This window comes from Amycolatopsis roodepoortensis, from assembly GCF_014873915.1.
GTDB classification, from domain to species: Bacteria; Actinomycetota; Actinomycetes; order Mycobacteriales; family Pseudonocardiaceae; genus Amycolatopsis; species Amycolatopsis roodepoortensis.
Genome location: NZ_JADBEJ010000004.1, coordinates 280852 through 504377, shown reverse-complemented (window position 1 = coordinate 504377; position 223526 = coordinate 280852). Strand labels below are relative to the sequence as shown.

227 protein-coding genes, 2 tRNA genes and 3 pseudogenes (1 of these 232 running past the window's edge) are annotated in these 223526 nt (G+C 67.9%); 125 read left to right on the top strand and 107 right to left on the bottom strand.

Annotated features, from left to right (window positions below):
* Positions 1–171, top strand: the 3' portion of a protein-coding gene (locus H4W30_RS12955; protein WP_192743077.1) for a thiamine-binding protein. It extends 132 nt beyond the left edge of the window; the window shows 171 of its 303 coding nt (coding positions 133–303); its start codon lies off the left edge, out of view; the stop codon is at positions 169–171.
* A 1-nt stretch (position 172) separates the two neighbouring features.
* On the opposite strand, the gene H4W30_RS12950 is transcribed toward H4W30_RS12955, so the two are convergent.
* Positions 173–589 (bottom strand): hypothetical protein, encoded by a 417-nt coding sequence (locus tag H4W30_RS12950; protein WP_192744085.1) that lies wholly within the window; start codon positions 587–589, stop codon positions 173–175.
* A gap of 97 nt (positions 590–686) precedes the next feature.
* Here H4W30_RS12950 and H4W30_RS12945 point away from each other — a divergent pair, with 97 nt between their 5' ends.
* Positions 687–1649 carry a tetratricopeptide repeat protein gene (locus tag H4W30_RS12945; RefSeq protein ID WP_192743076.1) on the top strand — a complete coding sequence of 321 codons (963 nt, stop codon included), beginning with the start codon at positions 687–689 and terminating at the stop codon, positions 1647–1649.
* A gap of 81 nt (positions 1650–1730) precedes the next feature.
* Here the strand turns inward: H4W30_RS12945 and H4W30_RS12940 are convergent, their stop codons facing one another.
* On the bottom strand, positions 1731–3200 hold the full coding sequence (locus H4W30_RS12940) for a neutral zinc metallopeptidase (protein ID WP_192743075.1): 1470 nt from the start codon (positions 3198–3200) through the stop codon (positions 1731–1733).
* Positions 3201–3338: 138 nt separating this feature from the next.
* Here H4W30_RS12940 and glgP point away from each other — a divergent pair, with 138 nt between their 5' ends.
* Positions 3339–5879, top strand: a complete 2541-nt coding sequence (gene glgP / locus H4W30_RS12935) for an alpha-glucan family phosphorylase (RefSeq protein ID WP_192743074.1) — start codon at positions 3339–3341, stop codon at positions 5877–5879.
* A gap of 1 nt (position 5880) precedes the next feature.
* Here the strand turns inward: glgP and H4W30_RS12930 are convergent, their stop codons facing one another.
* Entirely contained in the window at positions 5881–6075 is a 195-nt protein-coding gene (locus tag H4W30_RS12930; RefSeq protein ID WP_192743073.1) for a LapA family protein, read from the bottom strand.
* 113 nt (positions 6076–6188) lie between these two features.
* Here H4W30_RS12930 and H4W30_RS12925 point away from each other — a divergent pair, with 113 nt between their 5' ends.
* The gene (locus H4W30_RS12925; RefSeq protein WP_192743072.1) at positions 6189–6773 is read left to right on the top strand and encodes a hypothetical protein; all 585 of its coding nucleotides are present in this window, start codon (positions 6189–6191) and stop codon (positions 6771–6773) included.
* 76 nt (positions 6774–6849) lie between these two features.
* Positions 6850–7674, top strand: coding sequence for a hypothetical protein (locus tag H4W30_RS12920; RefSeq protein WP_192743071.1), 825 nt, complete (start codon positions 6850–6852; stop codon positions 7672–7674).
* On the opposite strand, the gene H4W30_RS12915 is transcribed toward H4W30_RS12920, so the two are convergent.
* Together H4W30_RS12915 and H4W30_RS12910 are read right to left on the bottom strand one after the other, a co-directional pair.
* Complete coding sequence (locus H4W30_RS12915) at positions 7671–8066, bottom strand: rhodanese-like domain-containing protein (protein ID WP_192743070.1); 396 nt, start codon at positions 8064–8066, stop codon at positions 7671–7673. The two genes, H4W30_RS12920 and H4W30_RS12915, sit on opposite strands and share 4 nt — an antisense overlap.
* Positions 8063–8611, bottom strand: a complete 549-nt coding sequence (locus tag H4W30_RS12910) for a cysteine dioxygenase (protein WP_192743069.1) — start codon at positions 8609–8611, stop codon at positions 8063–8065. The genes H4W30_RS12915 and H4W30_RS12910 overlap by 4 nt, the downstream gene beginning before the upstream one ends.
* 316 nt (positions 8612–8927) lie before the next feature.
* Between H4W30_RS12910 and H4W30_RS12905 the strand changes: the two genes are divergently transcribed.
* The 5 genes from H4W30_RS12905 (at position 8928) to H4W30_RS12885 (ending at position 13154) form a co-directional block, all read left to right on the top strand.
* Positions 8928–9740 carry an ABC transporter ATP-binding protein gene (locus H4W30_RS12905; protein WP_126732852.1) on the top strand — a complete coding sequence of 271 codons (813 nt, stop codon included), beginning with the start codon at positions 8928–8930 and terminating at the stop codon, positions 9738–9740.
* Between the two features lie 55 nt (positions 9741–9795).
* Positions 9796–10575, top strand: a complete 780-nt coding sequence (locus H4W30_RS12900) for an enoyl-CoA hydratase/isomerase family protein (protein ID WP_005167845.1) — start codon at positions 9796–9798, stop codon at positions 10573–10575.
* Positions 10576–10580: 5 nt separating this feature from the next.
* A complete protein-coding gene (locus tag H4W30_RS12895) occupies positions 10581–11543 on the top strand; it encodes a class I SAM-dependent methyltransferase (RefSeq protein WP_192743068.1) in 963 nt (320 codons plus the stop codon).
* Positions 11544–12716 (top strand): class I SAM-dependent methyltransferase, encoded by a 1173-nt coding sequence (locus tag H4W30_RS12890; protein WP_192743067.1) that lies wholly within the window; start codon positions 11544–11546, stop codon positions 12714–12716.
* Between the two features lie 63 nt (positions 12717–12779).
* On the top strand, positions 12780–13154 hold the full coding sequence (locus H4W30_RS12885; RefSeq protein WP_192743066.1) for a DUF427 domain-containing protein: 375 nt from the start codon (positions 12780–12782) through the stop codon (positions 13152–13154).
* A gap of 4 nt (positions 13155–13158) precedes the next feature.
* Here H4W30_RS12885 and H4W30_RS12880 read toward each other — a convergent pair whose 3' ends face one another.
* Complete coding sequence (locus H4W30_RS12880; RefSeq protein ID WP_192743065.1) at positions 13159–13878, bottom strand: hypothetical protein; 720 nt, start codon at positions 13876–13878, stop codon at positions 13159–13161.
* Positions 13879–13945: 67 nt separating this feature from the next.
* On the opposite strand from H4W30_RS12880, the gene H4W30_RS12875 reads away from it, so the two are divergent.
* Together H4W30_RS12875 and H4W30_RS12870 are read left to right on the top strand one after the other, a co-directional pair.
* Complete coding sequence (locus H4W30_RS12875) at positions 13946–14722, top strand: helix-turn-helix domain-containing protein (RefSeq protein ID WP_192743064.1); 777 nt, start codon at positions 13946–13948, stop codon at positions 14720–14722.
* Between the two features lie 27 nt (positions 14723–14749).
* Positions 14750–15175: an acyl-CoA thioesterase gene (locus tag H4W30_RS12870; RefSeq protein WP_192743063.1), complete on the top strand. Its 426-nt coding sequence runs from the start codon at positions 14750–14752 to the stop codon at positions 15173–15175.
* Here the strand turns inward: H4W30_RS12870 and H4W30_RS12865 are convergent.
* Positions 15146–15691 (bottom strand): GNAT family N-acetyltransferase, encoded by a 546-nt coding sequence (locus H4W30_RS12865; protein ID WP_192743062.1) that lies wholly within the window; start codon positions 15689–15691, stop codon positions 15146–15148. The genes H4W30_RS12870 and H4W30_RS12865 overlap by 30 nt on opposite strands.
* Before the next feature lie 28 nt (positions 15692–15719).
* Here H4W30_RS12865 and H4W30_RS12860 point away from each other — a divergent pair, with 28 nt between their 5' ends.
* Positions 15720–16598: an aminoglycoside phosphotransferase family protein gene (locus H4W30_RS12860; protein ID WP_192743061.1), complete on the top strand. Its 879-nt coding sequence runs from the start codon at positions 15720–15722 to the stop codon at positions 16596–16598.
* Positions 16599–16619: 21 nt separating this feature from the next.
* Positions 16620–17090, top strand: coding sequence for a GNAT family N-acetyltransferase (locus H4W30_RS12855; RefSeq protein WP_192743060.1), 471 nt, complete (start codon positions 16620–16622; stop codon positions 17088–17090).
* A gap of 674 nt (positions 17091–17764) precedes the next feature.
* Here H4W30_RS12855 and H4W30_RS12850 read toward each other — a convergent pair.
* Positions 17765–19021, bottom strand: a complete 1257-nt coding sequence (locus H4W30_RS12850; RefSeq protein WP_192743059.1) for an HNH endonuclease signature motif containing protein — start codon at positions 19019–19021, stop codon at positions 17765–17767.
* 455 nt (positions 19022–19476) lie between these two features.
* On the opposite strand from H4W30_RS12850, the gene H4W30_RS12845 reads away from it, so the two are divergent.
* Both H4W30_RS12845 and H4W30_RS12840 read left to right on the top strand, forming a co-directional pair.
* Complete coding sequence (locus H4W30_RS12845) at positions 19477–20328, top strand: nitroreductase/quinone reductase family protein (protein WP_192743058.1); 852 nt, start codon at positions 19477–19479, stop codon at positions 20326–20328.
* A 476-nt stretch (positions 20329–20804) separates the two neighbouring features.
* Positions 20805–21791: an acyl-CoA desaturase gene (locus H4W30_RS12840; protein ID WP_192743057.1), complete on the top strand. Its 987-nt coding sequence runs from the start codon at positions 20805–20807 to the stop codon at positions 21789–21791.
* Positions 21792–21796: 5 nt separating this feature from the next.
* On the opposite strand, the gene H4W30_RS12835 is transcribed toward H4W30_RS12840, so the two are convergent.
* From H4W30_RS12835 to H4W30_RS12820, 4 genes are read right to left on the bottom strand one after another with little or no spacing between them, the layout of a single operon-like run.
* Positions 21797–22591 carry an alpha/beta hydrolase gene (locus H4W30_RS12835; protein ID WP_192743056.1) on the bottom strand — a complete coding sequence of 265 codons (795 nt, stop codon included), beginning with the start codon at positions 22589–22591 and terminating at the stop codon, positions 21797–21799.
* Between the two features lie 2 nt (positions 22592–22593).
* Positions 22594–23532, bottom strand: a complete 939-nt coding sequence (locus H4W30_RS12830) for a sigma-70 family RNA polymerase sigma factor (protein WP_192743055.1) — start codon at positions 23530–23532, stop codon at positions 22594–22596.
* 5 nt (positions 23533–23537) lie between these two features.
* The gene (locus tag H4W30_RS12825; RefSeq protein ID WP_192743054.1) at positions 23538–24194 is read right to left on the bottom strand and encodes an enoyl-CoA hydratase-related protein; all 657 of its coding nucleotides are present in this window, start codon (positions 24192–24194) and stop codon (positions 23538–23540) included.
* 1 nt (position 24195) lies between these two features.
* The gene (locus tag H4W30_RS12820; RefSeq protein WP_192743053.1) at positions 24196–24804 is read right to left on the bottom strand and encodes a TetR/AcrR family transcriptional regulator; all 609 of its coding nucleotides are present in this window, start codon (positions 24802–24804) and stop codon (positions 24196–24198) included.
* Positions 24805–25054: 250 nt separating this feature from the next.
* On the opposite strand from H4W30_RS12820, the gene H4W30_RS12810 reads away from it, so the two are divergent.
* Entirely contained in the window at positions 25055–25402 is a 348-nt protein-coding gene (locus H4W30_RS12810) for a DoxX family protein (protein WP_038509265.1), read from the top strand.
* A gap of 2 nt (positions 25403–25404) precedes the next feature.
* On the opposite strand, the gene H4W30_RS12805 is transcribed toward H4W30_RS12810, so the two are convergent.
* Genes H4W30_RS12805 through H4W30_RS12795 form a run of 3 tightly spaced genes read right to left on the bottom strand, consistent with a single transcriptional unit; the run spans position 25405 to position 26871 of the window.
* Positions 25405–25746, bottom strand: a complete 342-nt coding sequence (locus H4W30_RS12805) for a VOC family protein (RefSeq protein ID WP_192743052.1) — start codon at positions 25744–25746, stop codon at positions 25405–25407.
* Between the two features lie 38 nt (positions 25747–25784).
* Positions 25785–26441 (bottom strand): transcriptional repressor LexA, encoded by a 657-nt coding sequence (lexA, locus tag H4W30_RS12800; RefSeq protein ID WP_192743051.1) that lies wholly within the window; start codon positions 26439–26441, stop codon positions 25785–25787.
* A gap of 10 nt (positions 26442–26451) precedes the next feature.
* Entirely contained in the window at positions 26452–26871 is a 420-nt protein-coding gene (locus H4W30_RS12795) for a nuclear transport factor 2 family protein (RefSeq protein ID WP_318780597.1), read from the bottom strand.
* A gap of 128 nt (positions 26872–26999) precedes the next feature.
* Here H4W30_RS12795 and H4W30_RS12790 point away from each other — a divergent pair, with 128 nt between their 5' ends.
* On the top strand, positions 27000–27434 hold the full coding sequence (locus H4W30_RS12790; protein WP_192743050.1) for a hypothetical protein: 435 nt from the start codon (positions 27000–27002) through the stop codon (positions 27432–27434).
* A gap of 1 nt (position 27435) precedes the next feature.
* Here the strand turns inward: H4W30_RS12790 and H4W30_RS12785 are convergent, their stop codons facing one another.
* Entirely contained in the window at positions 27436–27885 is a 450-nt protein-coding gene (locus tag H4W30_RS12785; protein ID WP_192743049.1) for a MarR family winged helix-turn-helix transcriptional regulator, read from the bottom strand.
* 53 nt (positions 27886–27938) lie between these two features.
* Here H4W30_RS12785 and H4W30_RS43695 point away from each other — a divergent pair, with 53 nt between their 5' ends.
* On the top strand, positions 27939–28310 hold the full coding sequence (locus H4W30_RS43695; protein ID WP_225949309.1) for a VOC family protein: 372 nt from the start codon (positions 27939–27941) through the stop codon (positions 28308–28310).
* 24 nt (positions 28311–28334) lie between these two features.
* Here the strand turns inward: H4W30_RS43695 and H4W30_RS12780 are convergent.
* Positions 28335–29153 (bottom strand): annotated as a pseudogene (locus H4W30_RS12780) (helix-turn-helix domain-containing protein); the annotation flags it as partial.
* A 102-nt stretch (positions 29154–29255) separates the two neighbouring features.
* Between H4W30_RS12780 and H4W30_RS12775 the strand changes: the two are divergent.
* The 3 genes from H4W30_RS12775 to H4W30_RS12765 all read left to right on the top strand — a co-directional run bounded on the left by H4W30_RS12775 (position 29256) and on the right by H4W30_RS12765 (position 32672).
* A complete protein-coding gene (locus H4W30_RS12775) occupies positions 29256–30161 on the top strand; it encodes an MBL fold metallo-hydrolase (RefSeq protein WP_192743047.1) in 906 nt (301 codons plus the stop codon).
* A 9-nt stretch (positions 30162–30170) separates the two neighbouring features.
* Positions 30171–31436, top strand: a complete 1266-nt coding sequence (locus H4W30_RS12770; RefSeq protein ID WP_192743046.1) for a carboxylesterase/lipase family protein — start codon at positions 30171–30173, stop codon at positions 31434–31436.
* A 99-nt stretch (positions 31437–31535) separates the two neighbouring features.
* Positions 31536–32672, top strand: a complete 1137-nt coding sequence (locus H4W30_RS12765; protein ID WP_192743045.1) for an FAD-dependent oxidoreductase — start codon at positions 31536–31538, stop codon at positions 32670–32672.
* A 1-nt stretch (position 32673) separates the two neighbouring features.
* Here the strand turns inward: H4W30_RS12765 and H4W30_RS12760 are convergent, their stop codons facing one another.
* Positions 32674–33198 (bottom strand): TetR/AcrR family transcriptional regulator, encoded by a 525-nt coding sequence (locus tag H4W30_RS12760; RefSeq protein ID WP_192743044.1) that lies wholly within the window; start codon positions 33196–33198, stop codon positions 32674–32676.
* Between the two features lie 89 nt (positions 33199–33287).
* Here H4W30_RS12760 and H4W30_RS12755 point away from each other — a divergent pair, with 89 nt between their 5' ends.
* On the top strand, positions 33288–34637 hold the full coding sequence (locus H4W30_RS12755; RefSeq protein WP_192743043.1) for a carotenoid oxygenase family protein: 1350 nt from the start codon (positions 33288–33290) through the stop codon (positions 34635–34637).
* A gap of 20 nt (positions 34638–34657) precedes the next feature.
* On the opposite strand, the gene H4W30_RS12750 is transcribed toward H4W30_RS12755, so the two are convergent.
* The 4 genes from H4W30_RS12750 to H4W30_RS12735 all read right to left on the bottom strand — a co-directional run bounded on the left by H4W30_RS12750 (position 34658) and on the right by H4W30_RS12735 (position 40002).
* The gene (locus H4W30_RS12750; protein WP_192743042.1) at positions 34658–35188 is read right to left on the bottom strand and encodes a hypothetical protein; all 531 of its coding nucleotides are present in this window, start codon (positions 35186–35188) and stop codon (positions 34658–34660) included.
* A gap of 60 nt (positions 35189–35248) precedes the next feature.
* A complete protein-coding gene (locus tag H4W30_RS12745) occupies positions 35249–37840 on the bottom strand; it encodes a hypothetical protein (RefSeq protein ID WP_192743041.1) in 2592 nt (863 codons plus the stop codon).
* Positions 37841–37915: 75 nt separating this feature from the next.
* Positions 37916–39043, bottom strand: coding sequence for a C40 family peptidase (locus H4W30_RS12740; RefSeq protein ID WP_192743040.1), 1128 nt, complete (start codon positions 39041–39043; stop codon positions 37916–37918).
* Positions 39043–40002 (bottom strand): nucleoside hydrolase, encoded by a 960-nt coding sequence (locus H4W30_RS12735; protein WP_192743039.1) that lies wholly within the window; start codon positions 40000–40002, stop codon positions 39043–39045. The genes H4W30_RS12740 and H4W30_RS12735 overlap by 1 nt, the downstream gene beginning before the upstream one ends.
* A 53-nt stretch (positions 40003–40055) precedes the next feature.
* Here H4W30_RS12735 and H4W30_RS12730 point away from each other — a divergent pair, with 53 nt between their 5' ends.
* On the top strand, positions 40056–40814 hold the full coding sequence (locus H4W30_RS12730) for an acyltransferase (RefSeq protein WP_007031648.1): 759 nt from the start codon (positions 40056–40058) through the stop codon (positions 40812–40814).
* A 205-nt stretch (positions 40815–41019) separates the two neighbouring features.
* Here the strand turns inward: H4W30_RS12730 and H4W30_RS12725 are convergent, their stop codons facing one another.
* Both H4W30_RS12725 and ilvA read right to left on the bottom strand, forming a co-directional pair.
* Entirely contained in the window at positions 41020–41586 is a 567-nt protein-coding gene (locus H4W30_RS12725) for an NADAR family protein (RefSeq protein WP_192743038.1), read from the bottom strand.
* A gap of 56 nt (positions 41587–41642) precedes the next feature.
* Entirely contained in the window at positions 41643–42899 is a 1257-nt protein-coding gene (ilvA, locus tag H4W30_RS12720) for a threonine ammonia-lyase IlvA (protein WP_192743037.1), read from the bottom strand.
* Positions 42900–43000: 101 nt separating this feature from the next.
* Here ilvA and H4W30_RS12715 point away from each other — a divergent pair, with 101 nt between their 5' ends.
* Positions 43001–44197, top strand: coding sequence for a serpin family protein (locus H4W30_RS12715; protein WP_192743036.1), 1197 nt, complete (start codon positions 43001–43003; stop codon positions 44195–44197).
* On the opposite strand, the gene H4W30_RS12710 is transcribed toward H4W30_RS12715, so the two are convergent.
* Together H4W30_RS12710 and H4W30_RS12705 are read right to left on the bottom strand one after the other, a co-directional pair.
* Entirely contained in the window at positions 44194–45018 is an 825-nt protein-coding gene (locus tag H4W30_RS12710) for an NAD(P)H-binding protein (protein ID WP_192743035.1), read from the bottom strand. The genes H4W30_RS12715 and H4W30_RS12710 overlap by 4 nt on opposite strands.
* A gap of 78 nt (positions 45019–45096) precedes the next feature.
* Entirely contained in the window at positions 45097–46524 is a 1428-nt protein-coding gene (locus H4W30_RS12705) for a short-chain fatty acyl-CoA regulator family protein (protein WP_192743034.1), read from the bottom strand.
* A 228-nt stretch (positions 46525–46752) separates the two neighbouring features.
* On the opposite strand from H4W30_RS12705, the gene aceA reads away from it, so the two are divergent.
* From aceA to H4W30_RS44200, 3 genes are all read left to right on the top strand, one after another.
* The gene (gene aceA, locus H4W30_RS12700) at positions 46753–48039 is read left to right on the top strand and encodes an isocitrate lyase (protein ID WP_016336576.1); all 1287 of its coding nucleotides are present in this window, start codon (positions 46753–46755) and stop codon (positions 48037–48039) included.
* A gap of 98 nt (positions 48040–48137) precedes the next feature.
* Positions 48138–49742 (top strand): malate synthase A, encoded by a 1605-nt coding sequence (gene aceB, locus H4W30_RS12695; protein ID WP_192743033.1) that lies wholly within the window; start codon positions 48138–48140, stop codon positions 49740–49742.
* A 485-nt stretch (positions 49743–50227) separates the two neighbouring features.
* On the top strand, positions 50228–50359 hold the full coding sequence (locus tag H4W30_RS44200) for a hypothetical protein (RefSeq protein WP_255431986.1): 132 nt from the start codon (positions 50228–50230) through the stop codon (positions 50357–50359).
* A gap of 310 nt (positions 50360–50669) precedes the next feature.
* On the opposite strand, the gene H4W30_RS12690 is transcribed toward H4W30_RS44200, so the two are convergent.
* Positions 50670–51923 (bottom strand): glycosyltransferase family 4 protein, encoded by a 1254-nt coding sequence (locus tag H4W30_RS12690; protein ID WP_192743032.1) that lies wholly within the window; start codon positions 51921–51923, stop codon positions 50670–50672.
* Between the two features lie 108 nt (positions 51924–52031).
* Between H4W30_RS12690 and H4W30_RS12685 the strand changes: the two genes are divergently transcribed.
* A complete protein-coding gene (locus H4W30_RS12685) occupies positions 52032–53798 on the top strand; it encodes a glycoside hydrolase family 2 protein (protein WP_192743031.1) in 1767 nt (588 codons plus the stop codon).
* On the opposite strand, the gene H4W30_RS12680 is transcribed toward H4W30_RS12685, so the two are convergent.
* The 5 genes from H4W30_RS12680 to H4W30_RS12660 form a co-directional block, all read right to left on the bottom strand.
* Positions 53786–54013, bottom strand: a complete 228-nt coding sequence (locus tag H4W30_RS12680) for a hypothetical protein (protein ID WP_192743030.1) — start codon at positions 54011–54013, stop codon at positions 53786–53788. The two genes, H4W30_RS12685 and H4W30_RS12680, sit on opposite strands and share 13 nt — an antisense overlap.
* Positions 54013–55074, bottom strand: coding sequence for a chymotrypsin family serine protease (locus H4W30_RS12675; protein ID WP_192743029.1), 1062 nt, complete (start codon positions 55072–55074; stop codon positions 54013–54015). The genes H4W30_RS12680 and H4W30_RS12675 overlap by 1 nt, the downstream gene beginning before the upstream one ends.
* A gap of 271 nt (positions 55075–55345) precedes the next feature.
* Positions 55346–55831 (bottom strand): glutathione peroxidase, encoded by a 486-nt coding sequence (locus tag H4W30_RS12670; RefSeq protein WP_192743028.1) that lies wholly within the window; start codon positions 55829–55831, stop codon positions 55346–55348.
* Between the two features lie 13 nt (positions 55832–55844).
* A complete protein-coding gene (locus H4W30_RS12665; protein WP_192743027.1) occupies positions 55845–57356 on the bottom strand; it encodes a 1,4-alpha-glucan branching protein domain-containing protein in 1512 nt (503 codons plus the stop codon).
* Positions 57353–58126: a class I SAM-dependent methyltransferase gene (locus H4W30_RS12660; RefSeq protein WP_192743026.1), complete on the bottom strand. Its 774-nt coding sequence runs from the start codon at positions 58124–58126 to the stop codon at positions 57353–57355. Before H4W30_RS12660 ends, H4W30_RS12665 begins: the two co-directional genes overlap by 4 nt.
* A gap of 70 nt (positions 58127–58196) precedes the next feature.
* Here H4W30_RS12660 and H4W30_RS12655 point away from each other — a divergent pair, with 70 nt between their 5' ends.
* Positions 58197–58619 (top strand): hypothetical protein, encoded by a 423-nt coding sequence (locus H4W30_RS12655; protein WP_192743025.1) that lies wholly within the window; start codon positions 58197–58199, stop codon positions 58617–58619.
* Here the strand turns inward: H4W30_RS12655 and H4W30_RS12650 are convergent.
* Positions 58600–59451: a DegV family protein gene (locus H4W30_RS12650; protein WP_192743024.1), complete on the bottom strand. Its 852-nt coding sequence runs from the start codon at positions 59449–59451 to the stop codon at positions 58600–58602. The genes H4W30_RS12655 and H4W30_RS12650 overlap by 20 nt on opposite strands.
* A 243-nt stretch (positions 59452–59694) precedes the next feature.
* Here H4W30_RS12650 and H4W30_RS12645 point away from each other — a divergent pair, with 243 nt between their 5' ends.
* The 4 genes from H4W30_RS12645 (at position 59695) to H4W30_RS12630 (ending at position 63330) form a co-directional block, all read left to right on the top strand.
* On the top strand, positions 59695–60480 hold the full coding sequence (locus tag H4W30_RS12645) for an electron transfer flavoprotein subunit beta/FixA family protein (protein WP_126734521.1): 786 nt from the start codon (positions 59695–59697) through the stop codon (positions 60478–60480).
* A 26-nt stretch (positions 60481–60506) separates the two neighbouring features.
* Positions 60507–61466, top strand: a complete 960-nt coding sequence (locus H4W30_RS12640) for an electron transfer flavoprotein subunit alpha/FixB family protein (protein ID WP_037341881.1) — start codon at positions 60507–60509, stop codon at positions 61464–61466.
* Between the two features lie 176 nt (positions 61467–61642).
* Positions 61643–62425 (top strand): GNAT family N-acetyltransferase, encoded by a 783-nt coding sequence (locus H4W30_RS12635; protein ID WP_192743023.1) that lies wholly within the window; start codon positions 61643–61645, stop codon positions 62423–62425.
* A complete protein-coding gene (locus H4W30_RS12630; protein ID WP_192743022.1) occupies positions 62422–63330 on the top strand; it encodes a lysophospholipid acyltransferase family protein in 909 nt (302 codons plus the stop codon). The genes H4W30_RS12635 and H4W30_RS12630 overlap by 4 nt, the downstream gene beginning before the upstream one ends.
* A gap of 24 nt (positions 63331–63354) precedes the next feature.
* On the opposite strand, the gene H4W30_RS12625 is transcribed toward H4W30_RS12630, so the two are convergent.
* The gene (locus H4W30_RS12625; protein ID WP_192743021.1) at positions 63355–64245 is read right to left on the bottom strand and encodes an NADP-dependent oxidoreductase; all 891 of its coding nucleotides are present in this window, start codon (positions 64243–64245) and stop codon (positions 63355–63357) included.
* 133 nt (positions 64246–64378) lie between these two features.
* On the opposite strand from H4W30_RS12625, the gene H4W30_RS12620 reads away from it, so the two are divergent.
* The 4 genes from H4W30_RS12620 to mnmA are packed head-to-tail and all read left to right on the top strand — an operon-like array spanning position 64379 to position 69394.
* Positions 64379–65632, top strand: a complete 1254-nt coding sequence (locus tag H4W30_RS12620) for a helix-turn-helix transcriptional regulator (RefSeq protein WP_192743020.1) — start codon at positions 64379–64381, stop codon at positions 65630–65632.
* A 24-nt stretch (positions 65633–65656) separates the two neighbouring features.
* On the top strand, positions 65657–67051 hold the full coding sequence (locus tag H4W30_RS12615) for an MFS transporter (RefSeq protein WP_225949308.1): 1395 nt from the start codon (positions 65657–65659) through the stop codon (positions 67049–67051).
* A gap of 49 nt (positions 67052–67100) precedes the next feature.
* Entirely contained in the window at positions 67101–68297 is a 1197-nt protein-coding gene (locus tag H4W30_RS12610) for a cysteine desulfurase family protein (protein ID WP_192743018.1), read from the top strand.
* Positions 68298–68302: 5 nt separating this feature from the next.
* Positions 68303–69394: a tRNA 2-thiouridine(34) synthase MnmA gene (gene mnmA, locus H4W30_RS12605; protein ID WP_192743017.1), complete on the top strand. Its 1092-nt coding sequence runs from the start codon at positions 68303–68305 to the stop codon at positions 69392–69394.
* On the opposite strand, the gene H4W30_RS12600 is transcribed toward mnmA, so the two are convergent.
* The 3 genes from H4W30_RS12600 to H4W30_RS12590 form a co-directional block, all read right to left on the bottom strand.
* Positions 69391–69834, bottom strand: coding sequence for a GNAT family N-acetyltransferase (locus tag H4W30_RS12600; protein WP_192743016.1), 444 nt, complete (start codon positions 69832–69834; stop codon positions 69391–69393). The genes mnmA and H4W30_RS12600 overlap by 4 nt on opposite strands.
* Entirely contained in the window at positions 69831–70868 is a 1038-nt protein-coding gene (locus tag H4W30_RS12595; RefSeq protein WP_192743015.1) for an MBL fold metallo-hydrolase, read from the bottom strand. The genes H4W30_RS12600 and H4W30_RS12595 overlap by 4 nt, the downstream gene beginning before the upstream one ends.
* A 118-nt stretch (positions 70869–70986) precedes the next feature.
* A complete protein-coding gene (locus H4W30_RS12590; RefSeq protein WP_192743014.1) occupies positions 70987–71796 on the bottom strand; it encodes a phospholipid scramblase-related protein in 810 nt (269 codons plus the stop codon).
* A 120-nt stretch (positions 71797–71916) separates the two neighbouring features.
* On the opposite strand from H4W30_RS12590, the gene H4W30_RS12585 reads away from it, so the two are divergent.
* From H4W30_RS12585 to H4W30_RS44195, 5 genes are read left to right on the top strand one after another with little or no spacing between them, the layout of a single operon-like run.
* Positions 71917–72954, top strand: coding sequence for a methionine synthase (locus H4W30_RS12585; protein ID WP_192743013.1), 1038 nt, complete (start codon positions 71917–71919; stop codon positions 72952–72954).
* A 22-nt stretch (positions 72955–72976) separates the two neighbouring features.
* Positions 72977–73669, top strand: coding sequence for a hypothetical protein (locus tag H4W30_RS12580; protein ID WP_192743012.1), 693 nt, complete (start codon positions 72977–72979; stop codon positions 73667–73669).
* 10 nt (positions 73670–73679) lie between these two features.
* Positions 73680–75812: an NAD-dependent DNA ligase LigA gene (ligA, locus tag H4W30_RS12575; RefSeq protein WP_192743011.1), complete on the top strand. Its 2133-nt coding sequence runs from the start codon at positions 73680–73682 to the stop codon at positions 75810–75812.
* The gene (locus H4W30_RS12570) at positions 75805–76299 is read left to right on the top strand and encodes a GNAT family N-acetyltransferase (RefSeq protein ID WP_192743010.1); all 495 of its coding nucleotides are present in this window, start codon (positions 75805–75807) and stop codon (positions 76297–76299) included. Before ligA ends, H4W30_RS12570 begins: the two co-directional genes overlap by 8 nt.
* Complete coding sequence (locus H4W30_RS44195) at positions 76299–76427, top strand: hypothetical protein (RefSeq protein ID WP_264082842.1); 129 nt, start codon at positions 76299–76301, stop codon at positions 76425–76427. Before H4W30_RS12570 ends, H4W30_RS44195 begins: the two co-directional genes overlap by 1 nt.
* A gap of 150 nt (positions 76428–76577) precedes the next feature.
* On the opposite strand, the gene H4W30_RS12565 is transcribed toward H4W30_RS44195, so the two are convergent.
* On the bottom strand, positions 76578–77231 hold the full coding sequence (locus tag H4W30_RS12565; RefSeq protein ID WP_192743009.1) for an ACT domain-containing protein: 654 nt from the start codon (positions 77229–77231) through the stop codon (positions 76578–76580).
* 244 nt (positions 77232–77475) lie between these two features.
* Here H4W30_RS12565 and gatC point away from each other — a divergent pair, with 244 nt between their 5' ends.
* The 6 genes from gatC to H4W30_RS12535 all read left to right on the top strand — a co-directional run bounded on the left by gatC (position 77476) and on the right by H4W30_RS12535 (position 83481).
* Entirely contained in the window at positions 77476–77775 is a 300-nt protein-coding gene (gene gatC / locus H4W30_RS12560; protein WP_005162012.1) for an Asp-tRNA(Asn)/Glu-tRNA(Gln) amidotransferase subunit GatC, read from the top strand.
* Positions 77772–79289: an Asp-tRNA(Asn)/Glu-tRNA(Gln) amidotransferase subunit GatA gene (gene gatA, locus H4W30_RS12555; protein WP_192743008.1), complete on the top strand. Its 1518-nt coding sequence runs from the start codon at positions 77772–77774 to the stop codon at positions 79287–79289. Before gatC ends, gatA begins: the two co-directional genes overlap by 4 nt.
* Entirely contained in the window at positions 79286–80791 is a 1506-nt protein-coding gene (gene gatB, locus H4W30_RS12550; RefSeq protein WP_192743007.1) for an Asp-tRNA(Asn)/Glu-tRNA(Gln) amidotransferase subunit GatB, read from the top strand. Before gatA ends, gatB begins: the two co-directional genes overlap by 4 nt.
* The gene (locus H4W30_RS12545) at positions 80784–81293 is read left to right on the top strand and encodes a hypothetical protein (protein ID WP_192743006.1); all 510 of its coding nucleotides are present in this window, start codon (positions 80784–80786) and stop codon (positions 81291–81293) included. The genes gatB and H4W30_RS12545 overlap by 8 nt, the downstream gene beginning before the upstream one ends.
* A gap of 64 nt (positions 81294–81357) precedes the next feature.
* Positions 81358–82047: a cupin gene (locus tag H4W30_RS12540; RefSeq protein WP_192743005.1), complete on the top strand. Its 690-nt coding sequence runs from the start codon at positions 81358–81360 to the stop codon at positions 82045–82047.
* A 33-nt stretch (positions 82048–82080) separates the two neighbouring features.
* A complete protein-coding gene (locus tag H4W30_RS12535; protein WP_192743004.1) occupies positions 82081–83481 on the top strand; it encodes a DUF6351 family protein in 1401 nt (466 codons plus the stop codon).
* Between the two features lie 7 nt (positions 83482–83488).
* On the opposite strand, the gene H4W30_RS12530 is transcribed toward H4W30_RS12535, so the two are convergent.
* Positions 83489–84712, bottom strand: a complete 1224-nt coding sequence (locus tag H4W30_RS12530) for a PQQ-dependent sugar dehydrogenase (RefSeq protein WP_192743003.1) — start codon at positions 84710–84712, stop codon at positions 83489–83491.
* A gap of 62 nt (positions 84713–84774) precedes the next feature.
* Here H4W30_RS12530 and H4W30_RS12525 point away from each other — a divergent pair, with 62 nt between their 5' ends.
* The 3 genes from H4W30_RS12525 (at position 84775) to H4W30_RS12515 (ending at position 87220) form a co-directional block, all read left to right on the top strand.
* Positions 84775–85680 carry a 2-hydroxyacid dehydrogenase gene (locus tag H4W30_RS12525; protein WP_192743002.1) on the top strand — a complete coding sequence of 302 codons (906 nt, stop codon included), beginning with the start codon at positions 84775–84777 and terminating at the stop codon, positions 85678–85680.
* 32 nt (positions 85681–85712) lie between these two features.
* Positions 85713–86531 (top strand): DUF72 domain-containing protein, encoded by an 819-nt coding sequence (locus H4W30_RS12520; RefSeq protein ID WP_192744083.1) that lies wholly within the window; start codon positions 85713–85715, stop codon positions 86529–86531.
* Between the two features lie 146 nt (positions 86532–86677).
* The gene (locus H4W30_RS12515) at positions 86678–87220 is read left to right on the top strand and encodes a DoxX family protein (protein WP_192744082.1); all 543 of its coding nucleotides are present in this window, start codon (positions 86678–86680) and stop codon (positions 87218–87220) included.
* Positions 87221–87279: 59 nt separating this feature from the next.
* On the opposite strand, the gene ilvD is transcribed toward H4W30_RS12515, so the two are convergent.
* Together ilvD and H4W30_RS12505 are read right to left on the bottom strand one after the other, a co-directional pair.
* On the bottom strand, positions 87280–89124 hold the full coding sequence (gene ilvD / locus H4W30_RS12510; RefSeq protein WP_192743001.1) for a dihydroxy-acid dehydratase: 1845 nt from the start codon (positions 89122–89124) through the stop codon (positions 87280–87282).
* A 63-nt stretch (positions 89125–89187) separates the two neighbouring features.
* Positions 89188–89646, bottom strand: coding sequence for a PH domain-containing protein (locus H4W30_RS12505; RefSeq protein ID WP_192743000.1), 459 nt, complete (start codon positions 89644–89646; stop codon positions 89188–89190).
* A 321-nt stretch (positions 89647–89967) separates the two neighbouring features.
* Here H4W30_RS12505 and H4W30_RS12500 point away from each other — a divergent pair, with 321 nt between their 5' ends.
* The 4 genes from H4W30_RS12500 to H4W30_RS12485 all read left to right on the top strand — a co-directional run bounded on the left by H4W30_RS12500 (position 89968) and on the right by H4W30_RS12485 (position 93753).
* Positions 89968–91842, top strand: coding sequence for an acetolactate synthase large subunit (locus H4W30_RS12500; protein WP_192742999.1), 1875 nt, complete (start codon positions 89968–89970; stop codon positions 91840–91842).
* Positions 91839–92345, top strand: coding sequence for an acetolactate synthase small subunit (gene ilvN, locus H4W30_RS12495; RefSeq protein WP_034315713.1), 507 nt, complete (start codon positions 91839–91841; stop codon positions 92343–92345). The genes H4W30_RS12500 and ilvN overlap by 4 nt, the downstream gene beginning before the upstream one ends.
* A 43-nt stretch (positions 92346–92388) precedes the next feature.
* Entirely contained in the window at positions 92389–93402 is a 1014-nt protein-coding gene (gene ilvC, locus H4W30_RS12490; protein ID WP_016336537.1) for a ketol-acid reductoisomerase, read from the top strand.
* A 75-nt stretch (positions 93403–93477) separates the two neighbouring features.
* Positions 93478–93753 (top strand): DUF397 domain-containing protein, encoded by a 276-nt coding sequence (locus tag H4W30_RS12485; RefSeq protein WP_192742998.1) that lies wholly within the window; start codon positions 93478–93480, stop codon positions 93751–93753.
* Here H4W30_RS12485 and H4W30_RS12480 read toward each other — a convergent pair.
* Positions 93747–94757 carry a hypothetical protein gene (locus H4W30_RS12480; protein WP_192742997.1) on the bottom strand — a complete coding sequence of 337 codons (1011 nt, stop codon included), beginning with the start codon at positions 94755–94757 and terminating at the stop codon, positions 93747–93749. The genes H4W30_RS12485 and H4W30_RS12480 overlap by 7 nt on opposite strands.
* 43 nt (positions 94758–94800) lie before the next feature.
* Entirely contained in the window at positions 94801–95238 is a 438-nt protein-coding gene (locus tag H4W30_RS12475; protein ID WP_192742996.1) for a hypothetical protein, read from the bottom strand.
* 146 nt (positions 95239–95384) lie between these two features.
* On the opposite strand from H4W30_RS12475, the gene H4W30_RS12470 reads away from it, so the two are divergent.
* A complete protein-coding gene (locus tag H4W30_RS12470) occupies positions 95385–96365 on the top strand; it encodes an ArsR/SmtB family transcription factor (RefSeq protein ID WP_192742995.1) in 981 nt (326 codons plus the stop codon).
* A gap of 183 nt (positions 96366–96548) precedes the next feature.
* Here H4W30_RS12470 and H4W30_RS12465 read toward each other — a convergent pair whose 3' ends face one another.
* The 4 genes from H4W30_RS12465 to H4W30_RS12450 all read right to left on the bottom strand — a co-directional run bounded on the left by H4W30_RS12465 (position 96549) and on the right by H4W30_RS12450 (position 100452).
* Entirely contained in the window at positions 96549–97490 is a 942-nt protein-coding gene (locus H4W30_RS12465) for an NADP-dependent oxidoreductase (protein WP_192742994.1), read from the bottom strand.
* 280 nt (positions 97491–97770) lie between these two features.
* Complete coding sequence (locus H4W30_RS12460) at positions 97771–98727, bottom strand: ankyrin repeat domain-containing protein (protein WP_192742993.1); 957 nt, start codon at positions 98725–98727, stop codon at positions 97771–97773.
* A complete protein-coding gene (locus H4W30_RS12455; RefSeq protein WP_192742992.1) occupies positions 98711–99547 on the bottom strand; it encodes a TIGR03620 family F420-dependent LLM class oxidoreductase in 837 nt (278 codons plus the stop codon). The genes H4W30_RS12460 and H4W30_RS12455 overlap by 17 nt, the downstream gene beginning before the upstream one ends.
* Positions 99544–100452 carry a TIGR03620 family F420-dependent LLM class oxidoreductase gene (locus H4W30_RS12450; protein WP_192742991.1) on the bottom strand — a complete coding sequence of 303 codons (909 nt, stop codon included), beginning with the start codon at positions 100450–100452 and terminating at the stop codon, positions 99544–99546. The genes H4W30_RS12455 and H4W30_RS12450 overlap by 4 nt, the downstream gene beginning before the upstream one ends.
* Before the next feature lie 95 nt (positions 100453–100547).
* On the opposite strand from H4W30_RS12450, the gene H4W30_RS12445 reads away from it, so the two are divergent.
* The 6 genes from H4W30_RS12445 (at position 100548) to H4W30_RS12420 (ending at position 110518) form a co-directional block, all read left to right on the top strand.
* A complete protein-coding gene (locus tag H4W30_RS12445) occupies positions 100548–101114 on the top strand; it encodes a TetR/AcrR family transcriptional regulator (RefSeq protein WP_192742990.1) in 567 nt (188 codons plus the stop codon).
* 101 nt (positions 101115–101215) lie between these two features.
* Positions 101216–102814 (top strand): phosphoglycerate dehydrogenase, encoded by a 1599-nt coding sequence (serA, locus tag H4W30_RS12440; protein ID WP_192742989.1) that lies wholly within the window; start codon positions 101216–101218, stop codon positions 102812–102814.
* Between the two features lie 307 nt (positions 102815–103121).
* Positions 103122–106526: a S8 family peptidase gene (locus H4W30_RS12435; protein WP_192742988.1), complete on the top strand. Its 3405-nt coding sequence runs from the start codon at positions 103122–103124 to the stop codon at positions 106524–106526.
* Between the two features lie 236 nt (positions 106527–106762).
* Complete coding sequence (locus tag H4W30_RS12430; protein ID WP_192742987.1) at positions 106763–107806, top strand: 3-isopropylmalate dehydrogenase; 1044 nt, start codon at positions 106763–106765, stop codon at positions 107804–107806.
* A gap of 296 nt (positions 107807–108102) precedes the next feature.
* Entirely contained in the window at positions 108103–109728 is a 1626-nt protein-coding gene (gene cimA / locus H4W30_RS12425) for a citramalate synthase (protein WP_192742986.1), read from the top strand.
* Between the two features lie 19 nt (positions 109729–109747).
* Positions 109748–110518, top strand: coding sequence for a fumarylacetoacetate hydrolase family protein (locus H4W30_RS12420; RefSeq protein WP_192742985.1), 771 nt, complete (start codon positions 109748–109750; stop codon positions 110516–110518).
* Positions 110519–110578: 60 nt separating this feature from the next.
* Here the strand turns inward: H4W30_RS12420 and H4W30_RS12415 are convergent, their stop codons facing one another.
* A complete protein-coding gene (locus H4W30_RS12415; RefSeq protein WP_192742984.1) occupies positions 110579–111817 on the bottom strand; it encodes an FAD-dependent oxidoreductase in 1239 nt (412 codons plus the stop codon).
* A gap of 543 nt (positions 111818–112360) precedes the next feature.
* Between H4W30_RS12415 and H4W30_RS12410 the strand changes: the two genes are divergently transcribed.
* The 3 genes from H4W30_RS12410 (at position 112361) to H4W30_RS12400 (ending at position 113422) form a co-directional block, all read left to right on the top strand.
* On the top strand, positions 112361–113095 hold the full coding sequence (locus H4W30_RS12410) for an HAD family hydrolase (RefSeq protein WP_192744081.1): 735 nt from the start codon (positions 112361–112363) through the stop codon (positions 113093–113095).
* A 51-nt stretch (positions 113096–113146) separates the two neighbouring features.
* A tRNA-Gln gene (locus H4W30_RS12405) sits at positions 113147–113218 on the top strand.
* A 131-nt stretch (positions 113219–113349) separates the two neighbouring features.
* A tRNA-Glu gene (locus H4W30_RS12400) sits at positions 113350–113422 on the top strand.
* Between the two features lie 878 nt (positions 113423–114300).
* Here the strand turns inward: H4W30_RS12400 and H4W30_RS43690 are convergent.
* Both H4W30_RS43690 and H4W30_RS12390 read right to left on the bottom strand, forming a co-directional pair.
* Positions 114301–115050: pseudogene (locus tag H4W30_RS43690) on the bottom strand (recombinase family protein); the annotation flags it as partial.
* Between the two features lie 269 nt (positions 115051–115319).
* On the bottom strand, positions 115320–115571 hold the full coding sequence (locus H4W30_RS12390) for a hypothetical protein (protein WP_192742983.1): 252 nt from the start codon (positions 115569–115571) through the stop codon (positions 115320–115322).
* Between the two features lie 430 nt (positions 115572–116001).
* On the opposite strand from H4W30_RS12390, the gene H4W30_RS12385 reads away from it, so the two are divergent.
* From H4W30_RS12385 to H4W30_RS12350, 8 genes are all read left to right on the top strand, one after another.
* Complete coding sequence (locus H4W30_RS12385; RefSeq protein ID WP_192742982.1) at positions 116002–116847, top strand: helix-turn-helix domain-containing protein; 846 nt, start codon at positions 116002–116004, stop codon at positions 116845–116847.
* A gap of 65 nt (positions 116848–116912) precedes the next feature.
* Positions 116913–117158, top strand: coding sequence for a hypothetical protein (locus tag H4W30_RS12380; protein ID WP_192742981.1), 246 nt, complete (start codon positions 116913–116915; stop codon positions 117156–117158).
* On the top strand, positions 117155–118102 hold the full coding sequence (locus H4W30_RS12375) for a conjugal transfer protein (protein ID WP_318780596.1): 948 nt from the start codon (positions 117155–117157) through the stop codon (positions 118100–118102). The genes H4W30_RS12380 and H4W30_RS12375 overlap by 4 nt, the downstream gene beginning before the upstream one ends.
* An 8-nt stretch (positions 118103–118110) precedes the next feature.
* Complete coding sequence (locus tag H4W30_RS12370) at positions 118111–118356, top strand: hypothetical protein (protein ID WP_192742980.1); 246 nt, start codon at positions 118111–118113, stop codon at positions 118354–118356.
* 80 nt (positions 118357–118436) lie between these two features.
* Positions 118437–118832, top strand: coding sequence for a hypothetical protein (locus tag H4W30_RS12365; protein ID WP_225949302.1), 396 nt, complete (start codon positions 118437–118439; stop codon positions 118830–118832).
* A complete protein-coding gene (locus H4W30_RS12360; protein ID WP_192742978.1) occupies positions 118832–121396 on the top strand; it encodes an ATP-binding protein in 2565 nt (854 codons plus the stop codon). The genes H4W30_RS12365 and H4W30_RS12360 overlap by 1 nt, the downstream gene beginning before the upstream one ends.
* A gap of 61 nt (positions 121397–121457) precedes the next feature.
* On the top strand, positions 121458–123482 hold the full coding sequence (locus tag H4W30_RS12355; RefSeq protein WP_192742977.1) for a hypothetical protein: 2025 nt from the start codon (positions 121458–121460) through the stop codon (positions 123480–123482).
* On the top strand, positions 123479–124627 hold the full coding sequence (locus tag H4W30_RS12350; protein WP_192742976.1) for a C40 family peptidase: 1149 nt from the start codon (positions 123479–123481) through the stop codon (positions 124625–124627). Before H4W30_RS12355 ends, H4W30_RS12350 begins: the two co-directional genes overlap by 4 nt.
* 74 nt (positions 124628–124701) lie before the next feature.
* On the opposite strand, the gene H4W30_RS12345 is transcribed toward H4W30_RS12350, so the two are convergent.
* On the bottom strand, positions 124702–125214 hold the full coding sequence (locus H4W30_RS12345) for a hypothetical protein (protein WP_192742975.1): 513 nt from the start codon (positions 125212–125214) through the stop codon (positions 124702–124704).
* Between the two features lie 369 nt (positions 125215–125583).
* On the opposite strand from H4W30_RS12345, the gene H4W30_RS12340 reads away from it, so the two are divergent.
* The 11 genes from H4W30_RS12340 to H4W30_RS12290 all read left to right on the top strand — a co-directional run bounded on the left by H4W30_RS12340 (position 125584) and on the right by H4W30_RS12290 (position 137935).
* A complete protein-coding gene (locus H4W30_RS12340) occupies positions 125584–126081 on the top strand; it encodes a hypothetical protein (protein WP_192742974.1) in 498 nt (165 codons plus the stop codon).
* 71 nt (positions 126082–126152) lie between these two features.
* Positions 126153–128279: a type IV secretory system conjugative DNA transfer family protein gene (locus H4W30_RS12335; protein ID WP_318780595.1), complete on the top strand. Its 2127-nt coding sequence runs from the start codon at positions 126153–126155 to the stop codon at positions 128277–128279.
* Positions 128280–128282: 3 nt separating this feature from the next.
* Complete coding sequence (locus H4W30_RS12330) at positions 128283–129167, top strand: replication-relaxation family protein (RefSeq protein WP_192742973.1); 885 nt, start codon at positions 128283–128285, stop codon at positions 129165–129167.
* Complete coding sequence (locus H4W30_RS12325; RefSeq protein WP_225949301.1) at positions 129143–130270, top strand: ParB/RepB/Spo0J family partition protein; 1128 nt, start codon at positions 129143–129145, stop codon at positions 130268–130270. The genes H4W30_RS12330 and H4W30_RS12325 overlap by 25 nt, the downstream gene beginning before the upstream one ends.
* A 246-nt stretch (positions 130271–130516) precedes the next feature.
* A complete protein-coding gene (locus H4W30_RS12320; RefSeq protein WP_225949300.1) occupies positions 130517–131383 on the top strand; it encodes a DUF4417 domain-containing protein in 867 nt (288 codons plus the stop codon).
* Positions 131383–131706, top strand: a complete 324-nt coding sequence (locus tag H4W30_RS12315) for a hypothetical protein (protein ID WP_192742971.1) — start codon at positions 131383–131385, stop codon at positions 131704–131706. The genes H4W30_RS12320 and H4W30_RS12315 overlap by 1 nt, the downstream gene beginning before the upstream one ends.
* Positions 131707–131716: 10 nt before the next feature.
* Positions 131717–134134, top strand: a complete 2418-nt coding sequence (locus H4W30_RS12310; RefSeq protein WP_192742970.1) for a hypothetical protein — start codon at positions 131717–131719, stop codon at positions 134132–134134.
* Complete coding sequence (locus tag H4W30_RS12305; protein ID WP_192742969.1) at positions 134134–136089, top strand: hypothetical protein; 1956 nt, start codon at positions 134134–134136, stop codon at positions 136087–136089. The genes H4W30_RS12310 and H4W30_RS12305 overlap by 1 nt, the downstream gene beginning before the upstream one ends.
* A gap of 8 nt (positions 136090–136097) precedes the next feature.
* A complete protein-coding gene (locus H4W30_RS12300; protein WP_192742968.1) occupies positions 136098–136550 on the top strand; it encodes a hypothetical protein in 453 nt (150 codons plus the stop codon).
* A gap of 452 nt (positions 136551–137002) precedes the next feature.
* Positions 137003–137629 (top strand): prepilin peptidase, encoded by a 627-nt coding sequence (locus H4W30_RS12295; RefSeq protein WP_192742967.1) that lies wholly within the window; start codon positions 137003–137005, stop codon positions 137627–137629.
* Positions 137630–137692: 63 nt separating this feature from the next.
* Complete coding sequence (locus H4W30_RS12290; RefSeq protein ID WP_192742966.1) at positions 137693–137935, top strand: hypothetical protein; 243 nt, start codon at positions 137693–137695, stop codon at positions 137933–137935.
* Between the two features lie 10 nt (positions 137936–137945).
* On the opposite strand, the gene H4W30_RS12285 is transcribed toward H4W30_RS12290, so the two are convergent.
* Positions 137946–138353: a hypothetical protein gene (locus tag H4W30_RS12285; protein WP_192742965.1), complete on the bottom strand. Its 408-nt coding sequence runs from the start codon at positions 138351–138353 to the stop codon at positions 137946–137948.
* Positions 138350–139405 (bottom strand): hypothetical protein, encoded by a 1056-nt coding sequence (locus H4W30_RS12280; RefSeq protein ID WP_192742964.1) that lies wholly within the window; start codon positions 139403–139405, stop codon positions 138350–138352. The genes H4W30_RS12285 and H4W30_RS12280 overlap by 4 nt, the downstream gene beginning before the upstream one ends.
* Before the next feature lie 942 nt (positions 139406–140347).
* Between H4W30_RS12280 and H4W30_RS12275 the strand changes: the two genes are divergently transcribed.
* Together H4W30_RS12275 and H4W30_RS12270 are read left to right on the top strand one after the other, a co-directional pair.
* Positions 140348–141637: a NucA/NucB deoxyribonuclease domain-containing protein gene (locus H4W30_RS12275; RefSeq protein ID WP_192742963.1), complete on the top strand. Its 1290-nt coding sequence runs from the start codon at positions 140348–140350 to the stop codon at positions 141635–141637.
* 14 nt (positions 141638–141651) lie between these two features.
* Positions 141652–142296 carry a hypothetical protein gene (locus tag H4W30_RS12270; RefSeq protein WP_192742962.1) on the top strand — a complete coding sequence of 215 codons (645 nt, stop codon included), beginning with the start codon at positions 141652–141654 and terminating at the stop codon, positions 142294–142296.
* Between the two features lie 184 nt (positions 142297–142480).
* Here H4W30_RS12270 and H4W30_RS12265 read toward each other — a convergent pair whose 3' ends face one another.
* From H4W30_RS12265 to H4W30_RS12255, 3 genes are all read right to left on the bottom strand, one after another.
* Complete coding sequence (locus H4W30_RS12265; RefSeq protein WP_225949299.1) at positions 142481–143647, bottom strand: hypothetical protein; 1167 nt, start codon at positions 143645–143647, stop codon at positions 142481–142483.
* Positions 143644–145455, bottom strand: coding sequence for a translation initiation factor IF-2 N-terminal domain-containing protein (locus H4W30_RS12260; RefSeq protein WP_318780594.1), 1812 nt, complete (start codon positions 145453–145455; stop codon positions 143644–143646). Before H4W30_RS12260 ends, H4W30_RS12265 begins: the two co-directional genes overlap by 4 nt.
* Before the next feature lie 147 nt (positions 145456–145602).
* A complete protein-coding gene (locus tag H4W30_RS12255) occupies positions 145603–146577 on the bottom strand; it encodes a hypothetical protein (RefSeq protein ID WP_225949298.1) in 975 nt (324 codons plus the stop codon).
* 12 nt (positions 146578–146589) lie between these two features.
* Here H4W30_RS12255 and H4W30_RS44190 point away from each other — a divergent pair, with 12 nt between their 5' ends.
* Positions 146590–146721 (top strand): hypothetical protein, encoded by a 132-nt coding sequence (locus tag H4W30_RS44190; RefSeq protein ID WP_264082841.1) that lies wholly within the window; start codon positions 146590–146592, stop codon positions 146719–146721.
* A gap of 1127 nt (positions 146722–147848) precedes the next feature.
* Here H4W30_RS44190 and H4W30_RS44515 read toward each other — a convergent pair.
* Together H4W30_RS44515 and H4W30_RS12245 are read right to left on the bottom strand one after the other, a co-directional pair.
* Positions 147849–148721 (bottom strand): helix-turn-helix domain-containing protein, encoded by an 873-nt coding sequence (locus H4W30_RS44515; protein WP_192742960.1) that lies wholly within the window; start codon positions 148719–148721, stop codon positions 147849–147851.
* A 29-nt stretch (positions 148722–148750) separates the two neighbouring features.
* Positions 148751–148990 (bottom strand): hypothetical protein, encoded by a 240-nt coding sequence (locus H4W30_RS12245; protein ID WP_192742959.1) that lies wholly within the window; start codon positions 148988–148990, stop codon positions 148751–148753.
* A gap of 178 nt (positions 148991–149168) precedes the next feature.
* On the opposite strand from H4W30_RS12245, the gene H4W30_RS12240 reads away from it, so the two are divergent.
* From H4W30_RS12240 to H4W30_RS12225, 4 genes are all read left to right on the top strand, one after another.
* Positions 149169–149420: a hypothetical protein gene (locus H4W30_RS12240; protein ID WP_192742958.1), complete on the top strand. Its 252-nt coding sequence runs from the start codon at positions 149169–149171 to the stop codon at positions 149418–149420.
* Between the two features lie 384 nt (positions 149421–149804).
* The gene (locus tag H4W30_RS12235) at positions 149805–151154 is read left to right on the top strand and encodes a helix-turn-helix domain-containing protein (protein WP_192742957.1); all 1350 of its coding nucleotides are present in this window, start codon (positions 149805–149807) and stop codon (positions 151152–151154) included.
* A complete protein-coding gene (locus tag H4W30_RS12230) occupies positions 151151–151969 on the top strand; it encodes a class I SAM-dependent methyltransferase (RefSeq protein ID WP_318780593.1) in 819 nt (272 codons plus the stop codon). The genes H4W30_RS12235 and H4W30_RS12230 overlap by 4 nt, the downstream gene beginning before the upstream one ends.
* 208 nt (positions 151970–152177) lie before the next feature.
* On the top strand, positions 152178–154850 hold the full coding sequence (locus H4W30_RS12225; RefSeq protein ID WP_225949297.1) for an MFS transporter: 2673 nt from the start codon (positions 152178–152180) through the stop codon (positions 154848–154850).
* On the opposite strand, the gene H4W30_RS12220 is transcribed toward H4W30_RS12225, so the two are convergent.
* On the bottom strand, positions 154847–155230 hold the full coding sequence (locus H4W30_RS12220; RefSeq protein ID WP_192742956.1) for a winged helix-turn-helix transcriptional regulator: 384 nt from the start codon (positions 155228–155230) through the stop codon (positions 154847–154849). The two genes, H4W30_RS12225 and H4W30_RS12220, sit on opposite strands and share 4 nt — an antisense overlap.
* Before the next feature lie 290 nt (positions 155231–155520).
* On the opposite strand from H4W30_RS12220, the gene H4W30_RS12215 reads away from it, so the two are divergent.
* From H4W30_RS12215 to H4W30_RS12150, 14 genes are all read left to right on the top strand, one after another.
* Positions 155521–155688: a hypothetical protein gene (locus tag H4W30_RS12215; protein WP_192742955.1), complete on the top strand. Its 168-nt coding sequence runs from the start codon at positions 155521–155523 to the stop codon at positions 155686–155688.
* Positions 155685–156344 carry a hypothetical protein gene (locus H4W30_RS12210; RefSeq protein ID WP_192742954.1) on the top strand — a complete coding sequence of 220 codons (660 nt, stop codon included), beginning with the start codon at positions 155685–155687 and terminating at the stop codon, positions 156342–156344. Before H4W30_RS12215 ends, H4W30_RS12210 begins: the two co-directional genes overlap by 4 nt.
* 1 nt (position 156345) lies before the next feature.
* Positions 156346–156918 carry a hypothetical protein gene (locus H4W30_RS43685; RefSeq protein ID WP_225949296.1) on the top strand — a complete coding sequence of 191 codons (573 nt, stop codon included), beginning with the start codon at positions 156346–156348 and terminating at the stop codon, positions 156916–156918.
* A gap of 185 nt (positions 156919–157103) precedes the next feature.
* Positions 157104–157808 carry a hypothetical protein gene (locus H4W30_RS12200; protein ID WP_225949295.1) on the top strand — a complete coding sequence of 235 codons (705 nt, stop codon included), beginning with the start codon at positions 157104–157106 and terminating at the stop codon, positions 157806–157808.
* Positions 157801–158442: a flagellar biosynthesis protein FlgA gene (locus H4W30_RS12195; RefSeq protein ID WP_225949294.1), complete on the top strand. Its 642-nt coding sequence runs from the start codon at positions 157801–157803 to the stop codon at positions 158440–158442. The genes H4W30_RS12200 and H4W30_RS12195 overlap by 8 nt, the downstream gene beginning before the upstream one ends.
* A 7-nt stretch (positions 158443–158449) precedes the next feature.
* Positions 158450–159346 carry a hypothetical protein gene (locus tag H4W30_RS12190; protein ID WP_192742953.1) on the top strand — a complete coding sequence of 299 codons (897 nt, stop codon included), beginning with the start codon at positions 158450–158452 and terminating at the stop codon, positions 159344–159346.
* Complete coding sequence (locus H4W30_RS12185) at positions 159336–160676, top strand: CpaF family protein (RefSeq protein ID WP_192742952.1); 1341 nt, start codon at positions 159336–159338, stop codon at positions 160674–160676. The genes H4W30_RS12190 and H4W30_RS12185 overlap by 11 nt, the downstream gene beginning before the upstream one ends.
* Entirely contained in the window at positions 160669–161523 is an 855-nt protein-coding gene (locus H4W30_RS12180; protein WP_192742951.1) for a type II secretion system F family protein, read from the top strand. Before H4W30_RS12185 ends, H4W30_RS12180 begins: the two co-directional genes overlap by 8 nt.
* On the top strand, positions 161520–162386 hold the full coding sequence (locus H4W30_RS12175) for a type II secretion system protein (protein WP_192742950.1): 867 nt from the start codon (positions 161520–161522) through the stop codon (positions 162384–162386). Before H4W30_RS12180 ends, H4W30_RS12175 begins: the two co-directional genes overlap by 4 nt.
* Positions 162387–162402: 16 nt before the next feature.
* Positions 162403–162621, top strand: a complete 219-nt coding sequence (locus H4W30_RS12170; protein WP_192742949.1) for a hypothetical protein — start codon at positions 162403–162405, stop codon at positions 162619–162621.
* On the top strand, positions 162618–163013 hold the full coding sequence (locus H4W30_RS12165) for a hypothetical protein (RefSeq protein WP_192742948.1): 396 nt from the start codon (positions 162618–162620) through the stop codon (positions 163011–163013). Before H4W30_RS12170 ends, H4W30_RS12165 begins: the two co-directional genes overlap by 4 nt.
* The gene (locus H4W30_RS12160; RefSeq protein WP_192742947.1) at positions 163010–163423 is read left to right on the top strand and encodes a hypothetical protein; all 414 of its coding nucleotides are present in this window, start codon (positions 163010–163012) and stop codon (positions 163421–163423) included. The genes H4W30_RS12165 and H4W30_RS12160 overlap by 4 nt, the downstream gene beginning before the upstream one ends.
* Positions 163420–163824 carry a pilus assembly protein TadG-related protein gene (locus H4W30_RS12155; protein ID WP_192742946.1) on the top strand — a complete coding sequence of 135 codons (405 nt, stop codon included), beginning with the start codon at positions 163420–163422 and terminating at the stop codon, positions 163822–163824. The genes H4W30_RS12160 and H4W30_RS12155 overlap by 4 nt, the downstream gene beginning before the upstream one ends.
* 11 nt (positions 163825–163835) lie before the next feature.
* Positions 163836–166535, top strand: a complete 2700-nt coding sequence (locus tag H4W30_RS12150; RefSeq protein ID WP_192742945.1) for a LysM peptidoglycan-binding domain-containing protein — start codon at positions 163836–163838, stop codon at positions 166533–166535.
* A 468-nt stretch (positions 166536–167003) separates the two neighbouring features.
* On the opposite strand, the gene H4W30_RS12145 is transcribed toward H4W30_RS12150, so the two are convergent.
* Both H4W30_RS12145 and H4W30_RS12140 read right to left on the bottom strand, forming a co-directional pair.
* Positions 167004–167216 (bottom strand): hypothetical protein, encoded by a 213-nt coding sequence (locus H4W30_RS12145; RefSeq protein WP_192742944.1) that lies wholly within the window; start codon positions 167214–167216, stop codon positions 167004–167006.
* Between the two features lie 81 nt (positions 167217–167297).
* Positions 167298–168077, bottom strand: a complete 780-nt coding sequence (locus H4W30_RS12140) for a hypothetical protein (RefSeq protein ID WP_192742943.1) — start codon at positions 168075–168077, stop codon at positions 167298–167300.
* Positions 168078–168298: 221 nt separating this feature from the next.
* Between H4W30_RS12140 and H4W30_RS12135 the strand changes: the two genes are divergently transcribed.
* Complete coding sequence (locus H4W30_RS12135; RefSeq protein WP_192742942.1) at positions 168299–169594, top strand: MFS transporter; 1296 nt, start codon at positions 168299–168301, stop codon at positions 169592–169594.
* A 121-nt stretch (positions 169595–169715) separates the two neighbouring features.
* Here H4W30_RS12135 and H4W30_RS12130 read toward each other — a convergent pair whose 3' ends face one another.
* Positions 169716–170141 (bottom strand): helix-turn-helix domain-containing protein, encoded by a 426-nt coding sequence (locus tag H4W30_RS12130; protein WP_192742941.1) that lies wholly within the window; start codon positions 170139–170141, stop codon positions 169716–169718.
* Between H4W30_RS12130 and H4W30_RS12125 the strand changes: the two genes are divergently transcribed.
* Positions 170113–170955 (top strand): methyltransferase domain-containing protein, encoded by an 843-nt coding sequence (locus H4W30_RS12125; protein WP_318780592.1) that lies wholly within the window; start codon positions 170113–170115, stop codon positions 170953–170955. The two genes, H4W30_RS12130 and H4W30_RS12125, sit on opposite strands and share 29 nt — an antisense overlap.
* Positions 170956–171003: 48 nt before the next feature.
* Here the strand turns inward: H4W30_RS12125 and H4W30_RS12120 are convergent, their stop codons facing one another.
* Together H4W30_RS12120 and H4W30_RS12115 are read right to left on the bottom strand one after the other, a co-directional pair.
* Complete coding sequence (locus H4W30_RS12120) at positions 171004–171849, bottom strand: class I SAM-dependent methyltransferase (protein ID WP_192742940.1); 846 nt, start codon at positions 171847–171849, stop codon at positions 171004–171006.
* A gap of 124 nt (positions 171850–171973) precedes the next feature.
* Positions 171974–172528 (bottom strand): hypothetical protein, encoded by a 555-nt coding sequence (locus H4W30_RS12115; protein ID WP_192742939.1) that lies wholly within the window; start codon positions 172526–172528, stop codon positions 171974–171976.
* A gap of 281 nt (positions 172529–172809) precedes the next feature.
* On the opposite strand from H4W30_RS12115, the gene H4W30_RS12110 reads away from it, so the two are divergent.
* A complete protein-coding gene (locus H4W30_RS12110; protein ID WP_192742938.1) occupies positions 172810–173016 on the top strand; it encodes a heavy-metal-associated domain-containing protein in 207 nt (68 codons plus the stop codon).
* A 5-nt stretch (positions 173017–173021) separates the two neighbouring features.
* Positions 173022–173255: a CDGSH iron-sulfur domain-containing protein gene (locus tag H4W30_RS12105; RefSeq protein ID WP_192742937.1), complete on the top strand. Its 234-nt coding sequence runs from the start codon at positions 173022–173024 to the stop codon at positions 173253–173255.
* Between the two features lie 51 nt (positions 173256–173306).
* Here H4W30_RS12105 and H4W30_RS12100 read toward each other — a convergent pair whose 3' ends face one another.
* Positions 173307–173588: a metal-sensitive transcriptional regulator gene (locus tag H4W30_RS12100; protein ID WP_192742936.1), complete on the bottom strand. Its 282-nt coding sequence runs from the start codon at positions 173586–173588 to the stop codon at positions 173307–173309.
* A 185-nt stretch (positions 173589–173773) separates the two neighbouring features.
* On the opposite strand from H4W30_RS12100, the gene H4W30_RS12095 reads away from it, so the two are divergent.
* Genes H4W30_RS12095 through H4W30_RS12080 form a run of 4 tightly spaced genes read left to right on the top strand, consistent with a single transcriptional unit; the run spans position 173774 to position 177599 of the window.
* Positions 173774–174055, top strand: coding sequence for a metal-sensitive transcriptional regulator (locus H4W30_RS12095; protein WP_192742935.1), 282 nt, complete (start codon positions 173774–173776; stop codon positions 174053–174055).
* A 31-nt stretch (positions 174056–174086) separates the two neighbouring features.
* Positions 174087–174293, top strand: a complete 207-nt coding sequence (locus H4W30_RS12090) for a heavy-metal-associated domain-containing protein (RefSeq protein ID WP_192742934.1) — start codon at positions 174087–174089, stop codon at positions 174291–174293.
* A 51-nt stretch (positions 174294–174344) separates the two neighbouring features.
* Complete coding sequence (locus tag H4W30_RS12085; RefSeq protein WP_192742933.1) at positions 174345–175316, top strand: hypothetical protein; 972 nt, start codon at positions 174345–174347, stop codon at positions 175314–175316.
* Positions 175317–175343: 27 nt separating this feature from the next.
* Positions 175344–177599 (top strand): heavy metal translocating P-type ATPase, encoded by a 2256-nt coding sequence (locus tag H4W30_RS12080; RefSeq protein WP_192742932.1) that lies wholly within the window; start codon positions 175344–175346, stop codon positions 177597–177599.
* Between the two features lie 83 nt (positions 177600–177682).
* Here the strand turns inward: H4W30_RS12080 and H4W30_RS44840 are convergent, their stop codons facing one another.
* From H4W30_RS44840 to H4W30_RS12060, 4 genes are all read right to left on the bottom strand, one after another.
* Positions 177683–177766 carry a four-helix bundle copper-binding protein gene (locus H4W30_RS44840; protein WP_455423572.1) on the bottom strand — a complete coding sequence of 28 codons (84 nt, stop codon included), beginning with the start codon at positions 177764–177766 and terminating at the stop codon, positions 177683–177685.
* Between the two features lie 405 nt (positions 177767–178171).
* The gene (locus tag H4W30_RS12070) at positions 178172–178969 is read right to left on the bottom strand and encodes an alpha/beta fold hydrolase (RefSeq protein WP_192742930.1); all 798 of its coding nucleotides are present in this window, start codon (positions 178967–178969) and stop codon (positions 178172–178174) included.
* A 10-nt stretch (positions 178970–178979) separates the two neighbouring features.
* Entirely contained in the window at positions 178980–179519 is a 540-nt protein-coding gene (locus H4W30_RS12065) for a DUF4396 domain-containing protein (RefSeq protein ID WP_192742929.1), read from the bottom strand.
* Positions 179509–180066 carry a carboxymuconolactone decarboxylase family protein gene (locus tag H4W30_RS12060; RefSeq protein ID WP_192742928.1) on the bottom strand — a complete coding sequence of 186 codons (558 nt, stop codon included), beginning with the start codon at positions 180064–180066 and terminating at the stop codon, positions 179509–179511. The genes H4W30_RS12065 and H4W30_RS12060 overlap by 11 nt, the downstream gene beginning before the upstream one ends.
* A 298-nt stretch (positions 180067–180364) precedes the next feature.
* Between H4W30_RS12060 and H4W30_RS12055 the strand changes: the two genes are divergently transcribed.
* Both H4W30_RS12055 and H4W30_RS12050 read left to right on the top strand, forming a co-directional pair.
* On the top strand, positions 180365–181801 hold the full coding sequence (locus tag H4W30_RS12055; RefSeq protein ID WP_192742927.1) for an MFS transporter: 1437 nt from the start codon (positions 180365–180367) through the stop codon (positions 181799–181801).
* A gap of 103 nt (positions 181802–181904) precedes the next feature.
* Positions 181905–182249 carry an STAS domain-containing protein gene (locus tag H4W30_RS12050; protein WP_192742926.1) on the top strand — a complete coding sequence of 115 codons (345 nt, stop codon included), beginning with the start codon at positions 181905–181907 and terminating at the stop codon, positions 182247–182249.
* An 8-nt stretch (positions 182250–182257) separates the two neighbouring features.
* Here H4W30_RS12050 and H4W30_RS12045 read toward each other — a convergent pair whose 3' ends face one another.
* From H4W30_RS12045 to H4W30_RS11995, 11 genes are all read right to left on the bottom strand, one after another.
* Positions 182258–183193, bottom strand: a complete 936-nt coding sequence (locus H4W30_RS12045) for a M56 family metallopeptidase (protein WP_192742925.1) — start codon at positions 183191–183193, stop codon at positions 182258–182260.
* Positions 183190–183552, bottom strand: a complete 363-nt coding sequence (locus tag H4W30_RS12040; protein ID WP_192742924.1) for a BlaI/MecI/CopY family transcriptional regulator — start codon at positions 183550–183552, stop codon at positions 183190–183192. Before H4W30_RS12040 ends, H4W30_RS12045 begins: the two co-directional genes overlap by 4 nt.
* 37 nt (positions 183553–183589) lie before the next feature.
* Positions 183590–184612, bottom strand: a complete 1023-nt coding sequence (locus H4W30_RS12035) for a C40 family peptidase (RefSeq protein WP_225949293.1) — start codon at positions 184610–184612, stop codon at positions 183590–183592.
* A gap of 193 nt (positions 184613–184805) precedes the next feature.
* Entirely contained in the window at positions 184806–185219 is a 414-nt protein-coding gene (locus tag H4W30_RS12030) for a hypothetical protein (protein ID WP_192742923.1), read from the bottom strand.
* Between the two features lie 219 nt (positions 185220–185438).
* Positions 185439–186089: a DUF305 domain-containing protein gene (locus tag H4W30_RS12025; protein ID WP_192742922.1), complete on the bottom strand. Its 651-nt coding sequence runs from the start codon at positions 186087–186089 to the stop codon at positions 185439–185441.
* Positions 186090–186149: 60 nt separating this feature from the next.
* Positions 186150–186560, bottom strand: coding sequence for a DUF6153 family protein (locus H4W30_RS12020; protein ID WP_192742921.1), 411 nt, complete (start codon positions 186558–186560; stop codon positions 186150–186152).
* Between the two features lie 49 nt (positions 186561–186609).
* Positions 186610–187866: an MDR family MFS transporter gene (locus H4W30_RS12015; RefSeq protein ID WP_192742920.1), complete on the bottom strand. Its 1257-nt coding sequence runs from the start codon at positions 187864–187866 to the stop codon at positions 186610–186612.
* Positions 187863–188981, bottom strand: a complete 1119-nt coding sequence (locus H4W30_RS12010; protein ID WP_192742919.1) for a PLP-dependent cysteine synthase family protein — start codon at positions 188979–188981, stop codon at positions 187863–187865. Before H4W30_RS12010 ends, H4W30_RS12015 begins: the two co-directional genes overlap by 4 nt.
* An 851-nt stretch (positions 188982–189832) precedes the next feature.
* Positions 189833–190402 (bottom strand): TetR/AcrR family transcriptional regulator, encoded by a 570-nt coding sequence (locus H4W30_RS12005; RefSeq protein ID WP_192742918.1) that lies wholly within the window; start codon positions 190400–190402, stop codon positions 189833–189835.
* Positions 190403–190411: 9 nt separating this feature from the next.
* A complete protein-coding gene (locus tag H4W30_RS12000) occupies positions 190412–190915 on the bottom strand; it encodes a hypothetical protein (RefSeq protein WP_192742917.1) in 504 nt (167 codons plus the stop codon).
* On the bottom strand, positions 190912–191079 hold the full coding sequence (locus H4W30_RS11995; protein WP_192742916.1) for a hypothetical protein: 168 nt from the start codon (positions 191077–191079) through the stop codon (positions 190912–190914). The genes H4W30_RS12000 and H4W30_RS11995 overlap by 4 nt, the downstream gene beginning before the upstream one ends.
* A gap of 148 nt (positions 191080–191227) precedes the next feature.
* Here H4W30_RS11995 and H4W30_RS11990 point away from each other — a divergent pair, with 148 nt between their 5' ends.
* The 3 genes from H4W30_RS11990 (at position 191228) to H4W30_RS11980 (ending at position 193117) form a co-directional block, all read left to right on the top strand.
* Complete coding sequence (locus H4W30_RS11990) at positions 191228–191677, top strand: DUF6153 family protein (protein WP_192742915.1); 450 nt, start codon at positions 191228–191230, stop codon at positions 191675–191677.
* A 99-nt stretch (positions 191678–191776) separates the two neighbouring features.
* Positions 191777–192877 carry an urease accessory protein UreH domain-containing protein gene (locus H4W30_RS11985; protein ID WP_192742914.1) on the top strand — a complete coding sequence of 367 codons (1101 nt, stop codon included), beginning with the start codon at positions 191777–191779 and terminating at the stop codon, positions 192875–192877.
* Between the two features lie 15 nt (positions 192878–192892).
* Positions 192893–193117 (top strand): heavy-metal-associated domain-containing protein, encoded by a 225-nt coding sequence (locus tag H4W30_RS11980; RefSeq protein WP_225949291.1) that lies wholly within the window; start codon positions 192893–192895, stop codon positions 193115–193117.
* On the opposite strand, the gene H4W30_RS11975 is transcribed toward H4W30_RS11980, so the two are convergent.
* Together H4W30_RS11975 and H4W30_RS11970 are read right to left on the bottom strand one after the other, a co-directional pair.
* Positions 193093–193662 carry a VanZ family protein gene (locus H4W30_RS11975; RefSeq protein ID WP_192742913.1) on the bottom strand — a complete coding sequence of 190 codons (570 nt, stop codon included), beginning with the start codon at positions 193660–193662 and terminating at the stop codon, positions 193093–193095. The two genes, H4W30_RS11980 and H4W30_RS11975, sit on opposite strands and share 25 nt — an antisense overlap.
* A gap of 98 nt (positions 193663–193760) precedes the next feature.
* Positions 193761–193973, bottom strand: coding sequence for a zf-HC2 domain-containing protein (locus H4W30_RS11970; protein WP_192742912.1), 213 nt, complete (start codon positions 193971–193973; stop codon positions 193761–193763).
* 245 nt (positions 193974–194218) lie between these two features.
* Between H4W30_RS11970 and H4W30_RS11965 the strand changes: the two genes are divergently transcribed.
* Positions 194219–194659, top strand: a complete 441-nt coding sequence (locus H4W30_RS11965) for a DUF2752 domain-containing protein (RefSeq protein WP_192742911.1) — start codon at positions 194219–194221, stop codon at positions 194657–194659.
* A gap of 12 nt (positions 194660–194671) precedes the next feature.
* Here the strand turns inward: H4W30_RS11965 and H4W30_RS11960 are convergent, their stop codons facing one another.
* Together H4W30_RS11960 and H4W30_RS11955 are read right to left on the bottom strand one after the other, a co-directional pair.
* Positions 194672–195628: a M56 family metallopeptidase gene (locus H4W30_RS11960; protein WP_192742910.1), complete on the bottom strand. Its 957-nt coding sequence runs from the start codon at positions 195626–195628 to the stop codon at positions 194672–194674.
* Positions 195625–195984 (bottom strand): BlaI/MecI/CopY family transcriptional regulator, encoded by a 360-nt coding sequence (locus tag H4W30_RS11955; protein ID WP_192742909.1) that lies wholly within the window; start codon positions 195982–195984, stop codon positions 195625–195627. The genes H4W30_RS11960 and H4W30_RS11955 overlap by 4 nt, the downstream gene beginning before the upstream one ends.
* 179 nt (positions 195985–196163) lie before the next feature.
* On the opposite strand from H4W30_RS11955, the gene H4W30_RS11950 reads away from it, so the two are divergent.
* Positions 196164–197009, top strand: coding sequence for a class I SAM-dependent methyltransferase (locus H4W30_RS11950; protein WP_192742908.1), 846 nt, complete (start codon positions 196164–196166; stop codon positions 197007–197009).
* Here the strand turns inward: H4W30_RS11950 and H4W30_RS11945 are convergent.
* Positions 196979–198070 (bottom strand): hypothetical protein, encoded by a 1092-nt coding sequence (locus H4W30_RS11945; protein ID WP_192742907.1) that lies wholly within the window; start codon positions 198068–198070, stop codon positions 196979–196981. The two genes, H4W30_RS11950 and H4W30_RS11945, sit on opposite strands and share 31 nt — an antisense overlap.
* Before the next feature lie 198 nt (positions 198071–198268).
* Between H4W30_RS11945 and H4W30_RS11940 the strand changes: the two genes are divergently transcribed.
* From H4W30_RS11940 to H4W30_RS11930, 3 genes are all read left to right on the top strand, one after another.
* The gene (locus H4W30_RS11940) at positions 198269–199006 is read left to right on the top strand and encodes a M23 family metallopeptidase (protein ID WP_318780591.1); all 738 of its coding nucleotides are present in this window, start codon (positions 198269–198271) and stop codon (positions 199004–199006) included.
* Between the two features lie 132 nt (positions 199007–199138).
* Positions 199139–200671, top strand: coding sequence for an apolipoprotein N-acyltransferase (lnt, locus tag H4W30_RS11935; protein ID WP_318780590.1), 1533 nt, complete (start codon positions 199139–199141; stop codon positions 200669–200671).
* Between the two features lie 404 nt (positions 200672–201075).
* Positions 201076–201987 (top strand): prolipoprotein diacylglyceryl transferase family protein, encoded by a 912-nt coding sequence (locus tag H4W30_RS11930; RefSeq protein ID WP_192742905.1) that lies wholly within the window; start codon positions 201076–201078, stop codon positions 201985–201987.
* Here H4W30_RS11930 and H4W30_RS11925 read toward each other — a convergent pair.
* From H4W30_RS11925 to H4W30_RS11890, 9 genes are read right to left on the bottom strand one after another with little or no spacing between them, the layout of a single operon-like run.
* Positions 201984–202604, bottom strand: coding sequence for a TlpA family protein disulfide reductase (locus H4W30_RS11925; protein WP_225949290.1), 621 nt, complete (start codon positions 202602–202604; stop codon positions 201984–201986). The genes H4W30_RS11930 and H4W30_RS11925 overlap by 4 nt on opposite strands.
* Positions 202601–203155, bottom strand: a complete 555-nt coding sequence (locus H4W30_RS11920; protein ID WP_192742904.1) for a hypothetical protein — start codon at positions 203153–203155, stop codon at positions 202601–202603. Before H4W30_RS11920 ends, H4W30_RS11925 begins: the two co-directional genes overlap by 4 nt.
* Positions 203152–203628: a cytochrome c-type biogenesis protein gene (locus H4W30_RS11915; RefSeq protein WP_192742903.1), complete on the bottom strand. Its 477-nt coding sequence runs from the start codon at positions 203626–203628 to the stop codon at positions 203152–203154. The genes H4W30_RS11920 and H4W30_RS11915 overlap by 4 nt, the downstream gene beginning before the upstream one ends.
* Positions 203621–205606 carry a heme lyase CcmF/NrfE family subunit gene (locus H4W30_RS11910; protein ID WP_192742902.1) on the bottom strand — a complete coding sequence of 662 codons (1986 nt, stop codon included), beginning with the start codon at positions 205604–205606 and terminating at the stop codon, positions 203621–203623. Before H4W30_RS11910 ends, H4W30_RS11915 begins: the two co-directional genes overlap by 8 nt.
* The gene (locus tag H4W30_RS11905; RefSeq protein ID WP_192742901.1) at positions 205603–206037 is read right to left on the bottom strand and encodes a cytochrome c maturation protein CcmE; all 435 of its coding nucleotides are present in this window, start codon (positions 206035–206037) and stop codon (positions 205603–205605) included. The genes H4W30_RS11910 and H4W30_RS11905 overlap by 4 nt, the downstream gene beginning before the upstream one ends.
* Positions 206034–206156 (bottom strand): hypothetical protein, encoded by a 123-nt coding sequence (locus H4W30_RS44180; protein WP_257484912.1) that lies wholly within the window; start codon positions 206154–206156, stop codon positions 206034–206036. The genes H4W30_RS11905 and H4W30_RS44180 overlap by 4 nt, the downstream gene beginning before the upstream one ends.
* Positions 206149–206880, bottom strand: coding sequence for a cytochrome c biogenesis protein CcsA (gene ccsA / locus H4W30_RS11900; protein ID WP_192742900.1), 732 nt, complete (start codon positions 206878–206880; stop codon positions 206149–206151). The genes H4W30_RS44180 and ccsA overlap by 8 nt, the downstream gene beginning before the upstream one ends.
* Positions 206877–207545, bottom strand: coding sequence for a heme exporter protein CcmB (locus H4W30_RS11895; RefSeq protein WP_192742899.1), 669 nt, complete (start codon positions 207543–207545; stop codon positions 206877–206879). Before H4W30_RS11895 ends, ccsA begins: the two co-directional genes overlap by 4 nt.
* A complete protein-coding gene (locus H4W30_RS11890) occupies positions 207542–208231 on the bottom strand; it encodes an ATP-binding cassette domain-containing protein (RefSeq protein ID WP_192742898.1) in 690 nt (229 codons plus the stop codon). The genes H4W30_RS11895 and H4W30_RS11890 overlap by 4 nt, the downstream gene beginning before the upstream one ends.
* 64 nt (positions 208232–208295) lie before the next feature.
* On the opposite strand from H4W30_RS11890, the gene H4W30_RS11885 reads away from it, so the two are divergent.
* A complete protein-coding gene (locus tag H4W30_RS11885) occupies positions 208296–209033 on the top strand; it encodes a cytochrome c biogenesis CcdA family protein (RefSeq protein ID WP_192742897.1) in 738 nt (245 codons plus the stop codon).
* Here H4W30_RS11885 and H4W30_RS11880 read toward each other — a convergent pair.
* The 13 genes and pseudogenes from H4W30_RS11880 to H4W30_RS11820 form a co-directional block, all read right to left on the bottom strand.
* Positions 208960–209427, bottom strand: a complete 468-nt coding sequence (locus H4W30_RS11880) for a hypothetical protein (protein WP_192742896.1) — start codon at positions 209425–209427, stop codon at positions 208960–208962. The genes H4W30_RS11885 and H4W30_RS11880 overlap by 74 nt on opposite strands.
* Positions 209428–209455: 28 nt before the next feature.
* Positions 209456–210994, bottom strand: a complete 1539-nt coding sequence (locus tag H4W30_RS11875; protein WP_192742895.1) for a multicopper oxidase family protein — start codon at positions 210992–210994, stop codon at positions 209456–209458.
* Positions 210995–211073: 79 nt separating this feature from the next.
* On the bottom strand, positions 211074–212849 hold the full coding sequence (gene ctaD / locus H4W30_RS11870) for an aa3-type cytochrome oxidase subunit I (RefSeq protein ID WP_192742894.1): 1776 nt from the start codon (positions 212847–212849) through the stop codon (positions 211074–211076).
* A gap of 77 nt (positions 212850–212926) precedes the next feature.
* A complete protein-coding gene (locus tag H4W30_RS11865) occupies positions 212927–214609 on the bottom strand; it encodes a VanW family protein (protein ID WP_318780589.1) in 1683 nt (560 codons plus the stop codon).
* A gap of 193 nt (positions 214610–214802) precedes the next feature.
* Entirely contained in the window at positions 214803–216218 is a 1416-nt protein-coding gene (locus H4W30_RS11860) for an NADH-quinone oxidoreductase subunit N (RefSeq protein WP_318780621.1), read from the bottom strand.
* Between the two features lie 13 nt (positions 216219–216231).
* Positions 216232–217713 (bottom strand): complex I subunit 4 family protein, encoded by a 1482-nt coding sequence (locus H4W30_RS11855; protein WP_192742893.1) that lies wholly within the window; start codon positions 217711–217713, stop codon positions 216232–216234.
* Positions 217714–217730: 17 nt separating this feature from the next.
* The gene (locus H4W30_RS11850; protein ID WP_192742892.1) at positions 217731–219563 is read right to left on the bottom strand and encodes an NADH-quinone oxidoreductase subunit 5 family protein; all 1833 of its coding nucleotides are present in this window, start codon (positions 219561–219563) and stop codon (positions 217731–217733) included.
* A gap of 4 nt (positions 219564–219567) precedes the next feature.
* Complete coding sequence (nuoK, locus tag H4W30_RS11845; RefSeq protein ID WP_192742891.1) at positions 219568–219873, bottom strand: NADH-quinone oxidoreductase subunit NuoK; 306 nt, start codon at positions 219871–219873, stop codon at positions 219568–219570.
* Complete coding sequence (locus H4W30_RS11840) at positions 219870–220433, bottom strand: NADH-quinone oxidoreductase subunit J (RefSeq protein WP_192742890.1); 564 nt, start codon at positions 220431–220433, stop codon at positions 219870–219872. The genes nuoK and H4W30_RS11840 overlap by 4 nt, the downstream gene beginning before the upstream one ends.
* A 17-nt stretch (positions 220434–220450) precedes the next feature.
* Positions 220451–221377 (bottom strand): complex I subunit 1 family protein, encoded by a 927-nt coding sequence (locus tag H4W30_RS11835; RefSeq protein WP_192742889.1) that lies wholly within the window; start codon positions 221375–221377, stop codon positions 220451–220453.
* Positions 221370–222506: a hypothetical protein gene (locus H4W30_RS11830; protein WP_192742888.1), complete on the bottom strand. Its 1137-nt coding sequence runs from the start codon at positions 222504–222506 to the stop codon at positions 221370–221372. Before H4W30_RS11830 ends, H4W30_RS11835 begins: the two co-directional genes overlap by 8 nt.
* A complete protein-coding gene (locus tag H4W30_RS11825) occupies positions 222497–222826 on the bottom strand; it encodes an NADH-quinone oxidoreductase subunit A (protein WP_192742887.1) in 330 nt (109 codons plus the stop codon). The genes H4W30_RS11830 and H4W30_RS11825 overlap by 10 nt, the downstream gene beginning before the upstream one ends.
* Before the next feature lie 92 nt (positions 222827–222918).
* Positions 222919–223470, bottom strand: a pseudogene (locus H4W30_RS11820) (alpha/beta fold hydrolase); the annotation flags it as partial.
* Positions 223471–223526: the final 56 nt, after the last annotated feature.

Genomic DNA, 223526 nt, shown 5'->3' with positions numbered 1-223526 from the left:
GTGGAAGGTGAGAGCTGGGACGAAGTGATGGACGTCGTGAAGCGGGCCGTCGAGGCCGCGGGCGAGGGCTCGTCGCGGGTCGGACTGGTGCTCAAGGCCGACATCCGGCCGGGTTACGAAGGGCAGCTGACCGCGAAGGTGGAACGCGTCGAGAAGCACCTGAGCGAATGAGTCAGGGGAGCGGCGGGGTGAACGAGACCAGCCACAGCTTGTCCTTGACCGCGATGGCCACCGGATAGCCGAAGGAACTGCCGTCGCCCAGTTTCCCGCTGACGGTCGCCGACGTCGGCGCGAGATCGTCCGGGGCGAACTTCACCGTGACGTCGTGGGCGCCGCGTTCGGTCAGCGCGTCGATATAGGACTTCGCGAAGTCGCCGGCCGAGGCGGGCGGATAGTCGATGAGCCCGGAGAGGGCCTCGACGTCGTGTTCGTTGAGTGCGGCGGTGAGGCCCTCCCGGAGTTGCCCGGGAGTGGCGACACCGGGATCGGGTTGATGGGCGATCAGGACGGTGATGACGCTCACCCACGTGACGGCGATGGCGATCGCGACGGCCACGGTGGCCGTCCTGCGTGTCGGAATGTCGATCACCCCCTCGTGGCGAGCCTGCCGGAACACCGACGTCCTGCCAAGCGGGCAGCCGGGGGCATGCGGTGAAACACTCGGGGATGCGTGCCAGGATGGAACCGTGACACACCCACGCGGATCAGCATCGAAGACGGCGGCCCTCTCCGCCGCGCTTTCCGGCGCGGTCGACCTTTCCGCGCTCAAGGCGCGTGCCGAGGCGCCCCAGAAACAGCCTCCTGCCCCACCTCGTCCGGCGGACGGCGCCGCCCCCGCCACGGCCGGCGCCGTGATCGACGTCACCGAGGCGACGTTCCAGGCCGAGGTCGTCGAGCGTTCCCTGCAGCAGCTGGTGGTCGTCGACCTGTGGGCCGAATGGTGCGGCCCGTGTAAACAGCTCAGCCCGGTGCTGGAGCGCCTCGCCGCCGAGTCCGGTGGTGCCTGGGTGCTCGCGAAGGTGGACGTCGACGCCAACCCGCGCATCGCGCAGCTGTTCGGCGCGCAGTCCATCCCGACGGTCATCGCCATCGGCGGCGGCCAGCCGGTCGACGCGTTCTCCGGCGCGCTGCCCGAACCCGAGATCCGCAAGTGGCTCGGTTCGCTGCTCGACGCGCTGCGCGACCGGCTGCCCGGGATCAAGGCGGCCGAGCAGAACGGCGGCGGTGTCGAGGTGCCGGAGGACCCGCGGTTCACCGAGGCCGAGGAGGCCTTCGAACGCGGTGACTTCGCCGCGGCGCAGGCGGCCTACGAGCGCATCCTCGACGTCGAGCCCGCGAACGAGGAGGCCAAGACCGCGTTGGCGCAGGTCAAGTTCACCGCGCGTGCCGAGGCCGCCGGCCCGGACGCGATCGCGAAGGCCGACGCGAATCCGGCCGACCTCGACGCCCAGCTCGCCGCCGCCGACCTCGAAGTCGCGGGGCAGGCGCCCGAGGCGGGCTTCGCGCGGCTGATCGCCGTCGTGCGGCGGACCGCGGGCGACGAGCGCAACCGCGTGCGGGAGCACCTGGTGGCGCTGTTCGACCTGTTCGACTCGGCGGACGAGCGCGTCATGAAGGCGCGGCGGGATCTGGCGAGCGCTCTTTACTGAGGTTTCTCCGCGGTACATGAAGGCCCCCTTCCTTGCGCCAGGCGCAAGGAAGGGGGCCTTCATGTACTTGGGCGGGACCGATCAGCCGTACTGGGTCGAGCAGACCGCCGAGCTCTCCAGGTAGCCCTTCCGCAGCGCCTCGACCCGCTCGAAACCGTTGTCCACGCGCTTGCCGTTGACGTCGGCCGAGACGAGGCTCTCCGGGCTCAGCAGGTCCGAGATGGCCTCGTCGAGGTCACCGGAAGAGAGCCGCAACGTCGCGCCGGGCACGGTGCTGGCCTTCGCCCAGGCGCCGACCAGGCAGGCGGTGCGCAGGCCCGCGTTCGCGTTGTCGATCGACGCGCCGACACCCTTCTGGATGCCCATCGCGTACCGGGACGCGATTTCCGAGAACGCGGCGAAGTCGCCCTTGCCCTCGCTGTGCCCGCTTTCCCATTCCTCCTGCTGGTCGACCGGCTGGGCGAGTTCGCGCAGCTTGGCCAGGTCGATGCTGACGGTGTTGTTCGACGGGCAGTACGACGCGGGCGGGGTGCTGGGGCCGCCGGGGCAGCTGCCGTTGCCGTCCTCGGTGATCTCCGGACCGGGGACACCGGCGCCCTGGAAGGCCTTGTCCAGGCTCTCCTTCAGGATCCCGATGATCTTCATGTCGAGCTTCGCGTCGCCCTTGCCCTTGTCACCCTTGTCGAACGGGCGCTCGGTGATCCGCGCCTTGATGTTCTCCTCGTTCATCGCCGCGCATTCCTTCGGGCCCTTCTCGAACCCGACCTGGAACGCGTACGTGCGGTCGAACGCCGTGCCGTGCGCGCCCTGTTTGGTCGCACTGGTGCCGGCCTGGTCGCGGATCAGGAACAGCGACGCCATGACCTGGTTGAGGCCCTCGGACGTGGAGACGCGGTAGAACTTGCTCTTGTCCTCGGCGACCCAGCGGAAGTAGCCGCCGGCGAAGCAGTCGGCCTGCTGCTCCTTGACGATCGACGGCGTGTTCTTCTTGATGCTGGCCTTCTCGCCGAGCCGGTACTGCACGGCGTGCCCGAGCTCGTGCGCGAGCACGACGGCGCCCGCCATCTTCCCGAACCGCTCGCGCAGCATCGGCAGCAGCACGCCGCGGTCCCACGCCACCAGGTCACCCGGCGGGCAGTAGAACGCGTTGACGAGCTTCTTGACGCTGCCGCATTCGGTCTCTTCGTCGTCGGTCTTCGCGCTGTAGGACAGCAACGCCTTCAGCGGCTCGTACGGCTGGCCGAAGTCGCGCGGCATGACCTCGGTCCAGTAGGCCTGCGCGTCGGCGATCGCGGCGATGGCGAGCTGGTCGTCTTCGGAGCCGTCCTCGTTGCGGACCTGCAGATCCGGCTTGGGCGCGTTGGGCTTCAGCCCGCTCTCGAAATGCGTGACCGGCAGGCCGGCGATGTCACCGGCGCCCGGCTGGCTGCCCTGCTGGCCGGTCGAGCTTCCCTTGTCGCTGCAAGCGCTCAGCCCGAGGGCCAGCACCGTCACGACCGCGATCAGAGCCGGGCGGCGTATGCCCCACGCTCCCCCTTGGATCATGTTCACTCGCTTGTCGTCAGGGCCCCGACCGGGCCGCGTACTCCGGCAAGCAGGGACCCTACCCAGCGCTTATGGCCCGCGTGCAGGTAATCCCCGAAGTGGGTCTTGAGCGGGGCGGGGGCCGTGCCGATATGGTCGCTCTTCATGAGAGCAGTCCGCCGGTTCACCGTCCGCGCGAGCCTGCCGGAGTCGCTCTCCGGCCTCGGTGACCTCGCCACGAATCTGCGCTGGACCTGGCATCCGCCCACTCGCGACCTGTTCGCGTCGATGGACGCGGAGCTGTTCAACCGCGTCCGCGACCCGCTGCGGATGCTCACCGCCCTGCCCCCGGCCCGGCTCGACGAACTCGCCGTCGACGACGCCTTCCTCGCCCACGCGCGCGAGGCGGTCGCGGATCTGGAGCGCTATCTCGCCGAGCCGCGCTGGTACCAGAAGCAGGACGACGCCGACCTCCCGCCCGCCGTCGCGTACTTCTCGATGGAGTTCGGGGTCACCGAGGCGCTGCCGAACTACTCCGGCGGTCTCGGCGTGCTCGCCGGGGACCACCTCAAGGCGGCGTCGGACCTCGGTGTGCCGATGGTCGGTGTCGGGCTGCTGTACCGCGCCGGGTACTTCCGGCAGGCGCTGTCGCTCGACGGCTGGCAGGTCGAGCACTACCCGGTGATCGATCCGAACGCCTTCCCGCTGGAACTGGTGACCGACGGCGGCAAGCCGGTGCTGGTCGACGTCGCGATGCCCGCCGGGCGCACGCTGCACGCCCAGATCTGGAAGGCCCGCGTCGGCCGGATCCCGCTGCTGCTCCTGGACACCGACACCGAGGCCAACGACGAAGACCTGCGCGCGGTCACGGACCGGCTGTACGGCGGCGACGCCGACCATCGCATCCGGCAGGAGATCCTGGCCGGGATCGGCGGCTTCCGCGCGGTGCGCCGCTACTGCGAGCTGACCGGGCATCCGCAGCCGAAGGTGTTCCACACCAACGAAGGCCACGCCGGATTCCTCGGGCTGGAACGCGCCCGCGAGATCATCCAGGCCGACGGGCTGGCGTTCGACGAGGCGCTGCCCGCCGTCCGCGCCGGCACCGTGTTCACCACGCACACCCCGGTCAGCGCCGGGATCGACCGGTTCCCCGTCGATCTGGTCCAGCGGTACTTCACCGACGGCAGGCTGGTCCCGGACGTCGACCCGCGCCGCGTGCTCGCGCTCGGCGCCGAGGACAACCCCGGGCTGTTCAACATGGCACATATGGGACTGCGGCTCGCCCAGCGCGCGAACGGCGTCTCCGCGCTGCACGGCCGCGTGTCGCGGCGGATGTTCTCGCGGCTGTGGCCGGGATTCGACTTCGACGAGGTGCCCGTCTCGTCGGTCACCAACGGCGTCCACGGGCCGACCTGGGTGGCGCGCGAGCTGAGCGCGCTGCTCGGGCGCAATCACGAGGAGCTGGGTCTCGACGGCGCGCGGGGCAAGCCGCTGCGGGACGGCGTCAGCGACGAGCAGTTGTGGGCGCTGCGGCGGGAACTGCGCGAGAAACTGGTCGCCGAGGTGCGGCGCCGGGTGCGGGCCGCGTGGATGCAGCGCGGCGCGTCCGCGCTCGAACTCGGGTGGACCGACACGGTCTTCGACCCGGACGTGCTGACCGTCGGCTTCGCGCGCCGCGTGCCGACGTACAAGCGGCTCACGCTGATGCTGCGCGACCCGGAGCGCCTGCGCGCACTGCTGCTGGACGAGCGGCGTCCGATCCAGCTCGTCGTCGCGGGCAAATCGCATCCGGCCGACGAGGGCGGCAAGCAGCTGATCCAGCAGATCGTCCGGTTCGTCGACGATCCCGAGGTCCGGCGCCGCATCGTCTTCCTGCCGGACTACGACATGTCCATGGCGCGCTACCTCTACCGCGGCTGCGACGTCTGGCTGAACACGCCGGTGCGGCAGCTGGAGGCGTGCGGCACGTCGGGGATGAAGTCCGCGCTCAACGGCGGCCTCAACCTGTCCATCCGCGACGGCTGGTGGGACGAGTGCTACGACGGCAGCAACGGCTGGGCGATCCCGACCGCGGACGGTGTCACCGACCCGCTGCGCCGCGACGAGCTGGAGGCCGCGGCCCTGTACGACCTGCTGGGCCACCAGATCGCGCCGTTGTTCTACGACCGCGGCGCCGACGGCGTCCCCGATGGCTGGATGTCGATGGTGTGGCACACGCTGGAGACCCTCGGGCCGCGCGTGCAGGCCGCGCGCATGGTGCGGGAGTACGTCGAATCGGGTTATCTGCCCGCGTCGCGCATGGTCGCCGAAGCCACGGGTGACGGATACCGCGGCGCGCTGTCGCTGGCCGACTACCGGACCAAATTGGACGTCGCCTGGCCGCGGGTACGGATCTTCGACACCGAACTGCTCGTCGAGGGCTCCGCGCCGATGGTCACGGGGACCGAGGTGACCATCCGGGCTCGGATCGACCTCGCCGGTCTCGAACCGTCCGAAGTGGACGTTCAAGCCGTCGTCGGGAAGGTGGGTGACGGGGACGAACTGAGCGACCCCGTCACCGTCCCGATGTCCGGCGACGGCATCGGCGCGTTCGCGGCGCGGCTGAAACTGCCGCATCCCGGCTCCATCGGTTACACCGTGCGCGTGCTGCCGAAGCACCGTCTGCTGGCCACACCGGCGGAGCTGGCGCGGGTCGTCCACGCCTGAATCACCTCAGGAACGGCGCACCGGTCCCGTGTGGGTACCGGTGCGCCGAGACGTATCCGGCGTACCGCGCGTATTCCCATGCCTGGGCGAACTGAACGAGTTCCGCCCGGCGGCGCTGATGCCACCGTGCCGAAACGAGCCAGCCCGCCGCGGCCCCGAGCAGCATCGCCAGCCCGACGATCACGACGAGTTCCATTCCGTACTCCTGATTCCTGGCCGCTCGATCAGCGGCTGCCGCTCCGACGCTAAGCGGATTGATCGTCTTCTCGCACCCTCTCGAGCGCGCCTTGGACGGCCGGGACGGTCAGCGTGCTCCGAAGCGAGGCGGAGCGCTTGCGGGCGGTTTCCCGGACGTTGGAAGACCAAGCCGTCGAGGTGCGCCAGGTAGATCCTCATGGCTGGTCCGGCACTGGACACGACGCGTATTCGGGCCGCCGGACCGAGTTGGCCGCCCGGTGCCGGAGCGTCGCGGAGGAGCACGCCCGCGCCGCGCGGGCGCTGGACGATTTCGTCACCGTCCTGGAGCAGCTGACCAGGACCGCGCGCGACACTTCGGATCCGTCGCTCATCCGGAGACTGATCGCCCAGCGGACCGAGGCGGCGGCACGGGCCGCGGTCACGCTCACCGAAGTGGGCGAGGACCTGGCCGCGTTGAAGACGATGCTCGATGAGGTCGACCGGCGCGCTGCCCCGGAATCCCGGCCCACGCCCACCGTGCGGCCTGCTTCACCGACGCCCGGCACCGCCCCGGCGCAGACCGAACTGGCGCCCGCTCTCCTGCTGGCCGATCCGGCCGAATTCGACCGGCGGGCTCAGGGACTCAGCGACGAGATGTGGCGATTCTGGTCGATGCCCACGCTTGTCAAGCCGGTGGCGAACAAAGCAAACCCCTGATCCTCGATTTCCGCCGGACAATGCGGAACGGCCCGGTGAAATACACTTTGCCGGGCCCTTCCCGAATGGCGGAGGAATGGTGGCTTCGGCTAAGGAAACGAAAGTATCGCGCAGAGCCAAGGACCGGCTGCACCATGTCCACGCCCGGGCCGGGATCCGGCAGGAAGGGCTGCTCCGCGCGCTGGGGCCGGAATTGCGGGGCATCTGGGGAATCGCCGAGGACGCCGATCCCGGCCGGGCGCGTGAAATCGTCCTTCTGCGGCTGAACCGCGTTCTCGATCGGTTCGCCGACCCGCTCATGCCCGAGATCGTCTGGACCGCCTACAACCTCGGCGTGGATCCGGTGCACGGCGGGGCGGGCATGGTCGGCCGGATCAGGACCATGGTCGGCCGCGGCCGGGTGCCGGTCTCGGAGCGCACTTGCACCCGGCGCTTCTACGACTTCTTGGGCAGCGTCAAGAACAGCCTCGACGGTTTCCAGGAGGATCTGACCGGCGAAGACTTCAGGCTCGCGTCGCGGTGGATCGCCGAGAACGTCCGCCCCGAGCGGGAGCGGAGCCCGCGCGAGCCCGTCCCCTCGGTCATGCGGATGTTCCTCGACGGCACGGTGTGGGGCCCGGCGGACGAGGCGGGCGCCCCGGTCCCGGCCCGGCTCGGCGCGCACGGCGACTGGCTCTGCGTCTTCACCGACGAGCGGTTGCTGGCCGAGTACCGCGCGGTCACCGGCGCGGGCTGGGGCCGGATCCGGCACCGGACCGGCCGCGAGGTCGTGCTCGCGGCCGCCGGCCGTGCCGCGGCGACGGGCGTGCTGGTCAACCCGAGGCCGACGCGGGGCACCGGGATCCACGCCGCGCTCCCGCTCTCCCCGGAGTCGGTCGCCAGGCTCGCGGTGCGCCGCTAGGGAACGGCGGGGGTTCCGCCTTCCCGGACCGGGAGCCCAGCCGAACGCCAGGCCCGGAATCCGCCTTCGAGGTCGGTGGCTCCCGGCAGGCCGAGCCGCTGCAGGTCGGCGGCGGCGAGGCTCGACGAGTACCCCTCGTTGCACACGACGATCACCGTCGAGTCCGGCTTCACCTCCGGCAGCCGCCATTCGCTGTCCGGTGCGAGCCGCCACTCGAGATGGATCCGCTCGACGACCACCGAGCCGGGGATCTCGCCCTCTTCGGCTCGGTTGACGTGCGGGCGGATGTCCACGATCAAGGCGCCGTCCCGTTGCAGCCGCAGTGCCCGCTCGGGCTCCGCCCGGTCCAGTCCGGCCCGGGCGGTGGCCAGCAGCCTGTCGATAGAGCTCATCGGCCCAGTATCGGGGCCAGCGAGGGGATCTCGGCGGGAACGTCGGCGAGCGTGGCGTATTCGCGGGTCGCGACCAGCGGCGGCGAGTAGGCGTGGACGCTGGCCGCGGGCTCGCTGCCGATACCGGTCACCTGGTGCGCGCGCCCCGCGCCGAAGCCGATGCCCTCGCCCGCGACGTGGGTGCGCCGCCGCACCGGCCCGCCGGGGTAGCGGTACTCCTCGCCGATCTCGCCCTGCAGCACGGTGAACGAGCCGGACGCGCCGCCGTGGTCGTGCGGTTTGGTCTGCTGGCCGGGCAGCCACGAAAGCAGCCACAGTTCGACGCCGTCGGTCAGCGCGAGCCGCGCCCACCAGCGGTGGTCCGGGTCGAAGCGCAGCAGGCTGCGCAGACCCGAGGTCAGCTCGGTGGTGACCGTGGAGGTCAGCTCGGCCAGTTCGCGGGGTGTCCAGAGCAGACGGTCGGGGTGCAGCAGTTCGGGGAGCAGCGGGTCGGCCAGCTGCGGGTGGATCTCGAAATCCTGCCGGGGTGTGATGGACGTGGTCACGGAGAGGCTCCTCGTGAGGTTCGCGGGCGCGGAAGGCAAGGCGCGGCGCGACACGGGAGTGCCGTCGGAAAGAGGAACTCAGCCGTGTCGCGCGGCGGTACACCCGCACGAGGCGACGAGGAGCAGGTCGATGGCCCGGCGGCGCCAGAAAGAGCCCCCGATGACGGGGAAGGCGGCGGACACGGACCTGATCACGTCGCCGATGGTGCCACAACGTCCCGTCGAGGGTCGCTTCGTCCCACTTCCTGGACCAGCCGCTTTCCCGCGACCGGCGGCCCGGTGCACACACGCGCGCGAGTGCGGACACAATGGGCGCGTGAGCGAGCCGATCCAGCCCAGCGAACTTGACGACCTCGTGGTGAGGATGACCGGTGTCGGGGTCCGCCGAACAGGCAACGACCTCCTCGCCGACCTCGATTGGACCGTGGAACTGGACGAGCGCTGGGTGGTGCTCGGCCCGAACGGCGCGGGCAAGACCACCCTGCTCCGGCTGGCCGCGGCCGAACTCCACCCGACCACCGGAACGGTCGACCTGCTCGGCGACCGGATCGGTAAGGTCAACATCTTCGAGCTGCGCCCGCGGATCGGGTTCACCTCGGCCGCGATCGCCCAGCGTGTGCCGGGCGAGGAACGCGTCGTCGACGTCGTGGTGAGCGCCGGTTACGCCGTCGTCGGCCGCTGGCGTGAGGAATACGACAGCCTCGACACCGACCGCGCCATGGAGCTGCTCGGCGCCCTCGGCATCGCGCACCTGGCCGACCGCACCTTCGGGACGCTGTCGGAGGGCGAGCGCAAGCGGACCCTGATCGCGCGGTCGCTGATGACCGACCCGGAGATGCTGCTGCTCGACGAGCCCGCCGCCGGGCTCGACCTCGGCGGCCGCGAGGACCTCGTCGCCCGCCTCTCCGAGCTGGCCCTCGACCCGGAGGCCCCGGCCATGGTGCTCGTCACCCATCACGTGGAAGAAATCCCGCCGGGGTTCACCCACGCGCTGCTGCTGCGCGACGGCCGCGCGGTCGCCTCCGGTCTCGTGGACGACGTCGTGACCAGCGACAACCTGTCCAAGACCTTCGATCAGGACCTCCTGCTCGAACGGTCCGGTGATCGCTTCTTCGCCCGTCGCCGCTGACGGGTCGTACTGACCGGTAGCCTGCACTCTGTCTTGGACGGTTAAGGAGGACGGCGTGGGAGAGTTCGTAAGTCTCGAGGTCGAAGGCGGGGTCGGCACGATCCGGCTGGACCGCCCGCCGGTCAACGCGCTGAACAACCAGGTGCAGGCCGAGCTGGCCGAGGCGGCCCGTGAGGCCTCCGAGCGCGACGACGTGCGCGCCGTGATCCTCTACGGCGGAGAGAAGACCTTCGCGGGTGGCGCGGACATCAAGGAGATGGCCGAGCGCACCTACCCGGAGATCGCGAAGTTCGGTGCGGCGCTGACGGCGTCGCTGGCCACCATCGCGAACATCCCGAAGCCGGTCGTCGCGGCCATCACCGGCTACGCGCTGGGCGGCGGGCTCGAACTCGCGCTGACCGCCGACCGCCGCATCGCCGGCGACAACGTCAAGGTCGGCCAGCCGGAGATCCAGCTCGGCGTCATCCCCGGCGCCGGCGGCACGCAGCGCCTGGCGCGGCTCATCGGCCCGAGCAAGACCAAGGACCTCGTGTTCACCGGCCGGTTCGTGAAGGCCGAGGAGGCCCTCGCGCTCGGCATCCTCGACGAGGTCGTGGCGCCGGACGACGTCTACGCCGCCGCGCACAAGTGGGCCTCGCAGTTCGCGAACGGTCCGGCTGTGGCGCTTCGCGCCGCGAAGGCCGCCATCGACGGCGGTCTCGACACCGACCTCGCGAGCGGTCTCAAGCTCGAATCCCACCTCTTCGCCGCGCTCTGGGCGACCGAGGACCAGCGCAACGGCATGAAGTCGTTCATCGAAAACGGCCCTGGCAAGGCCACCTTCGAGGGGAAGTAGGCGCGATGACGCAGGTGAACGATCCGGCGCCGAATCCGCACGCCACCGCCGACGAGGTCAAGGCCGCCTTCGACGACCCCAAGCTCGCCAACGTGCTCTACCACGACTGGGAAGCCGGGACCTACGACCAGAAGTGGTCGATCTCCTACGACGAGCGCTGCATCTCCTACGCGACGGACGTGTTCAACGCCGTCGCCGGTGAAGACGGCCAGCCGTACCCGACCGCGATGGAACTGGGCAGCGGCACCGGTTTCTTCCTGCTGAACCTGATGCAGGGCGGGGTGATCAAGAAGGGTTCGGTCACCGACCTTTCGCCGGGCATGGTGCAGGTCGCGCTGCGCAACGCCGAGAACCTCGGCCTCGACGTCGACGGCCGGGTCGCCGACGCGGAGCGGATCCCGTACGAGGACAACAGTTTCGACCTCGTCGTCGGGCACGCCGTGCTGCACCACATCCCGGACGTCCGCGCGGCGTTCGCCGAGGTGCTGCGGGTGCTGAAGCCGGGCGGCCGGTTCGTCTTCGCGGGCGAGCCGACGAAGGTCGGCGACTTCTACGCGCGCAAGCTCGGCCAGATCACGTGGTACCTCACCACCAACCTGACCAAGCTCCCGGTGCTGAACGGCTGGCGCCGCCCGCAGGAGGAACTCGACGAGTCCTCCCGCGCGGCCGCGCTGGAGGCCGTGGTCGACATCCACACCTTCGACCCGTCCGAACTCGAGTCGATGGCCCGCGGCGCGGGCGCGCAGGACGTCCGCGCGGTCACCGAGGAGTTCGCCGCCGCGCTCGCGGGCTGGCCGATCCGGACCTTCGAAGCCGCCGTGCCGCAGGAGAAGCTGACCCTGCGCTGGCGTCTGTTCGCGTACCGGCTGTGGCTGCGGCTGTCCGCTTTGGACAAGAAGCTGCTCGCCAAGGTGCTGCCGCGCGAGCTGTTCTACAACGTGATGATCACCGGTACCAAGCGTCCGTAGGTGCCGTACCAGTTCACGCTCGACGACGTCGCCTTCCTGCGCTCCGGCGCGGGAAGCGCGGCGCTCGCCGAATGCTCGTCCCTGCCGCTGACCGACAGGACCCGCATCGCCGACGTCGCCGCCGTCCGCCGGATCGCTCCGGATCACGCCGCCGCCGTGCTGGAAACGGTGGTGCTGCGGCGGAAATCGTCGTACAAGCTGGACGACGCGGGCTCGTGGCTGTTCACCGGCGACGCCCTCCAGCAGGCCAGCGCCACGCTGGTCGCCCGGCACCGGGCTTCGCGGCTGGCCGGTCGTGACGTCCACGACGTGACGTGTTCCGTCGGCGCGGACCTGATCGAGATCGCCCGCGTCGCCTCTCGTGCGCTGGGCTCGGATCTGGACGACGTCCGCCTGGAGATGGCGCGACACAACGCTTCCGAGGCCGGGGTTTCGCCGACGCTGCTCAGGGCCGACGCGTTGCGGCCGGTCAGCCGGGCCTCGGTCGTCGTCGCCGACCCCGCCCGCCGTGACTCCGCCGGACGCCGGGCGTGGAAACCCGCCGATTTCCTGCCGCCACTGGACGGCCTGGTCGACGCCTATCCCGGGCGCGAGCTTTCGGTCAAATGCGCGCCGGGCCTCGATTTCTCCATCGCGCCCTGGGCGGACGAGGTCGAACTGGTCTCTTTGGACGGTCAGGTCCGGGAGGCGTGCCTGTGGCGCGGGGTGGGCTCGACGGTGTCGCGCCGGGCTACGGTGCTGCGTTCGGACGGTACACAATGGACGGTCACCGACGCCGATCCCGACGAGATCCCCGCGCGTGAGCCGGGTGAATGGATCGTCGACCCCGACGGCGCCGTCGTCCGGGCCGGGCTCGTGCGGCACTACGCGGCACGGCACGGTTTGTGGCAGCTCGACGAGCGCATCGCGTACCTGACCGGCGACACCCCGCCGCCCGGGATCCGGGCGTTCCGGGTGTTCGAGCACGGACCGTACAGCGAGAAGAACCTTCGTGTCCTGCTGAAGAAGCACGACATCGGCCGGTTGGAAATCCTCGTCCGCGGGCTCGACATCGACCCGGACGCGTTGCGGCGCAAACTGAAGCCTCGCGGTGGTGAGGAAGCGACTCTGGTGCTGACCAGGATCGGCCGTTCCGGAGTGGCGTTCCTCTGCCGCGCCCAGCCGCCCGCCTGAGGGAATATCCGCGCGGCCGGCGTCGCTGTGCCCGGTATCGGAAACCCTCGAGGGAGCTGATCCATGTCTGACAAGAAGGTACTGAAGCCCAGCGCCGCCCACCCGATCACGGTGGAGCCGAACAAGGCGCGGGTGGTCGTCACGGTGGGTGGGAAGGTCGTCGCGGACAGCGCGAACGCGCTCACGCTGCGGGAGGCGAACTACCCGCCCGCGCAGTACATCCCGCGTGCCGACGTCGACTTCGGCCTGCTGGAGCGGACGGACCACTCGACGTACTGCCCGTTCAAGGGCGACGCGTCGTACTACAGCATCCGCACCGGTGACGGCGTCGCCGAGAACGCCGTCTGGACCTACGAGGCGCCGCACGACGCGGTCGCCGAGATCAAGGACCACGTGGCGTTCTACCCGGCGAAGGTGGACGCGATCGAAGAGCGCTGACCCGTCACGGGAGCTGGTTGATCCGGTCCCCGTCGGCCGCGAGCGAGGTGTCGGATTCTATCGGCCAGACCTCCAGCCCCGGCGCCTTGACCAGGGCGTCGACGAGGGCCTGTTCGCCCGCGACCAGGGTCGAATCGAAGTCGACTTCGGTGGCGACGCACCACGCGCGGTCGTCCGGCCAGAACAGGTTGGGCGACTGTGCCTCGAACCAGTTCGGCCGGGGCCGCCAGCCGAGTTCCGTGGCGGACGTCAGCGGTCCGTTGAAGAGCAGGTAGTCCCGGCCGGGGTGGCGCAGGCGCGGCGCGTCGAGGTGCTCGCGGGACAACGTCGCTTCGTCGGCCCAGGCGTAGCCGTCCCAGAGGCCGAACCAGGCTTCCGAAGCGGACGTGTGGTCGTCGAGGACGGCCAGCAGCGCCGTGAGGCTGTGCGATGGTAGCGTGCCGCGTCCCGGGGGCGAGCCCCGCCAGAGCGATCCGGTGAGATTCACCGGATCCGGGGAGCCGACCAGCGCGTGCCACTGCATGGCGCCATGGGCGCGCCGTCCCGTCTCGGCCGCGGCTTCGCTCCAGCTCGCCCAGCCGCCGCGGTCGCGCTCGGCGGGGTGGCAGAGGCGCGCGTAGGCGGCGTAACCACGCGGAACCGTACGACCGGCCGCACCGAACGTCCCGCCGAGCCTGGGAAAGATCCACTCGGCGGGGGACGGGTCGAGCACCGGTCGCAGCACGGCGGCAAGTCTTCAGCAAGATCAGGTGGAGCGCATCTTGTCGGTCGGCGGGGGCATACTGCCGGACGTGGGTGTTCCGCTGCGTCGCCGTTCGGGCCGTTCGGTGTACCGCGAAAGCACGCCGGGCGCGGCCGTGGCCGGCGTCGTCGAGAGCGCCTGGACGGGTCTGGTGGGCTGCCGTCGGCCGCTGCGGGTGTTCCCGGACGGCTGTGTGGACCTCGTGTGGGACGGCGCGGTGCTCGCCGCGGTCACCACGGTGCGCGGGGTGCTGCGGCACGAGCTGCCGACGGCGGAGTGGACCGCCGGGCTGCGCCTGAGGTGCGGCGTCGGCGGTGCGGTGCTGGGCTTGCCGATGACGGAGCTGGCTGCGGGTGCGACGCCGTTGCGCGACCTATGGGCTGCGGGGGCGCGCCGCGCGGAGTCCGAGCTGGCCGGGTGCGGGACGCCCGGCGAGGCGCGCTCGGTGCTGGAAACACTGATCGCCGAGAGGCTCCGGGACGTTGAGGTGGACGGGCTGACCCTCGCGGCCGCTCGCGCGCTGCGTGCGCCCGGTGCTCGTACCGACCGGGTGGCCGCGGAGCTGGGAGTGAGTGAGCGCGGTCTTCGGCGGCATATGCGCCATGACGTCGGCGTCGGTCCCAAGGAGTTGCAGCGGGTGCTGCGGTTCCGCCGGTTCCTCGGGCGCGTCGGGGCCGTGGGGCGGGGCCGGGCGTCGCTCGCCGACGTCGCCGCCGATGTGGGCTACGCGGATCAGTCCCATCTCGGGCGCGAATGCCGCCGGCTGTCGGGCGCTTCGCCCGGCGCGCTCGTGCGGTCGTGGACTGGCCGAAACGTTCCAGACTGAGCGGTCCGCCGGGGCGAAGATCGGGAGGTGCCCGAACCTTTCCGCGTCACCATCGACATCCGCACGGACGATCTCGACATCAACGGTCACGTCCGAGGCCCCGCCTACCTCGCGTACGCCGATCACGCTCGCTGGGAGTGCGTGTGGGCGGCCGGCGTGGACCCGTTGGCGCTCAAGGCCGGGAACCTCGGGCCGGTCAACCTCGAAACGACGATCCGGTTCCGCCGGGAACTACGTGCCCGCGCGCGGATCGACGTCCTGACCAGGTTCACCTGGGAGCCGGGCAAGGTGTCACGGGTCGTACAGGAATTCGTGGCACCGGACGGCGCCGTCGTGGCCGAGGTGGAGAGCCTTTCCGGGCTGCTGGATCTCGAAAGCCGCCGCCTCGTCCCGGATCCGGGGCGGCACTGGCGGCGGTACGCCTCAAGGCCGGAAATCCTCGGCCTGCCGTGAGCTGGTTGTCTTTTCATAGAGGCTGGTGGGCCATTTCGCCTCGGGCGGGTCGGCCACGTGCTCGAAACCCAGGCGCTCGTAGAACCCGCGCAAGGCCGGGTTGTCCCTCGTGGTCGCCACCCGGACAAAGGCCTTGTGGTGAGCCGCGGCCTTCTCGCCGACCCAGTCGATGATCCTGTTCCCGAGCCCGGCTCCGGCCGCCTCCCGCGCCACCGCGAGGCGGCCCAGGTAGTAGGCCGGTTCCCGCGTTTCGCCCCAGAGCTCGGGATCCGCCTCGGTCACCACGCAGGTCGCGACCGGCTCGCCGTGCCCGACGACCAGCAACGCCTCACCCGCCTGGATCTGATCGAGCACCGACTCCCGGAGAAAGCGTTGCGGCCATTGGTGGATCCCGCGCTCGGCGAGCCAGGCGGCGGCTTCGGCCAGGAGGTCGAGCACGGCGTCCTCCTCGCCCGGCCGGGCCGGGCGGATGGTGAGCTCCGCGGTGAGCGGCTCAGGGCCGGTGAGGATCGGCATGGCTCGATGATGCCCGCGCGGTGGTTGGATGTCCGTCGTGGTCGACGAGAACCTGGTGCGGAAGCTGATCGCGGCGCGGTTCCCCCGGTGGGCGGGGCGGACGGTCGAACGGTGGCCGTCGGGCGGCACGGTCAACGCCATGTTCAGGCTGGGCGAGGACATGGTCGTCCGGCTGCCCCTGGCCGAGAGCGGCGCGAAGGACGTGGCACTGGAGCAGAAGTGGCTGCCGCGTATCGCGTCACGGCTGCCGACGCCGATCCCCGAGGTGCTCGGCGCCGGGTCGCCGGCCGACGGCTACCCGTGGCCATGGTCGGTGTATCGCTGGCTGCCGGGCGAGAACCCGCGGCCGGACGCGCTCGGCCTGCCCGTACCGCTGGCCGAAGACCTGGCCGAGTTCGTGCTGGCGATGTGGCGTATCCCCATGGCGCGAGCGCCGAGAGCGCACCGCGGCGGACCGCTCACGACGCTGGACGCGGAGACGCGGTCGGCGATCGAAAGCCTGCGCGCGATCCCCGAGGAGAACGTCGACTGCGACGCCGTCCTCGCTCTCTGGGAGGACGCATTACGGCTTCCGGCGTGGGAGGAAGCACCGGTGTGGCTGCACGCCGATCTGATGCCGGGCAACCTGCTGGTGGACGGCGACCGGCTTTCCGCGGTGATCGACTTCGGTTGCCTGGGCGCAGGAGACCCGGCCTGCGACCTGTTCCCGGCGTGGAACCTGTTGCCCGCCGACGCGAGGGAAGTCTTCCGCGAGGCGCTTGGCGTGGACGAGGCGACCTGGAGCCGCGGCCGCGCGCGGACGCTTTCGCAGGCATTGATCGCGCTGCCGTACTACCGCGGGACCAACGAGGCGATGGCGGGGAACGCGAGGCACGTGATCCGGGCGGTGCTGGACGAAATCACTTGATGACGGGTTTACGGTTCGAACATGACGAGCACGCTCCGGTTGGCCGAGGTCACCGCCGCCAACTTCGACGCCGCGATCGAGCTGAAGGTCCACCCGGCGCAAGCCCATTTGGTCGCGCCGGTCGTGAAGTCCCTCGCCGAGGCCTACGTGCACCCCGGTGTCGCTTGGCCCCGCCTCATCTTCGACGGTGACCGGCTGGTCGGTTTCCTCATGGCCTTCCTGGACATCGACTTCGCCGGCGACGGCACGGGTACGGACATCCGCTCGGGTCTGTGGCGGCTCAACATCGCGGCAGGCGAGCAGGGTCGAGGCTACGGCCGGTTCGCGGTCGAGGCCGTGGCCGCCGAGATCCGCCGCCGGGGCGGCGACCGCCTCACCGCGTCCTGGCACCCAGGCGACGACGGGCCCGAGCGCTTCTACCTGAGGCTCGGGTTCCGCTTGACCGGGGAGACGAGCGGGGACCAGGTGGTCGGGGAGTTGGCGCTGGACTAGGGATTCGCGCCTGGCGTCGTGTTGGGTCGGGCAGGTGAGGTGAAGGGGACTTTTCTCGCATCGGATGTGGGCCTTTCGTGCCGTGGTTTCTGATGGGTTGCGGGTGAGCGGGCCGCAGGTTGGTGAAGGCGGGTGAGGGAGCGCGCGGTGGCGAAGGCGGGTGGCGCGGCATGGCAGCGGGTGAGCGGGCGGCGCGGAGGCGGGTGAGTAGGCGGGGAGGTGGGAGCGAGCTGGTCGTGTTGCGGCGCGGAGGCGGGTGAGTGGGTGGCGCGGAGGCGGGTGAGTAGGCGGGGAGGTGGGAGCGAGCTGGTCGTGTTGCGGCGCGGAGGCGGGTGAGTGGGTGGCGCGGAGACGGAACGAGCTGGGTCGTGTTGCGAAGAGGCATACGCGACGTGGCAGGGGCGTTTGTCCTGAGATGGTGGACTCACAAGGGCTGGTAGGCATGACCGAGCCACTCCCTGCCAGGCTTTCCTCGCTTGCCTCAAGTGAAGCAAGTCTTCGCGGCGTGGTTCTGGACTGGCCTACGGGCCGGCCTTGCATTCCCTGGCCACCTTGGTCGCTGGATGCCCGATTGGCGTCATTGGGCACGCTTCGTTCACGACACTCGCGAAGTGCCGGATTGGTTACCGTGACAGCTGTCTCATGTGGACAGTCGGTTGTCCGATCGGGTCGGCCTATGTCCTGAGGTGCATGGTGTTCCGTCTCGGGCTCCCGGTGGGGTCGAGGTAGGTGGGTGGGGTGAATTCGGGGATTCCGTCTTGGGCGATCTGGACTTTCCATTCGCTGTGGTGGATGAGCCGGTGGTGCTTGGTGCACAGCAGGACGAGGTTGTCGATCTTTGTTTCGCCGTGGTGGCGCCAGAAGACGATGTGGTGTGCGGTGCAGCGGGGGACGGGCATATCGCAGCCCGGGAACGCGCAACCGCCGTCGCGGATCGTCAACGCGTACTTCTGCGCCAGGGACACGGTGCGTTTCGATCGGCCGATGTCGAGAGGTTCGCCCGCGGTGCCAAGGACACCCGGTCGCACGCGGGCGTCGCAGGCGAGGATGCGGGCGTCGGTGGCGCTGATCGGCCCGACGAGATCGAGGTGTGCTTCACCGAGGTCGTTCATCAAGTCCTCGTAGGACATGGTGACCAAAATGTGGGTGGCTTCGCCGGCCTGACCGGGAAGGTTTCGGCTGGTGGTCTTCAACCGGACGTAGTCGGTGAAGGCATCCCCGTAGCGTTCGTCCTGGCTGCGGGAGTCCCGCACTCCGTCGATGGCCTTGTGGGGTTTGGCCATCGGATCCAGGTCGGACTTCAACCGCGCGTAGGTTTCGAGGTCGAGCCGGGCCTTGAGACCGAGCGACCCGTCGCGGTGTTTGACGAACCGTAGCTCCGGGCGGGTGTCTTTCGGGTCCTCGTTGCGGGGTTCTTTCCCGTCCGGATCCAGCTTGTCGAGCAGGCGGCGTCCGGCGCGGGCGATCTGCCGCGGCCCCGCCCGGCGCGCCAGCTCGACAAGGATCGCCTCCCCGGCCCGCACATCCTCCTCCGGAACACTGGACGGAATCCGCGCCAAAGTGCGGATGATCGCGTCGATCTGCGAACCCCCGATCGCACCCTCCGCGGCGGCCTGGGCGGTCAAGGGGGCCAGTGGTGGTTCGGGGTCTCCGCCGATGGACGGGCCGGGATGCAGCGCCAGAACCCGGTCGGCGCGGGCGCCGGCTTCCTTGTCGGTCACCAGGAAGTCCTCGAAAATCAACGCCGCCAACGTCGAATGACCACTACACCCACGCACCCCACGGGAGTTGATTTCCGCCAGGATCGCATTCTGCTCCGCATCCATCCGACGCTTCAGGACTTCCAGTTCCTGTTTCCGGGCATGCAGCGTCGCGGTATCGACGCGCCACCACTCGGTGGACGTCCCCTGAGGTGCATCGTCGCTGGCCACAACACCAAAGCTACTCCGATTCGAACACCTGCACTAGCCCAAACGGCCCAACAAGGGAAATTGCCGGAAAATGGCAACAGCGGAGGAGTATCAACGCAGCGAAGCGCCTTTAAGCGCGCGAAGGAGTCTTAAGGCAGCGAAGCGCTTTAAGCGCACGAAGAGTCTTACTGTGCCTTTCAGTAAAGCGAATGCGGCCCAATGAGGAAGGGGGTGCGCATCGACCAAGGCTCGTGCTAACGTCGTCATCGAGCCCCGTATGGGCCTACGCATGGAGGTAGCGGCTACTCGGCCACCAGAGATCGGCACACACCGTCTCTCGTATTCAGTCATCCCCTCGTCGTGGGACGACGCCTCCATGTGGTGCACCCCGAAACCGGGTGCGTCCAGGCTCGTGTGCGCTCTTCCGGTGGCGGTTCCGCGCCCTCCTGTCGACACATCGACGGGAAAGGACCGCATTGACCGGCTTCAACGACCAGGTGATCGAGGAATTCAGGCGGAGCAAGGGAAAGCTCGGCGGCATGTTCGAAGGGTGGCGGCTGATCCTGCTCACCACCACCGGCGCCAAGAGCGGTGCGCGACGGACGAATCCGTTGGGCTATCTGGAAATCGACGGCAAGACCGTCGTCGTCGCTTCGAACATGGGGGCGCCGGCGCATCCGGGCTGGTACCACAACATCCGGCGTGACCACCGGGTCACGATCGAGACCGGGAACGAGACCTACGAGGCCATCGCGGCCGTTCCGCCCGCGGCGGAGCGTGACGCGCTGTTCGCGAAGGTCGTCGCCGTGGAGCCGGGTTTCGCCGAGTACCAGGCGAAAACGACACGCGTGCTGCCGGTCGTGATCCTGCACCGGATCGACGACCGGGTGCGAGGGCTGGGGGACTTCCTGGTGGAGGTCCACGACTGGCTGCGGGAGGAGCTCAAGACGCTGCGCGCCGGGGTGGACGACATCGTGGACGGTCGTGCGGACACGCTCCTGATGGAGAAATCCCTGCGGGCACACTGTCTTTCGTTCTGCGAGGCGTTGACCAAACATCACACCGGCGAAGACATGGGCGCGTTTCCCATGCTGGCGCAACGGTTCCCGGCACTCGGGCCGGTGTTGACCCAGCTCGGGGAGGACCACGTCGTCGTCGCGGGCCTGCAGAAGCGGATCCGGGAGCTCGTCGAGGGGTACGTCCACGGCGAGAGCGACCCGGTTCGCCTGCGCGACGAGTTCGACGCGCTCGAGGGGAGGCTCGAAGCGCATTTCGCCTACGAAGAGCGGACGGTCGTGGCGGCGCTCAACGTGACGGCACCCGGCTGATCGATGCGAACGCCCTGGGGTTCCGGCCCCGGGGCGTGTATCGTGGGGGATGGCGGCGCCTTCGCGGCGCGACGCCGTTCCGGTACGAGGCGGGTGGAATTCGCCCCCGGCCTCGCCGAAGACCGCGAATCCAGCGGTCCCTCCGAAAGGTTTCACAGTCAAAACTCACAGCACCGACAGTGCGCTGTTCAGCCACCCGCTCGACACCCAGATCGAGCGGCACGACCCCGCGACCCCGCAAGGCGAGCGATACATGGATCTTTTTCGCGAACCTTCTTACCCCACACCGGAACCTTCGGCCGACGCCGTTCGTTGACCGGACAGACCAACGTTTTGGGTGTCGTGTTGTCCAAGCACGCTCGCGCAGAATTCGTCGCGGGCGTCGCCTTCCGTGCGTCGCGCCGTGACATCGGCTGACACAGCCGATACCAGGCTGGCAAGAGGCACAGCTTGGCCATCGACCAAGAAGCGACGATATGACTTCAGTTCTAAACAACCCGGACAGCGCAGAGCGGCAGGCGCCACAGCCCCTGTTGTCCGGGGAGCAGACCAACACCGAAAACTTCCTCGTCAAGCTGTTCGCGGTGGTGCCCTTGCTGGCACTGGCCGCCTCCGTCCCCTTCGCTTGGGGCTGGGGCCTCGGCTGGGTGGACATCGGCCTGGCCGCCGGGTTCTACTTCCTCACCGGCCTCGGCGTGACCATCGGTTTCCACCGCTACTTCACCCACGGCGCCTTCAAGGCCAACCGCGGCCTGCGGATCGCCCTCGCGGTCGCCGGCAGTATGGCCATGCAGGGCCCGGTCATCGGCTGGGTCGCCGACCACCGGCGCCATCACGCCTTCGCCGACCGCGAGGGCGACCCCCACTCCCCGTGGCGGTTCGGCACCACCCCGGCCGCGCTGGCCCGCGGCTTCTGGCACGCCCACATGGGCTGGCTGTTCGAGCGCGAGAAGACCAACGCGCACCGGTTCGCCCCCGATCTGCTCGCCGACCGTGACATCGCCCGGATCGATCGCCTGTTCCCGCTGCTCACCGTCGTGACGCTGCTCGCGCCCGCCGTCCTCGGCGGCGTGATCACGATGTCGTGGTGGGGCGCGGTCACCGCGTTCTTCTGGGCGAGCCTGGTCCGCGTGGCGCTGCTGCACCACGTCACCTGGTCGGTGAACTCGCTCTGTCACATGATCGGCGATCGCCCGTTCGCCGCGCGCGACAAATCCGCGAACTTCTGGCCGCTCGCCATCGCCTCGATGGGCGAGTCCTGGCACAACTCCCACCACGCCGACCCCACCGGCGCCCGGCACGGCGTCCGCCGTGGCCAGCTCGACATCTCGGCGCGGCTGATCTGGCTGTTCGAGAAGGCGGGCTGGGCGACGGACGTCCGCTGGCCCAAGGCCGATCGCCTCGGCCGGAAGCTCAACCCGGGCCACGCCCTGTCACTGGGCCGGAGCGCGAAGCGGGCCTGAGCCCGTCAGCGAACCGCGTCCGCGATGGCGCCGATCAGTTCCGGTCCGTCGGACAACGCCGGATCGTTGTGATCGGCGCCGGGGACCTCGATCGCCTCGGCACCGGCCGCCCGCGCCACGGCGCGGCTCTGCTCGGCCGGGACGATCGAGTCCGCGGTGCCGTACACGACGGTCACCGGTGCCTTCACCCGCGCGACGTTGTCCCTCGTCGGGAACTCGTCCCGCAGGAGCCAGCGGACCGGCAGGAACGGATAGTGCCGCTGCCCGACCGACGCGAGGTCGACGAACGGCGAACGCAACACGAGCGCGGACGGCGGGCGCTCGACGGCCAGTTCGGTGACGACCGCGGAGCCGAGGCTCTCGCCGAAGTAGATCAGCGGTGTCCCGGCCTCGCGTATCAGGAAGTCCTGTGCGGCGCGGACGTCCAGCGCGAGTCCGTCCTCGGACGGCTCACCGGGATTGCCTCCGTACCCGCGATAGTCCAGAAGCAGCACCGAGAGCCCGCGTGCGGTCAGCGCGCGGGCCATCGGCACGCGGTACGACCGGTTCCCGGCGTTGCCCGGCGCGACCAGCACGGTCGCCTTCGCGCCGCTGACCGGGAAGTACCAGCTCGAAAGGCTCAGCCCGTCCGAAGTGGCGAGCGTGACGTCCCGGCCGCCGGGCAGGACGTCGGCCGCACCGGGGAGCGGACCCGCCTCGGGCAGGTAGATCAGCTTGCGCTGGAAGGCGAACGCGCCACCGAAGACCACGCCGACGATGGTGACGGCCACCGCCAGCGCGATCAACACCTTCTTGCGCATGCTCAGGCCTTCGCCGGGGGAAGGCCGAACCGCGCGAACAGGTCCGCGTCGAGGAACGAGGTGATCTCGCGGATCCGGTCTTCGCGCGGGGTGAGCACGTTGATGGACCAGGCGCGATGGACGGCGTCGGCCGATTCGCCCAGGTAGCAGGCGACGGCGGGCTGCCCGTTGGCGGTGAGGACCTCGGTACGCCAGCTCGGGCACCGGCCCAGCGGGACCGCGACGGCGAAGCCGGTCACCGCGTCGATGCCGCTGTACCAGCGCATGAGCGGCGGCATGGACCAGGTGACGTCCTTGGTCAGCAACGCCACCAGCGCGTCGGCGTCGCCGCGCTCCAGCGCGGAGGCGAAGCCCGCGGCGATCTCACGCGTCCGGCCACCTTCGAGCTTCTCGGGCGCCGGGACCTTCTCGGCCACGATCGCCCGCGCGCGTTGCAGCGCGCTGTTCACCGCCGCGACCGAAGTGTCCATTGTGGACGCGATTTCGGCGGCGGAGAAGCCGAGGACGTCGAAGAGCACCAGCGCGGCCCGCTGGTTGCCCGGCAGGTGCTGCAATGCCGCGACGAAGGCCAGCTCGATTGCTTCGCGCCGCTCGTACCGGGCGTCCGGCGCGTCCGGGTACGGGCCGAGCCACGCCACCTCGGTCACCGGAGCGTCTTCGAGCACGACTTGCTCGCTCGACGGGCCCAGATCCATCGGCAACGCCCGCTTCCCGCGAGCGGCCGCGACATCCAGGCAGGTGCGGGTGACGATGGTGTAGAGCCAGGTGCGCATCGAGCTGCGTCCCTCGAACCGGTCCATCCCCCGCCAGGCCCGCAGGAGCGCGTCCTGCAGCGCGTCGTCGGCGTCGTGGACCGAGCCGAGCAGCCGATAGCAGTGGGCGTGCAGTTCGCGGCGCAGCGGCTCGACCAGGCGATCGAACGCCGCGTCGTCGGTGGGCACGACGGCTACTTGGCGCGAAGCGCGGTGACGGCCGGGGTGAACATCGTCGTCTTGATCGCGGACAGCGTGCCGCGATCCTTGCCCGCCAGCGGGCGGACGAGGTCGGCCGCGTACTCCAGCAACGCGGGCTTCTCGGCGACGGCGTCGACGAGCCCCAGGTCCCGCGCGTCCGTGCCGCCGAACCGGCGGCCCGTGGTCATCGACGCGATCGCGGCGGCGGGGGTGAGCTTGCCCTGGATCAGCGCCGCCATTCCCGGCGTGAACGGGATGTTGATATCCGCTTCGGGGAAGCAGAAGTACCCGCGGTCGGCGCGCATCACCCGGAAGTCGTGCGCCATCGCCAGCATGGCCCCGGCGCCGAACGCGTGCCCGTTGATCGCGGCGACCGTGTGCACGCCGAGGGTGAGCACGCGGGCCAGCAGTTCGTGGACGTCGGCGACGTACTGCGCGGCCTTGGCGGGGTTGCTGGTGAGCCAATCGAGGTCGAGGCCGTTCGAGTAGAACTTCCCGGAGCCGACGGTGACCAGCACGGCCGGATCCGGATAAGCGACGACGGTGTCCAGCTGGGAATGGACGGTTTCCAGCCAGGAAGGCGAAAAGCGGTTCTCGTCGTCTCCGAGGTCCAGCAGGAACACCGGGGCGTCGTGGCGCAGCGTGGGCATGTCAGTCCTTTCGTGGGGGCGGGAGCAGGAGTATGGCGCGCACCGCGGAGGCGAGCCGGGTGCGGGAGTCTTCGGAGATCGGCTCGCCCGCGGTGAACGCGCGGAGGAACACGGCTGTCGGCAGATCGACGACGCAGGTGGTGAGCACCTCGACGGCCTGCGCGTCCCGCCGGTCCCAGAGCCGTCCGGCGAGCCGGACCAGGAGTGCGATCAGGCGTTTGTCGAGCGCCAGGAGGTCACCGGCGAGATCGTCGGGGACCTGCGGGCCGAGCAGGTGCTCCTTCTTGACCGTGATGAGCAGGCGGGCGGCCTCGGGCCGGCGGTCGGCGAACACGGCCGGCGCGCTCGCGGCGGCGACGACCGCCGCTGCGGGGTCTTCCGTTTGATCGGCCAGCTCGGTCTGGAGGTCGAGGAACTCGCCCGCCGCGCGCAGCCAAACGTGGGCCAGCAGCGCGCCGAGTGAGCCGAAGGCGTGATAGATCGAGCCGTTGGACACCCCGGCGGCGGTCGCGAGCGACCGGACGGTGACGCCTTGGGCACCGGCCTCGACGACCAGGCGCTCGGCCGCGTCGAGCAGCCGGTCGAGGTCGTGCACACGGGGGCGGGCCACGACGCGAGAGTAACAGAGCGCTTGCTCCAAAACAATAAGAGAGCAGTCGCTCTAAAACGTGCGCCAGGAGAGAAGGCGACCGTCGCCGACCAGGACGACGGCGGGCCCGGAGCCCGCCCGTTCACCGGCGATCGGGGTGCCGTCGCGGGATGTGACGTGGGTCATGTCCGCCTCCGCCGCCAGGTTGTCACATCCGGCGTGCGGCCGGGGTCAACCCGCTGAACCACCGAGAACCCGAGGAGAAACCGAAATGACCACCGCCTATGTCATCGTCACCGTCGTCGGAGCGTTCATGGCCGCGTTCTCGGCCGCCTCGATCTTCTTCCGTGCCAAGTGGGTCGTGCAGCCGCTGGCCGACTACGGCGTCCCCCGCGGTTGGTGGACGCCGCTCGGCGTCGCCAAGGCGGCGGGCGCGCTCGGCCTGATCGCCGGCCTGTGGGTGCCCGCGCTCGGCGTCGCGGCCGGGATCGGCCTGGTGCTCTACTTCACCGGCGCGGTGATCACCGTGCTTCGCGCGCACTGGCCGTCGCACGTCGCGTTCCCGCTGATGTACATGGCGCCCGTCGCCGCCTCCCTGGTGCTCGGCTTCGCCGCTTGAGGTCAGGAATCCGGGGTCCACACCGCGAGTTCGGCGCCGCCGGGCTCGCGGAAGTGGAACCGGCGCCCGCCGGGGAAGGAGAACGGCTCGACGGTGACGACCCCGCCCGCGGCCTCGACGGAAGCCCTCGCCCCGGCGAGGTCGTCGGTGCGGATCGTCACCAGCGGCGCCGCCGTCTGCTGCGCGGTGTCCTCCTGGAAACCGAACGAGACGGTGCCACCGCTCTGGACGTCGGTGTACGCCGGGCCGTACGCCGTCGCCGCCCACCCGAAGGCCTTTTCGAAGAACGCGCCCGAGCCCGCCGCCGAACTCGACGGGAACTCGACGAAGTCGATTTCGTACATGGGCGCCGAAGCTACTCCGGCCCACCGACAAAACCGGGTCAGACGCTGCGCAGCACCGAAACCACGACGCCGAGCACGCTCGCGCGGTCCCCGTCGATGACGTCGTAGGCGGGGTTGCGCGGTTCGAGGTACACGTGGCCGTCGCGGCGGCGGTACACCTTGACCGTGGCCTCCTCGTCGATCATCGCGGCGACGATCTGGCCGGAGTGCGCCTCCTGCTGCTGCTTCACCACGACGATGTCGCCGTCGCAGATCGCCGCGTCGATCATCGAATCACCGCGCACCCGCAGCCCGAAGACGTTGCCGCGCCCGGTGAGTTCACGCGGAAGGGTCATCACGTCGTCGACGTGCTCGACGGCCGAGATCGGCGTTCCGGCGGCGATGTCGCCGACGACGGGGACCGGGACGGAGTCCTCTGTGGACGCCTTCGACGTGCTGCCGTGTAGGAAGGCACGGACGTCGATGGGTCGGGAGATCGAGCTGCTGCGGCGGAGGAAGCCCTTCTCCTCCAAGGCCGCCAGATGCTTCGACACCGAGGACGTCGAGCGCAGCCCGACCGCTTCACCGATTTCGCGCGTGCTCGGCGAGTATCCGTACTCCATCACCCATTCGCGGATGGTCAGCAGGATCTTCTGTTGCCGCTCCGGCAGGGAAGCGGCTTCCTCGAACAGCTCGAGATCTTGGTAGGCGGTCATCATCGGAATGTTAGTTCGTACAGGCCGCCGCGATCGCCGCGGTGTCCCAGTAGAACGGCCGCACCTCGGTGATGCGCCCGTCCTCGACGGTGATCGTCTGCAGGATCGGGAAATCCACCTCGTCGCCGGTGGCCCTGGCGCGGGCGTGCACGTGGGTCAGCACGACCAGCGGGCTGGTCTCGCTCAGGAAGCTCTGCTCCACCATGTCGAAGACGTCCCAGGTGTCGCTCATCGCGGCGAAGAACCGCTCGATACCCTCGTGGCCGCGCCAGATTCCGCCGTAGGGCAAGGAATCCGCCTGGTGCAGCACCACGTCGGGGGAGAAGAACGGGGCGAGCGGCGCGAAGGTGGCCCCGCCCGCGGCGAGGTACTCGGCTTCCGCCGCGTACATGCCTTCGAGCACGGACATGGCGTCTGTTGTCGTCGTCACGACGACCACTGTGGCGCGCGGCATCGCCGGACGCTGGCGGTTATCGGTCGTGGAGATCGGCCGGATGGCGGCCAGGGCGGGCCGAAAGTCCGATCCCGCCGACGTTTCCGCGAGGTTGACTCGATCGTATGAACACGAAGATCACCGCGGCGGTCCTCGCCGCCGCGACGGCCACGGTCGCCCTGTCCGGATGCGGTCTCAAGGAAGGGCTGACCGAAAAAGCGAACGGACACGTCAAGACGGTCGGCTACGCGACCGGCGCGGAGGGAAAGCGGGACGCGGACGCCCGCCTGCCGGAATGGGTGCCGGACGGGGCGACGTCGATCACGGAGGTCATCCGGACCACGGGTTCGGAGCGGATCCTGAAGTTCACCGGCGGGACGCTGCCCGGCGTCTGCGTGCCGGGGCCGGCCGCGACCCAGGCGGCCACCCTCGCCGCCCAGTGGTGGCCGTCGGGGCAGGAGAGCCGGACCGACAAGGTCTGCGGTGAATGGCACGTGCTGGTCCAGGGTGCCGACGTGTACGCGTTCAAGCCGGAAACGCTGGTGAACAAGCGGTCCTGAGTCACTCTTCGGGGGCGAGCGCGTCGGCGCAGGCGGCGAGGTCGTGCAGCAGCCGGTCCCGCTGGTCCGGCGAAAACGGCGTGAGCATCCGGTCCTGGACCGCGCGCACGGCGCCGCTGGCGGCGCGGAGCCGTTCGCGTCCCTCGGGGGTGAGCGTGCTGGGCAGGGCCCGGCCCTGAGGCGCCGTCGCCGGGCGGGTGATGAGCCCTCGGTCCTGCAGTCCGCGCAGGACCAGGTTCATCGACTGCCGGGTGACGAACACGGCCCTGGCCAGTTCCGCGTTGGACAGCCCCGGCCGCTGCGACAGCACTTCGAGACAGGAGTACTGCGGCACGGTCAGATCGAGGGGACGCAACGCGGTGTCCATCGCCGTCCGGAGCGCCGTCGCCGCTCGTTTCAGCATGTATCCCACCGCCTGGTCCAGCGGCCCGACCTGCTCGCCTTGACTCATGTCAGCATCATGACATACGTTGGCTATGTCAACACACTGACATGGAGGACGACATGACCGTGACCGGGCCCGATTTCTTCTCACTGCAGGTACGCGACCTCGACCGCGCCGCCGCGTTCTACGAAACCCACCTCGGGCTGAGCAGACTGCCCGTCGCCCCGCCGCACGCGGTGGTGTTCGGCACGAAGACGATCCCGTTCGCGGTGCGGGAACCCGTGCCGGGCACGGATCTCGACGCCATCACGCCGCGGCCGGGATCAGGGGTGGCGATGTGGCTGCACGCCGACGACGCCCAAGGCCTGCACGACCGGCTGGCCGGCGCCGGCGTCACCATCCTCACGGAGCCGTTCGACGGGCCGTTCGGCCGCACGTTCGCCTTCGCGGACCCGGACGGCTACGCGATCACCGTGCACGACAAGGCCTGAGCCCGCTTGCCGCAGCAGCGCGAGTGCTCGCGCGTCGGACGAGCCGGCGGGGGTCGTGCACACGACCAGCAGCTGATCCGGTGACCGGGCGATCGACAAGGTCTGCTGGGCCACCGTGACCGTGCCGACGACCGGATGCCGCAGTTCGTAGCTTTCGGCGTCACAGGGCCGCACGCGATGGTCGCCCCAGAGCGCGACGAACTCGGGGCTCTTCATCGTCAGCTCGCCGATCAGCTCCGCGAGCAGCGGGTCTTCGGGATACTTGCCGACGGCGATCCGCAGGTTGCCGACCACCGCGCGGATCTTCCGCTTCCAGTCGGCGTAGAGGTCCCTGCAGTGCGGGTCCAGGAACAGCATCCGGCTCATGTTCGGCCGTCGCGCCGGGTCGTCCGGCGCGTCGAAGTCCAGATGCCCGCCCAGCAGGGCGTGGCCGAGGGCGTTCCACGCCAGGACGTCCGAGCGGCGGCCGAGCACCAGCGCCGGAGCGTCGACGGTGCCCAGGAGATCCCGTGTCTCGTCGTGGAGCTTCTCGGGCCGTGGACGGCGTGCCCGCTGGACGCGGCGGGCGGCGGTGGCGAGCCTTTCGAGGTGTTCGCGTTCGTGGCCGTCGAGCCGGAGCGCGCGGGCGATGGCGTCGAGCACTTCGGCCGACGCGCCGCGCGACATGCCCTGCTCCAGCCGCGAGTAATAGGAGACGCTGACCCCCGCGAGCTGGGCCAGTTCCTCACGCCGCAGCCCGGCCACCCGGCGGCGCGCCCCGAAGTCACGCAAACCGACGTCTTCCGGGCGCAGCCGGGCCCGTCGCGCCCGCAGAAAGTCGCCGAGCGGGCCAGATCCGTCCATGGACCCGAGTATGCGTGGTGTGGCCACTGCCAGCCACACCCTCCCAGTGGGAGGAAAAGCGGGGCGTGGCCCGGGCGCTCACCGGCCTCCAGGCTCGGTGACATGGACGAGATCACCATCGGAGACGTCACCGTCACCCGGGTCAAGGAGTTCTACGGTTCGCTCGGCATGACGCCGGCCGAATTCATGCCGGACAGCCCCGGCGGCGCGTGGGACGAACACCGTGACTGGCTGGCGCCCGACTTCTGGAACCCCGAGACGAACGAGTGCCGCACGGCGCTCCAGTCCTGGCTGATCCGCAGCGAAGGACGCACGATCCTCGTCGACACCGGGGTCGGCAACCACAAGGACCGGCCCTACGCGGCGGTGTGGAACCGCCTAGACACCGCCTACCTCGACAATCTCGCGGCCGCCGGGGTGCGGCCCGAGGACGTCGACGTCGTGGTCAACACGCATCTGCACATCGACCACGTCGGCTGGAACACGCGGCTCGACGGCCGCACCTGGGTGCCGACCTTCCCGAACGCCGAGTATCTGATGCCGCGGCCCGACTTCGACTTCTGGAATCCGGCCGAAGCGCACGATTCCGTGCTGGGGCGTGGAAATCAGAACGTCTTCGAGGACAGCGTCGCGCCGGTGCACGAGGCTGGGCTGACCCGGCTGTGGGACGGCACGCACCGCATCGACCGGAATGTGCGGCTGGACCTCGCGCCCGGCCACACCCCCGGCTCGTCCGTGCTCACCCTGGAATCGGGTGGGGAGCGGGCGTTGTTCGTGGGCGACCTCGTGCACACCGCGGTGCAGATCGTGGAGCCGGACACCAATTCGCCCTATTGCGAAGACCCGGCCGGATCCCGCGCCACCCGGCACAAAGTGCTCGGCCAGGCCGCCGACGACAACGCTCTCGTCTTCCCCGCGCATTTCGGTGCTCAGGGCGCGCTGCGGGTCGAGCGCCGGGGATCGAAGTTCGCGGTCGCGCGGTGGGCCGGGTTCTCCGCCCTCTCCTGAGGAGTTTTCGTGTACGTGCAAGCAGAAACCCCGTCCGGTGTCGTGCGCGGCCGGCGCGACTCCTTCGGTGAGCTCTACCAGGCCGTCCCGTACGCGGCGGCGCCGATCGGACCTGGCCGCTTCCTCCCGCCGTCGCCGCATCCGGGCTGGCCCGGCGTCCGCGACGGCACGCGGCCCGGGCCGACGGCTCCCCAGCCGGTGCGCGGCTTCGGCGGGCTCGACATGGCCCCGTATTTCGGGCCCGGCTGGGTGCGCGGCGACGAGTACCTCACCGTCGACGTCCGGACGCCCGCGGCGGACGGCGGCCGCCGCCCGGTCATGGTGTTCGTGCACGGCGGCGGCTTCGTCACCGGTTCGGCCCGCGCGGCGCTGTACGACGGAAGAGCGTTCTCGCGCGACGACGTCGTCCTGGTGAAGGTGAACTACCGCCTCGGCGTCCCCGGATTCCTCGACCTGGAGGGCGCTCCGCCCAACCGCGGGCTGCTCGACGTGCTCGCCGCGCTCGGCTGGGTGCGGGACACGATCGCGGCGTTCGGGGGCGATCCGGGCAACGTCACCGTCTTCGGGCAATCCGCGGGGGCGACGCTCACCGGCGCGCTGCTCGCGACGCCGGAGGCCAAGGGCTTGTTCCGCCGGGCGATCGTCCAGAGCGGCAGCGGAACCGGGGCCTTCACGCCGGAGCAGGCCGCCCGGGTCACCGCGGCGGCCGCTTCGGCGCTGGGAACCGAGCCCACCGCGCGAGCGTTCGGAGAGATCCCGGACGAGCGGTTCGTGGAGATCCTGCCCGCACTGGCCGGTCTCGATCTGCGGACCGGAACCGCCGAGGATCCGCTGGCCGGGCTGAGCCCGTTCAGTCTCGTCGCGCCGGTCCAGCCCGCCGACAGCCCTCTCCACGGCGACGTCGCCCTGCTCATCGGCACCAACAGCGAGGAAGGAAACCTTTACGGCCGACCGGATCTCGGGCACACGCTGTTCGGAGCCGGTACCGAGCGCCTGGCGCAGGCGCACGCGCGGATCTCGGGCGGACACACCCACCGGTACTCGTTCGGCCATCGCTCGACGGCGTTGAACGGACGGCTCGGCGCCGCGCACACCGTCGAGCTGCCGTTCGTCTTCGACGTCGCCGGTGAGCCGTGGCTGCACGGGGAGGCGGGTCTGCTCGGGCCCGATCCCGCACCGGAAGGTCTCGCGGCCAGGATGCACGGCGCGTGGGTCGCGTTCGCGGGGACCGGCGACCCCGGCTGGCCGGCGGACACCGTCGAATTCTTCGGCTGACAGCGCCCGCCAGACCGGTGCCAGCGTCGTGTGCGCCGCCTGCCAGCGGCCCGGGACACGCTCTGGAATGTCATTCCAGAAGCGATCCGAGGGGTCACCATGAACACACCTGTCACGATCATCGGAGCCGGTCTCGGCGGGCTCACCCTGGCGAGGGTCCTGCACGTCCACGGCATCCCGTCCGAGGTCTTCGAAGCGGAGGCGTCTCCGGCTTCGCGCCTGCAGGGCGGGATGCTCGACATCCACGATTACAACGGGCAGCTCGCCCTCGAGGCGGCCGGCCTGATGGACGAGTTCCGCGGCATCGTCCTGGAGGGCCGTCAGGCGCTGCGGGTCCTGGAGTCGGACGGGACCGTCCTGTTCGAGCGGGGCGACGACGGCACGGGCGGGCGCCCCGAGGCGCAACGCGGGGACCTGCGGCGGATGCTGCTCGACTCGCTCCCCGCGGGCACCGTCCGGTGGGGGCGCAAGGCCGTCGGCGCCCGGACACTCGGCGACGGCCGTCACGAGGTGACCTTCGACGACGGCACCACCGTCGTCACGGATCTCCTCGTCGGCGCGGACGGGGCCTGGTCGCGGATCCGGCCGCTGCTCACCGGTGCCGTTCCCGAGTACGCAGGCAAGTCGTACGTCGAGACCTATCTGTACGAGGCCGACACCCGGCACGTCGCCGTGGCCAAGACGGTCGGCGGCGGATCGATGGTCGGGACCGGGGCCACGGAGGGCATGAGTGTCAACGCCCACCGGGAACGCGGCGACACGCTGCACGCCTATGTGGAGCTGAGCAAGCCGTTGGAGTGGTTCGACGCCATCGACTTCACCGACGCCGAAGCCGCCAAGGCGCGGATCGCGGCGGAGTTCGACGGCTGGTCGCCGGAGCTCACCGCGCTGATCACCGAAAGCGACGTCGCGCCGATCCACCGCCCCGCCTTCGCCTTGCCGTCCGGGCTGCGGTGGGAACGCGTCCCCGGCGTGACGTTGCTCGGCGACGCCGCGCATCTCGCACTGGCGAACGGGGAAGGCGCCAACCTGGCGATGCTCGACGGCGCCGAGCTCGCCAAAGTCCTCGCCGCGCGTCCCGACGACGTCGAGACCGCCATCGCCGAGTACGAGCAGGCCATGTTCGTCCGCTGTGAAACGCCCATGGAGGAGGATTTCCTGCTCGAAAGCATCTTCGGGGACGACATCCCCGAGCGGCTGCTGAACCTGTTCGGGATCGAGGAACGGAAGGCCTGAGTCAGGCCTTGCCGCCGGCGAGGGCCTCCAGGCCGCGGACGATCTTTTCCGCGCCGGGGGCCCGATCCGGGGCGACGAGGTGCTGCATCATCACGCCCACGATGAGGGCGAGCTGGACGGCTCCCGCCGCGTCGGCGTCGGTGGGGGACAGCCGTTCGCCGAGGACCTTCCGGGCTTCGTCCTGGGCATCGGCGAGCCGTTCGCGGAGGTCCGGGAAGCGGATGGCCTGCGTCGCGCTCTCCAGGACCGCGGTCCACAGGTCGCGCTGCTCGGCGAAGGAGCCGACAAGGCTCTGCCAGGTGGCGATGGGCGAAGCGCCCTCCGGTTCCCGCAGCCGCTCCACCGCTTCGGTGGACAGCTCGATCATGGCCTCGTTCATGAGGGCCTCTTTGGAGCCGAAGTGGTACCCGATGGAGCCGAGGTTCGCGCCGGAAGCGGCGGTGATGTCCCGCGCGGTGGTGTGCGCGTAGCCGCGTTCGACCAGGCACCGCTTGGCTCCGTCGAGGAGGTCCTCTCGTTGTCCCATGCCGCGATCCTAGCGGTGCGCTGTGACAAGCGTCTTATACAGATGTATTATACAGATGTTCAAGAACGCCTCGCCGCAAAGGAACGACGATGAATCGCTACGTCCTGGGCAACTTCGCCCCGGTCACCGAAGAGATCACCGCCTTCGACCTGCCGGTCAGCGGGAAGATCCCGGCCGACCTCGACGGCCGCTACCTGCGCATCGGCCCGAACCCGCTGGGTCTGGAAGACGCGTCGGCGCATATCTGGACCCTCGGGGAGGGCATGGTCCACGGCGTGCGCCTGCGCGACGGCCGCGCCGAGTGGTACCGCAACCGCTGGGTCCGGTCGGCTTCCGTCGCCGACCGGCTCGGGGAACCGCGGCGCGGGCAGGTCGCCGACGAACGCCTGGACTTCGCGCCGAACGTCCAGATCGCCGGACACGGAGGCCGCCTTTACGCGCTCATCGAAGGAGGCCTGGCCCCGTATGAGCTGACCGATGAACTCGACACCGTCGGGCCCGCCGGCCTCGGTGCGACGGAACAGGGTTTCTCCGCCAACGCGCACAGCAAGTACGACCACGCGACCGGTGAGCTGCACTCGCTGGCCTTCCGGTACGGCGCGGATTTCGTACAGCACATCGTGATCGGCCCCGACGGGCGCAACCGGAGCGTCACCGGCATCAAGGCGTCGACGTTGCCGTACATGCACGACTTCGCGCTCACCGAGCATTACGTGGTGTTCTACGAGTCCCCGATGGTCTTCGAGCCCGGACGCCTGGCGACGGGCGTGCCTTTCCACTGGAACCGGGAACTGCCGTCACGGCTCGGACTGCTGCCGAGAGCGGGCGGGGCGGTGCAGTGGTTCGAGACCGCGCCCGTCATGGTCGGTCACACCCTGAACGCCTTCGAGGACAACGGAACCGTGGTGGTGGACGTGGTCGTGCATCCCCGGCCGATCGACTTCGCCGACGTCGGCGCTTCGAAGCCCGTGCTCGAACGCTGGACGGCGGATCTCGCGGCCGGCCGGGCCACGCGCACGCTGCTGCACGACCGCCCGCAGGACTTCCCGCGCCTCAACGGCCGGTTCGGCGGAAAGCCTTACCGCTACGGCTATTCGGCGGCGGCCGAGCTGTACGCCACCCCGAGCGCCACCGAACCGGACCGCCCCGACGAGGGTTTCAGCAGTGCTCTGCTCAAACACGACCTCCTGACAGGTATCACCGAAGCCCACGAGTTCGGCCGCGACGCGAGCGCGGGGGAGACCGTGTTCGTCCCGTCGGCCGGGGCCGGGGCGGAGGACGACGGCTACAACCTGGTCTACGTCCACGACCGCGATCGTGGCGCGGCGGACCTGGTGATCCTGGCTTCGCAGGACTTCACAGGGGAGCCCCTGGCGAGGGTCCACCTGCCCGTCCGTGTCCCGCTGGGACTGCACGGCAGCTGGATCCCCGCCGCCTGAAACCTCTGTGAGCCATCGCCTCAGGCCCAGCCGACCTTCGCGTAGAACGGCGTGATCCACGCCCTGAACCGCTCCCCGTAGGCCTCCTGAGCGGCGGCCACGACGCCGTCCGGATCATCTGCCGGCGTCAGGCCGCGCTCACGGAGCCATGCGACGAACTGTTCGTGCGAGCCGCTGTGGTCGTCGCCTTCCTCGCGGTAGTAGTACGCAGAGTCGTGGCCGACCATGATTTCGGCGTCGAAACCCAGTAGTCGCAGGAAATCCGTGAAGTCGCGCGCGATGACGTGCTCACCGCCCTCGTCGCCGAAGACCACGACGGGCGACAGGGCGAGGTCCGTCGCGTCGTCGGCCCGCCAGATCGCGTAGGTCGAGCCGCTGCCGTTCGCCTGGGCGAAGGGGATCAGCCGCGAGAGGAACGCGGGGTCGTCCAGCTCCTGGGGGAAGCTGCTCTTGTCGTCGTAGTCGTATAGCTCGAAACCGTCGGCCAAGTAGTCGCCGGCCGAGTCGTAGAGGTCCTTCAGCTCGTTCAGGACCGGGATCGGTGAGTACACGCGGTCACCTTATGCCTGCGGCCCCGCTCCCTGACGGGAACGGGGCCGCCGGTCACGCGGTCACCTGACGTACACCGAGTAGCCGATGCCACCCGACTTGGTGCCGTCGGCCGTGTTGCCCCGCACGTGGACCGAGTAGATGCCTCGCTCCGGTGGGGTCCACGTCATCGTCCCCGCACCCGAACCGTCCGCCGGTACGGTGATCTCCTCCGTCACGGCGCCCCGATCGTTCCGGACGGAGTAGGTGTACGAGACGATGCCCGGCATACCCGGCGTGAAGGTGAACGTCCCCGGTACACCGGCGCCGCCCGACCACGTGCTTTCCGGGTATTCCTTGGACGAGACGTACGGCGCGCTCAAGATGTTGAAGTAGTACGTCTCCTCCTGTGATGAGACGTTTTCGGCGGTCACCGTACGCACCCGCAGGTTGTAATAGGCCGAGCCTTCCGGTGGCAGCGGGGGAGACCACGGCAGCACGGCGCGGCCGTTCTCGGCGGCCGTCCGCTGGAACGGACCCCAGTTGAACGAGTATTCGAACGCCACCGCGCCCGGCTGGCGGGCTTCGAAGGTGAAGCTGCCGGGGAACACCCGCGCGTTCGACTGGAACTCCTTCGAGGTCACCGCCGGATCGTTCGTCACCGTCCACGTGAGATTACCCGTCGAAGACCACACGCCCGCCGCGTTCTTCGCGCGCACCAGCATCTCGTAGTCGCCGATCCTCGGCGGGGTGAAGCTCACCGTCGCGGTGTTGCCGCCGACCGGCACGGTCCACCTGGTCGCCGGGTCCGCCGCCAGCCAGTACTCGAACTCCACGGCGTTCGGCATCGGCGTGGTGAACGTGTACCTGGCGGCCTTGCCTTCCGTCCCGATGTCGCCTTCATAACCGACCGTCGGTCGCCACGTGTTGAGCCACAACCGTTTCTCCGTCACCGGGGACAGCCCGCCGGACGCGTCGCGGGCCTGGACCCGCAGCAGGGTCTGCTCGGCCGAGGTGAATTCCGCCGGCAGCGCGGCGGTTCCGTCGGCGTTCGCCTTGACCGTCCACTTCGTACTCTCGGCACTCGCGAACCAGTAGTCGTACTCGACGATGTGCGGCATTCTCGGTTTCGCCGTGTACGTGACCGAGGCGCCGAGGTCGACGTTTTCGGGTCCGTTCACCACCGGTGACGCGTCGACGAGGAATCGGTACTCCCGTTCCGGCGACTTCGCGCCCGAGGCGTCGGTGCTGCGCACGAACAGCAGGTGATCACCACCGGTGACCGGGGTGATCGTCACCTCGGCGACGCCGTCCTGGCCCGCCGTGACCGTGGCGGGCGCGCCGTCGTTCAGCCGGTAGTCGTACGCCACGACGTTCGGCATCGCCGGTGCGAACCGGAACACGCCCGGCACGCCGATGCCGCCGTCCGGGCCGCCCTGCGGCGGGTAGCGGTCGGACGTGACCGTCGGCCGCGTCTCCTTGACGATGAAAGAGTGGTAGGTACTGAGCGAGAGGTTGCCCGCCCGGTCCCACGCCCGTACGACCACCGAGTCCCAGCCGTTGGTGATGGGAGTGAAGCTGATGGTGGCCGTGCCGTCGGGGCCCGCGACGATCTCCCGCATGTCCCCGCCGAAGTCGTAGTCGTAGCGCACGACGTCGGTGGAACCGTTGGGGGAGAAGGTGAACTCGCCCGCCACACCGACCCCGCCGCCCTCGGCGCCCGCCGGGTACGTCGCGGAGGCGACGGCGGGCGCGTTCGGGTCCGTGCGGTCGACGGTGAACCGGCACGGGGCCGTCGTGGACGACTTCGCGCCCCAGCTGTCCTGTGCGTACACCTCCCACGCATACGTACCGTCGGCGAGGCCCCAGGTGTCCACGTACGCCTCGGAGGCGGCGGTCGTACGCCGTTGTGACTGGTCCGCCACCGGCCACCACGTGAACTGCCCGAACGTGGTGTCGCCGTTCGGGTCGGACAGCCGTGCGCTCAGCTTCGCCTGGTGATTCACCAGCGGTCCGGTGCCGTCCTTGGCGCAGGGTTCGTCGTTGGTGCGGAGGTCGGCCGGCGTCGCGGGCGGCGCGTTGTCGACCACCCGCAGCGTCGCGGGAGCCTTGATCAGCCGATAGAACGACGGGTCCGCCTCGTGGGCCTCGGCGACGCGGAAGCCCAGCGTGAGATGACGGACCTTGTGTTCGATCGCGTCCCGCACCGCGGCGGTGACGTCGAACGTGGCGTTGTTGTCGATACAGGTGCCGTCGGCACCCCGGGACGCCACCCGGGTCCGCTCGACCGGGCGGTTCCGCCAGGTCGACTGTTTGCTGTAGGCGGAGGTGCGCCACACCTCGGTGGCGCGGCTGTCGCAGCCGACGTAATGCGTCTCGCCCGCCGACAGCAGCACCGTCGTGAACGACGCGCCCCGCAACGAGCTCAGGTCGAAATTGACGTATGAGCGTTGCCGGTGCGGTGTCGTGTCCCAGGTGCCGATCGGCAGGTTGCCGGCTGGCTTGAAGTAGGCGGTGTTCGGTGTCGCCGAGTCGACGTAACCCCAGGACGTCGCGGACAGCGTCACTTCCGAACGCTGCTGACCCGTGGTTTCCGCCGCCATCGCGCCATCGGCGAACGTGAGCGCGATGGTGAGCGCGACGGCGGGCAACGTCAGTGATCTTCGTAAGGTCATGCTGGCCCTCCCTTGTGGCATGCACGGCGTACACGCCCGCGAGGGAGGATCGGTTGCCCGGCGTCCTATGCCGGTCTAAGCCGTCGGGCGGCCCGCTCCGGCGTAGTCGTCGCCCTGCTTCCGGTAGGTGTGCACCTGCACCGCCTGCCCGGTCTGCGGGGCGTCGATCATCTGCTGGTTCCCGATGTACAGCCCGACGTGGTGGATCTTCGTGTTCGGCTCGCCGTAGAAGATCAGGTCGCCCAGCTGCGGATCGGTCACCTTGTTCACGCTGTGGTACTGCGTGTGGGCGGTGCGCATGAGCTTGACGCCGGCGCTCGCGTACGCGGCCGTCGTCAGGCCGGAGCAGTCGAAACCGGGGTCGCCGCCGCCGGTGCCGTTGCCGCCCCAGACATACGGCAGCCCGATCTTGTCGATGGCGAAGTTGACCGCGCTCAGCGCCGCCGCGTTCGGCGGCTGCGGGCTCTGGCCGACCGTGCCGTAGACGTTCACCGTCGCGAGCGTGCGGTGCATCAGCAGCGGCGCGGGCTGCAGGGTGCTCACCGCGTTCCACCACGTCTGGCCCTGGCCGAGGTCGCGGCCGCCCGCGCACAGGGCCCGCCCGGCGGTGAGCGTGGCGTCGTCGATGTTCTGCGGGTCCGGTTTCCCGCCGGTGGCCGAGGCCTGGAACCGGTCCCACACCGAAGGCGTCAGCTGCAGCGGGCCGCTGGCGTTCGCGGACGAGACGACCTTGTTGTAGAAGTCGCGGACCTCGACCGCGCCGAGCGGTTTGGTCAGCACGCCGTCGGCGTTCAGGCCCGAACCGGCGGCGCGGCCGTGATCGGAGGCGATCTTCCCGAGCGCGGCCAGCGTCACCCAGGAAAGCCGGCACCCCGGCGTTTCCTTGCTCAGCGTGACGGTGGTCTTCGCGTAGCCGGTCATCGCGCGCAGCGGGATGTCGAGCCAGCCGCTGGTCTTCGACACCCAGGCGTCGAACTCCTGCCCCATCTGCTGCGGGACCTTCGGCTGTTCCTTCGGCATCTCCGCCGGAGCGGACGACGACGGCGGCGGCTCGGGCGGAGCCGAGGACTGGACGGCGGCGGCCTCCGTCTTCGGCTCGTCCTTCGGCGCGAAGGTGATGGCGGCGACCAGGGCCGCGGCCGCGACGACCACGGCCGCGGCGATCACCGGAAGTCTGCGGCGGCGCGAGGTCTCCTGTTCCATCACCGGCCCCCGGTGATCCGGCCGAGGACGAAGTCGCGGAAGGCGTCGACGTCGGTGGTCAACGCGACGTCGATGGTGCGGCCGGGTACGGCCTGCGGATCGGTGCTTCGCAGCCTTCGCCGGTCCACCAGTGTCGCGCCGCGGGCGGGACCGAAGCCGCATTCGACGTCCACGGGGTACGCCTCGACGTCGAGGATGCCCGGCCGGATCGCTTCGGCCACCGCGACCGCGTCGTGCATGACCATCCCCGGCATACCGAGGATCGGCGTGTAGTGCTTCACGTACGTGGGGGTCAGAGCTTCGAGCGCCGCGCCGAGCGGGCCGGACGCGGCGAGTTTGCCGAGCCAGTCCGTGTCGACCGAACACTGGTGCGTGATGTCCAGCGGGACCAGCACCGTCGGGATGTCCTCGTCGACCAGCACCCGGCGCGCGGCCTCGGGGTCGCTCCAGATGTTGAACTCGGCCGCGGTGGTGGAGTTCCCCTTGGTCACCCCGCCGCCCATGACGACGATCCGCCCGATCTTCTCGCGGACGTCCGGATGGGCCGCCAGCAGCAGCGCGATATTCGTCAGCGGGCCGATCGGGGCGATGGTCACCGGCTCGTCGGCGGCCTCCAGCAGATCCACCAGCAGGCGGACGGCGCCGCGTTCGTCGAGCGGGCGCTTCGCCTCCGGCAGCGTCCCGGCGTGGCCGGACAGGCCGTCCTGGCCGTGGACGTACCCGGCGGGCTTGGCGTTGTCGTACACCATCGGCCGCGCGGCGCCGGCCGCGACGGGGACGTCGTCGCGGCCGAAGAGTTCCAGCAGGCGGCGGGCGTTGGAGGTGGTGTGGCTCAGCGGGACGTTGCCGAACACCGTGGTCACGCCGAGGAGTTCGACGTCCTCCGATTGCGCGGCCAGCGCCAGCGCGAAGGCGTCGTCGACCCCCGGGTCGGTGTCGATGATCAGCTTGGTGCCCATGCGCGTGCTCCCCTTTGCGGTCGGCGGCCTGAACACAGGTTACGGTCACCGGTATGACGTCCATGTGGGGTGCGCCCGCGCTGTCGCGGCTCCGCGCTTGGGGCCAGGCCCGTCGTGATCCGCGTCAGGCGAAGTTCCTGACCAAGGACTCGCTGCGCTGGGTGCTGCGAAACCGCGCGTACACGCCTTGGTACCTGGTCCGCTACTGGCGGCTGCTGAAGTTCCGGATCGCGAACCCGCACATCATCCTGCGGGGGATGGTGTTCCTCGGCAAGGACGTCGAGATCCACTGCCGCCCCGGCTACGGACGGCTGGAGATCGGCCGCTGGGTGCACATCGGCGACGGCAACGCGATCCGCTGCCACGAGGGTTCGCTGCGCATCGGCGACAAGGCGGTGTTCGGCCGGCAGAACGTCCTCAACGGCTACCTCGACATCGAACTCGGCGCGGCCACGCTCGTCGCGGACTGGGTGTACATCTGCGACTTCGACCACGTCACCACCGACATCACCGTCCCGATCAAGGACCAGGGCATCGTGAAGTCGCCGGTGCGGATCGGGCCGGACACCTGGATCGGCACCAAGGTCTCCGTGCTCAAGGGCACCCGGGTCGGCCGCGGCTGCGTCCTGGGCGCGCACGCCGTGGTGCGGGGCGAGATCCCGGACTACTCGATCGCCGTCGGTTCGCCCGCGCGCGTGGTGCGGAACCGGCAGGACGACTACGCCGCCGACGCCGCCCGCCGCGAGGCCGTCGCGGACATGGCGCGCAAGGCGAACAAGGCACTGCAGAAGACCCTGGGCGTCGACTCGTAACTCGCGTGATGTCCGTCTGATCACGCGTGTCGTCCATCCGATCACGCGTGTCGTCCGCCTGATCACGGCCACGGCTCACCACGGGGAGGCTGTCCGGCGGCTCCGGTCTACGCGGTGGCACCCAACGGTCGTCAGGCGTGACCGGATGGACGACTCGCGTGATCAGACGGACGACACGCGTGACTGGATGGACGACACGCGTGCACTAGCCGCGCAGTTGCTCCCGGACCTCCATGAGCGCGAAGCCCAGGAGGTTCTGGCCGCGCCAGTAGTCGGGGCGCGTGGCGTTCTTGTCCTCGCGGGCGAGGCCGCTGCCCCAGACCAGGTCCATCCTGGACGCCTCGACGATCACCTTGTCGCCCGTGCTCAGCAGGAACTCGCGCTCCTCGGCGTGCTGGCGGAACTTCTCGAGGTTGCCGTCGATGACGATGTCGAAGCGGTGCCGCTCCCAGACCTCGGCGTCGAATCCGGTGACCTCGCGGCCGAGGATCTTGGCGGTCTTGGGGTCTGGCGCCTGACGGATGTTGGCCGCGGCCTCGTGATCGCCGAACAGCTCCGCCTTGCTCGCCATCATGTAGTGCTCGGCGGTCGGGTACCGTTCGCCGCCCGCGACGAACGGCGCCAGCCACCACTGGCTCAGGCAGGCCGCGTTGATGCGGCCGCTCTTGAGCGGGGTGTGGCCGTAGAAGAGCTGGTACTCGGGCTCCGCGCCGCTGTGGACCAGCTCGCGCAACGCATCGAGACTCCGGACTCCGTCGACCTTGCTCACCATGCCGACCAGTGGACCACAGGCCACCGACAAGTCCCTCAGTGGCCCACCGCGGCGGTTCAGACCAGGAAGTGGAACAGCGGGCTCCCCGGTTCCACCCGTTCCACCTGCAGCGGGCTCGCCTCCAGCCGGTGCAGCAGGCCTTCCAGGTCACCGGGCCGCGCGAGTTCGACGCCGATCAGCGCCGGGCCGGTCTCGCGGCTGTTGCGTTTCACGTACTCGAACCGGGTGATGTCGTCGTCCGGTCCGAGGACCTCGTCGAGGAACCGCCGCAGCGCGCCGGGCTCCTGCGGGAAACCCACCAGGAAGTAGTGCTTCAGTCCTTCGTGGATCAGCGACCGTTCGAGCACTTCGCCGTAGCGGCTGACGTCGTTGTTGCCGCCGGAGACGACGCACACCACGATCTGCCCGGGGTCGATCTTCACCGCCGTGCCCAGCGCGGCGGTCGCGAGCGCGCCCGCGGGTTCGGCGATCACGCCGTCGGACTGGTACATCGCGAGCATTTCCGTGCAGATCGCGCCCTCGGCGACGTCGGTGAGCTCGACACCGCCGTCCCGGACCAGCGGATAGGTCACCGATCCGGCCTGCGCGACCGCCGCGCCGTCGACGAAGGTGTCGACGTTTTCGAGCCGCACCGGCTCACCGGCCGCCAGCGCGGCCGCCATGCAGGTCGCGCCCGCCGGTTCGACGCCGACGATCCGCATCTCCGGCGCCCGTTCCGCGGCCCACGCGGCGATCCCCGCGAGCAGCCCGCCACCGCCGACCGGCACCACCATGACGTCCGGGATGAACCCGAGCTGCGCGACGACCTCCATCGCGACCGTGCCCTGACCGGCGACCGTCTCCGGCGCGTCGAAGGCGGGGACCAGCGTCGCGCCGGTCGTCTCCGCGTCGTGTTTCGCGGCGCTGAAGGCGTCTTCGTAGGTCTCCCCGACGACGATGACTTCGATATGCGAGCCGCCCAGCGTCGCGATCCGCTCGCGTTTCTGCCGGGGAGTCGTGCCGGGAACGTAGACGCGGCCGTTCGCGCCGAGGCGGCGGCACGCGTACGCGACGCCCTGAGCGTGATTGCCCGCGCTCGCGCAGACGACGCCGCGCTCCCGGTGCTCCGCGTCGAGCTGGACGATGAAGTTGTACGCGCCGCGGATCTTGTACGAGCGCACGGTCTGCAGGTCTTCGCGTTTGAGCCAGACCCGGGCGTCGACCCGCGCCGAGAGCCGCTCGTTCGGTTCGAGCGGCGTGCGGGTCACCACCCCGGCCAATCGCTTGGCGGCCTCTTCGACCGTTCGGGCGCTCACCGTTTCGATCCCTTGCACGAATGCTGAATGTACTTACCGGCCCCGGCCACGACGGAGAGACGTCCGCTTTCCGCCGGGCACGGTGCAACCGAACCGGGCACGGACACCGTCTCCCGGACATGACGGTGTTCACCCGGTCCCTCGCGCTCGGCCTGGTCTTGCTGCTCACAGCCTGCGGAGCGGAACCCGCCCGCGAAGAACCACCAGCGCCGCTGCCCGTCACCCAGCAGGTGGACTCCGGCACGGCGGCGGCGGTCACCGCTGCCGACGCCTTCGGGCTCGACCTGCTCACCGCGCCGGCATTGGCGAGCGAAAAGAACCTGGTGCTGTCACCGGCGAGTGTCTCCACGGCGCTGCAGATGGTCGGCGCGGGCGCGATGGGCGACACCGCCGCGCAGATCCGGAAGGTGCTGCGTCTTCCCGGAGACGGGCCGCTCGTCCCGCCGGTCACCGGCCACGAGGACCTGAAGGTGTCGAACACGGCCTGGATCCAGCGGGGCCTCGGGATCAAGCCCGGATACCGGGGCGCGTTGCGTGATCGGTTCGGCGCGGCGACGAGCGACGAGGACTTCGTCGCCGACCCCGGCGGCGCCCGCGAGCGGATCAACCGGACGGTGGCGGACCAGACCCAGGGGAGGATCGAAGACCTGTTCCCGGAGAAGTCGATCACCGAGGACACCCGGCTGGTCCTCGCCAACGCGCTGTACCTGAAAGTGCCGTGGGCGCGGGAATTCCCCCGCGACCTCACCGTGGACGCGCCGTTCACCCGGTCCGACGGGTCGGCGGTGACCGTCCCGATGATGCGCACGGCCCCGGAGATCCAGCTGGGTTACGCCGAAGGACCGGGGTATCAGGCGGTCACGCTGCCCTATCGAGGCGGGCGGCTGGCCTTCACCGTGATCGTCCCGGCCGCGATCGACGCTTTGCGCGGCAAGGGGATCGCCGCGCTGCTCGGCGAGATCCGGCCTGCCACCGTGGAACTGGCCATGCCCAGGTTCACCGTCAGGTCCGCGCTGGACCTGACGGGGCCGCTCAAGGAAGCGGGCATGCCGGCGGCGTTCGGTCCCGCCGCCGACTTCAGCGGCATCACCGACGAAGCCCGGCTAGAGATCGCTTCGGTGCAGCACAAGACCTTCGTCCAGGTCGACGAGGAGGGCACCGAGGCCGCGGCGGCCACGGGGGTCGACGCCCGCTCCGTGTCCGCCGAGCTGCCGCGCACCGTGACCGCCGACCGCCCGTTCTTCTTCGTCATCACCGACACGGCCACCGGGTCGCCGCTGTTCCTCGGGCGGATCGGCGACCCGGCGGCCGGCTAGCGGAAGGCGGCCAGATGCGTCCGCGCCCAGGTCGCGAACGGCCGCGGCGCCCGTCCGGTGAGGTCCTGGACGGCACCCGTGACCGCCGAGTCGTCGAACTCGCCCTCGGCGAAGAACCGGAAGAAGGCGTCGACGTACTTCTCCGGCATCTCCGCGCTCATCGTCACGCGGGCCTCGGCGTCCGAAAGCGGCTCCAGCCGTAGCTCTCGCCCGAGCAGTTCACTCAGGACACGGAGCCGGTCGGCGGGCCGGAGCGAACCCGGCCCGGTGATGGCGTACGCGAGCCCTTCGTGTCCCGGCGTGGTCAGCGACTCCGCGGCGACGGCGGCGATGTCGTACGGGTCGATCGTCGCCACCGGGACGTTCGCGAACGGCTCGCGGACGACGTCCCCGGCGCGAAGCTGCGGGATCCACTGCAGCGAATTCGACATGAACCCGCTCGGCCGCAGGAAGGTCCACGCGAGCTTCGAAGCGCGCACCGCCGCCTCGGCCGCCATGTGCATCCCCGCGACGGCGTTGTCCGCGTGCCCGCCGACGACCGAACGGGACGACAGCAGCGTGACCTGCTCGACGCCCGCGTCCCGCATCACCGCCAGCGCGCCCGGCATGTCGTCGTACCCGCCGAGCAGGAAGACCGCCCGGACACCCTCCAGCGCGGGCTTCAGGCTCGTCGGCTCGTTCAGATCTCCTGTCACTCCTTCGACGCCGTCCGGCAACGGCCGCGGCGTGCGGACCAGCGCGCGGACGGGATGCCCGCCGCGCGCCAGGATTCCGGTCAGTTCCGAGCCGACGTTGCCGCCTGCCCCGGTCACCAAGATCATGCGTTTCTCCCCAGTGCGGTGGCCGCCGTCACAGGCCGCGGCCGTCGCCGGTCACCCTGCCAGGGAGATCAGGGCGGCTCAAGGCGACTTGGGCACCGCCGGGTACGGGACGAAGGTGCTGGTGTTCTCATCGACGGTCAGCTGCTTGCCGATCGTCGGGAACGCGCGCTGCGAACAGGCCGGTCGTTCGCAGACTTTGCAACCCATGCCGATCGGGGTGGCCGCGGCGCGGTCGTCGAGATCGAGCCCGGTCGAGTAGATGAGCCGTTTCGCGTGCCGCAGTTCGCAGCCGAGGCCGACGGTGAACGTCTTCCCTGGGCTGCCGTAGCCGCCGATGTTGCGGGACACCGTCCGCGCGACCCAGAAGTAGCTCTTGCCGTCGGGCAGGGTCGCGATCTGGGTGAGGATCTTGCCGGGCTGGGCGAACGCCTCGTAGATGTTCCACAGAGGACACGCGCCGCCGACGCGGGAGAAGTGGAAACCGGCCGCGGACTGGCGTTTCGACATGTTCCCCGCCCGGTCGACCCGCACGAACGAGAACGGCACGCCGCGGTTCTTGGGGCGCTGCAAGGTCGAGAGCCGGTGGCAGACCGTCTCGAAACCGACGCCGAAGTGGTCGCACAGCCGCTCGATGTCGTAGCGGAAGCGTTCGGCGCTCGCCAGGAACGGTCCATAGGGAAGGATCAGCGCGCCCGCGAAGTAGTTCGCGAGCCCGACGCGGGCCAGCGAACGCGCGGCGGGCCCGGAGAACGCCCACGAGTCGGCGAGTTCGGTGATCAGGTCGTCGTATTCCAGCAGCGCGATCTGCGAAGCCATCCGGAACGCCTGCTGCCCGACGCGCAGGCTCGGCGCCAGCCGCAGCACTCGCGGCCCCGGTTCGTAGCGGTGCTGTTCGCCGTTGGTCTCGTCGATGCCCTCACTCGTGACGTCGACGCCGTAGCGCTGGATCAGCGTCTCCTTCAGCGCCGCGAGCACCTGACCGCGTTGCAGCGGGATGTCGTGCGCCATCCGTTCGGCGCGTTCGTCCAGCTCGGCGACGTAGTTCTCCCGTTCGTAGAAGAAGTCGCGGACCTCTTCGTGCGGCAGGGCGGTCGCGGCGCTGCCGTGCAGGCCGAGGCCGTTCTCCGTGGTCAGCGCAGCGGTGTTCTCGACGGCGTTGCGGTAGCTGCGATGCAGTTTGACCAGGGCCTGGGCGATCGTCGGCAGGTTCGTGGCGAGGTCGTTGAGCTCGCTGTTCGTGACGTCGACGCCGAGGATCTCGTCGAGCAGCGCTTCCTTCACATCCGCGACCAGCCGCGCGGTGTCGTTGTTCGCGAAGAACTCGGTGTCCACTCCGAACGCCTGCGTGATGCGAAGGAGCACCGGGACGGTCAGCGGACGCGAGTTGTGCTCGATCTGATTGAGGTAACTGGGTGAGATCTCCAGCACACGAGCGAGATCCGCCTGGCTCATCGACCGGCTTTCGCGCAGATGCCGCAGCTTCGCTCCGGCGAAGGTTTTGTCCACTGAGGCCTCTCTGTCCGCAAGGTTTCCGGGCCTGAACGATTCAGTGAACGGTCAAGCCCGTGGATTTTGCCCCGGCTTGCGAACCTGCGATTCGCAACCTTTGCAAGATGCTACGGAAGCTTCGCAGAAATTGGCAAATTGGAGGCCTGGATCGGATTTCCCCTGTCATGTCAGGGTCGGATCAGGAAAGGCGATCACTCGCAAACTTCGCAACACCGGGAGAATCCGATGACTCAGCACGCGCAGCAGCTGGAGCAGGCGGCCGCCGAACTGGCCAAGCAGTGGGAGACCGACCCCCGCTGGGCGGGCGTGAAGCGTTCGTACTCCGCGGCTGACGTGGTCAAGCTGCGCGGCAGCGTGGTCGAGGAGCACACGCTCGCTCGCCGCGGCGCCGAGAAGCTGTGGGACCTCCTGCACACCGAGGACTACGTCCACTCGCTGGGCGCCCTGACCGGTAACCAGGCCGTGCAGCAGGTGCGCGCCGGCCTCAAGGCCATCTACCTGTCGGGCTGGCAGGTCGCCGCCGACGCCAACCTCTCCGGCCAGACCTACCCGGACCAGAGCCTCTACCCGGCCAACTCGGTGCCGGCCGTCGTCCGCCGCATCAACAACGCGCTGGGCCGCGCCGACCAGATCAACTGGGCCGAGGGCAACACCGACATCGACTGGTACGCCCCGATCGTCGCCGACGCGGAGGCCGGTTTCGGTGGCCCGCTCAACGCTTTCGAGCTGATGAAGGGCATGATCGCCGCCGGTGCCGCAGGTGTGCACTGGGAGGACCAGCTCGCGTCCGAGAAGAAGTGTGGTCACCTCGGCGGCAAGGTGCTGATCCCGACCAAGCAGCACGAGCGCACGCTGAACGCCGCGCGCCTCGCCGCGGACGTGCTGAACGTGCCGTCGCTGATCGTCGCCCGCACCGACGCGCAGGCCGCCACGCTGATCACCAGCGACGTCGACGAGCGTGACCGCAAGTACGTCACCGGCGAGCGCACCGCCGAGGGCTTCTACAACGTCACCAACGGCATCGACCCCTGCATCGACCGCGGTCTGGCCTACGCCGAGTACGCCGACCTGCTGTGGATGGAGACCTCCAAGCCGGACCTCGAGGTCGCCCGCCAGTTCGCCGAGGCGATCAAGGCCAAGTACCCGGACCAGATGCTGGCCTACAACTGCTCGCCGTCGTTCAACTGGAAGAAGCACCTGGACGACGCGACGATCGCGAAGTTCCAGCGCGAGCTCGGCCACATGGGCTACAAGTTCCAGTTCATCACCCTGGCCGGCTTCCACGCCCTGAACTACTCGATGTTCGACCTGGCGCACGGTTACGCCCGCGAGGGCATGACCGCCTACGTCGACCTGCAGGAGCGCGAGTTCGCTTCGGAGGACCGCGGTTACACCGCCACGAAGCACCAGCGCGAGGTCGGCACCGGCTGGTTCGACAACGTCGCGACCGCGCTGAACCCGGAGAGCTCGACCACCGCGCTCGCCGGTTCCACCGAGGCCGAGCAGTTCTGATCCCTCGCAATTAGGTGACAGGTGGCGGTCTTTCGACCCCCGGGAGACCGCCACCTCCCTTCCCTTCTATCTCTCGCGAAGCCCAGCGGAGGCACACCATGGTTGAGAAGCTGAACTACCGGATCGACGTCTGCGGACCTGCCGGTGACCGGTTCGACGAGATCCTCACCCCGGCCGCGCTGGACTTCGTGGCCAAACTGGACAACGCGTTCGCCGGCCGCCGCCGCGAGCTGCTCGACGCGCGCCGTCTGCGCCGCGAGAAGCTGCAGTCCGGTGAGGAGCCGCTGGGCTTCCTGCCCGAAACGCGCTCCATCCGCGACGACAGCAGCTGGTCGGTCGCCCCGGCCGCGCCCGGTCTCGAAGACCGCCGCGTCGAGATCACCGGACCGACCGACCGCAAGATGACGGTCAACGCGCTCAACTCCGGCGCGAAGGTCTGGCTCGCCGACTTCGAGGACGCGACCTCGCCGACCTGGCACAACGTCATCGACGGCCAGCTCAACCTGTTCGACGCGATCCGCCGCAACATCGACTTCACCACCGAGGCGGGCAAGCGCTACACGATCGGCGACGAGCCCGCGACGATCGTCGCCCGCCCCCGCGGCTGGCACCTGGTGGAGAAGCACATCCGCATCGACGGCCGCCCGGTGTCGGCGAGCCTGGTCGACTTCGGCCTCTACATCTTCCACAACGCGCGCCAGCTGCTGGCCCGCGGCAGCGGCCCGTACTTCTACCTGCCGAAGCTCGAGAACCACCTCGAAGCGCGGCTGTGGAACGACGTCTTCCTGCTGGCGCAACGGGAACTCGGCATCCCGCGCGGTACCGTCCGGGCCACCGTGCTGATCGAGACGATCACCGCCGCGTTCGAGATGGAGGAGATCCTCTACGAACTGCGCGAGCACGTCTCCGGGCTGAACGCCGGCCGCTGGGACTACATCTTCAGCGTCATCAAGAACTTCTCGTCGCACGGCGCGGACTTCGTGCTCCCGGACCGCGCGCAGGTGACGATGACCGTCCCGTTCATGCGCGCCTACACCGAACTGCTGGTGCGCACCTGCCACAAGCGCGGGGCGCACGCCATCGGCGGGATGGCCGCGTTCATCCCGAGCAAGGACCCGGAGATCAACGCGACCGCGCTGGAGAAGGTCCGCCAGGACAAGGAACGCGAGGCGAACGACGGTTTCGACGGCTCGTGGGTCGCGCACCCCGGCCTCGTCCCGGTCTGCCGCGAGGTGTTCGACGAGGTGCTCGGCGGCTGGCCCAACCAGCTCGGCAAGCTCCGTGAGGACGTCGTCGTCACCGCCGAGGACCTGCTCGACGTCGCCAGCGCGGGCGGCGAGGTCACCGAAGCGGGTGTCCGCGCCAACATCAACGTCGCGCTGCGCTACATCGACGCGTGGCTGCGCGGCACGGGCGCGGCGGCGATCCACAACCTGATGGAGGACGCCGCCACCGCCGAGATCGCCCGCTGCCAGGTGTGGCAGTGGATCCGCAACGGCACGAAGCTCGAAGACGGCACCGCGCTCACCCGCGAGCTGGCCGTGTCCTATTTGGACGAAGAGCTGGCCTCGGTGCGGGCCGAACTGGGTGAGGGCAACCGGCTCGGCGACGCCTACGAGATCTTCACCGAGACCGCGCTGGGCGAGAAGCTGCCGAGCTTCCTCACCACCGGCGCGTACGCGCGATACCTGACCACTCACTGATCCAGGCTCCGGCCGCCTCTACCTGACGCGGGGCGGCCGGGTTCCACACCGGTTTGGGACGGTGTGGCCCAACGGGTCCGGTGGCGGCGGCTCCCCGCCACCGGACCCGCTTCACGCGCGCGCCCCTCCGGTAGCGCCTGTCGGGCGTGCGCCCGTCGCGGAGGCCCCGTCCTCACCACACCACCGTGGACGGGGCCTTCGCGGCTTTCTCATGCCGCAACTCGCGTGATTAAAGGCGTAACTCGCGTGATTGAAGGCGTAACTCGCGTGATTGAAGGCGTAACTCGCGTGTCTGGAGGCGGATCATCGTGTTACGCCTCCAGACACGCGAGTTACGCCTCTGATCACGCTCACGGGACCGGACGAATCGGTCACGGACCGCGATTAGGTAGGGGTACGTAGTGATACCCCCGTTGTTTCGGCGGCGGGTCGCGCGGATGCTCTGCGCCGGGTGGGGATTCCGCCCGTTTCCCCGAGGAGCCACCATGAAGAAGCAGTTGAGAACGCTCTTGGCCGCGACCTTCGCCGTCCTCGCCGTCGCCCTCGCCGCCCCGGCGGTGTCCGCTTCGGCCGGGGTCTCGGCGCAGCCGGACTGTGTCCGGCCGTGCCACTTCTGATCTTCGCCACCTAGAGCAGCCCGGGGGTCGCGCCCCTCGCGACCCGCGACTCTCGTGGAGGGGGATCCGGGTCCCCCGACGTCCCGGATTCCCCTCCGCCCTCGTCTTCCCGCGGCGCGCATGTCGCGAAAGCCACTTTCGGGACATCAGACGTCGCGAAAGTGGCTTTCGCGACATGCCTCAGCCGGCTGCTCACCCGCCGACGTTGCGAAAGCCACTTTCGCAACCTTCAACGTTGCGAAAGTGGCTTTCGCAACACGCGCACCAGCGCCGAACTCACCGCGTTTAGTCCTCTGAATGCGGCAGGTGATCAGGGCTCGAAGGCGTTCCCGGTCGCGATCTTCGGCCGCCCCAGTTCCACCGGCTCCCCGACGCGGGCCCGCCGGTAAACGGCGACGGTCGCCTCGGCGATCCGCCCCCAGTCGAAGTCCGCGGCCAGCCGCGACTGCGCGGTCAGCGCCCGGCGGGCGGCGGCGACCTCGTCGTCCAGCACCGCCTCGACGGCGTCCCCGAGCGCCTCGACGTCGCCGGGGCTGAACGCCAGGCCGGTCTCGCCGTCGACGACGACCTCGCCGAGCCCGCCCGCGGTCGAAGCGACCAGCGGCGCCTTAGCGGCGGCCGCCTCCAGCGCGACGATGCCGAACGGCTCGTACCGGCTGGGCAGCACGACGGCGTCGGCCGCGGCCAGCACGGCGCGCAGTTCGCGGTCGGACAGGTGCCCGACGAAGTCCACCGCGCGGCGTACGCGCAGCTTGCGGGCCTGGTCGACCAGTTCCTCCAGATGCCGTCCCTTTCCGGCGACGACCAGCCGCGTCCCCGGTTTGGCGCGGCGGATCCGGGGGAGCGCGGCGAGCAGGTCCTGCACGCCCTTCTCCCATTCCAGCCGTCCGAAGTACAGCAGCAGCGGCGCGCCGGAGGGGCTGTAGACCTCGCGCGCGTGCGCGACCTCCTCCGCGGGCACCTGCCAGGTGCGTTCCTCGATGCCGTTGTGGATCACGGTGACCGCGTCGGCGTCGACCTCGAAGAGATGCGCGACCTCGCGGCGCATGGCCTGCGAACAGGTGATCAGCGCGTCCGAACGGTTCGCGAGCCACCACTCGACGGAGTGCACCTGCTGGTTCAGCGGATGCGAGAGCCAGCCGGAGTGCCGCCCGGCCTCGGTGGCGTGGATCGTGCCGACCAGCGGCACCCGCGCGGCCTCCGCGATCGCGATCGCGGGATGGGTGACCAGCCAGTCGTGCGCGTGGACCACGTCCGGCTGCCAGGTGCGCAGCAGGTCGGTGGCGGCGCGGACCATCGCGTGCCCCATGGCCAGTGTCCACGCGACGAGGTCCCGTTCGAAGGTCACGTGCATCGGATCCTCGGCGACCCGGATGATCCGGACGCCCTCGACCACGCGATCGGTCCTCGGATGGGTCTCGGCGTCGGTGCCCGCCGTGTGACGGCACAGGACGACCACGTCGTGCCCCTGCCGGGCGAGATGCCTGGCCAGGGCGTGGACGTGCCGTGCGAGTCCGCCGACGACCACGGGTGGGTACTCCCACGACAACATCAGCACGCGCATGGGTGGAGGTTACTCGTGAGTCGGTCGTCACCGGGACGGGGCGATCACCCCTCCCGGTGAACCCGAGCGAGCGCGACAGGAGCGACGATCTTTGCCACCATCGGGTCGATGACGTCTTCGGTGAACGCGGCCGGACCGGCCTTCAAGTCCGTCGAACCGGTGCTCGCGACGCCGTGGTCCGCGCAGGTCGGGCCCGGCGACGCGCTGCCGGAGTACCCGCGTCCGCGGCTGGTCCGCGAACGCTGGCTGAACCTCAACGGCGTCTGGGAGTACGCGGGCAGCGGCGCACCCGGCCGGGACGGGTACGGCGAGCGGATCCTGGTGCCGTTCCCGCCGGAGTCGGCGCTCTCCGGTATCGGACGGCGGGACGAAACCCTCTGGTATCGCAGGGTTTTCGAGGTCCCGTCCGGCTGGGACGGTCAGCGCGTGCTGCTCCACTTCGGCGCCGTCGACCAGTCCGCCGAGGTCTGGGTCAACAACCAGAAGGTGGCCGTCCACGAAGGCGGATACACGGCCTTCAGCGCGGACATCACCGACGTGCTGCGCCCGTCGGGATCGCAGGAACTGACCGTCCGCGCGACGGACCGCACCGACGCCTCGACGCATCCCGTCGGCAAGCAGCGGAACGCCCCGGAAGGGATCTTCTACACCGCCGCGTCGGGTATCTGGCAGACCGTCTGGCTGGAGCCCGTGCCGTCCGCGTACGTCCGGGATCTCCAGGCGACGCCGGATCTCGAAGGTGTGACGGTTGTGCCGAAGGTCACAGGCGGCGCCCGGGTGGAGCTGATCGTGAGCGAGCCCGACGGCCCGGAAGTGGCACGCGTCGAGGGAGAGGCAGGACAGCAGTTGCGCGCGGAGGTCCCTTCGCCGCGCCTCTGGACACCCGACGATCCGTATCTCTACGACCTCCAGGTCCGCTTGCTCGACGAAAGCGGCAACCCGATCGACGTCGTCGAGTCCTACACCGGGCTCCGCACGATCGGGACGGTCGCCGACACGCAGGGCAGGCCGCGGATCGCGCTCAACGGCCGGATCACCTTCCTCCACGGCCCGCTCGACCAGGGTTACTGGCCGGACGGGATCCACACCGCCCCCACCGACGAGGCGTTGCGGTTCGACCTGGAGAAGACCAAGGAGCTCGGTTTCAACTTCGTCCGCAAACACGTCAAGGTCGAGCCGGAGCGGTGGTATCACTGGGCGGATCGGCTGGGCCTGCTCGTCTGGCAGGACATGCCGTCGCTCACCGTCTCCTTCGACGGTCCGCCCGGCACCGCGCCGGACCCGGTCCCGGAGGCCCAGGCGCGGTTCGAAGCCGAACTGACCGAGATGATCGAGCAGTTGCGCGGGGTGACCTCGATCGTCGGCTGGGTGCCGTTCAACGAGGGCTGGGGCGAATTCGACACCGCGCGGATCGCGAAGCTGGTGAAGGACCTCGACCCGACCAGGCTCGTCGTCGCGAACAGCGGGGTGAACTGCTGCTTCTCGCGGCCGGACACCGGCGCGGGCGACGTTTACGACGACCACACCTACGTCGGTCCGGGAAGGCCCGCGGTGAAGGACGGCAGGGTGATCGTCGACGGCGAGTACGGCGGCCTCGGCCTTGTCGTCGACGAGCACCGCTGGCCGGGAGAGCCGCAGGCCTACGAGATGACGCCGACCTCGGCACAGCTGACGAAGCGCTATGCCGAGGTCAGCGAACAACTCGAACGGGTCATCGCCGGAACCGGCCTCTCCGGCGCGATCTACACCCAGACCACCGACGTCGAGAACGAGGTCAACGGCCTGCTCACCTACGACCGGCGGGTGGTGAAGGCGGACGCGGCGACCGTCGCGGCCCGCAATCGCGCGGTCATCGAGGCCGGTCAGTCCGGCTGAGCCTCCACCGGACCGCCCGCATCGCGGATCCGGACGGGCACCCCGAGCAGCTGAGAAGGCAGCTGCCCGGGGTCGTGACCGGGGTTCATCCACACGTCGATCGCGGGCGCCCCCTCGGCCTCGCCCTGCCCGACGCCGACCACTCCGGGAACGTCGTCGAGCCACCGGGACGCCGCCACGAGGGCGGCATCGATATCCGACACATTTTCGGCCACTACGGATGCACCCGGATCCCGAGCGACGCTTCGACCAGCGAGATCCGGTTGATCACGGTGACCACCGGCGAACCGGCGAACAGCAGCCCGACGGCGTTCTCGCTCAGGTCGGCCACGAGGCTGCCCGAGTCGCCACCGGCCGACATGTCGGTGGTCAGCAGCTGCTGCGCGAACCGGGCCACCCGGCCGCCGCCGTAGTTCACGTCGACGGTGGCGTTGATGTTCGTGATCCGCCCGGTCGTCCAGTTCGTGGTCCGGCCGGTCTTCTGCACGAGCGTGCCGACCGCGGGCGCCACGTTGGTGCCCTTGAGTTCGCCGACCCAGAAGATCCGCCGGTCGAGGTCGTGGAACTGGCCTTCGGCGATCGCGGCGTCGACGAAGTTCAACGGCACCGGCTGCCCCGCCTGGATGAACTTGATCGGCACGAACCGGCTCAGCCTGGCGATGACGTCGGTGGGGACGACGCCGCCGTCGAACGGGCCGGGCTGCAGGATCGGGTCGCCGATGGCGGCGGCGTTGGAGTTCGCCAGCACGTGGTTGTTGCTCAGGATGTAGTACCTCGGCGGTTTGCCGGGCAGCGCCGTCGCGTCGTAGACCGCGGTGCCGTAGGTGCCGGCGGTGATCTTGAAGTGGCCGACGCTCAGCCCGCCGAACGCCGGGCGGAACCGTTTGGCGAGGGTGAACGGGCCGACCTGCTCGCGGGCGAGTTCGTCGGGGCGGCTCAGGGCCGGCGCCGGGACGTCGTCGAGCACGGTGGAGGAGCCGTTCGCCTTCGATGGCGCGATACTGCGGCCCGCCTGCAGCACGCCGACCTCCTGGACGTCGGTGGGCACACCCGCCAGCGTCGCCGGGACGAGGTCGTCGTCGCGCAGCATCTCGTGCGGCATCTTCGTGTCGACCAGCACGGTGATCGCCTTCTCACCGGTGTCCCTGCCCCCGGACCATTTGGTACCGAGCGCGACACCGACCACGTTCTGCCGGTTCAGCAACGCGTCCTCTTCGGCCGCCTGCACGCTCGCGAGGGAGAGGAAATCGTCCGGGATCATATTGTTCTCGATCATTTCGGCCACACTTTTCTGGTTGTCGGCGTTGACGAAGTGCGGGAGTCCCGACGAAAGAGTGTTCCCCTGTCCGCGGGGCGGCGCCATAGTGCAATCGGGTACGGCGCTTCACCGAGGAATGTCAGTATTTCCCTTGTGCGGCAAGGGTTTGTGATCGAGCAACCAGCCATCGCGCGAGTGGTGGGGATATTCGGGGACTTTGGTCACCGGATAGCCGGAAAAGGAAACAGGCCGGCTCCGCGGAGCCGGCCTGTTTCGCGGGAAGCGGGGATCAGCCGATCGTGGCGTCGATCGCCTTGGTGATCGTCTCGTCCTCGGGTTCGGTGCGCGGGCGGAATCGTCCCACCACTTCACCGGACGGGGCGACGAGGAACTTCTCGAAATTCCACTGCACGTCGCCGGCGGCGCCCTCCGCGTCGGCCGCCTTGGTCAGCTCGGCGTAGAGCGGGTGCCGGGTTTCGCCGTTCACGTCCAGCTTTTCGAACAGCGGGAACGAAACACCGTACGTCGTCGAGCAGAAGGTCTGGATCTCCTCGGCGGTGCCCGGCTCCTGGCCCGCGAACTGGTTGCACGGGAATCCGACGACGGAGAAACCCTTGTCCGCGTAGCGTTCCTGGAGTTTCTCCAGCCCGGTGTACTGCGGCGTCAGCCCGCATTTCGACGCCACGTTCACCACCAGCAGCGTCTTGCCCTCGAGCGCGCCGAGCGTCGTGTCCTCGCCCGCGAGCGTCTTCAGCGGAATGTCGTGGATCCCCATGCTCTCCCTTTCGTCATTTCCTCAGCAGATCACGCGCGTCGACGTGGCCGAACGGTCCGTCGTCGCGCCGGAACGCGGCCGCGGTCTCCTTTGCGCGGTCGAGCGCACCGTCGCGGAGCAGCCCGGCGAGCGTGTCGAACCGTTCGGTGTGCACCTTCGCCCGCCGCCGCGCGTAGTCGGCGGCGGAATCCTTGGTGACCATGAACGCCCAGTCGCTCGACAGCGCCAGCATCGCCTCGGCGACGGCCTGGTCGCGGACGGCGTCGCGGGTCGTCGTGTCCATCCCGGTGACCAGGTCCAGCATCCGGTGCTGCAGCGCGGTGTTGTCCCGCACCATGTCGGCGACCTGCTCACCGTCCCAGACCCGCCAGTCCTTGCCCGAGCCCCACGACGACGCCGGGAGATCGACCTTCCCGCCGAGGTGGCCCGCTTCGAGCGCGCCCTTGAGCGTGGTGACGCGGACACCCGCCTCGGGCAGCGCGCGCAGGACGCCTTCGAGCCAGGCCGGGCCCTCGTGCCACCAGTGCCCGAACAGTTCCGTGTCGTACGCGGCGACGACGAGCGATTCGCGGCCGTGCTCGGCCTTGAGCGAGCGCAGCCGGGCGACGACGGTGTCGACGAAGTCCTGGACGTGGCCGCCGAGGGTGGCCGTCGCCATCGCCGGGTCGTACGGCGCCTTGTCCGGCGGCTCGACGGTCTTGCCGGTCACCCGCGACGGTTTGAGGCCGACTTCGTGCGCCCAGGTGTGGAAGTCGCGGTACGCGGCGTGGCCGGGGTAGCCGGCCTTCGGCGACCAGACGCGGTACGTGACTTCGAGGTCGCGGCCGAAGCAGACGACGTCGGAATCGCCGACGGTCCGTGCCGCCGACGTGTCACCGTGCAGGGACGGCCCGTCGACCATGAACCGCTGGACGCCCGCGGCGGCGTATCCGGCCTCCATTCCGGGCGCGTAGCCGCATTCAGGTGCCCAAATGCCTTCGGGACGGCGCCCGATCCGCAGCGCGGTGTCGGTCAGCCCGCCGCGCAGCATGAAGTCGCGGACCGCCGGATCGAGCAGCGGCTGGAACGGATGCGCCAGGGGGCCGCCGAGCAGTTCGATCGTCCCGTTGTCCACAAAGGACCGGAGGATCGGCGAGAAACCGTGCCGCCAGTGGGTTTCGAGTTCTTCCGATGCCCTGAGCGCCGTCCGGTATTCGCTCGCCGCGAGCTCGCGCAGCAGCGGGTCGCCGCGCCACAGCGTGGACGCGTGCCACGAGCGCAGCTGCCAATGCCCGAGCCAGTCGTGAAAGGCGTCGATGCAGTACGGGTCGTCGAGCTGGGCGGCGAGGATCGGCGTCATCCCGAGGGTGAGGACGTCCTCGCGACCTTCGTCGGCGAAGCGGCGCAGAAGGTCGACCATCGGCAGATAGGAGTGCGCCCACGCCTGGTACAGCCATTCTTCGCCGACCGGCCAGGACCCGTGGTGCGGCAGCCACGGCAGGTGGCTGTGCACGACGAGGCAGAACGTGCCTTCGTACTCGCTCATCCGCGCACCGCCACGGCCACGAGGTCGAGGCTGGCGTCGAGGTTTTCACCGTGGATGGCGAAATCCGCGGCCTGGATGGCTTCGACGTCGGCGAGCAACTCCGCCGGCCAGGTCGCCTGCCCGGGCAGCTGCCCCATGACGACGTCGAGCTGCGCGTCGATGATCGAGCCGCCGTACTTGGCGTCGAGCTTCGCGACGCCCTCGCCGTGGTGGAGACCGTGCAGCGTCTCGACCTCGAAACCGGCGTCACGCAGCAGTTCGTCCAATTCGGACGGTGCGAGTTCCCTGGTGTGGAACGGGTTGAGCGGGGTGTCGCTGTCCGGGGTGAAGGTCAGCCGGTTGGGGGTGGTGACGATCAGCCGCCCGCCGGGGGAGAGCACGCGGCGGCATTCGGCGAGGAAGGCGCCCTGGTCCCAGAGGTGCTCGATCACCTGGAAGTTGGCGACGACGTCGACCGAGGCGTCCCGCAGCGGCAGGAACACCAGGTTCGCCCTGGCCACGCCGATGCCGTGGTAGCGGCGGGCGACGTGCTCGGTGGTGGGGACGTCGTAGTCGAGCGCGAGGACCCGCTCGGCGACCGTGGCGATGAGCCCGGCGCCGTAGCCCTCGCCGCAGCCCGCCTCCAGGACGGTCTTGCCTTCGCACAGGGGCAGGAGCTGTTGATACGCGGCCTCGTGGCGCCGGAACCAGTAGTTCTCCTCGGCGATACCCGGCACGGTGCGTTCACCGGTGAGGTGCAGCGCTTCGGCCCTGGTGGCTGGGGTGGTCACGCCGCGACCCTACCGGCCGGTCACTTCGGCCCGCGTGTCACGTTTCGCGGCGCCACGCAGTCCAGGAGGTATGCAACGGACATTCACCCGCGTACTGCTCGTCGTCTTCGGTCTCATCGAACTGCCCGTCGGGCTGTGGCCGCTGATCAGCCCGGAGGGCTTCTACCGGGACTTCCCGGGGTTCCGCACCGGCTGGGTGGCGATGGACGGCCCCTTCAACGAACACCTGATCCAGGACTTCGGCGGCCTCAACCTGGCGCTATCCGCGATCCTGATCGGCGCCGCCGTGATCGGGACGACCGCCGTGGCCAGGCTCGCCGCGCTCGCCACCTTCTGCTTCGGGCTCCCGCACTTCCTCTACCACCTGGGGCACGTCTCGCATTTCGAGCCGGTGGACCAGGTGCTGATCATCGTGACGACGGCGCTGGGCGCGGTGCTCCCGATCGTGCTCGCGCTGATCCCCTCGAAGCGCGCTACACCGGCGACACCGTGATGCCGATGGCGCCGGGGCCGAGGTGGGCGCCGAGGATCATGCTGGCGTCCACCAGCGTGCTGTCGACCATATGCGGCAGCCGTGCCCGCAACCGCCCGCCGATCTCGAGATCGCGTTCGTCCGGGCCGAACCGGGTGATGGCGACCTCCACGTCCTGATCGCCCGCGCAGTCCACCGCGAGGTCGACGAGTTTGTTGAGCGCCCGCCGCTGGCCCGGGACCCGGGTCAGCGGGGCGACCTCGCCGTTCTTCACCGTCAGCAGGGGTTTGATCGAGAACGCCGAGCCGAGGAAGGCCTGCGCGGCACCGATCCGGCCGCCGCGGCGCAGGAACTCCAGCGTGTCGACGTAGAGGATCTCCCGGCTGCCACGGAACCGGCGTTCGGCCGCGTCGATCACCCGGGTGGCCTGCCCGCCGGCCGCGGCGACCTTGGCCGCCGAGGTCGCCGCGAACCCGAGGCTCATCCCGGTGGTCCCGCTGTCGAGGACGTGGACGGGGACGCTCACCTGCTGGGCGGCCTCGCGGGCGGCGTTCACCGTCTCCGACATCCGGCCCGAGATGTGGACGCTGACGATCGCCGAGGCGCCCTTGCTCGCGGCGTCCTGGAACGCCCAGAAGAACGCGGCGACCTCGGGCGGCGCCGTCTTCACCGGGGTCCCGGCGCGCAGATGGCCGATGATCTCCTCGCGGTCGTAGCGGTTCTCTTCGTCGAATTGCTCCCCGACCTGCAGTTGGACCTGAACGACGCCGATTCCCCAGCGTTCGGCGACCGGGGCGGGAAGGCAGGCGGTCGAGTCCGTGATCACGGCGACGGGGCCGGGCATGGAACGCATGGTCGGGCAGGCTATCGCCTCGCCCTCGGCGCGAGTACCCCGGAATACGGCCGTTCGGGTTAGTCGGCCGGTAACACTCACTTCCGGGTGAATTACCTGGACGATGGTCCCACTAAAACGTGCATCCAGGTGAATGAGGTCACCTCGGGGGGCCCCGGCGCTGAAATGGCCCTAATCTACCGGCCAGTAGAGCTGTTGCCCCGTGGCCGACGCCGGCCACCAACGGGAGGTCGAAGTAGACCCATGACGAACATCGTTGTCCTGGTCAAGCAGGTACCGGACACCTACTCGGAGCGGAAGCTCTCCGGTGCCGACAACACTCTTGACCGCGAATCCGCCGACGCCGTGCTCGACGAGATCAACGAGAAGGCCGTCGAAGAAGCCCTGAAGATCAAGGAAGCCGGCGAGGGCGAGGTCACCGTCGTCTCGGTGGGTCCCGACCGCGCGACCGACGCGATCCGCAAGGCGCTGTCCATGGGCGCCGACAAGGCCATCCACGTCTCCGACGAGGCCCTGCACGGCTCCGACGCGATCGCCACCGCCAAGGTGCTCGCCGCCGCGATCTCGAAGGTCGAAGGCTTCGACCTGGTCATCACCGGTAACGAGGCCTCCGACGGCCGCGGTGGCGCCGTGCCGGCGATCATCGCCGAGCTGCTCGGCCTGCCGCAGCTGACCCACGTCAACGAGCTAACCGTCGAGGGCACCTCGATCAAGGCCGACCGCTACACCGAGGACGGCGTCACGCACCTCGAGGCGAACCTGCCCGCGGTGGTGAGCGTCGGCGAGAAGATCAACGAGCCGCGCTACCCCTCCTTCAAGGGCATCATGGCCGCCAAGAAGAAGCCGGTCGAGACGCTGACCGTCGCGGACCTCGGCGTCGACGCCGGCGAGGTCGGCCTCGGCAACGCCTGGTCGTCCGTGCTCGAAGCCTCCCCGAAGCCGCCGCGCACCGCCGGCGAGCGCGTCGAGGACGAGGGTGACGGCGGCAGCAAGGTGGCCGCCTACCTGGTCGCGCAGAAGCTCATCTGAGACAGGTTTCGAGGAGGAATAGGGAAATGGCTGAAGTACTCGTCCTCGTCGACCACGTCGACGGTGAAGTCAAGAAGGTCACGCTCGAGCTGCTGACCGCCGCTCGTGAACTGGGTGAGCCGTCCGCGGTCGTCGTCGGCCCGACCGGCACCGCCGCCAAGGCGAAGGAAGCCCTCGCCGCGCACGGCGCCGCCAAGGTGTACGTCGCCGAGGGCGACAACGCCACCGGCTTCCTGGTCACCCCGAAGGTGGACGTCCTCGCCGCGCTCGCGGAGCGGACCTCCCCGGCCGCCGTGCTCGTCGCGGCCAGCGCCGAGGGCAAGGAGGTGTCCGCCCGGGTCGCGGTCCGCCTCGGCTCCGGTCTGCTGTACGACGCCGTCGGCGTGAACGGCGACGGCAGCGTCGACCAGTCCATCTTCGGTGGCGCGTTCTCGGTGAAGTCCAAGTCCACCAAGGGTGTCCCGGTCATCTCGGTCCGCCCGGGCGCGGTCGAGGCGGCCCCGGCCGAGGGTGCCGCGGCCGAGGAGACCGTCGAGGTCCCCGCGGGTGACCCGGCGAAGTCCGCCAAGATCACCGGCGTCGAGCCGATCGTCGGCGGCGACCGGCCGGAGCTGACCGAGGCCTCGGTCGTCGTCTCCGGTGGCCGCGGTGTCGGCTCGGCCGACAAGTTCGACGTCGTCGAGGCGCTCGCCGACTCGCTCGGTGCCGCAGTCGGTGCATCCCGCGCCGCCGTCGACTCGGGCTACTACCCGGCGCAGTTCCAGGTCGGCCAGACCGGTAAGACGGTCTCGCCGCAGCTGTACATCGCGCTCGGCATCTCCGGCGCGATCCAGCACCGCGCGGGCATGCAGACCTCGAAGACCATCATCGCGGTCAACAAGGACGCCGAGGCGCCGATCTTCGAGATCGCCGACTTCGGTGTGGTGGGCGACCTGTTCAACGTCGCGCCGCAGCTGACCGAAGAGGTCCAGAAGCGCAAGGGCTGAGTCCTTCGTTCGAAGCGGGGCCGTCCGGGATTTATTTCCCGGGCGGTCCCTTTTCTGTTACCCGGAAGTGATCTTCCATCCTGAGAGAAGCCTGAGAACCCGCAATTAACTGAACGTGCACTATTCGGCCATCGGGCGCATTGTCGTTGGTACCCCCCGAGGGGTAGACCTGGCTTATGACGACGTCACAGCTCCTCGTCAGTACTGACCAGGCAGGTGTCGAACTCCCGGCCGATGCGCCGCGTTACTCCCTTCTCGTGGCGAACGGGAACGAAGAAGTCGTTGCCGCGCAACGCCTTCGCCATCAGGTGTTCGCCGAGGAAATGGGGGCGACGCTCAATTCCCTCGAACCCGGGCTCGACGTCGACTACTTCGACGAGTTCTGCGACCACCTCGTGGTGCGGGACGACAACACCGGCGAGATCGTGGGCACGTACCGGATGCTGCCGCCCGATCGGGCCGCGCGGGCGGGAAAGCTGTACTCCGACAGCGAATTCGATCTCACCGCGCTCGATTCGCTGCGGCCTTCGCTGGTCGAGACGGGGCGTTCGTGCGTGCATCCCGACCACCGCAGCGGCGCCGTGGTGAGCCTCGTCTGGGCGGGGATCGGGCGCTACATGCTGCTGGCCGGCCACCGGTATCTCGCGGGCTGCGCCTCCGTGCCGCTGACCGACGGCGGGGCTTACGCGGCGGGCGTCTGGGATGTCCTGCGCGCCAAGCACTACGCGGATGAATCCCTTCGGGTGACGCCGCTGAACCCGTGGCGGACCGAAGGTGTCGAGCGGCCCTCCCGCGCGATCCTCCCGCCGCTCATCAAGGGCTACACCCGTCTGGGTGCGAAGATCTACGGCCCGCCCGCGCTCGACGCGGATTTCGGTGTCGCGGACTTCTTCGTCCTGCTGGATCTGCACAACGTCGACGAGCGGTATCTCAAGTACTTCCTGGGAGTGCAGGGATGACCCACGCCTGGATGCCGAAGTCGCCGTGCGGCGACGGCTGCCTGAGCGAAGGCGCGCCGACGGTGGCGTTCGGCCGGCGCGTCCTGCGGTTCACCGCGGCGATCGGCGTCATCTTCGGCGCCTTCCTGTCGGCGCCGCTGGTGCTCGTGCTGCGCGGCATGCCCCGGGAACGGTTGGTGCGCCTGCTCTTCCTGGGGATCTTGAAATCCTTCGGGGTGAAGCTGCGCGTGCTCGGCGACGAGCGTTTCCGCGCCGTGCCCGGCCGTGGCGCGCTCGTGGTGAACAACCACATCTCGTGGCTGGACATCATCGCGGTCAACGCCGTCCAGCCGATGCGGGCGCTCGCCAAGAAGGAGGTCGGCGCCTGGCCGGTGCTCGGCCTGCTGGTGCGCCGCGGCGGCAGCATCTTCCTCGACCGGGAGAACCTGCGGAGCCTGCCCGCGACGATGGACGAACTCGCCGCCGCGATGCGCGGCGGATCACTCGTGAGCGTGACGCCGGAAGGCACCACCTGGTGCGGTCTCGGCTCCGGCCGGTTCCGCCCGGCGACCTTCCAGGCCGCGATCGACGGCGGAGTCCCGGTGCGGCCGCTCGCGCTGCGGTTCCGGCTCGCCGATGGGCGGGAGACGACCCAGCCGGCGTTCATCGGGCCGGAGTCGCTCATCGCTTCGCTGCGGCGGGTCGCGGCCCTGCGCGGTCTGGTGCTGGAGGTGCACGTGTGCCCGGAGATCGCGCCGGGCCGCGCTGCGGACCGGCGGGAATTGGCCCTGCTGGCCGAATCCGCGGTGCAGGCGGCGCTCGGCCGGGTGCAGATCCCGGTGCAGCGGCGGCGGCGCGCGGCAGCGGTTCCGGCGGCAGTGGAGGTCACGAAGGTGTCAGGTCTCGTGAGTGGTAAGGACGGTTAGAACCGTCCTTACCACTCACGAGGTTCAGGACAGGGCCAGCGTGATCTTCCCGCCCGCGTGACCGGTCGCGCTCTCGCGGTGCGCTTCGGCGGCATCGGCGAGCGCGTAGCTGGAGCCCAGCTTCAGCTTCAGCTCCCGCGCGACCAGATCCTCCAGCACGGCCTGGGTTTGCGAGCCGCTCGCCGAGAACTTCAGCCCCTGTGCGTAAGCCGCCGGATCCGCGATGGTGATCAGCCGGTCGGGTGAGCCGAGCAGATCGACGGACTCGGCCAGGACACCGAAGCCCGCCGCGTCGAACACCGCGTCGACGCCGTCCGGCGCGACCGAACGGACCCGCGAAACCCAGCCGTCGCCGTACCGCACCGGCACCCCGCCGAGCGCCTTCACCTCGTCGAGTGACGACGCCCCGGCGAGCCCGACGACCGTGGCGCCCAGCGCGACGGCGGCCTGCGTCGCGATCCGGCCGACCTGACCGCTCGCGCCGTGGATCACCACCGTCTCGCCCGGTTTGACCTCGAGTTCGCCCAGCACTCGCAACGCCGTCTCACCGACGATGGGCAACGAGGCGGCCTCCGCCCACGAAAGGCCGGCGGGTTTGCGGATGACGGTGGTCGCCAGCGCGTACTCCGTGTACGCGCCGGTGTCGGACCAGCCGAAGACCTCGTCCCCGACGGCGAACTCGGCGCCTTCGCCGACCGCGTCCACGACGCCCGCCAGTTCCAGGCCGAGGATGTGTGGGAATTCGACCGGCCGGACCTCCGCCATCGCGCCGGACCGGATCTTCCAGTCGATCGGGTTGACGCCCGCGGCCTTGACCGCGACCCGCACCTGACCCGGGCCGGGCTCCGGCAGCGGGACCTCGGCCGCCTGCAGGACATCCGGTTCGCCGTACTGGGTGATGGTGATCGCTCGCATGTTCACTCCTATCGGATTTCTTCGCTGCGATCAGTCAACCGGCGCCCGCGCCCCGCCCGAACCAGCCGGACGAGCAGTGTTCACTAGCCGGGAGAGCAGCGTCCCCGCGTCGGAACGCGCTTACTGTGGGGTCATGGACCCGCTGCACGTGCTGAGCCAGGTCGAGTACATGCTCGCCGCTCCGCGCCCCGAACTCCTGCCGCGCTTCTCCGCGACGGCCGCGGCCGTGCTGCCGCATCGCGCCGCCGCCATGGAGACCGGTGACTGCTCCCGCCTGCCGATCAAGGTCCACGGCGATCCGGCGATCACCGGCGCGGTCACGAGCGCCGAGCTTCAGCGGCTCGCCGCGCTCGGCGTCCCGGGCAAGGCGGTGGTGGCCGAAGAGACGCTCGGCGGGAAGCGCCGGAAGCTCGTCGTCCTGACTTCGGCACCGGTGATCGGCAAGGGCGCGATGATCGCGCTCGTCCCCACCGAGGACGCGCCGTCGGGTAGCGCGCTCGACTTCGTCGCGAAGCTGTGGGACATCGTGAGCGTGAACGCCGCCCAGCGCGCCACCGACCCCGAGCCCGCCGTCCTGGAGAGCAATATCGCGGCGGCGACCGCGCGGGCGCGGGCGATCACCGATCTGGGGCAGACGCACGCCACCACGCTGACGTCGCTGCTCGCGGTGCTGCGGTCCCGCAAGCTCGGCGACGCCGCCGCCCGGCAGACCGCGACCGATCTCGCCGCGACCGCGCTGGTCGAACTGCGCTCGATCGCCGACCGCGATCAGGAACTCTCGGCTGAGCCCGCTTCGGAGGCGTTCGACACCCTCGCCACGCAGCTGGCTCCCTTGGTGCGCCACGACGACGTGACCGTCGACCTCGCCGGGCCGGACGACGAACGGCCGCTCCCGCAGGACATCGCGCACACCGCGCGCACGGTCTCGCGCGGCCTCGTGCTCGCCGCGCTGGAGCGGGGCGCCGGCCGGGTCCGGGCGTCCTGGCGGATCGACGGGCAGCACCTCCGGGTCACCGTGCGCGACGACGGCCCGGACGTCGCCCGCGCCGTGCCCGCCGGCGGTCTCACCGAGCGGATCACCCCGCTCGGCGGCCGCTGGGAGGTCGACGCCGTGCCCGATTGGGGCGCCACGATCACCGCGGTCCTGCCGCTGGGCGTCCAGGAAACACCGGAACTGCGTCCGCTCGACCGGTTGAACCCGCGCGAACTCGAAGTCCTCGCCGGGATCGCGCGCGGGAAACGCAACCGGCAGATCGCCGACGAGCTGGCGCTGACCGAGCACACGGTGAAGTTCCACGTGCGGAAGATCTTGGGGAAGCTGGAGGTCACGTCGCGCGGCGAGGCCGCCGTGTTGGCGCGTGAGCTGCGCCTGGAGTCGGTGTCGTGACCTTGACCTCCACCGGGCTGGAGGTTGCAGGCTCGTCGTATGACGATCACTGGGGACGAGGCCAAGCCGAAGGGTGTGCTCTGGACACCTGAACACCGCGTGACCACCATCGGGCTGCTGCTCATGGTCACGCTCATCGCGTTCGAGAGCATGGGCGTCGCCACCGCGATGCCGACGATGGTGGCCGATCTCGACGGCCTCGCGCTGTACGCCTGGCCGTTCACCACGTTCCTGGTCGCCAGCGTGGTCGCGACCGTCCTTTCCGGACGCCTCGGCGACCGCAAGGGCCCGGCGCCCGCGCTGCTCGCCGGTACCGCGTTGTTCGCCGCCGGGCTGCTGGTCGCGGGGCTCGCGCACGACATGCCGCTGCTCCTGCTCGGCAGGGGATTGCAGGGCTTCGGTTCCGGGCTCCTGCTGGTCTCGGTGTCGCTGCTGATCGCGCTCACGTTCAGCGACCGCGAACGTCCGGTGATCTACGCCGCCAACGCCGCCGCGTGGGTGCTGCCGGCGGTGATCGGTCCTTCGATCGCGGGCGTGGTGACCGTGAGCGTCGGCTGGCGCTGGGTGTTCCTCGGGCTGATCCCGCTGACCGGGATCGGGCTCGCGCTGCTGGTCGTCGTCACGCGCAAGCTGCCTGCCCACGTACCCGGCGAATCCGCCAGCCGGGCGGGCGTCGTGCCCGCGGTGGTCGCCGCGCTCGGCGTCGCCGCGCTCACCTGGGCGGCGCAGCACCCGTCCCTCGCGGCGCTGGCCTACGGCGGTGCCGGTCTGGTCGCCCTCGCGTACGCGCTCCGCAAACTCCTGCCCGCCGGGACGCTGGTGTCGCGCCCGGGGTTGCCGACAGTGATCGCCTCGCGCGCGCTGATCGCGGGCGCGTACGCCGGGATGGAGGCCTATCTGCCGCTCACGATGACCGAGGTCCACGGCTACAGCCCCGCGCTGGCCGGGCTGCCGCTGACGGTGACCGCGCTGGGCTGGTCGGCGGGGTCGATGCTCCAGGGCCGCATGCTCGACTGGTCGCGCGAAGCGTCGCTGCGGACCGGATTCGCGCTGGTCGCGGCCGGTCTGGCGATCTTCGTCTTCGTCCCGCTGCCCTCGTTCCCCGGCTGGATGGCGTTCGTGGCGTCGGCCGTCGGCGGCTCCGGGATGGGGATCGCGATGCCCGCGATCTCGGTACTGCTGCTCCGCTACTCGCCGGAGGCCGAACGCGGGTTCAACACCTCGGCGCTGCAGCTCGGCGACTGGGTCGGATCGGCTCTGACCATCGGTTTGGGTGGTGTTCTGCTCGCTTCGCTGGCTTCGGCGAAGGAGCCTTCGGTGGCGATCTTGGTGCTTTCGGTGGTGCTGACCGGCATCGCGCTGCTGGGCGTGCGGTTGACCGGCCGGTGGCCGTCGGATATGAGCGCCGCCACCCGCTGACCAGGGTGGGCTTGGTCACGCCCCGGAACGGGCTACCCTGAAAGATGCGATGACCTATCTCGACCACGCGGCGACCACCCCGATGTTGCCCGAAGCCGTAGCGGCGATGTCCGAGGCGCTGTCCACAGTGGGCAACGCCTCCGCGCTGCATTCCTCGGGACGCCGGGCGCGCCGCCGGGTCGAAGAAGCCCGCGAGGTGATCGCGGAGGCGCTGGGCGCCCGGCCGTCCGAGGTGATCTTCACCGCCGGAGGCACGGAGAGCGACAATCTCGCGGTCAAGGGCATCTTCTGGGCCCGCAACGGCGAGGACCCGAAGCGGAACAGGGTGCTGTGCAGCACCGTCGAGCACCACGCCGTCCTCGAGTCCGTCGAATGGCTGGAGCAGCACGCGGGCGCCGAGATCACCTGGGTCGAGGCCGACCAGGCGGGCCGGGTCACTCCCGAGTCGCTGCGCACCGCCATCGGCGACCGCCCCGAGACGGTCGCGCTGGTCACCGTGATGTGGGCGAACAACGAGGTCGGCACGGTCAACCCGGTCGCGGAGCTCGCCGGCGTCTGCGCCGAGCACGAGATCCCGCTGCACACCGACGCCGTCCAGGCCGTCGGCGCGGTGCCGGTCGACTTCACCGAAAGCGGCGCCGCGGCGCTGACCCTCACCGCGCACAAGCTGGGCGGCCCGTACGGCGTCGGCGCGCTGCTGCTCGGCCGCGACACCGCGTGCGTGCCGGTCCTGCACGGCGGCGGTCAGGAGCGCGCGGTGCGTTCGGGCACGCTCGACGTCCCCGCGGTGATCGCGTTCGCGACGGCGGTGAAGGTCGCGGTCGACGCCCGCGAGGAGTACGCCAAACGCGTCGCCGAGCTGCGGGACGACCTGATCGAGGCCGTCCGGCGCGAGGTGCCGGACGTGGTGCTCAACGGCGGCGAGGGTGAACGGCTGCCCACGCACGCCCATTTCACCTTCCCCGGTTGCGCGGGTGACAGCCTGTTGATGCTCCTGGACGCCAAGGGCATCGAATGTTCCACCGGTTCGGCGTGCACGGCGGGTGTCGCGCAGCCGAGCCACGTGCTGCTGGCCATGGGTGCCGAACCCGCGGCCGCGCGCGGGTCGCTGCGGTTCTCGTTCGGGCATACCTCGGCACCGGAAGACGTTGAAGCGGTTTCGAGGGAGATCGCGGGCGTCGTCGACAGGGCGAGGCAGGCGGGGCTCGCCGGAATGCGCAAGCAGACGCAGAAGCAAGAGGTGTGAGGAAGATGCGCGTACTGGCCGCGATGAGCGGGGGAGTGGACTCGGCGGTGGCCGCCGCGCGCGCCGTGGACGCCGGGCACGAGGTCGTCGGGGTGCACCTGGCGCTGTCGGCGAAGCCCGGCACGCTGCGCACGGGATCCCGCGGCTGTTGCACGATCGAGGACTCCGGCGACGCGCGGCGCGCGGCCGACATCCTCGGCATCCCCTTCTACATCTGGGACTTCGCCGAGCGCTTCACCGAAGAGGTCATCGAGACCTTCGTCGGCGAGTACGCCGCGGGCCGGACGCCCAACCCGTGCGTCACCTGCAACGAGAAGATCAAGTTCGAGGCGCTGCTGGACAAGGCGATGGCGCTCGGCTTCGACGCCGTCGCCACCGGGCACTACGCCCGTCTGTCCCTTGTGGACGGTGTGCCGGAGCTGCGGCGCAGCGTCGACACGGGCAAGGACCAGTCGTACGTGCTGGCTTCGCTCACCCCGGAGCAGCTGCGGCATTCGCTGTTCCCGCTGGGCGACTCGTGGAAGACCGACGTGCGCGCCGAGGCCGCGAGCCGCGGCCTGTCGGTGGCCAAGAAGCCGGACAGCCACGACATCTGCTTCATCCCGGACGGGGACACGAAGAGCTTCCTGGAGAAGCGGCTCGGCCAGCGTCCCGGGCAGCTCGTCGACGCCGAGACCGGCGCGGTGCTCGGCGAGCACACCGGCGTGCACGGTTTCACCGTCGGCCAGCGCAAGGGGCTCGGCATCGAGGCGCCGGCGCCGGACGGGCGGCCGCGCTACGTGCTCTCGCTGGAGCCCGTTTCGGGCACGGTGAAGGTTGGTTCCGCGCGGGACCTCGGCGTGAACGTGATCGAGGCGGACCGCCCGATCTGGCCGAGCGAGCGGCCACTGGACGGACCGACCGAATGCGTCGTCCAGGTGCGCGCGCACGGCGGGATCGTCGAGGCCGTCGCGGAGGCTTCCGGCGACTCGGTGAGCATCCAGCTGCGTGAGCCGCTGCGCGGCGTCGCTCCGGGGCAGGTCGTCGTGCTGTACCGCACCGATGCCGCCGAAGGCGACCTCGTGCTCGGCAGTGCGAAGATCTCAGGGACTCGCTAGAACTTCAGCTTGAAGCCGGTGTGCGTGGCCTCGAAACCGAGGCGTTCGTAGAACCGGTGCGCGTCTTCGCGTTTCACGTCCGACGTCAGCTGGACGAGGGCGCAGCCCCGCCGCCGTGATTCGTCGATCGCCCACCGCATCAGCTCGCCGCCGAGGCCGGAGCCGCGATGGCTCGCCCGCACCCGGACGGCCTCGATCTGCCCGCGCAGCGCGCCTTTCCTCGCCAGGCCGGGGATGATCGACAGCTGGAGCGTGCCGACGGCCTCCCCGCCGTCGTCGGCGACGATCAGCAGTTGCGCCGGATCGGCGTCGATCTGCTCGAAGGCCTTCAGGTACGGCGTCAGGTCGTCGGCCGAATCACGGGTGCTGCCGATCTGGTCGTCGGCGAGCATCCCGACGATCGCCGCGACGTCTTCCCGCCGCGCTTCACGGATGATCATGAGGCGTAGTGTCGCACCCCGTCGGTCTCGGTCGCGGTGAGTTTCCCTTGGGCCACCAGCAGATCCAGATGCGAACCGGTCTCGAGGACGGCGAGCATCTGGTTGAACGGGTCCATGTCGGGAAGTTTGCGCTGCCTTCGCGTCCAGCCCAGCCGCAGCGCGACCTCGTACGCGGTCGTGACTTCCGCGGTGATCTCGGCGCCCATGACTTCGAGCCGGTCCCGGTGGTGCTCCAGCAGCTCGTCGACGCGGGCGTGGACGCTGCCGGTGACCGGCCCGTGCGCGGGGAGCATGCGCCGGTCCGGCATCTCGCGAACCAGGCGGAGGGAGTCGAGGTAGTCGCTCAGCGGCAGCTCCGTGGGCACCGGCTGGAAGCCGATGGACGGCGTGATGTGCGGCAGCACGTGGTCGCCGGAGAACACCAGCCCGGCCTCGTCGTCGACGAAGACGACATGCCCGTCGGTGTGGCCGGGCGTGTGCACGATGTCGAACTCGCGGCCGGGCACGATCTGGCGTTTGCCGGGGACGAGCCACTCGTCGGGCTGTTCCCACAGATGCGCCTCGGTGTGCCGGACACCGCCGAAGGCCTTGGCCAGTTCCTCGACGACCGGCCCCGCGCCGCAGCGTTCCAGCAGGCTGACCTGCGCCTCCATCGGAAAGCGGTCCGGGGCGCCGGAGCGGACCAGCGACGGCTCCTCCCGTTTCCCGAGCCCGAGCGTGCCGCCGAATTCGCGGCGCAGTTCGACGGCGAGGGTGTAGTGATCGCGATGCACGTGGGTGATCAGGAATTCGTCGATGTCCCCGAGATCGGCGCCGAGCGCCTTCAACCCGCGCGCGAGCCGCTCGCGGGCCGGCTCCAGCGCCCAGCCCGAGTCCACGAGGACCAGGCGGGTCCCGTCGGTGACGACGTAGACGTTGACCGCGCGCAACGCGTCGTGCGGCAGGGGGAGCGGGATCCGGTGGACGCCGGGCGTGACCGTGTAGACGCCTGGCTCGGCCCAGTCCCGTTCGCCGTCTTCGGGCAACGGCTCCATGGTGACCCTCCGTCCCGGACGCACTCCAGCGTGCCGCCCCAGTCACTCCACTTTGTGCCGCCGGAAGCCGAGTGTCCACTTCAGGAGTGTGAGACCCCGGTCACTCGTGGGAGACAGCTCAGCCCTTGTCGTCCTGCTTCAGCGCCGTGTCGATGGTCAGCGCCGAGGCCACCACCATCGACGCCAGCGGGTCCCGCAGCGGCCGGTGGATCTCGACGACGTAGTTGTCGGCGGTGGTGAACGCGGCCTTCACGAAACCGCCCCAGGTCTTCGTGATCCGCGCGATCTCGACGTCCGCCTCGTCCTTGATCGCGAAGTTCCACGCCCGCCAGTTCTCCGCGAAGATCCCGCCGACCTTCCGCCCGTCGACCACGAAACCCAGCCGGATCTTGCCGAAGACGTTCTCCTGCACGATCTCGCCGATCGGGGAGTCGTCGGCCTTCGTCACCAGGAACCGGGATTTGAACACCTTCGCCGGCCGCGTCACCTTCAGCACGGTGCTGTGGTTCGCGTCGCGGATCTCGAAGCGGTGGGTCAGGAACTGGTCGTAGTTCGTGAGCAGCCGGATGGCCTTCTTCAGCGTGCTCTGCCCGACCTGGACGACGCCGCCGAGGCGGTTGCCGTTCTGGTCGAACACGCCGAACTCGTTGGCCATCTCGATGAGTTTCGCGCGCTGGTTGACCACCAGCACGGGTTCGGAGAACAGCGTCCCGCCGCCGACGGCCCCGCCGCCGCGGCCTTGGGTGCCCCTCGCCGCCTGCGCCCGGATTTTGGCGGGGTCGTGCGCGCCTTCGACATCCAGCTCGATCATCTCGGCGTCGTGCGACGGCCGCGTGTTCGCGGTCCAGGCCTGCCCGTCCCACCACCGGTACACCCGGGGGTTCTGCTGGTCGGGATACCAGCCGGCGGGCTGTGGAGAGCTCGTCATGGCAGGTCAGCGTAATGCGCTCAGTGCCGTCTCGGGCTCGTCGACGGCAATTGCGTCGAATGTCCGTGTCCTCCCGTGCCCCGCCTCCCCGCACACTCGGACCAAGGGGAGAATCCGGGTGTGAACGAACGACCTTGGCCCCCTGGCGCGGCCACCGCGATCGGTTCCCTTCCCGGCACCGATCCGGTCGAGGCCGCTTCGATCGTGTTCGGCGAACTGCCCGAATTCCCCTGTATGCCCGAACTTCCCGCCCGTGGCGTCGGTGCCGACATGATCGGCCGGACGGCGGCGCTGCTGGTCGACCTCGCGGTCGAGGTGGTGCCGAGTGGTTACCGGGTCGCTGCCCGTCCCGGACACGACCACCGCCGCGCGGTCGACCTGATGAACTGGGACCTCGACGCCGTCCAGGAGGCGCGGGAGAAGGCGGGCGCCGCGCCGCCCGCCTTCAAGATCCAGGTCGCCGGGCCGTGGACGCTCGCCGCGAACGTCGAGCTCCCGCGCGGGCACCGGATCCTCACCGACAAGGGCGCACTGCGCGATTTCGCCGCGTCGCTGCTCGATGGACTGGCCGGGCACGTCGCGGAACTGAAGTCGCGGATCGGCGCGCCGGTGGTGATCCAGTTCGACGAACCGTCGCTGCCCGCGGTCCTCGCCGGCGATCTCCCGACGGCGTCCGGCTACGGCACCGTTCCCGCCGTGCCCGCCCCGGAGGCGCGCGAACTGCTGTCGACGGTGATCTCCGGGGCGGAACGCGTCACCGGTCAGCCGGTCGCGGTGCACTGCTGCGCCGAAAAGCCGCCGATCCCGTTGCTGCGCGCGGCGGGGGCGCAGGCGATCGCCTTCGATTTCACCCTGTTGAAGGGCGCTTCGCCCGCGCAGCTGGACGAGATCGGCGAGGCGCTGGATTCCGGGACGACGCTGATGCTCGGCCTCGTCCCCACGACCGACCCTGGTGTCCCGGTGGAGCTGCGCGACGTGGTGACGCCCGTGTTCAAACTCGTCGACCGGCTGGGCTTCAGCCGCGAGATCCTCGCCGAACGGGTCGTCCCGACGCCGGCGTGCGGTCTGGCGGGTGCCACTCCCGAGTGGATGCGCCGCGCGCTCACGCTCAGCCGGGAGGCAGGCAAGGCTTTCACCGAACCGCCTGAAGGCTGGTGAGCGGCGCGGTAGCGTGCCCGTCATGCGTTTGTTCCGCCGCTCCCGCAAGACCGAGGACGTTCCCGACCCCCGCACCGCCTGGCCGGAGCAGCCGGTCCCCGAGGACGCGGCCGCCGCGGCGGAGAAGTTCTGGGAGGCCTGGTTCGCGCTCCTGCCCGAGGTCAGCGCCGCGCTCGGCGATCGTGAACCGCATCGGGTGGAACACGATCTCTGCACCATCGTCGAGGCACTGCACCCCCGGCTGCACTTTTCCCTCGATCGTGGGCACCGGGCGATCTACTCGCTGGTGCTGACCGGCCAGGAGGATCCGGAACTGCGCCCGTACACCGACGCGTGGAAGGCCGCGGCGCCGCCGGAGGACGCCATCTGGGAGTACCACGACTCGGTGCCGCCGGTCCCCGATCCGAGTGAGGTCACCGTCAACCTCGGCGAGACCCGGATCGCGCTCGCCGACGTGCGGGTGACCGCGAAGGTGGACGAATCAGCCGGACGGGTGGACGTGACCGTGTTCCATCCGCTGATCGACGAGCTGGCGCCGGAGACCCGGACGACCATGACCTTCCTGCCGCTGGACGCCACGCTGGGTGAGCGGGTCGCGGCCGAACGCCTCGGCAAGGTCGAGCTGGTGACCGAGGCCCAGGACGGGCAGCTGACCCTGCTGGAACTACGCGAAATCGTCGGCAGGCTGTCCGGAAATGTCGGTACCCCCGACTAGGGTTACCCCCGTGAGCAGCGAACTTCCCGAAAACCCCGAGCCCGCACAGGACGTCACGGACGTGCCCGCCGACGTCCGTGAAAGGCATGCCGAACTGGCGGAGGAGATCCGCGGTCACCAGTTCCGGTACTACGTGCTGGATTCACCGATCGTGTCCGACGGCCAGTTCGACGAGCTGCTGAACGAGCTCCAGTCCATCGAGGACGAGCACCCGGGGCTGGTGACGCCGGAGTCGCCGACGCAGAACGTCGGCGGCACGTTCTCCACCGAGTTCGTCGCGCACGACCACCTCGAGCGCATGCTCAGCCTGGACAACGTCTTCGACACCGGCGAGTTCGAGGCCTGGGTCGAGCGCGTCCAGAAGGAGATCCGCGCGACGAAGTACCTCGCCGAACTGAAGATCGACGGGCTCGCGATCAACCTGCTGTACGAGAACGGCCGCCTCACCCGCGCTCTGACCAGGGGCGACGGCCGCACCGGCGAGGACGTCACGCTCAACGTCCGCACGCTGGAGCAGGTGCCCGAGCGGCTGACCGGGACGGACGAGTTCCCGGTGCCCGCACTGGTCGAGGTCCGCGGTGAGGTGTTCTTCCGTGTCGAGGATTTCCTGGCGCTGAACGCGAAGATGGTCGAGGCGGGCAAGGATCCGTACGCGAACCCGCGCAACACCGCCGCCGGGTCGTTGCGGCAGAAGGATCCCAAGATCACGAAGTCGCGCAACCTGCGACTGATCTGCCACGGCCTCGGCAAACGTGAGGGCTTCGAGCCGAAGCGGCAGTCCGAGGCGTACGACGCGCTCGCCGCGTGGGGCCTGCCGGTCTCGCCGCACAGCAAGGTGCTCGGTTCGGGCAAGGAACTGCTGGAGCACATCGAATACTGGGGCGAGCACCGCCACGACGCCGAGCACGAGATCGACGGCGTCGTCATCAAGGTCGACGAGGTCGCGCTGCAACGCCGTCTCGGCACGACGTCGCGGGCCCCGCGCTGGGCGATCGCCTACAAGTACCCGCCGGAAGAGGCGATCACCACCCTGCTGGACATCCAGGTCAACGTCGGCCGCACCGGGCGGGTCACCCCGTTCGCGGTGATGGAGCCGGTGAAGGTGGCCGGGTCCACGGTGGCGATGGCGACGCTGCACAACCAGGAAGAGGTCAAACGCAAGGGCGTGCTGATCGGGGACAAGGTCGTCATCCGCAAGGCGGGCGACGTCATCCCCGAGGTGCTCGGCCCGGTCGCCGACGCGCGCACCGGTGAGGAGCGCGAGTTCGTGATGCCGTTGCGCTGCCCCAACTGCGACACCGAGCTGGCGTACCAGAAGGAGGGCGACATCGACATCCGTTGCCCGAATTCGCGGTCCTGCCCGGCGCAGCTGCGTGAGCGGCTGTTCCACCTGGGCGGCCGGGGCGCGTTCGACATCGAGGTGCTCGGCTACGAGGCCGCGGTCGCGATCCTGGACGCCGGTGTCGTGCACGACGAGGGCGACATCTTCGGGCTGGACGAGGAAAAACTGCTCCAGGTGGAGCTGTTCCGCACCAAGGCAGGGGAGCTGTCGGCCAACGGGCGCAAGCTGCTGGACAACCTGGAGACGGTGAAGGACCGTCCACTGTGGAAGGTCATCGTCGGCCTGTCGATCCGGCACGTCGGCCCGACGGCGGCGCAGGCACTCGCACGGGAATTCGGTTCGCTGGAACGGATCGAGAACGCCTCGGAGGAGGAGCTCTCCAGCGTCGACGGCGTCGGCCCGACCATCGCCCGCGCGGCGAAGGAGTGGTTCGAGGTCGACTGGCATCGCGAGATCGTCGAGAAGTGGCGCGCGGCGGGCGTGCGGATGGAGGAGGAGCGCGACGAGTCCATCCCGCGCAACCTCGAAGGCCTGTCCATCGTCGTCACCGGTTCGCTGAACGACTATTCCCGCGACGAGGCCAAGGAATACATCATGGCCCGCGGCGGGAAGGCGGCCGGTTCGGTGTCGAAGAAGACGGCGTTCGTCGTCGTCGGGGACGCTCCGGGCACGAAGTACGACAAGGCCGTCCAGCTGAAGGTGCCGGTGCTCGACGAGAACGGTTTCCGCGTGCTGCTCGAAAGCGGCCCCGAGGCCGCGGCCGAGCTCGCGCTGCCGACCGAGGAGGGAGCCGGTGAGTGACCTGGAGATCCGGCCCGCCCGCCCCGAGGAGCTGACGGCGGTCGGGGAGCTCACGCTGGCCGCGTACTCCGCGGAGCGGAGCCTGGTCGACGGCGTCGGCTACGCCGCGGAGCTCGTCGACGCCGCCAAGCGGGCGGAGCTGGCCGAACTCCTGGTCGCGGTGGACGGCGACGGCACGCTGGTCGGCACGGTCACCATCGCCCTGCCGGGGACCGAGTTCGCCGAGCTGTCCCGCGAGGGCGAACTGGAGTTCCGGATGCTGGGCGTGCTGCCCTCGGCGACCGGGCGCGGTATCGGCGAGGCGCTGACCAGGGCGGTCATCGCGCGGGCGCGGGAACTCGGCGTGACGAGGGTGGTGCTGTGCAGCCTGGTCACGATGGAGCGGGCGCACCGGCTCTACGAGCGGCTCGGCTTCGTCCGGCTGCCCGAGCGGGACTGGGAGCCGCATGCCGGGATCACCCTGATCGCGTACGGCCTGGAGCTTTGATGAATTCGGCGACGGCGATCACCACCACCGCCGACATCCTCGCGCTGGAAGGGGCGGGCTGGGAAGCGGACCTGGGCGAGATGCGCGATGATCCCCCGGACCGCAAGTGGCTTGAGCCCCGCGAATAACGCTGACTGAGCGAAGCTGTCCCGCGCTTGCGCCGAGGCGATCTTCGACTCGTGAGCTGACCCCTTCGCGGATGTCATGAAAGAGGGGCCGTTCAGGCCGAAATGTCCTGAACGGCCCTTTCATGACATCCAGAGGACGAAACGCGAAGGTCAGCTGTCCAGCACGACGGCGACGATCCCCGCGAAGTGCGCCAAACGCGCCACCTCCGCGGCCCGGAAGTTCGGCCCGCCGGGCCGGGCGACCAGCAGTGCCTTCCCTGGCTTCCCCAGCGGTGTCGCCGCGAGTTCGGTCCCCAGTTCCTTCCACGTCTCCGGCACCCAGGCCTCCTCGGCGTCGAGGATGGTGGCGCGTTCCAGCGGCAGCCACGGCAGGTCGGTGATCGGCGTCTCGGGCGCGGCGTTGGACGACGCGAGCCGGATCGCGCCGTCCTCGGCGTGCTCGACGACGACGGCCCAGCCCGCCCGGATGATCCGCGGCACCCCTTCGGCGAGGATCTCCAGCCCCGCGGCGGGCTTCGCGGCGATCTCCTCGACCAGTTCGAGCTCGCGATGGGTGTCCAGCACCCCGGCGTACGGGCGGACGGCGTCGACCTCGACCCCATCGACGCTTTCGGCGGCGGTGATGAGCGCGTCCGGCAGCCTGCCGGACGGGATTTCGACGACGAGGTCGTCGACGGCGACACCGCCGCCGCGTTCGACCACGTCCACGCTCAGGATGTCGGCGCCGACGGTGCCGAGCGCGGTGGCGACCGCGCCGAGGGTCCCCGGGGTGTCCGGTAATTGGACCCGGATCAGGAACGACACACGCGCCCCTCTCGCCTCAGGCGTCCCAGCCTCGCCGTGGAACGCGCTACGCCGGGCGCCGATTGTGACAGACCGGACGAGGTAATGGGGACCGACGTCCGGGGCGCGGGATAACGAACCAGGCACTCCTTACCCGACATGGGAGCGCAGGCCGCGGCATAACCCAGTCGAGTCCGCCGACGCCGCCACCATAGACTTGCAGCTTCCGACAGAACCCGCACAGCACACCCCGGGAGTCACCCGCGTGCCCAACATTTCCCGCGACGAGGTCGCGCACCTCGCCAAGCTGGCCAGGCTTGCCGTCACCGAAGAGGAGCTGGACGTCTTCGCAGGCCAGCTCGACCAGATCCTGGACTCGGTGGCCAAGGTGAGCGAGGTCGCAGGCGAGGACGTCCCGCCCACGTCGCACGCCGTGCCGCTGACCAACGTGTTCCGTGAGGACACGGTCCGACCGGGGCTGACCCAGCAGCAGGCGCTGGCCGGTGCGCCGGCCAGCGAAGAGGGTCGTTTCCGGGTGCCGCGGATTCTGGGAGAAGAACAGTGACCGAACTCATCAAGCTCACCGCCGCCGAGTTGGCGGAGAAGATCCAGTCCCGTGAGGTGTCGGCCGTCGAGGTCACCCAGGCCCACCTGGACCGGATCGCCGAGGTCGACGACCACATCCACGCGTTCCTGCACGTCGACACCGAGGGCGCGCTCGAAGCCGCCCGCGCGGTGGACGCCGACGTCGCCGGCGGCAACGCGCCGAAGTCCGCGCTCGCCGGTGTCCCGCTGGCGCTCAAGGACGTGCTGACCACCAAGGGCATCCCGACCACGGTCGGTTCGAAGACCCTGGAGAACTGGCTCCCGCCGTACGACGCCACCGTGACGCGCAAGCTGCGCGAGGCCGGTGTCGTGGTGCTCGGCAAGACCAACATGGACGAGTTCGCGATGGGCTCCTCCACGGAGAACTCCGCGTTCGGCCCGACGCACAACCCGTGGGACCACGCCCGCATCCCGGGCGGTTCCGGCGGTGGTTCCTCGGCGTCCATCGCGGCGTTCGAGGCCGCGATCGCGATCGGCACCGACACCGGTGGCTCGATCCGCCAGCCCGGCGCGGTCACCGGCACCGTCGGCGTGAAGCCGACGTACGGCGGTGTCTCCCGCTACGGTCTCGTCGCCTTCTCCTCCTCGCTCGACCAGGCCGGTCCGTGCGCGCGGACGGTGCTCGACGCCGCCCTGCTGCACGAGGTCATCGCCGGGTACGACCCGATGGACTCGACCTCGATCGACGCGCCGGTCCCGCCGGTGGTCGCCGCGGCCCGCCAGGGCCTGACCGGTGACCTCAAGGGCGTCCGCGTCGGCGTGGTGAAGGAATTCGCCGGCGACGGCTACCAGCCGGGCGTGTTGCGGTCGTTCGAGGCCGCCGTCGAGCAGCTGCGCGCGCTCGGCGCCGAGGTCGTCGAGGTCTCGTGCCCGAACTTCACCTACGCGCTGCCCGCCTACTACCTGATCGCGCCGAGCGAGTGCTCGTCGAACCTCGCCCGGTTCGACGCCATGCGCTACGGCCTGCGCGTGTCCGACGACGGCGAGCACAGCGCCGAAGAGGTCATGTCGCTCACCCGCGAGAAGGGCTTCGGCCCCGAGGTCAAGCGCCGCATCATGCTCGGCACGTACGCGCTTTCCTCGGGCTACTACGACGCCTACTACGGCTCGGCGCAGAAGGTCCGCACGCTCATCACGCGCGACTTCGAGGCCGCGTACGAAAAGGTGGACGTGCTGGTCTCGCCGACCACGCCGACCACCGCGTTCAAGATCGGCGAGCGCGTCGACGACCCGATGGCGATGTACCTGGCGGACCTGTGCACCATCCCGTCGAACCTCGCCGGCAACGCCGCGATGAGTGTCCCGAGTGGACTGTCGCATGAGGACGGCCTGCCGGTCGGCCTCCAGATCATGGCCCCCGCGATGGCCGACGACCGGCTGTACCGCGTCGGCGCCGCCTACGAGGTCGCACGCGACGCCGCCAACGGTGGCTCGCTGGTGCACGAGGTTCCGGAGCTGGGAGGAAAGAAGTGACCGCCGTGGTTGAGTTGATGGACTACGCCGACGTCATCGAGCGGTTCGACCCGGTGCTGGGCCTCGAGGTGCACGTCGAGCTGAACACGAACACCAAGATGTTCTGCGGCTGCGCCAACGAGTTCGGCGGCGAGCCGAACACCAAGGTGTGCCCGACCTGCCTCGGCCTGCCCGGTTCGCTGCCGGTCGTGAACGGCAAGGCGGTCGAGGGCGCGATCCGCATCGGTCTCGCGCTCAACTGCGAGATCGCGGAATGGTGCCGGTTCGCCCGGAAGAACTACTTCTACCCGGACATGCCGAAGAACTTCCAGACCTCGCAGTACGACGAGCCGATCGCCTTCAACGGCTACCTCGACGTGACGCTGGACGACGGCGAGGTCGTGCGCGTGGAGATCGAGCGCGCGCACATGGAGGAGGACACCGGCAAGTCGCTGCACGTCGGCGGTGCCACCGGGCGGATCCACGGCGCCGAGCACTCGCTGCTCGACTACAACCGCGCCGGCGTGCCGCTGATCGAGATCGTCACCAAGACGATCGAGCACACCGGCGGCCGCGCCCCCGAGGTCGCCCGCGCGTACGTGAGCGCCCTGCGGGATCTGCTGCGCGCGCTGGACGTCTCCGACGTCCGCATGGACCAGGGTTCCCTGCGCTGCGACGCGAACGTCTCGCTGATGGCCAAGGACGCGACCGAATTCGGCACGCGCACCGAGACCAAGAACGTCAACTCGCTGCGCAGCGTCGAGCGCGCCGTGCGCTACGAGATGACCCGCCAGGCGGCGATCCTCGCCGAGGGCGGTTCGATCAAGCAGGAGACGCGGCACTTCCAGGAGGCCGACGGCACCACGTCGCCGGGCCGCACCAAGGAGACCGCCGAGGACTACCGGTACTTCCCGGAGCCCGACCTGGTCCCGATCGCGCCGTCGCGCGAATGGGTCGAGGAGCTGCGCAAGACGCTGCCGGAGATGCCGTCGGAGCGCCGCAAGCGCATCCAGCGGGAGTGGAACCTGACCGACGAGGCGCTGCGCGACCTGCTCAACGTCGGCGCGGTCGACCTGGTCGCCGCCACCGTCGAGGCGGGCGCGACGCCGGACGAGGCCCGCAGCTGGTGGGTCAACACGCTGGCGCAGGAGGCCAACTCCCGCGAGATCGAGCTGGCCGAGCTGGCGATCACCCCGGCGCAGCTGGCCGAGGTCATCGCGCTGGTCAACGCCGGCGAGCTGACCAACAAGCTGGCCAAGGAGGTCGTGCAGGGCGTGCTCGCCGGCGAGGGTTCGCCGTCCGAGGTCGTCGAGAAGCGCGGCCTGAAGGTCGTCTCCGACGACTCCGCGCTCATCGCGGCGGTCGACGAGGCGCTGGCCGCGCAGCCCGACGTCGCCGACAAGATCCGCGGCGGCAAGGTGGCCGCGGCCGGGGCGATCGTCGGCGCGGTCATGAAGGCCACCAAGGGCCAGGCCGACGCCAAGCGCGTGCGCGAACTGATCGTCGAGCGAGTCGGTGCCTGATCTCGCTCTGAAGAAGGTCACCTGGCGTGAGTGGCTCGGCCTCGCGGCCGGGCTGCTCGCGCTGGTGGCCTTGTTCCTTCCGTGGACGACGCTGACCGCCTCGCGCCCGGAGATCGAAGACGCGCTGACGACGTTGCCCGCCGACGACGTCACGCGCGACGCGTGGCACGCGGGTTTCCTGGCCTGGGCGCCGCTCTTCCTCCTGTTCCTGCCCGGGTTGGCCGTCGTGCTGTTCGGCCGCGTCGACGCCGTCCGCCGCGCGGGCCTGCCGCATCTGTGGCAGATGGCGGCCGTCGGCGCGCTGCTGCTGATGGTGCTCGGCTGGACCACCCTCGACTGGCAGTTCGACGCCGACCAGCGCGGGATCTTCTCCGCCGCCGGTATCGAGATCGGGACCGGGCTCGGCCGCTACCTCGGCCTGGTGGCGGCTGTCGTCTCCGTCGTCGTCGCGTTCCTCGACGTCCGGCTCCTGCGCGCCGAGACCCGCACCCGGCGTCCCTGAGCCCCCGTCTTCGCGTTTAGTCCTCTGAGTGCAGTGAGAAAGCGCTTTCTTTCGAGGAGTCCCTGTGTTCCCCTTGCCCGGCGGTATCGGCCTGTCTCATCTGTGCGCCTACGAATGGGAGGCCGCCGACGGCGTGTGCGGCGGCAGTCCGCATCTGCATCTCGCCTGCACCGAGGCCTACGTCGTCACAGGCGGACGCGGCGCGGTGCAGACGCTCGACGTCGGCGGCTACCGGGAGACCGAACTCGAAGCCGGGGTCGTCGCGTGGTTCGCGCCCGGCACGGTCCACCGGATGGTGCAGCGCGACGGGTTGCGGATCACCGTGCTCATGCAGAACAGCGGGCTCCCCGAAGCGGGTGACGCCGTCTTCACCTTCCCGCCGCCGCTCCTCGCCGACCCGGACGCGTACGCGGAGGCCGCCGCGATGCCCGAGGACGCCGTCGCGGCCCGCCGCCGTCGCGATCTCGCGATCGAGGGCTATCTGCCGATCCGGGACGCGCTCGTCGCGGGAGATCCCGGTCCGCTGAGGGATTTCCATCGCGCGGCCGTCGCACTGGTCGCGCCGAAGGTCGGCGCGTGGACGTCGCGCTGGCGGACGGGTGCGCTGGCCGCCGCCGAGCTGACCGGTGAGCAGTTGAAGGCGCTCGCGAACGGGGACGCGAGTCATCTCGAACGGTCGGGCGTCCGCGTCATGAGCCCGTCCAAAGAGGACGGTTATGGGATGTGCGGGCGGAGGGCCGAGTACCATCCTTGACATGTGACCATTAGGTCACCTATTTTTGTCCGCATGACTTCATCACGCAGGACTCTCGTCACCGTGCTCGTCGCGTTTCTCCTCGGCGCGCTGTTCACCGCCACGCCGGCGTCCGCCGAAGAGGGCTGGCGCACCCACGAAGGCGCGATCAATGGTGCCGACTACCTGGTCAAAGTCCCGAAACGCTGGAACGGCACGCTGGTCCTCTACAGCCACGGGCTCTATGTGGAGAAGTGGGGGAAGCCGGAGCGGATCTGGCTGGCCACCAGACCCGAGACCGAGACCTGGCTGCTCGAGCACGGCTACGCGCTGGCCGCGTCGAACTACAAGGGCGTCTTCGGGCACGCGATCGAAGAAGCCTTGACCGATCAGATCGCGCTGCTGGACTGGTTCGAGGCCACCGTGGGCAGACCACGGCGGACGCTCACCAGCGGGATGTCCATGGGCGCCGTGATCTCGGTGAAGCTGGCCGAGAACAACCCGGGCCGGTTCGACGGTGTCCTAGCGCAGTGCGGCGAGTACGACACGAAGGGCACCTGGAACAGCGCGCTCGACATGCTCTTCGCGCTCAAGACCCTGCTGGCGCCCGATGCGGACATCGACCTCGTCCGGCCTCGTGATCCGGAGGCCGCACAGGCGGCGCTCGAAGCCGTCGTGACCGAAGCTCAGAAGACCGAAGCGGGCCGGGCGCGGATCGCGTTGGCCGGAGCGCTGGGCACCATCCCCGGCTGGGCGCTCGCGCACGAACCCGAGCCGACGGCGCCTGCCGACCGTCTCGCCCAGCAGGCGCTGTGGGTCACCGGGGCCTACCTGTACGGCTACGGGCCGGACGCGCGTCCCGAAATCGAGGGCCGGGCGGGCGGGAATCCGTCCTCGAACACCGGGATCGATTATCGGCGTCAGCTCGCCCGGTCCACCGGGCTCGACCTGGTCCGGCACGCGTACCGGGCGGGCGGCGTGGATCTGGGGGCCGACCTGGACCGGCTCGCCGCGGCCCCGCGGATTTCGGCGGATACGCAGGCGGAGGCTTACCTGGACCGCTACGCCGTGGCGCGCGGCACCACACCCTCACCCGTGCTGACCGCCCACACCACCGGCGACGGCGGCGCCGTCGCGGGACAGGCCCGGTGGTACGGCGACCAGGTCCGGCGAAACGGCGATCCTGGCCTGTTGCGGCAGACCTACGTCAGCCGGGGCGGCCACTGTTCGTTCAACGCGGCCGAGGAGATCGTCCTGCTGCGTACCTTGTCGTCGCGGGCCGACACCGGCCACTGGCCGTCCACAGATCCGCGACGGCTCACCGCCGCCGCGACCGATCTCGGACCCGCCTATCGGCTCGTGCCGGAACTGTTCGACCCGCAGGGCAAGGAAAAGGCGATGCCGCCGTTGTTCACCCGGTTCACCCCGCCTGCCCAGCCGAGGCCGTCCAGGTAAGGGCCGCTCAGTCCTTGCCGCCCCCGCCGGAGGCGGCCGACGGCGTGATGATGACGACGCGGTCGTCGCTCGAAACCGGGGTGCCGCCGTCCTTGTTGACCGTCCCGGCGAGCGCGATCTGCGGATTGACCATGCTCATCGCGGACAGCCTGCCGAAGGTCTTCGGCGGCTTGCCGACCTTGCCGTCCATGAAGACGTTCGGCTTGCCGGTCACCGCGCCGTCCGGGGTGACCGGCAGGTTCTGCAGGTTGCCCGCGATCGACGTCGTGACCGTCAGGTAGCCGGTGGCGCCGACGAAATCCGCGCAGCCCGCCACGCCGGGCCGGTCGGTCCAGCTCCAGGCCGGGGTGGTCAGCGGCTGGCCGCCGCGAAGCCGGTACAGGACGTCCTTGTCGGCCAGCCGGTCGGTCAGCCATACGCGGGAGCCGGTCTGGTCGCGGCAGATCCCGCCGGGGGAGTGCACGCCGGTCGAGAAGACCGCCGAACCCGGCGTGGGGTTGCCCGCCGCGGGTTTGCCCGAGGTGTCGACGCGCAGCACCTTCCCGGCCAGCGACGCCGGATCGGCCGCGAGCCCGGGGTTGCCCGCGTCGCCGGTGGCGACCAGGAGCGCGCCCTTGGCGTCGGTGCCGATCGCGCCGCGGTTGCCGGTGGCGCCCTTGGGGATGCCGGTCAGCACCGGTTTCGGCGCCTGGCCCTTCGCCAGCCGGACGACCCGGTTGTCGGTCGGGGTGGTGATGTAGGCGAAGACGAGCTGGTCTTCGGCGAAGCCCGGGGAGAGGGCGAGCGAGGTGAGGCCGCCGTCGCCCGAGCCGTCCACGGGGACGGTCGCCCAGTCGGCCGGGTCCTTCTCCGCGACGGCGAGCAGGATCCGGCCGCTCTTGCGTTCGCCCGCGAGCGCGCTGGGCGCGGTGCCGTCGCCGGGGATCGCGGCCACGGCGGCGACGGTGTCCAGGCAGGTCGCGATGACGGCCTTGTCGAAGTCCTTGCACCCCTGCGGCGGCGGGACCGGCGACGGCGTCTGGTTCGGCCCGTTGCCCCGGCCGGGGCCGGGGTCGCCCGCCGCGCCGCCGGGCCCGACCTGCGGCGGGACCTCGGGGGACGGCGGGTTGACCGGGGTGAACTTCTGCCCGGCGGCGGTGTTGTCGAATTCGGCGCAACCGGAGAGCATCAGCGCGCCGCAGGCCAGTATGGCCAGCGGCGCGGTCCATTTCCGCCGGTACCGGGTACGCACGGGGCAAGCCTAGGTGGGCGTACGTGAGCCACGGGTAAGAGCCTCTGGATACCGTGGTGATCATGACAGTGACCGTTCTCGTGCCCGACGAAGTGGGAGTGGCCGCGCTTTCGGAGATCGACGGCGTGCGTCCGGTGGTTTACCGCCACGGTGAGCCGGTGCCGCCCGAAGCCGCCGAGGCCGAGGTCCTCGTGACCGGCGATCGGCCCAGCGAGGGGCTCTGGCGCGAACTGCCGAACGTCAAACTCGTGCAGCTGCTGGCGGCGGGTGCCGAGGACTGGATCGGCAACGTGCCCGACGGTGTCCTGCTCTCGACCTGCCGCGGCGCGCACGGCGGGAGCTCGGCCGAATGGGTCGTCGCGGTACTCCTGGCGATCTACCGCGGTCTCGGCGGCTTCGCCGAAGGCCTGCGCCGGAAGCACTGGGAACGCCGGACCACCGACACCCTGCAGGGCAAGCGGGTCCTCATCATCGGCGCGGGCGACCTCGGCAGGCATCTGCGCCGCCGGCTGGAGACCTTCGACGTGCGCTGCACGATGGTGGGCGCGAACGCTCGCGAAGGTGTCCACGGCACCGACGAACTCCCCGCCCTGCTGCCCGACCACGACGTCACGGTGCTCATGGTGCCGCTCACAAAGCACACCAGGGGCATGGTCGACGCGGAGTTCCTGGCCGCGATGCCGGACGACGCGATCCTCGTGAACGTCTCGCGGGGTCCTGTCGTGGTCACGGACGCGCTCGTCGCGGAACTCACGTCGGGACGGCTGCGTGCCGCGCTCGACGTGACCGACCCGGAGCCGCTGCCCGACGGGCACCCGCTGTGGGACTGCCCGGGGCTGCTGCTGACACCGCACGTCGCGGGCTCGGTGAGCGGGAGGCGGCAGCGTGCCTACGCGGTGGTGGCCCGGGAATTGAGCCGCTATCTGGGTGGGGAGCTGCCGAAGAACCTGGTGCACGGCGAATACTGAGCATCGTGGCGAATCTTCATGTCGGCTGCGCGATGTGGACGCACAAGGCGTGGGCCGGGCGGTTCGTCCCGCGGTCGTCTCCCGCCGGGGAGCGCCTGCGGGCGTACGCCGGCTGGTGCAACGCGGTCGAGGGCAACACGACCTTCTACGCGACCCCCGCGAGGGAAACCGTCGAGACGTGGGCGCGGCAGACCGGTCCCGGCTTCCGGTTCGTGGTCAAGCTGCCCAAGGTCGTCACGCACGAGAAGCGCCTCGCCGGGGTCGAGACCGAGATGCGGGCGTTCCTCGACGCGGTCGAACCCCTCGGCGAACGGGCGGTCCTGTGGACTCAGCTGCCCGGCTCGTTCGGGCCGCCGGACGCCGACGCACTCGGCCGCTTCCTGCGCCGTCTTCCCGCCGGCCTCCGTCGTGCCGTCGAGGTGCGTCACCCGGCGTTCTACTCCGAAGCGACCTCGCTGCTGGAGAGGACTCTCGCCGACGCGGACGCCGAGTGGGTGCCGTTCGACACCACGGTGTTCTTCTCCAGCCCGCCGGTCAGCGAGGCCGAACAGGACGCCTGGGCCAAGAAACCCCGGCTGCCGCGGCGAACGCGGGCGCTGACCGACCGGCCGATCGTGCGGTACCTCGGCCGGGATTCGGCCGAGGAGACCGCGCGGGGATGGGAACCGTGGACCGAAGTGGTCGCCGGATGGCTGCGGGAGGGCCGGTCGCCGACGATCTTCGTGCACACGCCCGATAACGACGACGCCCCGGCGCTCGCTCGCCGGTTCCACGACGACGTGCGCGCCCTGGTGCCCGGGCTCGACCCGCTGCCCGAGCCCGAACCGATCGAACCCGCGACCCTGTTCTGAGCCGCCGCGTGATCGGACGGACGACACGCGTGTCCAGACGGACGACACGCGTGACTGGACGGACGACACACCTCGAGGTCGGTTCGGTCGCCTGACGGGCCGGTTTCCCTTACCCTTCGCGCGTGAGCGATGACTACCAGACCAGCATGATCTCGGACGTGGCCGAACCCGACAACGGCCCGGCCCCGGTGGAGACCAGGGGCGGGATCGATCTCGGTCTGCTCGTCCTGCGAGTGGTGCTCGGCGTGACCATGGGCGCGCACGGGCTCCAGCACCTCTTCGGCGCCTTCGGCGGCCCCGGCGTCGGCGGTTTCGCCAAGGTGCTCGGCGGCTTCGGCTACACCAGCCAGACCACGCTGCTTTCGTGGATCACCGGGATCAGCGAGGTGGTCGGTGGCGCGCTCGTGCTGGTGGGCCTGTTCACCCCGATCGGTGCCGCCGCGCTTCTCGGGGTCTGCGCGAACATCGTCTACGTCAAGTTCGGCGGCGGGTTCTTCCAGAAGCAGGGCCAGGGCTTCGAGTTCGAACTCCTGCTGGCCGCGGCCTCGCTGACCGTGCTGCTCGCGGGCTCCGGGCGGATCGCGCTGGACGTCAACACCCCGTGGCGGAAGCGGCCGCTCTCGTTCGGGCTGATCGGGTTGCTGCTGTCGGCCGCGGCTTCGGTCGTGGTGATCGTCCTCTGCCGCTGACCGCCCCGCATCCAGAGGACTAAATGCGCGACGAGCGCATTTAGTCCTCTGAATGCGTCCTACTTGTTCGGGTCGCGGACGGCGCCGGTGTCGGCCGAGGTCGCCATCCGCGCGTAGGCCCGCAGCGCGGCGGTGACCTTCCGGTCCCGCGAGACCGGCTGCCACGGACGCTCGCTCGCCTCCATCTTCGCGCGCCGCTCGGCGAGAACGTCTTCGTCGACGAGCAGTTCGAGACGCCGTTCGTGGACGTCGAGCAGGATCCGGTCGCCGTTCTGGACCAGGCCGATCGCGCCGCCCGCGGCGGCCTCGGGCGAGATGTGCCCGACCGAGATGCCCGACGAACCGCCGGAGAACCGGCCGTCGGTGATCAGCGCGCACTTCTTGCCCAGCCCCGAGCCCTTGAGGAACGCCGTCGGGTGCAGCATCTCCTGCATCCCCGGGCCGCCCGCCGGGCCTTCGTAGCGGATCACCAGCACCTCACCGGGCTGGATCTCCTTCTTGAGGATGGCCGAAACCGCCTCCTCCTGGCTCTCCAGCACCCGGGCCGGGCCCTCGAAATGCCACAGCTCCTCGTCGATGCCCGCGGACTTGATGACGGCGCCGTTCTCGGCGAGGTTCCCCCGCAGGATCGCGAGCCCGCCGTCCTTGGTGTACGCGTGCTCGACGTCGTGGATGCAGCCGTCCGCGGCGTCGGTGTCCAAAGAGGACCACCGGTTCTCGGTCGAGAACGCCTCCGTGGTGCGGACTCCGCCCGGCGCCGCGTGGAACAGCTCGATCGCGCGCTCCGACGGCTCCTTGCCGCGAATGTCCCAAGTGGACAGCCACGACTCCAGATCCGGCGAGTGCACGGAGTGGACGTCGGTGTTCAGCAGGCCGCCGCGGTACAGCTCACCCAGGATGGCCGGGATCCCGCCCGCGCGGTGGACGTCCTCCATGTGGTAGTCCGAGTTCGGCGCGACCTTCGACAGGCACGGCACACGGCGGCCGATGGCGTCGATGTCGTCGATGGTGAAGTCGACTTCGCCCTCCTGCGCGGCGGCGAGGATGTGCAGCACCGTGTTGGTCGAACCGCCCATCGCCATGTCGAGGGCCATCGCGTTTTCGAAGGCCTTCTTCGACGCGATCGAGCGCGGGAGCACGGACTCGTCATCCTGCTCATACCAGCGCTTGCACAGCTCGACGACCGTGCGCCCGGCGTCGGAGAAGAGCGCCCTGCGGGCGGCGTGCGTGGCGAGGGTGGAACCGTTGCCCGGCAGGGAGAGCCCGAGCGCCTCGGTGAGGCAGTTCATCGAGTTCGCGGTGAACATCCCCGAGCACGAGCCGCAGGTCGGGCAGGCCGAACGCTCCACAATGGACAGCCCGTCCTCGTCGACCTCGCTGCTGGCCGAGGCGGCGATCGCGGTGATCAGATCGGTCGGCGCCTGCGCGACCCCGCCGACGACCACGGCCTTCCCGGCCTCCATCGGTCCACCCGAGACGAACACGACCGGGATGTTCAGCCGCATGGCGGCGTTCAGCATGCCCGGGGTGATCTTGTCGCAGTTGGAGATGCAGACCAGCGCGTCGGCCTGGTGCGCGTTCACCATGTACTCGACGGAGTCGGCGATGATCTCGCGCGAGGGCAGGGAGTACAGCATTCCGCTGTGCCCCATGGCGATCCCGTCGTCGACGGCGATCGTGTGGAACTCGCGGGCGACCCCGCCCGCCTCCTTCACCGCGCCGGCCACGATCTCGCCGAGGTCCTTGAGGTGCACGTGCCCCGGCACGAACTGGGTGTAGGAGTTCGCGATGGCGACGATCGGCTTGCCGAAGTCGCTGTCGGTCATCCCCGTGGCGCGCCAGAGCGAGCGGGCGCCCGCCGCGTTGCGGCCGTGGGTGGTGGTCCGGGAACGGAGCTGAGGCACGGCTGACTCCAAGGTTCGGGATGGGGACCAGGGCGAACGAGCGCCAAACTGGTCCTACCAATCCTACTCCCCGGAATCGTCGCTCTTCTCCGGAGCCTTGCCGATGTCGTCGGTCAGCCCGGAGGGATCGGCCATGCGGCCCGCGCTGACCAGCGAAATCACCGGAAGGTGACGGGTGCGCACGGCGGGAAGGGGGATCTTGGACTCGTCCTTCAGCACCGCCTGCACCTTCGCCTTGTCGGTGATGGCGAGGCCCTTGAGCGAGGACCACGGCAGATCCTTCCGCCCGAACATCGTGCGGACCTCCAGCCCCTCGGCCGTCGCCGTCGTGCGCGTCCGGATGACGAACACCGCGAGCGCGATCGGGAAGATGTAGAGCCACTGGAGATACGGCACATCGCCGAACGCGACAGGCGTCACACAGACGACGAGGAAAGCGATCGCCAGCAACGCCGTGTTCGGAATCTTGAAGACGGCTTTGGGAGCCTCGTTCGCCTGTTCCTGCTGCTTTTCTTCTGCCACGTCAAAGATGGTGCACCGCCGCCTCGGAGGCCCCGAACGCGGGTCGCGCGACGCGGCGGAGGTGTCCAGCATGCGGAATCGCCGTCCCGCAGAGTTGACACTCTTGACGGCGACCGGCTAGCTTCACTCTCGTGACAACGCAGACCGGCCTCGTACTTCCCAAGCGCGTCGACGCTTAGGGAAGTCTCCGCTGCGTCGACGCGCGACCCTCGTGCGACCACTCCGGTCGGCGGGGGTTTTTTGTTGCCTGGAACAATTTCACTTGCCCGACCAGCCAATGAATACCCGAACGAGTGACTAGACAAGACGAGGCAAACAGCGATGACTAGTGCCACCTCGCGAGCTGATGCGAACGCCGGTACCACCGGTGCCCGACCCAAGCCGGCGCCGCCCGCCGGGACCCCGGTGCGGGTCACGGGCGCGCAGTCGCTCGTCCGCTCGCTCGAAGCGGTGGGCGCGGAGGTCGTGTTCGGTATTCCGGGCGGCACCATTCTCCCGGCGTACGACCCGCTGCTCGACTCGACGAAGGTCCGCCACGTCCTGGTCCGCCACGAACAGGGCGCCGGCCACGCCGCCACTGGGTACGCGCAGGCCACCGGCAAGGTCGGGGTGTGCATGGCCACCTCGGGTCCCGGCGCCACCAACCTGGTCACCCCGCTGGCCGACGCGAACATGGACTCGGTCCCGGTCGTCGCCATCACCGGGCAGCAGTCCCGCGCGCTGATCGGCACGGACGCCTTCCAGGAAGCCGACATCTGCGGCATCACGATGCCGATCACCAAGCACAACTTCCTGGTCACCGACCCGGCGGACATCCCGCGCACCATCGCGGAGGCCTTCCACCTCGCCTCGACCGGCCGCCCCGGCCCGGTCCTGGTGGACATCCCCAAGGACGTCCTGCAGGAGATGACCTCCTTCTCCTGGCCGACGGAGCTGCGGCTGCCGGGCTACCGGCCCACGCTGCGCCCGCACGGCAAGCAGGTCCGCGAGGCCGCCCGGCTGATCAGCAAGTCGCGACGCCCGGTCCTCTACGTCGGCGGTGGCGTGGTCAAGGCCGGCGCCTCGCGTCAGCTGATGGAACTGGCCGAGCTGACCGGGATCCCCGTCGTCACCACGCTGATGGCGCGCGGCGCGTTCCCCGACTCGCACCCGCAGCACCTCGGTATGCCGGGCATGCACGGTTCGGTCGCCGCCGTCGCCGCGATGCAGCGGGCGGATCTGCTGATCGCCCTCGGCGCCCGCTTCGACGACCGCGTCACCGGGCAGCTGTCCTCGTTCGCGCCGGACGCCGCCGTCGTCCACGCCGACATCGACCCGGCCGAGATCTCCAAGAACCGCAAGGCGGACGTGCCGATCGTCGGCGACTGCGCGGAGATCATCACCGAGCTGATCGAGGCCGTCCGCGCCGAGACCGACAAGTCCGCGAAGCCGGACCTGAAGGACTGGTGGACGCAGGCGAGCGCCTGGCGCGACGACTACCCGGCCGGTTACGAGTGGCCCGAGGACGGGACGCTTTCGCCGCAGTACGTCATCGAGCGCATCGGTTCGCTCGTCGGCCCGGACGCGGTCTACACCGCGGGCGTCGGCCAGCACCAGATGTGGGCCGCGCAGTTCGTGAAGTACGAGAACCCGCGCACCTGGATCAACTCCGGCGGTCTCGGCACGATGGGCTTCGCCGTCCCCGCCGCGATGGGCGCCAAGTTCGGCGTGCCGGACAAGCAGGTCTGGGCCATCGACGGCGACGGCTGTTTCCAGATGACGAACCAGGAACTGGCCACCTGCGCCATCGAAGGCGCGCCGATCAAGGTCGCCGTCATCAACAACGGCAACCTCGGCATGGTCCGCCAGTGGCAGAACCTCTTCTACTCCGAGCGGTACTCCAACACCGATCTCGGTACCCACAAGCACCGCATCCCCGACTTCACCCTGCTCGCGGAGGCGCTCGGCTGCGCCGGGCTCCGCTGCGAGACCAAGGAGGACGTCGACGCCACCATCCGGCGCGCCATGGAGATCAACGACCGCCCCGTCGTGATCGATTTCGTGGTGGGGAAGGATGCCCAGGTGTGGCCCATGGTGGCCGCGGGCACCGGTAACGACGAAATCATGGCCGTGCGCGGGATCCGCCCGCTCTTCGACGACGACGAGGTCGCCGCCGAGGCGGAGCTGAACGCCGCCACAGAAGGAGACGCCCGATGAGCGTGCACACCCTGAGCGTTCTGGTCGAGAACAAGCCCGGTGTCCTCGCGCGGGTTTCCGGACTGTTCTCCCGGCGTGGTTTCAACATCGAATCCCTCGCCGTCGGGCCCACGGAGAATCCCGAGGTGTCCCGGATGACGATCGTGGTCGCCGTTGAGGAGCTACCGCTCGAACAGGTGACCAAACAGCTCAACAAGCTGGTCAACGTCATCAAGATCGTGGAACTGGAAAAGTCCACAGCCGTGCAGCGTGAACTGCTGCTCGTCAAGGTCCGGGCCGACAACACCGTGCGCAGCCAGGTCCTCGAAACGGTGCAGCTCTTCCGCGCGAAGGTGGTGGACGTGTCGCCCGAGGCGCTCACCGTCGAAGCCACCGGGACGTCGGACAAGATCGGTGCCCTGCTGCGGATGCTGGAGCCCTATGGCATCCGCGAACTGGTCCAGTCCGGAATGGTCGCGGTCGGCCGGGGCGCCCGGTCCATCACCGCCACCTCCGCCCGCTGAATCTTCTTAAATTTGTAAGTCAGGAAAGGAAGTAGTACCCCTCATGGCAGTGGAAATCTTTTACGACGACGACGCGGACCTTTCGATCATCCAGGGTCGCAAGGTCGCCGTGATCGGCTACGGCAGCCAGGGCCACGCGCACTCGCTGAGCCTGCGCGACTCCGGCGTCGACGTCCGCATCGGCCTGCCCGAGGGCTCGAAGTCGCGGGCCAAGGCCGAGGAGCAGGGTCTCCGCGTGCTCACCCCGGCCGAGGCCAGCGCCGAAGCCGACCTGATCATGATCCTCGCGCCGGACACGAAGCAGCGCTTCATCTACGAGCAGGACATCGCGCCGAACCTCAAGGACGGCGACGCGCTGTTCTTCGGCCACGGCTTCAACATCCGCTACGACCTGATCAAGCCGCCGTCGAACGTCGACGTCGCCATGGTCGCGCCGAAGGGCCCTGGCCACCTGGTCCGCCGCCAGTTCGTCGACGGCAAGGGCGTCCCGGCGCTCATCGCGGTCGAGCAGGACGCCTCCGGCAACGCGCAGGCGCTCGCGCTCTCCTACGCGGCCGCCATCGGTGGCGCCCGCGCCGGTGTCATCAAGACGACCTTCACCGAGGAGACCGAGACGGACCTCTTCGGCGAGCAGGCCGTGCTCTGCGGTGGCGCCTCCGCGCTGGTGCAGACCGGTTTCGAGGTGCTCACCGAGGCCGGCTACGCCCCGGAGATCGCCTACTTCGAGGTGCTGCACGAGCTGAAGCTGATCGTCGACCTCATGTACGAGGGCGGCATCGCGCGTCAGCGCTACTCGATCTCCGACACCGCCGAGTACGGCGACCTGACCCGCGGCCCGCGCGTCATCTCGCCGGCGGTCAAGGAAGAGATGAAGAAGATCCTCGGCGAGATCCAGGACGGCACGTTCGCCCGCGAATGGGTCGCCGAGGACGAGGCCGGACGGCCGAACTTCACCAAGCTCGAGGAGCAGGGCAACCAGCACCCGATCGAGGAGACCGGCAAGAAGCTGCGCGACCTGATGTCGTGGGTGGACCGGCCGATCACCGAGACCGCCTAGTAGTCACCACGAAGGGGCCCTTCAGCGCGAAGGGCCCCTTCGTTTTGCGTATCGGAAAGCGATAGCGTGGGCACCATGAGTGAGCAGCCGGTGGACGACAAGGCTCAGGTCAGGCCCGATCTGGACCTGAGCGACGCGGTGTGGATCCGGGCGGAACCCGAAGGCGCGAACCTCGAAGACCGTGCCGAGTACGCGCTGGTGTCGCACACCGACGGCGTCACCTACACCGCGATGCGCCAAGCCTCGGATCCGGACGGCCACATCCTCGTCTTCACGCCGACCGAATGGGACGCCTTCGTGAAGGGCGTCCGGGACGGCGAATTCGACCTGCCCGCCCAGTCCGATCAATAAGGCAAGACGTACGCGTGGCTCATGTCGGAGTCGTGCGTGGTGGCCGAGCCTTCCGAGTCGGTGAGTCCGGTGGCCGTTCCCTGGATGCCGGCGGCCTCGCCGCCCAGCCACTCGGCCTTGACGTAGGCGTTGAACCGGGGGACGCAGCCCGGTGCCTTGCTCACGGTGAAGTCCGCTTTGTTGAGCGGCACGTATTTGTGGTGCACCCAGTACGGCACCTCATGCGTGACCTGGATGCTGCTGTCGCTCTTGCAGAGTGTGCCGTCCGCCTTCCACTGATTGACGAACAGCGTGAACTTCACCTCTGTGGACTTGTATTCGTCACAGGTGATGCCCCGTAGGCAGACCTGCAGCTCGACGTCGCCCACCACGTTGAGGCCCTGCACGGTCGAGGGGAGGGTGAAGTGGTCGAGCTTGGGCTCCCACACCTTCGGGGAATTGGTGTGGAGATCAAGGATCGGCGTGCTCACGCTGGACTGCACCGGTTGCCCGTCGGTGGCGTTGATGACCGAGGTGTCGGCGAACGTGAGGTACCCGCTGACCAATCGGTAGGTGGCGCCACTGGTCGAGCTGAGCGAGTTGCCCCGCACGTTCGCCGTGCAGGTGACCGTGCCCGCGACGCCGGGGTGGACGAGGAAGCGGGTGTAGAGCGTCACGTCCTGATTCGGGGAGCCCGAGTTCGTGTCGTAGACGTTCTGCCCGATCACCATGTTCTTGCTCCAGCCGCCCGGGCCCCGGCAGACGATTTCGTTGTCGAAGAGGCTGCGGATGGTGGCGTCGTTGACCCGCATCTTCGAGACCACGTATGCGGTCTGCGTGGCGGTCATGTCCAGCGAAATGGTGCCTACGGGAGTGACGCTGTGCACGACAGGCCGGACCTGCTTGGGCACCGAGATCGTTTGCGGGGTGAAGGTGACGGATGTCGCCGCTTGCGCGGGGGTGGCGGCCAGGAGGCAGGCGATCAGTGCGAAAACCGCTGCCGTGGCCAGGGAACGGACGTTCAAGTGGACCCTCCTTGTCGGTGGTTCTCGGTGTGGATCCGATCGGTCAGTTGTCCGGCGGCGTTCCCACGGAAGGGCCGGCGCAAGCGCTCAAGGTGCGGAAGCAGGTGAAGTATTCGAGACCTTTCTTGGGGTCCTCGGTGGTCATCCAGACATAGACCTTGGTGGCTCCGCCGTCGATGTCCGCGCTGACGGTGAGGGGCGCCGGCCCGGATTCGTTGCACCAGGTGCTGGAGCTCTGCCAGCCCAGCCATCTCGAGCCCGCCCTGGCCTCCGCATAGATCCGTCGGCAACCGGAGGCCTTGAACGCCCCGTTGACGCCGACCGACCGGTTGTACCAGGTGACCGTGCCGATGTAGTAGCTCTCGCCGACCTCGATCCGGAACTTGCTGGTGGGGTAGTCGGCGGCGGTGGCGGGTGTCGCCGCGAAGACCATCCCGCCCGCCGACGCGACCGCGGCGACGGCGGCACCGACCTTCCTCATGCGGCTCTTCGCTTTCGTCGATCTCACCATGACGATCACTCCCAGGTTCGTTTTGTCGGTGACACCACTCAACCCCGGGTGGACCTCGCACCGGAAAGGATTCGAGCCCGTTCAAATCCGTCGCGAAGACTGCTACCGTCGACGTGGTGCTCACGTTGCGTGTCGACGCCGACACGGTGTCCAGGACACGGTTTTCCCCTTCCCCCGCAGCGGAATCCCTGGCGTGGCTGAAACTCACCGCCGCGTCGGGACGGCACCCGGTGTTCGGCGACCCCGGACCACTCGCCCGCGCGTCACTCGCCCATCCGGACGTCGCCCTGCTCGCGGATCTGTTGCCGCGGGACGGCGACACCTACGCACCCGATCTGCTCACCCCGCAGCCGGGCACGGACACGCAGCGCCGTGACCTGCTCGACGAACAGATCGCGCAGATCGAGGCGGTCGCGCAGGACGACCTCGAAAGCCAGGTCTTCCACTACACCCGGACCCACTGGAGCAGGCCGCTGGAGGCCGAGACCCGCCGGATCGCCGAATCGGGACGGATGCAGCGACGCCTCGCCAACGGTCTCGCCCGGTTCTGGCGGGACACCCTCTCCGAGGGCTGGCCCGACCTGCGCTCGATCATCGATCAGGACATCGCCCATCGCGCGACGGGCATCGCCACCCACGGCATAGGCCGGACGCTCGGAACGCTCCACCCCGGCATCGCCTGGTCCGGCGACGCGGTCACCATCGAGAAGACGTGGGACGGCGAGATCGACGGCACCGGCCGGGACCTGGTCCTCGCACCCGGAGTGCTCAACTGGCCCGACATCATCATCCAGGTCGACACCCCCGGGCAGCTTGTCCTCTATTACCCCGCCCAGCGAGTCGGAACCGGCCGGGACCGCAGGTCGGGAAACCTCGCGCAAGTGGTCGGCAACGCCCGCGCGGCCATACTGGCGGACCTCGAAACCGCCCGGTCCACGGCGGAACTCGCCGCCCGGCTCGGATACACCCCCGGCACCGTCTCCTACCATCTCGGCGCGCTGCACCGCGCACGCCTCGTCACCAAGGTCAGAGACGGGCGCTATGTGCTGTACCAGCGGACCGCGCGGGCGGCGGGCCTGCTGGAAGCCCGCGATTAGCCTGCCGGCCCGAGATGTCCACAGCCGATGACCGTCGACTGTGGACATTCGGCCTGCCCTGAGGCTTTCGCCCGTGATCAGTCCGGGTAATCCACGCTCATCCGTCGAAGACCCGTGGTGTCCTGCGGACAGTTCACTGTGGACACCACGCGATGCGGACTACAGGCTCCACTTGTCCATCGGTCACTCGGCGACGGACAGCACGACTTTCCCCGTGGTCTTCCCCGCGGCGACGAGTTCTTGGGCCTTCGCTGCCTCTTCCAGCGGGAACACCGTGTCGACGGTCGGCTTGAGGCGTCCGCTGTCGACGAGTCCGGCCAGCGCGAGCAGCCCGGCGCGGTCCGGCTCGGCGAGGGTGAACCCGGCGGTGACTCCGGCGGCCTCGGCCAGTTCCGGCATGCGCTCGTCGTTCGTGCGGGTGAGCTGGACGAGCCTGCCGCCGCGGCGAAGCGTCTTGAGTGACCGTGGCCCGTACTCCAGGCCGATCGTGTCGAGGACGACGTCGACGTCGCGGACCTCTTCGGCGAAGTCCGTCGTGCGGTAGTCGATGAGCTCGTCCGCGCCGAGACCGCGGAGGAACCCGTGCTTGGCCGCGCTGGCCGTCCCGATCACGTACGCGCCGCGCGCCTTGGCGATCTGGACCGCGAGATGCCCGACCCCGCCCGCCGCCGCGTGGATCAGAACCCGTTGCCCCGGCTGGATGTCCGCCGTGTCGACGAGGCTCTGCCAGACGGTCAGCCCCGCGAGCGGGACCGCGGCCGCGTGCAGGTGGTCCAAAGTGGACGGTTTACGCGCGAAGTGACGGCTCGGCGCGGCGACGAACTCGGAATACGCGCCGGCCTGGAACGGGAACGACGGCATGCCGAAGACCTCGTCGCCGGGGGAGAACAGGGACGCGCCCGCGCCGGTCTCCTCGACGACACCGGACACGTCCCAGCCGAGGATGAACGGCGGATCGCCCATCGGGCCGATACCGCCGGTCTCGCGGGTCTTCCAGTCGACCGGGTTGACGCCGGCGGCGTGCACCCGGACCAGGATCTGGGTCGGGCCGGGGACGGGCCTTTCGACGTCGACGAGTTCGAGGACTTCGGGGCCGCCGAGGCGGTTCTGGCTGATCGCTCGCATGGGGTCCATTGTTCGGCGAGCGTCGTACTTCCGGCGAGGTTCCGGTGGGCCAAGCGTCGTCAGGATCGGGACAGCCGTTCGTGCCGCCTGCCGCAGGGGTTGCGAAAGCCACTTTCGCAACCTTCAACGTTGCGAAAGTGGCTTTCGCAACGCGGCGGCGGCAAGTGGCGGCGGCGGATCCCCCCCGGATGTCGCGAAAGCCACTTTCGAGACGTCTGGCGTCGCGAAAGTGGCTTTCGCGACACTCGCGCGGGCGGGTGCCCACTCGCCAGGCGCGCGCTCAGGCGCCCCGCAGCACCGCCGCGATCTCCGTCTGCTCGAAATGCTCGGCCCACCCCAAGGCCGACGACGAGTACAGCGAATCCTTGAGCGAAGGATCCGCCCCCACCTCCAGCAAGGCCCGCACCGCGTCGACATGCCCGCCCTGCACGGCAAGGTGCAGCGCCGTGACACCTTCCCCGTGCGAGAGCCCGCCGAAGGTGCCCTGGCGGTTCACCGAAGCGCCCAGCTCCGCCAAGGTCCTGATCGCCGACGCCTTCCCCTGAGCGGCTGCCCAGGTCAGCGCCGTACCGCGGTAGACGTCGGCGTCCACCGCCGCGCCCCGCTCCACGAGGGTGCGCACAGCCGAGGACCGGTCGTTCCGCGCTGCCCACGACAGCGCCTCGTCGCGGATCTCGGCCGGGTCGTCGCTCGGCCGCCATTCCGGGAAACCGCTGTGCGGCCGGTGGAATTCGCGATGAGCGCCCGCCGCGGGGGAGAGCGTGCCGTCCGGCGCGAGCAGCTCGTCGAGCAGATCCGCCAGGCCGAGCCCGGCGGCGACGCGCAGGTTGCCGGGGGAGACGCTGCGCGAAGCCAGCAGTTCCGCCGCCTTGCGATGGCCCCAGAACAGCGCGACCACCAGCGGTGTGCCGCCGTCGCCGCGGGCCGGAACGTCGACCGGGGCGCCGGCGTCGAGCAGCATCGTGACCAGCAGCGGCAGCCCGGCGTACCCGGCCTGGTGCAACGCCGTCCAACCGTGCACGTTGGCCGAAGCGGGATCGGCGCCGTGATCGAGCAGAATCCGGCACAGCCGCTCGTCGCAGGTCGCGGCGGCCATGCCGAGCAGGTCGTTGCCGTTCTGCCCGTGGGCGTGGACGAGCGTGGGCAGGTCGCCGATCAGGCGCGCGAGCCCGGCGAGGTCCCGCGCGTCGATCAGTTCCCGTGCCTTTTCGAAGGCGAGTTCAGCCGGTGACGTCACGCTCCCGCACGCTACCCCCGACCCCCGACAGAACCCGCCATTCGGCCAGCGGGATCCGGTCGTCCCCGGTCAGCACCTGCAGGCAGACGTGGTCCGCGCCCGCGTCCAGATGTGCCTGGACGCGCGCGGAGATCGCGTCCTCCCCGACGGCGACCAGCGCGTCCACGAGCTTGTCGGAGCCGTAATCCTCCTCGGTGAACCCGAACCGCCGCAGATTCGCCCGATGGTGGGCGGCCAGGCCCAGGTACGTCGACACGTGCCGTCGTGCGATCTCCCGGTCGGGCCCGAGGACGACGGCCTGCTCGACGGCGAGGAAGGCCGAAGGCCCGATGGCCTCCCGCGCCAGCGCCGTGTGCTCGACGGGGACGAAGTACGAATGCGCCCCATCGGTGCGTTCCGCGGCCAAGGCGAGCATCTTCGGTCCCAGGGCGGCCAGCAGGCGCCGACGTGGCGAGTCTGGTGTGGACAGTTCGGTCCGGTCCATTTCGTCGAGATAGCCGCGCATCGCCTCCAGTGGTTTCGCGCCCGGCAAGTGACCGCCCAGCCCGAGGATGAACCGGCCCGGGTAGGCCTCGGCGAGGGTCCGCTCGGCGGCCGCCGCCGCGACGGGGGCCCGATGGGAGAACCGCGCGATACCGGTGGCGACGGTCAGCCGCGACGTCGCCGCCAGCAGCAGCCCCGCCTGCGTGAACGCTTCCCGCCCCAGGTACTCCCCGAACCACAGCGTGTCGAAGCCGAGTTCCTCGACCTCCGCGGCCGCCTCGCGGACCTCGCCGATTTCCTTGCCGTCGAACGAGAACGTCCAGATGCCGACGCTCATCGGGTCACCGCCGTCAGTGCCGGGGCCAGCCGTTCCAGCTGATCCACTATGGACTGAAGATCGTCACCGGCGGGATGGAGGAGCACGGTGTCCGCGCCGGCGTCCACGAGTTCCTTGATCCGCCCGGCGATCCTTTCCTCGTCGCCCCAAGCGATCAGCCCGTCCACGAGCCGGTCGCCGACGCCGTCGATGTCGGCGTCGGTGTAGCCGAGCCGTTTCCAGCCCTTGAAGTAGTGCTGGATGCCGTACTGCTTCATCAGCCCGATGTCCCTCGTCACGCTCGCCCGCGCCTGTTCGCGGTCGCCGAGCAGCACCGAATGGGCGGGGATGAGCAGCTTGTCCCGGCCGAGGATCTCGCGGGCGTACGGCGTGTGCTCGAAGGGCTGGGCGAATGGATGAGCGCCGTCCGTCAGGTCCCGCGCGAGTTCGAGCATCTTCGGCCCGACGGCGGCGAGGACACGCGGGAACGGTACCGGCGAAGGAAATTCTTCCGCCGCCGCAGACATGGCCGTGAGGTAGTCGCGGGTCTGTTCGAGCGGCCGGTAGTCCGAGCCCGCCTTCTCCGCCTGATAGGAGTGCCCGATCCCGACGCCGAGCACGAACCGGCCTGGGAAGGCCTGCGCGAGCGTCCGTCCGCCGCTGTGGGCGGTGTACGCGGGCCGCGACCAGATGTTCGCGATCCCGGTGCCGACCACCACCCGTTCGGTGGCGGCCAGCGTGATGGCGCTGTAGGCGAACAACTCCCGGTTCCCCGGCCCCTCGCCGCCCCACACGGTGCGGTAACCCAGCTCCTCCAGGCGTCGTACCGCCCGCCGTTCCTCGTCCGGTGTCGGCGTGAACATGCCGACCGGCAGCCAGACACCCACCGGGCCCAGCCGCTCCCGGGTCTCTTCGATCAAGGTCATTCTCGTCTCCCCAGCTAACATGAGGCAGCCTCCGCTTACGTCGGCGACTATACGGAGGCGGCCTCCGATTTGTCGAGACTAGGCTCGGGAGCGCGATGGACACCGAGAAGAAGCCGCTGCGGGCGGACGCCCGGCGCAACTACGAGCGCCTCCTCGAAGAGGCGAGACGCGCCTTCGCCGCGAACGGGGTCGAGGCGTCGCTGGAAGAGATCGCCCGCAGGGCCGGTGTCGGCATCGGGACGCTCTACCGGCACTTCCCGACGCGGGAAGCCCTCGTCGAGACGGTGCTTCGCGAAGGCTTCGACGCGCAGGCCGCCGCGGCCCGCGAACTCCTGGACTCCCCGAAGCCGCTGAACGCGCTGAAGACCTGGCTCGCCGGGATGGGTGAACAGTCGGCGCGCTATCGCGGACTACCCGAACTGATGGTCGACGTCCTCAACGACGAGACCTCGCCGCTCTACGCGTCCTGTCACGCGATGCGGGACCAGGTGTCCCACCTGGTGGAAAGGGCGAAGGCCGCGGGGGAGCTCCGGGCGGACGTCACAGTGCCCGAAATCCTGGTGATGCTGCACGCGCTTTCCTGGGCCAGCGAACACCTTTCGGGTGACAAGGGGCTCGAACGCCTCCTCGATCTCGTTTTCGCGGGATTACGGGCGAGTTAACAATCCCCTGTCACCAGGTCTAAACTGCGGCGCAACCGGGCACAACGGCGTGACCGTCAATAGTGAGTCGCAGGCACAGACCAGATAGTGGGAGCCGTATCGTGACCAAGCCGAACAAGCCCGTCGTCCTCATCGCCGAGAAGCTCGCGCCCTCCGTGCTGAGCGTCTTCTCCGACGAGGTCGAGGTCCAGCATGTGGACGGCACGGACCGCCCCGCGCTGCTCGAGGCCGTGAAGACGGCGGACGCGCTGCTCGTGCGGTCCGCGACGAAGGTCGACGCCGAAGTCCTCGGCGCCACCACCTCGCTCAAGGTCGTCGCCCGCGCCGGCGTCGGGCTGGACAACGTCGAGGTCCCGGCCGCCACCGAACGCGGTGTCCTGGTGGTCAACGCCCCGACGTCGAACATCGTCTCCGCCGCCGAGCACGCCGTCGCGCTGCTGCTCGCCGTCGCCCGCCGGGTCCCGGCCGCGGACCAGAGCCTCCAGGGCGGCGCGTGGAAGCGCAGCGCCTACTCCGGCGTCGAGATCCAGGGCAAGACCATCGGCGTGGTCGGCCTCGGCAAGATCGGCCAGCTGTTCGCGCAGCGGCTCGCCGCCTTCGACACCAAGCTCATCGCCTACGACCCCTACGTCTCGGCCGCCCGCGCCGCGCAGCTCGGCATCGAGCTGGTCACGCTGGACGAACTGCTGGAGCGCGCCGACGCGATCTCCATCCACCTGCCGAAGACCCCGGAGACCAAGGGCCTGATCGGCGCCGAGGCGCTCAAGAAGACCAAGCAGGGCGTCATCATCGTCAACGCCGCGCGCGGTGGCTTGATCGACGAGCAGGCGCTGGCGGACGCGATCAGCTCCGGCCACGTCGGCGGCGCCGGTATCGACGTGTTCGTCACCGAGCCCACCACCGAAAGCCCGCTGTTCGGCCTGCCGAACGTCGTCGTCACCCCGCACCTCGGCGCCTCGACCGCCGAAGCGCAGGACCGCGCCGGCACCGACGTCGCGAAGTCCGTGCTGCTCGCGCTGCGCGGCGACTTCGTGCCCGACGCGGTGAACGTCGCGGGCGGCGGCACGGTCGGCGAGCACGTCCGGCCGTACCTTTCGCTCACCCAGAAGCTCGGCACCGTGCTGACCGCGCTGAACCCGAAGGCCCCGGCCTCGGTCACCGTCGTGGTCAAGGGCGAGCTGGCCGCCGAGGACGTCAGCGTGCTGCCGCTCGCCGCCGAGCGCGGCGTGTTCTCCGGTGTCGTCGAGGACCAGGTCACCTTCGTGAACGCGCCGCGCGTGGCCGAAGAGCTGGGCGTCCAGGTCGATCTGGTCACCGAGACCGAAAGCCCCAAGTTCCGCAGCCTGGTCACCGTCCGCGCGGTCCACGCCGACGGCTCGACCCTTTCGGTGTCCGGTTCGGTCACCGGCAAGGACGAGGTCGAGAAGCTGGTCGAGGTCAACGGCCGTCACTTCGACCTGCGTGCCGAGGGCAACGTGCTGCTGCTCGAATACCCGGACCGCCCGGGCATCATGGGCCGCGTCGGCACGCTGCTCGGCGAGGCGGGCCTCAACATCGAGGCCGCGCAGATCAGCCAGACCACCGATGGCGCGGACGCGGTCATGCTGCTGCGCGTGGACCGTTCCGTGGACTCGCACCTGCTGGAGCCGATCGGCGCCACCGTGGGCGCGCACACGATCCGCGCGGTCAACTTCGGCTGACCTCCGATAAGCGCGTGAAGGCCCCCTTCCCTCGGCTCAGCCGAGGGAAGGGGGCCTTCACGCGCATTCCGCAATTAGTCGACTAACTGCGGTCGTTGTGTGTGCGGGGTTCGCGGGATCGCAGAGCAAGATTCAATAACGGTGAAAAATGCCTACTGAAGTCGGGCTGGTCCCCGGATAGGTTCTTCCGGCGAGGCCGAACCATCGCGTCGTCAAGGGCACGGCGCGGCGCCGGGGCTCACCGTCGGGGGTGTGTTCGAGCGGCAGGCAGGTTCCGAGTCCAGGCCTCGAGTGAGGGCACGTACTCATGAACAGATCCCGCGTACCCCGATGGGCGATCCGCTCGTCGGCCGCGGTCTTCGCCGCGTTGCTCGTGACGTCCGTGACCGGGGCGTCCGCTGCCGCGCAGGATGTCCCTCTCGCGGACGGCGTCACGCCGGCGAAGATCGACCGTAACGGATTCCAGGGGAAGGTCGAGCCGAAGCTCAAGGCCGCCCAAGGCAAGATCACCGCCTTCGTCGAGCTGGCCAAGCAGCCCGCCGTCGACGCCTTCAACGCCGAGCAGAACAAGGGCGCGGGCAAGGAAAAGGCGAAGAAGGCCGCGAAGGACGCCAAAGCCGACGCCGCCGCGACGGTGAACTCCGTCGTCGGGCAGCTCAAGGCCGCCGACGCCGGCACCCAGCTGGTCACGCAGACCGCCAACGCGGTCGCCGGCGCGGTCGTCACGGCCGACGCGGCGAAGATCCGCGAGCTGGCGAAGCGGCCGGACGTCGTCTCGGTCAAGAAGGTCGTGCCGAAGACCCGCACGAACTCCAGCGCGGTCCAGCTGACCAACACGCTCGCCTCCTGGCAGCAGACCGGCCGCTACGGCGACGGCATCCGCGTCGGCGTGATCGACGACGGCATCGACTACACCCACGCCACCTTCGGCGGTCCGGGCACGGCCGAGGCGTACAAGGCGATCAACCGCGACCAGGCCACCCCCGCCTTCCCGACCGACAAGGTCGTCGGCGGTATCGACCTGGTCGGCGACGCCTACGACTCGGGCAGCGACGACCCGGCCCTCAACACCCCGAAGCCGGACCCCAACCCGATCTCGTGCGGCCACCACGGCACGCACGTCGCGGGCACGGTCGCCGGCTTCGGCGTGGACGAAGCGGGCAAGACCTTCACCGGTGACTACAAGAAGCTGAACAAGAAGAAGATCGAAGCGATGCAGATCGGCCCGGGCACCGCGCCCAAGGCCCTGCTGTACGCCATCAAGGTCTTCGGCTGCGACGGCTCGACCAACGTCACCTCGCAGGCGCTCGACTGGTCGCTCGACCCGGACGGCGACGGCGACTTCACCGACCACCTCGACGTGGTCAACCTTTCGCTGGGCGGCGACTTCGCCACCCCGGACGACCCGGACTCGCTGTTCGTGCGCAAGATCGCCGCGAACAACGTCGTGCCGGTGTTCTCCGCGGGCAACGGCGGCGACCTCAACGACGTCGGCGGCGCGCCGGGCAACACGCCCGAGGCGCTGACCGTCGCCAGCAGCCGTGACGCGTCCGTCCTTCGCGACGCCGTCGAAGCCGTCGCTCCCGAGGGTGTGAAGGGTGCGAAGACCGGCCAGTTCAGCCAGAACTACGCGTCCTACGACGCGCTCGACGTCACCGCGCCGGTGGTCACGCTGTCGGCCGACAACGTCGCCGGCTGCAAGCCGTACTCCGAAGCCGACAAGGCCAAGGCCGCGGGCAAGATCGTGTTCCTCGAATGGGACGACAACGACGCGACCCGCGCCTGCGGTTCCGGCGCCCGTTCGAACAACGCGCAGGCCGCGGGTGCCAAGGGTGCGCTGTTCTCCTCGACGCTGGAGCACTTCACGGCGGGTATCGCGGGCAACGCGGCCCTGCCGACGTTCCAGCTGACCGGCAGCGCGACCGCCTCGGTCCGTCCCGCGGTGGCCGCGGGCACGCTGCAGGTCCGCATGACCGGCAAGGGCCGCGTGTCCGTGCCGACCACCGATCAGTCCATTGTGGACACCCCGAGCTCGTTCACCTCGCGTGGCGGGCGCGGCCCGGCCGTCAAGCCGGACGTCGCGGCGCCCGGTGACTCGATCGCGTCCGCGCTGAGCGGCAGCGGGGCCGGTCGCCTGGTCATCTCCGGGACCTCGATGGCGGCTCCGCACACCTCGGGTATCACCGCCCTGATCCGTCAGGCGCACCCGGACTGGTCGGTCGAAGAGGTCAAGGCCTCGGTCGTCAACACCGCCGGTCACGACATCCGTGACGCCTCGGGCCGGGTCTACGGCCCGCAGCGCGTCGGCAGCGGCCGGATCGACGCGAAGGCCGCGCTGGACAACCAGGTCCTGGCCTACGTCGTCGACAACCCCGGCTTCGTCTCGGTCAACTTCGGCGTCGTCGAAGCGGGCGGCCCGGTCACCCTGACCAAGACGGTCAAGGTGGTCAACAAGGGCATCAAGCCGGTCGAGTACTCGGTGGGCTACGAAGCCGTGAACGCGCTCCCCGGTGTCGAGTACACAGTGGACAAGCCGACGGTGAAGCTGAGCCCGCGCGGTATCGCGCTGGTGAAGGTGACCCTGAAGATCGCCGACCCCAAGGCGCTCCGCAAGGTCATGGACCCGACCATGGCGGCGACGCAGGTCGGCCTCGCCCGGCAGTTCGTGGCGGACGCCTCCGGCCGGATCGCGTTCACCCCGAAGAGCGGCACGACCTTTCCGCTGCGGCTCGCGGTGTACTCCGCGCCGAAGCCCGTCTCGTCCATCAACACCCCGGGCAACGTCAACTTCGGCGCCGGCCAGACCCAGGCCGTGCTGAACCTGACCGGCAAGGGCGTGGACCAGGGCACCGGCCCGCAGCGGTACCGCTCGCTGATCAGCGTGCTCGAACTGCAGGCGGAATCCCCGCAGCTGCCCGAGTGCGACGGCGACGTCACCACCGACTGCACCCTGAACCAGACCGCCAAGGGTGCCGACCTGCGCTACATCGGCGCCGCGTCGACGGCCCCGCTGGCCAAGGCGCAGGGTGAGCCGGAGAACGCGTTGCTGGCCTTCGGTCTCACCACCTGGAGCGACCTGGCCAACCTGGGCAGCAACACCTCGCCGTTCGTGGACATCGACACCACGGGCGACGGGCAGCCGGACTTCGAGACCTATGTGACCAAGGTGACGTCCACCGACGTCCTCGTGGCGGTCACCGTGGCGCTGAAGCCGGGCTTCCCGCAGGTGGACATCCAGCCGATCAACGGCCAGCTCGGTGACGTCGACACGAACGTGTACGACACCAACGTCGTCGTGCTGCCGGTGAGCATCGCGGCACTGGGCATCGACCCGAACGCCGCGTCGCACAAGATCAGCTACACCGTCGGGACCTCCGGGTTCTACGCCGCGCCGGGTGCGGACTCGTCGACGATCGACTACGTCGGCACGCCGCTTTCGTTCGACGCCTTGGCTCCCGCGTACACCGTCCAGGGCGGCGGCGACTCCGCGCTGGGCTACGTCGCGAAACCGGGCACGGCGCTGGTGGTCAACCGCAACGCGGCCGCGCAGGACACCGTGCTGGGCCTGCTGGCGATCGAGCACCACAACGCCTCGGGCAACCGGGCGAACGTGGTGAAGATCCAGGCGAACGCCGGTGGTGGCAACTCCGGTGTCGACCGGCCGGGCAACGGCGGGCGGCACACCGGACGTCAGCCGATCGGTGTGGGCTGACGCGGTAGTGCGGTAATCCGCGTTCGATGAGGTGAGGGACGCCCTGGCGGCATGCTTTCCGCCAGGGCGTCCCTTCTTGTTTTCACCCTTTCGGCTGTCTCGCTCTGTGGGAGATTCCGGCATAAGGGTGGTGCGGCTACGGCTACCGGGCTACGGCCGGTAACCTTCCGCTGCTGGCGTTTTCTTGCGGATGGGCCATCCGGACTGCCGGTGGCCTGGTCTACGGAGGTGTGTGGATGCGGCTCGCGGTGATCCCAGGAGACGGGATCGGGCCCGAAGTGGTCTCCGAGGCGCTCAAGGTGCTCGGTGAGGTCGTACCGACTGCGGAGATCACGAACTACGACCTCGGCGCCGCCCGGTGGCACTCCACCGGCGAGCTGCTCCCGGAGTCGGTACTCGGTGAACTCCGTCAGCACGACGCGATCCTGCTGGGCGCGGTGGGCGACCCGACGGTGCCGAGCGGCATCCTGGAGCGCGGGCTGTTGCTGCGCCTCCGGTTCGAGCTCGACCACCACGTGAACCTGCGTCCCGCCCGGTTGTACCCGGGGGTGCGCGGACCGCTCGCCGAGGGGGGCGAGATCGACATGGTCGTCGTGCGCGAAGGCACCGAAGGCCCGTACGCGGGCAACGGTGGCCTGCTGCGCAAGGACACCGAGAACGAGATCGCGACGGAGGTCAGCGTCAACACGGCGTTCGGCGTCCGGCGCGTGGTGACCGACGCGTTCAACCGGGCCGAGGCGCGGCCCCGCAAGCACCTGACGCTCCTGCACAAGACGAACGTGCTGGAGTACGCGGGTTCGCTGTGGTCGCGGATCGTCGAAGAGGTCTCGCTGGAGCACCCGGAGGTGACCGTCGCGTACTCCCATGTGGACGCGGCGATGATCCACCTGGTGACCGACCCGTCCCGGTTCGACGTCATCGTCACCGACAACCTGTTCGGCGACATCGTCACCGACCTCTCGGCGGCGGTGACCGGCGGCATCGGGCTGGCGGCGAGCGGGAACCTCGACATCACCCGGCGGAACCCGAGCATGTTCGAGCCGGTGCACGGCAGCGCGCCGGACATCGCGGGCCAGGGTCTCGCCGACCCGACCGCCGCGGTGCTGTCGGTGTCGCTGCTGCTGGACCACTTGGGACAGAAGGAGGCGGCGCGGCGGATCGAGGCCTCGGTGGCCTTCGACCTCGCGACCCGCGACCAGGCGTCGCCCGGTGCGACGCACGCGATCGGTGACCGGCTGGCGGCCCTGGTGTCGTCGAACGTGCGCCCGGTCACTCAGTAGTTCTTGGAAGTACGTGAAGGCCCCCTTCATTGCGCTGGACGCAGTGAAGGGGGCCTTCACGTACTTCCGGGCCTGGCGACCTGGGAGCGCGTCCCGGAGTGTGGAATCTTTCGCCCGGCTTGTGGACGCCCGCCGGGGCGTGTGTCATGATGCGTCCGTGACCTCCTGCACCATCATTATCGCCGAGCGCGCCGGATAACAGCTCCACAAGAGCCCCCGGCGCGCAACCTCTCGCACCCATGCGGGAGGTTTTTTTGTTGCCTGAACACGTTTTGCCCCACCACGAGGAGATTCCCGTGACCCGCAAGGAGCCCGCCGATACACCGCTCGGCGACGCCTTCCACCTGTACGACACGACGTTGCGCGACGGCGCGCAGCGCGAGGGGATCTCCTACTCCGTCACGGACAAGCTGGCGGTGGCGAGGCTGCTCGACGATCTCGGGGTCGGGTTCATCGAAGGCGGATGGCCGGGCGCGCTGCCCAAGGACACGGAATTCTTCGCCCGCGCGGCTTCGGGCGAACTGAAACTGCGCCACGCCGCGCTCGTCGCCTTCGGCGCGACGCGGAAGGCTGGCGCCAAGGCCGAGCAGGACCAGCAGGTGCGGGCCCTGCTCGATTCCCAGGCGCCGGTGGTCACCCTGGTGGCCAAATCGGACCTGCGGCACATCGAACGCGCGCTGCGGGTCGACGTCGACGAGGCGTGCGAGATGGTGCGCGACACCGTCGCGTTCCTCGTCGGCGAAGGACGTCGCGTCTTCCTTGACGCGGAACACTTTTTCGACGGCTACGCGTTCTCCCCCGACACCGCGTTGAAGGTGCTCGACGCGGGAGTGAACGCGGGCGCCGACGTCGCCGTGCTGTGCGACACCAACGGCGGCCAGCTGCCGCTGGGCCTCGCGGAAACCGTCCGCGAGGTCAAGGAAAGGACCGGATTCCGGCTCGGAATCCATTGCCAGGACGACACTTCCTGCGCGGTGGCGAATTCCGTCGCCGCCGTGCAGGCCGGCGTGACGCACGTCCAGTGCACCGCCAATGGTTACGGCGAACGGGCGGGTAACGCCGATCTGTTCGCCGTGACGGGAAATCTGGTGACCAAGCTCGGGATGGAGGTGCTCCCGACCGGAGGCGCCGCCGAGCTCACCCGGGTCTCCCATGCCCTTGCCGAAATCGCGAACATCGCCCCCTACACCCACCAGGCTTACGTAGGGGCGTCGGCCTTCGCCCACAAGGCGGGACTGCACGCGAGCGCGATCAAGGTGGATCCGTTGCTGTACAACCACATCGATCCAGCTTCCGTCGGCAATGACATGCGGGTACTGGTCACCGAGATGGCCGGCAGGGCCAGCCTGGAGCTCAAGGGACGTGAGCTCGGGGTCGACCTTGCCGGCCAGCCCGAGGCGCTGACGAGCGCCGTGAAGAAGGTGAAGCGGCTCGAATCCGAAGGATGGTCCTTCGAGGCCGCGGACGCCTCACTGGAACTGCTGCTGCGGCGGGAGGTCGACGGCCCGCAGAGCGACGTCCTCGACGAACCGCCGTTCGAACTCGAGTCGTACCGGGTCGTGCTGGACCACCGGTCCGACGGCGAGGTCGTGTCCGAGGCGACGGTGAAGGTGCACGTCGCCGGGCGGCGCGTGATCGCGACCGCCGAGGGCAACGGCCCCGTGCACGCGCTCGACGCCGCCCTGCGCGAGGCGCTCAGCCCGCATCTGTCCTGGTTGGACAGTGTGGAGCTGGCCGATTACAAGGTGCGGATCCTGCCCGGCCACCCGGGCACCGACGCCGTCACGCGCGTGCTCGTCGAGACCAGCGACGGCGAGCGCGAGTGGACCACCGTCGGCGTGCACGGCAACATCGTCGAAGCGAGCTGGCTGGCGTTGTGCGACGCACTCGTGCACAAGTCCCTCAGGGAGGGCCCGGCGTGAGGAGTCGTACAGTGGGGGAGTGCGTCTAGCCCGAATTGCTCATCCCGGTGGTGTCGCGTTCGCTTCGATCGAAGGGGACGGCGACGACGCCCAGGTACTGGAAATCGCCGAGCACCCCTTCGGCAACCCCAACTTCACCGGCAAGCGCTGGCCGCTCGCCGACGTCCGGCTGCTCGCGCCGATCCTGCCGTCGAAGGTGATCGCGGTCGGCCGGAATTACGCCAAGCACGCGGCCGAGTTCGGCAACGAGGTCCCGCAGGACCCGATGCTGTTCATCAAGCCGTCGACCACGGTGATCGGTCCGAACGTGCCCATCCGCCGCCCGCGCGGCGTCGGCCGCGTCGACTTCGAGGGCGAACTGGCGATCGTCATCGGCCAGCCGGTCAAGAACGTGCCCGCCGCCCGCGCGGCGAGCGCGATCCTCGGCTACACCGTGGCGAACGACGTCAGCGCGCGTGACCTGCAGAAGTCCGACGGCCAGTGGGGCCGGGCGAAGGGGTTCGACACCTTCTGCCCGCTGGGCCCGTGGATCGAGACCTCGCTCGACGCGGCCGACCTCGCGCTCAAGTCCGAGGTGGACGGTGTCCTCAAGCAGGACGGCCGGACGTCGGACCTGGTGCACAAGATCCCCGAGCTGGTCGAGTTCGTGTCCGGCGTGATGACCCTGCTGCCCGGCGACGTCATCCTGACCGGCACGCCCGAGGGCGTCGGCCCCATCGAGGACGGCCAGTCGGTCTCGATCACCATCGAAGGCATCGGCACGCTGACCAACCCGGTCCAGGACGTCTAGCGCGCGATGAACGGGCCGGTCCTTTCGCCAGGACCGGCCCGTTCGCGCGTTCGGGACCGTTCAGCTCCCGGCCGGCTCCATCGCCCGCCGCGCGAAGGCCGGGGCGTGCTCGGGCCGCAGTCCCAGGCCCAGCAGCCGCGCGGGGACGTAGGACAGCACGGGGAACCGGCCGAACAGTTTCACCATCGCCGCGGGCGGACCGTTGCGCTTGCCCGCCATCACCGGCCCCATCACGTTCTTGTGCAGCATCCGCTGAAGCCCCTGCACCAGCATCGTCGGCGCGAGACGGCGCTTGCGGACCTTCGCCAGCTCCGCCACCGACGGCCGTCCTCGGCGCAGCGGCGCGGCGAGCAGGGTGGCGGCCGCGACCGCGTCCTGTACCGCGAGGTTGATGCCGACCCCGCCGACCGGCGACATCGCGTGCGCCGCGTCACCGATGCACAGCAGCCCGTCGACATGCCACTTCCGAAGCAGATTCATCTTGACGTCGAGGAATTTGACGTCGTCGGTCGTCTTCAGCTCGTCCACGCGGTCGGCCAGTTCGGGGAGGATCGCGGCCACGTTCTCCCGGAACGCTTCGATGCCCTTCTCGCGGAGGTCGCCACCCTTGGGGCTGAGGTAGGCGATCTGGAAGTAGCCCTTGCGCGGGAGCGGCACGGCGAAGCGGCGATCCCGCATCTTCGGGGTCAGCATGCCCTCCTGTTCGCCGTCCCGCCGCGAGATCCGGAACCACCACGCGTCGAACGGGATGGGGTACTCCTTCGTCATCAGTCCGGCCTCGCGGCGGGCCAGCGACCAGCGCCCGTCGGCGGCGATCACCAGGTCGGCGCGTAGTTCGCCGGTCTTGCCGTCGGCGTCGCGGTAGCGGACCCCGCTCACCCGGCCCTGTTCGAAGATCAGCCCGGTCATCTCCGTGCTTTGCCGCAACGTGAACGTGGGCTCCTTCGCGCCGGCGTCGGAGAGCAGGTCCAGGAAGTCCCACTGCGGGACCATCGCGATGTACGGGTGCGCCACCTTCAGGCGGGTCAGGTCGGCCAGGCGCATCATCGTGCCGTCCTCGGCCGGGAAACCGGCGTAGCAGATCTCGCTGTGCGGCAGGTTCAGGAACTTCTCCCCGAGACCCAGCTCGTCGAGCAACGTCAACGTCGACGGGTGCACGGTGTCGCCGCGGAAGTCCCTCAGGAAGTCCTTGTGCTTCTCCAGCACCGTGACCTCGACCCCGGCCCTGGCCAGCAGCAATCCGGCGACCATGCCCGCGGGGCCACCGCCGACGACCACGCAGTTCGTGCGTTCGCTCATCCGTCCCACCCCTTCGGAACCCTTATTCATCACTTGTTGAATAAGCTCAGCATGCACCTGCCCGACCGGCGCGTCAAGCGCCATCCGGGCGGATACGCCGTTCGGGCTATGACCGGGGTCTCACCGGTCCGTGTACCGGACCGACCGTCCACAAAGGACGATAAAGGGACGGCGAAAAGTCCCGGAAGGACGGCGATCGTGGAAACGCCCTTGTGGACGGTCCGCGACTCGAAGCCGGGTAAGGAATTCGTGGTCGTCACAGGGTGTGCGCGCCGCGAATCGGGCCAGGTGCGCCGGGTTCGCATTTCACCCGGCCGCCCGCGTTAGCCGTTGGCCGGTAACTAAAACACGACATCTCACCAACTGGGAGTAGAGTGCCCGCGCCGGAACAGACGAGCCTTTATCACCTCATCGGCAGAGTCGCGATCGCGCTGAGTGCCCTAGCCTCACTTGGTGGATTTCGCTCTCGTGCCCCGGACCCCGTCACGAACCACGCCGGACGCTCCGGACGGAGCGCCGTGGGAGCCGCCGGAGTTACGGTTGGTGTGCCTCGACATCGATGACACGTTGATCGACTGCACGGCGGCGATCCGGCTCAGCCTCAGCGCGCTCACCGGCCAGAACGACCTTTGGCCGCTGTGGGATCTCATCACCGAAGAGCATGTCGCGCTGGTGGTGGCGGGCGAAATCGATTACGCGACCATGCATCACAAGCGTACTGAATGTTTCCTGGCCGAGATCGGCATTTTGGCCGACGAAGACCAGGTCAAGGGCTTCGAAAGACGTCGTCGTGAAATTCTCACCCGTTCGTGGCAATTGTTCGAAGATGTCCTCCCATGCCTGGAATGGTTGAGAGCCGCGGGCGTCCTCGTCGCCGCCGTCACGAACGCCTCCGGCGCGCATCAGCGCAAGAAGATCGCCGACCTCGGGCTCGCCCGGTTCTTCGATCACGTGGCCATCGCCGGTGAACTCGGAGTAGCCAAACCCGACCCGGCGATGTTCCACTCGGTCTGCCTCGGCCTCGGCTGCGACCCGGCCCAGGCGGTCCACGTCGGCGACAAGCTCGACACCGACGCCATCGGCGCACGCGACGCCGGCCTGGGCGCCGTGTGGCTCGATCGGGACGGCATCGCCGAGCGCGCCCCGGCGGGCGTGCACACCATCTCGGGCCTCGACGAGCTACCTGAGCTGCTCGTTTCCGAGTTCGCGAAGCTCGGCGTCCCTGCTCAGCGCGCTACGGAGACCCCCGCTTTCACGGTGCGGAACAGCGTGCTCTAGTATTCTTTCTCGTGCGGCACCGAGCCGGTCAAGATCGGAACGGTACCTCACTGGGGTATGGTGTAATTGGCAGCACGACTGGTTCTGGTCCAGTTAGTCTAGGTTCGAGTCCTGGTACCCCAGCTGGAGAACTCTCCGGAGTGAAACACAGAGTGACCCCCCTGCGAAGGCGGGAAACCCGGTCTGGTAAGTTTCTCCACAGCAACACAGCAGGTGAACAACTGAAAACCTCCTTCTGAAGGAGGAAGTTCCTAGCCCCCGTCGTCTAGCGGCCTAGGACGCCGGCCTCTCACGCCGGTAGCGTGGGTTCGAATCCCATCGGGGGTACGCGCAGCTTCCACCCAAGAAGTCCCGACCGTTGAGGTCGGGACTTCTTGCATTTCGGTGGAGCTCATCACGTCGTTGATCCTTTCTGCGGTTACCGCTGTGTCCGGTACCTGTTCGACCGGCAGTTTGATGGTAATCGTCACCTGGTCACCCGCACCATGGACCTTCACGGTGAGCTGGGTGATTTCGAAGAGTTGGCGTAGCAGGGCCTGAGGCGCCTTGGCCAGATTGACCTGGAGGTGCGGGAGCCCTTCGAGGCGGTTCAGGTCTGATGAGGTGGGCTTTGTCGGCTGTGTCTTGTCCTCAGCGTCGAGATGAGCGAGCGCGGCCAGTGCCGCGGACTTGTCTTCCTCCAGCTTGTTGTAGTTCTGCCGGAGCGCCTTGGCGAACGGGTCGTCCGGTGCGCCGTCCTGAGCCTGGCGCAGAACGGAGTCTTGCCGACGGGCCACATCTGCCAGTTGACGTTGAAGGCGTTCCCGTTCTGCTCGGCGCTCCTGAGCAGCACTGTCGTCCACAGTGGCCAGATCAGCTTCGATGATGCCTCTCCTGGCTGGACTGAAGAGCCGGTCGGCGTAGAAAGCTGAAACGGCTTCGAGTAGTTCGTCCTCGCGGAGCCGGATAGCTGCCGGGAGACCGGCGTGAGGTCCGGAGGCGCCGCGGTTGTTCTTGCCCGGCCAGCACAGGTAGTAGAAGAGCCGGTTGTGTTTTGTGTCACCAGCCATGCGCCGTCCGCAGCTATGGAAGACCATGCCGCGGAAGAGGTAGGTGCGCTCGGCCCTGGGGTTGGCGTTCGGTTGGGCGTCCGCACGCGACCCTCGCCGAGCTTCGAGGCGGCTGGTGAGCTCGTCGAACATCCACTTCGCGATCAAGGGCTCGTGGACCGGCTTCGGTGACCACACCCACTTGAACGGCTCGTTGACCTTGCCTCGCTTGGACGTGGTGGCGCGTCGATTGAAGACTTGATAGCCCGTGTACTTCGGGTTCTGTAGAACCCCGGCTACGGAGCTCTTGCTCCAGGCGCCGCGGGTGCGAGACTTGCTCGGCGCGGTTGGCGGCGGGTAGCGCTCGAGGTCGGCATTGAGACGGTCCGCGATGGTGTTGTAGCCGAGACCTTCGTGGTATCTCCACAGAGCGATCTGGGTCACGGTCTCGGCGCGTACGCCGTCCGGTTCGAGACGAGACTTGGTCTTGCCCTTCTCCGCTTTCGCCGGGCTCGGGTGGGGGACGACCTTGGCCTTGTAGCCGTACGGCGGCTTGCCGATGTTCCAGCCGTCTCGCACGTGGGTGCACAGGCCACCCCAGGACTGTTCGAGGGTGTTGAGGACCTCGTACTCGGCGATGGACTGATTGATGCGGCGCTGGAGGACGCGCTGAGCGCGGCTGCCGGAGAGGGTGATCGGTTCGTTCGACGCGAACAGCGGGACGTCCGCCCGCTCCAGTTCCCGCTCGACAGACAGGCCCTCGAAGGCCCTGCGTGCCACGCGGCTGATGCCCTCGCAGATCACTACGTCGAACGTTCGTGTGCGGCTCGGCGCCTGTATGAGCAAGTCCGCGATTCCGCCTGCGCGCGGGACAGGGATGTCGAAGCGGTCGTAGTCCGCCCCGCGCCCCCGGTCCCCGAGCTCCATGCGGCCGGATTCGACGTCGTAGAAGTGCGCGACGATGACCCAGGACTCGGGTATCGCCGACTTGCAGTTGGCCAGCTGGCGCAGCATCGATTGGCGCGGGTCTTGCAGGTCTTCTGTGGACGTTCGCCCCAGGAACGCGACGCGTACTTCATCGCGGAGCAAGGCTCCGGGCATGCCCAGTGGCGAAACCGCGTAGTCGGAGAGGCCGGAGGGGCCAGAGACGAAGCGGTCGGGCGCTGGAGGGTTTCCAGCCTCTTGCTCGAAGGTGGTCATGTCGATGTTTCGTCCTCGGAGGTCGCCGCGCCGGGTTGGTGCACGGCCCAGTGGAGCAACTCGCCGATCAAGGAGTTGAGCTTCCTGCGGAGACGATCGCCTTCGGTGGCGGAAACCATTGCGACGTAAGCAGAATATCGGCGATCGCCAGATTTGAGTGCTTGATCGTAGCACCAAACCGGCTGCTCGAACGACGCTTCGAACGGCTCGCGTGGTGTTGGAAGGTCGAAGTTGCCGGCACTGTCCATGTCGTACCCGCCCCAGTTCTGCCGAGACGTGCTCAGCTGTCGGCGAGACACGTCGCACGCAGGGCGACGAATCCAACGAGATCGACAGAGACATGTACTTGGGTGCTCGGTTCCATTCAGCGCGGATGTCGCGGGTCGACCGGCGTGCGGTCTCGGGCCCACGGTGGGCGATCGAGACCGTGTGAGACCTGGTCTCGATCGGCGAGAGAAGTGACGAGACCTGCCCGGCTTTCGTCTCGAGGGCGTGCTCCAAGTCTCGATTGAAAGCCCGTTACCCGAAGGTCTCGTGCCCAATCCTGTGCAGCGGGTGCCCCGATCGGGTGGTGATCCACTTGCTCCACGGCAGGGGCAAGCATCTGGGCCAGGAAGTGGGCGAGGGGTGGTTTCGAGCCTCGTGGCGATCTTGTCGCCGCTCGAAGGGGTCACCACGATGTCCGCCACCTCCAGCCCGCTTACCGCGCTTCAACGTCAGTTCGCTCACCCGAAGTCGCGCTCGCGATTCGACACCGCTCTGAGTTCCTGGTCAGCGCAAGACCCCGCCCTGGAAGGCGTCGGTTCTCACGAGCGGCTTTCGGAAGTCCTCGCCAGCCGTGACTACGCGCGCCACGACGAAGTTCTGTACGCGCTGTTGCAGCGGGCCGCGCTCGCCGGAGCTGAAGGTGTCGTCGCTGGGGAAGTCGTGCTGAACGCCATGTCGCCCGCAGTGCCCCGCGTCGTCGGACGGGTCATCCGGGCGAGCCGGGCGGTGATTGGCACTTTCGGAGCCCGTCGCGGTGTCACCGGAGGCGGAGTCTCGGCGAACGAGGCCAACGCTGATGTCCAGTCCGCGGTCATCGGTCACTTGTGGGAGCAGATTCGCTGTTACCCACTTCGGCGACGGCACCACGTCGCGGCCAACTTGGTCTTCGACACTCAAAGGGCCGCGCTTCGCGCACTCGGTGTCGACATCACTCAAGTCTCCGCCGAGGTCGTGACCACGGACGACGGTGCGGTGTCTCAGCCGCTGGCTGAGATACCGGCTGAGAAGGGCGCGTCTGAGGAGTTGCTGGAGCTGCTGGCCTGGGCGGTTGAGCAGCGGTGGCTCGACGAACAGGAAGCGGCGATCCTGACCGCTCGGTACTTCGGAGAGCAGATGGGCCGGGACGGAGTCGCGACCGACCGGCAGCTCGGGACGCTGTTCGGCGTGAGCCAGCCGACGGCGACGCGGCGGCGGAATCGAGCGCTCGGCGCGTTGGTCGAGGCTGGTCGTGAATGGCAGCGCTCCGGCCGCGGATGAATCAAAGGTCGGCGGGGCTGGGCGTGTCTTGAGCACCGCAACCTGCCAGACCTCAGGGAGCTTCCGTGACCGGACCCCGTGCCGACCTCGCCCCCGGTGAACTGCTCATTGCCCACGCTCGTGTTCGGGCGAGGGATCTGGGGCGGCGCCTTGAGTCGACGATGGTCGATCGGCAGTTGTACGACGAGCTCCGGCGTTTCCTCGATGAGGTCGGTTTCCCGGCCTGTGATGCCTTCGACGCGCTCGCCGGTTCTGACGATCGAGAGTTGCGCAAACGCCTGCATCAGGTGCTGGGGATCGAGGCGCGGTGAAGAAGCGTCGCGAGGGCCGAATCGCACAGGCGATTCCCGATGCTCAGCTGGAGTCCGTTGTCCACACCGCGGCTCGGCGGATCGGCTGGCTGCTGGGGTGGTGCGTGATCGTCGCGAGCCCATTGGCCGTGGTCGTGGGCCTGGTGGTGCTGCGCCCAAACGCACCGTCTGACGTCCCGAGCTCTGAGCGCCTGCTCGAGGCCAGCGAGCCGCAGGGTTGGGCGGAGATGTATGTCCGGTCGTGGCTGTCGGCCAACCGTGACGACTCTGCCGGGTTGGAGGCCTTCTACCCGGTCGGGATGAAGTCGACTCGTGCGGTCGGCACGCAGATCCCGGTCGACACCAGCACGTTGTCGGTCGTGTCGCAGCGGCCGGGCGCGTGGTCGGTCATGGTCGCGGCCAACATCTTGGTTCAGCAACCCGACGGCCGGCACCGAGCGAGGCTGCTCTGCGCCGAGGTCAGCCTCGTCGGAGGTACTGGTGGCTATGTCGCAGCGTCGCTTCCGGCGCCAGTGGCGTGCCCGCGCACGCTCGATGCGGTCGAACTCGGCTACCCAGAGATCGCAGAGCTGACCGGACCGATTGGTCAATCAGTGCACGGCTTTCTCGCCGCGTACCTCGTCGGCCGAGGGGAGCTGAACCGCTACATCGCGCCAGGGACGAATATCGGCGCGATCGCTCCACCGCTGTACGCCGAGGTCCAGCTGCTGGAGCTGCGTACTCACGAGTCGTTCGAGCCCGGCCAGGCGGCCCGGCCGCTGGACGGAACCGAGGTTCACGCAACCGTTCGAGCCTGGGGATACGACGCACTTGGGCAGGTCACCACGATCGACTACGCCATCACCCTCGCCGCGCGGGCAGGGCGTTGGGAAGTCAACCGGATCGACCCGGCACCGCTGCTCGCCGGGACATCGGCGACGTCCTCGAAACTGCCTGGCGAATAGGAGAAGAGATGTCGACCATCGTACTCGCAGCCGACGTCAAGACCTGGATCGATACCAATCTCGCCTGGGGTGACCAGGCGGTCCGCCGCCTGATCCTGCTCGCGGCCGTCGTGGGTGGCATCGGCCTGCTGATCGGGACACGGGGCAACTTCACCCGCTCGATCAAGTACGGCGTGATCGCCGCGGTCTTCCTCGGTATCCTGCTCAACCTCGATGGCGTCTCGGGCATGTTCGGCGCCTGGTTCACCAAATGACCGCGCAACGCGCGCACGGGGATGTCCTTATTGGACGGTCGTACACGAGGTCGCGCCGGTTTCCACGGATGTTCGGGCGGATGCCGGGCCGGGACGGCGGATATCTGCCTGGCGGCCCGTACACGCTCACTCAGGGCGTGGTCTTCCTCGTTCTTCTGCTGGTCGTCTGGAAGCTGCCGCTGCTGGACTGGCTCGGCCCGGCGCGCTGGGGCGTGCCGCTGTTCGCGATCGCGGTCCGCCGCGCGCGGATCGAGTCGCGGACGCCGGCCAGCTGGCTGATCGGCCTCTTGTCACATCTGCTCGCTCCGTCTTCGGGCATGCTGGCAGGCCGGTCCTATCGGCCGGAGCGGCCGGTGTCGTGTACGCCGCGTTTCCACCTGCATGGCGTGGATTTAGCTGTGGACAAGGCACGACAGCCTGCGGATAACGCCGTACCGAAGTCGTCACTGCAGCGGCTGCTCGCCGGAGCCCGGTGATGGACAACCAGATCCAGGACATCAGCGGCAACCTGGTGTTCTGCACGGATGGGTCGGTCTGGGCAGTGTGGCGGGCATACCCACGCGAAAGCGCCCGCTCGACGGGAAAGCAGCTGCACGAGCTCTACAGCCGCACCGTCACGTTGATGAAGTCCCTGCGCGGCGAGGTGATGCTGGCGTCGCTGTGTGAACAGGTCCAGCCGCACGCGATCATCCGGCGCTGTCTCGGCGGTATCGACCTCGACGACAACCCGCACTGGGCGGAAACGGTGCACAACGCCTGGGACCAGCTCGACGACCTCGACGTGCTAGGCCGCAGCTATTGGATCGCCAAACCCCTCGCCGGCAGTGGCTGGCGCGACGGAGGCCGCACCCTGCTGCGAGCCGCAGGAGCGGCAATGAGCGCGGGACTCGGCCTTCCGCCGCGACCCGCGTCGGCTCAAGCCGTCGTTGAGGCGCAGGACCTGGCACGCGTCATCGAACACGAGCTCGGTGGCGCGATTCCGCTTCGTCCCGCGACGGAAGCTGAGCTGCTGTGGTGGTTGAGCCGCGCTCCGGTCCGGGGCGTTCGCGAGCCTCAGCTCGAACGCGCGTCGACCGTGCACAACTCCGGCGCGACGCTGTCGCGTGGCCGGAGCCGTGCTCGGCTAGTGACGTTGCGAGGGACCGTGTTCGACGAAGGCGCCCGCAGCGACGAAGGCAAGCGCCTGGGAAACCCGCTGCAGGTCTTGAACAAGCGGTTCCTCAAGTGCGTCACGCCGGACGACGACGGGCTCATCGCGAGCTATCAGGCCTTTGTCGTACTCGCGGAGATGCCCCGCGCTTTCAGCTTCCCCGGGCACGAGATTTTGTCGCGGCTGGCGAACATCGGCTTCGGAGTCGACTACGCCCTGCGCATCGCGGCAAAGACGAACGACGAGGCTCGCGCGGCCAACCGGCGCCGCACCCGTGACCTGATGAGCCAGGACGACGAACACGGCGGAGACACCGCGGGCGTCCCTGCCGACGTTCACTCCGCTCAGGAGGAGATCCAGCACAAGAACGCCCGCCTCGGCGCGAGCACCACCGAGATCGAACTCGAGGTCGGCGTCGTCGCGTGCGTGTGGGGTGCCACCGCCGGCGAGTGCGACGCACGGGCCAAAACGTTGCGGCAGATGTTCTTGGGCGGCGAGTACAAGTGGGAGCGGCCGCTCGGTGGACAGAAGCAGCTCTATCAGGCGCTGCTCCCCGGCTATCGGACGCCGCTCGTTGTGCGGGAATGCAGCCAGAACGTCCTCGCCAGCGACTGCGCGATGCTGCTCCCGATGTCGTCCGCCGAGTTCGGCGACCCGAGCGGCGCGTTGTTCGGCATGGTCCTGGACGGCGGCGCGATCACCCCGTTCCTGCTCGACCCGACTTACGGGCCGACCCACGACTCGTCCGGGGGCGTCGCGGTGATCGGCGAACTCGGCTCCGGGAAATCGGTCGTACTGAAGAACATCGCCGCCGTCGTCCGGCTGATGCTCGACGGTCGCGTGATCGCCATAGACCGCACTCGGAGCCGCGAATGGGACCCGGTCGCTAGAGCGCTCCCGGGCAACTGCCAGGTGGTCGACATCATCGATCCCACGCTCGACAGCGAACGTGCCGCGAACGCCGAGCTCCGGTACTCCTGTGATCCCCTGCGGGTCTTCCGTGGCAAGACGAAGTCCAGCACCGGCATCGCCGAGACCTTCTTCGCCTCCTGGCTGGACCTGGAGTCGAACTCGGCTGAACGTGACGCGCTCGGTCGCGCCCTCGATCAGGTCAGTGGTACGCCGACCGCGTCCAGCAACGGCCTCATCGACGTCCTCACCGACCATGGCGCTGCGGATCCGGCGTCTCGGGGCCTCGCCGACCGACTACGGCGCCTTCGCCGTGACCCGATCACCCGGTCGATCTTCGATCCAGACCTTGAGCCCGTCGACGTGCTCGCCGCCGACATGGTGGTCTTTTGCACCAACGAAGTGCCGCTTCCGAACACCCTTGAGATGAGCAACGAGCGCATGGCCGCCCGTATCCCGCCGCGGAAACTGTTCGGCCGTGCCTTCCATCTGCTGATCGCCGCGATCGCCAAGGAGATCTGCTTCGGAACCCAGCGGTGGGGCCAATTCATCTGCGATGAGGCTTACAACGTTACCGGCACTCCCGAGGGCCAGCAGATCGCCTTGGAGTTCGTCCGAGATGGGCGCAAGCACGGCGCCGACGCTGCCTTCGGCTCGCACTCCGAAAGCGACCTCGGTGATGAAGTCCTTCGCGGCCTGATCGCCGTCCGGATGCTCGGCCGGCACCGCGACAGCGGTCTCGCTCGACACGGGCTCGCGTGGCTCGGCGTCGATCCCGCTGACACCCGGTATCAGGAGATCGTCACCAAGGAGCTCTCACCGCTCAATCCCGCGGGCGGCGAAGAAGAACGCCAAGCGCGCGCCGGGGAGTTCCTGGTCCGCGATCACGCCGGACGGGTCGGCAAGGTCAAGATTCTGACTCAGCCCTATCGGACGCTGCCTCAAGCCGTTCTCACTACGCCCACCGTCCGGCGCCCCTGAATCAAACCCGCTGGTACGCGCCATGTCTCGGGCACCACCGGTGCGATCTCGGGAGACGTTCATGACGCTCAACGCGCGTGCCGCGAAACCTCTCGCGTTCGCCACCATCGTGCTCGTCCTACTGCTCGGCAACGCCGCACCAGCCACCGCTCAAGTCGTGCCGCTGCCACCGAACGAACCGCGGCCGTGCCAGCCGTACCCGCTGTGTCTCGTCGTTCCTGATCCGCGCGCTCCGCAGCCGACTCCATCGACCTTGGATCGCCCCGATCCGGATGCGCCGAGCCTGCCCTTGCAGGACGACCCCGGGCACGCCGCTCACCTCAAGGGCATGTTCACCATCGACGACGGCTACGGCCGCGACCTGCGCAACTACGACCTCTTCGCCAACCTGCCGTGGCTGGTCAGCAATCCCATGCCGACGATCTGGCTCTGGCTGGCGAACATGGGCTTCGCCGTGGGCAAGTACGCGCTCGGCTTCTCCGTCTGGTTCACCGAATGGTCCATGACCGCCGGCGTCGTCGACTGGATCAAGGCACCCGCGCAGGACCTCGAGAAGATCTGGCAGACCACCGTAATCGGAGGCTTGAAACTTCGAGAACTGGCCCTGCTCGTCGCGACCTGCTACCTCGGGCTGCTGTTCATGCGCGGTCTCACCACACGAGCCTGGCGCGAGACCGTGTCCACGATCGCGATCAACGTCCTGGCCATCGCGATCATCACGCACCCCGTCGACTTCCTCGTCGGCGACGGGGGAGTGCTCAGCCTCAGCCGAGAACTCGGCACCGACGTCAGCGCAGTGATCATGGGCAAGCAACCCGGCGGCACCGGAAACCCGGCGGCGCCGATCGGGCAAGTCCTCATCGACAACCTGCTCATCGCGCCCTGGGAGACCCTCAACTACGGGACGCCGGTCTCCGGCAAACAGGGCACCGGCGCCTGCCAGTACTCGATCAAACAGATCCTCGACCAGGGTCCCTGGTCCGGCAAAGACAGCACACCGGCCCGCGAGCTGGCCGGATGCCCTAGCGAGTACGGCAAATACAACGAGGTCGCCGACGGCGACCGCATGCTCGGTGCCTGGCTGTACGCCGTCGCGATGATCCTGTTCGCGATCCTCACCATCTGCCTCAACGCGATCCAGATTCTTGCCCCGTACTTCCTGCTCTTCGAAGGCCTCCTGCTCAGCCTCGCCCTGATCGCCGCCCTGATCCCGCAACTGCAGCACCAGCTGGCCTACCGCATCAGCTCGATCGCCGGAACCATCGCCAAGCTCCTGATGGGCATGTTCTTCATCGCCGTCATGACCGTTCTCCTGCGCTCGCTCATGCTCGCCGACCTCGGCCCGCAACTGGTCAAGTTCGCCGTCATCGACATCGTCGTCTTCTCCGGCTTCCTGTTCCGCAAAAGGCTCATGGCGAACCTGCAGCGGATCCGGTCCAGCGTCAACACCGGTGTCCAGCGACTCGGCAGGCCACGTAGCGGGCCGAAATCCATGCCCTCGCCCATCGTCGAGCCTGGACCGCACCGGATCAGCCGCACGATCAAGACCAGCGCCGGCGCCTTCACCGAAGCCATCGCGCCAGCGAACGACTTGAAGAACCGGCTGGTGACCGCGAGCAAAGTCGGCGGGAAGGCTGGCAGCAAGGCCGTCTCCTTCACCCTGGGTGCCCCGGTGTCCTGGCCTGCCGCCGCCAACCGCGCGCACACCGCCCTCACCACACGGGGCACCGCCGCCAAGGCAGCGCTTGGGCGCAAAGCGGGCGCAGTGAAGGCCTACGCCTCTACCTACGCCGGAAACATCGGCGCCGCCGCAAGCCCGCTGGTGAATGTCGCGACCACCGCGGCGTCGGTTCTCGGTAACCGCCGTTCATCTGGCGAGTCGCCGGTTGCGCCTCAGCCCGCCAGGATTTCGGCCACTCCCGAGTTCACCGGGACCGACCTCGCGGCTCCCGCTCCCGACAGCAGAGCACCGAGAACTCCACGCAGCCAGAGCCCGGAGCCGACACCGCTGCCGCCCGGGATGCTGCCGATCACGCCGACGTGGTCGCAACGCCTGCGTAGCCGGTTGAACGAGCATCGGTCATGAACCCGCTGCTCGCCCTCCACGTCGCCGAGCATGTCCGCAACGAGGTCCGCGAACATCCGAAACGATGGGGCTGCCTCGCTCTCTTTCTCCTGTTCGGGCCTGCCACTGCCTGCGTGCTCGTCGCTGTCTTGATCATCGTCGTCATCGCCGGGGGAGCAGACGGATCAAGCTCGACGCCAGGACACGTGCCCGGCATCCCGGACATCATGCTCACCGCCTACCAGCAGGCGGCTCAGCGCATCGGCGGCATCAGGCCCGCCTGTGCCGGGATGCGCTGGACGATCCTCGCAGGCATCGCCGAAGTCGAATCCCGCCACGCGTCCGGCCGGACAATCGCGCCCAACGGGGACATCAGCCCACCGATCCTCGGCCCGCCTCTCGACGGCAGCGGCGTTGGAGGCAACCGCACTCCCATCCGAAATCCCGACGGAACCTTCGCTCGCGCCGTCGGCCCGTTTCAGTTCCTCACGACCACCTGGGCCAGCGTCGAACAAGACGGCAACGACGACGGCGTCCGCAACCCGCACAACGCCTTCGACGCCGCTCTCGGCGCGGCTGCCTATCTCTGCGGAACCGGTCCCCGGGACCTCAAGGACCAAGGGCAACTCCGGGCAGCGCTCCTCCGATACAACGCCAGTCAGGCCTACGTGGCCCAGGTGCTCGCCAACATCGAGCGATACGACGCGGTTGAACTCCAACCGCCGGTCAACGCCTCTGGAGCAGCGAAGGCGGTCATTGACGCGGCAATGTCACAGCTCGGCGTGCCGTACGCCTGGGGCGGCGGTACGGCTGCCGGGCCGAGCCGCGGGATCCGGGACGGCGGCGTCGCGGACCGGCACGGCGACTACAACAAGATCGGCTTCGACTGCAGCGGTCTCGTCCTCTTCGCTTACGCCAAGGTCGGCATCACCTTGCCACACAACAGCCGAGCACAGTTCGTTTTAGGAACACGTGTGCCGAAGGAAGCTGGGCTGCATTCTCTGTATCCGGGAGACCTAGTTTTCTATAGCCCTGGACTTATCCACCATGTGGGTATCTACGTCGGTGACAAAAAGATGATCAACGCGCCCTATTCGGGCTCCGAAGTCCGAATAGACGAAATTGTTTTGGATGAATATGCAGGCGGTAGTCGCCTAATGCGCTAGCCACTGATTTGCGCTTATCTCACCTTGTGCAGTTTATTGAGGCTGAGGTAGTTACTCGAACCGGCATGCGTCGGCTACTCTGATGCCAACGGTTCGTCGTCCAACTGCTCTAGTAGGTCCTGTGCTGACGTGGAGGTCGGGGCGACGACCTGGTCCCGTGCTAAACGTTGGATATCTTCACGGGCACTGCGCACGGCAGCGACGATCGCGTCTTTGGTGCGGATCGTCGAGCCTGAGGGATCGATGAACTCCTCACGGTCTACCCCGAATGTCAGGCATTCGACGAGGATTTCCAGGGCAGACCAGCGCGGCCAGTCCCGCAGCTCGCGAACTACACGAATGAGTAGTGGAACGGCCGGGACGGCGGCCGGATAGAGGCATCCGGCGTGGTTGTTGCCGATGGCGAACAGCATCCTGTTGTAGGCATCCCGCCCTTCCTTTTGGTTGGAGGCGGCCACCAGGATCCTGAACGCCTCGGGCACGTCGTCGGATCGGTACCATTGCTCGGAGGGCGGCATCGAATAGCCGCGCCAGTCGACCTTGTAGGCAGCCTGAAGGATCTTGCCGCTCGCGGGATCGTGTGACACGTCCTATTGTCACACAGCGCGAATCGAGCCTGCCCACACGACCGCATCTGACGGTTGCCCAAGACTGGCCGCCCAGTGCCGGGTGAAGGTGGCTTGCAGGGCGACAAGACGACAGGGGCCGATCCGGGCGCTACGGGTACCTCAGCCGCTGCTGGAAGTGGGTGGGACCGGCAGGGCAAACGCTTGGCAGGCGGCGTCGCCTGCATGAAAACGTGGCCGCACGCGCATGCCTTGTTCATGAGTATTGGGCTGCTTGTACATCGAGGCGTTGCGGTCGACCCAGCGGGTGGCCGTTCGTTCGCGATTTTGTTGGCTGGTGACAGAGGTGCTGGTCAGACCACATGGGCACGTCCTGTTCGGAATGCCGACTTGTTCCCCCATGGCCGTCAGGCCATCCAGGGAACCAGCGCGCCGAAGGCGCTCGATCTCCACCACGTGCTCAGCGAGCCCGCGCTGTGGTGGGTGACCACGGCGGTGGTCGCGATCTTGATCGCGGTCTTCGTCCTCCACCGACACTTCCGTTCCCGCCACCTCCGCTCCAGAGTCAGTTACGACCTCCTCCCGACCGCCACGTTCGACCCGTCGCTCCAGGGCGTTCTGGCGTTCGCGCACCAGCTCGGCCGGGTGCGCCCGGTGCACGGCTGGGTGCCGAAGGCCGCGGTCGGTGTCCGGGTGCGGTTCAGCACCGACGAGGTGTTCGGGAAGCTGACGATGAGCGTGGAGGGCCGGGAGTCGATCACCGGCGTGATCAACAAGCTGACCTACCCGGAAGTCGAAATCCGCCGCAACGCCGACGACCGAGGAGATGTCTCCCGGAACCACGGACGAGGGCGAAGTGACCTCCGTGCGGGCGGGGGAGCACGATGAACTTCTTGCGAGATCTCCGGGCACACCGAAGCGAGGAGACTTCTCCTTCGGCTGAGGGAGCGAAAGTACATGTGGCACGCGCCGAGTTGGTTCTCGCGCGCCCGGCTCACCTCGCGCTCAAGGCGCTGCCGCTACGGCCGGACGACCCGCTGCAAGCTCTGGCGAACGCGCTGGGCGACGTTCGGCCCGACCTCGGCGAGAAGGTCGACGTCTGCCTCGACCTGATTCCGCTGACGCCCGCGAGGATCCGCCACCTCGCTCGTGAGACAGCCAAATCGGAAGGGACAGTAGGTCGGGCGCTCGTTGAGGCCGCAGGCGAAATTGTCGGTGAGTTCGCGCCGACGGCGCGCGGCGCTCGCCGGCCTGCGGTACGAGCGGTTGCGCCGGTACCGAACAAGTTCGCCACGGACGAGCCGGTCTTCGCGGTCCAGCTGCTGATCCGCTGCCGGTCGGAGATCCCCGGCCGCGCTGAGGCGCATCTGCGCAGCGTGATCGGCGCCTTCGACGTCTACCGCGGCGACAACTACTGGCGAGCTCGAGGGCCGCGCGTGCTGGGTTGGCATTTCGGCGCGGACACGGTCCTGATCCGCAGGTTGTTCGACCGACGCTTCGACACCGGCTTGGCCAAGCCGCGCAGCCGGTCCTACGTGACGGCCAGCGAGGTCGCGGCGCTGCTGAAGCCGCCATCCGGGCGTTGCCTGTCGCCGGTGATCGCCCGCAGCCGTGGCTGGGTCATGCCCGCTCCCAGGGAGATCCCGCGGTACAAACCCGGCGCGGGCTTGGTGCGGCTCGGCTATGTCACCGACCTCAACGGCGAGGACCGGCTCGTCGGGGTCCCGGTTCGAGAGCTGCTGTTCTCGGCGCGGTTCGGGAAGGCCGGCTTCGGCAAGACCGAGGAAGCGCTCGCGCAGGCGATCGAGATCGCCCGGCTCGGCGGCGGGGTCTGGTTCCTGGATCCACATGCTGACGGCTGGAAGCGCGCGAAACCGTATCTCTCGGATCCTGAGCTGCGGAATCGGCTGTGGGAGATCAACCTCGACGTCCGAGGAAGAGACAAGCGGCTGCCCGGCTGGAACCCGCTTAGCATGCAGGGCTTCTCCGAAGAGGACATCGAAGACCGCGTCGACGCCGTGGTCACTTCGTTCGCCACGGCGCTGGGATGGGGAGACTCTGCGCCGAGGGCGAAGTCGATTCTGACCAAGGCGTGCGAGGCGCTCTGCTATCTCGCGATGCGGCTGCCCGCCGAGTGCGCGCCCACGATCTTCCAGATCCCGACGCTCCTCGACGACGACTCCTGGCGTGACGAGGTCTTGCGCGTCCTGAAGCCGAGCATCCGGCGCTACTGGACGGACTCGTTCACGAAGCTCGCACCGGACGCGACCACGGTCGTCACGAACATCATCAACCGCCTGCGCACCAGCCCGACATTGTCAGCCTTCCTCGGCTCGTCGGTCACGACGTACAACGTCCGCCGGGCCATGGACACCGGGAAGATCGTGTTCGTCTGCACCACCGGCACCGGCGAGACGAACAAGCTGATCACCTCGTTCATGATCTACGACCTGTTCCGTGCCGGCCGCTCGCGCGCGGACACACCGGTCGATCAGCGCCGCAGGTGCGACGCCTTCGTCGACGAGCTCGCCGCGGTCGACGGCGCGTCGCGCGGATATCTCGCCGCGATCCTGGAACAGCTGCGGAAGTACCGCGTCGCGCTGCATGCGATGAACCAGATGCCTGATCGGCTCGCGCCGGAGACCCGCAGGGCGCTGCTGCAGAACCAGTCGCTCCTGATGACCAGCGCCGCGGCGATCGACGGCGCCCGGACCGTGGCCCGCGAGTACGGAGGCCTCGTCCAGCCCGCGACGATCACCGAACTCGAGCAGTTCCACCACGTCGTCACCGTGACGCTCGGAGGCCAGCGCACCACGCCGTTCAAGATCCGCGGCCTCCACGTGGACGACGAATTCGCGGACTACTTCCACCCCGAATGGAACGACGACGTCGACCGATGCCTCGACCGGAATCTGACCCGCAGGCCGATCGGCGAGGTACTCGACGAACTCGAGGACCTCGACGCCCGCATCCTTCACGCCTTGCGTGGCAACCAGCCGACCCCTCGTTCGCGACGCGGGCGGCCTCCCTCCCGCGGGAGCGGCGCAGGCGTCGAGCTGCCGGCACCCGAGTCGACGGTGGAGTGACCGATGCCGCGACTCGACCCCTTCAAGCGCGAGGCCCTCGTAGTCCTCTACTGGCACCGCATGGTGTCTACGGAGCAAGTGCGGCGGTTGATCGCGCCGACGAGGCCGATTCGCACCGTTCAGCACAAGCTCCTTGCCTTACAAGCAGATGGGCTTGCCGATGGCTTGCATCGGCACCACGCTTCCCGGACTTGGTACGTCACCGAGAGCGGCGCGGAACTCGTCGAGGAGTCCGGGCAAGTGGATTCCCGCCCGTACCGGATCCCCCGGGCGGCTGCGGTGGAGCTGCTGCAGGATCATGCGCTCGACGTCGTCGAAACCGGGCTCGCCTTCGCGACGACGGCCCGCCGGCGTGGGGACGAGTGCGGACCGCTGTCGTGGACTCCGGAGGTCGCCCACCGGTTTCGAGACGGCCGTGGACGACGCCAGGGCGTTGTCATCGCGGACGCGGTCCTCGACTATGTCCTCGACGACGCCGGGCGGCGGTCACAGCGCACGTTCTTCATCGAGCTGGACCGCGCGACCATGCCCGTCGCCCGGCTGGCGCAGAAACTCCGCTCCTACGCCCAGTACCACGACTACATCCCTGGCAAGCCGAACTCAGGTGGGCGTCCCGCCTGGCGAAGCCGGTACGCGCGCTTCCCGCGACTTCTCATCGTCCTGTCCGGCGCTGCCGAGCACCTCCTCGAGCGTCGGCTCGCGGACCTGCGGGCCTACGCACAAGCGATGCACGGCCTGGCGCTCGCCGGCGATCGCGTGTGCGCGCTGGGCACCACCTTGCGGAGGCTCCGAGACCCCGGACCGACAGCGGACATCGCACTTCCGCTGCTCACCGAGAACACCGCACCGGTACCCGTTTTCGCTTGGCCCAAGACCGGCGGATCGTGATGGAGGAGCCCACACCGGTCGATCTCGTCGAGCAGCTCGGGTTTTCGTCCCGGTTGCGTCAGCGCCGGTTCACCTTGCTTCCGCTGCGAGGCGAAGGAAGCCCGTTCACGGACTCGCAGGGACGCGCGCCCGGTGACAGCACCGCGCCGGAAGAACTCGCTGACCTGATCTCCTCCATCGCGACCGTCGGCGTCCTTCAACCGGTTCTCGTAGAGGAGATGGACGCCGGCGACGACAAGGCGCCCGCCATGAGGCTGACGGCGGGGGAGCGGCGGCTCAGGGCCTGCCGGTGGGGTGCGGTCCACAAGCCGGACAACCCGCACTTCACCGCACTCCCGGCGGTCATTTGTCCCGGACCGCTGTCCGATGAGGAACGCCGGATCTGGCAGCTGGTCGAGAACCTCGCTCGCGAGAGCCTGCGTCCGGGCGAGCTGGCGGCCGCGCTCGTTCTCGATCGCTGCGCAGTGCTTCTGGGCAAGCTGATCGCACGCGGCTACAAGGTTCCCGCTGACGTCTACGCCATCGATGACCCGATCGCCCGGTTCTCTGCCATGGAGCGGATCCGTGGCGCCGACAAGAAATGCGCGGCGCCGTGGTCCCAGGTGCTGTCCCGCCTCGGCCTGCAGCTGACCCCGCGGAAGGCGCGCGAGCTGGTGCGCGCGTTCGCCGAGATGCCCCGCGAGATCGCCGAAGAGATGGACGAGGCCAAGATCAGCCTCAACACGCGCATCCGGTTCATCGAGCTCAACCGCGGGCGAGCGCAGGCCGCACAGGAAATCTGGGCCGCGGTGAAGCAGACCAACCGGACTCGGCTGTTGAGCTCGGCTTTGACCGCTGCGGCCGACCCGACGGTCACTCCCGAGGAAGCTCTTGCCGAAGCAGAGCACCTGCACGAACAAGCAGACAGCGCTCGTGCCGACAAGCTCCGCGCCGACTCACCGGTGGCTGCTGACCCCGTTCCGTTAGTGGAACAACGAATTGTCGACAACACCCTCGCCAGCCTTCGCGTCCTGGCCGCCGCGCTGGCTCGCGGTGCTCGCCTCTCCGCGCATGATCTGGCATCGCTCCGTCTTCTGACCGATCAACTCACCGAAACGGAGTGAATCCCCGTGTCCGTCTTCCTCGGCCTGCCCACCGACGCTGCGCCGGCCGCGCGGTGCGACTGCAGGCGCTGCCCCTGGTACGCGGGCACCGATGCCGAGCCCGGTGCGGTGATCGCGCCGCTCTGTTCCGGGTGCAACTCGGACTGCAGCTACTGCGGCTGTGCACGCGCAGAGACCGCGCAGGCGGGAACCGCGTGCTCGAGCTGCCCGGTTCGATGCGGTTCCCGAACCGACATCAAGGCGTGGATGGCCGATGTCGGGGAGACCCTCGAATTCGACGACGTCGTCCTCCGCGGCCGCTTGCCCGAAGGCCTGCCCTCCTTCATCCCGCAGGTCGACGGATCCGGTGCCGGCGACCTCGATGCCGCGTTGGGCTGGCCCGCCTACGCCGTCGGTCTCCGTCGCGTGTTCTCTCCGCAGACGCACGCCATCTATCCGCGGTGGGATCAAGCAGTGACGGCCGCCGAAGTGCTAGGTCTCCCGCCCACGACGCTGACCCTCCTCTCGGGGTACGGGGAGGACCCGCTGGTCGAGGCGTTCTGGACCGCACGGCACCGCGATCGGCTGCTCGACCGGCTGGCGACGCTCGAGTTCGATCTCGTCCTGGCCCCCAATTACTCGATCTACGGCAACTGGCCACGCGCCGAACACCTGATCAACATGCGCAGGTCGTTGCTGCTCGCGGAGGAATTCGTCCGGGCCGGTATGCCGGCCGTCCCGAACCTCTACTGGTTCCGGCTTGAGGACCTCCAGCGGTACGCCGCGTGGATCGCCGACACGGCACCGCCCGCCATCGCGATCAACCTCCAGACCGTGCGCGAGAACAAGAACTGGGAAACCTGGGCATTGCCCGGCCTTACCTGGCTCGCGGAGAACATCCCGGACGACCTCCCGGTCATCATCACCGGCCTGTCCCGCCAAGACCGCATCGCCACCGCCGTCGAGCTGTTCGACACCAGGCTGATTCTCGTCAGCCAGAACCCGGCGCAGTACGCGCTCCACGGTGCCGTGATGACCCCGGAAGGGCGCAAGGACCTGCACGCCCGCATCCCGGACGCCTTCGCCAGTTCCGTGCGATACCTGGCTTCGCTCTTGCCCGAAGGAGGCAACTGATGCAGCGGACACTCTGGATTCTGCTCGGCTGGTCATCCGAATACGGGGCTGCCACGACCGTCGTCGCGGTGCTCGGTATCGATCAGGGAGACGACGGTCGGATCGACCGGCACATCGAATGGGTCCCGCGGGAGTATCAACGCTGCCTCACCTGGCGCGAACGCATCGCCTCGACCCCGATGGGTGACCTCCCCGCTCACATGGAGATCTGGGAGAACTCGCTCACCGCACCCGCCGCACGCGTCGACCTCATCCCCTCGGCGCCTGATCTCGCTGCCGCTGTCCAGTTCCAGCTCGACGACCTGCTCGGTAGCGCCGGCTGAGCGACTCTCCATGGGAACGAATTCCAAAACCAAGCACGCGGCCTACACTGTCGGCCCTTCAGCTTCGGAGGGGCTGCCACTCGAGGACGGTCCGAAGTGGACTGATGTCGAGATCGCCTTGTCGGTCGTCGAAGGCTTCGCCCTCAACGGAGTTGACCCCGAGAACCCCTTCGAGCCGACGACGCTCGACCTGCCCGACGACATCGAAGAACGGTACGCGATGTTCGTGGAGGCGGTCCACGAGGCGCAAGCGGAAATCGCGAAACTCAGCGGTGACCCAACTGAGTTCGAGGATGCCCTGCACACTCAGTGCGAGCTGTTCCTGAACGGAATGACCCAGGACGAGCTCAAGGAGCTCGCGGTAGGGCACGGATTCAAGCACCCAGCGCTGGTGGGACTGTCCGAGACCACGGGGAACCCGTTGGTGCACTGGCTCGACCCGTCCTATCCGGATGACGCGATCATGAAGCAGACGATCCAGAGCGTCGCTATCAACAGATTTGTGGCTTTGTACTCCGGCGAAACAGTCGGTGGCAAGACCCTGGAGCAGTGGCAGCAACTCGACGCGAGCCTGGTCGCAACGCCAAGCCATAGCCTGCCTCCGGGATTCACGTCCTGGACGCCGACCGCTGCCGAGGTCCAGGCGGCGCAGGAAGCGATCAACTCGGCTGCGGGTGCCGTCGAGACAGCCAAAGTCGACGGCTCGTGGGCTGACCCCGACCTCGTCGCGACTCTCATCGCCGCCGAAAACAAGCTGGCGACCGCCCACAACCCCGCGCTGGACGACTTGGAGACGATACGTTCCGCAGCGAAGCATAAAGTCGACCAAGCGTTCACGGACATCGGTCCACATGAACTCTCCGCCGCGATACAAGCTGCGAAGGACCATGACCAGATCGCGCCTTTCCAAGCCAAAGTACTCAACGCCCACCAGATTCTGAAGCTGCTGCGTGCGTCGACCGAGAAGCAGGAACGGCTCGACCTCAAGCACCTCGCCGTCGAGCGCGCAGCAACAAAAGTGACGTTCGAAGCCAACATCGCCGAGCTGCAAAAAGCACTTGGTCCCGGCGGCCTACCCAGCCTCGCCGAACCAGGCGGCATCGCGGCGATGACCAAGTTTCTTGACCACTCGCACCAGGCGGGCGTCGCCTACATGGACATGGGCGGTTGGAAACCGGTCGAGCCGACACTCTCGCACAACGTGACCCTCCAAGTCGCGCACACCGAGATCGCGCCGTGGGCGGACCAACAGGAACTGAAGGACCTGCGGGCCTTCGTCGTGTCCACCGGCCTCCTCACAACCGATCAAGCCGCGGTTGCGACGAAGTCTCTCTGCAAGTCGATGCTGGTCCACCAGGCCTATGGATCCACCGCGGCGGTCGCGTCGCTGAAGCACAGCTTGCAAGAGAAGGTGGCTCTCAAGAACAGCACGAAGTCATTGCCCCCCAAGGCCGCGAAGGCTCCGATCTTGGCAGTACCGAGGAGTGCGTTTGGCCGCCAGCACGCCGAGATGCTCTCAGCGCTGAAGCAGACCAAAGCCGCTCTCGCGGCCTTGCCGAAATCGGTCGATCCGTCTGTTGTCGCGGCTTGGGACTTCGGTGCCGGCAAACCCGCACATCTCGGCGGCACACATCCGAAGACGCTGCACACCGGGCCAGACGGCAAAACCTGGCTCGCGAAAGGAGAAGCGACTCCACGAGGCGGCGCGGTCATCGCAGCTGAGGCCGCTACCTCGCGAGCACTTCACCGTGCAGGCCTGCCTGTGGTCCCCGTATTCGCCACCAAGATCAACGGAAAGCCGGCCTCCGTGCAGCCGATGCTCGTCGGTGCGACCGAGATGTCCGGCAACCCCTCCACCTGGTCACAGACCGACGTCGACGACATCGTCCGCCTGCACGTCGCAAGTTGGGCTCTGGGAAACCACGATCCGCACACCGGCAACGTCCTCCGGACCGGGGAGGGCGGTCTCGTCCCGATCGATCACGGGCAGTCGTTCAAGTTCTACGGCCAGGACAAGCTGTCGATGTCGTTCCGGCCGAACAACACGACGGCCGTCTACCACCAGGCGTACGACGCCTTGAAGGCGGGCAAACTCGCCAAAGGAGTCCGGGTCAACCCCGCGGCCGCCCACTCGATGATCAAGCACCTCGAATCGGTTCCAGACGCGGAGTGGCGCGGATTGCTGCGGTCGGCGGCCTACGCCGGCGCCGCACAGAAGCAGATGAAGTGGGCTCCGGCGATGCGCGCGAGGGCGGCCAAGCAGCATGGCATCGCCGAAACGTCGGTGACCACGAAACAGGTCGCTGAGGCCTTCCTCGACTACGCGGTCGAGCGCAAGAAGAACCTGCGCAAGGACTTCGCAGAGTTCTTCCTCGGTGAGCTCAAGCTGGAGAACGCCGCGGCACTTCATCACGCGGGGAAGACCTGATGGGCACCAATTCCAAGACGGCTCACACGAGCTACGCGATCACGCCTTCGACCCCGGCAGCAGCAGAGCCGGAACCTCCTGAGGAGGAGGTTGCCGCTGATGCGTATGCGCCGGCCGAAGCGGACAGCTCCACGGAACCGGGCGCTCAACCGCTGACGCCTACCCCAGATACGCCGGACGTCGGTAAGCCCTTTGGTGAGCCGATTCTGGTGGGCGGGACCGATCTGCACGCATCGAGTGCCACCCTGGTGAGCTATGCCAGCGCCGAAGGTCCTCGCACCGTTCTGCACGCACTCGTGAGCGAGGAGGCAGAAGAGAAACTGCTTGACGCCATCAACGTCACCAAGGAGACGGCGCCTGTCCAAGTCGAGCAGGTCGTCCATGGCCGGCTGCCGGTCGACGAGCAGCACGAGCTCGCCGACAAGATCATCGCGGCCGCGAAGAGCGTGAACCACCACATCAAAGCGGGAGATCTCTCCGTCGGGAATCTCCCGTCGACAACGGAACAGAAGATCATTGACGCGAAGGCGGCGATGGCTGCCGCGGCAACGGATATCGGTGACAGTCCGGGACCGGCGGACTCCGCGATGCTCGCGCACTACGCGGCGAAGCTGGCCAACGTCGAGGCAGCGGCCGCCGCTGCGAAGAACGTCGGGCACGTTAACCCGTACCTGCACGAAGGCGTCGCGACGGTCACCGTGACGATGCCCGTGCTTGCGAGCGACCATGGCGATCACCGAGTCGCCGGTCTCCTGCGCGACGCGACTCGGATCAAGCCGACCCTGGATTCCGAGACCGGCCAGGCCAGCTGGAACGGGATGGCGCGGTGGGAGAAGGTCGCCGGCAAGGAGTACGTGATCAACCTCGGCGATGGATTCCAGGCCGTCTACCGGCCTTACAGCGTCAACTCGCCGAAGACGACGGAGTTCTCCTTGCGCGGCAGGCTCGAGGTCATCGCGCCCGCAGGTGAGGGGCACGGGCCGGACGTGGTCAAACGGCTCGGGCAGCTCAACCTGGCCAACCGCCCCATGACCCAGGCCGAAGGCGAATACGGCTACCTCGCCGCGAACGTCAAGGCACAGAACCTGGCAGGCAAGACCGAGGTGCAGGCAGCCATCGCAACCGGTGATCAGCTCGAGGAGATGACGCGCCAAGAGCTCTTCCATGAGCGTGCTCACCTCGCCGTCGGCCTGGACGACGCTCAGCTCGCGCGGTTTGCCAAAGACATCCAGCTGGACGCACACACGCAGGCGCTACCGACGAGGGTGAAGGTGCTGCGCGAAGCCGTAGCGAAGGTGACTGGGCACCAGACCGGCGATGCACTCGCCGCCACCGCAGGCTACGACCCGGCTCCCCGGCGGTCCGGCGGCTGGCTGACGTGGAACCGATTCGATGTCGGCAACTCGATGCCGAAGCTGACGGCCGCGTTCAAGGGCAAGGCTCTTGTCCACGCCACGTCGGCGTCGGGACTGAAAGCGATGCTGGCGAATGGTGTGCTCGCCTCCACCGAGCGCCGGACGTTGATGGGGGTGAGCCGTGGCGTCGGCATGAGCGAAGACCAGGACAAGTTCACCGGGGGAGCGAGTTCCGTCTTCCTGCGCGTGCTGGGCACGCCACCGTCGCATGATGGCCCGAAGCTGGTGTGGGACCAACCCGAGCGGCTGATGCACCGCGCGGACTACTACGGCGCGAACGCGGATACCTATGGGGTCGTCAATCCCTCGAAGGCTGGCAAGTACGCGTCGTCCACGCGAGATCCCTTCAAGATCGCCGGCTTCTCCAGCCCCGCCAACGAGGTCATGTTCGGTGATGGAATCGATCTGCTGGGCGCTGAAGGACCGTCGAGAATCCTCTGCGAGAGCAAGAAGCAGCGAGACGAGATCCACACCATGTTCACGGCCAAAGGCATCACGCATATCGCCGGCAAGCCGATCGACGACGTTCTAAAGGTATGAAAGGAGAGATGACCCTCGTGAACCGTGAGATCGACCTCGACGAGGCCGAGCGCGTCCTCGAGAACCTGGTCGCAGGCCGCGCACAGAAGCGGGCCGACGACCTGCTGCCTGGCGCCGAACTCGTCATCGACGGCGGCCAACGGATCGCGCTGGCCAGGCACGTACGTCGGGACACGGACGAGCCCACCCTCTTCTGGATCCGGCCGCTGAGCGCGGCAGTCCAAGACCCAGAAACGCGGCTACCCGTCTTCGATCCGGCGATCACCCGACGTCGTGCGCTCCATGTCACCGCGGCACGGCTCGATGGCCCACGGCTCCGTCTTGACCTTGTCGGTGGCGCGACGGCGACCGTGCAGCCGGCACGTTCCGGCCGACTCGCCGTCCTGCAGGACTTCGACACCTGGATGACCACGATCTCCAGCGGCGAGCGCGAGGGCCTCGAAGCGCTCGACCACGACTGAGCTTTCCCGCATCAAGCCGCTGATCACCGGGGCTTGTCTCGGGTATGAACGCGACTTCAGAACCTCAGCTGTGCGACGTCGAGTGGGTCGCCGAACACCACGAGGCGCACGGTCAGCTGCTTGTTCGCGGCTCCTCACTCGGCGAGATCATCACGAAGGCGACCGGGGCGCTCGCGGGCCACTTCCCACCCGTGGGCCAGGCGGGTTTGCGTGTGCGGCCCGGGTGGTGGTGCGTGACCACCTGCGAGTGCCGCGGAGGGCTCGCGGTCTCGAATCATCCGGGGTGGCATTACCGCCGTGCACGTTCGAACGAAGCCGGCTCTTGGTACGGCGCCGAGATCCGGTTCGGCCTACGGGGCAAGACGTTCACACGGTCGAGCGACGTGAAGGCCGCAGTCTCCGATCCCATGTGACGATGATCGGATGGACCAACTGAGGGCGCCGACCGCTCGATGACCATCGACCTGCGCCTCGCCGTCGGGTTCGTCCTCGGCGCTGGGTTGGCGGCGGTATCGGCACTGCTGTTCCGCGCCACAATTAAGACGGCGCCAAACCGTTCCCACTACGTCGCGATCGTGGTCGCAGCTGCCGTGGTCGGAGCGGCTGCCGCGGTTTGGCCGCCCAGCCTGGTCGCCGCAGGCGCCCTCCTCGCGATGATCGGCGTGCCGGCCGCCGCTGTCGACGTCGTCGAGCACCGGGTACCGGACCGGCTCACTGCGCCCTTGGCCGCGGGGATGGTCATCACGCTGGTCACCGCGGCGCTGATCGCCGATTCGGCGCAGTCGTTGACCATGGCGTTCGTTGGCGCCGCGGTGTGGGGCGGCGTGCTGCTGGCGTCGTTCCTCCTCACCGGCGATCCAGGACCCGGCGATGTCAAGCTGGCGCCGAGCCTGGGGATGATGCTTGGCTGGCTGGGGTGGAAGTGGCTCTTGACCGGGATCGTCGGTTCCTACCTGCTGGCCGCGCTGGTCGCCGGGGTCGGTCTGCTCACGAAGCGTTGGAGTCTTCGCGACGGTCGGATGCCGCTCGCGCCGCCGATGCTGGCCGCCACCGTTCTGAGCGCGACGTTGGCTGCGTGAATCGAACGCACGGGGAGAACGCCATGTTCTGAGGGCTCAATACACCAGCGAAGGAGCCCGCCGATGTACGAACCTCCGTGGTACGACCAGGACCTCGAACAAGCCGCATCGAACGCGGCCCAGCGTTTCGACCTCGATGATGACCAGGCCCGTGGGTTGGTCGAGATGGTCGTCGACGCACTGGAAGAAGGTGGCGAAGCCGTCGGCGACGCGGCCTGGGATGTGGAGAACGAACATCCCGGCGTCCCAGGTGAGGACTTCGTCGAGGACGTCGCCGCGGACCTCGGTTACGAAGACCTGCTGTGAGCTGACAGGTTCAATATTCGGCGTCAGCCGTGCCCGGCTTCGGTAGCCATCGTTCCCGGCCGTCGCGCGGCTGTCCGCCGATGAATCCATCCCAGCAAACCACCTCGTGGGCCACGTCCGTACCGAGAAGCCGTGGATCCAAAGTGGACGAGGCGCGGTTGTACGTCAGCACCAGGCTGCTGCCCTGCGTAATAACCTCTGCCATCTGAAGATGGAAACGTGCCCACTCCAGATAGGTCCTGTACGACCTCTCCAGCTTCTTGGCCAGGCGACGATGGAAGCCTTTCCGCTTCCGCGGAACCTCTGTGAACTCGTCATAAAGCTCTTTGGCACGAGCGAAGAAGTTCTCGGCCGCGAGACAGTGATGGGCCGCCGACATGACGTCGTCGGTCGGGTTCGTTCGTTTGACTGCGATCATGATTTCCTGCCTTGTTGTCCAGATGGGGGAGTGTCGACCAGGTTGACCTTCTTGCCGATCCGGACGGGTGCGTCAGCCGGGCCGCGCCAGTGGCCGGACACGACTTTCCAGCGTCGGAGCGAGTGGTTGGGTCCGTATGCCTGCCTTCGAAGGAACGGCGCGACGGGGAAGCGGACACCTACGGTGCGCCCGGTCGGCTCGAAGGCCCGCGCCGGTCGAGGAGGGGTCTTTCGGCTGACAGAGAGCACTCGGACCGGGTCCGTGGAGTGACCGGCTCGCGCGGACCGTTTCCGCAACGTCTTTGGGAGGTGCTCGTCGGATACTTCCGTGAAGCCGTTCGGCTGGCAGAAGATCCATCCGGCGTGGACTACGCGTAGCCAGTCGATCGTCGTCTTCGCGGCGGCGACCTTGGTGGGATCGAGGGATCGCCCGCCGGGCTCGTCGGGGACGACGGCTTGGGTAGCTCCCCAGGGCATGTAGATCTCGTTGTCCCAGGTCAGCTCCGCATTCTGTGTGTGCGCTAGCCGGGTCGCTTCGGCCGACGGGAAGCCCACCGCGCGGAACTTGGCGATGACCGCCGCGAAGTCGGTGGCGCTCCAGAACGTCAGCCAGAGCCCGCCGTCGGGATGGCTGATGAGGGTGGTTTCTCCCCAGGAGACGGCGACGATGGCGACTTCCTTGCCATCTTCTCTGGCGTAGGTTGCCAGCGGTTCGGCGAAGAGCATGAAGCCGGTCAGCGCGGGCAGGTCCTGAGGTTCGATGTCCCAGCGGTCCCGAAGATTCCGGGCGGCATGGTGAACGAGGGGCGTGATGTCGCTGGTGACATAGAACAGTCGCGCTTGATGGAGCCGCCGGTACTCGTCCGCCAGCATCAGCTCGGCGCCCATGTCCGGATCACCGACCGGGCGAAGCGTCCCTCGCCCCTCGCGTATCAGCGCCGAAGTGAACAGGTGAGCGGCGAAGGTTGTGAGGTACTCGGCTAGATGCTCGCGCAAGGCGGGAAGCTCACGCGGCTCGGGCGGGCACCAAGCTGCATCAGCGTGCTCGGCCATGGTGACGCCCCTCGAACCGCTTCCGAACAGTCAATGATCTGGGGTTGATGTGTCGCATCGCGCCTCGCAAAAACCTTGATTACTAAGTGAACAAGGTCAGGGTAAGCAAACTTTGCACACTTAGTCAACAATGTTGGTACGAGGCGAGACATGCCGCGATGCCGCTGGTCCGGGTTGGACGCGCAGGTTCCTGTTAGCTTCAGCCTGGTGAGCGGCGAAAACCATCGGGTGGAAGATGGCCGTCCGGCCGGCGAAGGGCTGACCCTTCGATACCTCGGAATGGTCGAAATCGGGGAGTGGTTCGGGGTCTCGCATCGAACGGTCGCCCTGTGGCGGCGCCGCTACGCCGCTGACCACCCATTTCCGGAGCCAGACGTCATCATCGGTCGGACACCTGGCTGGTCGCCTGCTCGCGAAGCGGAGATCCGGACGTGGGAGCAGGTGCGGCCGGGGCAGGGCGCCGGCGGCGGTCGGCCAAGGAAGGCGACCTAGCCGGTTTGCTCAGGCTGTGGCTCGTCCACGTCTTCGTTGGGGGCTCGAGGGCGGTAGGCGGCTGGTCATGCCCCTTGAGCAGATGCTGGGTACCGCTAAGGAATAACTTTCTCGGCGGATACGTGCGGCCCTCGCCGGACTTGCGGTCCAGTATGCAAGCGTTTCGCCGCAGCGGCCTGCAGCTGTGATTGGCGTCCGTATGTAGGAACGCTATTGGCCCGGATGCCGGACGGAAGTGTCTCGTAGTGGGCTGCCCGAGTGCATGTGTAGCTGAATTCGGCTTCATACTTGACGGTCAGGGGCTGTTCTCGATAGACAGACCTTGCTCATTCCATACGAGGGGGGCTGGGCGATCCGCATTTCGCTATGACTGCGTATTGATGCGTGGCCCCCGAGGGGTGTGATTTTGTGTACGGGAGACAAGTACGATTAAGTCGAAGAATCGGCGTGGTGGCTGCACTCGCTGGCACTATCGTACTCGGCGCGCCCGAGGCTAGCGTTGCGCAACCGGCCGGCGCGTCTGGTTCGCAGCTTCGGGTAGTCATCACAGGGCTGGATGGAAACCCCTTGCAACCAGGGGAAACCTTTCCCGTTACGGCGGAGGGCAGGTTCGCGGCGGCCGCGGCGAAGGGTAACGAACCTTCGCGGGAGCAGGCCAGCCCTGAGTTTCAGGCTGCCACCGCTGCCCTGGCGAACCGGTCGGTCGACGAGCCGATGTCGGCGCAGGAGATTCCGCAGTATCTCCTGGAGTTGTGTAAGAAAGACGCTCGTGCGGAAACTGCAACGGGACACGTTTTTCATCGCCTATTTTGGTGCCAACGCTACGGCTTGAAGGCGAAAGCGTATCGTGGCACCGTGCTCAGTGGTGAAGTCACCTTGAAATGGATCGCCGTGGCGATCGGGAACTACAAAATCCGCACGAACACGTTCATGCTGCAACCCACGTTCGCCGGCGACGGCTGGGGTGACTTCGGCAACGTCGCCACGACCCAGTTGATGGCAGGTCCCATCTGCGGGAGCGTCGGTGACCCAGGGTGCAGCGTCAACACGAGACCGGTGACGATGTCGGTGGCGGACTGGCAGCGTGAGGTCAACATCCAGTCGTGGTACGGGTGGAGGATCGAGTCGGATGAGACCAAGAGCACCGCGGTCGACAAGGTTTCCAACCACACCTGGCGAATCACTACCGGCGTGCATACCCCGGAACCCGGCCGCGAGTGGACAGCGGACACTCCGGACAACGGGATGCGGTGCGATTCCGCCTCGTACTTCCGATATGACCCGAAGTCGTGTATCAGTTCCGACGTAATCCCGTGGCTGCCGGTGTTCGCCGGGCTTCTCCCTGAGTTCGCCGCCCACATCAGCCAGGCGCTGAACGCGCCGGACACGACCTTCCCGCCCGAGCCTCACCCCAAGCAGATCCCCGGCAAGTACGTGTACGGCAACTCGACAGTCCCGGGCCTGCACAGGCTGCCGGACGCGGAGAAGAAGCCCAACAGCGACGAAAAAGACAGGGCGTGCGCCCGGATCCCTGCTCCCCATGACCCTGACGAGCAGTGTGATGAGTACCCGTTCGCTGCCACCGTTGAGGGGGCGGCGAGCCCGGTGTGGGACTTCTCCGTGAAGTACATCGACGGGTGGCAGAACGGCCAAGGCGGCAATGCCTTGCAAGCGCTTTACCAGTCCAGCAGGATCCTGTACAAGGACCTCGACAAGTTCTACGTCAACGTCATCAACTGATTGAAGGCACCTTGATGGCCACGCTGCTGCGCCACTTCGCTGACCAGTTCGAACTGGACTACTCCACGCTGTTCATCGAAGACGACGCGGTGGACCACGACATCGTGCCGCCGACCTCCGGCGGATGGTTGACGGCCACCGAGCAGCAGGTGACCGTGAGCAGTGCTTCCGGGACAACGAGCGTCCCGGAAGCACTGCTCGAGTACTGGGACGGAGAACCGCCACAGCCCGGCCCTGACTGGGTTAACAGCAGCGAGGCTCTGGCTTGGTTCTCGACGGGCAGGCTCAGCATCTGGCGCACCATCAGGGAACACTCCCTCGGACACTTCGAACTGGGCGGCCCCGGCCTTTACCGGGTTCGGGCGCACACCGGAGATCGTCACGAGGTCCGGCAAGCCACAGACAAGGCGTCGCGCCAGAACGACGAAGGCTCGGGTACGAGGACCACCCAAGTAGTCGAGCGGTTCCTTATCCGGTTCTGGCCGGCGCCCTCATCGGACACGCGCGACATGGTTGAGGCCCCAGGCAGTATCTATCCGGAGCACTCCGAACAGAACATGCTCGCACAGGCCATCCGCACCATCGGCACCAGCGACTTCGCCGAAGCCGTCGAACGCACCGAGCGAGTAAATCGCGGACCGGGCCAACATCGAAAGTGAGGGGCTGGTCGAGTCGTTCAGGCCACTTGACGCGGACATGCTACCCGCGGAGCGTATCTAGCACGTCGGAGCTGAGTACCTGCACACAAATCACGAGGCCGACGTCGTCGGCAGGACACGAGAACCTGGTTTCAGAGCGTTCATGTGATGTCAGCCGATCGCGATGACTGCTGCGGGAAGATACTCACTTCACGGCTTCTTTGAGTAGATTGGCCCACTTGCGGACTGTCGCCTTGTCACCCTTCTTGAGCAGACGCATATGGGAAAGGCGATTCCGGATAGGGACGATCTGTTGAGAGAAGCGATCCCATGAGACCTTATCCCAGAAAAGCCCACCGAACCTGTCCGAGCGTACGACTTCGAGTAGTTCCGGGAGCGACAGCCACTCGATGGGATCACGTAGTTCAGCCACGCTGAGCGCACCAACGTAGGCATCGGAGCGCGCACGTCCCAGCGCCGTGGCGGCAGTGTTTTCGTGAAGGAGGCTCTTACGCCAATTCTTCACGTTGGGCTCATTGATTGCGGCGTCTCGCAGAGCCTTGCGGATGCAACGCTCGATGTACCAGAGCCCATCGGTGACCTCGGCCAGGTCGGTTTGTGGCGACACATGGCTCGCCATGACGTCGCCGATGGCGTCCCTGAACTTCCACAAGAGCCGAGGCGTGGTGAAGGCGAATCCGCCGTCGACTACGTGGGCGAGACCTGCGCTGCGCAAGGCGTCCTGGGTGGTTGAGTCGACCTCATTGATGAATCCGGCGTCGTGGCGTCCTTCGAAGAGAGCGAAGTCCAGTTCCGTGAGGACGCTGACGCCCAGTTCCGCTAGAACATTGCGCAGGATGATGGCGACGTCGGCCTTGCTGTCGAATCCGATCGCGGGGAGCAGAGAGCCAGGGACGCCGCGTGCCACCTCTGGACATTCGTCGTTGCGCAGCGCCGGCAGGCAATGCAGCTTGGCATCCATGAGGAGGTTACTGCCGACGACAGGCGCGAAGGCAACCCGGGGGACCCGTGAGATGAGGCAAACTTCGATGCCGAGTTCAAGCAGTCTGAGTACCTCGATGCGGAGTGCGCCAAGGGTAGTGTTCGCGGCTTTACCGTCGCGCGCGAAAACTTCCATTCCGGTCAGAGCGATTCGTTTCGCATCGCTCGTGACAAGGGTCGGTGTTGTGGCGAAGTCTGTGGCGTCCAGCACCGTCATTTCCAGCTGGGCCAGCAGTGGTTCCCGGAGGGGCTCAAATGCCGCTCCGCACTGGGTAAACACCAGTTTAAAGCGCGCGAGTCGCTCACGTATTTCTGTCGCGCGCTTTTGTGCCGCGCTGAGAGTTAGATCAGTCATCGCCATCTCGGTCATAGCAGGTGCAGTACAGGAGTGAGTTCGTACGTGTTGTCGACCTTCTGTACAAGGCCTAGGCTGATCAGGTGGCCGAGCGCGAGAGGTGCGTCCTCGGCGAACGCGGCGAACGACTCTGGTTCGTCGGTAAGGATTTCGAGAAGGTAGGACTCATCGGGGTAGTACCGCTTGACGTGGTCGAGCATCTCACGCATGTTCCCGGCCACCTGGCGTCGCCATTCGGTGATAGTCCGCAAGACCAAGGGTTTCTTGATCTCTCGGTGAAAGGTGTCTACAGGAAGCTCGTGGACCACGTTCGAGGCTAGATGTCGGTACAGGAACGCATGACCGCCGGTTGCCTCGAATAGGGCGTCGAGCGCGCCGGCGTCGATGCTGATGCCCATCTTCTGCCCGACGGAACGCGCAAGGTCGTCGGCCTCGTGCTTCTCGAAGGGAGCGAGAAACGTTGCCTTTGCCCAGGAAAAGAGCGGATTCGGTCGCCCGTATAGGCGTCCGCTCTCAATGATCGAGCTGGTCAGCCCGGACAGGAGAAAAGTGAAGTTCGTGTTCTCCTGGACAAGACTGCGCAACACGCCGAGAAGCTGGGCGACTGAGGTCATGTCGCCTTCGCAAATGTCAATCCGATCGGACGGGGTGAGGTACTCGATTTCGTCGAGCATCAGGACGATAGTGGTGCCATCTTCGGCTAAAGTACGCAAAACAGTCTGGAATGCTCGCTTGAACTCGGAGATCCCGGGGTTCGCTGGCAAGTCGGCGAGGGCCTGGGCGGCGAGTTCGCGGCGGCGGAGTTCGGTCACCAAGTCATCAACGAGGTCCTTGAGAAGATCCGGCACCGGATCCTCCGGTGGCGATGGCAGGCTCTCCAGGTCTCGCAAGATGAAGATCTTCTCTGGGCTGGAGAATGTTTGTGCCAGCTCGGTGAGGACACTGGTCTTCCCGGCTTTACGTAGTCCGAAGAGTCCCGCGACTCGCTGGTTGCGAATGTCGTCCCGGAGAGTCTGTAGCAACTGGCGGCGCCCGAAGAACCGGTCGCCTCGTACCGGTGTGGTCTCGTAGAACAAGTCGCGAGTGAAGACGTAGCTGCTGAGAAGCTTGATGAAGGCGATCGGATCACCGTCATCGGGGAGATCAAGCGGGATGGCCAGAAAGTTCTTGGACGAGTTAGACCAATCGTCGAGCCGTTCGCGCAGGCGCGGGTCGGGCGACCAGACGACCATCATGTCCGGTGTCACCTCGCGACGGTGCTGGAGTCTGGTCAGTATTCGTTTCGCCGCCTGAAATGTCCTCATCTGTAGATCGCGGTGGGGGCTGTAGAAGAACAACACTTCCCTGGTCAAGCCGAATGCCGACTCGATGGCTCCACTGAACCGCACCAAGGCGAACCCGCAGCCATCGGCGCCGGAAACCTCTCCCGCCACGGAGTAGAAGAACTGCGACCCGAGCTTGGCCAGGATGGTTTGGTGGTCTTCGACGACGGGAAACGCCTGTTTGAGCAGGTTCAGATGACGGAGTGTCTCGGGGTGAGTCGGTGGCCTGACGGCCCCAGCGCTCCACGTTGCTGGGCGCGGCGTTGTAGACCCGGCTTGTGCTGCAGCGTCGTACTGGCCGAAGGACTCTTTCAGGCGGGTCGCAGAGGTCTCATCGACCAGGCTCGACGCGCTCCGAACGTTCACCCCCTGTTCGGCTAGCCGGGCCATGACCTTGAGAGAGCTGATGCCCAACTCTTTGGCTAACTCGTGCACGCGTTGCCGCACGTGGTCTTTCCCCCTCTGCTGCGCCACTGGCTGACCGGGATCGTACCGGTGCACGCTGGCAACTTCGCCACGGAGTTGCGACCGATCAAGCGGAGTAGCGCGAGCGGTGATCAACATCCTCTCGTCGGCGCAGGGATGAGGTCAACTGCGTGGGGGCTTACTTAGCGGTTGCGCAAGCCGCAACATGGCAGGTCAAACTCGCTAGTGCGTCTGGATTCCCGTGGTACTAGCGGTGATCCATCGGACTCCGTACGCGAATCCCGGTGCGAGGTTTCGGAACTGGACGTGTACTTCGCCTGTATCGTCTGGTGGCAGCGGCGTGCTGCTGGTGCTCTTGTCTCGGACATCTTCTTGGAACACCTTGTCCAGCTGCACGACTTGGACGGGTGCAGGGCTGGCGAACCGGATGTGTAGGTCAAACAGATCGACTGGGTGCCGGGGGACACAAACGTAATGTGCGTACTGCATGGGTCCGCGGAGTCGTAAGGCGAACTCGTGCTTTCCACGGCGGTCGAGTGGCGTCGGCAGCCGCAGTCCGAGCCCGATCCGCTCGCGTGATTCCCTGACACTGGCGGTCAAGCGTCCACCATGGAAAACATCAACCTTCAGGTCCTCCTGCGCGGGGTTGCTGTCTTCCTTTCGAGTAGCCAATGTCAACGCTAAGTCCAGCTCGGAGATGTCGTCGGAGTCTGCGACGATCCGGCGGAACTCGAAGGCCTCGGGCACCGGTTGGTCGAGCGCGAGTGCCACTCGTAGTTCTTCGGTATGCCATAGCTTGCTCCGGCCAGCAGGTGGGGAGCCCTGTGTGCTGACCGTGGCCAGCGCCGCAAGCTGCTCGATTCCCTCATCGATGCGGCGACGGGCGGTACGGTCATCGCGGTCGAGCGTGCGGGCAAGCCACGTCACGCGGTCTTGGTAGAAGGGGATCCTCGCCTCTTCGTGTAGCGCGAAGGCCGCGAGTAGGGCGATACGTAAGTCTGCCGGCAGCGACGCGGCCAGCGCGTACAGGCCTTCTGAAACCTTCCGCCGGACCTCCGTGTCGTCGTCATCTTCTGAGATCCGGAATGTGGTCCGTAGGGCCGGCCCGATGCGTTCGCCGAGTTGTACGGCAGAGAGGCCTCTTCCTCGGCGGAGCAGCTTGAGTTCGCTGATTACGTCGGTTGCGCTAACGCTCATACCTAAGCTCCGATGCACGCCGGAGCGCTCGGCAAGAGGGCAGCCGCGCGGAGGCTGGTCCCCGTGGTGCTGTATATGGAGACCGTCGAAGACGGCTTCCGCGCGGCCGCGCTCAAGCAGCCCGCCGAGGCCGGAACCTGCTAAATCCACGTGCGAGCTGTTTAGCGAGCAGACAGATCGTGCCGGAGGCGGCGAGTGCTGCTTCCAGCGTGTATCCGCGGGTGATCAAGAATCCTGTGAAGGCCTGGATCATGATCACGATGATGATCGCGCCACTTGGGTAGGGGCTTGGCAACCAGGGAACCGGATCAGGCGTACAGGGCTGATCCTTGCGAACTGGTGACATCGAACTGCGGGATCCTCTCTACATTGACCTAGGCGTCTAATCCACTGGCATGTGGCAGGAGTTGCAGCTCCGGCCACGTGGACAGGCAGAGTCTTGCGCAGAGTGCCGAAGAACGGAAGGCTAACTACGAAGCGTAGCGACCTGGTTGCAGAACTGAGGGGCCGCAGGCTGCAACCTGTGGCCCCCTTCGACGACGCGCCTAGGTCAATAGACAGGTCGCAAGGTTCAGGATTACCGGACCGGCCGGCCTATGTCGCCGAATGTCATCTTCTTGTCCATCTTTTGACCAGTCATGTCCACTGGCGTCTCGGCCGTTTGACCATCCCTGAAGGCAGGGTAAACCCACTGGTCAAGGGTGCATGGGAGGCGGTTCCTGATGTGGGACTGTGCAGGACCCGTGGGCTCATGCGAGTGTTGAGTGACCGCTGGCGGCTTGAAGTGAACTGGCTCTTGGCTACGAGACGTTGCTCGGAAAACTAGCCAAGTAATAGGCGTCGCGTGCGACGCCACGCAGGTGGCGGAGGCGAAGCTGCAGTGCTATTCCAGCCCGACGTAGCCAACCCCGAGTGGGTCGTGGACAGGCATGATCGTGCAGCGGCTTATCATCGGAGGCCAGCGCGCCGAGCCCGGTCAGACCATGGTGTCGCCGTCGTTGACGTAGTGAATATGAGCCTCTCATCCACTGACAACTGCGCCAGCATCGCAGTGCCGGTTACGGACCGTTGGCATCTGCGAACGCCTCTCTTAACGCTACGGCGCCTGGCACGACACCGGCTTCCTTCGAACGATGCAGCCCCACCAGCTACCTGCTGTGGACCTTGCCGTCGATGACTGCCGCCTGCGCCACGGAGTAGTTGGTAAAGAGAAGTACACGATGAACCCTCCGCACTGGGTGGTCACCACCGACGTGTGGCGATGCTGTGTCTCACAGGTGCACTGCCGAGTTAGCAATCTCAACGGATTTCCGCTTACTCAGGGCGGTCTCGCGGAGTTCGTTTAGCTTTCGTAGGTACGGTGCCATGTCTTCGCTGTCTTCCAGTACCAACATCGCAGTTGCGGTGTGAACGGTGACGACGGAGTTGCCGTCGTAGTCCTCAAAGAAGCCGAATGCCGTTTGGGGATCTTCGTCGAAGCTGTCCGACGGAATGAGGTGCACGTGGCAGTGCGGCACGGTCGAGGTGATCACCAACTGAAGGAGCTGTTCATCCAGGACGCTGCGCATCGTCGGGTCGTGGAGAGCGATCTCGTCAATGTAGAAGGTGGCGTCGAAGCCATACCTCGCACCCTTGAGTACTTCCTGCCGCGCGAGCCGTGCCTGCACGGCTTCCTTCACGAGTGGATCCTTGGGGTTCCGGTTGTGTCGCAGCGTCACTTCCGCGTACTGCTCGCTCTGCAGCAAGGAAGGGATTCGCCGTGGTTCGTAGAGCGTCATGGTCTTGGCGCTCGCGTGCAGGAAGTCGAAGGTCGGGAGCAGATCGGGCATGTTCTCCGGGTGGCGTTGGAGGTCGTAGCCATTGGCCGGTGACTCGGCCAACTTCTTCAGCCGATCGAACTCGGCCGGTTCCGTGCCGGCTTTTGCCAGGTAGGTCACGATGTCCAGAGGAGACCCTTCGCGCTGTCCGCTCTCTAACCGAGAGACCTTCGGAGCTCCCCAGCCGAATGGGCGGCAGATATCGGCTTGGGCCAAGTTGGAAGCTTCTCGTGCGCACCGCAACGCGGCACCGAGCTCTCGGCTTTTGGCTGTTGACTCCTCGGCACGCTTAGATCGTGCGGTTGGTTGAGGTGCCGATTTGAACACGACGGATCACTTTCTCAAGTCGGGCTTGGTCACGGCCACTGAGGACTTTGTGGCCAGAGTCGGTGATGGAGTTCGGAAGGGACGAGAGCTGCCAACGAGAGCCGCGCGGCGAGCACTTCCCTTGCCGCGACGTCAAACCGTTCGCACGGCCACTGCTGGCCGAAGCAGATTGAGCAGAGGAACGTGACGTCGGGGTCGGGCAGATGTGCGGTCAGGTCGCATACCGCGGATGCGACCTTGCCCAAAGGGCTGTCGCTGTCGACGATCACGCAGTTCCATGACCGGATCGATGGTGGTTCTTCCATGACCGGGTCACCCGCCTCGGCGTCGTCACGGGAATGGGTAAGTCTTGTTCGAGCTTCTCGGTAAGACGCCTACGGCCTCCTGGTTCCCTGTGACAGCGGAAGTAGGGCTTCCAGGTACGGCCGTGGCTGTGGCGGGAGAACGATGACTTCGGTCGGCTCGTCGTTCAGCACCTCAGGCTCGGCCGAAGGCCATTCGATTTCCTCATCGTTTCGCTGCCGTCTGACCCTGGCGACGATCGCCAAAGCCGACCAGTACGGCTGCCCTCGGAACAGGTGGATTCGTCGGCGCCTTCTGATATGGCTGACGATGAGCCAGATCAGGCAGACGGTGACTGCGGCAGCGCTGACGGACCAGAACATCGACATGGCGGCCTCCTGGACGGCGTTCGCTTAGAAGCCTTCGCGAAGCCGGTAGGCCAGCCGGACGGATACGCACGGCCAGACCTGTCCGCAGCACGAGCATCGGCCGTGGAGCGGGTCGGTATCGGGGAAAGGCGCGTGTACGGCGAGATACAGCGTCAGCAAGCTATACAACTGGACGGGTTCAGGGTCCTGCGATCGGTTGGCTCGCGATTTGGTCGGCCAGAACGGCGTCCGGCGCTTCGAATGGCGGCGCATCGAGTTCTTGCAGACGGTTGTCGTCATTGCTGACCTCCGGACGCGGGTGGTTTTCCTGGACTTTCACCACTCTGGCGTGGCCGGTATAGTTACGTAACGGGGTAACGTCGCTACGTTTGGTATTTACCCTCATTTACCCCCTGGTAGAGCCGGAGACCACATGGCCGACGAGAGTGTCACCGCCGAGACGGCGCAAGCTCGTCTCGCTGGGGAGATCAAGCGGCTCCGGGGTGCGGCCGACCTGAGTCAGTCCGGCTTGGGTGAGCGGGTGGGCTACACCCGGAACTACGTCTCCATGGCCGAGAGGGCCGGTGGAAATCTTCCGTCGCAGAACCTCGTCGAGGCGCTCGATCAGGCCCTTGGTGCCGCAGGGTGGCTGTGTGCGCTTTGGCGTGAAGCCAAGGAGGAGCAACAGGTTCGTCGTCGTACGGGGCGAGTTACAGTCTTGACCAGTTCGTCAGAAGGGGTTGAAGATGCTGAGCTCAGCCGGCAGGCAGCCGCCGAGGACGCGCGCGATGCCGCGCGGACCGCGCGCATGATCGCGTCGTCGGGAACGACGAACGAGGCCGTTGAGCAGTTCGACTCCGAGATCCGCAGGATCGCCGCGGCTTACATCTCCCGGCCGCTGGTCGACGTTTTCGGTGAAATTCGGGAGCTACGGCACGAGGTCTTCCGGCTGCTCGACAGCAACCGGATCCCGAACCAGCTTCGCGACCTCTATCTGCACGCGAGCAGGCTCGGCGGTTTGCAGGCACATGTGGCGCTGGACCTCGGCGACTACCGTGCCGCCGACGTTCACGCGCAGACAGCGTGGCTGTACGCCAAACTCGCCGGACATCAGGACATGCTCGGCTGGATCAAGGCGCTCCAGAGCCTGATCGCCTACTGGGATGACCGGCTCGAGGACGCTGTCGAACGGGCACGGGAGGGTGCTTTGTTCCGGCCCCGTGGAACGACTGGAGCTCGTCTGGCGAGTCTTGAAGCGCGGGCCTGCGCGGCACGCGGTGACGAACAGGGAACGCTGACCGCGCTTGATGTCGCGGATACCGCGCGCGCCGACGCGACCATGGACGAGTACTCCGGCGTCTTCACCTTTCCCGCGGCGAAGCAGTCGGTGTACGCCGGAACCACTCTGCTGACCTTGAAGGGCAGTCCGGCACTAGCGAAACAGGCCATCGGAAAGTCGCAGTTCGCGCTCGACGTCTATCAGGCGGCGGCCCCCGCCGATCGTTCCGCGGGAGACATCTTCGCTGCCCGCCTCGACTTGGCTGGCGCACATATGGTCCTGGGCGATCTGGACGCCACGCAGTCGTTCCTGGTTCCCGTTCTCGCCGCGCCTCAGGTGCGCCGAACGGCCAGCATCGTCAAGAGGGCCCGCGACATCGGAGATCGATTGAGCTCCACGAAGTACCTCACAACGGCTCGCGCCAAAGGGCTGCGCAACGAGATCCGGGAGTTCTGCGCGCCGCCACCCGCCCTTCCGCCGGGAGCGACGGTGGTCACGAAGTGACGTCGCGACCCGAGGGCGTGGACACGACGAGCCGTGCCAAGCTCGCTGGAAGTGCGTACAAGGACGAGGCCGATCTCGCCGCACGGCAGTCGCTGTACAGCTGGCAGCAGCCGCGTTACGACCTGCCCGGCATCGTCCTCGAACATCTGCCGCCATCGGCGACGAGCGTGCTCGACCTGGGCTGCGGGAACGGGAAGTTCCTCGACCGCATCCGGCGTGAGCGTCCGCAGGCGCTCGTCATCGGAGCTGACATCTCGCCAGGGATCCTGGCGCCCTTGCCACCGCCGACCGTGGCGGCTGACGCGGCGGCGCTGCCCTTCGCGTCTGGACGGTTCGACGTCGTCCTGGCGCTGCACATGCTGTACCACGTCGCCGACCTGCCTGCGGCGCTCGAAGAGATCCGCCGGGCGCTCGTTCCCGGCGGCCTCGCGTTCGTCTCGACGAACGCGCACAGCGACAAGGGCGAGCTGGACGACCTCTGGTCAGCGGCCGCCGGCGACGTCCTCGGCATCGACAACGGGCCGAGGCGGGTGGCGCTCAGCGAACGGTTCGCGCTCGAAGACGCGCCTCGCCTCCTCGAACCGTACTTCGAGCAGGTCACCACGGTCGACCTTCCCGGTGTGATCACTGTCCGCGAGCCCGATCCTGTGCTTGCGCACCTCCGTTCGTATCGGGCTTGGGCTGACGAAGGCGGCGTTCCGTTCGAGGCGACGATCGACCGTGCACAAGAGCTGCTCGTCCGGCATATCGACCGGTACGGCGAGTTCACGATCTCGTGCCGCGGCGGCGTCATCGTCGCTCGAAAGCTCCCCTGACCAGGCAACTCACAAGTTGATCACCATGGGTAGTCAGGTACTACAAACGGGCGAAAAGTCGCTGATCGTGGTCACCTGACGACACTCCGGGCATACCGTGAGTTTCGGGAGAGGGACGAACGACCCGGCATGGTCAGTCCGGCGGGAGCGTGACTGCGCGACCGCATGCTGAGTTGTCGCCTGGGAGTTGCGTGTAGGGGGAACGGATATGGCGGAGCGCCGCCGTGCCGGCTTTGCCGTGCCAATGCGGAACCCGGAATTCCGGGCGCTTTGGGTCGCCGAGTTGCTGTCGATCGGTGGCGACCAGATCGCCCGGGTCGCGTTGTCGTTGCTGGTGTTCAAGGAGACCTCGTCCGCGGCGTTGACCGCGTTGACCTACGCCTTGACCTTCATCCCATCTGTGCTCGGTGGCTTCCTGCTGTCCGGTCTCGCCGACCGCTATCCGCGGCGGGCGATCCTGGTCGTCATCGACGTCGTTCGCGCAGTCCTCGCCGCGGCGATGGCGCTGCCAGGGCTTCCGCTGCCTGTGCTGTGGGTGTGCGTCGCGGTGCTCAGCGCGGCGGCGGGACCGTTCAAAGCGGCGCAGTCAGCGTTGCTGCCGCAGGTTCTCGGCCGAGAGGACTTCCCGGCCGGACTCGCACTGCGGCAATTCACCGGTCAGGTCGCTCAGGTGGTGGCTTTCGGATCCGGCGGGCTCGTACTGACGTTGATCGAGCCGCATCTTGGAATGCTGGTGAACGCGGGCTCCTTCGTGCTGAGCGCCGTGATCATCCTCAAGGGCGTGTCGTCGAGGTCGGTCAGCCGAACCGACACCGAGAAAGAGGAGCCAGCGCAAGCGCCTGCCCGAACGTGGTTGCTGCTTTACGCCCTGGTCCTGCTGGTGGGCGTCTACGTCGTGCCCGAGGGCTTGGCGGTCCCGTATGGACACGCGTTGGGGATCTCCGCCTTCGGCATCGGTTTGCTGCTCGCTGCCGACCCGCTGGGGAGCGCCATCGGCGCCTGGCTCACGATGCGGTTTCGCTTGCCCGCTACGCCGCTCGCCGCGCTGCTGTTCGCGGTGGTGGCCGGCCTGCCTCTCGCTGCCTGCGTATTCGAACCGGGGGTAGTTGCTTCGATCGTCCTTTGGGCCGCGTCCGGCGCTGTCTCGACCGCCTTTCTCATTCAGGTGCAGACCGTTGTCGTCGATCTGGTGCCGGACGCCCGTCGCGGGGGAGTGATGGGTCGGATGTCGACGTGCCTGCAGTGTTCACAAGGCGTCGCGATCCTGGGCGGCGGGCTGGCCGCCCAGCAGTTCGGGCCGTTCAGAGCAGTTGCCGCCGCGGGCGCCGTCGCGATCGGCGTGGCGGCGGCGATCAGCGTGCTGTGGGCCCTGACCCGCTCCCGGCGGCGAGCCGGGAGCGAGCGTGGTTCAGCGAATGAGGACGCGCGAGATCACCAGTCCTTGTTGGTCATCGACGAACCCTCCTCCCAGCGAACGGACTGCCTGGACGGCCCGCCCGCTGAGAACACCCCGACGACGGCGTCCGCCGGAGGACCGCCTGGGGACGCAAGCGACTCAAGTATGCAGGTCAGAGCCTCCAATGTGACCAGCGAGGCCTCCAGTGATACAGAACGTATTTGGAATGTCACACGGTGGAAGCTCTGGTCGCTGCAGGGACGGGTGATCACCTTCGTTCTGGCAGTCGAGATCGTCGCGGTCGTCTTCACGCTTCTGCTGGACGGGTTCACGCCGGTGAACCGATCCGATCTCTTCCGGTTCGGTGTCCTCGTGGTGCTCGGTCTCCTCTCGGCGGAAGTGACCCGAGCTGTCGAGCAGATGCGGCGCCGGTTCTCGGATACTCCGCACGTCAACATGAGCTCGGTCTGGACACTCGCGGCGGCCTTGCTGGTCACGCCGGCTTTGGCGGCGGCGATCGCGGTCATCCTCTATGGGCACATGTGGTGGCGCAGCTGGCGCCGAGTGTCCGGTATGTGCCTTTACCGGGTGGTGTTCAGCGCGAGTTCGGTGGTCATCTCCTGTTGTTCGGCCATCGCGGTGGCCCGCTGGCTCCCGTCTGTCCAAGCCCTCGAACGCATCGACGACGGCGCCCTGTTGGGTCTGGTCGTGGTGGTCGTCTGCTATTGGCTGGTGAACTCGGCATTGGTCGCCGGGGTGATCGCGTTGTCGCCTGGCAAGCGTTCGGTCGGGACACTGGTCGGCAGCTGGAGCGAGAACAGCCTCGAATTCGCGACATTGTGCGTCGGCGTCCTGGTCACGTTGTTGATGGTCTGGCATCCGCTCGCGCTGGTCTTCGTCATGCTGCCGCTGTATGTGCTGACGCGCAGTGTTCTCGTTCGGCAGCTCGAAGCCGCGGCGACGACGGACAGGAAGACCGGCTTGCTCAACGTGGAGACGTGGAAGACTCTCGCGGAGAACGAGGTGGCCAAAGCTCGGCATCATCATGCGCCGATCGGCGTGCTGATGATCGATGTCGACAAGTTCAAGTCGGTAAACGACACCTTCGGACACATTGCCGGGGACAGGGTCCTGCGCGAGATCGCACAGACGATCGTCGAAAACGTTCGGTCGTACGACATCGCCGCGCGATTCGGAGGAGAAGAGTTCGTCGTTCTGCTGCCGGGCGCTGATACGACGGCCTCGGTCGACATCGCGGACCGTGTCTGCGAGGCCGTTCGCGGGATGAGGTTCGATGACGAATTGGGTGATTTACGCCTTAGTGTCTCAATCGGTGTAGCTTCCTATCCGGAAGCGGGCGAAGCTCTCAACGATGTGCTCGTGGCGGCGGACAACGTCCTGTTCGCAGCGAAGGATGCGGGCCGGGACAGGGTTCGTTCGTTGATTCCGGATCCTCGCCGGACGGCATCCGCCAGGGCGTATTAAGCGCCTCGGCGGTCGGCCTCGTCAGCTTGGCGGTCCGCTTGATAAACCTGAGCCCACTCGGCCAGCGGCCGGACGGCGCGGAGCAGCGAGCGTCCCGTCGGGGTGAGTACATAAGAGACTGTCGCGAAGTTGCCCGATGCGGCGTGCCGTTCGATGAGACCGTCCTCGCGAGCGCGCTGAAGAGTGTCGCTCAGTACTCGATTCGACAGCATGCGATCTCGGTCGGTGCGCTTTTCGACGTCGTTGATCGCGGCCAGCAGTTCCTTGAACTGCGTTTCGCCGCGAGCAAGCCCGGCCAAGACGGCGACGGTCCACCTGCCTCTCAAGAGATCCAAGGCGATCTGAACGCTGTGCCGGTACGGCATTTCCCACCCGTCCATACCGACCAGCTAACACGATTCACTACCGCTTGCGCGCGAGCAATTCTACTTATTCCTACACCCGGACGAGTGACAAAGCCCCTGATGAGCCAAGGCTCACCCGGTGTTGAGCTTGCCCTCACCGGGCCGGAAAGCGGTATTCCTGATTTGCCAGGAACGGACTGCCTGGCGACGCAGGAGAAAGAAACGAAGGCCGGCTGGACAACCTCCCCTCGCTCGAGGAACTCGCAAGCGCCTCGGGCAGTTCCAGCCGGCCTTCGCCATCAGATACGTCCACGGAGGGAGGCCGGATGTCAGCCGAATACGTTCTCGACTGCGGTGATCGAGCGAAGCTCTCCGCGGGCGAAGAAGATGAAGAACTGTTGAGCCGGTACGTCTGGTGTGACGAATGCCGGATCTGGCGGCGCGTCATCGAGCGGGTGGATCCCTCCGATCTGGATGCCGAGGTCGGAGGATGACCGTCACCGATTTCACCGAGCGCTTGAGGAAGGCTCGACGACGTGTGTCCGATCCGAGGCCGCCGTCGAAGAGTTCGTCGCGCTGGCTCAACCTCGCCACGGTGGTCGTCGCCCTGGTGTTCGCTCTGGTCATCGTCCATCTCGTCGCGGTCCTCAGAGACAGGACGGTGCCCGCGCTTGTGCTCGCTAGGGATGTCGGCGCGACTCAGCCGTTCACCGAAGCAGACTTGGTCGCTGTTGACCTGGTCCCTGACCACGACGTCCGCTTCATCCGAGCGGCCGACCGAGCCGCTGTCATCGGTCGCGCGCCCGTCGTCGGCCTTCAGAAGGGGACGCTCCTCGCCGCGGCCAGCCTCATACCGGAGGGCGTGCCGGGAACCGGATTTCAGGTAGTCGGCCTGCGGGTCGAAGCCGGCAACCGACCGAGTCAGCCCCTTTGGCCGCATGCGCGGGTTTGTGTGTCGCCTCTGCCGCAACCGCTGCCCTGTGACTCGCTCCCGTCGGCGGGAAACGCGTTCGTCGCCAGGGTCGCTGGAGTCGGGTCACCTGACTCTGACGGGACGGTCGTGGTCGACGTGATCGTCGATTCCGAGCACATCGGTCCGGCTCTGGCCGCGGCTAGTGGGTCCGTGATCATCAGCCTCAGGGGAGCATGAAATGAAGTCCAAGTTCGTGATCGTCTTGCTCTTCGCGGCCACCACGGCCGCGTGCAGCGAAACTGGAAACCCGCCCTCGGCCACGTCGGCCACACCTCCGGCACCCCCGACATCCAGCCACGTCCCGACGGCTGAGGACGTGGCGAAGCAGAAAGCGCTTGATGCTTACGAAGGCTACTGGCGCGTCAGTACCGCTGCGGAGAAGGCGCCGCAATCGAAGGACTGGCGCTCAGCGCTGGGCGAGTATCTCGTCGACCCAGAGTTGACGCGTCACCTCGCGGAAATCCAGAACCTGGCCTCCGTGCCGTCGCATATGGAAGGTAACTATCGGCGTTCCCCTGCGGTGACCGCGGTGTCGCTCGACGAGCGCGACCCGAGGGTCAAGATCACCGACTGCCTGGATCGGGCTGGACTCCATCTGGTCAGCGACAAGCCGGGCGAGCAGGGGCGGGTTCTCGACAACCCGGACCAGCCGCGGCGGTACGAGTTCCGTGCCGAGGTAGTCCGATACGCCAGCCTGGACGACCGGTGGCTGGTCCAGGTCGTCGAAGCCGCCTTGGAGAAGCCATGCTGACGAAGACGATCGGCTCGGCCCTGCTGGTGACCGCGATGGTCAGCCCCGCGGCGGCGTGGGCTGGCCCGGAGCCAGGCCTAGGTGGTTGCCAATCCTCAGGGGTGCGCGGGACCTGCTGGGTCGGTGCGACGGATCCCGGCCGGCCGGGCCGCGAGGGAGGCCAGCCAGGGACCGGACCAGCCAGCTTGGGGAAGCGCGCCGGACCTGCTCCGCAATGCGTTCCGATGGCGATTCCCCAGCCGGCGGGCGGCGACCCGATGTGGGCGGGAAAGGACCCGTCGAAGGGGCGGCTGGTCGTGATGATCTGCGGCGTCGGCGGGCCCGGTGGTGGGTATCCCGGCGACGCTCGGGTGGCTTACGTGCCCAATGGAGCTGAGGCTCCCATTGCCCCGCAGGTTTCGCCCGCCGAACTCGCTCGACAGGCGATCGACCAGATGGGACTCTCCGCGCCCGACATCAGGCTGGCGCCGCCCGCCGATTCGCCATATGGTGCCACGATCGGCTTTCCGGTGTGGATGTGGAGCGCACGAAGCGAGGCCACCACCGGTCCGGTCACCCGGACGGCAACCGCCGGAACCGTCAGCGTGACGGCCACTGCCAAGCTCGCCCGCATCTCCTGGTCGATGGGCGACGGAGCGACGAAAGCTTGCGCTGGGCCAGGCACGCCGTTCACCGAAGACAGAGCTGGTCTCGCGTCACCTGACTGCGGGCACGTCTACCTGACGAAGGCCTCTTCCGGCGCCTTCTCGATCGCGGCGACCGGTCACTGGGAGATCAGCTGGTCCGGCGGTGGGATGTCCGATTCCGAGGCGATGGACCTGACATCGAGTGCCAGGTTGCCCGTCCGCGAAATCCGCACGCTGAACTCCGGGGAGGACGGCCATGAATGACCCGGCTCAACTCGAGAAGCCGCCGCTCGCGCCGGAGGTCCGGCCACTTCGACGGCGCCCCTCGAAGTTGCTGATCCTCGTGGGTCTCGTACTGGCTGCGCTGTGCGCGACCGGGACCGTCTTCATCTACCGGAACGTCGACACGACGATCGCCGCGGTCGGTGTCGCTGCTCCTGTCCGATTTGGGCAGGTCGTACTCGACAACTCCGTGCGGGAGGTCCAGGTTCGACCTGATCCTGGCCTCACGCCAGTGCTGTGGAAGGACCGGTCGCAGTTCATCGGGCGGAAGGCCACGACGAATCTCTGGCCGGGGAGCGTGCTGACCGCGCAGGCCGTCGGAGGAGAGCTCCCGCCAAGGCCGGGAGAGCAACTGCTGGGTATCGCCGTCAAGCCGGCTCAGCTCCCGGCGACTCCGCTGGAGCCGTTGAAGCCTGTTCTCCTCGTTCCTTCCGGCCAGAGCGGCACAGTGACCGAAACCTGGGAACCGGTGCAGGGGACGGTCGTCCGCGTCGGGGAGCGGGATCAGACCGGACTCCGCGTTGTCGACGTCGTCGTGGCCGAGCACCAGGGCCCGAAGCTCGCGACCAAGGGATCCGTGGGCACGGTCGCGATCGTTCTGCTGCCGGGGAGTTGAGCGAACCATGCTGATCACATTCACTTCCCTACGCGGAAGTCCGGGAACGTCGGCCGCGACGCTGGCCTTGACGTGGGCTTGGCCGCGCCACGCCGTCGCCGCGGAGTGCGATCCGTCCGGCGGCCAGGCGCTGGCGGTGTTCGACCCGGGCGGTTCGCTCGGCCACCGAGGGATGTTCGAGGCGATGCTGGCCGCGCGGACGATGCCGTTGCCGCAGGCGTTGTGGCAGCAGACGATCACGCTTCCGGACGGCACCGGACGACACTTCCTCCTGCCTGGGCCGCAAACGACTCGGGTCGCGGAAAGCCTGCAATGGCAGCGACTGGCGCTGGCGTTCCGGACCTGGGAGTCGGTCGACGTCCTGGCAGACTGTGGTCGGCTCCGTTCTCGCGGTATGCCGCATGCCGTCCTGGGGAACGCAGACCTGACGGTGCTGGTCGTACGCAACGACCGGCATTCGCTCCGAGCTCTGGCGTCCTCTGTGGACTTGATTCGCGAGGAGATCGGCCTGCTCGGTACAGCGGACGACGGCTTGGTGGTCGTTGTTGCGGCTGCTGCCACTGGGTTTCCACTCAAGGAGATCGAGAGGCAGTTCGCGAAACTCGGTCTGCCGGTTGTCGGTGAGATGCCGTGGGATCCGTCCTCCGCCACGCAGTTCACGGACACGTTCAGGCCAGGAAAACGCTTCGAGACCTCGTCGTTGCTTGAGACGTCCCGGAAGCTCGGCTTCGAAATCGGCAAGCGAGCCTTCACTCGGTCGCGAAGGCTTCGAGGGCAGGCGATTCCCGAGCAGGCACCCGCCAGGCAAGAGAGGCCACGACGTGAGCTCGTGCGGAGGTCGCCACCGCCCTCGGTTCCGCGGCCTGCCGCATCTGCTGGCGAGGGGGACCGCCATGTTGGTTGAGCAGGACTTCGCGGGAGCGGACGAGCTTGTCGATCGTGTCCAACAGGCTCTCGCGAAGCAGGTCGAAGAAGAGATGGCACGCCATAGCGAGCCGGAATCGGGAAGTTTCGAGCGTGCGCTCGCAGGAAAACTGATCGACGAAGTCCTCTCGGCTGCGATCAAGGAGTGGGCCGGTCGAGGCAGGCCGTTCCTTGATCCCGGCAAGGAGTGGTTCGTCAAGCAGGCCGTGATGGCGGAGATGTTCGGCCTGGGACGGTTGGAACCGTTGCTGGCGGACGAAGGCGTCGAGAACATCGACATCATCGGCAATGAGCCCGTCTGGCTGTCCTACGCGGACGGCACGGTCATGCGGGCGCCCCGGATCGCACCGACCGACGAAGCCTTGCTTCGCTGGTTGCAGCGACTTGCCGCCCGTCACGGCCGGACCGAGCGGGCCATCAACAGCACGTCACCGCTGCTGAATATGGAGCTACCGGGCGGGGAACGCCTGGCCGCCACGATCGAGGTCAGTGATCGTCCGCATGTCTCCATCCGGCGGCATCGGCTGTCCAAGACCGGGCTGGCGGACCTCCGCAAGCGGCGGATGATCTCGACGGCGCAACTCGCACTCCTTCGCGCGGCGGTGCGAGCGGAGAAGAACATCGTCGTGTGCGGCAGACAACGGGCGGGGAAGACGACGCTTCTGCGCGCCCTCTGCTGGGAGATCCCTCCGGATGAACGGTTCGCGACGCTGGAGACCGAGTTCGAACTCGGCCTGCACCGGCATCGCGATCGGTTTCCGGCCGTCATCGCGTTCGAGGAACGGATCGGCAATTCGGAGCGGTCCGGCAGTACCGTCGCCGACCTGTCGCACTTGGTCTGGCAGTCGCTGCGCATGCACACCACGCGCACGATCGTGGGCGAGGTCCGCGGTCGCGAGATCATCCCGATGCTCGACGCGCTTTCGACGGGTGGATCGGGCTCGCTCTCCACCATGCACGCCCGCAACGCGGGGGACGCCATCAACCGCATGGCCCGCCTCTGCCTTGAGGGGAACTCGGCATGGACACCCGAGCTGGCGCACGAAACCGTGGCACATGCGATCGATCTCATCGTGTATGTGGAGCTCGTCGCTGACGGTAATAGCCTCGATCGCTACGTTGCCGAGATCGTCTCCGTCGAGGCCGGTGAGTATGGGCGACCAGCGCGGACATATCTCTTCCAACGTGCTGCAGGTCGCCGGTCGGTGCCTACCGGGAATCTGCCGACCGACATCGAGGACTACGAGCGCGCCGGGTTCGACCGGAACTGGCTGACCTGTGGCAGCGATGGGGAGTGGGCCCATGCCTGAACTCGTCCTTATTTTGCTCAGCGTCGGACTCGTCGGCGGTCTGGCGCTCGTCGTCGCCGGAGCGTTCGGTGTCGGCCAACGGCGAAGGCCTATCTTCCAGCCAAAGGCACTCCGGCGGCATCGTGGCCTCCGTTGGCGAGGACCACTCGCACTGTCAGCCGGCGCTCTGGTCTGGCTTGTCTCCGGCTGGCCGATCGCCGGGGTGGCCATCACGGTCTTCATCGTCTTCCTGCCCTGGCTCTTCTCAGCGGGAGCGATCGCCAAGCAGCGCATCGAGCGACTAGAAGCCCTGGAAAGCTGGCTGCGTCGTCTCAGCGACGTCATGGCGGCGGGCAACACTGGACTCGTCAGCGCCATACAGAGCTCCACTCGCGAAGCGCCGACGTGTCTCGCCCGCGAGCTGACCACGCTGGCACATCGCCTGCGGACCTGGGACGTACAGGAAGCCCTGCTCGAGTTCGCCGACGACATCGACGACCAGATCGGAGACGCCGCAGTGGCCGGCCTCTGCGTCGCATACCGCCAAGGTTCAGGGGTCGCCGGCCTGCTGCGTGCGCTCGCTCGCCAGGTTGCCGAGGACATCGTCGCTCGCCGGACCGCGGAGTCCGAACGGGCCCGGAGGAGGTCTACCGCGCGGGTCCTGCTCGGCATCTGGGCGGCGATGTTCGTGGGGATCGCTCTCTTCGGTAGCTCGATGTACACCTCGGCCTATGCCACGCCGGTCGGGCAGGTTGTCCTGGCTGTGGTGCTCGGGTTGGTAGGTGCCTCCGCGGTATGGCTGCGTCAGTTGGGCCTCGAGCCGCCGGCAGCCCGGTTCCTCTCCGCACGGACTCGGCGGCGGACATGAGCACGCTCGGCCAACTCATCCTGCTGGCGCTGGGAATCGCCGGTGGCACGACACTGATCGTCGCGGCATGCGTGCCTGGACGTCTCCGGCTAAGCGATGTCCTGAACGGTCCGCCTGTCGTTTCGGACAGCTCGTCGCTGAATCCGGCCTTACGAGCCGTGATCCGGGTCGCCGACCGCTGCGGAGCGAGGACGCCAACCGCAGATCTCGACCTTGTCGGCCAGACACGCGAGTCCTTCATGCTGAAACGCATCGGCTATGCGTCCACAGGAGCCCTGGCGGTTCCGCTGACGAGCGTCGCACTTGCTGTCGTCGGCGCTGGGGCACCCGTTGTCCTGACAGGATTGATGTCGCTGTGCACGGCGGCATTCGGCTGGACGCTTCCGCGCCTCCTGCTGCGGTCTAAGGCCCAGAAAGCACGGGCCGCGTTCCGAGGGGCTCTGGTCGCCTACGCGCACCTCGTCGCGCTCGGGCGTCTCGGTGACCGCGGCCCGGTCGAAGCGATGCGCTACCCGGCTTCGTTGGGTGAAGGCTGGGCGTTCCACAGGATCCGGCTGGCGATGAACGAAGCGTCGCTGCGCGGCCGGATGCCGTGGGAGGGTCTTGAGCGCCTCGCCGACGAGCTGGGTGTCCGTGAACTCAGGGATCTCGGCCACATCATCACCAGCGCGAGCGAGGGCGGAGCGAGCATCGCCGACACCCTGCGGTCGAAAGCGGCATCGATTGCCCAGCAAGGCCTGGCGGACCAGAAGACCGGTTCGTCGATCCGTTCGGATCGGATGGACATGCCGATCGCCGTGATGGGCCTGGCGTTCATCGTCTTTCTCGCCTTCCCCGGCATCTTCACGATGCTCGGCACCTGAATCAGAGGAGAAGTCCATGCTCAAAACAGCGGTGGCTCACCTGCAGATCGCCGTACTCACGATCGGAACCGCCTTGCAGAAGCGCAGAGCGAAGTTCGCCCGTGAGGGTGAGCGCGGCGACGAGAACATCACCAAAGCCATTTACGCAGTACTCGGCCTCGTGCTGGCCACCGCGATCGCCGGGGCGGTCACGGCCTTCGTGAACGGCAAGCTCCCACTGATCGGAGGGCAATGAACCTCCGGCGCCGCACCGCCGAGCTGACCGGCGAGCGCGGCGACGAGAACGTGTCGGCCATCCTCGGCCTGGGAGCACTTCTCCTGGTCACGTGGTTAGTCTTGCAAGTCATTGTGCTTTTCCTGGGACGGAACGTGGCCTTGGAAGCGGCGCGGGACGGCGTCAACGCCGAGCGGCTGCCGCCCGTCGACTTGGCGGCCGCTGAACATCACGCCCAGAACTATGTCAGCCGGGTGACCGGCAGTTGGCTGTCCAATGTGAACGCCGATGCCTCCAGCGACGGCCGGAACGTCACCGTCATCGTCAGTGCCGAGGCCGCCTCGCTCATACCGTTCGCGCGGTTCTCGGTGAGCCAGCGTGCGTCTGGGCCGATCGAGCAGTTGACACCATGAAGCTTGGGGATCGCGGCGATGTGAACATCGAAGTCGTGATCGGCGTGTCGGCGCTGATCGTCCTTTTCGGACTCGCGCTGGTCGGGATGCGGGTCATCACTGCGGAATCCGCGGTGGACGAGGCAGCTCGCTCTGCCGCACGTGCGGCTTCCCTTGCCCGCGACGGCCATGCTGCGGCGTCGGTAGCCGAGGTGCGGGTGCGAGCTGTCATCGCTCAGCAGGGCTTGAACTGCGACAACCTCAACATTGCTGTCGATGCTCGAGACTTCGGCAAGCCGCTGGGCGAGACCGGCTACGTGATCGCCACCATCAGCTGTGAGATCACGTTCGGCGACCTCATGATCCCGGGTTCCCGACTCGCTGCTTCCGAATTCCGATCACCCATCGATCGCTACGGAGCCCGTCGATGATCCGCTTGCGTGGCGAACGCGGGTCCGTCTCGGTGTGGCTGGTCGGATTAAGTATCGCCCTGATCATCGCGATCGGGTGGGCGGTGGACGGCAGTCGCAAGGCCCAAGCTCATTCCGAGGCGACGTCGGTCGCCGAGGAAGCCGCGCGTGCAGCTGGACAGGCACTCCGCGTTCACGCTCTTGCCGCCGGCCAGGTCGCAGACGTCAACCCGCAGCAAGCCGTCGCCGAAGCAGAGCGCTACCTCGCGGCGACGGGCATTGCCGGAACCGTTGCCGTACAGGACAACCGGATCGTCGTCGACACCACGATCACCAGAACCACCATCTTCCTCAGCATCATCGGAGTATCCGAGTTCTCCGTGCGCGGCCACGGCGCCGCCGATCTGGTCTCCGACGGATAGGGAGCACCGCTATGAGAAGGCTCGTGCGAATCCTCCTCGGAGTCATGGGACTCGCTCTGCTCATCGTCGGGCCACCGCTCCTCCTGTGGACGTTCAAGTCGGCATTCCTGCCAGACCACGTGCCGGCCTTCCCCGAAGTCGTCGGCTGGATCACCGAGCGAGACACCGGTCAGGTCTTCCTGCTCGTGGTGGCGGTGGCCGGGGTGATCGCCTGGTTGCAGCTCGTCGTCGCCGTCGTGCTCGAATGCGTCGCACTCGCGCATGGAGTGGCAGCGCCGCGATTGCCTGGATTCCGCTGGGCTCAACGACTCGTAGCCGGTGTCCTCTTTGGTCTGGTGGTCGGTACGACGGCTGCTGAGGCGTCGCAGCCTGCTGCCCCGGCCAGCATCGTCGCCCCGCAGGTCTCCGAACAGAGTAGCCCCCAGACCGCAGAGGACGCCGATCCTCCGGTGGCCGACGGGTACACGGTTGTTCCCGGCGACTCGCTGATGAGCATCGCGGCTGAGCATCTCGGCGACGAGAGTCGCTACCAGGAGATCTTCAATCTGAACCGGGGCCGACGTCAGGCAGACGGGGCGGCTCTCCGAAGCGTCGACTTGATCAAGCCCGGTTGGCGTCTCGCGCTGCCTACCGAGTCGCAGTGCATCGAAGTCGTCGTCGGTGCAGGTGACACGCTGACTCAGATCGCTCAGAAGCACCTCGGCTCCGCGTCCCGGTACGTCGAGATCTTCGAACTCAACCGAGGTCGGCCACTGCCTGGCGGCCGGGTCTTGGACGACCCGGATCGGATCTATCCCGGCGATGTCCTACAACTTCCCGGAGCGGCAACGCCTGCACACGGTGGGGGAGCAGCGTCTGGAGGCTCGACTTCGGCTCAGATCGCTCCACCTGGCTGTGGGCCAGAGCCGACACCGCCAGCTGCCCGGCCCGCGGAACCGACTTCGCCATTGCCGGAGCGAGCGCCAGCGCCGCCCCCAGCTCCGGCACCCGTCGAGGTCGCTCCTGAGAGCGACGGCAGCGTCGTACCCCTCGTCGCCGTCGGGCTCGGAGGGCTTCTTGCCGCCGGCGTTCTGGCGAGGCTCGCCCGGCGCAGGATGCTCGCCCAACGACGTCGTCGTCCTGGACAACGAATCCGCCGCCCGCCGCCCACAGACCTGGAGACCGCACTCAGGAAATCCGAAGAACCTGCCACCGCCGAAGCTCTCGATGTCGCGCTACGCAGTCTCGCCTATCGCACCCGCGAGGAGGGCACCTCGCTGCCCGCCGTCCGGTCCGCGGTCGTAGGCAGCCGTGGTGTGGTCCTGTACCCGCACGAAAACAGCGAATCCTTCACCGAGTCGCTAGATGTAAATGAGCTGGGTAGCGTGCCGGCACCATATCCAGCGCTTGTCACAGTCGGCCACGATCCTCGCCGTGACCTTGTCATGGTCAACCTCGCGGAGATCGGCACGATCACGCTCGACGGCGCTGCGGAAGAAATCGAGCCTGTCCTGTTGGCCATGGCCTGGGAACTGGCAACGTCTGCTTGGTCCAAGTCCGTCCCCGTGGCGATGGTCGGCTTCGGTCATTCAACCGCCGCGAACAATCCAGAGCGCTTCCGTCACTTCAATTCGGCGGACGAGCTCTCCGGGGCGGAGTTGTCAACGGCTGTCATCCTGTCCGCTGATCCTTTCGACGTGGAGCAGCATGAGTGCCTTGCTGCTGTGGTTGCCGCGGGCGCGGCGGCCTCGGATGGCTGGAAGGTCGATGTTTCCGCGAAGTCCACGGTGATCCAAGACCTCGGCGTCGAAGTCGAGCTCCAGCGCCTGACCGTCGATCAGGCAGAAGAACTCATCGCGACACTGACTGCCGAGGTCAAGGCCGAACAGGTGCCCGCAGACGACTATCCGGATGTTCCATTCGAACCGCGATCGGCAACTGGGCCCGAGCTGAGACTTCTCGGACCGGTCGGATTGCACAACGTCGACCCGACGAAGGTCGAAGGCAAGAAGATCAACCGGCTCACGGAACTCGCTGCGTTCCTGCTCCTTCACCCAGGCGCGACCGCCGACGAAATCTCGCGACAGCTCGGGACGGACACCCGTCCCTGGTCGGCGGCGACCCGCCAGGGTTACATCTCCCGGCTGCGTACCTGGCTCGGTCACGACGAAAACGGCGACCTCTACCTCCCGAATCTCGAGGCCAACGGAGGTGGCTACCGCCTGTCGAAGTCGATGACCAGTGACTGGCATCGGTTCCGGCAACTCGCCGGGCCCGATCCGAACCATGGCGGACCAGATCGGCGGGCTCGCCTCGAAGCAGCGCTCGAACTTGTCAGCGGCATGCCCTTCAGCAACATCGGCCCAGGCCGATACGCCTGGAACTCCTGGCACCAGCGTGAAATGATCGACGCCATCGTCGACGTCGCCCACGCTCTGGCCGACACCTGCCAGAAAGCCGGTGATCTACCAGCGGGCCGCCGCGCGATCCTGCGAGGCCTCCTCGCCGACCCAGTGAGCGAACTCCTCTATCGCGACCTTCTTCACGTGGAGCACCGAGCGGGAAACCTCGCCGCCGTGAAGGCCACGGCGGACAAGCTGGTCGATATCGCGGGTGCACTCGAGGTCGACCTCGAAGAGGAATCCTCCGCACTCGTGGAAACCCTGCTCGGTCCCGGTGAAGGCAGACTCACCCGAGATTTACCTTGCACTCACCCGAATACGTCGCGATAGGCATGGTCTCACCTTCATTCGGAGTCGAGGGAATTTAAGGAGAGACATGTCTGTCGTGACAAGGATTCTTATCGCTGGTCTCGTAAGTGCGGCCGCTGTGGGATTTGGTGGAACTGAAGTATCGGCGTCCCCACGCGAGGAGCGCTACCAGTGCATCATCCAGGACAACACGCCGCTGTGGTACCACGGTGTGATCCTTCGGTTTGCTAACAAAGGGCAGGGTCTATACGACATACACGACTTCGGTGGGCTTCAGATCTGGGCAACTCTCTGGGGAGGTGGCATGTCATACCAAATCGACCGGTGGAACGTCGGCTGGTGCTAATGGGCGTGCGGGAAACTTTCCGGTGTTCAACGGAGGAGTGCTTACCGCTATGGGAAGACCGCGTGAATGCCGCCACGCCCGCTCCCGCAGTGGCCCCGCGCCGCCGCAGGAGCGGGCGTGGGCAGCAGGGACAGCGCCGGACCTCACCCGCCCCTGATCCGGGCGCAACATTCGACAGACGGTGATTCGGTGAGGGCGTCGTGCCAGCCGGGCGACGTGCGCAGCAGCCCCAGCCGCCAGAACGGTGACCAGGGGGCGCTGCGCACGGCTGGGGGCAGGCATGGCTCGCCTTCGGTCGCCGCGGCGAGGTCGTCGGCGTGGACCTGCTCAGCGGAGACGGTTCGACGAATCACCACTGACCGAACCGGCCCACGGCATCTGCGGAAACGGACCGGCGTCGACAAATGCGGCAACAGAACATGCCGTACCCCTGCGGGCTACTCGGCGACGACGGTGAACTGGGCGGTGTGGACCACGTCCTCGTGTTTGAAGTCCAGGAACAGCCGGTAGGTTCCCGGGCCGGGAACGTGGGCCTGGAAGGCGATCTCCGGGCCCGGCTGCGTCTCGCCGTCGCCGGGGGCGCCGTCGGGGTGGACGTGGACGTATGCGAGGTCGCCCAGCCGCAGCGTGACAAGGTGCCCGTAGGCGCCGAGGTAGGGCTGCAGATCCGTGACCGGTTCACCGTCGCGGTGCACCGCGAGCACCAGCTGGTTGGTTTCCTCGGGCCGCAGGTCACCCTTGATGCCGATCTCGTAGCCGTCGACCTCGAAGACGGCGGCCTGCTCCGGCACCGGGCGCGGCTCGTAGGTGCCCGCCACGGCCAGGTCCGCGCCGAGCGTGAGTCCCTTGTCCGCGCCCTCCGGCCAGAAGTCCGTGAACACCCGGTACTCACCCGCCTCCGGCAGGTTCAGCCGGGCCGTCCAAACACCGTCGCCCAGCTCGGCGGGGTGCAGGTGCCAGAACCCGGTGAGGTCCCGGCGGGCGACGATCAGATGGATCTTCTTCTCGTGGGTCTCGGCGAAGGCGGTCAGCGGAGCGCCGTCCTTCCCGAGAATCCGGAACCGGTAGTCGACCTCCTCCCCGGCCGTCAGCCGAAGTGTCTCCGGAACGAGGACGTAGCCGTCCTTGGCGATCTGCAACCCCTCCGCGACGGCGCCCGCGCCGCCGTGTCCGTGGTGGCCGTGTGCGTGGTGAGCGTGGTGCGTTCCCGTGTTCATCGTGATTCCCTTCCGCATACCCCAGGGGGGTGTCTTGTCCAATGCCAGGAACAGTGTCACCGATGCGATCGAAGATCAATGTGTTTCAGCCCTCACTACCCCTAGGGGGTATTTGTGGCCTGAGCGCCGATCGGCTCTTGACTCATACCCCCCGCCCGTATAAACAGTGCGCTGTAGATACCCGCAGGGGGTATCTCGGAGCTGCCTGAAAGGAGACGGACATGGGATTGTTCGCGATACGCGACTACCGGCGGCTGTTCAGCGCGCAGATCATCGCGTTGTTCGGCACCGGTTTGGCCACCGTCGCACTGGGGCTGCTCGCGTACGGGCTCGCGGGTCCGCGTGCCGGTGCGGTTCTCGCCACCGCGCTGACGATCAAGATGGTCGCCTACGTCGTCGTCGCACCGCTCGCGGCCGCCTACGTCGATCGGCTGCCGAGGCGCTTGTTCCTCACCATCCTCGACGTGGTGCGCGCGCTGGTGGTGATCGCCTTGCCGTTCGTCACCGAGGTGTGGCAGACCTACGTCCTCATCGGCGTGCTCCAGACCGCGTCGGCGGCGTTCACCCCGACCTTTCAGGCGGTCATCCCCGACATCGTGACCAAGGAGGCCGACTACACCCGCGCCCTGTCGGCATCACAGGTGGCCTCCACCATGGAGAGCCTGTTGAGCCCCGTGCTCGCGGCTGTTGCGCTGACCTTCATGTCGTTCGACCTGCTGTTCCTCGGCACCTCCGTCGGGTTCGCGGTGTCCGCGCTGCTGGTGCTGTCCACGCGCATCCCCAACGCGCGCCCCAGTTCGCACACGAACGCCTGGGACCGGGTCATGTCGGGGATCCGCACTTTCGCGGCCACTCCGAGTCTGCGCGGTGTCATGGCACTGAACCTCGTGGTCGCCTCCGTCGGCTCCATCGTGGTCGTCAACACCGTGAACTACGTCCGCGACGTTCTCGACGGAACCCAATCCGACGTGGCCTGGATGCTGGCCGCGTCCGGTATGGGGACGCTGCTGGTCGCCGTCGTCCTCCCGCGTGTCCTGGACCGGGTGGCGGACCGGTCCGTGATGCTGACCGGTGCCGCGGTACTGGTACTCGCGGCAGGCGCGGCGGTGACGATGTCCGCGGCGGGCGTCGCCGCGACACTTCCGACCGGGGTGATCTGGGTGGCGATCGGCGGCGGGATGGCGCTGATCATCACGCCGACCGGCCGGGTGCTTCGCCGGACGGTCGATCCCGCCGGCATTCCCGAGGTCTTCGCCGCCCAGTTCTCGCTGTCCCATCTGGCCTGGCTGGTCACCTATCCCATCGCGGGCTGGGTCGCCACGAACGCGGGCTTCACGACCGCGTGGACCGTGCTGGCGGGCCTGGCGGCGATCGGAGCCATCACGGCACTGGCGGTCTGGCCACGCATCGGGAAGGCCGAGGTCGGAGGCCGCGCCGCGGTCGCCACGCCGGAAGCCGCGAAGGCCGCGGAGGGCACGCTCGTGGCAGGGCAGTGCGCCTGCGTCCGCACCGTCTGAGGTCGCCGTCCGGAGATCATCGGGTCGCCAAGGGCAGCGATGGCGCCCCAGATTTCCCAGTACTCTGGCCAGTGTGGCCGAGGTGCGTGGCCGCTCCGAGCGCACGAACGACCGGAGCGCTTCAGGTCAGGGCGTTCGGCGCTGATGGCGGGTTGATCCGGGCAGTCACAGCAGCCTGGAAATGCGGGCAGCTGACGATGTCTTCGTGGTCGCAGTCCAGGGCGCAGTCGATCAGCTCCAGGGACGTCTGCGCCGCGGCGATCCGCGCAGCCAGCTCGGTGCGATGTCGGCGCAGGAGCCCGGTGCGGGCGGCCGGGTCTCGTGCGTCGAACAGCTCGCGGATGTCCTCCAGGCCGAACCCGGCCTCCTTGGCCCGGAGGATCACCGCGACCCGGTAGATGTCGTCGGAGCCGTAGCGGCGGCGGGACGCGGTGGCTCTGGCGGGGGCGAGCAGGCCCATCGATTCCCAGTGCCGCAGCACGTGGGTGGCCAGCCCGAACCGTTGTGCGACCTCGCCGATGCTCAAATCCGCGGTGCTTGACTTCATGTCACCATTAAGTCGCAGCATGGCGGCCATGTCCAACGACACGAGCACACAGCCCGAGACCACCCAGCCTGATGACGCGACCGAGTCCCTGATCCGGATGCTGGACGTCGTCGACAACCTGCCCGGCGCCGCCGAGTTGCGCTCCGACACCTACGACCTCCTCGCTCTGGCTCCTGGACAGGCGGTTGTCGATGCCGGGTGTGGCGCGGGTCGCGCGGTCGCCGAGCTCGGCGACCGAGGTATGCGTGCGGTCGGCATCGATCCGGATCCGCAGATGATCGCCGTCGCCCGTCGGCGCTGGTCCGAACAGGAGTTCCGTCTCGGCACCGCCGGCGAGTTACCGCTGGTCGACGGTTCGGTGGCGGGATACCGGGCGGACAAGGTGTTCCACGCCGTCCCTGATCCCGCTGCCGCTGTGGCCGAAGCGCGGCGGGTGTTGGCTCCTGGCGGTCGGATCGTGCTCATCGGCCAGGATTGGGACACCTTCGTCATTGATTCCGGCGACCCCGAGCTGACGCGGACGATCGTCCATGCCCGCGCTGGGAGCGTTCCGAGCCCACGGGCCGCTCGTCGCTACCGCAATCTCTTGCTGGACTGCGGGTTCGCCGATGTCACGATCGAGGTGCGGACCGCGATCTTCACCGATGGGCTGATGCTGCCGATGCTGACCGGGTTCGCCGAGTCCGCCTGCGCTGTCGGCGCCATCGATCGCGACCAAGCCGACACCTGGATCGCCGACCAAGCACGCCGGGCCGACGTCGGACGCCTGTTCGTGGCTATTCCGCTGTTCCTTGCCGCGGCCACGCGTCCTTGATGACCAGGTGCGGTCCATCGCGTTGCCCGCGATGGACCGCACCTGAGTTCACCTCTTGGACAGGAAGAAATACGCGTAGCGTTCGTCGAGTTCGTTTCGCGGGACGAGATGAACCGCTTCCGGGGTGAAACCGCAGCGGGCCGCGATCTGCCAGAACTCCTCGACCCGGTAGGTCGTCATGTCCGCCAGGCCTCTCGCGTAGGACCGTCGTCGAGGTCTGGTGCGCCAGGTGCCGGCGTCGTACTTGATCTGGATCAGGGCCAGCCCGCCCGGTGCGAGGAGTTCGTGAGCGATGCGTAGCAGTCGCTCACCGTATTCCGGGGTCGGTATCAGTTCGAAGACGTAGAAGGACAGGAACACGTCGCATTCGCCGTCGATCTTGCCGAGCGCGGCTTCCGGCTCCGCCACCTCGATGATCACCGGCAGGAACGGGGTGTCGCAGGCGTTCGCGACCTGCTTGCCGCATTCGGCGAGCGACTCTGTGGAGATGTCGACGCCGATGAACTCACCGGCACGGGGAGCGAAGCGCACGGCATTGGCGCCGCCGCCACATCCCCATTCGACGACGCGCTTCCAGGGGCGGGCGAACTCCGTCATGCGAGCACCTGCCTCGAACAGGGCGAGGTGTTCCCGGCCGATCTTCTGCCACAGGTCGTTGCCACGAAACGCCGATGAGTCCCGCCAATGCGAGTCGGCGGACCAGCGGGGGCCGGAGGGCTGGCGCCAATAGTTCTGGGCGTCGGCGGAGATCCTCGATTCGGGCTGGCGGAGCCCAGTTGCCACCAAGGCGCGCTGGAGAATGTCCTCTGCCGTGACGGCGAACCGCTTGCCTCGGGTGATGAAGGTGGGGACGTGTCTTCGGATCGTGTCGGCAGGGTCTGGTTTGCCGGGCATGGAGAAACCTTTCGTTGAGACTGGGTGTGGCCAATGCGGGGGCGTGGAGCGGAGGCTCGAACACTGCGATCCGGATCGGCATAGGTGCAGGCGCGCTGGTGGCAGCGACGGTGCAGGGAGTACTTCAGCGAGTGGCTGGTGGCCCGCGACGTGGCTGTGAACGACGGAGAAGGACTTCGGTCGCGGTACTCGGCGCGACCGCACGAGTGAGGGGGGTCCAAGACAAGACACGTGGCGGAGTGGGTGACGCCGTAACCCAGCGCAGCGTTCGCCATACGAGTCCGCATAGCGCCCGCACGGCCGTATCGGCTTGGGTGAGCAGGACCCCGAGCAACACGATCACCAGTACGTGTGAGCTGAACTCGACGATCGGGTTCAGCCCGGTGAGGACGGGCGCGACATGCGAATGAGTCACGCGTGAAGGCACCAGCAGAACGGCGTGCAGGATGAGCTGCGCCGCCGTCAGCGCGCCGACCGCCGCGACGACGCCTCGGCAGCGGTCGGCCACGGCGATACCGGCCGAACCGGCCAAGCCGCCGATGAGAAGGGCCATCCCGGCATTCGGAACCGTGCCGTCGCCGAGGACCTGAGCCGTCATGCCAAGGGCTGCGGCTGCGACGGCCAGAACAGCACCACGGGCGGCATGCACCGTCGAGGGAAGTTCAGTCGCCGCGGTCACCAGCGCATTTTAGAGGCTTGGCCGAGGTCGTGGTTCCGCCGTGCGCAGCAGATTTCTCCGTCGGACACGGTCCGGCATGCGTCCCTGTTCGTGGGAAATGACCGCAGAACCTGTGGGGTGAGACGTTGCTCGTCGTCGGCGAGAAGCTCGGGAGGTCGATCCTTGTTGTGGGACAAGGACAACGCCTTCTTTGCATACCCTACGGGGGTAATGTTAGTGTGGCGGTGTGACGGCGAAGGGATCGCCGCGGAACAAGTTGTCGAACCGAAGGGTGAAAGCTGATGGACACCACCGTGTACACGGTCAAGGGCATGACCTGCTCGGGCTGCATGAACAAGGTGACGACGGCGGTGAACGGTGTCGCCGGCGTCAGTGACGTGGACGCGGATGTCGCGACCGGCGAGGTGACCGTCGTGAGCGAGGGGCCGGTCGACGCGGATCTGGTGCGGTCCGCGGTCAAAGAGGCGGGCTACGAGGTGGTCGGCTGAAGGCGATGGCCGAGGAGAGCGGAACTGAACCGGCTGTCGTCATCAAGGTCGTGAACAACGGGCCGTATCAGGTGAAAGGGCCCGTTCGGCTGGTCGACCACGATGGCGAGGAATACGAACTGACCGGCCGCACTCAGTTGCTGTGCCGGTGCGGGCGTTCGGCGAAGAAGCCGTTCTGTGACGGCGCCCATGTCCGGACCGGGTTCGCGGCGACCAGGGCAGTCGTTGAGGCGGACTAGAAGCGGGCGGATGACCTGAAGGTCATCCGCCCGCTCTTCGTGATGCAGACGTCAGGAGCGCACCAGGCGTGCGATCGCTTCGGAGGCTTCCCGGATCTTCTTGTCCGCCTCGGGGCCGCCTTTCGCGGCGGCTTCGACGACGCAGCCTGCCATGTGCCGCTCGAGGAGTTCGAGGGAGAACGATTGCAGGGCGCGGGTCGCCGCGGAGACCTGGGTGAGGACGTCGATGCAGTATTTGTCCTCTTCGATCATCTTCTGCAGGCCCCGGATCTGCCCCTCGACGCGCCGTAGACGTTTGAGGTGGCGCTCCTTGTCGTCGCCGTGATCGGCCACGCTCACTCCTCGAGTCGGGATTCGCGTACTTCCCCCCCCATCATGCCCGCCCGGGAGTCGCACGCACAGGCGGGTTTCGAGGCTTCGTAGAGGTGGTGTGACCAAAGTGGGGTGGCATACGTCACGGGGGTATCGCGCTTGCCCTACCCCCCTAGGGTATGTAGAGTCGTCGTCAGGAGGTCGAGATGCACGGATACACGCAAGGCAAGGATGAATACGTGACCCGGTTGCGGCGGATCGAGGGGCAGATCCGGGGTCTGCAGCGGATGGTCGAGGAGGACAAGTACTGCATCGACATCCTGACGCAGGTGTCGGCGGCCACGAAGGCGTTGCAGTCGGTGTCGCTGGGGTTGATGGACGAACACCTGCGGCACTGCGTGTCCGATGCCATCGCCAAGGGCGGCGCCGAAGCCGACGAGAAGATCCAGGAGGCGAGCGACGTCATCGCCCGCCTCGTCCGTTCCTGAAGCAGCGCGACGAATCCGGAGGAGAACCACGATGAGCGAGACCACCTACACCGTCACCGGCATGACCTGCGGCCACTGCGTCAGCTCGGTCACCGAAGAGGTCGGGAAGATCAGCGGCGTCACGGATGTCCGTGTCGACCTGCCGACCGGCGCGGTGACCGTCGTCAGCGCGGAGGAACCCGCGGTCGCGGACGTGCGCGCGGCCGTCGAAGAAGCCGGATACGAGCTGACCGCCTGATTCGCGGTTCGGCTCCTTGACCGCGGGCACGGCCCGCACAAGGGACTCACGATGAACACAGTTGCGAAGCTCTCCGCCTACGGTGTGGCGCTCGCCTTGGTCGCCGGTGGCGCCTGGGCGGTCGGCACCGCTGTCGGTCCTTTCGCCGGCGCTGCCGGCCTTCCCGGCGGCGAGGACGCCGGGCATGGGGACGCTCACAGCGGCACCGTCGCGGAGGCGGCGCCGACCGACGAGCCCGGCGGGCTCGCGTCGTCCAGGGGCGGCTACACCCTCACGCCCACCACCACGACGCTCACGCCGGGGACGAACCAGCCCTTCTCCTTCAAGATTCTCGGGCCCGACGGCGCGCCGGTCACCGGCTACGACGTCGAGCACGAGAAGCGGATGCATCTCATCGTCGTCCGCCGTGACACGGCGGGTTTCCAGCACATCCATCCCGAACTGGGGGCGGACGGCGTCTGGACGGTGCCGCTGGCCCTGCCGCAGGCGGGTTCGTACCGCGTCTTCGCGGACTTCAAGCCGACCGGGGGGAGCGCCACGACCTTGGGTGTCGACGTCGCCGCGGCGGGGGAGTTCAAGCCCGTCGAGTACCAGCCGTCACGTGTCGCGAATGTCGATGGTTACCAGGTGCGCCTGGACGGGGACCTGACGCCGGGCAAGTCGTCGAAGGTGACGCTGACGGTGACCGAGGACGGCCGTGACGTGACCGATCTGCAGCCGTACCTGGGCGCTTACGGGCATTTGGTGGCGTTGCGCGGTGGCGATCTCGCGTACCTGCACGTCCACCCGGACGGCGAGCCTGGTGACGGCCGCACGAAGCCCGGCCCCGCGGTGACCTTCTTCGCCGAAGTCCCGTCGAACGGCACTTATCGGCTGTTCCTGGACTTCCAGCACGAGGGCAAGGTCCGCACCGCCGAGTTCACCGTCGCCACCACAGACACACCCGCCCCGGCCCCGGCCCCCTCGACAACCCAGAACCCAACCCCACCTCCGGCCGATGACGGCCACGGCGGACACGGCTGACGCGAGCGTCGAAAAGGAGTGAGCACGATGACATCCGACGTGGACCAGACGCGGACAACCGAAGTCGAACTCGCGATCACCGGGATGACCTGCGCGTCGTGCGCGATGCGCATCGAGAAGAAGCTGAACAAGCTCGATGGCGTCACGGCGACCGTCAACTACGCCACCGAGAAGGCCAAAGTCACCTTCCCGGTCGGCGTCGAGCCGCAGCGGTTGATCGAGCAGGTGGAGGCGGCCGGATACTCGGCCGCCGTGCCCGCCCCGGAGAAGCCGGCCGGCTCGGATGAGCCTCGTGAGGAGGCTGATCCGGTCGCGCCGTTGCGGCAGCGGCTGATCGGGTCCGCGGTGCTGTCGGTGCCGGTGATCCTGCTGGCGATGGTGCCGGCGTTCCAGTTCACCTACTGGCAGTGGATCTCGCTGACGCTGGCCGCGCCGGTGCTGGTGTGGGCGGCGTGGCCGTTCCACAAGGCGGCGTGGGCGAACCTGCGCCACGGCGCCGCCACCATGGACACCCTGATCTCGATGGGCACGCTGGCGGCGTTCCTGTGGTCGCTGTACGCCTTGCTGTTCGGCAGCGCGGGAACGCCGGGGATGACGCACGCCTTCGAGCTGACCGTGGAGCGGATGGCCGGCGATGGCAACATCTATCTCGAGGTCGCCGCCGGGGTGACGACGTTCATCCTCGCCGGACGGTACTTCGAGGCGCGGTCCAAGCGCCGGGCCGGTGCCGCGCTGCGGGCGCTGCTTGAGCTCGGGGCGAAGGACGTCGCCGTTCTCCGCGAAGGCAAGGAAGAACGGATCCCGGTCGATCAGCTGGCTGTCGGCGATCTGTTCGTCGTGCGGCCGGGGGAGAAGGTCGCCACCGACGGTGTGATCACCGAGGGTAGTTCCGCGGTGGACGCGAGCATGCTGACCGGTGAAAGCGTCCCGGTGGAAGTCGCGCCGGGTGACTCGGTGGTCGGCGCGACGGTCAACGCGGGCGGGCGGCTCGTCGTCCGTGCGACGCGGGTCGGCGCGGACACGCAGCTGGCGCAGATGGCGAAGCTGGTGGAGGACGCGCAGACCGGCAAGGCGCAGGTCCAACGGCTGGCGGACCGCGTGTCGGCGGTCTTTGTACCGATCGTGATCGCGCTCGCCGTCGGCACCCTGGCCTTCTGGCTCGGGGCGGGCGGCACGGCGTCGGCCGCGTTCACCGCCGCGGTGGCCGTGCTGATCATCGCCTGCCCGTGCGCCCTCGGCCTGGCCACCCCGACCGCGTTGCTGGTCGGCACCGGACGGGGTGCGCAGCTCGGGATCCTGATCAAGGGCCCGGAAGTGCTGGAATCCACTCGCGCGGTCGACACCGTCGTGCTGGACAAGACCGGCACGGTCACCACAGGTCGGATGGCGCTCGTCGAGGTCCACGTCGCCGAGGGTGTCGACACCGAAGAAGCGGTACGGCTCGCAGGTGCCCTGGAGAACGCTTCTGAGCACCCCATCGCGCAAGCCATCGTGGCCGGAGCGCGGGACCGGGTCGGCGACCTCCCGTCCGTCGAGGACTTCACGAATGTCGAAGGCCTCGGTGTGCAGGGGATCGTCGATGGCAAGGCGGTGCTGGTCGGTCGGACCGCGCTGCTGGAAGAGTGGGCGCACCACCTGCCTGAGGACCTCGCCAAGGCGAAGGCCGCCGAAGAGGAACTCGGCCGGACAGCGGTCGTCGTCGGCTGGGACGGGAAGGCTCGCGCGGTCCTGGTGGTGGCGGACACCGTGAAGCCGACCTCCGCCGAAGCGATCACGCAGTTGCGGGCGCTCGGCCTGACCCCGGTCCTGCTGACCGGGGACAACGAGGCCGTGGCCCGTGCGGTGGCCGCTGAGGTCGGGATCACCGAGGTGATCGCGGAGGTCCTGCCCAAGGACAAGGTGGACGTGGTCAAGCGGCTGCAGGGCGAGGGCAAGGTGGTCGCGATGGTGGGCGACGGTGTCAACGACGCGGCCGCGCTGGCGCAGGCCGACCTCGGGCTGGCCATGGGCACCGGCACGGACGTCGCCATCGAGGCGTCGGACCTGACCCTCGTCCGCGGTGATCTGCGGGCGGCGGTGGACGCGATCCGGCTCTCGCGGCGGACGCTGCGCACCATCAAGGGGAACCTGTTCTGGGCCTTCGCCTACAACGTCGCGGCGCTGCCACTGGCCGCGGCGGGGCTGCTCAACCCGATGATTGCCGGCGCCGCGATGGCGTTCAGCTCGGTCTTCGTGGTGACGAACAGCCTGCGGCTCAAGGGATTCCGCAGCACGGCGAACTGACTCCTTGCTCGAGACGAGGCGCTCGCGCGGCACTTCCGGTGCCGCGCGAGCGCCTCTTTGTCGGCCCTGGGCCGTGAGCGTGCTCAGCTCAGGGTATTGATCAGTTCACGGCAGGCCTGTTCGCAGCGGCGGCACGCTTCGGCGCATACGCGGCAGTGTTCGTGCATGCTCGCGTGTCCCTGGCACTCGTCACCGCACGTTTTGCATGCGGCGGCACACCCCTCGAGGATGGCCCGCGTCAGATTCGCGTCGTAGCCCGTGTGCCGGGACAAGACCCGTCCCGTGGTCGCGCAGATGTCCGCGCAATCGAGATTCGTGCGCACGCACTTGACCAACTCGGCGACACTCTTTTCGCTGAGACATGCGTCCGCGCACGCCGTACAAGTTTGGGCGCACTCGAAGCACGCTTCTATGCACCTGGCCAGCGCTTCCCGGTTCACGTTGCCTAGATCCGCCGGGTAGGTGCGGAGCATCTCGGCTGCCTGCGTCATGACGATTCCTTTCCTCGCGAAACACGTGGCAACCTTCGGGTACCCGAGGTGTGGGTATAAACCCGTGAACCACTATGTCACCTAGTAGAGGTGGTGCTCGGCGAGGAACCGGCGAATGGCTGGAGCGAACGCGTCGGCGAGGTCTTCGGCGGTGCGCAGCGTGTCCGACAGGGAGAGTGGCGCGAGACGGCCGTTGGGCAGGACATGAGCGGCGTTCTCCGCCAGCTCGGTCGGATGTCGCTGGTCCATGCCCGGGAAGACCAAGGTGGGCGTGGTGATCGCGGCGAGTTCGTCGACGGAGCGGAACGAGCGATCGTGGCCGATGGCGGCCGCAGCAGCGATGCTCGCGGGGTCGGAGCGCGGGATGGCGTCACGTACGAGCGTGCCGATGATGGGAGCGAGCTCGGGCAGGACCGGTGCCCACGCCGCTTCGATGCCGTCGGTCCGGACACGTTCGGCGAAGGCGTCCATGAACGCGATCTCGGCTTGCTTCGCTTCGTCGTCTTCGATGTCTTCGACGCTGATCAGGATGGCGGCGCGGACGCGGCCGGAGTGTTCGAGGCAGGTGCGCTGGGTGATGGTGGCCCCGAGCCCGGTTCCACCGACTACGGCGCGCTGGAAACCGAGGTGATCGAGTAGCGCCGCGACGTCGTCGGAGTACTGGGTCCAGGTGTGCCGAGCCGGGTCGGTGCAGGCCGATCGGCCGTATCCGCGCACGTCGGGGAGGATGATCGTGTGCCGGTCCGCCAGCCGCTCGGACAGCGGGATGAGGCTGTGATGATCAGGGCCACCCCCGTGCAGAAGCACAAGGGGTGGCCCGGAACCGAGGGAGACCGCGTAGAGCGGCCAGTCGTCGCGGCCGTAATAAGTGATCTCCATTGTGGACACCTTAGTGGTGGTAGGCGTGCACCACCGCGTGCCCGGAGCCGCGGCCGATGAGCCACTTGTTCACCGGTGTCGTGAGCAGGAAGGCGACGAGCAGCGCGAAGGCGAGCGCGCCCCAGAAAAGCCCGCTGGCGAGTCCGGCTTCCATCGCGCCGGGGACGACGAGCATCACCGCGTTGTCGATGATCTCCATGACGATGATCGAGACGGTGTCGGCGGCGAGGGCGACCTTGAGGGCCTGCTTGAAGCCGACGCCCGCACGGAGCACGCCGCGCATGGTCAGGGCGTAGCCGAAGACGAACGCCAGCGCGACGGCGAGCACGATGGTGGCGACGTTGCCCCAGTCCAGCGCGGTGCCGATCACCATGCCGAGCACTTCGCCGATGGCGCAGCCGGTGAGGCAGTGCAGGGTGGCCGACGCCGCCATACCCCAGGAGACCTTGCCCTGCTGGTGGTGTTCATGGCCCCCGTTCCCCGCATGTCCACTGTGGTCACCGTGGTGCTGGTGGTGTTCGTGGTGCGAGTGGTCGTGCTCAACCGACATGGTTGTGTTTCTCCTTTGTGGACTGATCGGCAGGTGTGGGTTCGAGTCCTGCGACGAGATTGAAGGAACCGGTCAGCAGGTTGAGCGACACCAGTCCCACCGTGTCGGCGATGATCTGATCGCTCCAGCCGTGTTCACGCAACTCGGCGATGTCTTCATCGCCGAGGGACGCCGGTTCGGCGAGAACTCGCACGGCATACGCGATCAGCGCGGCCTCGCGCCGATCTGTGGAGGTGCCCTGCCTGGCCAGGGCGACGTCGGCCTCGGTGAGCCCGGTTTTCAGTGCGGCGCGGGTGTGCGCGTCCAGGCACAACGCGCAACCGATCCACTCCTGCAGTGCGAGCGAGATCTTTTCGCTCAGCGGCCGCGGGATCTTGACCCGCTTCATGGCGCGCGAGAAGTCGAGGTAGCCCTGAAGGAGCGCGGGGGAGTTGGCCATCGCGGAGACCATCGGGCCCACCGAGCCACGCCGTTCGACGATGTCGCCGAGCAACTCGGCGGACTTCGCCGGCGCGTCGGCCGGATCAAGCGACTTGAGACGCTGCACAGCTCCTCCTCGTACTGGCGGTAGGTCACGGGAACTTTATACCCGTAGGGGGTATGTGTCCAGCGTCGATGGTTCTGCGTTGACCAAGAGCGCGGCTCGCCCAGGCGATCGTCTGGTGAAGTCTTCGATGTTCTACGTGACGACTCTTTGTCGTGCAACGGGTTTTGCCATGAAAACGGAACCTGTGATGATCGCGACACTGATACCCCCTAAGGGTACTTGCGCGCTGTCGTGAACCGGTCTACGTTCATGTCCGCAATACCCCCTAGGGGTAATTGGACTTGAAAGGACGGTCGTCATGGCGGAGACAACCCCGGACCCACGACGGTGGTGGGCGCTGGGACTCATCGCGTTGGCCCAGTTCATGGTCATCATGGACACTTCGATCATCGGCGTCGCACTGCCCGCCATGCAGCAGGACCTCGGGTTCTCCCCGGGGGACCTGTCGTGGGTGTTCAACGCCTACGTCATCGCGCTCGCCGGGCTCCTGCTGCTCGGCGGACGCCTCTCGGACCTGTTCGGCGCGCGGAGGATGTTCACCGCCGGCTGGGTCGTCACCCTGGGCGGTTCCGTGGTCGCCGCGGTCGCGGGCACCGCTTGGGTCGAACTGCTCGGGCGGGTGCTGCAAGGCGCGGGAGCGGCACTGATCGCGCCGTCCGCGCTGACCCTGCTGATGATGTTGTTCGGCGGGCGTCCCCGTGAGCTGACCAAGGCGCTCGCGCTCTACGGCGCGGCCGCCCCGGCGGGTGGTACCGCGGGGGTGTTCCTCGGCGGTGTGATCACCGAATGGTTGTCGTGGCCGTGGATCTTCTGGCTCTACGTCCCGATCTCGGTGGTCGCGATCGTGGCGACCGGCAAGCTGATGCCGTCCGCCCCGGCCCGGCGTGGCTCGGTCGACATCGTCGGCGCCATCGCGGCGACCGCGGGCCTCGGCCTGACCGTGTTCGGTGTCGTCCGCGCCCCGGAAGCGGGCTGGGACTCGGCGGGCACGTGGGGCGCGCTGGCCGGTGGCATCGCCCTGCTCGCGGTGTTCGTGCTGATCCAGCGCAGGCGTGAGGTTCCGTTGGTGCGGCTGGGTATCTTCCGGACGCCGAACCTCGGCGGCGCGAACCTGGCGCAGTTCCTGCTCGGCGCGGCGTGGATCCCGATGTGGTACTTCCTGAACCTGTACCTGCAGCAGGTCCTCGGATACGGGGCCTTCGCCAGCGGTGCGGCGCTGCTGCCGATGACCGTGCTGATCGTCGTCCTGATGGTCGCCGTCGCGCCGAAGCTGATCGGCCGCTTCGGGCCGAAGAAGATGATCATCGGTGGCCTATGGGCGCTCGCCGCCGGGCTGGTGTGGCTGTCGTTCGTCAGCCCGACCGGTAACTTCGTCGTCGACGTCCTGCCCGCCTCACTGGTCGCCGCGCTCGGCCAGGCGCTCGCGTTCATCCCGTCGCTCGGCACCGCCATCTCCAGCGCGAAACCGGAGGAAGGCGGCCTCGCGTCCGGGATCGTGAACACCTCGTACCAGATCGGCTCGGCGCTCGGCCTGGCCGCGATGACCGCGGTCGCCGTATCGGCCGGTGCGGGACAGGTCGGCGACCCGGTCGCGCTGACCGGCGGATACTCGGCCGCGTTCCTCGGCGCCGCGGGAATCGCGATCGCCGGTGGCTTCCTGGCCATGGCCACCTTGCGCTTCCCCCGGAGCGCGCCGAGCGAAGTTGCCGGAGGTGACCCGGCGGTCGTGCGATGACCGGCTGTACCACCGCGTGGAGGGCGAGACCGTTTCCAGGTCTGCCCTCCACGCGGCGTTTCACCTGGTCTTGCGATACTTTCGAAGGGGGCCAAAGGAAGGAATGACGGTGCCAGACGGAGACAGTGGCGGCAGGGCGGAGCCGCTGTCAGTGGTGACCGCCAGTGCCGATCCTGGGCACGTGATCATCATCGTGTCCGGCGACCTCGATCTCGTGACGCCCGAGTCCCTCACCGCGGAATTCAGTCAAGCGTTGGATCCGGTGCCGAGTACCATGGTGGTCGATCTGAAGGCGGTGGACTTCTGTGATTCGACCGGCCTTTCTGCTCTGATTGGCCTCAACAATCGTTGTGTCGCCGACCGCGTCGTCCTTCAATTCCTGACCTCAGCGACGATCCGCCGATTGTTGCTGCGTACTGGGCTATCGGACCTGTTGCCGGTCGGCTGAGCCGGCTATCAACAGAAGGCCAGACTGAACGCCCCCATGAGGGCGACGGCGACAACTGCAGGGGCGGTCAAGCAGGCGACACCGCCGACGACGCTGGTCGTGCCGGACCGCAAGGGCAGCCGTTGACGATCCTCGAGCCGGCTGAGCCGGATCGAGGTGTCACCGCCCGACATCGCGAGTGCTTTCCTCGGCCCGCCAGTGGCCCCGATGGTGAGCAACGCCGACCGCACCGGACCGGCTCCACATTCCGCGGCCGCCGTCCGGTCTGCGGCCAATTCGACGAACAGGCTGATCGCTTTCGGCAGTTCTCGCATAAGCGGGACGAAGCGCAGCGTCCTGCCCAGCACGTCGGCACAGCCGGTGAGCAGGTGGTGACGGCTACGGACGTGAGCGTTCTCGTGGGCGAGCACCGCTCGCAGCTCGGCGGGGGTGAGCCGGGTTCGCAATCCGTCGCTCGCGACGATCATGGCACGGCGTCCGCCCAGGCTGTAGGCGATCGGGTGCTCGTGAGGTAGCCACAAGGTCCGGACGCGATCCGATGACCGCGATCCGGACAGCCGCAAGGCGTCGAGATGCCGCTCGTGCAGCTGGTTGCGGCGCTGTCGGCGCCTGACCGAGGACACGAGCAGCCGGAAGAGCGCGAACGTCAGCAGAACTCCCGCCGTACCGCCGACCACCAGGTCGAGGGACGGTATGCCGTCATGACTGATCGTGGACAGACAGGCGTCTATCAAGCGCGTGATCTGATCCGCGGGGCCATGACCGGGCAGCGCGAGAAGAAGCACGCCGCCGACCGTGCCGACCAGCAGACCGATCGCGGTCATGAGCCACCAGGTGATCGCCGCCGCCGGGCTGCCCTGCGGCGTCCCGAATCTCGCCAGGACCGGTGGGGAACACCAGCCGACGATCAGGACGCCGAGGAGCAGCGCGGCGGCGGGGATCACCGCTTTCGCTGCTTTCGGCGCAAGGCGCGGCGCAGGATGTCCGACTCTTCCTCGGAGACCGACTGCGCGAAGTGCAGCAGCACCGATTCCGGGTCCCTCGCCGAGTCGAGCACGTCGCGAAGAGTCTGAGCGGTGGATTCCTCACGCGAGGTGATCGCTCTGTAGCGGTATGCGCGGCCTTCCATCTCGCGGACGACCCATTCCTTGCGGTACAGGTTGTCCAGCACGGTCATGACCGTGGTGTACGCCAGTTCCCGCTCTTTGGCGATCTCCTCGAGCACCTCGCGGACCAACATGGGTTCCGAACCGCGCCACAGCACGTCCATCACCGTGGCTTCAAGCTCGCCCAACCGACGCATGACACCTCCTGGCAGGAAGGATACCGTCCTGCCCTGGTCAGCCGACTATGCGCCTCGCGCCCATCAGGTGCCCGTCACCCTTCATGGACCGGACGTCAACGAGCTGGCCTTCGGTCGGAGCGTCCACCATCTTCCCGCTGCCCACGAACATGCCGACGTGGTGGATGGCACCGGGATTGCCGGTCCCGTCGTCATAGAACAGCAGGTCGCCAGGCTGCAGTTGGTCGAGGGAGACCGGTTTTCCGGCTGTGTACTGCTGGCGGCTGGTGCGGGGGATGTTGACGCCCGCCTGGCGGTAGGCCCAGGAAGTCAGGCCGGAGCAGTCGAACTCGGCGGGGCCGGTGGCACCCCATTCGTACTGCGAGCCCCGTTTGGACAGTGCGGCTTGCAGCGCGTCGTTCGCCGCTCCGGGCGGACCGAGATAAGAACCGCTGTCCTGGACCTTGCCAAGTTTGGCCTTGTCCTCCGCCGGAAGTGCCCCCAGTGCCTGACGAACCTGCTTGATCTGCCGGTCGAGGTCGGCCTTCCGGTTGGTGACCTGGTCCACCGCCCACTGCGCGGCCGCTGTCGCCTCGCTCGCAGTTTTCTGGGCTTCTGCCGCCTGTGCCCGGCCTTTGGCTGCCTTGTCGAGCTCGGTCCTCAGCCCGGCGAGCGCGTCCGCCTTCTGCCCGGACAAGAGAGAGATGGCCGCGGACTTCTGCAGGAACTCCGTCCGGCTGTTGCTGTCGAGCAAGGCCGCGAGCTGGTTGACCGAAGACGCTCCCTGGAAGTTCGCGGCGACGAGTTTGTCGACCTCTCCCCGGAACTTCGTGATGGAGCCCTCCGCGTCCGCCAATGCCGCGTTGGCGGCGGCGAGATCGGCGTCAGCCTTGGCGCTTGTGGCTTTTCGCGCGGCTAGGTCATCCTGTGCGGCGGAGAAATCCTCTTCGGCCTTCGCTGCGTCGGCGCCGAGGCGCTGGTAGCGAGACATCGGATCCTGCGCCTCGGCGGGTGGCGGCGCCGGTTGCGCACTCGCGGGGATCGTGCTCAATCCGAGCGGGAGAACAACGGCGGCAGTCAAGACGCGCAGTGAAGCCGTACGGCGTCGGTGCGGTGTCACGGGTGCTGGATCTCCTGTCGTGTTTTCGAGCCTGGTCACGGACCGCCCCGAAGGCCCGCGGGTCACCGTAAGGTAACGAGCCGCACTTGTCCACTATTTCACTTAGTACTAGGTAGATGGCATAGAGTAGCGATAAGCCGGAATGTGATGGTCACTACGGCTTGCGCCGGTACAGGCTCGCCAGGATCTCTTCATGGGAGTCATCGATGAGCTGAGAGCGGTGCACGCGACGCAGTCCGGCCATCTCGGCGATCAGATCGAGCTCATCGGCGATGTGGATGTGCGCGCCGTGTCGCGGCTCGATTGGCGCCGGCGACGTCGCTGGGCGCACTTCCACGAGGACAACGCCGTTCGCTGTGACGTGTTCGGCGGCCTTGCGTAGCAAGAGAATCTGAGAACGTAGACTTTCCCGTCCTGTCAAGGACTCCGAGTTCAGTAGTATCGAGTCGAAGTAGGTTCCGGCAGGCAAGGTGATGTCGAGATCGTCCACATTGGTCGCGACGGTCACCAGGAATCCCGCAGTCACGAGGGCTGCCTTCATGTCCTCGCCTGCTGCGCCGATGTGCAAGACGCGAGGCTCCTGTGTCCATGAGTGCAGGAGCTGCACGAGGTGGCTTCGGGTCGGCGTGACGATCCGGAGCGCATGACGCGACATCGATCACCTGTTGTCTGAGTCGGAAGAGATCTACGGCAAGTAGTACTAGATGTAATAGTACCTACAGTCGAGGGATCCCGTCGAGACCCGGCGGGCGGCCGCCGGGCGCGGAAAGCGCCCGGCGGCGATGAATCAGCCCTGCGGGAGCAGCCCCTGCATCTCGCGAATCTCGGCCTCTTGGGCGTCGATGATCTTCTGGGCGAGCGCCTTGGCGTCGGCGTTGGAACCCTTGGCTAGTTCGGTCTTCGCCATGTCGACGGCGCCCTGGTGGTGCCGGATCATCATGCCGAGCCACATCTTGTCGAAGTCGGCACCCTTGGCCTGCTCGAGTTCTTTCATTTCGGCCTCGGTCATCATGCCGGACATCGATCCGTGGTCCATCCCGGTAGTCGGCGCGCTGGGGGGCGCCGACATCGAACCGTGGTCCATAGGCATGCTCGAGCTCGCCGCGGGGCCCGCGCCCCAAGCAGCCAGCCACGCCTTCATTTGCTGGATTTCCGGGTCCTGAGCCTTCTCGATGCGCTTCGCCAGGTCGATGACCTGGGGGTTCGTGCTGCGCGACGGCACCAGCTTGGACATGTCCAGTGCCTGGCTGTGGTGTTCGATCATCTGCTGGGCGAAGGCGATGTCATCCGCGTTCTGGCCGGCCTGCTGTCCCGACGACGGAGCCGCCGACGAGTTGTTGTGATCCATGCCGGACATTCCGGCGTCGTTGCCGCTGCAGCCCGCGAGAACAAGCGCGGCGGCCATGGCGACACCGCTGACGATCAGTGATTTGCGCATGGTGAATACATCCTTGTTTGTCTTGCTGAAATGAGTGTGATCGACGAGGAAACCCGTCCATCACACGCGCAACACACACAAGGAGTTCAAAATCAGTCTGCCGGGCCGGTCCGGAGGCCTGGACGGTGGCGGCGGGGCGCGGGGGCCGGCCGGTTCGGCCGCCCGGTACACCGGATGGGACCGGCGGAAGCGGAAAAGAAGCCCCAGACCGGCGATCAGCGCACCGACCGCACCGAGTACGGCGAGGCACAGGTGCAGAAAGCCGTGGTCGTCGTGCGGCGAGGTGGGATGGTCGCCGTCCTGCTCGGTGGCGGCGGTTCCTTCACCGTGCCCGACGCCGGCGGCCTGCGCCGCCGGAGACATCTCCGGCATGCCTGTCGACGTCGTCAGGTGGTGCATCGCCACGAGGCAAAAGGCGAGCACGCCCAGCAGGAAGACCTGCTGGGTTCTGCTGAGCGCGCTCGCCGTCATGACCCAAGGTTACCTATCTGCTTCGGCGGATGCGGCAGGGTCGCGGCATTCACGCCGCCACCGGGGTGAGACGTTCGGCCTTGTCGAGCGCACGCAGGCACCAGGCACAACCGGCTCCGATCACGGCGAGGACAGCCCAGGGTGCCGCTGGTACACCCGCATTTCTCGCGATGTCCAACGCGGTGCCGGTGAGCAAATTGCCGAGGAGGATGCCCACGCCGACCACGGTGTTGTACAGCCCATAGTGCGTCGCCACCAGTTTGCCGCCGGAGAGGGCGACGATCGTGTCCATTTCGAACGGGAAGACCACGATGGTCCCGAGTGCGAGCAGGGCGGCGGAGAGAATCAGCGATGCCCAGCTCAACGCGACCGGACCTGCCGTCGCGTCCGCGGTGAGCATGGGTGGGAGGAACGCCGATCCCATGAGAAGAAGGCCGACGGCGAGGCACTTGCCGGAGCCCCACCGTCGCCTGCACCACGCGGTGATCCGCAGCTGTCCCGCGATCGCCAAACCTCCTGACACCGCGAACAGCAGCGCCACCAATGTGGTCCCCGCCACTCCGGGGCCGCCGACCTGACGAGCTTCGAGGGGGAGTGCGAGGTAGACCTGGAACGACAGGACGTACGAGCCGATCATCGCGAGCGAGAACAGCACGAACGAGCGGTTGCCGAACGCGGTCGCCCAGTCCTGCCGGATCGAAGTCCGTGCGGCCGGATCGCCCTTGGGACGCGAACGGGGCGGCAGGGATCGGATCTGCAGCACGGTCAGGACCGCGAACACCGCGGCCGCGACGAGGCACGTCACCTGGAAGGCGAAGCTTGTCAGGACCAGTCCGACGACCGGGCCCAGCAGGATGCCCGCCTGGTAGAACACGTTGAACAACGCGAAGGCCTCGACTCGCCGCTCCTCACCGGCGTCTTCGGCGAGGTAGGCCCGCACCGCGGGATTGAACAGCGCACCCGCGAAGCCGGTGGCCGCCGAGGCGATGATCAGCGCCGGAACCGAATCGACCAGGCCGAGCAGGGCGAACCCGCCCGTCCGCAGGGCACATCCGGCGACGATCAGCGGTTTGTAGCCGAGCCTGTCGGCCAGGGTGCCGCCGATCAGGAACATGCCCTGCTGGGAGAAGTTCCGCACGCCCAGGATGAGCCCCACGGCCCAGCCCGCCAGCGCCAGATCCGCCGACAGGTGCCCCGCGAGGTAAGGCATCAGCATGTAGAAGCCCAGGTTGATGGTGAACTGGTTCAGCATCAACAACTGGGAAGGCCGGTCGAACGACCTGAACTTGACGACCAGGTCCTTCACGCCCGCACCTCGGACGGGTCGATGACGTGGGCGCAGCGTGTCCACCGCTCGACGACCTGGTCGAAGGGACCGTCGACGACGCCGGGCTCGTCCGCGGGCGTCTGGCCGAGCAGGCCGTTCGCCGCGCAGTAGTCGTCGTTGTAGACGGTGTCGAAGTAGCGGTGGGGGCCGTCGGGGAAGATCGTGACGATCCGCGTGTCGGCAGCTTCGGTCCTCGCGAGCCAACCGGCAACGAGTGCGACCGCTCCGACGCTCCACCCGCCTGTCGCGTGGTGGGATGCGGCGAGCCGACGGCAGGTCCACACCGCTTCGGCCGGCGCTACCCAATGGACCTCGTCGAAACCGCGGTAGTCCACATTGCGCGGGTAGATGCTGGAGCCGAGCCCGCGCATCAATCGAGGTCGCGCCGGCTGCCCGAAGATCGTGGAACCGATGGTGTCGACGCCGACGACCTTCATCCGCGGGTAGTGCTCGCGCAGGACACGCGAGACGCCGGCCGAGTGGCCACCGGTGCCCACTGAGCACACCAGGACGTCGACACGGTCGAGCTGATCCACGAGCTCCAGGGCGAGCGGTTCGTAGGCGGCGACGTTGTCGGGGTTGTTGTACTGGTCGGGGCAGTACGCGCCGGGCTCTTCGGCCAGGAGCTGCTGCACGCGGTCCCGGCGTGCCTGTTGCCAGCCGCCGGTGGGGTGCGGCGCGGTGACGAGCTCGACACGGGCGCCGTGCGCGGCCAGCATCCGGTGCACGATCGGTTCGAGACCGGGGTCGGTGACCACGGTGACCGGGTGGCCGTAGACGATTCCGGCGAGCGCGAGGCCGAGTCCCAGCGTGCCGCTGGTCGATTCCACGATCCGCGCACCCGGAGCCAGCTCGCCCCGCTCCCGTGCGCGGGCGATCATGTGCAAGGCCGGGCGGTCTTTCATCCCGCCGGGATTGAATCCTTCAAGCTTCGCCCAGAAGCCGCGGCCCGGCGCCGCATCCGGTTCATCGATCCACAGCACCGGGGTGTTGCCGACCGCACTGGCCGGATTGCGGCCGTGCGTGCTGGTCCTCTGGCCGGGGAGGGTGGTCCCGGACACGGTCGAGCCGTTGGCGGACAGGGGTGTCCTCATCGAGATCTCTTTCAGTGAATCGTCGCGGGTCGCGACGGTCGAACGGAACGGGGTCGGCTGGGTCGTTCAGTCCGATCACGTTCGCGTGACACAGATCTTGATGAGCAAGGCGCGTCCGGTTAGGCACGGATCACGTCCCGGGCTTCCATGGACGGAGGAATGAACCGGTGAGCGGAATAATCCGGTAAACGTATTCTCGAGGAAAACTACCGACCATGTCGTATCTGTCGTTCCTCGAGTGCTGCGGTGAATGACGTCCGTGGTCGTGTGTTGCCGGTGTGCGTGGTGCTCAGGTTCGCAGTCGTCGGCCAGTGGGGCATGCGTCGCGGCGCTGGTGGTGCCATGTTCACCCGCGTGGGCGTGTGCTTGCGGGAAACACTGGCCCAGCTGCAGCGAAAGAAGCCAAAAGAGCAGAGTGACGAGCCATAGCATTGGCCCCACTCTGCGACGCGGCGTAGTCGGATAGCCCCTCACAGTTATCGGACCGTATCAGCAAAGATCTTCCGTCTGCCACCTTCAATCGTACTAGTTCTACTAGTAGCGAAGAATTCACTCGATCTCGCCTAGGTCTACTACCCATGGTAGTTTCCGGCGAGCTCTATTTGAACGCAGTGTGATCGCGCGATTAGCCGAATCTTGGCATGTGGGAATTCCGATTAATCGGATCGACCATATCGTGTCGGCGATAGAAAAAAGCGGGTGCGGAGTCATGTGGGACCCCACACCCGCCGACACGTGTCGCCAAGGGGGAGGGTCGACGCGGGCGGTACGGAACGCTGCAAGAGCGCTCTGACCTTACCCATACTAAGTGCGATAGTAGTTCTTTGGCAAGTCTTTACCTGCCGCGGTCGTCACGGGTGGCGACGCAGCCCGCTCAGGGTGACCTGGACAAGTCGCCGGACTGCGGCCTTCGACTTCATCCCGTCGGCCGCGGTAAGCGCGTGCAGGCAGAAGGTGGCGAGCTCGGCGGGTGGAACGTCTTCGCGAAGGTCGCCGGATCCTGCCCCGTCGGCGATCAGTGTCTCGACGAAACCCTGGAGATGCTCTTTGGCGTGTTGGACGTGCTCGCCTCGGTGGAGCGAGGCCGCCAGTGCCGTGCCGTGATGTTCATGGGAGATCAGAGCATAGGTCTCGAGTACCGCTGTGAGCCGTCCCAGCGGGTCGGTGGCGCGATCCTTCGCCGCGGTGAGCAGGTTCAAGTGACGAGTGATCTGGCGCTGGTGCCAGGCGATCAGGATCGCCTCGACGTCGGAGAAGTACTTGTACAGCGTCGCGCGGCTGATCCCGGCGCGCTCGGCGATGTGCGACATCGTGACGCCGGTCAGGCCGCGTTCTCCGACCAGGGCGGCGGCGGTGTCCAAAGCCGCGTCCCGCACTGCCTGGCGATGCGTTTTGATCGACTCACTCCAGATCTTGGGCACTTGATCAGCCTACGCGCGCCTCGCTTTGCGCTGCCCGTAGCGCGTCAGGCCTCGCGGTTTGTAGACGGCCAAAGCCGTGGTCGCGAGCAGGATCAGGATCGCGGCGGTAGCGTCGACGACCAGCTGGGTTCGCATGCCGGACAACGGCTCCAGTGGCAAGGAGGGCTGCCCGGCGGTGGCCGCGACGTGGTCGATCACCTGCGTGTGCACCAGCAAAACGATCGTGGCCAAGGTTGTGAGCAGCAGCCTGAACATCACCCAGTAGTGCCGTAGCAATCCCCACGCGGTTCCCCAGGACTGGATCAGGCCCGAGATCAGGGCGGCGAAGCTCAGCGGCACGATCACGAGCCACGACACCATCTCCGTCGCGAGGTACGGCGCCCGTGCGGATTGGTTGTCTTCAGTGGCCAGGCCGACGATGGCGAGTGCCAGAAACGCCGCCACGGCACCGAGCCAGCCGAGGGACGTCGCGATGTGAACCGTGAGCGACAGCTTGCGCAGTCGCGGAGTCATCGGTGCCCGCCGACGTTGAGGCCGGCCAGGTGCAGGACCACGAAGACGACGACCAGCGTGATCGCGACCGCCACGACCGCGAGTACCCAGCGAGGCCTCGGCTCCGGCCGGTGCACGGGTTCGGCGTCGGCTGAGTTGTCCGGACGGTCAGGTGGTGTGGTCACTGCGGCGTCCCTTCGGTGGGTTCGAGCGCACACGCTAGCCTTTTTCGAGACACTCTGTCTACGGTAAGAGACGAAATGGTCGATGTAGGCGGAACTCCGGAGGGAGCCGAACACGGAATTGACGAACGGGCTCCGTATCATCGCCGTCGTGACGCGGACAGCCCGCCAGACGACAGCCGTGCGAGGACAGCTCGCACGGCTTGTCGCCGTGCTGGCCGTTCTCGCCGGGGTGGCGTTCGCGGTCGGCCTGCAATGCACCGAAGGCATGGCCATGCCGATGGCGCACGGCATGGGCCAGGTGGAGACGCATATCGCCTGTGATTTCGCCGCGAGCCACGAGGGATCGTCGACGGAGATGCGGGTTGCTGCCGCTCCTTGTGCGGCCGAAAGCGGCGGAATGCTCGACCACCAGGGTTTGGGCGGGACGCTGGCGACCTGCCTCGCCTTGCTTTTCGCGGTCGTCGCGGCCGTCGCGGCGTTGCCACCTTCACGGTTGCGACGCCTGATGACGGCTTCAAGGCGAGTACGCGTTGTGGTGGCCCCCGCCGTGTGGTCTCGTACCCCGCGGCTCGAAGAACTCTGCCTTCTGCGCACGTAGGAGAAGTCTGCCCGCGCCACGGCCGACCGCACGCTCCGGTCGCCGTGCCGGACTAGCGCTCACCGGCTTCTCTCTACTTCCTCGCAGGAGGCTTTTCGCATGAATCTTGCTGCTGTCCTAGTCACCGGCCTGTTCGCCGGCGGCGTGTCCTGCGCCGCGGTCCAAGGTGGACTACTGACCGGCTTGATCACCCGCCAAAAGGCGGCGACCGCCTCGCCGGCCACGCCGGCTCGCCGCGCCAAGGGCCGAACGCAGTATCACCGGAACACACGAGCCCGGTCCGAACAAGAGGTGGATCAGCGGGGTTGGCGCGCCCAGCTCGGTGACGACCTCGCGCCGGTCGGCGGGTTCCTCGCGGGCAAACTGATTTCGCACACACTGCTCGGCGCGCTACTGGGAGCCGTCGGCGGCGCCGTCGAACTGTCCGTCGGCGCCCGCACCTGGCTCCAGATCGGCGCCGGTCTTCTGATCATCGTCTTCGGGCTGGCGCAGCTCGGCGTGCCCGGCTTCCGCCGGGTGGTCGTCGAACCGCCGATCTCGTGGACGAAGATCGTCCGGCACCGCGCCCGGTCGCAGGCCGCGCTGGCTCCGGCACTGCTCGGCCTGGCCACCGTCCTCATTCCGTGCGGGGTGACGTTGTCGGTCGAAGCCCTGGCGCTGACCTCGGGCAGCGCGCTCGCCGGCGCGGCGACGATGGCGGTGTTCGTGCTCGGTACCGGGCCGCTGTTCGCGATCCTCGGCTACGCCGCCCGCAAGGCCGCGACGGCGTGGCAAGGCAGGCTGGCCCTGGTGACCGGGCTCGTGGTGCTGGCGATGGGCTTCTACACCCTCAACGGAGGCTTGGAACTCGCCGGATCACCGCTGGCCGCCAGCCGCATCGCCCAAGCCGTCGGTGGCTCGGAGGCAGCTGCCGACACCGCGGCCGCATCCACAGTGGACGGGAAGCAGACCGTGGTGATCACCGCGCGCACCGGCTCCTACAGCCCGGAGAACGTTCAGGCGAAATCCGGGGTGCCCACCACGCTGGTGGTGAAGTCGGAAGGGGCGCAGGGCTGCGTTCGGTCGTTCGTCATCCGTGACGAACAGAAGGTTCTGCCGGTCAGGGGCGAGACCCGGATCGATCTGGGCGTCCTGCAGCCGGGACGGCTGGATTACGCCTGCGGCATGGGCATGTACACCGGCGTCATCACCATCGTCTGAATCAAGGAGTCCACCATGGCATCGACCGAGACGGTCATCTTCCAGGTCGACGGCATGCACTGCGGCAGCTGCGCCTTGCTCGTCGACGACGCCCTGGAAGACCTCCCCGGCGTGCTGAGCACGCAGACGACCGTGAAGAAGGGAATCAGCACCGTCGAGCTGGACTCGGACCGAAGCAGCGTCGAGGACGTGGTCGAGGCGATCGAGGGACTGGGCTACCGCGCTTCCCGGCGGCCCTGACCGGGGGACTGTTCGGGCGTGGCGCCATCGGATCCACTCCTGCTCGCTCGCCGGAGCAGCAGGTAGCCGAGCGCCACGCCTAGCGCGGCGCCGACCGTGTTGGCGGCCTGGTCGGACAGGCTGCAGTAGCGGCCTGGGATCAGCGTCTGCATCGGCTCGATGAGCGCGGGAAGCAGGAACGCGAAGAGCAACATCGGCAGCACACGCCTGGTCGCCAGGGTTGCCGCACAGGTCAGGGGGAGCAGCAGAAGGGCATTGAGCAGGGTGCCACCAAGGCCGCCGCCGGAATGCAGGAGCCCGTCGATCGGATCCGTGGTTCCGATGGACAGGCAGGGGTGAAACTCGTAGACGCCCGAGTCTTCACCGGGAGTCAGGGTGATGGCCAGGCTGGCGGCGAGCAGCATGAGCGTCGTCAGGGTGGCGTTCCTGCCCCAGCCTGTGCGTTCCGCGAGCGGCTTGGCCAACGGCAGGCTGAGCAAGCAGCCGGCAACCAGGGCGACCAGCGTCCAGCTCGAAATGGGCACGTGGGTGCCGAAGACCGTCACTGTCGCTCCTCGCTGTCGGGTTGGATCGCCCGCCGACGCCACTACTACGGGTTCTAGTAGATAGGTCGCCGGTGTGACGTTTGCCGTTTCGGGAGGACTTACGGACTCCGGGCGGGGCGGGCCCGCTTCTTCGTTGCGATGTCGGCCTTCATGGCTTGAAGCAGCTGGACGACCGGTGTCAGGTCATCGACTTCCCGGCGGCAGCTCCGGCAAAACCGGATATGGCGTTCGAAGTCCGCTCGTTCGGTCTCGTCGAGGATGTCGATCAGGTAAGCCGACGCCGAGACGCCGAGTGGGCAGTAGCCGGCCATCGCGCCTCCTCGAGTCCGGGTCCAAGGGCTCTACTATAAACCTTAGTAGCTCACTGGGGCGTCTGCGATCGGCTTGGCGAGTGACATGGAGGCAGGGATTGCGTACCGGGTACTATCGTGGTTAGTATTCCACTCGTGCGAGTTTCCCTGCTGGTCACTCGTTTCGGCGCGGCGGGCGCGGATCTGGTTCCTGTACCCCAGGTTCGCACCCGCCCGTTGCCGACTTCGCTTCCCTGGGCGGGACTGTGACCGGTCAGGTTCTCGTCTCCCTGGATCGCGATCGCCATCGTGGGCTGACCATCGCGGCCGCTGTCTTCTTGGTGGGGGCGGTGACGTTGCGCGTGGTCGGCGTGCCGACGATCGATCTCCACGGACCACTGCACTATCTGGGCGTCATGGACCCGTTGTGCGGTGGTACACGGGCGACTTTCCTCTTGCTGACCGGGGACGCGGCTGCTGCTGCCCGCTACAACCCGCTGATCTTCCCGCTCGCCGCCGCGGTTCTCTGCGTACTGGTCCGCTCCGGCGTCGGGTTGGTCGCCGGTCGTTGGCTGGAGATCCGGTTGCCGCGGCGATGGCGGCGTGGCGTCGTCGTGATTCTCATCGTCGCAATGGCCGCTTTGTCGGTCCGCCAGCAGTGGAACGCCGAGTTGCTGATGCAGTCGTGGCCGGTGGCGCGATCCTGACGCTGATGCCGCTCAGGCTCCGGTCAGCGGGCAAGCGACGACAGCGACCGAGAGCAGAACGCCGGCCCCGGTGATCATCGGAAGCGTGGTCATCGTTGCGGCGGCGACAACGCACGACAGGGTTCGCTTCACTGGCCCCGCGGGTGCGCTGCCGTTCGCCAGCAGGGCGAGCCGCAGCTCCACGCCGCTGTCGCCCATGGCCAGGGTGCCGTCCGGAGTGCCGTGCCCGGCCACGCTGAGGAGCGCCGTGCGCACCGTTTCGGCGCCGTGTTCGCGTACCGCGGCGACATCCGCGGCCAGCTCGACGAGCTCGCGCACGGCGGAAGGTGCCTGGCGGAAGAGCGGGAGGAACGGCAGGGCCTTCGCGAGTGCGTCCACCCAAGTGATCACGTGATGATGCTTGCCGCGCAGATGGGCGCGCTCGTGGGCCAGCACGGCGGCGACCTCGGCGGCCGACAAATGCCGTTCGAGACCTTCGGTGGCGACGATGACCCCCTGGCGATAGGCATAACTGAACGCCATCGGTTCATCGTGGTCCAGCCACCAGGTCCGGGGACAGCGGTCGTCGCAGCGGGCGGCCATTTGCAGGGTCTCGAGATGCTGTCGACGGGTGCGAGCACGTCGTCGAGCGAATTGCACGACGATGACGGCGAACCGGAGGGTCAAGAGCGAGACGAGCGCGATACCTGCCAGGCCCACGAAGACCTCGGCGCGCGGGGGAGTGCCGTGGGAGATCGCCGCCAGGCACTCGTTGACGATCGACATCACGGTGACGCCGACACCGTGGCCTGGAGACAGCAGTAGCACGGTTCCCGTGACGGTCGCGGCAAGAACGCCGACGGCGGCCAGCAGCCAGGCGACGAGTAGCGCCAGGGGGTCTGCACGGGCCGGATCGATCCTGTTCAGCAAGCCAGGCGTGAACCAGCCGGTCAGGCCCGCGCCCAGCAGGAGCGCCAGAGCCGCGGTCATTCGCGGGCCGTTCTGCGCAAGCCCTTGCGCAGCACCGCTGATTCCTCGGGGGACACCGTCGTGGCGAAGTGGAGAAGGACCGCTTCGGGGTCGCCGGACTCGTTCAAAACATCCCGTAGTGACTTCGCGGCGGCTTGAGCCCGGCTCTGCGCGGGGTGGTAGACGAACGCCTTTCCCTGCCGTTCGCGTTCTGCCCACTGCTTGCGGTGCAGGTTGTCCAGCACCGTCATCACCGTGGTGTAGGCGAGGTCCTTGCCGGTGTCGAGTTGCTCGAGTACTTCACGGACCTTCAGTGGGGTGTCGGCACGCCAAAGGATGTCCATCACCGCACTCTCGAGGTCACCGAGACCGCGCATAAGACCTCCTTGTTGGCCGTCATGGCCCTGTTCGGCGCTATCGCGTGCGCTGTCTACTAGGTCTCATCGTACCACTTGGCGGCAGTCAGACAGTGTGCAGCGGAGCGCCTTGTCCTGCTCCTATCTGGGGTAGTAGTTTGAATACTAATCAAGATAGTTGATGCTGTGGGGAGGGCGGAATGAAGGTTCGCCACCAGGCGCGAGACGTCGATCCGGACAGCGCCTCCGGCTGTGCGGACATCCGGACCCGGTTCGATGACCCGGCGTTCGCGGCCGCCTACGCCGCCTCGCATCAGGTGTCGGGACCGCCTCAGCGGTACTTCTCTTCGAGACTCCATGCCGTGTTCGAGGTCTTGGGCCGATGTCCCGGTGGTGACCTGCTCGACGTCGGCTGCGGCCCGGGCGTCTTCGTTCAGCGTGTGCTCGATGCTCGTCCTGGTGATTTCCGGATCACCGCCGTCGACCGATCGCCGGCGATGATCGTCGAGGCCGCGGGTAACACGGCGGATGCCGAGGTCGAACTGGTGGTCGGCGTGGCCGAAGCGTTGCCGTTCCCCGATGCCAGCTTTGATGTCGTGGTCGCGATGGGAGTGCTGGAGTACTGCGACTTTGTCGCTGTCTTGCGGGAGCTTGAACGCGTTGTGCGTCCAGGCGGGACGGTCCTCGTCAGCATGCTGAATCCACTGAGCCCATACCGGCTGTTCGAGTGGGGTGTGTACTGGCCACTTCTTCGACTGCTGGGCCGGGCCGAGGGTTTGCTCGGCCGCTCAGCCGACCGACGGCACTGTGTGCCGAAGTCCGGTATCCGGGCTCTCCCTGCCGGGTCGTTGTGGCGACGTATGCGAAAGGCTGGACTTCGTCCCGTCGACGTCGTCCACTACGACCTGACTCCGGCGGTCCCGCCGTTCGATCGCTTTCTGGGCAAGTGGACCCGTCGGCGTGAACGCCCCGCGGACACCGTCACGCGCGGTCTCCGCCGCTGGATGGGCACCGCCTACCTTGTCGTGGCGACCGGCGTTCGGTGATCGCTGAGCAGGGTTGTCACGACCGACACCATCGCCGACACGACGACCACGCCGCCGGTCAGTTCGGCAGACCACTGAAGCCCACGCGTCAACTCCAGGGTGAGCATCAAAGCCGACCACAGCAGGATGGGAATCACGGCGGCCGTCGCCAAGGCCAGGGCGCGCGAGGAGGCCCCCGATCGACGCATGAAGTCCAGCGTTGTGTCGGCGATCAGGCCCGCGGCCGCGGCCGCGACGATGGGCCAGGCCCCGGTGAAGCCGAAATCGACCACAGTGGATGCCAGGGCGGCGTGTGTCACGACGAATACGGTCACAACACCGAAAGGCAGCCGCCAGGTGCGGAGCAGATAGACCAACGGCAGCACGATCACCAGTGAGGTCACGACAAAGCTGCCGAGGCCGGCCACCGCCCTCGATTCGGTGGCGACGTGTTCCGGTGTTCCTTCGGGGAAGTCGCCCACCGCTTGCAGGGGCGAATCGGTGAGGAACGCCGACAGGAAGCTCAACGCGAACGCGGCCACCGCTGACAGCGCGAGAACGGAGACCACAATCGGCAGAAGTCGTGTCTTCGGCTGGTCGTTCTCCTTGGCTCGCGCGGCCAGCACCGGGCCTGAAAGGAGCAGGCCCGCGCCCGCGAACAGCAGGAGGTGCGACGGGCTCAGCAGTGCGTCGATCCCCGCCTCGATACCGAAGGTCTCATGCCAGATCATGTCCGCGGCACCGCCCGCCGCGAACACGGCCGCCCCGACCAGTGCCCAGCCATATCCCCGAGGAGGCGCGAAGACCGCGGACAGCCCCGAAGTCGTCCGCCGCCGCCAGCCCATCACGACAAGCCAGCCGCCGAGCGCCGTTAGTCCGCCATAGAGAGCTCCGTGCCACGGAGTGAAGAAGGAGTCCGGCAAGCCGAGCCAGTGCGCGCGGCCGTCGAGGAAAACGGCGATGACGATCCACAGGCCGAGCAGGGCGGCGCCGATGTCCTCCCACTGCGTACTCGCTGCGCGGTCGCCCGGTGAAGTGCGCCACGTGGACCGATTGGCGGACATCGTCTGTTGTGAAGCCATCGGTACCTCCTTGGATATACGGGTGGAGGGTATCTGGCGCGGCCAGGATATACCCCCTGAGGGTAATCGGCAAGAGGTCGGTTTTACCGTCTTTGCCAGGCGTATTCGCGAAGTGTGCGACCTTGCTCACTACCTACTATCAACCATAGTGGTAGCGTGCCGCGGCGGTGAGCTTGTTCCCGACCGAGAGGTGCTTTCGTGGCCGGCTATCACTCCAGAACTGGAGTCCGCGTTCGGACGGCGTGGCGCGCGGGAATCTTCCTCTTCGGTCTCAGTGCGGGTGCCGCGGCGGCCGCGACGCAAACCGGAATCGACGATGGTGGCGCGTCGCCTCCTCGGGAGCCGGTGATGAACGCGGCGCTGACCGCCGGAGGCGGGAGTTCTGCGGCCGGCATGTTGTTGCCGGTTGTCGCGCGGCCTCAGCAGGATGAGGTCGCGGTCCTGCGGACCGCCGAGCGCGTCCGGCAGGACAGGGTGGCGCGCGAGAAAACGGCGAAGGAAGAAGCGGCTCGCAAGCAGGCCGAAGAGGCTGCCCGGAAGAAGGTGTATCCGCCGGTGATCGGCGTGATCACTTCGAACTTCGGTCCCCGGTGGGGCAGTACTCACTATGGGCTGGATATCGCCAACAAGATCGGCACTCCCATCCGGACTCCGATGCGGGGAATCGTGATCGACGCGGGGCCTGCCAGTGGGTTCGGGTTGTGGGTTCGCATTCGGCATGACGACGGAACGATCACCGTTTACGGCCACATCAACGACTACGGCGTGCGTGTCGGGCAGCGTGTCGAGGCGGGGCAAGTGATCGCCGAGGTCGGCAACAAGGGGATCTCGACCGGGCCTCATCTGCACTTTGAGGTCTGGGAGCCTGGTGGTCGAAAGGCGGACCCGTTGCGGTGGCTGAAGGATCGTGGCGCGGAGGTCGGCGACGAACGGTGAGTACGGCTGGGTGCTGTGCTCGTAACAAACTACTATGCACGGTAGTATGAGCGTGTGTGGCGACGAGACCTGAGATTTGCTCGAACGCTGCGGTACGCACTGCGCTCAGGCGTTCCGGCCGTACTCGCCGGAGTGATCCTCTACTTCAGCCTGGCCCCCCGGGCCTGGTGGTGGTTGGCGCCAGTGGCGTTCGCTGTACTCGGACTGGCCTTGCACGGTTGCCGGTTTCGGCAAGGCGCCGGTCGCGGATTCCTTTTCGGACTCGCGTTCTTCGTTCCACAACTCTCCTGGTTGCAGGATTTCCTCGGTGCGGACTTCGGGCCGTGGCCCTGGCTGGCGTTGTCCGCGACGATGGCGCTCTACTTCGCCGTCGCGGCCGGGTTGTCCGCGGTAGTTCAACGCCTTCCGTGGGGAACCGGCTGGATGGCGGCGGTGGTCATAGCCATGGAGACGCCGCGCATGTGGTTTCCGTTCGGGGGATTTCCCTGGGGACGTATCGGGTTCACGCAGCCTGAAGGGATCTTTTTGCCGTTGGCTTCCTTCGGTGGCGCTCCGTTGGTGGGATTCGCGGTGGTGCTCTGTGGCTTCGGGCTGTCACGACTTGTGCTGCGTGCCCGAGAGATCGGATGGCGATTTCGCCGTGTCCTCATCGCGCCCGGGCTGGCTGTGGTCCTGCCGGTTGTCCTCGGGATGGCGGCGTGGGCAAGCGTCGATGGCAACGCGGAGGCGGGCGACCGGACGGTCGCGGTACTGCAGGGCAATGCCCCGGATCGCGGACTGGCCCTGCTCGGCGAGCGAGATGTACTGCGTGACAACCATTTCGCCGAGTTTCGACGGCTGGCCGAACAGGTGCGCGCAGGCCGGGTCCCGAAGCCTGACCTGGTCGTCTGGCCCGAGACCGCGGTGCGGATACCTGCAGATGAAGACCGGCTCGGCGAACTGGTGAACGAACTTGGTGTTCCAGTGCTCGTCGGAGCACTCGAGCGCCTGCCTGATGGACGCAATCAGAACATCGCCATCGTCTGGCAACCTGGCGAGGGACCTGGGCAACGCTACGCGAAACAGCGGCTGGTGCCGTTCGGGGAGTACATGCCCGCGCGGGAGATCGCCCGGCTGGTCACTCCCTTTACCGATAGTGGCGAAGACATCTCGCCGGGAACCGGGATTCCGGCGGCATTGCGGTTGGGTGGGACGGTCGTCGGTGCATCGATCTGCTACGAGGTCGCTTACGACCAGGCGGGCCGCGACGCCGTCCGGGCGGGGGCTGAACTGTTGACCGTGCCGACCAACAACGCGTGGTACGGACGAAGCGAAATGACCTACCAGCAGCTCGCCATGGCCAGGTTGCGGGCAGTCGAGCACGGTCGCGCGGTGCTGGTCGCCGCGACCAGCGGGGTCAGCGCCATCATCCGGCCTGACGGCACGGTCGCCCGGGCTTCCAGCCAGTTCACCGCGACGACGTTGATCGACACGGTCCCGCTGCGACGGGATCTCACGATGGCCGACCGGCTGGGGCCCTGGGCTGAGCAAGTGCTGATCGCGACGGCGACAGGGGCCGTTGCCGCTGCGCTGGTCCTGTGGGTGAGGTCCCGGTCGTCAGCGTGGCCGGCTTCCGGGTTTCTTCGGCGGCGAGGCAAGGTCGACACGAACCACTACGAGAGCTAGTACTATTGTGAATAGTAGTTAGTCGACTTGTGAGGAAGTGTGTCGCTGTGGGCAAAAAGGCTCGGAACAAGTCGGCGAAGACCACGACCCGCCCGGTGCAGCACACAGAGCCGACACAGCGGGCGGCGGGTCCCGCGCGGACCGACGGCGTCCTGCCGCCCGCACTGGCCCGCCCACGGCCTGCCCCATCCGCGCCAGTGGCTGTCCGAACCAGGACCGAAACCGGTCCGACGGAGGCTGGCGGACGCACAGGACAAGGTCGCGCGGCGGCGGTGGGATGCATGGACGGCGTCGCCGCGGAGGTGCTGCCACACGGAGTCGCGGCCACCTACTGGTTCGATGCCCCTGGTTCCGGTGCCCCTTATCCGGCGGTGATCCGATTCACCGGAGTGAGGACCGATGTCATGGGTAAGCCGGGCCCCGGCGACCGGTTCGACGTGATCGAGCGTGTCGAGATCATCCCGGGTAGCGGACGGACGGCCCTCACGACGAAGGTGCCGGGCGTCAACCCGGGCAGCTGGCGAGTCACGGCGAGGCCGGACACTGCGGCGGGACGAGGCTCAGCCGCGTCGAGGCACCTGCCGAGGCGGGTCGTCGACGTGGTCGCGCGGCCGGGCGTCCTGGGACAGGGCCCAGGTGTGCGGTTGCTGTCCTGGCCGTTGCTGGTCGGACTGGGCGCGGTGGTGGCGCTCGTACTCCAGGCGGTCCTGGTTGCTCGGTCCGGGTATGGCGTCGTGGGGGTGCTCGCCGTCTCGCTCATCGGCTGTGCGCTCGGGTTCGTCGGGGCGAAGGCGTGGTATCTCGCCTTGCATCGACGGCATCCACGCACGTTCATGAACTCCGGTGCGTGTATTCAAGGCTTTCTTCTCGTCGCGCTGGCCGTGGTGGCGTTGGGTGCCGTGGCGGTGGGCATCCCGATGGGGAGACTCCTGGACTTGACGACGCCGGGCATCTTCCTCGGCATGGCCGTAGGCCGGCCTGGCTGCTTTCTCACCGGATGCTGTGCGGGACGACCGACGACTTCCCGATGGGGCTTGTGGTCTTCCGATCGGAGGTTGGGAGTTCGCAGGCTCCCGGTCCAGCTCGTCGAGGCGGCCGTCGCGCTGGTTCTCGGAATCGTCACGCTGAGTCTCGTGCTCGGTGGCGAGCCTGCGGTCGGCGGGATGATCTTCGCGGGCGCGGTCGCGGCTTATACGTTCGCCCGGCAGCTCCTGTTCCCGTTGCGCAACGATTCGCGAACCGCGGTCGGCCGTGCCGTGACGATGGCCGTGTGCGTGCTGGTGCTCGCGGTGGCGATCATTCTGGCGGTGGGTTAGGACGGCTCGGACTGGACGGGTCCGTCCGTGCGGGACCGCGGCTGGCGGCCCGCCTGGATGTCGTCGAGCGTGCTCGCGAGCAGCGGTGGATCGGTCGGTCCGGTGATCTTGGCGACGATAGTCCCGGTCCGGTCGAGGAAGAACGTTTCCGGGATGCCGATGACACCGAAGTCCATGGCGGCGCGAGAACCAGGATCGTTGACGTACTGGTAGCCCTTGCCGCGGCCGAGTTCGTCGAGGAACCCGATCGCGGGTTTGCGCTGATCCTGATAGCTGATCCCGACGAAGGTCACTCCCGCCTCGCCGTACGCGTCTGCTGCCGCCACGAGGGTCGGTTGCTCTTCACGGCAGGGGACGCACCACGACGCCCAGAAGTTGATGACGACGATTCGGCCGCGTAGCGACGCGAGGTCCAGTTCGCCCTCGTGTTCCAGGTACGGCAACGAGAGCTCAGGCGCGGGCTTGCCGATCAACGGGGTATCGACCAGCGTCGGGTCCTTGCCGAGGCGGGTGCCGAGCAATGCGCCGACGACGACCGCGGCGATGGCTGCGGCGAGGGCCACCCAGCGCAGCCATCGCATCGTCGAAGTACGGGGATCGGCGGATTCGGTGCTCATCGGCCGTTCCTGTCGAGTTCGCGGCGAGCGGTGGCGATCAGGGCTTCGACGTCCCGGCGGGTTTCCGGGAGCAGGTCGGGCCGCGTTTGGAGTTGCTCGAGGGTACGGAGGGCCGCAGCCGGATCGTTGCGACCGAACAGTTCGACGTTGGCCCTCATCCACAGGGCCGTTCCCGCCGCATCGCCGCCGGTGGGCAAAGGCGACGGGACCACGCTGCTCTGCGTGACCTCGTTGCCGGTCACGAAGCCGTTCGCCGGCCTGGGCTGGACTGACCCGGGGAGGACGACGGCCGCGGCGAGCCCTGCGACCAGTACGGTGACGACGTAGGCGAGCGTCCGGGCGACACTGACCCGGGACGGTGTGTGGGTACCGGGCTTATCGAGCCCGTCGAGCCGAGCCATCGCGTCCGCGGCGGCTCGTTCGTACTCCGTGCGCAGCCGTTGCCCGGCCTCGACCGGGACCTCGCCGGTGCGGATCTGCACCTCCAGCGCCAGCAGATCCCGGAGCGCTTGCTCGCGCTCTTCCTCGAGGCGTTCTCGTTCACGAGTCACAGGAGATCCTCACGACGGTATCGGTCACGTGTTCGCTCCAGGGCTTGTGCGATCCGATCGCGCTGGTCCTCCGGTACGACGAGGACCACTTGGCGACGTCGCAGGAAGATGCCGAGCCCAGCGGCGCCCGCAAGCACGCCTGCCACAGGCAGGAGCCACAGCAGTAGCGTCGGGCCGTGGGCGGGCGGGTCGAGCAGAACCCAGTCGCCGTACCGGGAGCGGAAGAAGCCGACGATTTCCTCCTCACTGCGGCCTGCGGCGACCTGCTCCTGCACGACCTGCCGCATCGCGGTGGCGGTTTCGGAGGGTGACTCGGCGATCGAGACGCTCTTGCACACCGGGCAACGCAGCCGTTGCTCGAGTTCGTAGGCTCGGTCTTCCCGCCCGCCGGTGCTCATCAGCTGGGCCGTCACGATGCCCAGCAGGATGAGCACGCCGGCGATGCAGGCGAGACTCACGACTCGGCTACGCATCGGCTTTCGTCTTCTGTGAGGGAGCCGTCTCGGCCGCTAAGTGCTCCAAGCGGCCACGCCGCCGTCCGGTGAGCGCCCAGAGCCCGCCGACGGCGATCATGAACCCTCCGACCCAGAGCCACGACATCAGCGGATAGCGGTAGAGGCTCACCGTCACGCTCTGTGGCGTGAGCTGGGCGAGCGCCACGTAGATGTCCCGGCCCACCGTGCTCCACACGGTCGGCGTGCCGACCGCCTGTGGCTGGTTCACGAAGGTCTCGAGCCGGGGCTCTGCCGTCCATACGACTCGGCCGTCTTCGCGGAACACGAGGTGTGCGTCGCGTAGCGTCCGGTCGGGCTCGACGTGCTGCTCGGTGGTGTCGAGGGTGACGGTGTAGCCGGCGAACTCCGCCGTGCCTCCCGGCGTGAGGGTCACGGTGGCCCGGCTCGTGGTGGCGCCGGAGACGGAGATCGCCACGGCGACGACGGCGACACCGATGTGCGCGAGCTGCCCGCCCCAGTAGGCGCGCTGTCCGGTGACCAGCCGCCACAACCCTCGCGGCCGCCGGTTCGGCGAGGCGACCAGCAGCTGCCGGATACTCGCCGCGCCGATCGTCACCGCCAGGAGCACCACCGCGACGGCGCCGACCGACCGGAGACCTTCGGCTGTCGCGACCGCGGCTGCCGCGCTTCCGAGCAGAAGCGGTACGCGTAACCGTGTCCACAGTAGACCCGGCGTCGCCCAGCGGTAGGGCGTGAACGGTCCCGCGCCCATCGCCAAGAGCAACGCGAACGACAGCGGCACGGCCATTCGGTCGAAGAACGGCCGCCCCACCGACACCTGTCCGCCGTTGAGGGCTTCTACGAAGATCGGGTAGAGCGTGCCGAGCAGGACGACGAAGGCGAATAGGCACAGCAAGAGGTTGTTCACCAGGAACATGCCCTCGCGACTGCCGAGTCGCAGGGATCGTGTTCGCGTGGCGATGTCCTCGCCGCGCAGTGCGAACAGCGTGAATCCGGCGACCAGCACCACGACGAGGAATCCGAGCAAGGCGGGGCCGACACCGGACTGTGTGAACGAGTGCACCGACGCGACCACCGACGAGCGGGTGAGGAACGTGCCGAGGATGGTGAGCGCGAACGTCGCGAGTGCCAGCACGAAATTCCATGCCTGCAACATTCCGCGTTTGACCTGCACCACGGAGGAGTGGATGAACGCCGTGGCCACCAGCCAGGGGATCAGCGCGGCGTTCTCCACCGGGTCCCACGCCCAGTAGCCGCCCCAGCCGAGGACCTCGTACGACCACCAGGCGCCCACGATCAGGCCCGCGGTCAGAAAGGTCCAGGCCACGAGATTCGCCCGCCGGGTCCGCACCAGCCAGTCGACACCGCCCCGCCGGAGCACCAGCGCCGACATCGCGTAGGCGAAGGACACCGTGAAGCCGACGAAGCCGAGATAAAGCAGCGGCGGGTGAATCGCCACCATGATGTCGTTACGCAGCAAGGGATTCGGGCCCGGTCCGTCGATGGGCGGAGTGGCCAGGATCTTGAACGGGTTGGCGACCGTGGTCACCATCCCGAAGAAGAAAGCGGCGACCAGTCCCATAACGCCGAGCGCACCTGTCCCGAGCCGGTCGTCGGCCCCAGTGAGCTTTCGGCCCGCGACGAAGATGTAGCCGGCGAGTACCAGCGTCCACAGCACGATACTGCCGCCGAGTCCGGACCACGCGCTGGTGATCGTGAACAGCAGCGGGGTCGCGCGCGCGTGAGTCTCCGCGACGTACGACATCGCGAAGTTGTCGGTCAGCAGAGCGGTTTCGAGAGCCGCCATGGACAGAACCGCGCCACCGGCCATCACCGAGGAGGCAGCCCGTAACTGACCGATTCTCACCGTGCCAGGGCGGTGTTGTGCGCGGAAGCCGTACAGGGCGAGGACAAGCGAGGCGGCCAGGCCGAGCAACGCGCCGCCCCAGCCCGCGGCCGGTACTACTTGCGTCATCGGGGGTCACCTCCAGGGCCCGGCTGCGGCGTCGGATCCGGCGGACGGTAGTTCTCGTCGTGCTTGACGATCATGGTGTCCGAGAGGAATTCTCCGCCGCGCCAGGAGCCTTCGACCACCACGCCGATGCCGGGCTGGAAAAGCTGCGCGACCGGGCCGGTATGCAGCACGACGACCGCGGCGCTGTCCGGGCGCACCTCGGAGGTCACGACGAAGGCGAGCCCGTCGGCCGTGCGCCGCTCGCTTCCCGGCCGGACGAATCCGCCGAGCTGGAAACGCCGGCCTTCGGCGTAGTCGGCATGTTTGGCCAAGGCCTCATTCGGCGTGAGGTAGTAGACGAGGTTGCCGTTCAGGTTACCGAAGACGAGGACACCGACGAGCACCGCGACGACGCCGATCCCCGAAACGGCGAGCAGCCGATACCGCTTCACCGGTCACGCCCCAACTCGCGCTCGATGGCCCTGGTCCGCTGGACCAGCTTGACCGTGTACGCGACGAGAACGCCGAAGGTGACTAGGAAGCCGATGATCACCCAGGCCCATTCAGACATTGTTCGGCGGTCCTTCCAGTCGTGGTGCGGCCACCGCTAGACCGGCCAGCCGGTTGTCGGCGGTGGCTTGGGCGGTGGCGAGGTCCTCCTCCAACGAGGACACGCGAGTGCGGGCTCGCAGCAGAGTTATCGCGAGCAGGGTGAATCCGAGCACGTTGACCAGCAGCACCAGCAGCATGCGATGGTCGATGGACGGGTCGCCCGGTTTCAGGATGGTCGGTGGCTGGTGCAGAGCCCGCCACCACACCACCGACAGGTGCACGATGGGCACCTGCACGAATGCGACGGCACCGAGCACGGCCGCGCGCCGTGCCCGCGCGACAGGATCGAGCGTCGCGCGCCGGAGCGCGAGATAGCCGAGGTAGACGAAGAACATCAGCGCGGTCGTGATCAGCCGGGGATCCCAGGTCCACCACACACCCCAGACCGGTTTTCCCCACCAGGAACCCAGCGCGATCGTCAGCCCGGTGAACAGCACGCCGACCTCCGCGCTGGCGGCCGCGAGCCGGTCGAAGCGTTCCTTCCGCCGCCACAACCACAGTCCGCTCGCCACGAAGGTGATCACGAAGCACAGGTAGGCGGTCCACGCCGCCGGCACGTGGACGTACATCAAACGCTGGTACTCGCCCTGGATGCGGTCCGGCGGCGCGAGGACTGCGCCGGCCAGCCCAGCGGCGAGCACGACGACAGTGGCTACCGGCAGTCGTCGTCCGAGCGGGTTCATGCGTTCTCCTCACAGGCGTTCGCGCTCAGCAGCAGACCGAGCCAGCCGATCGCGGTGGTGGTGACCAGCAGCAGGAGCCAGGGCCACGGATTCCGTCCGTAGGCCGCCGTCTTGATCACTTCCGTGGCGCCGAGCAGCAGCGGAAGCGCGAGCGGGCAGACCAGCAGGGGGCCGAGCGTGCCACGCCCGGCCAGGCCACGGACGACGGCGCCGGCGAGGGTGCCGAGCGCGGCCAGTCCCGCGGCTGTGACGGGCAAGACGGCAGACAGCCACGCCCAGCCGTGCATCGGCGGCTGGTAGAACACGACCAAGGCGGGTAGCAACAGCATCTCGAAAGCCAGCAGCACGACCGTGGTCGCGGCCGCGCGACCCGCGAGCCGGGCCGACGGTGCGACTCCTGCCAGCCGCAGCATCCCCAGGTGCTCAGGCGAATCGGTCGTGGACTGCCGCAGGGTGACGAGCAGGCCGAACAGCAGCACCACGACCCAGTACATCCCCAGGCCGAGCTGCGCGAGCAGCGGGCGGTCGGCACCCACGGCCAGCGGCACGAGCAACAGCGCCACCGCCCCGAACGGCGCGATCACCCAGAGCGTCTCACCGGAACGGCCCTCGATCCGCAACTCGGTGCGGGCGACGGCACCGGCTTGCCGCAGCGGCGTGGTCATCGGTGCTCACCTTCCGGCGCGAACTCGTGGACGCACGGCACCAGCCGCCCGCCCTCGAGGAGAGCGAGCCGGTCGGCCAGCGACGTCAGCCGAGGGATGTCGTGCGAGACCACGACCGCCGCACCGCCGCGGATACGGACCCGGTGCACCACCAGATCGACCAACCCGAACGACGCGGGGTCCAAACCGGCGTGGGGTTCGTCGAGCAACAGCAGCTTCGGAGCGGTCAAGACGATCCGTGCGAGGTCGGCGCGACGGAGCATTCCCTGTGAGCACTGGTCCGCTCGACGGTGAGCCGCCTGTCCCAAACCCACGAGGTCCAGCGCGGCGGTGACCGCCGACTCTCCTTGCCCGGTCAGCGTGGCTACGTAGCGCAGATTCTCTTCCAGCGTCAGCAGTGGATGCAAAGCTGACTGATGCCCGACCAGCGCGATCGACGGCCTGACGCTCTGGGCGTGCGAGGTGCCGAGCCGTGCGCCGAGCACGGTTCCGCGCCCTCCGGCCGGTCGCAGAAGGGTGGCCAGGACGCGAAGCAACGTGCTCTTTCCCGAGCCGTTGGGGCCGAGGACACCGAACACTTCGCCGGGGCGCACCACGAGGTCGAGTCCGCGCAGGACAGGACTGCGGTGGACGCGGACGTCCAGATCCGTCACGGCCACCACGGCATCCCGCTGCTCTACTAACATTGCTAGTAGATTACAGTCGGCTGGAGCCGGCCACTCGTCCGGGTTCCGACAGACAGGTTCTGACGTGGAGTTGTACGCATCGCTGTCGCTGGCCATCGTGGCGGGGATCATCTCGTGCACTTCACCGTGCGTGCTTCCGCTGCTACCCGGCTATGTGTCCTACATGTCCGGAGTCGGGCGGTCCTCTGTGGACGGAACGATCACCACGCTGAGCAAACGTCGTGTCGCTGGCGCCTCGTTGTTGTTCATCCTCGGCTTCACCACGGTGTTCGTCGTGCTCGGGATGACGGCTTCGGCGCTGGGTTTGCTACTGGCACAGCAGAAGCAGACGTTGACGGTCATCGGCGGCGTGCTGGTGATCGTGATGGGCCTGCTCATGCTGGGGGTCGTCCGGATTCCTTTGCTGCGCAGGGAACTTCGGTTCGACCTGCATCGTGTGCGGGGCGGTCCGGCCGGAGCGGCCGTCCTGGGCGTGGCGTTCGGGCTGGGGTGGACACCCTGTGTGGGACCGGTGCTCGCGTCCATCCTCGCGACCGCGGCGAGCACGGCGACTGTCGGTACCGGCGCGTTGCTGCTGTTCGCCTACTCGATGGGACTCGGTGTGCCGTTCCTGCTCGTGGCGTTCGGCGTGGTGCGGGGCCAACGCGGCCTGGGCCGGCTGCGCAGGCATACGAGGAAGATCGAGATTGTCGGTGGCGCTTTGCTGATGGCGATGGGTATCGCGATGCTCACGGGTGGCTGGACGCTGCTGATGAGCCGGATGCTGGCGTGGTTCGCCCGGCTGGGCTGGCCTCCGTTGTGATTTCCGGCGCGCAGGCTTCTGTATTGCACTCTCGCTGCCGCCAGCGAATCGCCACGGCGGCGCCCAGGGCGACCACCGACAGTACGGCGAGTACGGGCTGAACGGGTGCCCACAACCCGAGCGCACCGGAAACACCGAGCAGTCCCACGACGATCTTGTTGCACACCGGGCATCCGACGGCGAACACCGCGGCGGTCACCGAGCCGATCACCCTGCCACGCCCCCGGGTGTCGCTTTGGGGACGTGGAATGGACACCCAGAGCCCGGTGAGGACCGCGGTGAGTGCCAATACGGGGTATTCCCACCAGCGGATCGGTGTCATGCGGGTGAAGTAGGACGTGTCGATGACGTCGGTCGGCACCCCGACCGCGAGCGCGCTCAGCGCCGCGGCCACCACCGCGGCCGTCCATCGACGGGACGGTTCACTCCACATAGGACACAACGGCCATCATCCCGGCCTCGCCGTGGTAGATGTTGTGGCAGTGCGTGAGCCACTGCCCGGGATTGTTCGCGTCGAAGTCGACTTCCAAGGTCGTGCGGGGGAGGACGATCGCGGTGTCCTTGCGAGCGCCGAGATCGTTCTGGCCGCCCACCTGGAACGTGTGGCCGTGCAGGTGCATCGGGTGGTACATGTCCGAGTCGTTCACGAAGCGCAGCCGGACCCGCTGCCCTTGCCGGATTGGCAGGCCGTCGTCGGGCTTGAAGGGCTTGCCGTTGATCGTCCAGTCGTACTTGGCGCCCGGTCCGGCCAGGACCATGTCGTGGACGACGTCCGGATTCTTGGCGGGCAGGGCGACTTCAGGCGTGGCCTGGAAGTCGGCAAGGCTTTGCACCGGCCGCGCTTTCAGGGCTGCGACCGCGACGTCGTTCGCTGTCGCTGCTTTGCTGCCGCCGGAATGCAAAAGGATCTGGGCGTAGGCGTTCTTGCCTTCGGCGATGGCGATGACGGGCACGCCCTTGTCGGGGAGCGTGATCACGGCGTCGACCCGTTCCCCCATGCCGATCAGGACCGTCTCGGCCGGATTCCGGGTGGTCGCGGGGAAACCGTCGGTGTGGGTGACCCGCATCGGCACACCGGGAACGCCGACCCGGAACACGGTGTCCCCGCCCGCGTTGATCAACCGGAGCCGGATCCGTTGCCCGGGTTTGCCGTCGAAGGATCGAGGCGCGGTGGCGAGCCGGCCATTGGCCAGCATATGCGGGTAGACCACGTCTCCGGCGTCGCCGCCGAGGACGTCCGACTTCGGCATGCCGGGCATTTCCGACATGCCCGGCATCGAGTGACCCATGGCCATGCCGTTCTTCTTCAGGTTGTCCAGGACCGCGTCCGGATCGGTGCCCGTTCCGTCGATCCAGTCGTCGAGCACTATCACCAGTTCGTCGTCGTAGTCCTTGCCGTCGGCCGGATCTTCGATGATGAGTGGGGCGTAGAGCCCGCGATCGAGTTGAACGCCGACGTGCGGGTGGAACCAGTATGTCCCCGCGTCGGGCACTGTGAATTCGTAGGAGAAGTCCGCGTTCGCCGCCACGGCCTGTTGCGTGACATCGGGTACGCCGTCCATGTCGTTGCGGAGAGCGAGGCCGTGCCAATGGATGCTCGTCGGCTGCGGGAGCCGGTTTCCGAGGTTGGCTTTCAGTACGTCGCCCCGCTTGAGCCGTATTTCCTTGCCAGGCAGTTCTCCGCCGTATGTCCACGTCCTGACCGCTACGCCGCCGAGGTCGACCTCGCCCACCGTCGCGGTCAAGTCCACCGTCGTCACGGCCGCGTTCGCCGCACGTCGGGCCCGCTCGGCGCTGGTGACCAGGGGCGAGGTCGGCCCGACCTTGGCCTGCGCGGGCGTGCCGCCGCCGGATGAGCAGGCGGACAAGCCCAATGCCGCGGCGGTTCCGGTGCCCAGCACCAGGAATCCGCGCCGGCTCATCCGGCGGTTCGGGAACGGCAGGTGCTCGGCAGGTGTCATGACTCCCTCACGGTCCAGAGGTCTACGAAGTTAGATAGTACATGGATTTTCCGGTGACACCTCGCGGCGTGGCGAGCCATCACTCGCTGGGGTTGTCCTTGGAGTGGTCACCCGGCATGGCCGCCTCGGTGAGCACCTGGGACGGCGCCCGGTGGGTGTTGACCTTCTGCTTCCCGAAGAAGCCGATCTCACCCTCCTTGTGGATGCGCTCCATCATGTGCGGGTAGTGCAGCTCGAACGCCGGACGCTCGGACCGGATCCGCGGCAGCTCGGTGAAGTTGTGCCGCGGCGGCGGGCAGGACGTCGCCCATTCGAGCGAGTTGCCGTAGCCCCACGGGTCGTCCACCGTGACGATCTCGCCGTACCGGTAGCTCTTGAAGACGTTCCAGATGAACGGCAGCGTCGAGGCACCGAGGATGTACGCGCCGATCGTGGAGATCGTGTTCAGCGTCGTGAACCCGTCGGACTGCAGGTAGTCCGCGTACCGGCGCGGCATGCCTTCGGCGCCGAGCCAGTGCTGAACCAGGAACGTGGCGTGGAAGCCGATGAACGTGGTCCAGAAGTGCCACTTGCCGAGCTTCTCGTCCATCATGCGGCCGGTGATCTTCGGGAACCAGAAGTAGATCCCGGCGAACGTGGCGAACACGATCGTGCCGTAGAGCACGTAGTGGAAGTGCGCGACGACGAAGTAGCTGTCGGAGACCTGGAAATCGATCGCGGGGGCCGCGAGCAGCACCCCCGTGAGCCCGCCGAACAGGAAGGTGACCATGAACCCGACGCTGAAAAGCATCGGCGTCTCGAAAGTCAGCTGCCCTTTCCACATCGTGCCGATCCAGTTGAAGAACTTCACGCCGGTCGGGACCGCGACGAGGAAGGTCATGAAGGAGAAGAACGGCAGCAGTACCGAGCCGGTCGCGTACATGTGGTGAGCCCATACCGAAACGGAGGTGGCCGCGATACCGATGGTCGCCCAGATGAGTCCTTTGTAGCCGAACACGGGTTTGCGACTGAAGACCGGAAGGATCTCCGACACGATCCCGAAGAACGGCAGGGCGACGATGTAGACCTCTGGATGGCCGAAGAACCAGAACAGGTGTTGCCAGAGGATCACGCCGCCGTTCGCCGGGTCGTAGACGTGTGCGCCGAGCCTGCGGTCGGCAAGCAAGCCGAACAGGGCCGCGGTCAGGATCGGGAACGCGATCAGGATCAGGATGCTGGTGACCAGGATGTTCCAGGTGAAGATCGGCATCCGGTACATCGTCATCCCGGGGCAACGAAGGCATACCACGGTGGTGATCATGTTGACCGCGCCCAGGATGGTGCCCAACCCGGAGACCAGGAGGCCGGTGATCCAGAGGTCGGCCCCGACGCCGGGGGAGTAGATGGCATTGGACAGTGGCGTGTAGGCGAACCAGCCGAAGTCGGCCGCACCTCCCGGGGTGAGGAAGCCGGACATCACGAGCAAGCTGCCGAACAGGTAGAGCCAGTACGAGAACGAGTTCAGGCGAGGGAACGCCATGTCCGGGGCGCCGATCTGCAGCGGCAGGATGAAGTTCGCGAACCCGAAGATGCTCGGTGTCGCGTACAGCAGCAGCATGATCGTGCCGTGCATGGTGAACAGCTGGTTGTACTGCTCGTTGGACAGGAACTGCATCCCCGGCCGGGCCAGTTCGCTGCGCATCAGCATCGCGAGTGCGCCGCCGACCATGAAGAACGCGAACGACGTGACCAGGTACATGATGCCCAGCTGTTTGTGATCGGTCGTGCGCAGCAGGCGAAGGAGAACGGAGCCCTTCGGCGGCGCAGTGCGTTCCGAGCCGGGTCGCAGCGCGATGGGAGCGGGTTTGACGACCATGGGGCCTCCGTCCGAGTAACTACTAGGTAGCATAGTAGATACTCGGACGGACCCGAGAGGTCAGGCCTGTCGTGGCCTCAGTCGGAGCAGACGATGGCGGGCTCAGGTTCGTAGCGGACAGTGCGGGTCGACCGGGAGATCTCGGCGCCACTCAGGTCGCGGATCACCCGCGTATCCGAGGTCGTGAACCCGGACTTGCCCTTCGCAGGCCGGCAAGAGCCGGCCGACTTGGTGACGGTCGGTGGGCTGGTGTAACCGTGCTTGGGGCCGGGGATCGATTCGACGGCGACGTGCTTCGTGCCCCAGAGTCGCACGGTGATCGACGAGTTCGTCCAGATCGTCTGGATCGCCACGCCGGTTGGTGCGTCGTTCTTGAACTTCAGGTCGATCACGCTGCTGCCGTCCGGATTCTGGAAGACGGTCGCCTCTCGTGCGGCCGGGTAGCGGCTGATGTGGAAGCTGTGTTCCTTGTGGCCGGCGTCGGTCATCCCGGCGAAGTACGAGGCGTTGTAGAGCGTCGTGGCGAACTGCGAGATCCCGCCGCCGACGGCGCGCGCGGGCACGCCCTCTTCGATCACGCCGGCTTCGACGTAGCCCTGCGCGCGGCCACGCGGACCCGTGAAGTCGTTGAGGCTGAACGTGCTTCCCGGCTTGACGATCGCGCCGTTGACCTTCTCGGCGACCACACGGATGTTGACCCCGGAGTCCCGAGCGAAGCCGCTGGTCGTGAACTCTCCGACGACCTCCTTGATGCCGAGCTTGGCGATCTCCTCGGTGGTGACCTGAGCCTGGGTGTTCCGGTACTCGGCGACGGCAGCCCGGTTCCCCTCCCTGGAGGTGGCCTTGAGGAGGGCGGGCAACGTCTTGTCCCAGTCGACCACACGCCCTTCGCTGGCGGGAACGACCTGAGGCCGGTCACCCTCGAAGGTCATCCGCGCGTCTTGTCCGGGCTTTTCGGTCGGGGCGAGCTGCTCGGCGAGCTCGCCGAGCTTCGCCTTGTCAAGGCTGGGCACCAACTTCCCGTCCTCGGACGGGGTGAACGTCAGCGCCTCCGCGATGTTCGACGCGGACACTGTGGACTCTCGGCCATCGCCCCGTACGGTCGCCGGTCCGGACACCGCGGGTGCCGCCACCTGCTCGATCGCCACCCGCACGCTCTCGGCGGTTGCTTTCGGCCGGACGGTGTCGACCGGCAGCTCGATACGGTCCGCGGAGGCCCATCCGCTCAGCAACGCCTGCCGTGTCGCCGCCCGATCCAGCCGTCGGCCTTCCCGTGGTAGCACGGGAACGGGAGTCAGCCCCTCAAAGCGGACGTTCCCCTCCACGAGAGCGCGATCGACACCGGTACGCAGCTTGTCGATGGTCGCGTTCAGCGCCTTGTCGTCGCCGCGCGCGACGACGGGGAAGCTCTCGCCGGAGAACAAGGAGGTGAAGCGTGTCCAGGGATTGAGGGGCGGCGTCCCCGCCTGGGTGACCGAGGCCGCGAAATCGACAGTCACCCCCGCGGCGTCCGGGACGAACGCGGTCTCGCGGCCGTCCACCACGACCTGGACCGGCTTGGAGAGTCGTGGCGCGATCGCCTTCCGGAGCGTTTGCTCCGCGACGGCCGGCGTGAGTCCGCCGATCGAAACGCCACCCACTGACGTCCCGCGTGGGACCTCGCCTGCCGTCAACGCGATGTCGAGGCCGTAGAGCACGGCTAGTCCGCCGAGGACTCCGGCCGCGATGATCGTGGCAGTGCGCCGCCACCATGGGCGCACATTCCGGTCGGTACCCGCTGGGAGCTCGACTTCGAGTTGAGTGGTGGTTTCTCCAGCATTTTCCCCTGACGGAACCACAGCTTCCCCCGGTCTTTCTCGCCGCATCACGTGTTCCGGAGCCGCATCGTCCGGAACGTGAGCAAGGCTACTATCTAACCTAGTTGACCTTGTCGCCGGAGGCACGTTCACCGGATCAGAGCAGGGCCAGTTCGCCGTGCAGCGCTCCTAGAACGATTCCGGCCAGTGGCCCGAGGGCAACCGACGTGATCGTTGCGACGTAGGCGGTGGTCGCGGCCCACCGGTCGACGGCAGGTGCATCGGTGTCCCCTGTGGATCGCATCGCGGGAGCGATCCAGCGGAGGTAGTAGAAGACGCTCGCCACAGTGTTGACCGCCGCGACGACAACCAGCCAGGCGAATCCGCCGTCGAACGCGGCGGTGAAGACGGTCAGTTTTCCGACGAAGACCGCCGTCGGCGGTGTGCCGATCAGCCCGAGAAGGCAGACCGCCAGGCTGGCCGCCAGCCACGGCCGGCGTCGCACGAGCCCTCGGTAGTCCTCGATCAGCTGTGCCTTCGGCAGGGCGCACACCACGGCGAACGCGCCGAGGTTCGTCACCGTGTAGGCGCCGACGTAGAACAGCAGCCCCGGCAGCGCCAGGGAGCTGCGCGTCGCGACGACGACGGCCATCAGCAGATAGCCGACCTGGCTGATCGTCGAGTACGCGAGCAGCCGTCGGACGTTCCGCTGGAAGAACGCGGCGAGGTTGCCGAGTGTCATCGTCATCGCGGCGACGATCGCGATCAGCAGCGGCCAGTCGACGGCGGTCTCGGACATACCCGATGCGACGAGCCGGTAGGCGGCGATGACACCGCCGATCTTGGGCACGGTGGTCAGGAAGGCAGCCACTGGTGGCCGGGTGCCCTCGGTGACGTCGGGCACCCAGAAATGTCCCGGGACCGCACCCATCTTGAACAGCAGGCCGGCGAACACCCCGACGAAGCCCACCGCCACCACGGCGCCGGGTGCCGATGCCAGCGGCTTGGCGATCTCCGCGTACGCGGTCGCACTGCCGACGCCGAACAGGACGGTGGCGCCTGCCAGCATCGTGATCCCGAGCAGCGCTCCGAGCAGGTAGAACTTGAGCGCTCCCTCCGTGCCGGTGTCGTCCTTGGCGAACCCGGCCATCGCGTACAACGGGATGCTGGCCAGCAAGAACGCGGCCACCAGCAGCAGGAGATCGTTGGCGCCGGTCAGCAGGACCGTGCCCAGCGCGGCCAGCAGGACGAGTACGTAGAGTTCGCTCTCCCGCGGCGATGACCGGAACTCGTGCGTGCTCACGCCCAAGGTCAGCACCACGGCGACGAGGACGATCGCGCGTCCGGCGTTGGTGGCGACGTCGACGGCGTATGTGCCGCCGAACACCGTCCGGTCAGGGCTTGCCCACGCCAGGCCCGTGGCGATCAGACCCCCGATGCAGGAAAGGAAGGTGAGCAGCCGGACCGGCCACTGGCGCTCGCGCGGAAGGTACGACCCGAGCAGCAGCGCGACCACGGCGGCCACCGCCAGGATGATCTCGGGCAGCAGCGCCGACGGGTCTTCGTCCATCATCTCCACGGCGCGCTCACCGGGCCAGGAGGTTCAGGACGGATCGGGACACGGGTTCGATCGCGTCGAGCAGGAAGCGGGGGAAGATCCCGATGACGACCGTCAGCACCAGCAGCGGCGCGATCGACACCGCCTCCGGGACGGTCAGGTCGGCTGCCGGAGCCGCTTGTGACGGCCCGAGGAACACCTTCTGGAACGCGCGCAGGAACAGTGCGGCGGTGATCAGGATTCCGAGGAACGCCACGATCGTGGCCACCGGTGCGGCACCGAGCGAGCCGGTGAAGATCTGGAATTCGGCGATGAATCCGGAGAGGCCGGGGAGCCCGAGGGACGCGAAGGCGGCGACGGCGGTCAGTCCGGCGAACCGGGGAGCCGTCCGCGCGAGCCCGCCGTAGCGGTCCATGTCGTAGGTGCCGCCGCGCTCGTACAGAACACCAGCGAGCAGGAAGAGCGCTCCGGTGATCAGACCGTGGCTGACCATCTGCGTCACCGCGCCGGTCACTGCCAGCTGTCGGGCCTCGACGGCCGAGTCCGCGACCAAACCGGCCGCGCCGATCGCGAGGACGATGTATCCCATGTGGTTGACCGAGGTGTAGGCGATCATCCGCTTGAAGTCCCGCTGCGCCAGCGCGACCAGCGCGCCGTAGACGACGCTGACCACGCCGACGATGACGAAGACGAGCGCGTAACGGCGCCAGGCTTCGGGCAGGATCGGCATGGCGATCCGCACGAAGCCGTAGGTGCCCATCTTCAGCAGCACCCCGGCCAGGATCGCCGAGCCCGCGGCGGGCGCTTCGGTGTGCGCCGGCGGAAGCCAGGTGTGGAACGGCACGGTCGGGGTCTTGATGGCGAACCCGATTCCGAGCGCCAGCAGGATCAGCCCGGCGGCCCACCCACTGCCCGCGAGCGGGTTCTGCCGGGTCAGCTCGACGACGTCGAAGGTATGCGGCGACGCGGTGAGGTATAGCGCGATGAACCCGACCAAGAGCGCCAGCGAGCCAAGGAACGTGTACAGGAAGAACTTCACCGCGGCGCGTGCGGCATCGCGGTGTCCCCAGCCCGCGATCACGAAGTACATGGCCACGATGGACAGATCGAAGTAGACGAAGAAGAGGATCAGGTCGAGCGCGACGAACAGGCCGAGGCTCACCGTCTCGAGGAAGAGGAACAGGGCGGCGAAGGAGCGCACGCGCTTGTCTTGCCGCAGCGAGTACACCGCGCAGGCGAGGAACAGGCCGCCGGTGAGGGCGATGAGCGGAAGGCTCAACCCGTCGACCCCGATGTGATATCCGGAGCTGACGCTGGGGATCCAGCGCAGGTTGACCTCGTAGGCGTAGCCGTCGGAAACCGGTGCCGCGCCCCAGAGAGCCACGATCAACGCGAACTCCACCGCGGAGACGCCGACCCACCAGCAGCGGGCGAACCGGGTGGAGACGCGCGGTACCGCGAACAGGACCACTGCCGCCGCCAGCGGCAGGAACACCACGACGCTGAGCACGCTCTACCTCACGTTCTTCACAGGATCATCAACAGCACGGCGAGCACACCCAGCGCGACCGCGGCCTGGGCGTAGTACTGGTGCAGCCGCCCGGTTTGTGCCTTGGGAACGAGCCGGCCCAGCGCACGGGCCGTTCGAGCGATTCCGCGGACCGCGCCTTCGATCGACCACTCGACACGGATGTCCGCCAGCCGCCCGAGCGCCGTGCCCGTCGCCGCGGCAAGCCGGACGCCGCCGTCGACCACGTGATCGTCGAACCGCGCCAGGCCACTCGCCAACCGCATCGTCGGCCTCGTGACCACCAGCTCGGTGACGCGTTCCAGGTGCAGCCAGTTCGTGAGCACCCCGTTTCGGGACCCGGACAGCGTGGGTCGCGATCGTGCCCAGATGCCCGCCGTGACCACGCCGGCCACCGCGACCGCACCCGATACCAGCAGCTCCACGACGTTGGGCGCTGCCATGGGCGGACCGCCCACGAAGTCGGCGAACCAGGCAGCCGGACCAGGCAGTCCAGCGATACCCAGGAGCGCAGCCGCCGCCGCGAGGACCGGCAACGGGGCGAGCAGCAGCGGACGCAACCGCGTCGTCGGAGCCGCCTCGGTGGGCAGCCACAGCAGCGCCAGCACCCGGCCGACGTAGGCACCGCTCAGCAGCGCGGCGGCCAAACCGGCGACGTACAGGACGGGGGAGTCGGCGAGTGCTGAGGCGAGAACCGCGTCCTTGGTGACCCAGATGGAGAGTGGCGGTACGCCGGCCAGGCTCAGCGCTCCGATGGTGAACACCGCGCCCAGGAAAGGGAACCGCCGTGCCGCGCCGCGGAGCTGCTCGAGGTCCTTCGTGTCCAGTGCCACCAGCCACGCCCCCGCGCCGAGGAAGAGCAAGCACTTGGTCGCGGCGTGTGCCACGAGCTGCCCGGTCCCCGCCGCCGGTCCACCGGCGCCTGCCGCGAGCACCATGAAGCCGATCTGCGAACAGGTCGACGCGGCGAGCACCTGCTTGAGATCCCGTTGCACGAGTGCCACGGCGCCGAGCACGATCGCGGTGATGACGCCGATCCACGCGACGATGTCGGCGGCCCACCCGGTCGCGGCCAGCAATGGCTCCACCCGCACGAGCAGGTAAGCCCCAGCCGCGACCATCGTCGCCGAGTGCAGCAAAGCCGAGACGGGGCTCGGACCGTCCATCGCGCGGGAAAGCCAGAAGCTGAACGGAAGCTGGGCGGACTTTCCGATCGCGGCCAGCACGATCCCGGCCGCGACGACATCGCGCCAACCGGCCGCCGATTCAGGCAGCCCGGCGAGCGTGAGACCTCCGACCCCGCCCGCCAGCGCGGCGCCGGCCGCCAGATACAGCCCCAGGTCGGCCGATCGGGTGGTCAGCAACGCGATATTTCCTGAGTCGACTCGGCGGGTCTCCCGCCACCAGAAGCCGATCAAGGCATACGAGCACGCGCCCATGACCTCCCACGCCATCAGCAGCACGACGAGATCCCGGGCGCAGACGGTGACGAGCATCGCGCCCGCGAAGACCAGCATCAGCCCGTGGAAGCGGGCGCGGGACTCGTCCGCGCCGAACTCGGCGGACGCGAACACGAGCACCGCCACCAGGATCACGGCCACCGTGATCACCATGATCGCCGACAGCCCGTCCACGGCCAGGCCGACGCGCAACCCGGCGAGCAACGGCGTCGAGACGTCCGGCCGGGTGATCGCGGCGACCACCGCCAGTACCGCGGTCAAGCCGGCCGATCCGACGCCGAGGGCGGACGCGAGCCGGTCGGCCGGGTGACCGGCGACGAGGAGGGCACCGCCGACGACCAGGGGAAGCGCTACGAGCAGCCACAGGACCATCGGCTCAGCCCTGGAGATCCGCGGCGGAGTCGGTCATGTCGACGTCCCGGCGTCGGAAGATCGCCGTCGTCACCGCGAAGCCGACCGCCATGTCCAGCGCCATCAGCGTGACCGCGACGAGCACGACGACCTGCCCGTCGGGCCGCATCGGCGAGACGAAGTACCAGAACGCCGCGCCGGCCACGATCACCGCGTTGGCCATCAGCTCGAGGCCCATCATGATCATGACGATCGACTGCTGGGACAGCGCGCCGTACAGGCCGACGCTGAACAGGGCCGCCGCCAGGTAGAGGAACAGTTCGAGGGTCACCGGTTCAGGCCCCCTCGCACCGGGTCGTCCGGGTGCTTCGCGTCGAGGCGATCGCCGTAGCGGTCGTATCGGCCGCGGTTCGTGGCGAGGATGACCGTGGCGACCATCGTGGCGAACAGGCACAGCCCGATCACCATCATCACCAGCATTTTCGAGCCCATCAGCGCCTCACCGAGCGCGCGCGTCGGGTCGGCCGGGCGCGAGGCGTCCGACGACGGCCAGCGGATCAGCGAGATCCCCGCGACGAGCGCCACGAACACGCCTCCGGCGATGGCCAGAGACCCTTTCTGGTTGTGCACCATGGTCATCGGCATCAGCCCGGCGGGATTCATCATGTACATGATCATGAAGACGACCATGACGACCATCTCCATGATCATCATCAGGATGACCAGGACGCCGAGGTAGGCGAGGTTCAGCAGAAAGACTGTGCCTGCGGCGAAGATGAACGACGCCAGCAGAGCGAATGTCGCCCGTGCCATCGAATCCACCCGGAACACGGCTACGGCGGTGGCCACGGCCCCGACGGCGCACACCCAGAAGGCGATCTGTGTCCACATTCAGCGGGGCTCCTTCCTCATCGGGCGATCACCACGATGGCGACGACGAGTGCCTGCAGCAGGGTCAACGGGATGAGCACGAGCCACGCGACTTCTTCGTAGCGCTCCATCCGCACCGTCGGGACGCGGCGCCGGACCCACACCAGCAATCCGAGCACGGCCAAGGTTTTCAGCAGCGTCCACAACCACGAGGGCAGCAAGGGTCCGGCCCCGCCGCCGAGGAACAGCGGCACCGCGAACGCGGCGCCGGAAACCAGCAGAAGCCACCGGCCTGCACCGAACACCAGCCGGTCCACTCCGGACAGTTCCGCCATCGCCCCGCCCGCGATGTCCGCGCCGACCGCTTGGTCGAACGGACCCCAAAACGACATCGCCAGCACCGAGAGCAGGTAGATGACGAACGCGATCGGCATCCACGCGACGAACCACAGCGTGTCCTGCGCGGCGACGACGTCGGCCACTCGCAACGAACCGGCCCCCAGTGCCGCGGTGATCAACGCGAACATATGCGGTAGCTCGTAAGCCAGCCCCTGTGCGATGAACCGGTAGCCGCCGATGAGGCCGTAAGCCGAGTTCGAACCCCAGCCGACCAGCCATACCGCGGCCCAGGCGACGACCTCCATCGCGTTGAACCAGACGATCCCGATCGAGAAGTCGGCCACCGCCCATTGACCGAACGGTGTCACCAGCGATGCGAGCACTCCGGCCACCACGAAGGCGAGCGCGCCACCACGCCAGAGCATGGCGTCCGCCGCCAACGTGCGACGTCGTTGCTGGATCAGCAGGCCACCTGCCTCGCGGAACGGCAACGTGAGCGCCGATGTGGCGTTCGCGCCGCTGGCCCGTGCGGACAGCAGCGAGTCCCAGGACGCCGCCGCGGCGACCAGGACTCCCAGCGCGAGCGGCAATACGAGTCCGCCCCACCAGGGCAGTTCGTCAACCATGGGGCACCCGCAGACGCTCGAGGTCGGGATCGAGACTCGCGACGATCAACCGCGCCGTGGCGAACTCGGCGCCGGTCAACAGCCGGGGCAGTGCGTCCAGGATCACAGCCGGGTCGTCTTCCTCCGGATTCGAGGATGTCCATCGCATCAACCGGTCGTACGCGTCACCGGCTAGTGACGAGTCCGTCCACTTCGGACCATCCAGGACGCCCAAGCCGGTCAACAACCACCGCAGTGTCCGGGAACGGCGAACTCGGCGCGCCCATCGCGTGACGTCACTCTGGACGTCGTTTTCCATGAGTATGTCGTCCCGCAACCGGGCTGCGGTGATGGCGGCGTCTTCCCAGCCCGCGACAGTCAAGAGCCGCACGCAGGTGTCGAGCCGACGCGCGGGCTGTCGTTTCGCGCTCGCCCAGTACGGCTCTGTTCCTGCTGGGGGATCACCGAGTATCTCGACCGCGGCCTCCTGGATTACGTCCCCCTGCAGCTTGGCTCGGACGAGGAGGCCGGTCGGCCAAGCGGGCAGCCCAGGTCCTAAAGGGACAGTGAGCTGATCGAGCTTGAGTTCATCCCGGTCTGGTGCACGGTCCGCCATCGGAATGCCTCCGGGCATCTCCATGCCGCTCATGTCGTGCCCGGCGTGACCGCCATGGTCATGACTCATCGCTATGCGGTCGGTGTGCTCGTGGTGGGACGTCGGAGTGCCGTGCATGCTGTGGTGCTCTTCGTGCTCAGGCTGAGAGTGGCCGTGCTCGGCCATCGTGCTGGACTCGATCTGGTCGTGCCCGCCGTGATCCGGGGTGACCTCAGCCTCTGACTGTTCGTCCGCTGAACGCACCCGCTCCGCGCCCGAGGCGAGTCCTGTTTCGACCGCCGCTGGCTCATCGAGGTGGATGCGCGCCTTGGGGGCGGGGATCTGCTTCCAGATCGAGTCAAGGAAGGGGGCCATCACCGGGTCATCCGGCCCGGCGACCACCAGCAGATTGGCCTCCGCCGGACTCAGGGCGGGCCGCCAGCCGCTCATTCGTGCGGCGCGCTCGGCGGCGAGCCGCACGTCCGTACCACCCAATGTGGTGACGATCAGCGGACGTATCGGCGTATGCCGCAGCAGCCAGGTTCTCACGTCCATCGGAACGCGCCTTCTCGCCAGGCGTACCAGACTCCGGCGACCAGAACAGCGAGGAACAGGAACATCTCCACGACGGCGGGCGTTCCGACCTCGTCGACGACGAGCGTCCACGGATACATGAAGACCATCTCCATGTCGAACGCGAGAAACACCATCGTGATCGTGTACCAGCGGACGTGATACCGCGAGACGGCGTGCTCGGCAGCTGAGCCGCCGGAGAGAAAGGGCTCCACGTCTCGGACCATCGGTGCCAGCCTGATCAACCTGGCGAACCCGTAGACCGCGGCGACGAGCACGATCACGGCACCGAATGTTGCCATCGCACCCAGCACGGTCTCACCTCGCTCGACGTGGGATCTACTACGGAGGTTAGCGGAGCGACCACGTCTCGGCTGGGTGAAGAATCACCCGCTCAGGCCGTGACGAACTCGGTGATGCGGTCGGTCCAGGTCTTGATGTCCGCCACCGACGTCGACACGTGCAGCTGGGATCCGGGGATGAGCTCTTTCAGGCGTTCGGCCGTGGACACGGGGTGCAGGGGATCGGTGTCCCAAGCGAGGATCAGCGTCGGGTGGATCAGTGTCGCGATCGCGTCAGGCGCAGGCAGGTCCGACCTTCCGACACCTCTTAGGACCGAGGGAAGCAGTTCGTCCGACACGTCAGGGGAGAACCGGTAGTTCGGGTAGTCGGCGAAGATCGGCGGCGGCTCAGCCTGCGCCCATTGCCGGCGCCATTGAGCCGCCCCGACTTCTTCGATGTTGTCGGCGCTGTCGAAGTACCACTGCTTCGCCTGCTCGGCTTCAGGCGTCCAGGCGACAGGCGGAATCATCAGGACGAGCCGCCGGAATCGGTGCGGGGCCGCGATGGCCGCACGCAGGGCCGTGTCGCACCCGAGCGATGATCCGGCGAAGTCCATGGGTTCGGCGATCTTCAGGGCATCGAGGAGCGCGAGCAAGTCCTGCGCGAAGTTCTCGAAAAAGGTAGTCCTCGGGAATCGGGCGGCCGGTCGACTGGCCGTGG

Excerpts from the sequence above, each read along its gene's own strand:
- glgP (WP_192743074.1), top strand. The coding sequence starts at position 3,339 with ATGAGAGCAGTCCGCCGGTTCACCGTCCGCGCGAGCCTGCCGGAGTCG.
- H4W30_RS12930 (WP_192743073.1), bottom strand. The coding sequence starts at position 6,075 with ATGGAACTCGTCGTGATCGTCGGGCTGGCGATGCTGCTCGGGGCCGCG.
- H4W30_RS12920 (WP_192743071.1), top strand. The coding sequence starts at position 6,850 with ATGGTGGCTTCGGCTAAGGAAACGAAAGTATCGCGCAGAGCCAAGGAC.
- H4W30_RS12915 (WP_192743070.1), bottom strand. The coding sequence starts at position 8,066 with ATGAGCTCTATCGACAGGCTGCTGGCCACCGCCCGGGCCGGACTGGAC.
- H4W30_RS12895 (WP_192743068.1), top strand. The coding sequence starts at position 10,581 with ATGACGCAGGTGAACGATCCGGCGCCGAATCCGCACGCCACCGCCGAC.
- H4W30_RS12885 (WP_192743066.1), top strand. The coding sequence starts at position 12,780 with ATGTCTGACAAGAAGGTACTGAAGCCCAGCGCCGCCCACCCGATCACG.
- H4W30_RS12865 (WP_192743062.1), bottom strand. The coding sequence starts at position 15,691 with ATGCCGATCCTCACCGGCCCTGAGCCGCTCACCGCGGAGCTCACCATC.
- H4W30_RS12860 (WP_192743061.1), top strand. The coding sequence starts at position 15,720 with ATGTCCGTCGTGGTCGACGAGAACCTGGTGCGGAAGCTGATCGCGGCG.
- H4W30_RS12855 (WP_192743060.1), top strand. The coding sequence starts at position 16,620 with ATGACGAGCACGCTCCGGTTGGCCGAGGTCACCGCCGCCAACTTCGAC.
- H4W30_RS12840 (WP_192743057.1), top strand. The coding sequence starts at position 20,805 with ATGACTTCAGTTCTAAACAACCCGGACAGCGCAGAGCGGCAGGCGCCA.
- H4W30_RS12835 (WP_192743056.1), bottom strand. The coding sequence starts at position 22,591 with ATGCGCAAGAAGGTGTTGATCGCGCTGGCGGTGGCCGTCACCATCGTC.
- H4W30_RS12825 (WP_192743054.1), bottom strand. The coding sequence starts at position 24,194 with ATGCCCACGCTGCGCCACGACGCCCCGGTGTTCCTGCTGGACCTCGGA.
- H4W30_RS12810 (WP_038509265.1), top strand. The coding sequence starts at position 25,055 with ATGACCACCGCCTATGTCATCGTCACCGTCGTCGGAGCGTTCATGGCC.
- H4W30_RS12805 (WP_192743052.1), bottom strand. The coding sequence starts at position 25,746 with ATGTACGAAATCGACTTCGTCGAGTTCCCGTCGAGTTCGGCGGCGGGC.
- lexA (WP_192743051.1), bottom strand. The coding sequence starts at position 26,441 with ATGACCGCCTACCAAGATCTCGAGCTGTTCGAGGAAGCCGCTTCCCTG.
- H4W30_RS12790 (WP_192743050.1), top strand. The coding sequence starts at position 27,000 with ATGAACACGAAGATCACCGCGGCGGTCCTCGCCGCCGCGACGGCCACG.
- H4W30_RS12785 (WP_192743049.1), bottom strand. The coding sequence starts at position 27,885 with ATGAGTCAAGGCGAGCAGGTCGGGCCGCTGGACCAGGCGGTGGGATAC.
- H4W30_RS43695 (WP_225949309.1), top strand. The coding sequence starts at position 27,939 with ATGACCGTGACCGGGCCCGATTTCTTCTCACTGCAGGTACGCGACCTC.
- H4W30_RS12775 (WP_192743047.1), top strand. The coding sequence starts at position 29,256 with ATGGACGAGATCACCATCGGAGACGTCACCGTCACCCGGGTCAAGGAG.
- H4W30_RS12765 (WP_192743045.1), top strand. The coding sequence starts at position 31,536 with ATGAACACACCTGTCACGATCATCGGAGCCGGTCTCGGCGGGCTCACC.
- H4W30_RS12760 (WP_192743044.1), bottom strand. The coding sequence starts at position 33,198 with ATGGGACAACGAGAGGACCTCCTCGACGGAGCCAAGCGGTGCCTGGTC.
- H4W30_RS12755 (WP_192743043.1), top strand. The coding sequence starts at position 33,288 with ATGAATCGCTACGTCCTGGGCAACTTCGCCCCGGTCACCGAAGAGATC.
- H4W30_RS12745 (WP_192743041.1), bottom strand. The coding sequence starts at position 37,840 with ATGACCTTACGAAGATCACTGACGTTGCCCGCCGTCGCGCTCACCATC.
- H4W30_RS12740 (WP_192743040.1), bottom strand. The coding sequence starts at position 39,043 with ATGGAACAGGAGACCTCGCGCCGCCGCAGACTTCCGGTGATCGCCGCG.
- H4W30_RS12735 (WP_192743039.1), bottom strand. The coding sequence starts at position 40,002 with ATGGGCACCAAGCTGATCATCGACACCGACCCGGGGGTCGACGACGCC.
- H4W30_RS12730 (WP_007031648.1), top strand. The coding sequence starts at position 40,056 with ATGACGTCCATGTGGGGTGCGCCCGCGCTGTCGCGGCTCCGCGCTTGG.
- H4W30_RS12725 (WP_192743038.1), bottom strand. The coding sequence starts at position 41,586 with ATGGTGAGCAAGGTCGACGGAGTCCGGAGTCTCGATGCGTTGCGCGAG.
- H4W30_RS12715 (WP_192743036.1), top strand. The coding sequence starts at position 43,001 with ATGACGGTGTTCACCCGGTCCCTCGCGCTCGGCCTGGTCTTGCTGCTC.
- H4W30_RS12710 (WP_192743035.1), bottom strand. The coding sequence starts at position 45,018 with ATGATCTTGGTGACCGGGGCAGGCGGCAACGTCGGCTCGGAACTGACC.
- aceA (WP_016336576.1), top strand. The coding sequence starts at position 46,753 with ATGACTCAGCACGCGCAGCAGCTGGAGCAGGCGGCCGCCGAACTGGCC.
- aceB (WP_192743033.1), top strand. The coding sequence starts at position 48,138 with ATGGTTGAGAAGCTGAACTACCGGATCGACGTCTGCGGACCTGCCGGT.
- H4W30_RS44200 (WP_255431986.1), top strand. The coding sequence starts at position 50,228 with ATGAAGAAGCAGTTGAGAACGCTCTTGGCCGCGACCTTCGCCGTCCTC.
- H4W30_RS12690 (WP_192743032.1), bottom strand. The coding sequence starts at position 51,923 with ATGCGCGTGCTGATGTTGTCGTGGGAGTACCCACCCGTGGTCGTCGGC.
- H4W30_RS12685 (WP_192743031.1), top strand. The coding sequence starts at position 52,032 with ATGACGTCTTCGGTGAACGCGGCCGGACCGGCCTTCAAGTCCGTCGAA.
- H4W30_RS12675 (WP_192743029.1), bottom strand. The coding sequence starts at position 55,074 with ATGATCGAGAACAATATGATCCCGGACGATTTCCTCTCCCTCGCGAGC.
- H4W30_RS12670 (WP_192743028.1), bottom strand. The coding sequence starts at position 55,831 with ATGGGGATCCACGACATTCCGCTGAAGACGCTCGCGGGCGAGGACACG.
- H4W30_RS12665 (WP_192743027.1), bottom strand. The coding sequence starts at position 57,356 with ATGAGCGAGTACGAAGGCACGTTCTGCCTCGTCGTGCACAGCCACCTG.
- H4W30_RS12655 (WP_192743025.1), top strand. The coding sequence starts at position 58,197 with ATGCAACGGACATTCACCCGCGTACTGCTCGTCGTCTTCGGTCTCATC.
- H4W30_RS12650 (WP_192743024.1), bottom strand. The coding sequence starts at position 59,451 with ATGCGTTCCATGCCCGGCCCCGTCGCCGTGATCACGGACTCGACCGCC.
- H4W30_RS12645 (WP_126734521.1), top strand. The coding sequence starts at position 59,695 with ATGACGAACATCGTTGTCCTGGTCAAGCAGGTACCGGACACCTACTCG.
- H4W30_RS12640 (WP_037341881.1), top strand. The coding sequence starts at position 60,507 with ATGGCTGAAGTACTCGTCCTCGTCGACCACGTCGACGGTGAAGTCAAG.
- H4W30_RS12635 (WP_192743023.1), top strand. The coding sequence starts at position 61,643 with ATGACGACGTCACAGCTCCTCGTCAGTACTGACCAGGCAGGTGTCGAA.
- H4W30_RS12630 (WP_192743022.1), top strand. The coding sequence starts at position 62,422 with ATGACCCACGCCTGGATGCCGAAGTCGCCGTGCGGCGACGGCTGCCTG.
- H4W30_RS12625 (WP_192743021.1), bottom strand. The coding sequence starts at position 64,245 with ATGCGAGCGATCACCATCACCCAGTACGGCGAACCGGATGTCCTGCAG.
- H4W30_RS12620 (WP_192743020.1), top strand. The coding sequence starts at position 64,379 with ATGGACCCGCTGCACGTGCTGAGCCAGGTCGAGTACATGCTCGCCGCT.
- H4W30_RS12610 (WP_192743018.1), top strand. The coding sequence starts at position 67,101 with ATGACCTATCTCGACCACGCGGCGACCACCCCGATGTTGCCCGAAGCC.
- mnmA (WP_192743017.1), top strand. The coding sequence starts at position 68,303 with ATGCGCGTACTGGCCGCGATGAGCGGGGGAGTGGACTCGGCGGTGGCC.
- H4W30_RS12600 (WP_192743016.1), bottom strand. The coding sequence starts at position 69,834 with ATGATCATCCGTGAAGCGCGGCGGGAAGACGTCGCGGCGATCGTCGGG.
- H4W30_RS12595 (WP_192743015.1), bottom strand. The coding sequence starts at position 70,868 with ATGGAGCCGTTGCCCGAAGACGGCGAACGGGACTGGGCCGAGCCAGGC.
- H4W30_RS12590 (WP_192743014.1), bottom strand. The coding sequence starts at position 71,796 with ATGACGAGCTCTCCACAGCCCGCCGGCTGGTATCCCGACCAGCAGAAC.
- H4W30_RS12580 (WP_192743012.1), top strand. The coding sequence starts at position 72,977 with ATGCGTTTGTTCCGCCGCTCCCGCAAGACCGAGGACGTTCCCGACCCC.
- H4W30_RS44195 (WP_264082842.1), top strand. The coding sequence starts at position 76,299 with ATGAATTCGGCGACGGCGATCACCACCACCGCCGACATCCTCGCGCTG.
- H4W30_RS12535 (WP_192743004.1), top strand. The coding sequence starts at position 82,081 with ATGACTTCATCACGCAGGACTCTCGTCACCGTGCTCGTCGCGTTTCTC.
- H4W30_RS12525 (WP_192743002.1), top strand. The coding sequence starts at position 84,775 with ATGACAGTGACCGTTCTCGTGCCCGACGAAGTGGGAGTGGCCGCGCTT.
- H4W30_RS12520 (WP_192744083.1), top strand. The coding sequence starts at position 85,713 with ATGTGGACGCACAAGGCGTGGGCCGGGCGGTTCGTCCCGCGGTCGTCT.
- H4W30_RS12515 (WP_192744082.1), top strand. The coding sequence starts at position 86,678 with ATGATCTCGGACGTGGCCGAACCCGACAACGGCCCGGCCCCGGTGGAG.
- H4W30_RS12500 (WP_192742999.1), top strand. The coding sequence starts at position 89,968 with ATGACTAGTGCCACCTCGCGAGCTGATGCGAACGCCGGTACCACCGGT.
- ilvN (WP_034315713.1), top strand. The coding sequence starts at position 91,839 with ATGAGCGTGCACACCCTGAGCGTTCTGGTCGAGAACAAGCCCGGTGTC.
- ilvC (WP_016336537.1), top strand. The coding sequence starts at position 92,389 with ATGGCAGTGGAAATCTTTTACGACGACGACGCGGACCTTTCGATCATC.
- H4W30_RS12485 (WP_192742998.1), top strand. The coding sequence starts at position 93,478 with ATGAGTGAGCAGCCGGTGGACGACAAGGCTCAGGTCAGGCCCGATCTG.
- H4W30_RS12475 (WP_192742996.1), bottom strand. The coding sequence starts at position 95,238 with ATGAGGAAGGTCGGTGCCGCCGTCGCCGCGGTCGCGTCGGCGGGCGGG.
- H4W30_RS12465 (WP_192742994.1), bottom strand. The coding sequence starts at position 97,490 with ATGCGAGCGATCAGCCAGAACCGCCTCGGCGGCCCCGAAGTCCTCGAA.
- H4W30_RS12455 (WP_192742992.1), bottom strand. The coding sequence starts at position 99,547 with ATGAGCGTCGGCATCTGGACGTTCTCGTTCGACGGCAAGGAAATCGGC.
- H4W30_RS12450 (WP_192742991.1), bottom strand. The coding sequence starts at position 100,452 with ATGACCTTGATCGAAGAGACCCGGGAGCGGCTGGGCCCGGTGGGTGTC.
- H4W30_RS12445 (WP_192742990.1), top strand. The coding sequence starts at position 100,548 with ATGGACACCGAGAAGAAGCCGCTGCGGGCGGACGCCCGGCGCAACTAC.
- H4W30_RS12435 (WP_192742988.1), top strand. The coding sequence starts at position 103,122 with ATGAACAGATCCCGCGTACCCCGATGGGCGATCCGCTCGTCGGCCGCG.
- H4W30_RS12430 (WP_192742987.1), top strand. The coding sequence starts at position 106,763 with ATGCGGCTCGCGGTGATCCCAGGAGACGGGATCGGGCCCGAAGTGGTC.
- H4W30_RS12415 (WP_192742984.1), bottom strand. The coding sequence starts at position 111,817 with ATGAGCGAACGCACGAACTGCGTGGTCGTCGGCGGTGGCCCCGCGGGC.
- H4W30_RS12390 (WP_192742983.1), bottom strand. The coding sequence starts at position 115,571 with ATGGACAGTGCCGGCAACTTCGACCTTCCAACACCACGCGAGCCGTTC.
- H4W30_RS12385 (WP_192742982.1), top strand. The coding sequence starts at position 116,002 with ATGTCCGCCACCTCCAGCCCGCTTACCGCGCTTCAACGTCAGTTCGCT.
- H4W30_RS12370 (WP_192742980.1), top strand. The coding sequence starts at position 118,111 with ATGTCGACCATCGTACTCGCAGCCGACGTCAAGACCTGGATCGATACC.
- H4W30_RS12365 (WP_225949302.1), top strand. The coding sequence starts at position 118,437 with ATGCCGGGCCGGGACGGCGGATATCTGCCTGGCGGCCCGTACACGCTC.
- H4W30_RS12360 (WP_192742978.1), top strand. The coding sequence starts at position 118,832 with ATGGACAACCAGATCCAGGACATCAGCGGCAACCTGGTGTTCTGCACG.
- H4W30_RS12355 (WP_192742977.1), top strand. The coding sequence starts at position 121,458 with ATGACGCTCAACGCGCGTGCCGCGAAACCTCTCGCGTTCGCCACCATC.
- H4W30_RS12350 (WP_192742976.1), top strand. The coding sequence starts at position 123,479 with ATGAACCCGCTGCTCGCCCTCCACGTCGCCGAGCATGTCCGCAACGAG.
- H4W30_RS12330 (WP_192742973.1), top strand. The coding sequence starts at position 128,283 with ATGCCGCGACTCGACCCCTTCAAGCGCGAGGCCCTCGTAGTCCTCTAC.
- H4W30_RS12320 (WP_225949300.1), top strand. The coding sequence starts at position 130,517 with ATGGCCGATGTCGGGGAGACCCTCGAATTCGACGACGTCGTCCTCCGC.
- H4W30_RS12315 (WP_192742971.1), top strand. The coding sequence starts at position 131,383 with ATGCAGCGGACACTCTGGATTCTGCTCGGCTGGTCATCCGAATACGGG.
- H4W30_RS12310 (WP_192742970.1), top strand. The coding sequence starts at position 131,717 with ATGGGAACGAATTCCAAAACCAAGCACGCGGCCTACACTGTCGGCCCT.
- H4W30_RS12305 (WP_192742969.1), top strand. The coding sequence starts at position 134,134 with ATGGGCACCAATTCCAAGACGGCTCACACGAGCTACGCGATCACGCCT.
- H4W30_RS12300 (WP_192742968.1), top strand. The coding sequence starts at position 136,098 with ATGACCCTCGTGAACCGTGAGATCGACCTCGACGAGGCCGAGCGCGTC.
- H4W30_RS12295 (WP_192742967.1), top strand. The coding sequence starts at position 137,003 with ATGACCATCGACCTGCGCCTCGCCGTCGGGTTCGTCCTCGGCGCTGGG.
- H4W30_RS12290 (WP_192742966.1), top strand. The coding sequence starts at position 137,693 with ATGTACGAACCTCCGTGGTACGACCAGGACCTCGAACAAGCCGCATCG.
- H4W30_RS12285 (WP_192742965.1), bottom strand. The coding sequence starts at position 138,353 with ATGATCGCAGTCAAACGAACGAACCCGACCGACGACGTCATGTCGGCG.
- H4W30_RS12280 (WP_192742964.1), bottom strand. The coding sequence starts at position 139,405 with ATGGCCGAGCACGCTGATGCAGCTTGGTGCCCGCCCGAGCCGCGTGAG.
- H4W30_RS12270 (WP_192742962.1), top strand. The coding sequence starts at position 141,652 with ATGGCCACGCTGCTGCGCCACTTCGCTGACCAGTTCGAACTGGACTAC.
- H4W30_RS12265 (WP_225949299.1), bottom strand. The coding sequence starts at position 143,647 with ATGACCGAGATGGCGATGACTGATCTAACTCTCAGCGCGGCACAAAAG.
- H4W30_RS12255 (WP_225949298.1), bottom strand. The coding sequence starts at position 146,577 with ATGAGCGTTAGCGCAACCGACGTAATCAGCGAACTCAAGCTGCTCCGC.
- H4W30_RS44190 (WP_264082841.1), top strand. The coding sequence starts at position 146,590 with ATGCACGCCGGAGCGCTCGGCAAGAGGGCAGCCGCGCGGAGGCTGGTC.
- H4W30_RS12240 (WP_192742958.1), top strand. The coding sequence starts at position 149,169 with ATGACTTCGGTCGGCTCGTCGTTCAGCACCTCAGGCTCGGCCGAAGGC.
- H4W30_RS12235 (WP_192742957.1), top strand. The coding sequence starts at position 149,805 with ATGGCCGACGAGAGTGTCACCGCCGAGACGGCGCAAGCTCGTCTCGCT.
- H4W30_RS12225 (WP_225949297.1), top strand. The coding sequence starts at position 152,178 with ATGGCGGAGCGCCGCCGTGCCGGCTTTGCCGTGCCAATGCGGAACCCG.
- H4W30_RS12220 (WP_192742956.1), bottom strand. The coding sequence starts at position 155,230 with ATGGACGGGTGGGAAATGCCGTACCGGCACAGCGTTCAGATCGCCTTG.
- H4W30_RS12215 (WP_192742955.1), top strand. The coding sequence starts at position 155,521 with ATGTCAGCCGAATACGTTCTCGACTGCGGTGATCGAGCGAAGCTCTCC.
- H4W30_RS12210 (WP_192742954.1), top strand. The coding sequence starts at position 155,685 with ATGACCGTCACCGATTTCACCGAGCGCTTGAGGAAGGCTCGACGACGT.
- H4W30_RS43685 (WP_225949296.1), top strand. The coding sequence starts at position 156,346 with ATGAAGTCCAAGTTCGTGATCGTCTTGCTCTTCGCGGCCACCACGGCC.
- H4W30_RS12195 (WP_225949294.1), top strand. The coding sequence starts at position 157,801 with ATGAATGACCCGGCTCAACTCGAGAAGCCGCCGCTCGCGCCGGAGGTC.
- H4W30_RS12190 (WP_192742953.1), top strand. The coding sequence starts at position 158,450 with ATGCTGATCACATTCACTTCCCTACGCGGAAGTCCGGGAACGTCGGCC.
- H4W30_RS12185 (WP_192742952.1), top strand. The coding sequence starts at position 159,336 with ATGTTGGTTGAGCAGGACTTCGCGGGAGCGGACGAGCTTGTCGATCGT.
- H4W30_RS12180 (WP_192742951.1), top strand. The coding sequence starts at position 160,669 with ATGCCTGAACTCGTCCTTATTTTGCTCAGCGTCGGACTCGTCGGCGGT.
- H4W30_RS12175 (WP_192742950.1), top strand. The coding sequence starts at position 161,520 with ATGAGCACGCTCGGCCAACTCATCCTGCTGGCGCTGGGAATCGCCGGT.
- H4W30_RS12170 (WP_192742949.1), top strand. The coding sequence starts at position 162,403 with ATGCTCAAAACAGCGGTGGCTCACCTGCAGATCGCCGTACTCACGATC.
- H4W30_RS12165 (WP_192742948.1), top strand. The coding sequence starts at position 162,618 with ATGAACCTCCGGCGCCGCACCGCCGAGCTGACCGGCGAGCGCGGCGAC.
- H4W30_RS12160 (WP_192742947.1), top strand. The coding sequence starts at position 163,010 with ATGAAGCTTGGGGATCGCGGCGATGTGAACATCGAAGTCGTGATCGGC.
- H4W30_RS12155 (WP_192742946.1), top strand. The coding sequence starts at position 163,420 with ATGATCCGCTTGCGTGGCGAACGCGGGTCCGTCTCGGTGTGGCTGGTC.
- H4W30_RS12150 (WP_192742945.1), top strand. The coding sequence starts at position 163,836 with ATGAGAAGGCTCGTGCGAATCCTCCTCGGAGTCATGGGACTCGCTCTG.
- H4W30_RS12140 (WP_192742943.1), bottom strand. The coding sequence starts at position 168,077 with ATGAACACGGGAACGCACCACGCTCACCACGCACACGGCCACCACGGA.
- H4W30_RS12135 (WP_192742942.1), top strand. The coding sequence starts at position 168,299 with ATGGGATTGTTCGCGATACGCGACTACCGGCGGCTGTTCAGCGCGCAG.
- H4W30_RS12125 (WP_318780592.1), top strand. The coding sequence starts at position 170,113 with ATGCTCAAATCCGCGGTGCTTGACTTCATGTCACCATTAAGTCGCAGC.
- H4W30_RS12130 (WP_192742941.1), bottom strand. The coding sequence starts at position 170,141 with ATGAAGTCAAGCACCGCGGATTTGAGCATCGGCGAGGTCGCACAACGG.
- H4W30_RS12120 (WP_192742940.1), bottom strand. The coding sequence starts at position 171,849 with ATGCCCGGCAAACCAGACCCTGCCGACACGATCCGAAGACACGTCCCC.
- H4W30_RS12110 (WP_192742938.1), top strand. The coding sequence starts at position 172,810 with ATGGACACCACCGTGTACACGGTCAAGGGCATGACCTGCTCGGGCTGC.
- H4W30_RS12105 (WP_192742937.1), top strand. The coding sequence starts at position 173,022 with ATGGCCGAGGAGAGCGGAACTGAACCGGCTGTCGTCATCAAGGTCGTG.
- H4W30_RS12095 (WP_192742935.1), top strand. The coding sequence starts at position 173,774 with ATGCACGGATACACGCAAGGCAAGGATGAATACGTGACCCGGTTGCGG.
- H4W30_RS12090 (WP_192742934.1), top strand. The coding sequence starts at position 174,087 with ATGAGCGAGACCACCTACACCGTCACCGGCATGACCTGCGGCCACTGC.
- H4W30_RS12085 (WP_192742933.1), top strand. The coding sequence starts at position 174,345 with ATGAACACAGTTGCGAAGCTCTCCGCCTACGGTGTGGCGCTCGCCTTG.
- H4W30_RS12080 (WP_192742932.1), top strand. The coding sequence starts at position 175,344 with ATGACATCCGACGTGGACCAGACGCGGACAACCGAAGTCGAACTCGCG.
- H4W30_RS44840 (WP_455423572.1), bottom strand. The coding sequence starts at position 177,766 with ATGCACGAACACTGCCGCGTATGCGCCGAAGCGTGCCGCCGCTGCGAA.
- H4W30_RS12070 (WP_192742930.1), bottom strand. The coding sequence starts at position 178,969 with ATGGAGATCACTTATTACGGCCGCGACGACTGGCCGCTCTACGCGGTC.
- H4W30_RS12065 (WP_192742929.1), bottom strand. The coding sequence starts at position 179,519 with ATGTCGGTTGAGCACGACCACTCGCACCACGAACACCACCAGCACCAC.
- H4W30_RS12055 (WP_192742927.1), top strand. The coding sequence starts at position 180,365 with ATGGCGGAGACAACCCCGGACCCACGACGGTGGTGGGCGCTGGGACTC.
- H4W30_RS12050 (WP_192742926.1), top strand. The coding sequence starts at position 181,905 with ATGACGGTGCCAGACGGAGACAGTGGCGGCAGGGCGGAGCCGCTGTCA.
- H4W30_RS12040 (WP_192742924.1), bottom strand. The coding sequence starts at position 183,552 with ATGCGTCGGTTGGGCGAGCTTGAAGCCACGGTGATGGACGTGCTGTGG.
- H4W30_RS12025 (WP_192742922.1), bottom strand. The coding sequence starts at position 186,089 with ATGCGCAAATCACTGATCGTCAGCGGTGTCGCCATGGCCGCCGCGCTT.
- H4W30_RS12020 (WP_192742921.1), bottom strand. The coding sequence starts at position 186,560 with ATGACGGCGAGCGCGCTCAGCAGAACCCAGCAGGTCTTCCTGCTGGGC.
- H4W30_RS12010 (WP_192742919.1), bottom strand. The coding sequence starts at position 188,981 with ATGAGGACACCCCTGTCCGCCAACGGCTCGACCGTGTCCGGGACCACC.
- H4W30_RS12000 (WP_192742917.1), bottom strand. The coding sequence starts at position 190,915 with ATGACTCCGCGACTGCGCAAGCTGTCGCTCACGGTTCACATCGCGACG.
- H4W30_RS11985 (WP_192742914.1), top strand. The coding sequence starts at position 191,777 with ATGAATCTTGCTGCTGTCCTAGTCACCGGCCTGTTCGCCGGCGGCGTG.
- H4W30_RS11980 (WP_225949291.1), top strand. The coding sequence starts at position 192,893 with ATGGCATCGACCGAGACGGTCATCTTCCAGGTCGACGGCATGCACTGC.
- H4W30_RS11970 (WP_192742912.1), bottom strand. The coding sequence starts at position 193,973 with ATGGCCGGCTACTGCCCACTCGGCGTCTCGGCGTCGGCTTACCTGATC.
- H4W30_RS11960 (WP_192742910.1), bottom strand. The coding sequence starts at position 195,628 with ATGACCGCGGCTCTGGCGCTCCTGCTGGGCGCGGGCCTGACCGGCTGG.
- H4W30_RS11955 (WP_192742909.1), bottom strand. The coding sequence starts at position 195,984 with ATGCGCGGTCTCGGTGACCTCGAGAGTGCGGTGATGGACATCCTTTGG.
- H4W30_RS11950 (WP_192742908.1), top strand. The coding sequence starts at position 196,164 with ATGAAGGTTCGCCACCAGGCGCGAGACGTCGATCCGGACAGCGCCTCC.
- H4W30_RS11945 (WP_192742907.1), bottom strand. The coding sequence starts at position 198,070 with ATGGCTTCACAACAGACGATGTCCGCCAATCGGTCCACGTGGCGCACT.
- H4W30_RS11930 (WP_192742905.1), top strand. The coding sequence starts at position 201,076 with ATGGGTAAGCCGGGCCCCGGCGACCGGTTCGACGTGATCGAGCGTGTC.
- H4W30_RS11925 (WP_225949290.1), bottom strand. The coding sequence starts at position 202,604 with ATGAGCACCGAATCCGCCGATCCCCGTACTTCGACGATGCGATGGCTG.
- H4W30_RS11915 (WP_192742903.1), bottom strand. The coding sequence starts at position 203,628 with ATGCGTAGCCGAGTCGTGAGTCTCGCCTGCATCGCCGGCGTGCTCATC.
- H4W30_RS11910 (WP_192742902.1), bottom strand. The coding sequence starts at position 205,606 with ATGACGCAAGTAGTACCGGCCGCGGGCTGGGGCGGCGCGTTGCTCGGC.
- H4W30_RS44180 (WP_257484912.1), bottom strand. The coding sequence starts at position 206,156 with ATGTCTGAATGGGCCTGGGTGATCATCGGCTTCCTAGTCACCTTCGGC.
- ccsA (WP_192742900.1), bottom strand. The coding sequence starts at position 206,880 with ATGAACCCGCTCGGACGACGACTGCCGGTAGCCACTGTCGTCGTGCTC.
- H4W30_RS11895 (WP_192742899.1), bottom strand. The coding sequence starts at position 207,545 with ATGACCACGCCGCTGCGGCAAGCCGGTGCCGTCGCCCGCACCGAGTTG.
- H4W30_RS11890 (WP_192742898.1), bottom strand. The coding sequence starts at position 208,231 with ATGTTAGTAGAGCAGCGGGATGCCGTGGTGGCCGTGACGGATCTGGAC.
- H4W30_RS11875 (WP_192742895.1), bottom strand. The coding sequence starts at position 210,994 with ATGACACCTGCCGAGCACCTGCCGTTCCCGAACCGCCGGATGAGCCGG.
- ctaD (WP_192742894.1), bottom strand. The coding sequence starts at position 212,849 with ATGGTCGTCAAACCCGCTCCCATCGCGCTGCGACCCGGCTCGGAACGC.
- H4W30_RS11860 (WP_318780621.1), bottom strand. The coding sequence starts at position 216,218 with ATGATGGACGAAGACCCGTCGGCGCTGCTGCCCGAGATCATCCTGGCG.
- H4W30_RS11850 (WP_192742892.1), bottom strand. The coding sequence starts at position 219,563 with ATGGTCCTGTGGCTGCTCGTAGCGCTTCCCCTGGTCGTCGGCGGTGCC.
- H4W30_RS11840 (WP_192742890.1), bottom strand. The coding sequence starts at position 220,433 with ATGTGGACACAGATCGCCTTCTGGGTGTGCGCCGTCGGGGCCGTGGCC.
- H4W30_RS11835 (WP_192742889.1), bottom strand. The coding sequence starts at position 221,377 with ATGGTTGACGAACTGCCCTGGTGGGGCGGACTCGTATTGCCGCTCGCG.
- H4W30_RS11830 (WP_192742888.1), bottom strand. The coding sequence starts at position 222,506 with ATGGACGTGAGAACCTGGCTGCTGCGGCATACGCCGATACGTCCGCTG.
- H4W30_RS11825 (WP_192742887.1), bottom strand. The coding sequence starts at position 222,826 with ATGGCAACATTCGGTGCCGTGATCGTGCTCGTCGCCGCGGTCTACGGG.